The following is a 217,050-nucleotide window of genomic DNA, read 5'->3' as shown; positions in this document are numbered from 1 at the left end:
AAGTTCTAATGGAACTTTAACTCAGTCAATAATAGAGATAATATAAAAAATTAAAACCTTTAAATGACAAGAAGCCTATGATGAATAAACAACCTCTTGTGGTGGGATGATTCCCACTTCCTAATTTTACCTTACCTGTGTTTTGAGAAATCAATCGATTAACAAACAATTTAATCATCTATCTTTTATGAATGAAGATCGCAAGAAACGAGGACTAGCAAACAGCAAGCTCCTTACGGCCGTGGCAATAACTGCTTTGTTTATAGGCAGTGGTAATGCAGTGGCTGCTTCAACTGCTTCCGGCAGTGCTTATGAAGTGACGGAACAATTACAGTCACAAGCTATTAGTGGTGTAGTGACTGATACAAATGGAGAGCCTGTTATTGGTGCCAGTGTTTCAGAGAAAGGAACAACAAATGGTACTATTACAGATATTAATGGTAAATTCAGTTTAAATGTTAAACCCGGGGCTATATTGAAAGTCACATTTGTGGGCTATAAACCACATGAAGTGAAAGCTACAAGGACAATGAAAATTATCTTGAAAGAGGACAGTGAGCTTTTGGATGAAGTTGTGGTGGTAGGTTATGGAACCCAAAAGAAAGAGAACCTAACAGGTGCAGTGGCTTCAGTAGATGTGAATAAAACACTAAGTAGCCGTCCGATTGCGGATGTTGGACGTGGCTTGCAAGGAACGACACCGGGGCTTTCTGTTGTAATTCCGAGTGGAGAAATTGGTTCGGATCCTACCATGAAGATTCGTGGACAGATTGGGTCTATTAATGGGGGATCCGCTCCGCTTATTTTGATGGATAATGTTGAGATTCCAAGTATTCAGATGGTAAATCCGGATGATATTGAATCAATTTCGGTATTGAAAGATGCTGCCGCTTCTTCTATTTATGGTGCAAAAGCTGCATTTGGTGTTGTATTGATTACTACTAAAAAAGGTGCTAAACAGGAAAGTATAAATGTGAGCTACTCCGGAAACTTTTCATGGCAGAATATTTCCAAAAAAATGGAGATGGGAGGAATTGATGCTTTGGAGTATTCGGTTGAAGCTTTCAAGCGTGTGGGAGGAACCGTAGCCGGTGCATTTGTTCAGATCACTGAAGAGGGGCTTGTTAAAGCCAAAGAGTGGGATCAGAAGTATGGTGGCAAATTAGGTCCTAATGATCCTTACGTGTATGGTCGTGACTGGTATGTAGACGCTAATAACCGCAAGATTGGTTTGAGAACTTTTGATCCATATGATTATATGATTAAAGAGTGGACTCCCTCAATGACTCATAATCTCTCAGTTAATGGTAAAAGCGGACGTACGACTTATAATATCGGCTTCGGCTATCTGGATCAAACAGGATTGATGAAACCGGCGAAAAATGATGATTTTAAACGCTATAATGGCTCTTTGAGAATCAGTACCGATATTAATAAATATGTCACAGTGAGAGCTGGAGCCATGTACTCTAAACGTGAAAAGAGATACGCCTATGCTACTTCCTCTACTACTGCTGATCCTTGGTTGTATTTATACCGTTGGGGACCGAACATGCCGATGGGGTATGATGATGAAGGGAATATTATTCGCAGCCCGCATTCGGAAATAACTCAAGCCAATAGGGCTTCACGTGCATACAACTATATAAACGTAAATGTAGGGGCTACGGTCAATATCATGAAAAACTGGAAGTTGGATATTGACTATACACATGCTACCAATGAATATGTGCTTAAAACTCCTGGTACTCGCTATACAGCTCTTAATTCATGGGGGGGAGCAGTTGCTAAAAATGATGCCAGTGGTAATCGTATTTATGTCAATGAAGCCGGTGAAACGGTTGCTGCTGGAGCTCCGGGAGCAATGCCTGCCTATAAATTGGGTATGACAGAGTATACGGCTCATGGAGCGAACCCTGACCATATGTATCGACGTTCTGAGACAACGAATCAGGACACCTGGAATATTTCTACTACATATGACTGGAAAGTGGATAAGAATAATGCGTTTAAGTTCTTGGTCGGTATGAACCGGGTGACTTATGATGAAGAATACAACTGGTCGCGGAAAGGTGACTTATCTGATATTACCAATCCACAGTTTGACCTTGCTGTAGGTTTACAAGAGGCAAGTGGAGGATACGATTGGGAGGGCCAACTTGGGTTCTTCGGACGTATCAATTATGCTTTAAAGGATAGATACTTATTGGAGGCTAATCTCCGTTACGATGCAACTTCCAAATTTCCGAATGACCTGCAATGGCGCTGGTTTCCATCTTTTTCTGCCGGATGGCGTGCAAGTGAAGAAGCTTTCATGCAGTGGATGAAACCTGCTGTAACATCATTGAAATTTAGAGGGTCATGGGGTATTATCGGTGACCAGACTGTATCCAATTCTTTATATATCCCTACCATGTCTACCGGACAACTGAATTGGCTGGACGAGAGTGGAAATAAGTTGGTTTATGTAAGTACACCCAGTGCAGTGGCAAGTAACATCACTTGGCAGGACATTCAGACTGTTGATGTTGGCTTGGATGCACGTTTTCTGGATGGTGAACTTGGTTTAACTGTTGACTGGTATCAACGTGATACAAAAAATATGATTGTGCCGGGTGCCGGTGTTACTTTGGCGTTTGGTACTGGAGCCCCCAAGGGAAATTTTGGATCTTTGAGAACAAGAGGATGGGAAATCGCACTTGATTACAATCACCGCTTTTCTAACGGATTAGGTATAAATGCGATGGCTACCCTGTCTGATGCTGAAACAGAGATTACTAAATATAGTGATACCCGGGTCGTTAGTGATTGGTATGTTGGTAAAAAGTATGGAGAGATCTGGGGATATCAGACGGAACGTCTATATCAGAAAGATGATTTCGTATATAATGGAGATCAGATTGTGACAACTTGGGCTTTGAATGGTAAAGAGGTTGCTCAGGGAACTAAAGGTGCTAAAAAAGTGAATAAACTGAAAGGGGATAATCCTGTTTATCAGGACTTTTTGCAGAGTGGCAACTTTGTTTTTGGGCCGGGTGACGTTAAATTTGCTGATTTGAATGGCGACGGATTGATTGATTCCGGAAGTGGAACAGTAGATGATCCGGGTGACCGTAAAGTAATCGGTAATTCCACTCCGCGCTATGAATATGGTTTCCGTTTGGGAGCCGATTATAAAGGGTTTGATTTTTCTGTATTCTTCCAAGGTGTTGGCAAACGCGAAGTTTGGGGTAATGGCTTCCTTGCTATTGCCGGATATAACTCTTCGGATGGTGCCATGCCTCAGGCTATTGCCGGAGATTATTGGAGGGAAGACCGTACTGATGCTTTTTATCCGCGTCCTTACAATTTAGCCGGTTCTAATAACTCTTTGAATATGGTAACTCAGTCGCGTTACCTTCTCGATATGTCTTATTTGAGAATGAAAAATATCACGATAGGTTACTCCATACCTGCCGATATCCTACGAAAAGTGCGGATGCAGAAAGCGCGTATCTATATGTCTTTAGAGAACTTTGTGACTTGGGATAATTTGAATGGTCTGCCTATCGATCCGGAAGAGGTACAAGGATTTTCGATGTTTAATACAGATAATTATAATTCGGGTCGTACCGGTGTCGGAACTCCTACCTTTAAGAGCTTGTCCGTTGGTATTCAGTTGAATTTCTAAAATAAAGAAGAATATGAAAAAATATATATTTACTTTACTTTCACTTGCCGCACTGAGTTTCACCAGTTGCGATGATGTGTTAGACCGTCCTCAGTTGACGAAACCGGTTGATACGAACTATTGGCGAAGCGAAACAGATTTCCGTCTGTATGCCAATGAATGTTATCCTAATTACTTTGTTGGCTATAACAATACATGGGGAGTGGATTATGCTCCGTTGCGTGGATATTATTTCTCGGATGATAACGCATGGGCAGGGAAGCAGTCTGTGATGGAAAATGCCGTTCCGTCCAGCAGGGGATCGAGCAGCTTGTCTACCGGTAGCGACCTTTGGTTGACTAAGTATGGAAGTGCAACTTGGAATTTTGCATGGGTACGTAAAATTAATACGATGATCGACAGACTTGATATGTATGGCAAAGTAAATCTGACAGAAGAAGCATACAATCACTGGATGGGGGTTGCCCGTTTCTTCCGGGCATTCGAATATCATCGTTTGGTCTGGTCCTTTGGAGATGTCCCTTATTTTGATAAGGTTTTTGTGGAGACAGACGCAGCTCAAATGTATAAAGACAGGACGCCGAGAGCTGAAGTCATGGAGAAGGTTTATGACGATTTGAAGTTTGCTTTTGAGAATCTTCGTTTGTCAGACGGTGCGATGTATTTGAATAAAGACATAGCAGCTGGCTTTATTACCCGTATTATGTTGTATGAAGGCACCTGGCAGAAATATCATAATTTAGATCAGGCATTGGCAAAAAAATATTTGGAATTTGCCAAGGAAGCGGGTGATTATGTAATTGGTACCGGGAAATATGCTATTTCCGGAGATTTCAGAAGCCTGTTCGGTTCTCAGGATTTGAAGGGACACAAAGAGATGTTGATGTACAGGCACTATGATGCTGCGAATGCGACACATCATATTGCTTCTTATTCGAATGGTTACGAGGGGCAGTCCCCGTCTCCTAATCTGGCATTGGCCAAGTCATTCTTATGTAATGATGGTAAACCGTATGAAGCATCAGCAGTGCCTGATGCCGAAAAACTGGATATCAAACACATGGTTAAAACCCGTGATCCACGTTTTGAAGCTACCTTCTGGGATGAACCGAGAGTACAGGCCAGTACGCTTTTATACGCTTGCAAATTTATCGACCGCACCGGACCAACATACTGGAATGCTGCAACTATACCACCCCAGTATGGGAGTATGACCAACACAAACGATGCTCCTGTTATGCGTTATTCCGAAGTGCTTTTGAACTGGATAGAAGCTAAAGCAGAGTTGGCAATCATGGGAGGAGCGGCAGTCACGCAAGGCGATATTGATATCTCAATCAATGCGATTCGTAACAGAGACCTGGATGCTGAAGCTATTGCTAAAGGGGTACAGAAAACAGCTCCGATGAAACTTGCCGATATCACTGAAGCTTTTGCACCCGATCGTGATGCCGATGTGCCTGCTTTGATTTGGGAGATCCGTCGTGAACGTCGTATGGAATTTGTATACGAGCATACTCGTTTGGCCGATATCAGACGTTGGAAGAAACTCGACTATATGGATAATAATAAATACCCGGATACAATGTTAGGATTGTGGATTAATCTGAAAGAAGAACTTCCTTCATATCTGGAACAAGGTAAAGACGGAAAGTATACCGCTTATCAGGTTCGTAAGATGGACGGTACCGTGGTTACTTATGATGGTAGTAATGCTGACGATATGGTTGGCTTCTTTGTTCCGCTGAAGGCGGTAGCCCGTGATGTGTTTGGCGATGAATGTTATTTGGCTCCTGTGGGCAAAGCACAAATCGATCAGTATGCCGATCAAGGCTATAAATTGAGTCAAACTCCCGGTTGGGAGAATAAGTAAATAAAAAGGGGAAGCAATTGCTTCCCCTTTTTTGATATGAATATTTTGGCTTATCCGATATTTCCTTCTTTAATCAGGTATTCGGCAATCTGAACAGCATTCAGTGCAGCGCCTTTCTTTATTTGGTCACCTACAATCCAGAAAGTCAGTCCACAGTCATTGGTCAAGTCTTTACGGATACGGCCAACGTAAACAGGATCTTTCCCTGCCAGGAACAGCGGCATCGGATAGTCTTTTTCTGCCGGATTGTCCTGAAGTACCAATCCTTCGCCTTTGGCAAAAGCTTCACGAGCCTCTTCTACGGAAATGGGGCGTTTTGTTTCTACCCAGATGCTTTCGGAATGTGCACGGAGTGCCGGAACGCGTACGCAAGTAGCACTAACTTTCACATCAGAGTGCATGATTTTGCGGGTTTCGTTAAACATCTTCATTTCTTCTTTCGTATATCCGTTTTCTGTAAATACGTCAATTTGAGGAATCAGATTGAAGGCCAGCTGGTATGCAAACTTTTCAACAGTGACAGGTTTATTGGCCAAAACCTGGCGATACTGTTCATAAAGTTCGTCCATAGCGGCTGCGCCGGCACCACTGGCTGCCTGATAAGTAGATACATGTACAGTTTTTATATGAGAAAGCTCTTCGATGGCTTTCAGTGCGACAACCATCTGGATGGTTGTGCAATTCGGGTTAGCGATAACGCCGCGCGGACGATCTTTAGCATCGGCTGCATTTACTTCGGGCACTACCAAAGGTACATCAGCGTCCATACGGAAAGCACTGGAGTTATCGATCATCACAGCACCATACTGGGTAATGGTTTTCTCAAACTCTTTAGATGTGCCTGCACCGGCCGAAGTGAAAGCAATGTCCACCCCTTTAAAGTCATCGTTGTGTTGCAGAAGTTTGACCTCGATCTGTTTACCGCGGAAAGTATATTTAGTTCCGGCACTACGTTTAGAACCAAATAAAACTAACTCATCCAACGGGAAATTTCTCTCATCGAGCACGCGCAGGAACTCTTGTCCTACGGCTCCGCTTACGCCAACAATAGCTACTTTCATCTTTTTCTTTTGTTTTATGTGAATACTCATCCTCTACAATTTAAATCAATCGTAAGGATTTGGCTGCAAAATTATAACATTTTGCAATATAATCAGCATTTTAGGGAGAAGATTTCTCTTTGCAAATCTCTTTCCTAATGAATTGGCGGTGTGATAACTTTTTTGTTATTTTGCAGTTAAATACAAAAATCCCGATATATGCACTGGTTTGATCTCAGTTTACAACTTCCGATAACAGACCCTACATGGGTGTTTTTCTTGGTTCTGATCATTATTCTATTTGCGCCGATGATACTGGGACGCTTGCATATCCCCCATATCATTGGTATGATTCTGGCCGGGGTAGTTATTGGTGAATATGGTTTCAATGTTCTCGAACGGGATAGTAGTTTTGAGCTGTTTGGGAAAGTGGGACTCTACTATATCATGTTTCTGGCCGGGCTGGAGATGGACATGGAAGATTTTAAGAAGAACCGGACCAAAGGGTTGGTCTTCGGGTGGTTTACATTTATTATTCCGATGGCATTGGGCGTATGGAGCAGTATGGAGTTGTTGGGATATGGATTTACGACAGCTGTGCTCTTGGCCAGCATGTATGCTTCCCATACATTGATTGCCTATCCCATTATCAGTCGTTATGGCCTATCTAAGCTAAGAAGTGTAAATATAACGATTGGGGGGACAGCCGTAACCGTTACTTTGGCTTTGATTATTCTGGCTGTCATTGGAGGTATGTATAAAGGGACTGTCGACGGCATGTTCTGGATTCTGCTGGTGGCAAAAGTTGCATTCCTAAGTTTTTTGATCGTATTCTTTTTTCCGCGTATCGGCCGTTGGTTTTTCCGTAAGTACGATGATAGCGTGATGCAATTTGTTTTTGTACTTGCAATGGTGTTTTTGGGTAGCGGCTTGATGGAGTTTGTTGGCATGGAAGGCATTTTGGGGGCTTTCCTTGCAGGGTTGGTACTGAATCGCCTCATTCCGCATGTCTCTCCTTTGATGAATCGTTTGGAATTTGTCGGAAACGCTTTGTTTATTCCCTATTTTCTGATTGGTGTGGGGATGATTATCGATGTCCGCACTTTGTTTGCCGGAGGCGAAGCTTTAAAGGTTGCGGTTGTGATGACCGTATTCGCTACTTTGAGTAAATGGCTCGCCGCCTGGATTACACAGAAGATTTATCGTATGCAGCCCAATGAGCGGAGCATGATGTTCGGTTTGAGCAATGCGCAAGCGGCTGCTACTCTGGCAGCAGTACTGATAGGGCATGGCATTATAATGGAGAATGGGGAACGTTTGCTGAATGACGATGTGCTGAACGGTACAGTGGTGATGATTCTCTTTACATGCGTAATCAGTTCACTTGTGACCGAACGCTCTGCACGACGTTTCGCTTTGCATGAAGAGATGCAGTTCGAAGATAACAAGGAGAAAACAGAACAGGAACAAATCCTGATTCCGGTAGCGAATCCGGATACTATTGAAGATCTGATTAACCTCGCATTGGTTATCAGGGATACCAAACAGAAGAAAGAACTGATTGCACTCAACGTAATTAATGATAATAACAACTCGGAAAATAAGGAGTTACAGGGTAAACGGAATCTGGAAAAAGCAGCAATGATTGCTGCCGCTGCCGATGTTTCGGTTAATATGGTGAGTCGTTACGACCTTAATATTGCTTCAGGCATTATCCATACCATTAAAGAGTATGATGCGACGGACGTAGTAATCGGTCTGCACCGTAAGGCAAATATTGTCGATTCATTCTTTGGTAATCTGGCTGAGAGTTTGCTGAAAGGTACTCACCGGGAAGTAATTATTGCCAAGTTCCTTATGCCGGTCAATACACTTCGGCGGATCATTATTGCCGTACCCCCAAAAGCTGAATACGAGACCGGGTTCTCTAAATGGGTGGAACATTTCTGCCGTATGGGAAGTCTGTTGGGTTGTCGGGTACATTTTTTTGCCAACGAGCAAACCCTGATGCGGTTGCAGCAGTTAGTGAAGAAGAAGTATGGAAGTACTCCCACCGAATTTTCCAGACTGGATGAATGGGACGACCTGCTTTTGCTGACCGGGCAAGTGAATTTTGATCATTTGTTAGTGATTATCAGTGCGCGGCGCGGATCTATTTCGTATGATCCTGCGTTTGAGCGGTTACCCAACCAGCTTAGCAAATATTTCTCTAACAACAGCTTGATCATCCTGTATCCCGATCAGTTTGGCGATCCTCAGGAGATAGTCTCTTTTTCTGATCCACGGGGGTACAACGAATCTCAGCATTACGATAAGGTAGGTAAATGGTTCTATAAATGGTTAAAAAAGAATTGATGGAAAATTGGCAACAGAGAACTAAACTTCTTTTAGGAGAAGAGAAAACGGAACGTTTAAGAAAATCACATGTGTTGGTTGTTGGGTTAGGTGGAGTAGGTGCTTATGCGGCCGAAATGATTTGCCGTGCAGGTGTAGGCCGAATGACGATAGTGGATGCCGATACTGTGCAACCTACTAATATCAACCGCCAGTTACCGGCTACGCATGCCACCTTGGGTATGGAGAAAGCAAAGGTGCTGGAAGTAAGATTCAGGGATATTAATCCGGAGATAGAGTTGAACGTATTGCCTGTTTATCTGAAAGACGAAAATATACCGGAGTTGCTGGATGCCTCAAAATACGATTTTATAGTTGATGCCATTGATACCATCAGTCCGAAGTGTTACTTGATTTATCACGCTCTTCAGCGCCGTATAAAGATAGTATCAAGTATGGGTGCCGGAGCGAAAAGTGATATCACTCAGGTGCGTTTTGCCGATCTTTGGGATACGTATCATTGCGGTCTTAGCAAAGCTGTCCGCAAACGTCTGCAAAAGATGGGAGTAAAACGTAAGTTGCCCGTCGTCTTTAGTACGGAACAAGCCGATCCGAAAGCAGTATTGCTGACGGAGGACGAGAGAAATAAGAAATCGACTTGTGGAACAGTGAGTTATATGCCGGCTGTGTTTGGCTGTTATCTGGCAGAGTACGTTATCAAAAGATTGTAAGATTATGATTCATTTAGAAGGTATAACCAAGAGTTTCGGTTCGTTGCAGGTGTTGAAGGGGATAGATCTGGAGATAGCCAAAGGAGAGATAGTAAGTATCGTAGGTCCCAGCGGAGCCGGAAAGACCACATTGCTCCAGATTATGGGGACTTTGGATAGTCCGGATACAGGTACGATAAATCTTGATGGTACGAACGTAAGCAAGATGAAGGAGAAGGAACTTTCCGCTTTCCGTAACAAACACATTGGCTTTGTGTTCCAGTTCCATCAATTACTGCCTGAGTTCACGGCATTGGAAAATGTGATGATCCCTGCATTTATTGCGGGTGTGTCTACCAAAGAAGCTTCTATACATGCCATGGAGATACTTGATTTTATGGGATTGACGGAGCGTGCATCACATAAGCCTAATGAACTTTCGGGCGGAGAAAAACAACGGGTGGCTGTAGCTCGTGCATTGATCAATCAGCCGGCGGTTATTCTGGCCGATGAACCTTCGGGAAGTCTGGACACCCATAACAAGGAAGAACTGCATCAACTCTTTTTTGACCTGAGAAACCGGTTTGGACAAACCTTTGTGATTGTGACACATGACGAAACATTAGCAAAAATCACCGACCGTACGATTCATATGGTAGATGGAAATATCATCTGATTACTCAAAACAGACGTAGTGGCTGATTCGTTCTAAATCCTGAGGAGTAAATTCTTCGTAAAGAGAAAGTTGCTTCAGGCTTTTTAATGTTCCTTTCTTTTTTCTGTACTCTACTATTATTTTGGCCTGATAGAAGTTAATATACGGATGGGCTTTGAGCCGTTCGATGCCGGTTTGGTTTATATTCAGCTGTCGGATATTGTCGGTTGCTACATTAAACCAGGGGCGAAGCTTTTCCACATTGAGGTGTATCTCTTTCAATTGTGCTATATCATAAAATCCTCCTAAACGGCTGCGATATCCTGTTATCATTCGGGCAATAGCACTACCGATACCGGGAATCTTTTTCAGTTCCGTTGTGTCTGCACCGTTCAGTTCGACTACTGTTCCGGCAGTGTATTTAAAGAATTTCAGTGTGTCTTTTTCCACTTTAGGAATATAGAGGCGAAGTGTATCTTGGTGGGGCTCTGTGACCGGAGCTATACAGATATAAGGTAGGAGAATCGTGTATTGTTCCTGCGTTAATCCGTATACTTTTCGAAAGTCTTCCGCCCGACGGAATTTTCCACCTTTATTCCGGTACTTTAAGATATTCTTTGCCATCCATGCCGGCAGGCCCAGATCAAGGAATCCGACAGAATCGGTCGTATTTGGGTCGAAAGTCGTCAAACTGACTGTTCGCCGGGGCTGGAAGTTCCTGTCATGTGTATATGCTTTTTGTTCATTTTCGCGGATGGAGGCAATAAATTCGGCATATTCCTTTTTCATCTTTTCCGTATCGTTTGTTGCCGTATTTGCTTTGTCGGGGATCATCCATCCGGCTACAAATACGAGAATACACAAAACGACAAGTATCAGGATGCCTTGCCGTTCTGTACGTGTGAAGTAAAAGAAGTCTTTCCACATTTTTATTTCAGTAACCCCAGTTCATTAATGAAGATCACTGAAATGGCAATTGGGGCTACGTATTTCAGAATAAAGATAATCAACTTATATGTAGGAACTTTCAGGTTACCGTTGTTCGTGATTTCCGACCAAACAAGTTTCTTGTCCAGATACCATCCGGTAAAGATGGAGATGAACAATCCGCCCAATGGCAACATCAGTTTGGCGGTTACGAAGTCGAACAGGTCAAACATGCCCAGTCCGAAGATGGTGAAGTCTTTGGTAATCCCCAGAGAGAGTGAACAAAGTATCCCCAACAAAATGCAACCGGTTGTTACCAACCGGGCAGCTTTGCCCCTTGTAAAGTTGAATTCTTCGTGTAGGTAGGCCGTAACCACTTCATGCAATGAGATGGTAGAAGTCAGCGCTGCCAGCGCCAACAATATGTAGAACATCACTGAAAAGATATATGCCAATATCGGTATCCCGCTGAAAGCCTGTTGGAATACGTTAGGCAGAGTTATAAAAATTAAACTTGGTCCGGCATCCGGTTGAATACCCACTGAGAACGCTGCGGGAAAGATGATAAAACCAGCCAGTATAGCGACAAATGTGTCGATAATTCCTACACTGAAGGCCGTTCGGGTGAGGTTGGTGTTTTTGCTGAAATAGGAGGCATAGGTACACAGGCATCCCATTCCAAGGCTGAGTGAGAAGAACGCTTGCCCCATAGCTCCCAGAAATACATTGCCATCTACTTTACTGAAATCCGGTTTAAGCAAAAACTCGATGCCTTTGCCCGCTCCCGGCAAAGTGACCGAACATCCCACCAAGATTAAGATAATGATGAAGAGGGTCGGCATCATAATTTTGGATGATTTTTCGATTCCCTTCTCCACTCCTTTCACGATGATGAAATGGGTAGCGAGTAAAAATAAGGTGAGCCATAAGGCCGGACGCCAGGGATTGCTGGAGAAACTTTGAAAAGAAGAGATAAACTCCGCCGGAGTTTTACCTGCGAAACTGTTACTGACTGCCTCGTATATATACTCTAATGTCCATCCGGCCACAACAGAGTAATAGCCGAGAATAAGGAATCCCGCCAAAACTCCCATTCGTCCTACCCAACGCCATTGAGTGCCGGGAGCCAGTATTTGGTAAGCACGGGCAGTGTTTGCCTGTGAGTGCCGTCCGATTAAAAATTCAGCTATCATAATCGGTAGTCCGAGTAGGAGGATGCATCCCAGATAAATAAGAATAAAAGCAGCTCCGCCATGATTTCCCGTTTCATAAGGGAATCTCCATATATTACCCAGTCCGACGGCTGATCCTGCAGAAGCTAATATCACACCCAGTTTACTACCAAAGTTTCCTCTTTCTTTTTTTGTCATAAAAAGTATATGTTATCTTACAATTCGATAGATTTTCTCGCTTTAAACGTGCAAATATAGAAAATGTTCCTTATATTTGCGATTCATCTGTAATTTATTTAGGTATGCTATCGTATATTAAGAAATATCCCGTATCGCTCTTTATCATTCTTGCGGTCATCTATCTGTCGTTCTTCAAACCTCCTTCAACGGAGATTAGTAAAATTCCTAATATCGATAAGGTCGTTCATATTTGTATGTACTTCGGCATGTCCGGTATGCTGTGGCTGGAGTTTTTACGGGCACACCGTAGAGACCACACTCCGGTGTGGCATGCTTGGGTAGGAGCATTCGTTTGTCCGGTGTTGTTCAGCGGATGTGTAGAATTGTTGCAGGAATATTGTACGACCTATCGTGGCGGAGACTGGATGGACTTTGCAGCCAATACCACAGGTGCGGTATTGGCCAGTCTGATAGGATATTTTATTGTCCGTCCACGTATGTTCAGTAAAAAGTAGTCTTTTATAAGAATTCAACAACTGTGCTCAGTTTGATACCATTCGATCCTTTGATCAGGATGGTGTAGTCTTTAGGTTTTTCCGTTTGCAGTTCTTTTATCACTTCTTGTGCATTGGCATAGGTGTGATAAGGAGGATGAGTTGCTGTAAATTGTTCTCCAACCAGCAGGACTTTCTCAAAAGAGCACTCTTGCAGGAAGTCCACGATTTTGCGGTGTTCAGCTGCACTTTCCGCCCCCAATTCACGCATATCGCCTAATATCAGCATTTTCTTTTCCACAGTCATATTACGGAAGTTTTGGAGGGCTGCCATCATGCTGGTCGGATTGGCATTGTAAGCGTCTATAATTAGTGTATTATCCGCGGTTTTTTTCAGTTGTGAACGGTTATTGCGGGGAGTATAACCGGCTAGTGCTTCATCTATTTTTCCGGCTTCCACTCCAAAGAACCGACCGATAGTAACGGCGGCCAATGCATTTGGGAAGTTATATTCGCCGATAAGCTGAGTTTGCACTTTGTGCAAGTCACCATCTTTGCCTGCTTTCCATTCGAAAGTCAGATAAGGGGAATTCCCGGTCACATGTCCATTCACATAAAGTGAGTCTTCACTTCCGTAGGGAATCAGATTCAGGTCATGAGCGATGTCCATCAGATAAGCATTATCATGGTGTATAAAGACGGTAGAATCTTCCTTTTCACGGAGATAGTCATATAATTCTCCTTTAGTGCGGATCACTCCTTCAAAGGAACCGAATCCTTCCAGATGCGCTTTTCCCACATTGGTGATAATTCCATAATCCGGCTCGGCAATGTGTACCAGAAATTTTATCTCTCCGGGATGATTAGCCCCCATTTCGATCACTGCCAGTTCATGTTCTGTTTTTAGGCGAAGCAGAGTCATGGGTACTCCAATGTGGTTGTTTAGGTTTCCTTCTGTGTAGAGTACATTGTGAGATTTTGACAAGACAGCAGAAATCAGCTCTTTAGTGGTTGTTTTCCCGTTGGTTCCGGTAATGCCGATCACTTTAGTACCCAGTTGGCGGCGGTGATAATTTGCCAGTTGCTGAAGAGTTTGCAGGCAATTGTCTACTAGAATGATATGTCTGTCGTTTTCCGGAGCATATTCGGCTTCATCTACGATGGCGTATGCACAGCCGTCTTTCAATGCTTGAGCTGCAAAAGCGTTTCCGTTGAATGATTCGCCTTTCAGGGCAATAAACAGTGAACCAGCAGGGCAGTTGCGGCTGTCGGTGGTCACTACGGCACAATCCAGGAATATCTGGTAGAGAGCAGAAAGTTTCATAATAATCGGTTTTTCTCTGTTGTGGGTGCAAAATTACATTTTCTATTCCAGATTATCATTAAACAAGAAAGAATTTCGCTTGGTATAGGAAATGACAAGCATTACGATGCTGATGCATAGATTGAACACAAAAGCAAACTGCTGAGATTTGATGTGGAATACAGTCGACTGGAAGAAGTCGATAATGAAGGGACATAGCAGAATGGCAAGGTAGTTCATCGCCATTACGAATGCCAGTGCCAGTGTCACTTTGCGTGAAATAGCCGTATGGGTTGTCTGATTGTAGACAACGGGTTGGATGACTCCGTAACCCAGTCCCACCAGGATACATCCGGGGGCTATCACCCACTCTTTGGGTGAGATCCAGATCAGTGCCAGTCCGATGCCGATGCTCAAAAAACTGTAGAACTTTGTTTTCTCTTTCAATGTGCCTACGATTCGGTTCAGAAAGAATCCGGGAGCCATGATAGCTAAGAAGAAGAGAGAAATCATAATGCCGGAGTTACCACTGGTGAAGTGATATTCTTCCATCAGAAATGGCAGGTTAAAGCTGACTACCAGTACCAGAAAAGTAGCCAGTCCGTAAACACCCATAATGCCTCCGAGATGGCGAACATGAATGCCGTATTTGCTGTTACCGGTATCTACATTTTCTTCTTTGTCTGCCGGGTCCTTGTCGTTGGAGAGTGAGGTGCTGCCTTCACTCGCCATGCTGCGTTGCAGATATACCGAGAGCACGAGTGAAATGATTGGAAGCAGATAGACGACAAATGGCAGATGCCAGTTGACTTCGGCCAGATATCCGGTTACTACCGTAGCTACTACCAGGGTTATGTTGGTGATGGCCGAACTCAATCCAAACTGTTTCACGCGATATGAACCGGTGAAGTATTTTGAGATCAGGCCGGTGGACAACGGAACGATCAGCCCCGATCCTACTCCCAATAAAGCACTTACAGCAATCAGTTGCCACATCTGTCCCGATAGCAGGTAGAGCACTCCGCTCAAAGCAAAGATGGCAAGTCCGGCTTGTAATAGATGTATGAAATTGACCCGTTCGGTCAGTTTGCCCGCCAGAAGGATAAATGGGATAATCAGTAGTGAGGGCAGAGACGAAAGCATCTGTATGTCCAGTTCGGTGGAGTGTGGAAAGATGACGGATAGCTTCCCCAAAATAGGAGAAACCGCCAGACCGGGTAGGGCATTCAGGGCCGAGATAGACCAGATGCCGATAAGGGTGATAAGGGGTATAGTCCCTTGGCCAGTTTGAATACGCATAGTTGTATAGGTATTATAAAGTTTAGGTGTGTGAAGAACAAACGATTCGTCAGAATGTTCGGCATCTAAGCAGCAGAAAGTGTGTTGGGATATCTTCCTGCAGGATTGAAGATAACTTATTAACTTTTCCGTCTCCCTCCCTTTTTAATAAACGCCAAATAATGTAAAACCGAAGAACTTTCATATCCTTACGATGTTGTTGTGGGAAATTCGACGGGGAAAATCCCCATCGCCTAAACCTAATTAAAAATAAGAGTAATTATGGAAGATTTAAATTTCAGAAAAGGTGATGCTAAAACCGATGTATTTGGTTCAAACAAAATGTTGCAACCCTCTCCGGTGGAGAAAATACCTGATGGACCTACGACTCCGGAAATCGCCTACCAGATGGTGAAGGACGAAACCTTTGCTCAAACTCAGCCCCGTCTGAATCTTGCTACATTCGTGACTACTTATATGGATGACTATGCAACGAAGCTGATGAACGAAGCCATCAATATCAACTACATTGACGAGACAGAATATCCTCGTATTGCTGTGATGAACGGTAAATGTATCAACATCGTTGCTAATTTGTGGAACTCTCCTGAAAAAGATACCTGGAAAACCGGTGCATTGGCTATCGGTTCTTCAGAAGCCTGTATGTTGGGTGGTGTAGCTGCTTGGTTGCGTTGGCGCAAAAAACGTCAGGCTCAGGGCAAACCGTTTGATAAACCTAACTTTGTCATTTCAACCGGCTTCCAGGTTGTTTGGGAAAAATTTGCTCAGTTGTGGCAGATTGAGATGCGTCAGGTGCCTTTGACACTGGATAAGACCACACTCGATCCGGAAGAAGCCTTGAAGATGTGTGATGAAAATACAATTTGTGTAGTTCCTATCCAGGGTGTTACATGGACAGGCCTGAATGACGACGTTGAAGCGCTTGACAAAGCCCTCGATGCTTATAACGCCAAGACCGGTTATGACATTCCTATCCACGTAGACGCCGCCAGTGGTGGTTTTATCCTTCCGTTCCTGTATCCGGAAACCAAGTGGGACTTCCGCCTGAAATGGGTACTCTCTATCAGTGTATCCGGTCATAAGTTCGGCCTTGTATATCCGGGTTTAGGTTGGGTTGTCTGGAAAGGTAAAGAATATCTGCCCGAAGAAATGGCTTTCAGCGTAAACTATTTAGGAGCTAACATTACTCAGGTAGGTTTAAACTTCTCACGTCCGGCTGCTCAGATTCTGGGACAGTATTATCAATTCATCCGTTTAGGATTCCAGGGTTACAAGGAAGTACAGTATAACTCTCTGCAAATAGCTAAATATATCCACAGCCAGATCGCTAAGATGGCTCCGTTTGTCAACTACTCTGAAGATGTAGTGAACCCGTTGTTTATCTGGTACATGAAACCGGAATATGCAAAGAACGCCAAATGGACTCTTTATGATTTGCAGGATAAACTGGCTCAGCACGGCTGGATGGTTCCGGCATATACACTGCCTTCTAAACTGGAGAATTATGTGGTTATGCGTGTGGTAGTTCGTCAGGGATTCAGCCGGGACATGGCCGATATGCTGTTGGGAGATATCAAGAATGCTATTACCGAACTTGAAAAACTGGAATACCCGACAACCACCCGTATCGCCCAGGAAAAGAATCTGCCGGTAGAAACCAAAGTGTTTAATCATACCGGTAAACCGCAAGTTGCTAAGAAATAAATAACATTATTGGTATGGACAAAAAAATATCTATTTCCCAAATAAAAGAGGTAGTACAACAGGCTTATGAGCAAGTCAAGGGTAATACCGGTGGTAAGAATGCCGATTATATTCCCTATCTTGCTAATATTGACAAGAACCTTTTTGGTATCAGTGTCTGTTTGCTGAATGGTCAAACTATTACCGTAGGGGATTTTGACTATCGTTTCGGTATCGAATCCGTATCTAAAGTACATACAGCCATTCTGATTCTCCGTCAATACGGGGCGCAGAAGGTGTTGGAAATGATTGGAGCGGATGCTACCGGACTGCCTTTCAACTCTATCATCGCCATCTTATTGGAAAATGATCATCCGTCTACTCCGTTGGTCAATGCCGGAGCCATCTCTGCTTGTTCCATGGTGACGCCGGTTGGTAATTCCGATAAGAAGTGGGATGCGATTGTACAGAATATTACCGATCTTTGCGGCTCTGCTCCACAGCTGATTGAAGAACTCTATAAGTCGGAAACAGCTACCAACTTCAACAACCGTTCTATTGCCTGGCTGCTGAAGAATTATAACCGCATCTATGATGATCCGAATATGTCGCTCGACCTCTATACCCGTCAGTGCTCTTTGGGAGTTACTGCACAGATGTTGTCGGTGGCTGCCGGTACGGTTGCCAATGGTGGTGTGAATCCTGTTACCAAGAAGCAGGTGTTCGATGCCGAACTGACTCCTAAGATCACTTCTATGATTGCCACCGTAGGTTTCTACGAACATTCGGGTGACTGGATGTATACTTCCGGTATTCCTGCCAAGACCGGTGTAGGTGGTGGTGTGATGGGGGTATTGCCGGGCGTATTCGGTATTTCTGCCTTTGCACCTCCTTTGGATGGTTCGGGCAACTCAGTGAAAGCACAGTTGGCCATTAAATACATCATGAACAAGTTGGGGTTGAATGTATTCAATGGTGCAAGAGTAACCATTGTTGAGTAGTAGCGGTAACGCTTTACCGTTTTTTTGTTTAGGTTGCTCCGAGGGCGGTTTCCGCCTGAGGGGCAACCTTTTTCGGTTTTATCAGTCTGCTTTTATCAGCGGCAATGTAAGTATGAAGCGGCACCCCTTGGTATAAGTCTTATCTATGATGAGGCTCCCCCCTAACTTTTCGGCAATAATCCGACAGATGGGAAGCCCTAACCCTGTTCCTTGCGAAAAATCGTTCAGCTTGGCAAAACGTTCGAATACATACTCTTGTTGCTCCACTGGGATACCTTTCCCTGTATCGGTTACGGTATATACAATCTGTTTTTCTGTGGGCGAGATGGTGTAAGCCAGCGTGATATTCCCCTTGTCAGTGAATTTAATTGCGTTGTGTAGCAAGTGGGTCAGTATCTGCGCTACCCTTTCCGGGTTGGTCAATATCATAAGTGGTCCGCATGACGGTTCGAAACGGAGTGATACCTCTTTCTTTACGCTGTTCCGGATCCGTTCGATGCTGAGTAGACAACAGGTATTGATGTTTTCCGGTTTATCGTAGGGCAATACTTCCGACTGGTCGAGGTAAGAGATGTCGAGTACGTCGTTGATCAGCCGCAGTAAATTGCTGCTGCTGGTTTCGATGATTGAGGCGAACTCCCTGATCTCATCATTATCCTCTTCCTTGAAATAGTTGCTCAGTACCTGAGAGAATCCGACGATTGAATTGAGAGGCGTACGAATTTCGTGCGACATACTCTGGATAAAAGTAGTTTTCATCCGGCTTGCGTTTTCCGCTTGTTCTTTGGCTTTGCGCAATTCTTCACCGTTTTCTACCAGTTCTTTGTTTTGCTGTATCACTTTGGCTTCCGATCTCTTCAACTTCTTGTTCAGTTTTGAGATGTGGAGGAGCAACATCGTTCCTGCTACCAGGATAATGACCAGTGAGACAAGTGCGATATTGATTTTCTGCAATTTTTCTTCCTGCATGTGTAGCAGCAATTCATTCTTTTCTTTGTGTAACTGTTCTACTTCCATGATGGCATAGAACTCGCTGGTTGAGTTTTGTATTTCCTGGCTTCGGATGGAGTCTGTTGCCAGGATATAATCCCGATAATATTGGGCAGCCCGGGCCTTCTGGTTCATTTCCCAATAGATGTTTCCTTTTTTCTGGATCAGCGTATAGTCCAGGTATTTATTAATGCTCGATGAATCATTTTTGATCTCTTCAATCACGTCAAGTGCTTTCCGGTACTGTCCGGTGTTCCGGTAATATTCTATTTGTATGTAGAATAATCCGCTTTTGTAGAGTGCGAGTGATTTGTCTTTCTCAAACAATCGCTCCAATTCCACAAGTACTTCCCGGGCTTTTTCGTATTCTTTTGTTTCCAGATAATATAGAATGTAGGCTTTCTGTACTGTGAATACCTGATATGAACTCTGGGTACATTTCGACCCTTTTTCCAGTGCTTTCAGCGCATCATCGGGACGGTGCATTTCGAGGGCACATTGGGCGAGTGAAGCATATTGAGTGGGCAGATTGATATCTTCTATTCCATTTTCTTCAATCAAGGCTATTTGTTTCCGGAAGTTTTCGTAAGCCAGTTTAGGATTCGATTGAGTCATGTAAATCGTTCCCAATGTACGGTAACATTGTACGATTCCGGGAATGAAATTATCAGCTTCCGCTGACTGAAGCATTTTCCGGGCTTCGTAAATGGCAGTGTTGGTTTGGTGTTGTTTGATATAATAGATAATCAACCGGCTTCCCCATGCAAAGTAGAAATATTTCAGTTCATTATTCCTTCGGCTGATTTTCTTCACGCGGTCTACCATGACAAGGATACTGTCCGGATTGTTTTGATAGTAGTAATAATCCAGTTTCAGGGCTACGGCAATCACCTGCATCCGTTTGTCATTTCTCTCTTGGGCCATGTGCGTAAGAGTGTCATTTATTTTTAGAAAGTCCGGACCCTTGATTTGTGCTTTGCATTTGATGAAATATTGTTGAAGAGTACTGTCCGTTTTAGCGAACAGGTCTTCGGCTTGGGCTTCGAGTCGAGGACAAAACAAAACCAGCAAGAATGCTATGAAGTGACGGCACAATCTGAAGAACATATTTTTTAGTAGTCTTGATAGCTGCAAAGATAACTTTATTTTTAGTGTGCTGATAGCATTAGGACATTTATTTTTCTTTATCTTTGCGTCAATCAACCGTAATAACAGAAAATGGATTCAATGATTTTCAAAAGCCTGAACGTAAACGGTCGCTTACTTGATCTTTCCACTCCGCAGGTTATGGGTATACTCAATGTTACACCCGATTCTTTTTATGCAGGTAGCCGAAGCCGGACAGAAGCCGATATTGCCGCACGTGCCCGTCAGATACTTGATGAAGGGGCCTCTATGATTGATATAGGAGCTTATTCGTCACGCCCGAACGCCGAACACATCTCGTCCGAAGAAGAAATGCGGCGTTTGCGTACCGGTCTGGAAATATTGAACCGGAATCATCCGGGCGCTATCATCTCAGTTGATACATTCCGTGCCGGAGTGGCTGAGGAATGTGTGAAGGAGTACGGAGTGGCCATTATCAATGACATTTCAGCCGGTGAGATGGACGAACAGATGTTCCCGACGGTGGCTCGCCTGAATGTACCTTACATTATGATGCACATGCAAGGTACCCCTCAAAACATGCAGAAGGAGCCCCATTATGAAAATTTGCTGAAAGAGGTCTTCATTTATTTTGCCCGGAAAGTACAACAATTGCGTGACTTGGGAGTGAAAGACATTATTCTCGATCCCGGTTTCGGCTTCGGCAAAACGTTGGAGCATAACTACGAACTGATGGCGCATCTGGAAGAGTTCGGCATTTTCGAACTTCCCTTGTTGGTGGGAGTTTCCCGCAAGTCGATGATTTATCGTTTGTTTGGAACCACACCGCAGGAAGCACTCAACGGAACAACAGTGCTCGATACGGTAGCTTTGATGAAAGGTGCCGATATTCTCCGTGTGCATGATGTGCGTGAAGCTGTTGAGTCGGTTCGGCTGATAGAGAAATTAAAAAGTGTATCGGCTTGTTCCTGATACCCGTATACTTAACCCTTAATACTTTAGTCCCGTGTTTTTTGAATTTGGCATAAAAGATTTTATTGATATCCTGTTAGTGGCTTTCCTGCTTTACTATACATACAAGCTGATGAAAGCCTCCGGATCTATCAATGTGTTTACCGGTATTCTGGTGTTTATCCTTATCTGGCTGGTTGTTTCGCAAGTGCTCGAGATGAAACTCCTCGGTTCTATTTTCGATAAGTTGGTAAGCGTGGGAGTATTGGCACTGATCGTTTTGTTTCAGGATGAGATCAGGCGTTTCCTTCTCACGCTCGGTTCGCATCAACATGCCAGTGCCTTGGTACGTTTCCTTACCGGAAATAAAAAAGAAAAACTTCAGCATGATGATATCATGCCCATCGTGATGGCCTGTATCAGTATGGGAAAGCAGAAGGTGGGGGCCTTGATCGTGATGGAACGTAATGTCCCTCTTGACGATGTCATTCGTACCGGTGAGATTATCGATGCCAATATCAACCAGCGCCTGATAGAGAACATTTTCTTTAAGAACAGTCCTTTGCATGACGGTGCAATGGTAATCAGTAAGAAGCGTATCAAAGCTGCCGGATGTATTCTTCCTGTGTCACATAATTTGGATATACCCAAAGAACTGGGACTCCGTCATCGGGCAGCAATGGGCATATCTCAAGTCTCGGATGCTTTAGCCATTATCGTTTCCGAAGAAACCGGAGCAATTTCTGTAGCATGGCGCGGACAGTTTTATCTTCGCCAGAGTGCTGAAGAACTTGAAAGTCTGCTGACAAAGGAAAGCTAAATATCACGCTCTCATACAAAAAATGCATTTCGATCTTCCATCTTCCACCTTTTAAGAATCTTGGTTCTGATAAACAGACTCTTAGCGGGTGGAAGATGCTATTTTTAAGGGCTTTTATCTTCCACCCCTATCTTCCATCTTCCACCCTTCATTTTAGTAAAGGAAATAAGCGTAATCTATTTATATATAGCATGATGGGTGGGCTGTTCTTTCTGCTTATACCTATAAAAGCATTTTGTTTTCCTTAGTATCTTTAGCGAAAATGGTCTGAATCTTATCCGGGCCCGCATGTCTGTGCCCATGAGCCCGGGTACGTGGGCCGATAAGCCCCGGTATGCGGGCCCATGAGCCCACGTATGCGGGCCGGAGTAAAGATCGTATGAAAAATGGTAATTATCTTGTTCATAAAGGTTTATGATATGGGGGAAATCAAGTTGGTCTCTTCCTTATTTGTGCAGGGGGAAAGGTCTTTGGGAAATTGTGTGAAGAGTAATGAATCAATAGTGTATTTGCATGTGGCTCAGTTGGATAATGTCAGACTGTTATTGATAAGATTTATAGATGAAACTGGCGGTAGAAAAATTATATTTTATTTGTAATCAACTCTTTTTTTGATTTTCTTTGCAAAAGAAAATGATGAACAATGAAATTTATCTATAGTATCTTATTTGCTTTACTTTGGATAGGGATTACAATTACTTTTGGATCCTATCTTTATCGTATGGGTCTGCCTATTGTAAATGCAAGTGCACAAAAACTCTTGTTGCGTACAATTGATGAAGACTTGGAATGTAGATTCCGAAAATTGAATCCCAATCAGGCGTACGTTACCGGGAAGAAACAAGTAAAGAATAAGAAAGTAACCCTTACAGATAAGAGCGGGACTCACGATGTACGTCGATTTGGCATTGATACTGTTTATGCGGATACATCTTTTGTGCAGAGAGTTAAACAATCTTACCTTATAGAGCGAAACTCTATCAATGTGGATTCTCTGAATCAGAAATGGCTGTTGAAGCTTCGTATGGATGGCATCTGTGCTAAGACCGGAATAAAATTAACAAGTTCTCTAAAGAACGGAGAGCGGATATCGGTGTCGTGTGGGCTAAATGAACTTGATTGTTTTTTATTAGCCTATAGTACAGGGATCGGTTATTGCATAAAAATGGATGCTTTTATAAGACCTTTTTGGGTGGACGTTATTTTAAAAGCACATTGGAATAATCTATGGACTTGGAGCTATGTTCTTTTTTCACTGATCTTTTGTTTGTTTTATGTTCCGGGTGTTCGTCTTTTTCTTGTTCAAGTTTTATCTAAGTTCAGAATAGTAGATAATCATGTTAAATCGTCGCAACCGCTTGTTCAACAAAAAAGTGAATTTGTTTGGGAGGTCAATGGACTTACATTTGATTATCTGCAGAGGAGTATCACTTATCATGATCAGACTTGTATACTCCGAAAACAAGTTGTTGAGGTATTGTTGGCATTTCTTAAAGTACCCGGCCATTTGCTGTTGAATGAAGATCTGAAAAAACTATTCTGGAAAGAATTGGATAATGTCGATTCTTTTATGGAACGCAGGAACCGACTGATTACTGATTTACGTACCGATTTAAGGAAAATAGGGGCTAATCTTGGTGTTACTTTGGTAAATGGAGGCTATCAACTTCACTTTCGTTCAGAAAATAGTAAAAAATCAGTCTTTCTCACTGGCGGTGGGCGAGAAAAGCCATACCTTTGCAAAAAACATAGAGTATGAAAAACGCAAAAATTACTATTGGACTTATCGGGCTACTGCTAATAGGTCTTGTTTCTGTGAGAAAAGAAGGAAAGGTACAAGAAGCCGGTTTGCTATTACAAAATGTGGAGGCTTTGGCTACAGGAGAGTCGTTCCCCGATGGAGAAATAGCCTGTTTCGGTGACGGATCTGTGGACTGTCCGTTCACATATCTGAAAGTTGAGGTAGTATACCGTGAAGAATAATGGGCCGTCCCATTAAACTTATCGGCTATTTATGCTTTCTGATGGCACTTTGCTCATGTAAAGAGACCAAAGAGCAGCAAATATCCCGTTTGATTCACGAATGGGAAGGTAGAACGATTGTCTATCCCGCTGATATGACATTCAGTGTTTTGGGAAAGGACAGTGCCGGTTATTCGTTTCCTCAAAATGAATATACCATAATGACTTGCATATTTCAAAGGGAAAAAAGGAAGCTTCAATACACATACACAGACTTGCAACCTTTGTTAATGAAGCTCTCACGCCCCATCATTATCAACCAATACGAAAGGAGGTGATGTGTGCAAAAGTAGCAAATTTTATCAAAACAGGAAAAGGTTTTTGATTCCACCTTAAAAGGAATGAGTGTCATGTTTTGGCACAAATGGCTATAATTTTTCCACACGTCGTTTAATAATATGTAAACCTATGCAGAAACAGTTTTTTTTTATAGTAATTTTTTCATGCTTATTGTCGAGCTGTAATTTGAGGGATAATACGAATATCTCAACATTCGATAAGGTAATAGAAGTAAAATGCGAACAATCAGATACAGAATTATTGATTAATGTGGGATGGATTGGTTGTGTTGATACTTTTTTAGTAATGACCCATATCGCCCAAAAGGACTTTTGCAGTGTATATTCGATACCTTCAGGAATGAAAAAAATATATGCTTATGGATCTTTAGGAAATGGTCCGGGCGAATTTCTTCAACCGATGATTACATACGCTCATGAAAACACATTTGGCTTGAACGATATCAATACGCAAACTTTGGCTGTAATGTCTTTGAATGATAGTAAAGATGGTATGGTTATTAAAGAGTTATCAAGAAATAGAGCACCTTATAAGCGTAAGAAAGGTGAACTAAATCCGGCGGATTATAAATTTGTGAAGTTGGATGACAAACATTTTGTTTCGCTATTATGCGGAAAAGACGGAAGTTTCTTTTCGCTGTTAGATAGTAATTTACAACCATTACAAAGATTTGGAAATTCTCCTATTGAGGGAGAATTGTCTATGCTGTCGTCACGAATGAATTTAAAGGGGCATTTATCTGCTTATGAGGGCAATATGGTATTTACTCCTAACAAATTGCCATACCTTGCAAAATACCATTTGGAAAACGATGTCATGATAAAAGATTGGAGCTTCTATTTTGATAAATCTTTTTATGAATGTAAAAACAGCGACCTTCTGTTTAGTAAAGAAAGAAGTTTTGGACAAGTATTAGATTTAGCAATGGATGACAAGTATATTTATGTATTATATTTAGACCAGCTATTAAGTGATTATGATTTTAAAGACCCACATAAATCAATGGCAAACAAAATATTAATTTTCGACTATAAAGGATTGCCTATTGCAAAATTATTATTAGATAAAAGAATATACCGGATAGCTTTATGCACGAAGTTGCATAAAATAATAGGATTGGGTAATATGCCTGAACCTACTTTAGTATCGTTCGATAACATTCCATAATTTCAGAAGAGAGTGGGGCATTTCGCTGCGACTAAGTCCCTATATTCGAATTTATCATTTGGTCCTGTTAAGCATCATTTGTATCATTGTTAGGTATATCATGGTTTGTGAAGTTTCTGGAAGTACTTCGTTGTCTTTACTGAGCCTTCTAAAACTTTCGAACCATGAAAAAGTTCTGTCCACAATCCATCTTTTGGATGGTACTGTGAACTGTTTGGCGGCATCAGGCCTGAGTATGTTTGCAGTGTGAATAACTACCACCGGAATTATGCCAAGCGTATCAATGTGATGAGAAGTTCTTACAGTTTTGGAATCTATGGGGCTGATAGCTTTGCCAAAAGCTTTTCGGACCGATTCTCGGAGATGGTGCATCAACTCCTCAAAGACTCTTTCCAACTTCCATTTACGGAAATAGAAGTAAATGGTTTACCAAGGGCCAAATTCCTTGAGAAGCATTCGCCACTGACAGGCGGTCTTAGTAAGGTACAGCATAGCATTTATCATCTTACGTAAAGGATGTTTTCGTTTCCTTTCTTTGGTTTCTACTATATTCTTTATAACTTACCACTGTTTATCAGTTAGGTTGGTTGGATAATTACTCATAACTTATGTTTTGGTAGCCATAAAGTTAAGAAATGATATTTAATTAACCTGCTGATAGATAATATATTATATTGATCTTTTATAATTCAAAACGGCTTCTAAATATCTTAAAAACAATAATTGTGACTAGAAATATTTGTCATGTTTTTTCTTTGTCTGCTGTCGCGATAGTCGTTTGTTATCTGTTTTTTTATTCAGATGCAGTTCGGGTGTTAATGACGGAAGTGGTGAGTAAAAGTCTTGCTGCTTCTAAAGAAATTTATTTTCGATCGGCTAAAATTGATTCGGTATATAGAAAGCATGAGGGGTATAAATACTTTCGGTTTGTGAAGAAGCTTGATGATGTGGAATTATCAAGTAACCTTGTTGAAGGCTCAGACTCGGTACTGGTTATAGTTGATGACAGATATAAATTACCTGATTGTGAACATTTGGTTAGTCTTTCTGCCGATGCATTTCCATTTATTCTCATAGATAGTGAAGAGGATGCCTCTTTTGTTGTGTCATGTGTGGTGAAAGATTCGTTATATCGTTATCGGTTGAAAAGAGAATAGAAGGAAGGAAAGAGCTGACTGTTGTGTGGTGATGGCATTTACTGGTTGTTTTGAATTTATTGAATCATCACAACTGCCAGCTCAACAAAAAGGTGAATTTGTTTGGGAAGTCAATGGACTTACATTTGATTATCTGGAGAGGAGTATCACTTATCGTAAACAGACTTGTATACTCCGAAAACGAGTTGCTGAGGTATTGCTGGCATTTCTTAAACCCGATCATTTGCTGTTGAATGAAGATTTGAAAAAACTATTCTGGAAAGAATTAGAGGATGTAGATTCTTGTATGGAACGCAGGAACCGACTGATTACTGATTTACGTACTGATTTAAGGAAAATAGGGGCTAATCTTGGTGTTACTTTGGTAAATGGAGGCTATCAACTCCACTTTCGTTCAGAAAATAGTAAGAAATCAGTGAAAAATCAGTGAGAAATCAGTCTTTCTCACTGGCGGTGGCCGAGATAAGCCATACCTTTGCAATAAAAACATAGAGTATGAAAAACGCAAAAATTACTATTGGACTTATCGGGCTATTGCTAATAGGTCTTGTTTCTGTGAGAAAAGAAGGAAAGGTACAAGAAGCCGGTGTGCTATTGCAAAATGTGGAGGCTTTGGCTACAGGAGAGTCGTTCCCCGATGGAGATATAGCCTGTATCGGTGACGGATCTGTGGACTGTCCGTTCACATATCTGAAAGTTGAGGTAGTATACCGTGAAGAATAATGGGACGGCCTATTAAACTTAATCGGCTATTTATGCTTTCTGATGGCACTTTGCTCATGTAAAGAGACCAAAGAGCAGCAAATATCCCGTTTGATCCATGAATGGGAGGGTAGAACGATTGTCTATCCCGCTGATATGACATTCAGTGTTTTGGGAAAGGACAGTGCCGGTTATTCGTTTCCCCAAAATGAATATACCATAATGACTTACGTGGATTCGGTGGGCTGCACCAGTTGCAAATTGCAACTTCCTACATGGAAATATTTCATTTCTATGGTCGACACAATGGCCAATGGAAAGGTATCTTTTCTCTTTGCTTTCCATCCGAAAAACAAAAAAGAAATCTCTTTTCTATTGAAGAGAGATCGATTCCTTTATCCGGTTTTTATCGATGAAAAGGGAGGTTTTGATGCTTTGAATCATTTCCCCTCGGATGTGAACTTTCAAACTTTCCTTTTGAACAGTCAGAACAAGGTGCTTGCGATTGGTAATCCTGTCCATAATAAAAAGGTGCGTGACCTTTATTTGCAAATTATTACCGGACAGCAAACCGGAGTCGCTACCTCCTCCCAAACAAAAGTGGTTTTGGATAAAAACCTCGATGAAATGGGCGATTTTGATTGGAAAATTCCTCAGATCGCTACTTTTAGTTTGCGGAATCTTGGCGATCATCTTCTGATTATCGAGGACGTAAATGCTTCGTGTGGCTGTACATCCGTCACTTACAGCAAGGAGCCTGTGCCTTCGGGGAAGTCTGCCGATATTCAGGTTACTTACCGTGCAGAACATCCCGAACATTTTGAGAAGACCATTACTGTATATTGTAATACTCCCACCTCTCCAATACGTTTGAAGATTCGGGGTAATGCGATTGATAAAGAAAACTAATAGTTAACCTTAAAAAAATATGGAGAATGTTAGCCTATGGAAAAAGTTTGATTTAGAAGGCAATTGGATTGCTTTTCCGTGGAAATGATAAGCGGAATAAATAAAATGATAATAAACTAAAGTAAGAAAATAAAATGAAGACGAAAGTTAAAGTAATGATTGCGTTCATCGCAGTGATAGCAGTATCTTTTATTGGATATAATGTGTATAAAGCACAGAATACAAAATTATTATCCGATATAGCAATGGCCAATGTAGAAGCATTAGCTAACACCGGCGAAGGCGGTAGTTCAACAACATATTGTTGTGGTAATTACGGTGATTGTATGAAGGTTATATTACCTAATGGTACCACGACTGTCATCAAGGGAATTAGATTAAATTCTCCATGTATTAATTAGAACAAATGGTTGCACAATATATCTGTCTTTAGTTTGTATCCACAAAATACTAACTATAAAATTAAAGAATAGATGTAAGCAATAGTTTAGAAAGAGAAAAGCTTCATATCGTAATGGGATATATCGAATTGATATATTCCATTATAAAAAACATTTAATAATATTGAACCATGATCAAACGACCGTATTTATGCGTCACTCTACTTCTATTATCATCTATGTGTATCTTGGGGGGATGCAAAAAAGAGAAATCCCATACAGTTCTGGAATTGTTTTCTGAATCCCAATCTCTGTCTCAAAAGAAGGACTTTTATGTTAATGAAGATTCTATAGCAATAATAGAGGGATTAAGTTGTGATGGAAAGAATCTCATAGCTAATGACTATCACTCGGGATGTTGCTATACGCTGTTTGACAAAAAATCAGGTGAATATATCGCTCGTTTTGGGACTATCGGACAGGGGCCGGCTGAGTTGCCTTCACCCTGTTATGGCTACTTAACGGAAAGCGGTTTCACTGTTTTTGATGACCAAGTACGCATTGTGATGAAATACAGTCTTGACTCTTTACGCAACAGTCGCAAGAAGGATGGTTCACCGGTACGTCTGGCGCAATATAAAATTCCGGAGGCACAGATTTCAAGGCTCATAGCGATAGACGATACGACTTTTTTGTGTGCCGGGACATATAAATCCCGTTACCAATATCTGTTATTCAACAAAAATGACAGTGTGCTGGATTACGGTGTGGATGTGTATAATGCTGCGGATAGCGCTTTTCAAACATACACCAGATATCTTTCTAATCAAGGAAATTTAGTTATGAACCCTGAGAAACATACATTTGCCGGTTCAATTAACTTCTCGTCCAACATAGACTTTTTTGAAATAGTAAACAATAAAATTGAGTTGATAAAATCGTTGAGGTTGGGAGATCCAATCAACAAACCCGTTAATGAAGAAGGAATTTATTATGTCGATCTAACAGAAAATACTCAGACGGGTTATATAGATCTTAGCGCTACCTCTAAGTATGTTTATGCTTTGTACTCTGATAAAAAAATGTACGAAAACAACCGAAAATCAGATACCGTATTGGTTTTTGACTGGGATGGTAATCCGATTAAGAAATATTCGTTAGATACTGATGCTTATTATATTGCAGTGGATAGTACCCAACAGAGTTTGTTTGCTGCTGTGAAAAATAGTTCAAGTGGATGGAAAATAATATGTTATGCGCTAGATTAATGATTCACACCATATATGGATTTAGTCTTCCTGCCGATATATTTCCATTTGTTTTCACAGATAGTGAAAAAAGTACTTCTTTTGTCGTTTTATGTGTGGTGAAAGATTCGTTATATCTCTATCGGTTAAAAAAAGAATAGGAGGAAAAAGAGAATTGTTTGTTTGGTTATGGCGGTATTTACTGGTTATAATTTTTATATTATGAAAAATTTCAGTTTAATTGTGGTGGGAATATTGTTTATATATTGTGTTTCATCTTGTCGGAAACAGGTTGATAAGGGATTTGAAATGACCGTTGATCTGTCTATTTCTAATCCATATCTGCCGATGTCTGTATTGGTGGACACCATTGAGTCTGTCAGGCTGCAATTACCTTCTCCTTATTTTTGGGGTATGGTCGATAATGTAATTTCAAAAGATTCTTGTTATTACATTTCGGATAGAAAGCAAGAAATGGCATTTCGATTTAGCAAGAATGGTACTTTTTTGAATGCGATTGGTCAGCGGGGTGAGGGACCGGGAGAGTATAGAGAGATGGACTCTTTTTTCGTGGGAAAGGATTGTGTTTATGTCTGTGATATGAGTAAACGGACTATTTATTCTTACGGTTTTGATGGAAAATTTCTTCATTCGTTGAGCTTCCCTTATTCTCTTGTTTTCAATGATGTTGTTGAGTTGCCGGATGGCCGTTTTCTCTGCCATCGTCCTTCTGAAGATGAAAACTGTAAGGGACTTTGGATTCTGGATCAGAAAGGGAGAAGAGTGAAGAACTTATTGGAATATGAAAAGGGGATTCCTTATGTGCATTCTGCATGGAATACACTGTGTGCTCAAGAGGATGGAACCATAAAAATCTATAATCCGGTGGATGGAAGCTATTATCAATATGATGCTGTGAATGATACAGTGATAAGAACCATGAGGCAGAAGTCTAATTTGCCTATGTTGGCGGATTTTCACTGCTCGGACCGGGAATTGTACGAGACGAAAGAGGAGTGTACATACAGTCTTTTCACGGTGGATGGGAAGAATCTTGTTTTCTCTCTTTGGTCTTTTAATTCACCCAATAAAGGGATGTGGTCTGTCTATTTTAAGAAGGATGGACGGATAGAGCAAGGAAATTTGACCAAGATGGATATTCCGGGATATTCGGAAATGGGACGTCCGGTTTCATCTAATATCCCTAATACATTTGTCACAGTTTATACGGATGAATTTCCGGATGATGCATTTCCGTCCGCTTATCAGCAACAGGAGATAAATGAGCAAACTGCGATACTTAGTCTTTTGAGATTAAGATGAGTATTAGGGGTATGAGAAGGTATGATTGTCTGTTAGTAAGTTAGCGAAATAGAACCAAGATGGGAATCAATGAAAAGGTTAAACTTAAAAATCAATAAAGAGATACCGGAAGAAGAATTCAAACGCTTTCTAAATAGAATGCTAAACTTGATTCTCTCCTCTGGATAGTGCAGTCTCATGTATTGATGTATGTGTATAGACATTGATTGACGAAGGGCTGATTCCTTTATCCGACTTTTATCGATGAAATGGGCGATTTTGATTGGAAAACTCCCCAGACCGCTACTTTTAGTTTGCGGAATCTTGGCAATCATCTTCTGATTATCGAGGACATAAATACTTCGTGTGGGTGTACATCTTGCTTATAGCAAGGAGCCTGTGTCTTCGGGGAAATCTGCCGATATTCAGGTTACTTACCGTGCAGAGCATCCCGAACATTTTGAGAAGACCATTACTGTATATTGTAATACTTCCACCTCTCCAATACGTTTGAAGATTCGGGGTAATGCAGTTGATAAAGAAAACTAATAGTTAATCTTAAAAATTATGGAGAACGTTAGCCTATGGAAAAAGTTTGCTTTAGAAGGCAATTGGGTTGCTTTTCCGTGGAAATGATAAGCGGAATAAATAAAAAGATAATCAACTAAAGTAAGAAAATAAAATGAAAACAAGAATGAAAATTACGATTGCGTTCGTCGCAGTGATGGTTCTGTCGTTTACTGGTTATAATGTGTATAAAACACAAAAAGCAATCCAGTTGTCAGATGTAGCTATGGCAAATGTAGAAGCATTGGCTGATGGCGAAGGAACTAATGCCGGCTATTGTTATTTGGAAGATACTTGGAGTACAAAAAGAGGTTATAAATATTTTTGCGATAGTAAAACTGATAAAAATACAATCTATCCATGTCCATCTTCAATGGAGTCTGGGTGGTATGATGATAATAAGCAGGATCGGTGTACTAAATAAAGTTGGTCTTTAGTTAGATAATTATCTCAAAAGTAGATATTGGTTTCTTGCTTCCCTATAAATTTCGTTCAAATAGAGGCACGAGAAAATCACATCTATTTTTGAGATAAAAAAACAGTTGGAAGAGCTACTGATTTATTTTGTTTCAAATAATAATCACAATATAAACTAAATTAAAAATATGCATATCATTAAAGTGATATTTAGTCTTGCACTAATATTGAATATTTGCGTTAGTTGTCATGAAAATGATGACACCGCATACTTCAATGGTAAAATTCAAACGATTGAAGATAGTATCAAAGACACGAAGAAAGCTACATTGAAAATACTTCCATTGGATGGAGCGAATTTTGGATGGCTATCCACATACGACTCACTGATGTTTTTTATGAATCCTAAATTGCCGGATCGCTTTTATAATATATTTAATATAGACACCGGAAAAGAAATAGGCACTTTTTGTTATAGAGGAAGTGGTCCTGGGGAAGTTGCCGCTTTGGGTCCGATTTTTCATTTCTTTAAAGAAAAAGGGGATCTGAAAACTCTACTGTTCGCTCCTAATGAAGAGAAGCTATTTATCTGGAATATAACTCAGTCGATCAAGCGGGACACCACTGTTATGGATAAGCAAATCTCCTATCCCTGGAGAGAGGAGAATGGAGGTGCTCCATACTATTTGATGTTTCTAAAGGATGAAAATACATTAATTACAGAGTTACAGTCGTTCCCGCTTAATGATAAAGAAGCTACTTTGCCCGCTTATCAAAAACGGACACTTGACACGAATAAGTTGCTGAAGAGCTTTTCAAGCTATAAGAAGTCGATAAGGAATGATGAAGCTTCCATTCTGCCGGAGTCTTTTTTCTACTCGAATGATGCCATTAAACCGGATGGAACTAAAGTGGTGCAAGCTATGGTTCATCTTGCGCAATTGAATATTCTGGATCTTGAAACAGGTCATGTGAGCGGCTATCGTTTGGAAGGTGAACCGGACTTTTCTGTTTTTAAAAGTGATGAAAAAATAAAGTCGTATTTTACAAGGGTTCAGGCAGATGACAATTACATATATGCAGTATATTGGGGAAAAGAGCGTTGGGAACGTTTTGAGACTCCACACATGAATATCATTCATGTATATGATTGGGATGGGAATCTGGTACAAAAAATAGAGACGGATTATAGCATTGGGCAGATGTGGATAGATCCTATCCGAAATAGATTATATGTGACAAATCCCCAAATAGATGACGTGCTTTATTTAGACCTGGATGATTTCTTGGTTCCTAACACAGGCTTATGAATTCATCAACTAAAATAATAGGATTGCCTCCGATGTCAAATTCAATCCTAAAACATGAATATTTTAGAAAGAATAAGTCTGAATAGAAAATAAGCATTTGTTTTAACTATGAAATATGTATTGTTTATCCTGTTAGTTTTAACTTTGGCAGCTTGTCAATCGGAGAAAGATAGGCGGTTGGAATATGCTTTGGAATTTGCCGGCGATAATCGCGTGGAGCTTGAAAAGGTATTAGAACATTATAGAACTGATCCGGAAAAATTGGAGGCAGCTCGTTTTTTAATTCGTAATATGCCGGGATGGTATTCTTATGAAGGAAATGAACTTGATTCTATTCACCATTTATTAGTTGGGGTTTGTGAAGGGCGTTCTATATCTAAAAGGGAGAAGAATAAATGGAACAGAATTTCCTTTGCCTCTCTCTCCAAGATATATGACGCCCAAGTGATAACAGCGGAATATTTGATAGATAATATAGACCTGGCTTTTGAAGTTTGGAGGAAATATCCTTGGAATAGAAATTTGCCGTTCGATGATTTTTGCGAACTGATATTACCTTACAGAATAGCCGATGAACCTTTATCGGATTGGCGTAAATTGTATTATGAAGATTATGGAGCTCTACTCGATTCTCTTTATAAGGGGGATGATGTTATTGAAGCTTCTAAGATCATTGACGGGAAACTGAGAAAGCTGTATTACATCTACAATACTGATTTTCGGGTACCTCACTTGAATGCTGTTTTTCTTTATCATAACCGGATTGGTTATTGTCGTGAAGCATGCGACCTGACAATATATGCTATGCGTGCTTGTGGAATTCCTGTTGCGACCGACTATTTTGTTTATTCACCCGATTATCAACATTATCATTGTTGGACGATGTTGCGTGACACAACGGGAACTTTTCTTCAATTCGGATTTAATGAGTTTGAAGCGTCACGTGATACCTTACGGCATGACGGAAGGAAAAAGGGGAAGGTGTATCGCTATTGTTTTGGCGTACAACCTGAGAAAATCTCCGGGATTTCGGGCAATAAACGGTTGTATCCTGTGTTTAGAAATAGATTTGTGAAAGATGTGACATCTGAATATTTTGGAAGTAATGATACGACAATACCGATACAAATGTCTGGAGAGCAATATATCTACTTAGGGATATTTAGTCCCGGCGGATGGATTCCTATAGATATGGCACTTGGTAATGCTGGTAAGGTTACTTTCCGGGATATAGAACCCGATGTGATTTATCAGACTCTTTATCAGGGAGATGGAGGAAAACTGTATCCGGCAGGATATCCGTTTATATCTAAAACGGGGGGTGGGTTTGTTTTGTTGAAACCCAATATCGATTTGATGGAGGAAGCTATATTAAAGCGGAAAATGCCTCAGCAAAAGACGATTGCGGAATGGGCTTATCGAGCTATCATAGGGGCAAAATTTGAAGCAGCTGATGATTTGTCATTTATGCAGGCGGATCTGTTATGGCAATTTGAGGATACGCTTACCACTAATTATTGTGTGTTGACTCCGCTTCTAAGAAAGAAGTATAGATATGTTCGTTATGTTGCTCCGATAGGGAAAAGAATGGAGTTGGCGGAACTGGCACTGTTTAAGGATTCATTATGTAAGGAGAAGGTTCGGTTGAGGAGGATAAACAGTATAGAACCGATTGCTAAATTAGAGTATGTTACAGATGGTAATATACTGACTTATTTTCAGGCACGTGATACATCTTGTTATCTGGCCTATGATTTGGGGGAAAGTACGCTGATCGAAAGAATTGTTTTTTCTCCGCGTAACGATGATAATTACATTTGGCCCGGGGATAATTATGAGTTATTCTATCAGGACGGAATAAATGGATGGAAGTCGTTAGGCAGCAAGGTGGCTACAGAAAGGGAAATTGATTTTCTGGTGCCACAAAATGCTCTGCTATGGTTGAGGAATCGCACAAAGGGACGCGAAGAGCAGGTCTTTATTTATAAAAATGGAAGACAATATTTTGCATTTGATTTATAACAACTTACCGGATTAAGACAATTGTTCTTCCGAAAAAGTATATATTTGTGTGTCAGTGTTTTGCGTAATCTATAATGAAAAGAACGGAGAACTTTAATTCATCATCAAGCTCATATACGGTTGCATTTCACCCAGTATCTTTTCCGATAATTCGGTAATGGTCATTCGGGTATGTACTCCGGGTAAGCGGACTTCACTGGTCATACATTTTCCTTTGCAGAGATAGTAATAGCCGTTATTGACCGAAAGCTGTTCGTCAGTCAGTTCGATATTCATTTCCACTTCGGGACAACCAGCTGCATAGAGCTGAAGAACTGCCCGGGCATCAATGATGCGTGCCATTCCTAATGGGACACTTGGCAGGGATTCTACAGGGGGAAGTTGAAGAATAATCCGTTCAGTGCCGTTTCTTAGTCCGGCCCGGTAGAGTAATTGTGCCCGGACAGCTTCATTGTCAGCAAACAACTCGTTGATATACGAACTATCATCGTGTTTATAGACAACAGCTATACCCGTTACTCGATTATCCTTCCGGGCAATGAGAACGGCATTTTGTGTCAAGGCAAGATCGGCAAGGACTACTTTAAAATCTGTAGACGTATGTTGCAAACAACAGGTACGTTCGGATAGCTTGCCGGTCAGATATTGATAATAATCTTCCTGATATTCCGTTGTTTCTTCAATCATGGTATCCGGTTCCGGATCAATGGTCAACTCTGAAAGTGAGAAGACTTTGTGGGAGATACGGAAAGCGGGAGTATAGCCTGTTTTGGCGTAATAACCAAATAGCCAGGGTTCGGCAGGAATCAATGTACTAAACAGAACACCGTTACGGAGCATGCGGGCAAAACTCTGTGATAATAACTCCCGCATCACTCCTTTCGCACGGTAATCGGGATGCGTACACGCACCGGAGATATACGAAGTAGGTACTATTTTATTGCAGAATGTCATGGGATAAGGGAGCATTTGGAGCGCAGCAATCACTTCTTCGCCACTTTGAATGGCTAAGTTGACTTCGTTATTGTAACGAAGCCGGAAATAAAGTTCGATGAATGCTTCGCTATCATCGAAACAAAGTTTCCATAATGATTTTACCTGCTCCTTTATCATTTGATTATGCTACCATTTTATCATTTCTACAGGCTGCTCTTTCAGGCAAGCCATATATTTCTCCAAAATAGTTTCCGGGTGGTACGAAAGTTTAGCTTTGCGTAACCCTTCTATTCCTAAATCTTCTTCTCTGTTGATGTAAATATATTGTTCAGGAATGTGATTGGCAAATTCGTAATTGATCATGGCATAAGCGCCATCGATGCTGGTATCTGCTTTTTCTACATGTACACCGAAAGTTTCTTTATTGATCGGCATGCCGAAAGTGAAGGCTACAATCTGTCCATTGACGTGCAGGATACCGCCCGTCAGTCCTAACTCTTCGAAATGATTGAGAGCATAGATCAAGGCACGCCGCTCATTTCCGGTCCCTTCCTGTTGGTCGCAGTCATTGGCTTTGCACCATTTGGCCTCTAACTCCAGGCATTCTTCTATCCGGTCTTTGGTGATCGGAGCATATTCATAGTTAGGATATGTATTGCGGAACTTGTTTATATGATTTCGTTTCGATTGATATTTTTTCCCCTTCAATGTTGCGAGATCAGTACGCAAATAGATGTAGTCGGCATAATCACGGTCGACTGTGAATGTAAACTGTCCGAGCATTGTAGCTTCGAGATCTTCACGCATACATGAACAGACTCCCAACATGCAGAAAGATTCACCCTCCTGTCGGGCATCTTCAATAAGTTCATTCAGTACTTCTTTGAGGTTGCCTTCGCCAATAGGCATCATATAGGCCAACTCACCGCCGGCCCAAAACTTGAAAACCAAGAAGTTATTGATAATGGCAAACTTGGTGTGATACAAGAATCGCCAACTGCATAAGTTGGAAAAAGAGAGGTCGCAGTTGCGACGGCAACTATTCATCGTGTAGGCTGTAATGGTATCCTTGTCCTGGATCGTTATATCTTTGAATGCGATCATAAAGTTGTTATTTCCTATTAACTGTTTATATATAACAAAGATAAGGTGATTTTGTTAGAGAATTCCTAGTAATCGTAGAATAGTTGGGGTCAACAGGGCGGTGAAGATGCCGTTGAGGGTTAGACCGAGACTTGCATAAGCACCATATTTGCTGCTGATGTCCATGGCCGTTGAGGTGCCAACGGCATGAGCAGCCGTACCCATAGAGAGCCCTTGTGCGATAGGGCTACCTACATGCATGATTTTCATCGTTTTGAAACCTAATACTGCACCGAGTAACCCTACACATACAACTACAGCTGCCGTCAAGGACGGAATCCCACCCAATGTTTTGGTTACCTCCATCGCAATCGGAGTAGTTACTGATTTAGGAGCAAGTGACAGAATGACTTCCTGTGAGGCTCCCATCAGCTTGGCTATCAGTACGACTGAAATAACACCTACGATGCAACCTGCTAATTGAGACAAGATGATGGGAAGCAGTTGCTTTTTTATTGTCTCGAGTTGCAGGTATAGAGGGACTCCGAGAGCCACGACTGCCGGTTTTAGCCAGAATTCAATCAGGTGTCCTCCCTGGTTGTAAGTCTCAAAGGAGATGTTGGCCAACTTAAGGAAAATGATAATGACTGCGATAGTCAACAAGATGGGATTGAGTAGGAGTATTCCTGTTTTTTTCTGTAAAAGCTTGGCAAAGAAGTAGATTCCGAAAGTGATTGCCAGCAAGAAGAATTCGTTTTCTAAATAATTCATTTGAGTTTACGTGTTAATTGATGAACCCATCCGGTGATGACAAGCACCAACAGGGTACTGACTAAAGTAGCTATCACAATCGGCCAGAACTGTGCCGCGATGATGTCGAAATATAACATCAGGGCTACTCCTGGAGGAATAAAGAAAAAACCAAGATTAGCAACCAGAAAGTCGGACATTCCCTGCACCCAATGCAATTTGATCCAACCTAATTTCAGAAAGAGGGTGAGCAGCAACATCCCGATGATGCTGGACGGGAGCTTAATCCCCGTGAGATAAACAATCAATTCACCCAAAGCCAAACAGCCAAATAAAATGGCACACTGACGTATCATACTATTACCTATTGATTTTTGAAAACGTTGCAAAGTTATGAAAAATAAGGTTAGGGTAGCAACTAATAGGACATGAAGATTCTTATTTAACAGTGGGGATTACAAAAAAATAAAGAAAAAGTAAACGAAATGGATTACTTTACCTATTTTTGCAAAGGAAAAACGAACATACATAACGAATATTAACCACTAAAAACAGAATTGGTATGAAAAAGAGTTTGTTAATCAGTGTTTTCGCAACACTCACGATGATGATTTCTTTAAATGCACTTGCACAAGAAAAAGCGACAGGAAAGGCTTATAAAGCTATTCAGAAAGACGAAAAAGTTATCAACAAAGATTTGCAGAAAAAAGCTATTAAAGAAGCACGCAAACAAGCCAAAGAACTGACAAAAGAAGGCTTCAAAACTCCGGTAGGAAAGTTACCGTTGGATAAACAACTGGAGAATTCATGGGAAAAACAGATGGAAATTGATATGAATGGCAATCCATACTGGTATATTGCCACATCAAGAGTGATTGGTGGAAATCAGTCGGCTGCAGCCATGCAGGCTACCAATACTGCTAAGATTGACATTGCCGGACAGGTTCAGACAAAGGTGACTCAACTGATTGAATCGAAGGTTGCCAATGACGATATGGGACAGGAAGAAGCGGCCAGCCTGTCGAGTGCTGTAGCTGCCGGAAAAAGTATTATCAGCGGAACATTGGGGCGCACTATTCCTTTGGTGGAAGTGTACAGGACATTACCAAATAAAAATGTTGAGGTAATGGTTACCATTGGTTACAGTCTGGAGGCGGCAAACAAAGTTGCTGTCAAAGCGCTTAGCGAAGAATTGGCTAAAAAATCACCGGAACTGGCTAAAGAACTGGATAAACTTGCTCAGTAAGTTTTAATATAAAAAGGCAAACTGAATGAACGTAAACAGGCTATTAGGAATTTTAGCTGTACTTTTATTGACCGCTGCCAGCGCTCTTTACGCCCAGAAACCCGTAAAAGTGAAAGGTGTACAAGGACGTTGGCAGGTCAGCGATGACATCACATTGAAGCAGGCGGAAGAGCGTGCTTTTATGGAAGCAAAGAAAGCTGCTTTGCAAAAGGCGGGCGTGATGGAGAATGTGTGGTCTGTTTTTGGGCAGATTACCCAGGAAGACGGACAGGAACTTCACGAAGCTTATTCGCAAATGAATGTGCTTGCTATCGGAGGAATGGTGAATATTACTAATAAAAAGGTAGAAGAGGTTTGGGACACAAATACACGCAGCTTGTATAAGGTAGTAACCATCGATGCCGAGGTGCAGAAAGAGGATAAACCGGACAGTTCGTATGCTCTCGAAGTGAAAGGAGTGGAGACACTCTATCGTGAGGGGGATGTGTTTCACTGTAAGTTGACTGTACATGGTACGGATTCATACTTGAAGTTTTTCTGGTTCGACAGTAATGGGGGAGCTTTGCTTTATCCTAATAGTTACGAACCCAATACGTTGTTGAAAGCCGGCAAAGAATATTCGATTCCTTTCAGTAATGCTGTGGACTATCGTATGGAGAAACAGCATAACAAGGAGAGCGAGAAGATAAATATGATGATGGTGGCAACTAAAGAGGATATTCCGTTTACTAAAGAGGTCACTTATCAGAATGTATTAGAGTGGGTGTACTCTATTCCCGCAGTTCAGCGTTGTGCTTTTTATGATATGGTACTTATAAAATAGTGGTTCCCGAACTACTGACCGTTAATCATTAATCACTTATTATGATGAAAACGAAATATTACTTTTCTTTCGTTTTTGCGTCACTCTTTCTGGTTCCATCCGTTGCTATGGCACAGGATGTGAACTATCAGAAGGAGTTTGATAATTTCCAAAAGAAACAGCAGAAAGAATATAAAGACTTTAAAAATAAAGCAGACGAAGAGTTTGCCACATTTCTGAAGGAAGCGTGGCAAAAGTATAATGCCTCTGTGGGGGATTCGATGCCCACTCGGCCGGAACCGGTGAAACCGACTCTTTTTGATAAAAAAAAGCCGATTCCTGCTCCGGTAGAGATCAAGCCGGCAGTGCCTAAGATACCCATAGCCGATAAACCGGGCGTAGGAGGCAAAGTGAATGTGGAAGTCAAGAAGCCGGATCTGCCGGCAGTGACTGATAAACCGACTCCGGGCGTTTATGTTCCGGGTAAACCTTATACACCTGTAAAGGTGGACATCCCTGCTCCGTTACCCGGAAGTTCAGTGCGTCGCAATGCGATTGAGTTTTATGGTACTCAGTTTGAGGTGGCTACGGATATTATTGAAGACTTTGTACTGGGGGGGACAAGCGAGAGTAAAGTTGCGGCTGCTTGGAGCCGGTTGTGTAAAGCCGATCATGAGCAATTGATTAACGATTGCGTCCGTTTGAAGAATGAGCACCGGATGAACGACTGGGCATTCTTGCTGTTCATTAAGCAGTTAGGGGTACAAATGTGTGGTGCTGCCCGGAAAGATGATGTTGCTTTTTTACAGATGTTTATTCTCAATAAATGTGGATATAAGGTGCGTCTGTCTAAAATAAACGATAAGCTGAAGTTGTTGGTGGCTCCGGCAGGAACTATATTCGGTGTTCCGTATATTACTTTCAAGGGCATCAAGTACTATGTGTTTGAAGCAGATAAGGGTGGTTCGATGGCTGTTTATACCTACAGTCAGGATTTTGCCAATGCCAAGAATCTGGTGTGTATGGATTTGAACGCTGTGCCACAGTTCGGTATGCAAGAGTTGGGTAAAACAGTGTCTCCTTCGGAAAAATCTCTTCTTCAAATCAATGCGGTTGTCAATAAGAACCTGATGGATTTTTATAAAGATTATCCGCAATGTGAAGTTGCTGTCTACTATAAAACACCTATGAGCAAAGAGTTGAAGAGTGCCCTTTACCCGTCTTTGCAGACAGCTATAAAGGGAAAATCAGAGAAGGATGCTGCGAACATTCTGATTGATTTTGTACAGAATTCATTTCAATATCAGACAGATGGTGAACAATTTGGCTATGAAAAGCCTTTCTTCATGGACGAGAACTTTTATTATCCGGCTTGTGACTGTGAGGACCGTGCCATCTTGTTCTCCAATCTGGTGAAAGACTTGATGGGATTGGACGCTGTGCTGCTCGACTATCCGAATCATATCGCTTCGGCTGTCCGGTTCAACGAAGAAATCTCGGGTGACTACATCTTGCTGGATGGTAAAAAATATCTTATTTGTGATCCTACTTATATCGGTGCACCGATAGGAATGTGTATGGATCGTTTCAAGAGTGTAGCTCCGGAAATAATCCGTTAGTGTTAAATATTATAATAATTGCAGGTTCGGGGTAAAAAATACCCCGAATTGCAATGTTGATATTGCAATATTGTGTACTTTTGCGGCGTGAAATAACACACCCTACTGAATTTATATACAATATTAAATATCTATGCTTAATTTAATTAACTCTATCGTTGCGCGTGCGCAAGCTAATCGCCAGCGCATTGTCCTTCCCGAAGGTACGGAAGAACGTACCTTGAAAGCTGCCAATCAGATTTTGACAGATGAAGTTGCAGATTTGATTCTTTTGGGTAATCCGGAAGAAATTAATGCTGCCGCTGCCAAATGGGGACTCGGAAATATCAACAGGGCCACTATTATTGATCCTGAGAATCATCCGAAGAAAGAAGAATATGCGCAATTGTTGTGCGAACTCCGTAAGAAAAAAGGTATGACTATCGAAGAAGCCCGTAAATTGGTACTCGATCCGTTGTATCTGGGCTGTCTGATCATTAAAAGCGGTGACGCTGACGGACAATTGGCGGGTGCCCGTAATACTACGGGAGATGTGCTTCGTCCGGCTCTCCAGATTATAAAGACATCTCCGGGAATTACATGTGTGTCGGGTGCTATGCTGCTGTTGACACATGCACCGGAATGCGGTCAGAATGGTCTGCTGGTGATGGGGGATGTTGCTGTCACTCCGGTTCCGGACGCTTCACAACTGGCACAGATTGCCGTTTGTACAGCGCGTACTGCTCAGGCGGTAGCAGGAATAGCTGACCCGAAAGTAGCAATGCTTAGTTTCTCTACTAAAGGTTCGGCAAAGCATGAAAATGTGGACAAGGTGGTAGAGGCATTGAAATTAGCTAAAGAGATGGCACCCGATTTGAATATCGATGGTGAAATGCAGGCGGATGCCGCTTTGGTTCCTTCGGTAGGTGCGAGCAAGGCTCCCGGTTCTCCGGTTGCCGGTGAGGCAAATGTGCTGATTGTGCCGAGTCTGGAAGTTGGTAATATTTCTTATAAACTGGTGCAGCGTTTGGGACATGCCGATGCGGTAGGCCCGATTCTTCAGGGTATTGCCCGCCCGGTAAACGATCTTTCACGCGGATGTTCTATTGAAGACGTATACAGAATGATTGCAATCACAGCCAATCAGGCGATTGCTGCAAAGAATGGTAAATAATTAAATCGAAAATCAGATATGAAAGTTTTAGTGTTGAACTGTGGTAGTTCATCTATCAAATACAAGCTGTTCGATATGGACAGCAAAGAAGTGATTGCTCAGGGGGGGATCGAAAAGATCGGTTTGAAAGATTCATTCCTGAAATTGACTTTGCCGAATGGTGAAAAGAAAATTTTGGAGAAGGATATTCCAGAACATACCGTAGGTGTGGAATTCATCTTGAATACACTGGTAAGTCCCGAATATGGCGCTATCAAATCACTCGAAGAAATCAATGCCGTAGGTCATCGTATGGTGCACGGAGGTGAACGCTTCAGTAAATCAGTATTACTGACTAAAGAAGTGCTTGAAGCTTTCGCTGCCTGCAATGATCTGGCACCTCTCCACAATCCTGCTAACCTGAAAGGAGTTGACGCCATTACAGCTATTCTGCCGAATGTTCCGCAAATTGGTGTATTCGATACTGCATTTCACCAGACTATGCCGGAGCATGCATATCTGTATGCTATCCCTTACGAATTGTACAAGAAGTATGGTGTGCGCCGTTATGGTTTCCACGGAACTTCTCACCGTTATGTTTCTCAGCGTGTATGCGAATACCTGGGAATTAAACCGGAAGGTTTGAAATTGATTACTTGCCATATCGGTAATGGTGGTTCGATTGCTGCTATTAAAGATGGTAAGTGTATCGATACTTCTATGGGACTGACACCGTTGGAAGGATTGATGATGGGTACCCGTTCTGGTGATATTGATGCCGGAGCCGTTACATTCATTATGGATAAAGAGGGTCTGACTACTACAGGTATCTCTAACCTGCTGAATAAGAAAAGTGGTGTAGCCGGTATGATGAACGGCTCAAGCGATATGCGTGACTTGGAAGCTGCCGTTGCCAAAGGTGATCCGCAGGCTATCCTGACTGAACGGATGTACTTCTATCGCATCAAGAAATATATTGGTGCGTATGCCGCTGCCTTGGGTGGTGTTGATGTTATCCTGTTCACAGGCGGTGTTGGTGAAAATCAGGCGACTTGCCGTGCCGGTGTTTGTGAAGGGCTGGAATTCCTGGGTGTGAAACTCGATCCGGAAAAGAATAAGGTTCGTGGTGAAGAGGCCATTATCTCAGCTGATGACTCAAGAGTGAAGGTAGTGGTGATCCCTACGGACGAAGAATTGCTGATTGCGTCTGATACAATGGCTATCTTGGATAAATAAAAGTTGATAAGTAATTATAGATAAAAAGCCGGAGGCGGAGGTTTACTCTCTGTTCTCCGGTTTTTTTATATGAGGTAGGTTAGAGATGGCAGTTCTTGTTTAAGGGTAATTGATACGCGATGATCTATTTAACAGAATATTCATGTCCCTTTCTCCTTTTCTTCTTTTTAAAATTTTTATCTTTGCTATCACTAACTCGAATAAACTTAAATAGTACCAGAATGAAACGACTTTTTTATTTCTTTCTTTTTGTTTGTGTGGCAGTTATAGCCAATGCTCAGGCAAAATATGTGTTTTATTTCATTGGTGATGGAATGGGTGTCAATCAAGTGAATGGTACGGAAATGTATCGTGCCGAAATCCAGAAAGGCCGCATTGGCGTAGAGCCTTTGCTTTTTACACAGTTCCCGGTCGGGACAATGGCTACTACTTTCTCTGCCACTAATTCTGTGACTGATTCTTCGGCTGCGGGAACTGCTCTTTCCACCGGAGAAAAGACTTATAATGGTTCCATTGGGATGGATGATCAGAAGAATCCTTTGCAGACAGTTGCCGAGAAAGCAAAGAAAGCCGGTAAAAGGGTGGGAGTTACCACCAGTGTCAGTGTTGACCATGCTACTCCTGCCGCTTTCTACGCACATCAGCCGGATCGGAATATGTATTATGAAATAGCTACCGATCTTCCTAAAGCCGGTTTTGATTTTTATGCCGGTGCCGGTTTCCTGAAGCCAACCACTACTTATGATAAGAAAGAGGCTCCAAGCATTTTCCCGATGTTTGAAGAGGCCGGTTACACCATTGCTCGCGGGTATAACGATTATAAAGCCAAAGCTGCTATGGCAGGCAAGATGATATTGATTCAAGAAGAAGGTGCCGATACGGGCTCTTTGCCTTATGCTATCGATAGTAAAGAAGGGGACCTGACTCTGGCACAGATTACAGAAAGTGCTATTGACTTTTTGACTAAAGGTAAAAACAAAGGTTTCTTTCTGATGGTAGAAGGGGGCAAGATAGACTGGGCTTGTCACGGGAATGATGCCGCTACGGTGTTCCACGAAGTGGCGGATATGGATAATGCCATCAAAGTTGCTTATGAGTTTTACAAGAAACACCCGAAAGAAACTCTGATTGTGGTAACTGCCGACCATGAAACAGGAGGTATCGCATTGGGAACCGGAAAGTATGCCTTGAATCTCAAAGCACTTGAGAACCAGAAAGCATCTGCCGAGGTACTCTCTAAAAAGATCAGTGATTTGCGCAAAGCTAAGAATAATCATGTAGCTTGGGAAGACATTAAGAATCTGCTGTCCGAAGAGATGGGCTTCTGGTCTGTACTTCCTATCACTTGGGAGCAAGAAAAGAAACTGCGTGACGAATATGAAAAGTCATTTGTAAGAAATAAAGTGGAATTTGCCGAAAGTATGTATGCCAAGACTGAGCCGATGGCTGCTAAAGCCAAAGAAGTGATGGATCAAATCGCTATGGTAGGCTGGACAAGCGGCGGACATTCTGCCGGATATGTGCCGGTATTTGCTATCGGTGCCGGTTCCGATCTGTTCATCGGTAAGATGGATAATACGGAGATACCGAAACGCATTGCAAAAGCCGGTGGGTATAAATAACCCGTTAATTTATCCTCAATATTCTCTATCTTTCAAAGAATTTCTTTAGCTTTGTCCTATGAACTTTCAAAGAAATACAGATATGACTAAGTTTGAAATAGAAGAAAAGATAGTAGATATGCTCAAAACCGTATTCGATCCCGAAATTCCGGTAAACGTATACGATCTGGGGCTGATTTACAAAATAGATGTTTCCGAGGATGGAGAAGTATCTATTGATATGACCTTGACTGCTCCTAACTGTCCTGCGGCAGATTTCATTATGGAAGATGTACGTCAGAAAGTAGAGTCGATTGACGGGGTAAATTCTGCCACAATCAATCTGGTTTTTGAGCCGGAGTGGGATAAAGATATGATGAGTGAAGAGGCTAAATTGGAACTGGGCTTTTTATGACCATTATCAGTTTACCTCTATTCTTAAACGATCCATTCTTACAGTATGAAAAACGTATATTTCCTTTCTGATGCCCACTTGGGGTCACGTGCCATAGAGCATGGACGTACGCAGGAGCGGCGCCTGGTCAATTTTCTCGACAGCATTAAGCACAAAGCTGCCGCAGTATATCTGCTGGGCGATATGTTCGACTTTTGGTATGAGTTCCGTTTGGTCGTTCCCAAAGGTTATACCCGTTTTTTAGGGAAACTCTCCGAACTGACCGATATGGGAGTAGAGGTGCATTTCTTTACGGGAAATCATGATATCTGGTGCGGCGACTATCTGACTAAGGAGTGTGGGGTGACGATTCATCGTGAACCGGTGACCACCGAGATTTATGGAAAAGAGTTTTACCTGGCACATGGTGACGGGCTGGGAGATCCGGATAAAAAGTTCAAGTTGCTGCGTACTATGTTCCATAGTCGTACATTGCAGACTTTGTTCTCTACGATTCATCCCCGGTGGAGCATTGATTTGGGACTGAATTGGGCCAAACACAGTCGGCTGAAACGTGAGGGTGGAAAAGAACCGGATTATATGGGAGAGAATAAAGAGTTTCTGGTGCTTTATACCAAGGAATACTTGAAAAGTCATCCTAATATTAACTTCTTTATCTACGGTCATCGCCATATTGAACTTGACTTGATGCTGAGCGCTACGGCGCGAATACTTATCTTGGGCGACTGGATCAACTTCTTCTCTTATGCTGTGTTCGATGGTGAGAACCTGTTTCTTGAAAACTATGTTGAAGGAGAAACACAACTTTAACTCGGATTTCAACATTGTACCGGGTCAGATAAGCCCTTCGTCAGCAAAACTATAAAAGCAACCGTCGCAGACAATGACATGATCCACCAAGGTGATGTTCATCGTTTGCGACGCTTTTTGTATGGCGCCCGTCAAGCGTTTGTCCTCTTGGCTAGGCTTCGCATTACCTGATGGGTGATTATGAATCAGGGCTATTTGTGTAGCGCGTCCTATCAGCGCTTCTCGTAGGATGGTGCGCACATCGGCATAAGTTCCGTCAATGCCTCCTGTACTGATACGTAATTTGCTGATTACTTTGCATGCCTGGTTCAGAAGCAGAATCCAGAACTCTTCCTGCGGCAGATCACACATCAGCGGATGGAACAGCTTGTAGATGTCCTCTGAACATCTGATCTGTTCCCGTTCTTTGCTTTCCTGCAGTTTACGCCGCTTGCCCAGTTCTAAAGCGGCCATGATGGTGAGGCTTTTGGCCGGTCCCATGCCTTTGAATGAAGAAAAGTTCCGTACTTCCCATTTCCCCAGTTCATTCAGGTTGTTGTCGCAAGTGGCAAGTATCCTTCTCATCAGTTCAACGGCACTCTCTTCCGTATTGCCCGAACCTATCAGGATGCCCAATAGTTCAGCGTCGCTCAATGCTTCGGAACCTTTTGCCATCATTTTTTCGCGTGGCCGATCGGCTTTGGACCACTGCTTGATGTTTAGTTTCTGTTTGTTCATGATTTAATGTGTTTTGCGGGATAAGGTTTTGTTGAAGCATCTTTATTTATAGAAGTTCTTGCGGAAAGCCTCAAATTCGTTTCTTCCCAGTACACAACGTTCCCACCAGGCACGCCAAAATCCTGTGCCGTATCCGATAAGTTGGATGAAAGAAGCAGCGATGGAATAGATGCCGATGCGTAAGCTTTTGTTTTGCAGCGCAGAATCCAGGCAGACCAGTAATGCATAAAGTAGAATCGGGACGAGGCTGAACGGGCAAAAGGGAGTACATAGTAGTAGAAGTGCAACTCCCAACGTGAATACAGCCGGCAGCAAATGGACGACTTTCAACGATTCGGGATATTTTTTGTAGAGATTGATACGCGCAATACCGGAGTTATGCACCTGCTTGAAGAATTTCTTAAAATCCGTACGTCGTTTGTGGTATACCCAGGCATCGGGAAAGAGACGGCATTGGTATCCTCCCTTGAATATGCGGATACTGAAATCGATGTCTTCGCCGAAACGCATGTTGGAGAAACCTCTTAATGCTTGATAAACCTCCCGGCGGACACCCATATTGAAACTTCTCGGATAGAACTTATCCATTTTCTTTTTGCCTCCGCGGATGCCCCCCGTGGTGAAGAAAGAAGTCATCGAATAATTGATCGCTTTCTGTATATCAGTGAAAGAACTATGTGCCCGGTCCGGTCCGCCAAAGGCATCGGCCGGGGTGGCAGAAAGTTCCTGTTCCACTGCATCGAAGTATCCTTCGGGAAGGATACAGTCCGAATCTAATATGATAAGGTAGTCCCCTCCGCTGCGTTCGGCCCCGTAATTACGGGTCTGTCCAGGGCCGGAGTTTGGTTTGGCGTAATAATGTATGTCCAGTTTCCCTTGATATTTATCTACTATCGCTTCGCAAGGGACAGATGATCCGTCTTCTACCACTATGACTTCGAAACCCTTGAAATGTTGGGTAGTGAGGCTTTGCAATAATTCGTCCACTTCGTCGGGACGATTGTAAACGGGGATAATAACGGAGTATCGCATAGGTTTAATGATAATCGGTTGTTGACTTGCAAATATATGACATTATTTTTTGATAACCGTCATGGATGGTAATAAAAAAATGCGGCCCCTATTCCCGTATGGGATAGAGGCCACATTTTTTTTCGGCAGTTAACCTGTTTATGCTTTTACACGACCTACGTAAGAACCGTCACGAGTATCAATCTCGATCGTTTCGCCTTCGCTGATAAACAGTGGAACACGAACGGTTGCACCTGATTCTACAGTAGCCGGTTTCAGGGTGTTGGTAGCAGTGTCGCCTTTCAGACCCGGTTCCGTATAAGTAACCTTCATTTGAACTTTGATAGGCATATCAGCATAAAGCACGGTTTCGGTAGATGCATCCGATACAACTTCTACTACTGCACCTTCCAGCAAGAAATCTACACCGTTGATCAAGTCGTGAGCGATCGGGTGTTGATCGAATGTTTCCTGATTCATGAAGATATAATCTTCACCTTCTTTGTACAGGTACTGATAGGGACGACGTTCAACGCGTACGTCTTCCAGCTTCTCACCGATATTGAAGCGACGTTCGAGAACGTAGCCGCTTACTACATCTTTCAGTTTTGTACGCATGAAGGTGTTACCTTTACCCGGTTTAACGTGGAGGAATTCGATACAGAAATACAGTTTGCCATCCATGCGGATACAAGTTCCGTTCTTGATGTCTTGAGCATTAATCATACTTGATATTCTTTATTTTATAGATTGTTATTGAGTTATCTTCGAACCTTTTCGGGTGCAAAAGTAATCTAAATCGGCAAAAAATACAAAATGTTTTGACTAAAAATGACTTAACTCTTGGTTTATTTAAAAAAAGTGCCTATTTTTGCAGCCCGAATCCGTAGAAGTAATAACATAAAAACAAGATACAGTAATGAAAAGAACATTTCAACCCTCTAACAGAAAGAGAAAAAACAAACACGGTTTCCGTGAGAGAATGGCTACAGCTAACGGCCGTAGAGTATTGGCTGCACGTCGCGCTAAAGGTCGTAAGAAACTGACTGTTTCTGACGAATACAACGGAGTGAAGGCATAAGTATTAGCCATTGCAAACGAATAAGAAGAAGTGAAGGAGGATTCCTTTGCTTCTTTTTGTTTTAAAACCGGTTCCAATTTGATTACGGTATCACGTTCAAGGTGGAAAACCAAAAGAGCGGGTTTTGATACGCTTTTTTAAAAACTCGGTGAAAGTCTGTGATACTGTGTAACGAAAATAGTATCTTTGTCCGCATTAACAGCTTATAATTATGACGATAAAAGAATTTTTTTCTTTCAAGGCCAATAGATTCTTCTGGATAAACATCATAGCCATGGTTGTAGTGGCTGTGCTCATAGTGGTTGGCACACTTAAAGGACTGGATATATACACACGCCATGGCGAAGCTGTAGTAGTGCCCGACGTAAAAGGAATGTCTGTAAGTGAAGCGGAAAAGATGTTCCGGAATCAGGGACTGACTTGTGTGGTGTCCGACTCCAGTTACGTAAAAAACAAACCTTCCGGCATTATCCTGGATCTTAACCCGTCGGTTGGGCAGAAAGTGAAAGAAGGACGAACAATCTATCTGACAATAAATACCCTCAGTACTCCTTTGAGTGTGGTGCCTGATGTGGCCGATAACAGTTCCGTGCGCCAGGCGCAGGCAAAGTTGATCGCCGCAGGCTTTAAACTGACCGAAAACCGGATGGTGAGCGGAGAGAAGGACTGGGTATATGGCGTGATCTATCAGGGACGCCAATTGCAGATTGGAGATAAAGCTCCCATCGGCGCTACGCTGACTCTGATGGTAGGTGACGGAGTGCAGTCTACCACAACCGATTCTGTCGATATGGTGGAAAATGCTGCTATGTCTGTCGAAGATTCCGGAACAGATGATGATTCCTGGTTTTAATATAAGAAAACGTATACGTAGAAAAAACGCATGATAGAAGAATTGCCTGACGATATTGAACAGGACGAATTGGATGATATAGAACCCGTAGGTGACGAAAACCAGCTCTATGAACATTTCCGCGTGGTAGTGGATAAAGGGCAGGCAATGGTCAGGGTCGATAAATATTTGTTTGAACGCATCGTCAATGCTTCGCGCAATCGCATACAGAAAGCGGCTGAAGACGGTTTTGTCATGGCTAATGGCAAACCGGTGAAGAGCAGCTATAAAGTGAAACCTCTGGATGTGATTACGGTGATGATGGATCGTCCCCGTTATGACAATGAGATTATTCCGGAGGATATTCCACTTAATATTGTCTATGAAGATAAATACCTGATGGTGGTGAATAAGCCGGCCGGACTGGTGGTGCATCCGGGACACGGAAACTATCATGGTACGTTGGTCAATGCTATCGCCTGGCATCTCAAGGATGACCCCGATTACGATGCCAACGACCCCCATGTGGGTTTGGTGCACCGCATTGATAAAGATACTTCCGGATTACTGGTTATCGCTAAGACACCGGATGCTAAAACCAATTTGGGTATCCAGTTCTTTAATAAAACTACTAAGCGCAGATACTGTGCACTGGTATGGGGCATTGTCGATCAGGACGAAGGTACCATTATAGGCAGTATCGCTCGTAATCCGAAAGACCGGATGCAAATGGCCGTTATGGCCGATCCTACTCAAGGGAAACATGCCGTCACCCACTACCGGGTGCTCGAACGTCTGGGATACGTCACTTTGGTGGAATGTATTCTTGAAACCGGGCGTACGCATCAGATACGTGTGCACATGAAGCATATCGGTCATGTACTTTTCAATGACGAGCGGTATGGCGGTCATGAAATCCTGAAAGGGACCCACTTTAGTAAATACAAACAATTTGTAAACAATTGCTTCGACACTTGTCCGCGGCAGGCTTTGCACGCCATGACGCTGGGGTTTGTGCATCCCGTCACTGGCGAAGAGATGCATTTTACTTCGGAGTTGCCGGACGACATGACCCGGTTGATAGAGAAGTGGAGAGGTTATATTAGTAACAGAGATTTAGAATGAAACGCAACATTGCCATTGTGGCAGGAGGCGATACCTCCGAAATCGTAGTTTCCCTGCGTAGTGCACAGGGCATTTACTCCTTTATCGACAAGGAAAAGTATAATTTGTACATCGTAGAAATGGAAGGTCGCCGTTGGGAAGTGCAATTGCCGGACGGAAGTAAAACACCGGTGGACAGAAACGACTTTAGTTTTATGAATGGGGCGGAGAAGGTCGTGTTCGACTTTGCCTATATCACCATTCACGGAACACCGGGGGAAGACGGACGTTTGCAGGGCTATTTCGATATGATGCGCATTCCGTATTCATGCTGTGGTGTACTGGCCGCTGCCATCACTTACGATAAGTTTGTCTGCAACCAGTATCTCAAAGCATTTGGTGTGCGTATCTCCGAATCGCTGTTGGTACGTCAGGGACAGGCTGTCTCCGATGAAGATGTGGTAGAGAAAATAGGTCTGCCTTGTTTTATCAAACCCAATCTGGGAGGATCCAGTTTTGGCGTGACTAAGGTGAAGACGCGCGAACAGATCCAACCTGCCATTGCCAAGGCTTTCAGTGAAGCTGAGGAAGTGATGATAGAAGCCTTTATGGGTGGAACAGAATTGACTTGCGGTTGTTATAAAACGAAAGAAAAATCGGTAGTCTTTCCGTTGACCGAGGTCGTGACACATAATGAATTTTTCGATTACGATGCAAAGTACAACGGACAGGTGGACGAGATCACTCCGGCACGTATATCGGAAGAACTGACTCGTCGTGTCCAGACTTTAACCTCGGCTATTTACGATATACTGGGATGTTCCGGCATTATTCGTGTGGACTATATCATTACGGAGGGTGAGAAGATCAATCTTCTGGAGGTGAATACTACACCAGGTATGACTGCTACCAGTTTTATCCCCCAGCAGGTGCGTGCCGCCGGACTGGATATAAAAGACGTGATGACTGATATTATAGAAAATAAATTTTAGCTGTAAGCTGCGAGTCACGAGCTACAGGCAGCATGCCATACAAATTCCATGTGGAATAAAGTGGTACAGTCCTTGTCGTTTATCGTTTATTTCCTGTAACTCGTTGCTCGTTACTTGTAGTTTATAAAAAAATAAAAGCTATGAATACAACAGAGTTTGATGAAATCCGTCCTTACAATGACGAAGAACTCTCCGGAGTTTTCGAAGAACTGATTGCCGATCCAGCTTTTCAGAAGGTGGTTGCCGGAGTGATACCGGATGTACCCTTTGAGATTCTGGCACAAAAGATGCGTGCCTGTAGAACGAAACTGGAATTTCAGAAGACCTTCTGCTATGGTTTGCTGTGGAAACTTGCAGGCGACTGTACGGATGGCATTTCATTGGATCATACGGCTACTCCGGACAAGAGCAAAGCATACACCTACATCTCGAATCACCGTGACATCATTCTTGATTCCGGCTTTTTGTCTGTATTGTTAGTCGATCAGGGGATGGATACGGTAGAGATTGCTATTGGCGATAATCTACTGATTTATCCGTGGATTAAGAAGTTTGTCCGGGTCAATAAATCATTTATCGTGCAACGTGCACTGACCATGCGGCAGATGCTTGAATCGTCTGCCCGCATGTCCCGTTATATGCACTATACAATCGGAGAGAAGAATCAGTCCATTTGGATTGCACAACGTGAAGGACGTGCCAAAGACTCTAATGACCGTACTCAGGACAGTGTACTCAAGATGCTGGCAATGGGTGGCGAAGGGGATGTGATCAGTCGTCTGATGGAGATGAATATTGCTCCTCTCGCTATTTCCTACGAATATGATCCCTGCGATTACCTGAAAGCACAGGAGTTCCAGCTGAAGCGTGATATAGAGGGCTATAAGAAAACGATGGCAGACGACCTGAAGAATATGCAGACCGGTTTGTTTGGCTATAAAGGCCGGGTGCATTTCCAGACGGGAGCTTGCCTCAATGACTTGCTTTCGGCAGTAGATCGCTCTTTACCGAAACCGGAGTTGTTTGCGCGTATCTCTACATGGATTGATCAGCGCATTCATAGTAATTACCGTCTTTATCCGGGCAATTATGTAGCTCACGATCTGTTGACTGGTAAGAATGATTTTGAATCCCACTATACGTTGGCCGAGAAGCAACGTTTCGAGGCTTATGTGGAGAAGCAGCTTGAAAAAATAGAGATTCCCAACAAAGATATTCCTTTTTTGCGTGAAAAGCTGTTGTTGATGTATGCCAATCCGTTGACCAACTATTTGGCTGCTCGTCAATGAGAATATGGACGTCACATATCGTCCTGTCTGTGTTGTTTTCCGCCTTCCTGCTTTCCTGTAGCGAAGACGATGGTGCTCCTTACCCTTCCGTGAGGTTGGAGTTTCTGACTGCAGAGTCGGGAGCAGACGGCCGGTTGAAAACGTTGGTTACGGATAAGGGAGAACGTCTGATCGTGGCGGAAGACCGTACTGGATCGGAACTGTTACCCAATTCCTCTAACCGTATCGTGAGCAATTACGAAGTGCTTTCGTCGGTAGGAGGGCGGCAAGAGATACGCATTTATGCATTAGCTAATACGGTTTCTCCGGTTCCGCTGCCTGCCGGAGAGTTCCGGAATGGCTTGAAATTCGATCCGGTTGATATGCTCAGTATCTGGATGGGGCGTGATTATCTGAATATGATCCTTTCTATCCGGGCACAGAATGCGCGGCATACGTTTCATTTCATTCGGGAGTCTGTGGCGCGGGATGCTGTAACCGGAAAGTTGAAGGTTCATTTAATGCTCTATCATGACGATGGGGGAGATGTGGAGGCTTATGCCAAGCGGGCTTATGTTTCGGTACCGTTGAGGCAGTATGCGTCCGATATCAAGGAATCAGCAATCATTTGTTTCAGTTTTCATACGTACGACGGGGAGGTGCAGACCTGTCAGTTTGAATACGTGCCCAGTCACTTAACCATTAATTACTAAATATATGTCGAAAATGAATTCAATGCTTATGGGAATATGGTTTCTTTTGTCTTCTCTCTTTTCTTGCCAGCAATCGAAAGGAGATTTTAAAACAGTGCCGGTGAAGGAGTTTGCTTCGTTGATAGAGGACGCGAGTGTGCAACGGCTGGATGTTCGTACCATAGCTGAGTATTCGGAGGGTCACATTCCTGGGACGATCAATATCAATGTGCTCGATGATTCGTTTGCGGTCATGGCAGACTCTACCCTTCAAAAAGATAAACCGGTAGCTTTGTATTGCCGTAGTGGTAAGCGCAGTAAGAAAGCTGCTGCTATTCTCAGTGAGAAAGGATATAAAGTGTACGAATTGGATAAAGGATTCAATGCCTGGCAGGAAGCAGGCGAGAAAATGGAGAAATAAGGATGAACGATTATTGAACAATGAATGATCAACGGTGAACAGGCTACGCATTATTATCGTTCATCGTTGATCATTTATCATTGATCGTTCAAAAATTGTTATTATAGATTATCCAGCAGTCTTTTCAGTACCACTGTCGCCGAGATTTCACGGTTTGCAGCTTCCGGGATGACAATAGATTGCGGGCTCTCGATAACGTCGTCCGTCACAATCATATTCCGTCTTACAGGGAGGCAGTGCATGAAGTAGGCATTGTTAGTGACGGCCATCTGACGGTCGCCTACGGTCCAGTTACGGTCTGTACTCAAAATCTGTCCGTAGTTATCGCCTGTATAAGCTGCCCAGTTCTTGGCATATATAAAGTCGGCTCCTTCGAAAGCTTTCATCTGATCATATTCTACCCGTGCGTTTCCTACAAACTCCGGATCGAGTTCGTAACCTTCGGGATGGGTGATGACAAACTCATAATCTGTGGCATTCATCCATTCGGCAAACGAGTTGGGCACTGCCTGTGGCAATGGCCGCGGATGGGGAGCCCAGGTCATCACTACTTTAGGGCGGGCTGTCTTTTTGTATTCTTCGATGGTGATCAGGTCGGCAAAGCTCTGCAACGGATGACGGGTAGCCGCCTCCATGGAGAATACCGGACATCCGGAATGTTGTATGAACTGATTGATGATAACTTCATTATAGTCGTACTCGCGGTTTTCGAAGCGGGCAAACGAACGTACACCGATGATGTCACAATAACATCCCATCACCGGAATGGCTTCCAGCAGATGTTCAGGTTTGTCACCGTCCATGATGACGCCACGCTCGGTTTCCAGTTTCCAGGCCCCTTGATTGATGTCCAGTACAATTACGTTCATACCCAGGTTGAGAGCAGCTTTCTGGGTGCTGAGACGGGTGCGGAGGCTGGAATTAAAGAAGATCATCAACAGAGTTTTATTACGTCCCAGTTCCACATATTTGAACCGGTCTTTCTTGATCTCGAATGATTCGGCAAGGGCTGATTTCAGGTCGCCGATGTCTTGTACGCAAGTAAATTTCTTCATAATTGTCTTTGTTTAGAATAATATACCTTTCCGCAAAGGTATGATAAAATTTTCAATTGGCAGGCTGTGCCCATGAAAGATACTCCGTTTGCCGTGGAGACAGGAAGGTGCTGTTGGCCAGATAGTCCTTGTTGTTGGCGTAGATAAAGAGCACACTACCTTTTTTGATTGTGTCGATAATGGGTTTGGCGAGTGCCTGCGGCAAGGCGGGGCATCCGAGGCTTCGTCCTAAGCGTCCGGCAGAAGCGGTGATGTTGGGATTGGCATATGCGGCACCATGCATCACGATGGCGCGTTGTTTGGCTTGGTCGTTAATTCCCTTTTCCAGCCCGTTCAGCACCAGAGAGTAACCGTTGCGTCCCTGATAAGTGTTTTCGGTCAGGTAAAAGCCAAGTGAACTTTTGTATGAACCGTTTTTGTTGGAGAATGAGGTTGCATAGTTTCCTCCGCTATTTCTGCCGTGTGATACGACGGAAGTATATAGCAACTTTTTGTTTTTCATATCAAGCACGTAAAGGCGCTTTTCGGTAGATGGCTTTGAAAAATCGATCAGGGTCATGATGGACTTGCTTTTTTGCTCGATCTTCTGATAGCCGGTCACTGCCTGTCGGAAAGCTGTATAGCTGACAATCCCGTCCAGTTGCATATCGTCGAACAGCTGATCTATCTCGTCTGTCTCTGGAGTGGAGGCAACAGAAACAGGCTCACTGTTCGGTGCATGGTTAGGTACTTCTGCCAGTGGGAGAAGAAACAATAGAAGGAATAGAAATACTTTTTGCATAGGAAACTGAGAAAAATAACGGCGCAAAGATACGGATTTCTATTCCAAAACAAAAATAATTGTCTCATTTACAGGTGCCCAGTCGAAAATAAACTTGGAATGTGACGTTGCATTCCGTACACACATGTGCGAGCGGGGTATGGTGCCCAGCGATGGGCTGTACTCTATAAGTGCTTTACGGGGCTCGTTTACCGGGACTCCGTGAATGTATCCTCCGTCTGAGAATCGGCTGGCATAAGGCGCAAAACCTCCGGTGGCGGTGGAACCGTCTTTGAGGAATATCATGCGTGTCTTTTTTTCCTGTAGGACGAAGATTCCTAATGGCGTCTCTTGTGCATACGGAGGGCGATGCCTTCCGGTAGTGGCGGGGTTCATACTCCGTACGGCCCATTGGGTTTCACCGGTTTGTTCCAGAGTCATTATGTTTTGGTCCCTTCGGTCTATCATGATTGCTTTGATGAAGTGCGTCGTATCTGGGAGCACTTTGACGTATCTCTTGGGTACATACCACTCTTCGCCAATATAGATGGGGGATATCTTGACGAAATTCTCTCCATCGGCCAGGAAGCGGACCAGAGAACCATCTTCTCCATAACGTTCGGGCACAAGCGTATCGGTGAGCAGATAGAGCGGGACGGACTGGTAGCGCTCTATGCCCAGTGTGTCGGCAATGCGCTTATAGGCATTTCGTTTGTAATGGCGTACTAATGGAGCCTCGCCATTTCGGTTCTTATAGTTCTGCAAGATGCCCCATTGCGAGGGCTCTTGCTGGATATTTTCGAGTAGGGCCAGACGTTCTTTGATCTTATCCCACTGGAAACTGCGGGTCGTATCTTTGTACGGATACGTGTCTTCAAGAGTATATTTATCATAGAGCAAATCTTTTTTGATCTCTATCTGTTCTGCAGAGATGATTTTGGGCTTCTCTTCCGAAGGCACCGTTTCCAGTGAATCTGCCACAGTAACCGTTTCGGACTGTAGTAGATTTGTTTTGTTTTCTCTGTTGCATGCGCAGAAAAGGAAGAGGAGGGAGAACAAGTATATATGGGCTGTTTGCTTCATAATGGGATGGGTTAGAGGTTCGTTTACAAATATAATATTTTTTATAAGGAATAGCAAAGCGTTTTGTTTTCGTATTATTAATAATTTGCATATTTGTCCTTTGTTTTGTCAAGAGCAAGTTTACACTTCTTTAACGTGAGCTCCTGTCGGATTAAACTATTTATACTTTCCGGATTTTGTGAGGGAGAGTTATGCCGGATGTAACCGCAGAAATGAAGTGAAGACGCTGCCTTTGTCTCCCGAAACAACCGTCTTTTGACCGGAACACCGGCTCTTCGGGCACGGAATACCGGCTCTGTTGAGGGGAAACACCGGCTCTGTCTTTCGGAAATGCAGCCTTTGAAAAAAAGAAAGGGGGAGGCAGCGGCCTCTCCCTTTTATCGCATTCTAAATAGAATGTAATGTATGATTGTATTTACAAAGATAGCATAATCCGGGGGCAAAGTCAAGTTTTGAACCGATTATTTTGCGGATTTCACTTGAATAAAGATCATCGGCGCGTTTGTCCGTCACCTTCGATGATCCATTTGTAGGAAGTGATCTCTTCCAGTCCCATCGGGCCACGGGCATGTAACTTCTGTGTGCTGATACCGATCTCTGCTCCCAGTCCAAATTGTGCTCCGTCGGTAAACGCTGTAGATACATTGGTATATACACATGCTGCATCTACCATCCGGGTAAAAAGGGTGGCGCGTCCCTGATTTTCAGTGACGATGCTCTCGCTGTGGCGGGAACTGTACTCTTGAATATGTCCGAGTGCGTCTTCAAAACTACAGACTGTCTTGATCGCCATTTTATAGTCCAGGAACTCTGTCCCGAAACTTTCGGGTGTAGCCGGTTTCAATCCTTTGGCAGGATAATGTCCTTCAAGTGCCTGATAAGCCAACGGATCAGCGTAGATAATCACATTGCTTGCTTTGAGCTTTTCGCATAGCGCAGGCAGGTCGGATAATCTGCTCTTATGAATGATCACACAATCGAGTGCGTTGCAGACGCTGACACGGCGTGTTTTGGCATTGTGAATGATGGCTGCTCCCTTAGCAGTGTCTCCGTATTCGTCAAAATATGTATGGCAGATGCCTGCACCTGTTTCTATCACCGGTATGGTGGCATTCTGCCGCACAAAGTTGATCAGGCTGCTGCTACCGCGGGGAATAAGCAGATCTACATATCCGGCGGCATGCAAAAGTGCGTTGGTCGCTTCGCGGTCAGCCGGCAGCAACTCGACGGTGTGGGTGTCTGCATCAAACAGCCGGAGCACATTATGTATCACTTCTATGATGGCGCGATTTGAAAAGTCGGCATCGCTACCACCTTTTAAAATACAGGCGTTACCACTTTTCAGGCAAAGTGAAAAGACATCGAAACTGACGTTAGGACGTGCTTCGTAGATGATACCGATAACGCCGAAGGGCACACTTACTTTTGTCAACTTTATTCCGTTGGGTCGAATGCTTTCTTTCAGAACCCTTCCCAACGGTGAGGGGAGTGTCGCTACGTTCCGTATGTCGGAGGAAATCCCTTTCAACCGTTCCTCGGTCAGTTTCAGCCGGTCGTATTTCGGATTGTCGGGTGACATCCGATCCAAGTCTTTCCGGTTTTCGGAAAGGATATACGGCGTTTGTGCCAAAGCAGCATCCGCTACGGCGTTCAATATCCGGTTTATTTGTTCGTCGGGTAATAGTGCCAGATGGCGGCTGGCTGCCTGTACGGCAGCAAAAGTATCATTCTGGTTCATAATGCAGTTCGTTTATTCAATGTAAAGGTAGTCATAATGGACTACTGCTTTTTCCCCATGTTTTCCGATGGCCTCCCGTGCCTGCATGGAGTCACAGTTGACTTTGCCTACACCTACCGGAGTGCCCCCGTAATCTATGATGCGCACGATGTCGTCTTTCTCAAATTCTCCTTCAATGCGGGTGATTCCGACGGGAAGAATGCTGACTGCCTTGTCGGAGTTCAACACTTCGGTAGCCTGTTCGTTGATATGTATCTCTCCCTTGGCGAAACCTTCGCTGTGCGCTATCCATTTCTTGATACTCGATACGGGTTGGGATGCGGGAATAAAACGGGTGCAAACCGTCTCTTCAGGATGCTCCATCAGGTCGATGAGGATGTTGTCGCGTTTGCCATTGGCAATAATTACTGTAATACCTTCATCTGCCACTTTGCGGGCTATGTTGGTTTTGGTCAGCATGCCTCCTCTTCCGAAACTCGATTTGCTGGTCTGAATATAGTTGCTCAGGTCTTTTCCCTGTCCGATCTCCCGTATCACTGAGGAGGTCGGATCGGAAGGGGAACCATTATAAATGCCGTCGATATTGCTCAGGATGATAAGGGCCTGGGCATTCATCATTGAGGCGATGAGGCCCGACAGTTCGTCATTGTCTGTGAACATCAGTTCGGTGACGGAGATGGTGTCGTTCTCGTTGACGATAGGAATGACACCGTTTTCAAGCATCACCGTCATGCAATTTTTCTGGTTGAGGTAATGGCGGCGTGTGCCGAAATTCTCTTTGGTGGTGAGTACCTGTCCCACAGCGATGCTGTGATCGCGGAACAGCTTGTAATATCGGTTAATGAGTTTGGCTTGCCCCACTGCCGAGAACAATTGGCGCTGATCTACGCTGTCGAGTTTTCTGAGGGTACGTATTTCGCTTCGCCCTGAGGCAACAGCGCCCGAAGAGATGAGAATCACCTCTACTCCGGCTTTATGCAAGGCGGCTATCTGATCGGTTAGGGCAGACATCCGGGTGACATCCAGTGTTCCGTCCTGTCGGGTCAGTACGTTACTTCCCACTTTTACGGCTATTCGTGTAAACTCCTTTTTCATTATGCTAACGATTTGAAAGCACAAATATATGGATTTTTGTCGATATGTAACTTCTCCCATACGGATATATTGCAGGAGCATGTCTGTTGGCAAGAGAGGGAATCGAGTTGTGAATTATTCGTTTGCCTTTTCCCGGTTTCTCACTATTTCCATTGCATTTTCATAATCGTCTTCATTGACGAGGACAGCTATTTCCTGTCCGATGTAGTAGGGTGACAAAGCTGCAAGAGCACCTCCGTCTTTCAATATAGATTCTATTCCATTGCTTTCAAGCAATCCTTTAATGAACTCTGCTTCCCAAGGCGAACCGGTGAAGACTTCTACTACGCGGGTGTCTTTATCTTCTTTCATAATGGTAGGGATATGATGTGGTTATCTTTTACAAATATAACAAAAAGAATTTAGATAAAGTTGTTTTACCGATAGATTATTCTAAAGTTATTCGTTGTACTGTGATGTTTTGGTTGAGGAACATGGAAGCTGATTCAATAAATTTGTCTTCGGCCTCTGTAGTGTAAAAGCGACATTTACCTTTGCGTGTGCACTTCATGTCCATTTCGGGATGACGGTGAAGGTAATCTTTCAGGCTGGCGGCCACATATTCTCCCTGTGCTACAATTTTCACTTCTTGGGGAATGAACTTTTGTATCTTGGGCAATAATATCGGATAATGGGTGCATCCCAGTATAATGGTGTCTATCTGTCGGTCTTTGGCAAGCAGTCTGTCGATGTATTTACGGATAAAAAAGTCAGCTCCTTCGCCATTGGCTTCGTTGTTTTCAACTAAGGGAACCCACATAGGGCAAGCTTCTCCGCTTACTTTGATATCCTTAAACAGCTTACGTACTTCCAGTGGATACGATTCTGATTTGATGGTACCGCCTGTAGCCAATATCCCTACATGTCGGGTTTGAGTCATACTGCCGATGCACTCTACAGTTGGACGTATGACTCCCAGCACCCTCCGGTTCGGGTCTATATTCGGGAGATCATTCATTTGTATAGTTCTGAGTGCCTTGGCGGAGGCTGTATTGCAAGCAAGTATCACTAGATGACAGCCCATCTCAAACAATTTGTTGACAGCCTGTAAGGTGAACTCGTATACGATTTCAAAAGAACGGGTTCCGTAAGGAGTCCGTGCATTGTCGCCCAGATAGATGTAATCGTATTCCGGCAGCGCTTCCCTGATTTTGCTCAGGATGGTCAGTCCACCGTATCCGGAGTCGAATACACCGATAGGACCAGGTTGGTATGGAAGAGATTGTTTCATAATGGGGATATGGTTAAAAAGTTACGAGCTACAAGTAACAAGCCATAGCGCATTTTCGCATGGTACTTGTAGCTTGTAGCTCGTAACTTATTGCTCTTAACTCTTATTTGATACCCAATTGGGTTTTTACTTTCGGAGTCAGGTTAATGCTTTGAGCTTCGTTAACGTAAGGTATCGGAGTACGTGCCATATCGAAAATGTAGATAACACCTTCTGCTGCACCTACTGCTTTGATAGCGTCGTCCAGCTTCTTGTATACCGGGGCCATCAAGTCATTGTTGGCTTTTTCCATATCCTGCTGAGCTTTCGCCTGGAATTGTTCCTGTCTCTGCATCATATCTTCCAGTTCTTTTTGTCTTCTTTCTGCAATTACGGTAGGAAGGGAGTCCTTCTGCTGCATGAACTCTTGATATTTTTTGTTAAATTCTTCCTGAGTTCTCTGAAGGTCCTGTCCGAGTTGTTTATTCAATGCCTGCAATTCCGATTGTGCTTTGGTGTATTCCGGCATAGCCGAAACAATTTCCATTGCATTGATATGACCAAATTTAAGATTTTGTGCAAATACGCCCATCGGGAGTATCAACATCATTAAAAGTGCAATTTTTTTAAGCATAGTTTTATTATTTATTTGAATGATTACTTTTAAGTTATCGGGTGCAAATGTATGAAATTAATTTGAATATCCTAATTTTGCCAGTACTTCATTGCTCACATCAATGCGGGGGGTAGCAAAAATAATGCTTGAAGCAGATGCTCTGTCTACCACTACTGCATAACCGTTTTCCTCTGCTACAGCTTTTACGGCATTGTATATTTCGTCCTGGATAGGTTTCATCAACTCTTCTCTTTTCTTGAAAAGTTCGCCTTTGGGACCGAAGTACTTACGTTTCAGTTCTGAGGCAGCCTTTTCTTTTTCTACGATGGCATCCTCTTTCTGAGTCTTTTGTGCGGCTGTTAGTTTAGCCGATGCAGCTTGATAGTCTTTAAACATCGTTTGTGCTTCTTTCGCTAATACTTCGACTTCACTCTGCCACTGCTTGGTTGCCTGACTCAATTGTTGGTTGGCACGTTCGTAAGCTGGGATGTTTTTCAGGATATACTCCATATCGATCAGAGCAAATTTCTGTGCTTGAGCTGCCATACCTACGGTAAACAGCAAGATGATAAATAGAACAGACTTTTTCATAACGCTTAGTTTTTAGTGAAACAATTAGAATTCCTGGCCCAATACGAAGTGGAATCTGCTTCCACCTGCGCTCTTGTCGCCAAGTACTTTGTCGAAACCGTATGCCCAGTCGATACCCATCATACCAATCATCGGAAGGAAGATGCGGACACCTACACCGGCCGAACGTTTCAGGTCGAACGGATTGAAGTTTTTCACATCATGCCAAGCATTACCGGCTTCTAAGAATGTTAACGCATAAATATTGGTACTTGTTTCCAGCATTAGCGGATATCTTAATTCAAATCCGATACGAGTATAAGCGTATCCTTCTTGTCCACGATACGGTGTCAACGAACTGTTTTCATAACCGCGAAGGGCAACACTTTCAGTTGCATAACTTGAATATCCAGTCATACCATCACCACCGACATCGAATGTACCGAACGGCGATTTTTTGTATTTGTTGTAGTGCCCCAATATACCGAATTCAACACGAGTCATCAATACCGGAGTCTTTTTCACTGTTGTCGGGTTCAGTAATGGAATGTATGTTTTTGCTTTGAACTTCCACTTGTGGTATTCTACCCATTTGTGCATCTTGTTCATATCATTCTGGTTGTACTGGTTGTACTTACTGTAGTCTACTCCATCAAACAATGAGTAAGGTGGAGTGAACTGTACAGACAATGAGAAATCAGAGCCACTACGGGGATAGATCGGATTGTCATAAGAGGCACGAGCCAGTGTCAAACCGATGCTCAGGTCGTTACATTTACCGTTGGTTACCGGGAAATATTGCCAATCCTTCAAGATATATCTCTGGTATGAGAGTTCGGCTGAAAGTTGGAAGTAGTCATCCGGCCAATTCAGGCGTTTACCCCATCCTGCTGATAACCCCCACATCTTGATTGACTTATCCGGGTCATAATAGTTCTCATAGTTGTTATAGTTACCATAATTGTACATACCATATCCACCCAAACCACTGTAATAGCTGTTGTAATAGTTGTTATAGTAACTTGAATTGTAGTAACGGCTACTGATATCGGTCTGTACAGAGAAGAACGCCGACAGAGAGAATGAATTCGGACGTTTACCTCCGAACCAGGGATCGAAGAATGAAATGCTATACTGTTGATAGTATTGTGCATTTGTCTGTCCGCTGATGGTCAGTGTCTGTCCGTCGCCTTGAGGCAGAATACCGCGATAATTTTCTCCCGGATGCAGCAAGTTTGCTAAAGAGAAGTTCGTAAACTTCAGACTTAGCTTACCGATAACACCTGTTTGTCCCCAGCCGGCAGAGAATTCCACCTGATCATTTGCTTTAGACACGAGATCGTAAGCGATATCTACCGTTCCGTTTACAGGGTCCGGCTGGATATCCGGTTTGATGTTTTCCGGGTCAAAGTGTCCCATCTGCTGGATTTCACGCATAGAACGCATCAGATCATCACGACTGAACAACTCACCCGGGCGGGTACGGAGTTCGCGGCGGACAACGTTTTCGTACAAGCGGTCGTTACCATTGATCTTGATCTTGTTGATACTGGCTTGTCGGCCTTCAAAAATTCTCATTTCCAAGTCAATGGAGTCATTATCTATGTTTACTTCCACCGGATCCAGCGTATAGAACAGATAACCATTATTATAATAAAGGTTACCGATAGCATCTTCATCGGTCGATAAGCGTTCATTTAGCAATTTCTGATTATATACATCGCCCTTCTTCATGCGGAGCATATAGTTCAGTTGTTCTGAGGGATAAAGCGTATTACCTACCCATGTAACGTTGCGGAGATAATATTTATCGCCTTCTTCCAGTTCGATAAATACGTCTACGGTCTTATCGTCAAACTTGGATACACTGTCTTTCACAATGCGTGCATCGCGGTAGCCTAATTCGTTGTACTTGTCAATAATTAGTTGTTTATCCTCTTCATATTTCTCATTAACAAACTTCTTGGTACGGAACAAGTTCAGTAATTTCCCTTTCTCGTTTGTTTTCTTCATCACGCGTTTCAACTTAGATGTTTTGATGGCGTGGTTGCCGGCAAAAGTGATAGCATGTACTTTTACCTTCTCTTTCTTATCAATATCGATATCGACCAATACTTGATTTTCATTAGCAGGGTCATCTCTTTGGGTGATAGTGATTTCAGCATTTTTGAATCCCTTATCATCGAAATAGCGTTTACTTAAAACTTTCGCACGGTCTACCAGGTTCGGAGTGATCTGGCTACCCTTTATCATACCCAGTTTGGTCTGTAGATCTTCACGTTCCGACTTTTTCACACCATGGTAGCGTATATCAGAGATACGTGGGCGTTGCGCCAAAGTGATCTTTAACCATATTTTGTTACCTTCTATTTTTTCTGCGGTAATTGATACGTTAGAGAACAGACCATGACGCCAATAGCGTTTGATTGCACCTGTGATTTCATCTCCCGGTACAGTAATGGTTTGTCCTACAGAGAGTCCGGACAGTCCGATAAGAACATAATCTTCGTAGTTCTTGACACCTTCGACTTTGATGTCGGCTATTTCATATTTTTTCGGTGTCCCGGAATACATGATAACGGGTTTTGATTCGTCAGTGTTAGCATCTTGTGCTACGCCCGGCAATGCAAAGCAAAACAGGCTGATAAACGTTACGAATATGAAGGAAATACGATAATGCATTTATGTTTATAATTAAGTTTTGAGTTAACTGATTTGTTCGCTGGTTTTTCCGAATCTGCGTTCGCGTTTCTGGTAGTCACAGATAGCCTTGCACAATTCTTCTTCCTTAAAGTCGGGCCAGAAAGTTTCACAGAAATAGAGCTCCGAATAAGCACATTGCCAAAGCAGATAATTGCTTAAACGAATCTCTCCGCCTGTCCGGATCAGCAAATCCGGGTCGGGCATAAAGTTGGTTGTCAGATGTGTCCGAATACTTTCTGAAGTAATTTCTTCAGGGTTCATTTCTCCATTTTGTACCAATGTGGCAATCTGCCGTGTAGCTTCGGTTATTTCCCATCTGGCAGAATAACTGAGGGCAAGTATCAGGCACATACCTGTATTCTTGGAAGTATGTTCTACACAAGCATTCAGGCGCTCCCGTACATTCTCAGGTAGTTTGTTGATGTCTCCGATGATACGGAAACTGATATTGTTTTTCATAAATGTTTCCTCTTCGATAGAGTCGAAAAGGAGGCTCATCAATGCAGCGACTTCATCCGAAGGTCGGTTCCAGTTCTCTGTAGAAAAGGTATATAAAGTAAGGAATTTGATTCCTAACCTGGCTGCCTCTTCAGTGATGATATGCACAGTCTCGGCTCCGGCCTGATGTCCAAAACTCCGTTCGTGTCCACGTAGTTTGGCCCACCGTCCGTTACCGTCCATGATAATTGCTACATGCTTAGGTATCCGGTTTAAATCTATTTGTTCTTTATAGGACATTTCGTTAGTTGTTGTTCTGTCTTTCAAAACCAAATTTATTGAGTCGTCCGCGCCATACTTCGTTGGCACTACCGTTACTCCATATTACCCAGATAAAGTTATTTTTGTCTACTACGGTTGAGTAATTGTTTCCTCTGTCTTTAAATTCGGCCGGCAGGAAGATTTTCTTGTTGGCTTTATACCAGGCAATACCTGCTTCCGACGTATAGATCGTTTCAAAATTTCCTCCAAATGCTAAGAAAGCATTGCCATAATAGAAGAAAGACGGATTATCCAGCTTCGGACAATAGGCCGTACTTGAGGACGTTTTTAAAGGTATCCAAAGCAAACCGTCTTGTGAGGTCCATGCGATGGAAGTTGTATCGCTTTCATTACGATTGTTACCCATTACGGCTATTGTCTGGATTCCTGTTGCTGTCAAGTAAGAAGTTGCAGACAAATTCTCCAAGGGGAAGTCTGCATCTACTTTTTCGGAACCGATATTACTCCACACTGTTGCCTCAGGATTAGTTATGGCAAATGCAGATTGGCTACCATTATTAATAATGCCGGCAATTCCGGAGATGTTCAGCAAATTGCCTTCGTTTTTCGGGAAAGGAGCGATCAGCATCTCTACTTTACCGTTTTTATTCAAATCGGTTGCAAGACTCCATGATGCCCCATTAGAAGAAACATATGCTTGCTCACCGTTTGTGGCATACAACTTTTCACCAAAGCTCATGATGGAGGAGAGTTTTATGTTTTCCGGAAGCCCGGTTACGGATACTTTTTCCCAATTTTTTCCTTTATCTGCTGGCTCTTTTAGTGTTGTTGATGACTTGTAAGCAGTAGTGTTTGATGTATACACAAGAATGGCTTCTTCCTTTTCCTTCGAATTACGCAAAATCACGGTCTTTTGATACCCGCTATAGTTGGCGAAGTTATCTGTCATTTTAGTCCAGTTCATGGAATCCGGGTCTTGACGATGTACGCGTACCGAAATGGCATATTCTTTTGCATACTTCATGTCGGGAGCCCATATCTTTATTCTCATGGGCTTTTCCATAGTGCCTCTGAAGTCAATAGAGTCGGCGTAATTAAATAAGGTGTCCTGACCTTCCGCATTTTTGGCGGTGATTATTCTGCCGGCAGGGGTCAGTGTCTTTATAAGAATACGGTCAATAATTGTATCGGAGCCTACAGGCAGTGAATCCTGGTTATAAATAAGCCCTACTCCATCGGGACCAAGTTGGTCAATTGTAAATTTATAGTTCACCCCATGTATGGTGTCAAGTGCAAATGCATGTATGGTAGCATCCGGGCTATATTCAATTTCTTCTGTGTCAAGGCACGAAGTAACGGCAAACGATACAAGGAAGAAACTTACAATTACTGATAAAAACTTTATTCTCATTTGAAAGATTGTGTTTATTTACAAGTTGCAAAAATAGGAACATTTTTCTCTATATTGAACATTGAAGGGAAGTTTTATATAAAATTATAGATAATCTGCTCGATTTTGTCGATATAAAACTCCTTGAATGCTGCGAATTTAGGTGTTTCTCTTCAAGTAATGCCTGAAGGTCGTACAGAAATGTTTTTCTTCCGAATAACTAATTTTATCGCTTATTTCAGGTGCTTTAACGCCGGAATAAAGCAGTTTATTGCTCTTTTCTATGATGACTTCATCCCATGTTCCGGAACGGATAAATGATTCCAGCAGAATCCTTCCTCCTTCGACCATCAGCGACTGTAGGTTGCGTTGATAGAGGGCAGACAATATTTGTGGCAGAATATCTGTTTGGTAATTGAGCGTGATGTATTCCAGGTTTTCTTTTCCGGAACGGGGGTGTTCCGTAAAAACGAGCGTAGACACGCTATTATCCGACAAGTGGTAGGTTTGAGGAAGTGAATGATTGCGGTCCGTCACTATTCGCACCGGATTGTGTCCGTACCAGTTGCGTACCGTGAGTGCCGGATTGTCCAGTAGTGCGGTTCGCGTACCGACCATGATGGCATCTGACTCTGCTCTTTTTTTGTGTACCAGCATGGAAGTGAGAGAAGTCGATAATATGACAGGTTGGCCTTCTGTACGTTCCAGGTCGATGAAACCATCGGCTGATTCTGCCCATTTCAAAACAATGTAAGGGCGCTGAAGGGTATGGAAGGTGATGAATTTTCGTATAAGTTCGCGACATTCCGTTTCCAGAACTCCGACAATGACTTCGCATCCGGCATCCCGTAACTTTTGGATTCCTCTGCCTGCTACCTTGGAAAAAGGGTCCTGGCATCCGATTACAATCCTGGGAATTTGTTTCTCTATGATTAAATCAGCGCATGGGGGAGTTTTCCCATGGTGGGAGCAAGGCTCAAGACTTACATATATAGTACTGTGTTTTAGTAAAGACGGATCCTTTATGGAGCGGATTGCATTGACTTCGGCATGTGCTTCTCCGCAGCGGACGTGATAGCCTTCACCGATTATTTGTCCCTCACATACGATGACAGCTCCTACCATTGGATTGGGAGATACGTTGCAAAGACCGTTTCTTGCCAGTTGGATGCAGCGCCTCATGTATTTTTCTTCTTTCATCTTTTAGGCTGATAGCTATATTATTTGTACTTTTGCACCCCAAAATAAGGAGAATGAACCGCGTCACCACTTATATCCGCCAGTCTTTACACGATATTTATCCGTCTGGAGAACTCAAGAGCCTCACAAAAATCATTTGTTGTGATTTGCTGGGGCAGGATGCTATTGATTATTATTTGGGCAAAGATATAACATTATCTGCAAACGAGCAGCGTGATTTAGAAAGCATTGTCGAACGATTGAAGAAAAACGAGCCAATCCAATATATTCAGGGCGAAACCTGTTTCTATGGGTCTATGTTTCAGGTAGCTTCGGGAGTTCTGATTCCTCGTCCTGAAACCGAGGAGTTGGTTGATCTGATAGTGAAAGAAGCCGCAACCGGTACCCGTTTGCTGGATATAGGAACCGGTAGCGGGTGTATTGCCATCAGCCTGGCTAAACATATTCCGCAGGCTGTGGTCGCCGCATGGGACGTATCGGAAGAGGCTCTTGCCATTGCCGAGCAGAATAATCAGGCACTGAAAGCCGGAGTTCATTTTGAAAAAATAGATGTTTTGTCGGTAGAATCGGTTGGTGATAATCAATATGATATTATTGTCAGTAACCCTCCTTATGTTACAGAGAGTGAAAAAAAAGAAATGGAACCCAATGTGTTGAATTGGGAACCTGAACTGGCCCTATTTGTGCCGGATAATGACCCGTTGCGCTTTTATCGGCGTATCGCATTTTTAGGAAGAAAAATGTTAAGCCTCCACGGCAGACTCTATTTTGAGATCAACCGGGTTTATGGTGAAGAGGTTCTCCAAATGCTTCACGAACAAGGATATGAAGAACTCCGTTTGATAAAAGATATATCGGGTAATGATCGAATTGTAACCGCTAAACGATGAATACAATAACAGAAGAAGAAGCGTTAAATCGCATGGCTGCCTATTGTTCCGCAGCCGAACATTGTAAAGCCGAAGTGAATGAAAAACTTCAGAAATGGGGCTTGCCTTATGAGGTGATTAACCGAATCATCGATCGTCTTGTTGCCGAGAAGTTTATTGATGAAGAACGTTATTGCAGGGCGTTTGTCAACGATAAGTTTCGTTTTGCCAAATGGGGTAAAATGAAGATTGCACAAGCTCTGTATATGAAAAAAGTTCCTCGTGAGGTGACTTACAGATATCTGAATGACATTGACCGGGAAGAATATCTTGCGATTTTGGGAGATTTAATGGCAGCAAAACGTAAAAGTATACATGCCAAAGATGAATTCGAACTGAATGGGAAATTGATTCGTTTTGCCATGAGTAGAGGATTTGAAATGGATGATATCCGTCGCTGTGTGCAGGTAGAAGAAGAGTAAGTGACAAATAACGAAAAAATAATAAGGCTTCTTCTTTTTAGTCTCGTTCCATTTCCGTATTTTTGCATCCTGTAATTATCATAGTTAGTTTAGTTATGAAAAATTTAGAGAGATTATTCGCCGAGAAGTTGTTGAAGATTAAAGCTATTAAGCTTCAACCGGCAAATCCGTTTACATGGGCTTCCGGATGGAAATCACCGTTTTACTGCGACAATCGTAAAACCCTTTCTTATCCTTCTCTTCGTAGTTTTGTTAAGTTCGAAATTACACGTCTGGTTCTGGAACGTTTCGGACAGGTAGATGCTATTGCCGGAGTTGCGACAGGTGCTATTCCTCAGGGTGCTTTAGTGGCCGATGCACTGAATCTTCCGTTCGTGTATGTTCGCTCTACCCCGAAAGACCATGGTTTGGAAAATCTTATCGAAGGCGAACTTCGTCCGGGTATGAAAGTCGTTGTTGTGGAAGATTTAATCTCTACCGGTGGAAGCAGCTTAAAAGCTGTAGAAGCTATTCGTCGGGATGGTTGCGAAGTCATTGGTATGGTAGCTGCTTATACTTATGGATTCCCTGTTGCCGAACAGGCCTTTAAAGATGCTAAAGTGCCTTTGGTTACATTGACTAATTATGAAGCTGTGTTAGATGTTGCACTTCGTACCGGTTATATTGAAGAAGAGGACATTGCAACGTTAAACGAATGGCGCAAGGATCCGGCTCATTGGGAAGCTGGAAAATAAAACTGATTTTTTTGATGATTAAAATATAGAAAGAAGAGCCATTCGGACAGAATCTGTTCGGATTGTTCTTCTTTTTTTTATAAGTAAAATAGATAAGATGACTAAATTTGAGAGTAGTGTCAAGGTAATACCTTATAGCCAGGAACGCGTGTACGAGAAACTTGCTGATCTTAGTAACCTGGAAGCTATTAAAGATCGTTTGCCCGAAGACAAAGTGAAAAATATGAGTTTCGATACCGATACACTTAGTTTCAATGTGGATCCTGTGGGACAACTGACCCTGAAAATTATTGAACGGGAACCCAGTAAATGTATTAAGTTTGAGACTACCAATTCACCTCTACCTTTAAATATGTGGATTCAGCTTGTGGCTGTATCTGAAGACGAGTGTAAACTGAAGGTGACTATTGGGCTGGAAATCAATCCGTTTATGAAAGCAATGGTGCAGAAGCCTTTGAATGAAGGATTGGAAAAGATGGCTGATATGTTATCTATGATACAATATTAATAGCTATGGCACAGAAACTTTGGGAAAAATCAGTTGAGGTAAATAAGGATATAGAGCGATTTACCGTTGGACGTGACCGTGAGATGGATCTTTATCTTGCAAAGCATGATGTACTTGGTTCGATGGCTCATATCACGATGCTCGAAAGTATTGGATTACTCACAAAGGAGGAATTGGCTCAGTTGCTGGCCGAACTGAAAGATATATATGCTTCTGCGGAGAGAGGCGAGTTTGTAATAGAAGAAGGAGTTGAAGACGTGCATTCGCAGGTGGAACTGATGCTTACGCGTCGTTTGGGTGATGTCGGTAAGAAGATTCATAGCGGGCGTTCTCGTAATGATCAGGTGTTGCTTGATCTGAAACTTTTCACTCGTACTCAGATCAGAGAAGTAGCAGAGGCTGTAGAGCAATTGTTTCATGTCCTGATTCGTCAAAGTGAGCGTTACAAGAATGTTCTGATGCCGGGTTATACCCATTTGCAAATTGCGATGCCTTCTTCGTTCGGGCTTTGGTTTGGAGCGTATGCTGAGAGTTTGGTGGATGATATGCTTTTCCTGCAGGCTGCTTTTAAGATGTGCAATAAGAATCCTTTGGGCTCCGCTGCCGGATATGGCTCTTCATTCCCGCTGAATCGCACGATGACTACGGAATTGCTGGGATTCGATTCTTTAAACTACAATGTAGTGTATGCCCAGATGGGACGCGGAAAAATGGAACGTAATGTTGCTTTTGCCTTGGCTACGCTTGCAGGAACGATTTCTAAATTGGCTTTTGATGCTTGTATGTTCAATAGCCAGAATTTTGGTTTTGTGAAGTTGCCGGATGAATGTACAACCGGATCAAGTATTATGCCCCATAAAAAGAATCCGGATGTGTTCGAACTGACACGCGCCAAATGTAATAAGCTACAATCGTTGCCGCAGCAGATTATGATGATTGCCAATAATCTGCCTTCCGGATATTTCCGTGATTTACAGATTATAAAGGAAGTCTTTTTGCCGGCTTTCCAGGAGTTGAAAGATTGTCTGCAGATGACTACCTATATCATGAATGAAATTAAGGTGAATGAGCATATCCTCGATGATGATAAATACCTTTTTATTTTTAGTGTAGAAGAGGTGAATCGTCTGGCACGTGAAGGTATGCCATTTCGGGATGCTTATAAGAAAGTGGGACTGGATATTGAAGCCGGTCACTTTTCGCATGACAAGCAAGTACATCACATCCATGAAGGAAGCATTGGCAATTTGTGTAATGATGAGATTTCCGCATTGATGCAACGTATCATCGAGGGTTTCAACTTTCAAGGTATGGAACAGGCGGAGAAGACCTTGTTGGGGCGTAAATGATCCATTTAGACCATGCGGAGAGTTGTCTCTTTTGCATGGTCTGTGATTATAAAATATGTTTTTCCACCTTTCTTGAAATATTTTCATCGGAAAAAGTTTGGCAGAAAGGTAGAAACTACTTATCTTTGCACCCGTTGAAAAAATGCGGAAATAGCTCAGTTGGTAGAGCATAACCTTGCCAAGGTTAGGGTCGCGAGTTCGAGTCTCGTTTTCCGCTCTCTCTTTGAAAGGATGCTCGAATGGTGGAATGGTAGACACGAAGGACTTAAAATCCTTTGGCCATTGCGGCTGTGCGGGTTCAAGTCCCGCTTCGAGTACGAGCGTCTAGCCAAAAGCCTTGTAAGCCAAATGCTTACGAGGCTTTTTAATTTATTACAGGCAATATATAGAAATAGTTCATGTCCTCTGTGCGTATATTAGCTTCTCCTACAAAAAGATACATTTCGATCTTCCATCTTCCACCTGAAGATTAGTGAAGTTTTTAATAGATAATGTACTGATTTACAACATTAAGTGGCGTGTCGATTAACTAAATACGTCATTTAAAGTATCTTGTTTCCTTTTATTGTTTAGTCGAAAATAGTCTGTTCTTTATCCTGTCCCTGTTACCTGTGCCCATAAGCCCACGTACCTGTGCCCATGGGCCCGCATACCGGGGACCATGAGCCCGTATACCAAGGCTGAGGTAAAGATATTGAGGTTCATTATAATAAATTTCGATACAAGGTCTTAAAAGTAGGGATGAATACAGTTGTTTGACTTGAAGCAATCATACGCTTTAAAGCCCCTATATGGGAAATGGGGGTGTGAAGGGAAGTGGCTTTTACACCGGACAACAGTCAGACATTAAAAATATCGAAAGTCGATTTTGCCAAGGATGACTGGGCGGAGTGGGAGAAGTAGTCCTGTTGTTTTGCCATTGTAGGGGTGAATACAACTGTAGATTTTCACGGTAGACTTGTAATGGTAAAAAACATTATTTTTGTGAGAACAAAAGTAGTACTAATGGAATATAAGTGCTGTCAATCAAAAAAGCCGGAATGCAACACGATACATTCCGGCTTTACTTTCCTAATCAAACCTAATCTAACAAACCATTTATGAAACTATCCGGTCGCCGATTACCCGCATTGCTGCTGTGTAATATTCACATGGGACGGAAAGCAATATGCTGTCTATACCTTTGTCTCTCATAGCCACTTCGATAGATGCGGCTTTCAGGAGGCTTCTGACACTTGCCACTTCCCACGGACTACCTGCGAACACTTCAATCTGAGAAATCTTTCTGCTTACTATCATTTGCTCTTAATTGTTTAATGGTTACGAGTGCAAATATAGCAGGTTGTTTGTTCATTTAAGAACAATTTCTGTTCAGATTATAGCACTTTTGTTGCAAACGTTTGTTCCATTTCGTATTTGATTGTTTTTTGTTGTTTTTGAGACATGATTATTTCTCGTCATTCTTCCGAATTTCCACTCGTCGGATTTTACCGCTAATGGTCTTAGGCAATTCGTCGACAAATTCGATGACGCGTGGATATTTATAAGGGGCTGTGACTTTCTTCACATGATTCTGGAGCTCTTTTACCAGATCTTCCCCTTTGCGTTCACGATACTCTTTGGCCAGAATGATGGTAGCTTTCACTACCTGTCCGCGTATTTCGTCGGGAACGCCGGTTATGGCACATTCTACTACGGCGGGATGTGTCATCAATGCACTTTCCACTTCGAACGGACCGATACGGTAACCGGAACTTTTGATTACGTCATCGGCGCGTCCCACGAACCATAGATAACCGTCTTCATCTTTCCAGGCTACGTCGCCAGTGTAGTATATTCCATCGTGCCATGCTTCGTGTGTACGCGAGGCGTCCCGATAATATTCTTTGAACAGTCCCAGTGGCTTTCCTTTGTCAGTCCGGATTACGATCTGCCCTTGCTCTCCGGCTTCTACCGACCGTCCTTCGTAATCGATCAGATCAACATCGTATTGCGGATTGGGTACACCCATACTTCCCGGTTTGGGTTCCATCCACGGGAAAGTGGCTACTGTTAGTGTGGTTTCGGTCTGTCCGAAGCCTTCCATCAGTTTGATGCCTGTTAACTTTTTGAATGTGTCGAAAACAGCCGGATTCAAGGCTTCACCTGCAATGGTGCAATATTCCAATGACGAAAGGTCATATTTCGTCAGGTCTTCGTGGATGAGGAAACGGAAAATGGTGGGAGGGGCACAGAGTGAAGTGACATGGTAATTTTGTATCTTTTCCAATATATCGGCAGGAGTGAACTTTTCATGATCATACACGAATACATTTGCTCCGGCAATCCATTGTCCGTATAGCTTTCCCCACACTGCTTTTCCCCAGCCGGTGTCGGCAATGGTGAGATGGAGGCTGTTTTCTTTCAGATTGTGCCAGAAACTACCGGTTACGATATGCCCCAATGGATAAGTGAAGTCGTGTGCAACCATCTTAGGCTCTCCGGTTGTTCCGCTGGTGAAGTACATCAGTGAGATGTCATCGTTGGTGTTCGGATGTTCCGGCTTTACGAAAGGCGCCGCATGCTCGATGCCCTGATGGAAGTCATCAAATCCTTCGGGTATTTCGGGGCCTACGCTAACTAAATGCTTTACAGTAGGAGAGTCCGGCATAGCATCTATAATGTGTTTGGTGACCACTTCTTCTCCGGCAGCCACAATCATTTTTATGTCGGCTGCATTGCAACGGTATACAATGTCTTTCTTGGTTAGCAGGTGCGTAGCCGGAATAACGACTGCCCCCAGTTTGTGCAGGGCAATGATGCTGAACCAGAATTCATAGCGCCGCTTCAATATCAGCATGACCATGTCACCATGTCCGATGCCCAGGCTCTGAAAATAAGAGGCTGTCCGGTCAGTATATTGTTTCATATCCGCAAAAGAGAACTGGCGGTGTTCACCTTTGTCATTAGTCCATAGTAAAGCCGGTTTGTCTGGTTGTTCGGCAGCCCAGGCATCCACTATGTCATATCCGAAGTTGAAGTTGTCCGGAACGTGTATCTTTAAGTTTTTCACAAAGTCTTCCTGTGAACTGAAGGAAGTTTGAGATAAAAATCTATCTATCATCTTGTTTGTTTAAATAATTACATGATTACTGCCAGGAAACGTACTGTTTTCCCGTCGAGTGCTTTCATTCCATGAGGTAGTTTTGAATTGAAGTACAGGCTGTCCCCTTCGTTTAATATCAAGTCTTTTCCGTCTATACTGATCATCATGCGGCCTTCAAGTACCAGGTTGAATTCCTGCCCGCTATGACTGTTATAGTGTATCGGTTCGGTGTCGGGTTTGGGTTCGACAGTTACAATGAACGGGTCGGCATTCCGATTCATAAAACCTGCTGCCAGTGACTGGTATTTATAAGCCTTTGTGCGTTCAATACTGGTTCCTTTTCCTGCGCGGGTCAGGAAGTAACTACTCATCTTGGGTTCTTCGCCAAACATCAGAGCGTCGAGAGCGATTCCGTATTTACGTGCGATTTTTTGCAGCATACTCACTGAAATGTCGTAATCTCCCGTTTCCGCGAGGCGGTATTCTTCCGCTGAAATCTCGCAATCACGGGCGATGTCTTCGGCCGTCAGTTCGAGTACGTCACGTAATCCGCGCAGACGTTCTGCTATTTGTTTAATTTGGTCGTCCATATTAATTTTAGTGTTTAGTGATTATTTGTTTTATATTTTGTGATTACAGCGTCCGGCCACTATCTTGATGCTTTCATTGCTTTAATGATGGCAGAGGTAAATCCATTATGCTCCAGTTCGTTGATGCCTTTAATGGTAATTCCGCCGGGTGTAGTCACTTTGTCGATCTCAACGCCCGGATGGGTGTCATTGTTCAGTATCAGTTCGGCGGCACCTTTTACAGATTGGGCAATCATATCCATGGCATCCGATGGCCGGATTCCCATTTCGATGCCCGCTTGCATGGCAGCCTGAATATATTTCAGTACATAAGCGATGCCGCAGGAAGTCAAGGCGGTAGCCGCTTCCAATTTGTCTTCCGGCAAAATCATTGCCATACCCATCTCGCTGAATAGATTGACCATCAGTGTTTCCAATTCTTGACCGGCATTTCGCGAAGCAATCAGTGTCATGCTTTGTAATTCACTGATAGCTGTATTGGGGACAATACGGAACATTGGCATCTCGGGTTCTACTACATCATGAGCCAATTGCTCGAAACTGATACCGGCGGCAACAGAGACCAGAATCTGTTTGCTTCTTAGTTTCATTTCGCGGAGTACACCTCTGATCAGCCAAGGTTTCACAGCCAGAATCACGATATCAGCACCAGTAGCAGCTTCAGCATTATTGCGAGTGATAGCAATAGAAGGAAACTCTTTCTTTAGTGCTTCCAGCTTTCCAATGCTGGGGTTGGATACTATTATATCGGAAGCCGGAATCAGCTTACCTTTTGCCAGTCCGCAGGCAATGGAGCCCCCCATATTTCCTGCACCAATGATAGCTACTTTCATATTATATAATTATTTAGTCTGTTTCTGACAAAGGTATAAGTAAAAAGTGAAAATACGAGCAAACGTGGCAGGTATTTTCACTTTTTCACTTTCCTTATAAGGATGCTGATTATTAACCGAGTGCTTTTTTTAGCCGGGCGAGGAATTCATCGGCTTCCTCTTTGCTGAGGCAGAGAGGAGGCAACAATCGGATTACGTTCGTACCGCTGGCACCGGTAAATACTTTTTGTTCGTGAATCAGGCGGCTTCGGATTTCCTTTACCGGTTGGTCAAATTCCATTCCGATCATTAATCCGCATCCGCGCACTTCTTTGATCTCCTTGAATTTTTTCAGCTCTTCCAGCAGATAGGAGCCGATTTTGGCTGCATTTTCTACTAAATTCTCCTGTTCGATGACATCCATTACTGCCAATGCAGCCGAGCAAGCCAGATGATTGCCCCCGAAAGTTGTTCCAAGCATGCCATATACGGGTGTAAACATAGGACTGATCAGCACTCCGGCCATCGGGAATCCGTTTCCGATTCCTTTGGCAACTGTAATAATATCCGGTTTGATTCCGGCATATTGGTGAGCGAAGAATTTGCCGCTACGTCCGTAACCGCTTTGTATTTCATCCAGAATCAGGATTGTTCCGTGTTCTGTACAGGCTTTACGGAGCTCTTGCAGGAATTCGGGAGTCGGTATTTTGATACCGCCAACTCCCTGTATGCCTTCAATGATGACAGCACAAACATCTCCTTTTGCCAATTCGGCTTTCACAGCCTCTGTGTTGTTTAGTGGAAGGTAGGTGATGTGTCCGTTGGCATTAATCGGAGCTATAATTTTAGGATTATCTGTGGCCTCGACCGCTAATGAAGTGCGTCCGTGAAAAGCTTTTCCAAAAGAGATCACTTTGGTACGTCCGTTATGGAACGAAGCCAGTTTCAATGCGTTCTCATTTGCTTCGGCACCACTGTTTATCAGGAATAGGGAATAATCTTCATATCCGGATATTTTTCCGAGACGTTCGGCTACCTGTTGTTGCAGCTTGTTGATTACGGAGTTTGAATAGAAGCCCAGGGTTGCCACCTGCTTGCTAATCATGTCAACATAGTGGGGGTGAGCATGTCCGATAGAGATAACGGCATGGCCTCCATAAAGATCCAGGTATTCGGTTCCATTCTCGTCCCAAACGCGACAACCCTTTCCTTTTACTATGTTTATATCGAAAAGTGGATATACATCAAATAAGTTCATTGTTTCTTCTTAGAATGCAGAGGGCTTGAGGCGCAGGCCTACCGTTTCCTCCAGATTAAACATCAGGTTCATGTTGTGGACAGCCTGCCCGGATGCACCTTTCAATAAATTGTCGATGCAAGAAATGATCAGTAATTTATCGCCGTGTTTTTCCAGGTGAATCAGACATTTATTGGTATTTACCACCTGTTTGAGGTCTATGTTTTTGTCAACGATGTGGACAAACGAATCTTTGGCATAATACTCCTCATACATGCGTACGATCTCTTCCAATGCTACTTTTGTTTTCACTACCAAAGTGGCAAAGATGCCGCGAGGGAAATCGCCGCGATAAGGGATAAAATCAATTTCCGCATCAAAACTGTTCTGGAGTTGTTTCAGCGATTGCTTGATTTCAGGAACGTGCTGGTGTTCGAAAGCTTTGTACACACTCATATTGTTGTTACGCCAGCTGAAATGACTGGTTGCACCGGGTTTTACTCCCGCTCCCGTGCTTCCTGTAATGGCGTTTACCATTACGTCTTCATTTAGCATCAGGTGTTTTGCCAGCGGGAGCAGTCCCAACTGGATGCAAGTTGCGAAACATCCCGGATTAGCTACATGCTTTGCTGTGCAGGTTGCACGACGATTTAGTTCCGGCAAGCCGTAAATAAAGTCATGATCCGGTGAAGCTATGCGATAATCCATTGAAAGGTCTATAATTTTCAGTTCCTCCGGAATATTATGGCTTTCCATAAATTTCTTCGTATCCCCATGAGCAGTACAGAAGAACAGTACATCGATGTCTTCCAACGGAAGCTCGTCTGTAAAAGTCAAGTCACACTCTCCGTAAAGTCCCTCGTGCACATCAGTAATTTTGTTTCCGGCGTTACTGGTACTGTTGATAAATACGATTTCAGTCTCGGGATGATTGATAAGCAGGCGGATAAGTTCGCCTGCTGTATATCCTGCTCCACCAATGATTCCTGCTTTTATCATACCTCTTCGTCCTTATGGTTAGCATAGTAAACACGTAGTGGGGTAGAAGTCACCTTGATGAAGCCTTTTGCATCTTCGGCTGTCCAACCCTTTTGCATTTCTCCATATTCACCAAACTTGGTTTTTACCAGGTCGTCTTGTGATTCTACACCGACAGTAGAGAATGACAACGGGCGGAGTTCAAGGATGGCTGTACCGTTCACATTACGTTGTGATTCCTGAAGCATTGCTTCGATATCACGCATCACCGGTTCCAGGTATTGGCTTTCATGAAGAAACATACCATACCAGTTAGCTACCTGATCTTTCCAATATTGTTGCCATTTGCTCAATGTGTATTTCTCAAGGAAACGGTGTGCGCCGATGATCAACATCGGGGCGGCGGCTTCGAATCCTACACGTCCTTTGATACCGATGATGGTATCACCTACATGCATATCACGGCCAATACCGTAAGCTGCACCTATCTCTTCCACTTTTTGGATGGCGGCAATTTTATCTTCGAACACTTCTCCATTCACGGCGTGAAGTTCACCATTCTTAAATTCAAGGCGCAGAAGTTCACTTCCCTCTTTCGTTACTTGCTTCAGGTAAGCCGTTTCGGGCAATCCTTGTGCACTGTCCAGAATTTCTCCGCCGCAGATAGAAGTACCCCATAGTCCGACATTATAAGAGTATTTTAGTTTTGTAAAGTCTGCTTCGAAGCCGTTTTGGTTCAAATAGTCGATTTCTTCCTGACGGCTGAGTGCCATATCACGGGTCAGTGTAATAATTTCTACGCCCGGAGTCATGACAAGGAATGTCATGTCGAAACGAATCTGGTCGTTGCCGGCTCCTGTCGAACCGTGTGCAATGGCTTCCGCACCGATCTCTTTCGCATAGCGTGCGATGGCCAATGCCTGGAAAATACGTTCGGAGCTGACAGAAATAGGATAGGTACCGTTACGCAGTACGTTACCGAATATCATATATTTCAAACTTTTTTCGTAATATTCCTGAGTGACGTCGAGTGTGACATATTTCACAGCACCCAGTTTGTAGGCATTCTCTTCATTCTGTTTCAGTTGTTCTTCGCTGAAGCCACCTGTGTTGGCACATGCTGCATACACTTCATATCCTTTTTCCTTGGCCAGGTACATTACAGTGAAAGAGGTATCGAGACCTCCGCTGAATGCAACCACTACTTTCTTTTTCTGTTCCATAGTGCTGTATATTTTAAATGTTATTTCTTTCTTGTTCTTTTTTTATGTTATGAGGATCTGTCGGATCATATAGCATGGCGGTGCAGATGCAGAATTTACGGTCCTTCGCCATCAGTATTTCATGGTTTATGCACCCTTCGCATCCTTTCCAAAAGGCTTCATCATCGGTCAGCTCGTTAAAAGTGACCGGTACATATCCCAATTCCGTATTCATTTTCATTACGGCTGCGCCGCTGGTCAGACTGAATATTTTAGCTCTGGGCCATCTCAAACGGGCCAATTGAAAAGAGGCTTGTTTAATACGTTTGGCCAGTCCTAATCCCCGGAAGTCAGGGTGTACGATCAATCCTGATGTAGCAACGTATTGCTTGTTTCCCCATGATTCAATGTAGGTAAATCCGGCAAATACATCTCCGCAAAGAGCTATGATTGCTTTTCCTTCTTTCATCTTGGTGGCTACGTACTCGTGTGTACGTTCTGCTATTCCGGTTCCGCGTACTTTTGCTGCGTTTCTGATTGTCTCCAAAATAGTGTCAACGTAAACCTCATGCGAGGCGTCGGCTACCATAACATCTATTTGTTGAGTGTCCATTGTTGATTTAGTGTAGAGTATAATTGTTGTTAGTTAGTTGATATTCGGAATAATGAGAGACAAGAAATGTCGTACGGCAGTGGGTGTTGCCCCTTCACGTAGCACCAACATAATGGTATCGTCTCCGGCAATTGTTCCCAAAATGGTGTCAGATTCACGGTTGTCGATGTCGTAAGCCATGCTGCTGGCATAGCCGGGGCGAGTTTTGATTACTGCGATATTTCCGGAAAACTGAAGGGAAATGAAGCCATTGTTCATCAACATTTCACTGGCACTCTGGTCGCCGACACGTTTGTACATGATGTCGTTGGGCAATACATATACATATTTTCCGTTCATGCTGGCAGCTTTGGCCACTTTCAGTTGTTTCAGGTCACGTGAAAGAGTAGCTTGTGTCAGTTCGAATCCTTCCTGACCTAATTCTTGCAAGAGTTCTTCCTGTGAACCTACTTCCTTACTGGAGATAATCATTTTGATGGCGTCTAACCGGTTTGCTTTCTTCTTCATCTTGTATAATTATTCTAAGAATGGCGCAAAAGTATGCAATATTTTGGAAATAGTATGCATAAAAAGCTGTTTTTTTACTCTTTTTATACATAAACATTGTGTTTAGTGCATAAAGTAGTTGAATGGAAGAGCCAGTTTGAGGGAAGGATTGCCGAAATGGCGGGGGAGGCGGATGTCGGTGAATGGTTATTGTCGCAGAGGAGAATTTCAAAGAGTGTTCTCCTCCCAAGGGGGCGTGGAAATAAGGAAGATCTTTGTCGGTCGATATCGTGACCAATCGGGGAACGCCATTTTTGCTAATTCTCCTGAGTGCTTTCTGGCTGATTTATTAGCTTCGGGCTATGTAAGTGTTAAATAACCAATTCTAAGGAAGATTTATCTGTAAGGACTCTGCTAATAAACAAAAGTTTATTATATTTGCATTACGTTTTTAAAGCGATGTTTGACAATCAGGAAGAGCTAAAGGCTCACATAGAATATGTAAAGCGATGCTTGCTGTTTTATGCTCTGAATGAGGAGGAATTGCTGAAGCAAGGATATCCACGAAGAGAGTTGGAGAGGTTGATCGATATTCAACTGGATAAGTTGATAGTTCTCCTCAAAAAACTGAAAGGTTAACATTAACCCCCTCATGTATTGAGGGGGTGCTTTAAAAAACTAAATTATACTGATTGTTATGGAAACAAATAGAGAGATTGATAATTTATTGAGCGAGTTTCTCCAGTTGGATACTGATGAGCAACGGGAGCAGTTCCGGAGTAAGATAGCCCAAACGCTGTCGGGAAAAACGGAAGAGGAAATGCGGGAGTATGCTGAATCCCTCCAGCACAAGGCTCAGGAAACAATTGACCAGTCACAAGCGTTAATTGATGAATATGATTTCAAGCAAGCGTTGAACGATATAGTTCCGGCTGTTACTTGGTCATATATAGCGGAAGAATACTTCCAGAAGTCACGTTCTTGGTTTAGCCAACGTATGAACGGATACCACGTCAACAACAAGGCTGCATCCTTTACTGACGAAGAAATTGAGTTATTATCAAATAGTTTGCTTGATTTGAGTGAACGAATAAAGAAAAGTGCTCTCCTTTTGAGGAAGCATCGCTTTTAAAAACGTGTCTTTAAAATGAAAAAGCCTTCACGCTGAGTGGGGGCTTTTTTTATGTACTTGCTACTCTTTTCTGTCTAAAATATACTGTAACTTTGATTGTGCTTATCTTTGACGTGTAATTCTGAAACTTAGCTGAACCGGAACAAGAAATGCAAATTCAGAAACTCAGAGGACACAGGTCAAAATATCTATCTTTGAACAAGGGAGAAGCAATTCAGTTGCCTAAATGCTGAAAAGGTATGTTTTCGGGTCTGCGTTTTCGGAATAAAACTTATCCAAAAGGTAATAACATTCTATTGGATAATGCAACGAAGGGAGTCTAAGTTAATAAAAGCTTATTTCTTTTTGTAAATTCAAGTTTATTTGCCATCTTTGCAGAAGTCAAACAATGATTATAATTAATCCCGCAGAGCTTCGGTTAATTGCTCAACGAAATCGGATGGGCTTTTTTTATGTCCATACCCTATCATTTCCGTGATGTCACGGGAGTGTTAAATATGAAATGGCGGTTGCCCTCTTTCCCAATTCTTAAGCCTTCGGGATTACGAATCATTGTTTGACGACACGGGAAAAGGCAACCGTTTTTTATGCCTAAAAGTCAAACAATGATTCGTATGAAAAAGAAATTCCAATCCGGGCAAATGCCGATGTCGAAGCTTCAAAGCTTCTTCAATGAACTTTCCACCACGCTTCAGGAAAGTGATCCATGTCTTACCCACCGTCCCAATGGCGGTACTCCTTCCATTCGCCTCGTTCGAGGTCAGTATTTAACTATTCCCATGCAGAAAGACAGAAGGGAGGTCAATTATGCTTTCAGCTAAAGAGTTAACGGTCGATAAAATCGAAACTTATCAGAGGTCGGGTGTCTCTGATCTGTTTGTAATTAGAATCGATGGAAGCGAAATTGTGGCATTCAATCGTGAAGAATCGGAGTTACTGGTAGATTTATTACAGCGTGCGCTCAAAGAGAAAAAGGAGTTGGCATGATAGAAATAAGGTAAAGAGTCTGGGAGCTACCATCCTTTAATTTTGCTACACACCAAGATAGGCCGGCTGGTAGTTCCCGTTTTTTTGTAATATTTAGATTATTAATCCAATGAATCTCTTCTCTGTGTAAACTGAGTAATCTGTGGTGAACTCTTTTCTTCGACAAGGAAAGTGGTCATTATCGAACAGAAACAGGAAATGAAGTTTTGAGGATTTTTCGCAGGTTTACAGCGGTTTGTGAAGGTGAAAAAGAAAAAGCGACAACCGATTTTGTTCGTTTGTCGCCTTGTCGGAATGAGGCGACTCGAACGCCCGACCCCTACGTCCCGAACGTAGTGCGCTACCAACTGCGCTACATTCCGCTGCTTACAAAGTGGTGCCACCAGGAATCGAACCGGGGACACAAGGATTTTCAGTCCTTTGCTCTACCAACTGAGCTATGGCACCTTTGTGATTGCGGGTGCAAAGATAGGTATTATTTTTAATACTGCAATAGTTTGGCAAAGAAAATCTAATCTTTTTGTTAAAACTGCTCTTAAGAAGCCATTCCGTTTCGGCGCATGATGATAGCTCAAAAGAGATTTTATGGTTAAAATGCTACGTATTTACGGTTTCTGCTAACATGCAAATACGAAAGAAGTATTCTTTATAGAAAATGGAAGTGAATAAAAATGTGTAATAAACGGCTGAATACACTTTTTATAAGGTATGAATATGCAAATAAGCTACCGGAAAGAGTGCCTTTCCCCGATACAAAACCTTTGTTTTCCTCACACAAAACCTTAATTCTTTGTGAACAAAAGTTTTGTTCTTTCCAAATGAAGCATGTTTTCTTTGGAAATGTCTCGTTTGATGGTCTGTTTTCAACTTAATAGCTTCCGTATTCCGCTTAGATGGAAAGTGACCGAAAGCTGCTGATCGTTCGAAATCGTTTCTGTAAGGACGCAACTTTCGGTTCTGCCGCATCGTTTCGCTCTAAAAAGGGGAGAGATTGCTTTCTGTCTGAAAAAGGCTGAACCCTCTGTAATCGTTTCTTTTGCAGGGATCTCTCTTGTGCTTGGATGCAGCGGGGTGGAAGAGGGGTTCAAAATACAAATTGTCAGAGTGACACATTGACTCCTCCCGGAGGAGGCTCTGGAAAAAAGGAGTCCGGCTTACGAAATAAACGTTTGTTGTTGCGATATGTATTACACTATTTTCCTTATCTTTACCCGCAGAATGGCGGGACGGTTTAAGCCGTTATCCGCATTCCGAAACAAAACAAACGATATAAGTCCGATTTACAGTTAGAAGTGTATGACAACTTACATTATTATTGCTATCCTTCTTTTCTTTATTAGTGCCGGATATGTGCATTTCCGGAAGAAGACCGATCAGCAGAACAGCGAGTGGCTGATTAAAAGAGGAGAGTCAGAGCGCATTTTGCGTAGTATGGGGGCTTGCTTCATGTTGATAGACCGTGACTTCACGGTACAGAGAACAAACTATTACGATTTAAACGGGATTCCGGCAAACGATGTTTCTGGCAAGGTTGGCGATTTGCTGAAGTGCAAAAATGCTGTTCGGGGCGAAGGATGCGGGCTACACGAGAATTGTAAGCTATGCGCGGTTCGTAATACTATTGAGAAGGCATTTAGCGATAAAAAGGACTTCCACAAGTTGGAGGCTTCGATGAGGTTGTTCAGCCCTGATCACCAACAGATTATTCCCTGTGACGTCTCCGTCTCCGGTATCTATCTCAACACGGAAGGCCGGGAGCAACTGATGCTTACCATTTATGATATCACCGATCTCAAGAATACCCAGCGCCTGCTGAGCATTGAAAAAGAAAATGCTATCTCTGCCGAGAAACTTAAAACCGCCTTTATAGCTAATATGAGCCATGAAATCCGTACACCGTTGAATGCGATTGTCGGTTTCTCCGGTCTTCTGGCCTCGACGACGGACGAGGCGGAGAAGAAGATGTATCTGGACATTGTGGCGGAGAACAATGACCGGCTGTTGCAGATTGTGACCAACATACTCGATCTCTCGAAGATGGAATCGGGAACACTGGACTTTGAGTACTCCGAATTTGACGTAAACGACCTGCTACGTGGTTTGCACGGTGTTTTTGATATCCGTTTGAAAGATAATCCCGAAGTGCGGTTGATTTGCGAAGTCGGGATAGAGGAGTTGATGATCTATTCTGAGCGGAACCGTATCGTGCAGGTGCTGACAAACTTGGTGTATAACGCGATGAAATTCATCCGGTGCGGTGAGATTCGTTTCGGTTGCCAATTCAGGGCAGAGAATGAAATCTACTTTTATGTTTCTGATACAGGTATTGGCATTCCGGCCGAGGAACAAGATAAAATATTCGACCGATTTACCAAGTTGGACCATGAAGTACCCGGAATAGGGCTGGGACTGACTCTTTCACAAGCTATCGTACAGAATCTGGGGGGAGAAATGGGAGTCGAATCGGAAGTGACAAAAGGATCTACCTTCTGGTTTACCCTTCCTTTGAAATCCTGAGCAGATTTATGAAAAATAAGAGGTTGTATCCGGTAGAATATAGAATAAACTTTCGGATACAACCTCTTTCATTCAGGTAGATAGTCTCTTTTAACTTTGTTTCTGTGGCGTGTCCTTATCAGATGAAACAGAGCCGGAACCTGCCGATGGGGCAGAAGTTGTACTGCCGGCAGTGGTAGTGCTGCTTGTTGCCGGACCGGCGGTAGTTGCTGTTGCCGGAGCAACTTGCGGTTTAGCTTGTGTTTCCCAGTGGAACGGTTCGAAAGTACTGTTCGGGTCAGCCCATGATGGCTTTTTGGCTGCATAAATGATAAACGGAGCAATCACAACGATCAAAGCGCCGATAATCAATACAGAGAACCATACAGTGTTGCTACCTGTAGAAATCTGGCTGGGTGGGATAAAGCTGAGGATGAACGCCAGCAATGAACCGAGGAAACCAAGGCCGCCGACAATCCACATCAAGCCGTTACCTTTTTTACCGATACGGAACGGACGGTTAGCTTTCTTCATGTTATAGCGCAGGTAAATGGCACCGGAGAACATAAGTAAGTACATCACCAGATAAAGAATAACTGTCAGCTGTGACAAGATCTGATAGAAGCTCTGTACGGAAGGCATAACCACAAACAGAAGGCTCAATACGGTAACAGCACCACCCTGAACGAACAGGATATTTTTCTGTACACCCAGTTTATTGGTCTTCTGGAAGAACGGAGGCATATAACCGGCCTTACCTACGGCAAAGATACCTTTTGACGGACCGGCAACCCATGTCAATACACCTGCCAACACACCGAATGCAAGGGCAATGGCGATGATCGGTGATAACCAGGATGCATGGATATATCTAAAATAGTTGTCGAAGCCAACAAGTAAACTCTGTGTCAGGCTGATATCTTTGGCCGGGATAATGATACCCAGTGAGAATGTACCCAATACGAAGATGATTACGGTAATAAGTGCACCGATAAATACAGCTTTTGGATAGTTTTTTGAAGGGTTTTGCATATCCTTTACGTGGATACCGCCCATTTCCATACCGGCATAAAAGAGGAAGATACTTGCCGCTAATACCACGTTATCGAAATTCGTAAGGTCGGGGAAGAAACTGCTATGGAAGTCAAGGTTGGAATGCCCTCCGGATGCCAGGTAAACAATACCCAGGATAATCAGCAGGGCAGCGGGGATAATGGTTCCCACCATACCACCTATTTTAGCTACTTTACCTACCCATCCCATACCTTTCAGTGAGATGAAGGTGGCCAGCCAATAGATGATAAGCACAACGGCCAGTGTATAGTATTTGTTGCTGGCCAGTGTCATGTCGTGTGCATCATTCATTCCGATGAAAGCGATAGATACAGCACCGAATGTCAATACAGTCGGATACCAGATCGTACTTTCAATCCATTGTACCCAGATGGCAAGGAATCCCAATTTTTTTCCGTACGCTTCGCCTACCCAACGGAATACACCACCTTGTTTGTCCTGGAACATGGCAGCCAATTCCGCCGCAACGAGTGATGTCGGAATAAGGAATACGATAGCTGCGAAAAGATAATAGAAGGCCGAACTCATTCCATATACGGCCTCGGCAGGAAGTCCGCGTAGGGATACGACTGCCGTTACGTTCATGATCGCCAGGGTGAATACCCCTAGTTTCACTGCTTGTTTAATATTTGCCATAAGTTAAGGTTTTAAGTGAAAAATATTTTTAAGTCAGTGTCTATAACAACGTTTAACGTGAGATGTTTCAGTTTACTAACGTCAAACTTGGTTAATTAACATCGGTGAAGAGTGAAATCACCGGTTCCTCCATTGAATTCGGGTGGGTATCAAACAAATCGTGTAGGACTCTTGTTCCTTCTGCATAATTAAATAACCTATAAAATATCAGCGCTTATGAAAATGGCTCTTTCTGATTTTGCTTTGCGGAAGAAAGGGATTTACGGCATTTTACATGTCATCATCCTGCTGCTTTCCCTATTTCTGGTCATCAGCATCTCGATAGATACGTTTAAGGGTATCCCTTTTTATACCCAATCGGTTTATATGAAAGTTCAGCTATGGATTTGTGTCTTATTTCTGTTCGATTTCATTCTCGAGTTGTTTCTTTCAAAAAATAAGTGGCACTATCTCAGTACGCATTTCATCTTTTTGTTGGTGGCGATACCTTACCAGAATATTATATCCTATATGGGATGGACTTTTTCACCCGAAGTGACTTATATGATTCGTTTTGTTCCTTTGGTTCGAGGTGGCTATGCGATGGCTATTGTGGTGGGGTGGCTTACTTATAATAAGGCTTCCGGACTATTTGTTTCCTATCTGACTATGTTGCTTGCTACTGTTTACTTTTCAAGCCTGGCTTTTTTTGTACTCGAACACAAGGTCAATCCTCTGGTAACCGGTTACGGAGATGCGCTTTGGTGGGCATTTATGGATGTGACTACGGTAGGTTCCAATATTATTGCTGTCACTGTGACGGGACGTGTACTTTCGGTGTTGCTGGCGGCACTGGGTATGATGATGTTCCCGATCTTTACGGTTTATGTCACCAGCCTGATTCAAAAAAAGAACAAAGAGAAAGAGGAATATTATAAACAATTGGAGGCAGCTGACGAAAGTAAGTCAAAATAACTGTTTAGGAATCAGTATACCTAAAAAATACTGCCCGTCTGCACGTAGCAGACAGGCAGTATCCCAACTAATTAAACTTTGTATGATGTCATCAGTTAATATGCCTGTTCAGTTCATGCCATTTATTGATTTCCGGAAGGATGCCCATAGCGATCACTTCATCACGCAGTTTGCATAAGTGAGCGTAGCTTTCTTCCATTTCTTTTTGTTCTTCGGGAGTTCCTTGTACTTCCTTATAGCTTACGCCTTCTTTCGTGATAGAAGTCTCCATTGCCATCAGGATATGATCGAACTTTTTGTCGGATACGTACGTTCCTGCCGGCCAGCGGAAAGGTTGTCCGCCCATGGCTGCTGCAATCATTTCGATAGACAGATAGGCCGGACTTTGGAATGAAGAGCGCCCGCGCAGGTCGATGATATGTTTTCCACCTTGGATGACACGTACTTTCAGGTCTTCCCAATCCTGCATAGGCATGCGTGGAGTATCTATAATTTTAGTAAGCGCTTCACCTTGTACTTTGGTGGTAGAAGCGAATACGGCCATCTGTTCTCCGTGGCCGCCATATGTACGGCAGTTTACAATTTCGGATGCGGGGATATGGAGGTACTTCACCAGTTCGTTTTGCAGGCGGGTACTGTCCAGAGCGGCCAGTGTGGATACCTGCGACGGTTTCAAGCCGGCATAGAGCAATACAATCAGTCCGGTGATATCGGCAGGATTGAACACTACGACCACATGTTTCACATCCGGGCAATACTGGCGGATATCTTTACCAAACTGGGCGGCGATTTCTGCATTACCTTTCAGTAAATCTTCACGGGTCATGCCTGCTTTACGGGCAGCACCACCGGATGACACAATGTATTTGGCTCCCGACAAAGCTTCTTTGATATCTGAAGTGTAGGTCAGGTTTACCCCCTCGAACGCGCAGTGATACAACTCTTCGGCCACACCTTCCAAAGCGGGTGCATAGGGGTCGTACAGGCAGATGTTCGGAGTCAGTTTCATCATTAAGGCAGTCTGTGCCATGTTAGAGCCAATCATTCCGGCAGCTCCTACAATCGTAAGTTTTTCGTTGGTTAAGAATTCCATAATTTATATCTTTTTTAATTCGACAATTGCTTTGTTTTTTTGTTTCCGATGCAAAGATAACTTGTTTATGTGCAGGTTGTTTATCGAAAAAAGTTTTGCGCTATAATGAAAAGTTATCATTTGCCAATGATAACAAGCAGATGCGGCAATATGTTTTTCGGCGGCTAATCATTCTTACGTCTGTTTTTTATTTATCTTTGCAGTAAACAGAATGAAGATTATGAGCATTGAATTAGGAAAATTCAACCAGCTTGAGGTAGTCAAGCAGGTCGATTTCGGTATGTACCTGGATGGCGGAGAAGAGGGAGAAATCCTGTTGCCCACCCGCTATGTACCCGAAGATTGTAAGGTGGGAGACTGGTTGAACGTCTTCCTTTATCTGGATAATGAAGAACGGTTAATAGCCACTACATTGACACCTTTGGTACAAGTAGGGGAGTTTGCCTGTCTGGAAGTATCGTGGGTCAACCAGTTCGGAGCTTTTCTTAACTGGGGGTTGATGAAAGATTTGTTTGTTCCTTTCAGCGAGCAGAAGATGAAGATGCAGGTAGGGAATAAATACGTCATTCATGCCTACATTGACGATGAAAGTTTCCGCATCGTAGCTTCAGCCAAGGTAGACCGCTATTTGTCCAAAGAGAAAGCTCCTTATCAGCCGGGCGAAGAGGTGAACATACTTATCTGGCAGAAGACGGACCTTGGGTTTAAGGCGATCATTGAGAATATGTACAGTGGTTTGCTGTATGACAGTGAGATCTTTCAGACCTTACATACGGGCGATACGCTGAAAGCATATATTAAGCAGGTACGCGAAGACGGCAAGATAGACCTGATTCTCCAGAAACCCGGTTTTGAGAAAGTTGATGATTTCTCAAAAACACTTTACCACTATATTGCAGACCACGGCGGACGGATTGGATTGAATGACAAGAGCCCTGCCGAAGAGATTTACGATGTTTTCGGTGTCAGTAAGAAGACATTCAAGAAAGCCGTTGGCGACTTATATAAGAAACGTCTGATCCTGCTCCACGAAGACGGAATCGAGTTGGTTCGTCCCTAAACTGAATAGGGAAAACCCTACGTATGAATAGACAGAATCATTAGGGTGGGGAGTTTCCTCACCCTATTTTTGTGATATTAAAAACAATAAAAACTAAACGATATGCGAAAAGTAATCATAACCCTTTGTTTCTTGCTGGCTGCATTTATGGCACAAGCCGGAAGAATCAGCGGAATAAATATCCAGAGTGCAGGTGAGGCGATTCTTGTCTTTATGGATGGCGAACAGATATGCACGCCGACAGAGACTTGCTTCATAGCCAACTATTCGGGCAGACACCGCATAGAGGTATATGCCGCGCGCTATATCCCGCGCACCGGACAGAGTGTGAAAGGAGATTTGTTGTTTCAGGAATGGGTGTCAAATCCCGGTATGAACATACGGGATATCCGGGTAGGTAGAGACAATCGTCCCGATTTCCGTCCGGACCGTCCTGATTACCCCGACCGTCCGTCACGTCCCGGATACGGATATGATGTGGTGATGAACCGTGCAGAGTTCGACCGCTTTCTGAGAACAGTGAAAGATAAGCCTTTCGATTCTGACCGCAATAAACTGATCGAGACTACGCTTGTCTCTACCGGCTTTACTTCCGATCAATGCCTCCAGTTGGTTAAGTTGTTCAGTTTCGACAGTGAAAAAATAAAGCTGATGCAGGCCATGTATCCGCGGATTGTTGATAAACCGAATTTTTATCTGGTTATTGAGAGTCTGACCTTTCAGTCCGATAAGAATAAGATGAACGAATTTGTGAGAAAATACCATAGTCAACGTAACTAAAACCAATATTAATTATGAAAAAGATACATGTTTCAGCAATGTTACTCTTGCTCGTTGTCATGAGTAGTTGTGCCAGCCTGTTGGCAGATTTCAGGAACAGCCAACTGATGGGTATTCAGAAAGGAATGACGCAACAAGAGGTGAAAACCATTCTTGGTGAACCGAACTACAGACGCTTTGATGGAGGCATGGAAGAGTGGGAATATCGTGGGTACCTTTCTAAAGCAGGGCCTTCGGTGATTTGCATTAACTTTATAGACAACCGTGTCGTAGGGCTGGATTCGTTCAAGGACGGTGCACCCACTGTTCCTCCCGCTCCGTCTTTCTCTTTAGGTATTGGCGGTACAGTTTCCGCTTCGGAAGTGGGGCCTTCCTATAGCTATAGGGCCATGAGAAATGATGAGTTTGCCCGCTTCCTGAATGATGCAAAGAGTAAAACATTCGACTCGGACAGGACGGACTTTATCGAAAAAGCAGCGAGTTCTACCGGGTTTACTTCAGAGCAATGCCGTAGACTGATAAAACTTTATAGCTTTGATGATGACCGCACTAAGGTGCTGAAGATACTTTACCCGAGTGTGGTGGATAAAGATAACTTCTCCGTAGCGGTAGATGAACTGGACTTCCTGTCGAATCAAAGTAATGTGAGGGACTTTGTGAAGAATTATAATAGAACTAAATAGACTTGAGATATGAAACGAATACTGATATTCTTTCTGGCCATCGGAATCACTGCTGTAAGTAGTGTGAGCATGGCTGCCATGAGCAATAGCCGCATTCGTAAGGAGACTCGTTTCCTTACAGACAAGATGGCCTATGAATTGAACCTGAGTACGGGACAATATAATGATGTATACGAAATCAATTATGATTTTGTTTACTCCATCCGTTACCTGATGGACGATGTGATGCGGGGAGAAGAGTGGGCGCTCGATAAATACTATCGCACGTTGGATATTCGTAACGATGACTTACGATGGGTGCTGACGGCTTCACAATATAGCCGTTTTATAGGGGTGGATTATTTCTATCGACCGATTTATGCCGGGGGCGGAGGCTGGAACTTCCGGGTCTATATCCGGTATACAAACCATAACCACTTCTATTTCGGAAAGCCTTACCACTATAGCAGTTATTGCGGCGGACACTATCGTACGCACTATCATAACAGCTATTATCGCGGACGTTACCGGCATGATTTCTATTCCGGTTCCCACAGCATAAGAGATCACCGGAATTATAACACGCACCGTCGTTCCGATTTCGGTACGGTAACTATACGTCCTAATTCGGCACGGAGAGATGATGTGCGGAGGAATGATGTGCGGAGGAATGATGTGCGGAGGGAAAGTTCTGCCTCACGAGATAAAAACAGGGTGACTCCGAGGAGTTCAGCAACTCCCAATAGGGTGACTCCTGAACGTACGGATAGCAGACGCAGTAGTAGCCGGAGCCAGGAGAGGGTGAAGAGTAATAATGGCACCCGAAGTTCAGTCTCTGAGCGTTCTTCTTCAAGCAGACGCAGCAGTGGAAATTCTTCTTCAGGCAGTAGCCGTAGTTCTTCTTCCCGCTCGTCGGAAAGAGGGAGCCGGGATAAATAACGTCAGTTCGACGAATTTTATTTGTCTGCATTTCGATCTTCCACCTTCCATCTTTTTGAGTTTATCACTCTAATAATCAAAGAAATATCCGGGTGGAAGATCGCATTTTTCAGCCCTTTATCTTCCACCCGTATCTTCCATCTTCCACCTACTGTTTTAAGGCGAAAATAAGGCGTAAAATGCTGGTCATCAGCCGAAAGATACGCGTTGCTTAAGCAAATACACCTCTTAAAGCATTTCGTTTTCCCTTGTTGTTTAACCGGAAATGGTGCAATCTGCATCCGGTTCCGGGCAGGCGTGCCCATGAGCCCGGGTATACGGGACGAGATAAAGATACCGACATGAATGATTAAATATTGATAATTAGATTATTAAACATGAAATGGAATAGGGAAACGATTCATGTGAACTGGTTAAATGAAAGAAAAAGAACCGCTGTCCTCCGGGGGGTAGAGTGGCAGCGGTTCGACGAGTTAACTGGTTTGGTGAGTCGGATTTAGATTTAAAGTCAATTATAAAAGAGAATTTATTATGAAAGATCAAAGTACTATAGCCCGTCTATAATGACAGGCGTTTTGTGATAATGATTCTTTTTGCATATTTGATTGATCCGGGATATATATTTGGAAGTGGCATACGCCTGGCTTGGTGTACGTTTCAGGCACGAATATTTCACTTTATGAATTTCTAAAAGAAGTTCGGCTACAAAGACAATCATGTCTGCACGTTCGATATGGGAAGGTGAACAGAAACACTCTGCATATTCGTAATCCCGGGTAGAGAGTGTATAATGCAGAATCTTTTTACCTCGCTGAAAAATAAAATCCAACCGATACCAACCGTTTGCGTTGGTTCTGCGCCGGTGGAAAGACAAGATTTTGATAGTAGATTGTTTGCCCATAGCTCAAACGTATATCGGGCAGGGAAGAATGAACGGCCCTGCTGACCCGCTGAACTACATCATTCCATTGCAGAGCAAGAAAAGCATATATGCTGACCCATTACGGTATCAGACACGGGGGCAGAGCCGTCTTTTATCCAGAAGCTGCGGACATAAATAAATTATGCCCGTAGCTAAAGTTAGACAAAGAATGCTTTCTATGTCTTGCTCTCCAAGCGAGAGAATGTTGTAGTTCACCACAAAGATGGTGATAATTTTTGAATTACCATAGCAAACGGCTAAAAAATGTACAATGAAACACTTTTTGCGGTGGAATTGTTTGCTGAATACCCTTCGTATAGGGGGACTTAACAAAGAAATAACGGTTCTGTGTCGGTAAATGCTCTCTTTGCAGATAAATCAGTTAGGATGGGGATGTGTCAAAAGCCTTTTCACCAAATAGATTATCACAGATTAACAACTTTACTAATCAATGACTTAAAATTCACTCTGTGTTACTCTGTGTCCTCTGTGGTGAGTTTCCCCCTATTCTGCTTTGGGTATCTGATAAATTACTGTATGCTGTCTCTCCTCAAGTCTTTCCTTGCTTCGCCGGTCACATTTATCTCCGGACGGATGCTGTCGGCCGCCGCTTCGCTGATAACTCCCTTTTTTGCCAGTCGTTCGGCTATCAATCGATAATAGCCTTCCAGGTTTTCTTTCAGTTTCATGTCACCGGTGAACGAATTTCGGAAATGCTTGGGCTTCGGAATGATGGATGCCAGGAAGATGGACTCCTCGGCTGTCAGTTGAGACGGGCGTTTTTTAAAGTAGTAGGCAGCAGCCTCCTGTGCTCCGTAGACAAGCGGCCCCCATTCCACTATGTTCAGATATACTTCGTACATCCTGTCTTTGGAAGTGAGACGTTCCGTTTCTATCAACCAGACGATCAGGGCTTCTTCCAGTTTCCGGGCGATGTTTTTGTTCCGGTTCAGGAATACGTTTTTTACCAGCTGCATGGTGATGGTACTTCCCCCACGGGCAAAACGTTTCACTTTCAGGTCTTGTATCAATGCTTCACGCATGGCATCGGGAAGAAAGCCCCGGTGATAGTAGAAAGCTCCGTCTTCACTTTGCATCACAGACATTTGCAATAGTGGAGAGATGCTGTCCAGTGGCGTGAAATGTTCCCAAGAGGGGCCTATGGGGAAAGTGCGTACCGGCTGTCCGTTTTCGTAAGCCGTATAGATAAACTCTTCCGACATTTTACCAAGGTCTATGGCTCCGTATTTCACGATGCGGAAGTTTCTCTCTTTTAGTTCCGATTCCAGCTTCAGGCTGTCCGGTAGGGCAAAGTCCACATCCAGCAAGAAATGATAGGACAGTTCGCCGTCCGTCTTTATCCCTTCCAGATTGCTGAATAGTCCTTTGGGGAGCGAGCCGAAGAGTTCGTTTGCCGGAAACCAGGACTTGTTTAAAGCTGCTGTGAAGTGCCATTGGTGTTCTCTCTTCTCAGCTTTCAGATAAGGATGAAGCTGCATCTGGTTGAATTGCACCAAGGTTGTGCTGTCCAGTTCGGCGAACTCTTTACCCACAAGCACCCGGTAGGATATTTGTCCGCGGTCCAGATTGACTGTTTGAGGGGAAAGAGCTTTGTGATACACTTCAAGTCCGTTGACTGCTGCTTGTCCTGTCAATATAATCTGACCGCTGTTTCCTTCCGATTCAGTCAGGCTATAGGTAAGGGTATCCAAGCGAATGTCCGCACCGAAACGGCGTTTGAGATAGGGGAGGGCGATTTTCTCTTTATGCTGTGCATAAAGTTCGGCTTTTAGCGTGTGGTGGCTTCGGTTTACCTCTCCACAGGTGGTCCAATGTTGGCTTACCGAATCTTCCTGTACTTCGATATCGGAGTTGAAATGGTTTTGCCGTATGCTTAATTGCGGGATGCGGATGGCTACGAAGTTACGGTCTTTCCGTTCGCTGACGTCGACTTGACGCAGTGTTCCGTTTTCGGGTAAGAAACCATAGAGCAGGTTCAGTATCCTGTTCACTCTGTGGGCATAGTCGGCTTGTGCCGAACCGGCCGGTACCTCCTGTTCCTTTTTCAGGAAGAGGAAGTCATAATTTGCTGTGCTGTCTGCTTTGATAAATGAAACTTTCAGCCGGTCGGCGGTTACGTTGCGTACTTCGATCTTTCCGCGTAGCAGTTTCCAGAAGCTGAGGCGCATGTTCAGGGCATGCAGGGTGAGGAGGGTGTCCCGCTTGTCAGGGACTACGGAAAGATTGCTCAGCTCGATTTCGTTCAGCCCTTTCATTCGCAAGGCATCGTAGCGGATGGATAATCCGTATTTTTGTTCGGTGCGCAGTATCCGCTTGCCAACCATTCGGCAGAGAATTCCGTTGCGTCCCCAATATAAACCTGTCAGAACAAGGATCAGGACACTTCCTGTAATGATGAGAGCGATGCTCCCTTTCGTACGATATTTTCCCATTATGATATGTAAACTACGGATTTATCGGCTGCAAAGTTATACAATTCCGGGAGGATGGATGATGCTCTTTCCGGAAAAATATTCTATCTTTGAGAAATTGATCATATGAGATACCGTGAAACAACTACGAACAGATAGACAGACTCTCAATGACTTAGGAGTGATGGAGAGTACGTATGGCGAGAAAACTCTTTTCTCGCTCTTTGACATGACGGAAAGTGACGGAGGAAAGAGGTGCCTGGAAGATTGGGTAACTCATCCCATATCCGATTGGCAGATGCTGCATGAAAGGCAGGAAGCCATCCGGTGTCCGGATTTCCCCGAAATACGTATTTGCAGGGAAGAGTTGGATTTTATAGAATTTTATCTTAGTCAGGGAGACCGTCCGACAAGGGTTACTTATCTGGAATCTGTTTTATCACGTGCTTTCAGGGTGTTCAGAAGTACTCCCGAACGCTATATCATTCAGAGAGGAACAAAGTTGCTTGAAAACGTCTTGCTGGAACTGAAGATTTTTGCGGATCATGTGACCGCACTTTCTCCCCGGTTAATCCGTAGTATGGTAGCTACTGTCCTGGAGACTTATCAGGCTACGGAGTTGGGCAAAATGGTAGAATCCTGCGGACAGGAGGACGGTTTTTACCGGACCGACCGACTGGATTATATTTTCCGCTATCGGCGCAACCATACCATTGCTGATCTTCTTTCGATTGTATATCAATTGGATGCCATCCGTACCATGCACCGCACGGCTGTTACGAAAGGGTGGTGTTTCCCTACGTTTACGACCGATGGCAAATTTGTGCTTCGTGACTTTTACCATCCTCAGGTGAAAGATGCGGTGAAAAACGACTGGAATATGGCGAATGGGAATATCTGTATCTTTACAGGATCAAATATGGCCGGTAAATCCACGACCTTGAAAGCGATAGCGTCCGCCGTATGGCTGGCTCATGCCGGATTTCCGGTGCCCGCTTCTTCTATGGTCTGTCCGGTATTTGATGGTATTTTTACTTCTATCAATCTTCCGGATTCGTTAAGGGATGGGCGCAGTCATTTTTATGCGGAAGTACTGCGGGTGAAAGAGGTGTTGCAACAGATTAATGAAGGTAACCATTGTTTTGTGCTGTTCGACGAATTGTTCAGGGGGACCAATGCACGGGATGCTTTTGAAGCATCGGTAGCCGTGACCGAAGTGCTCAGGGAGAAGGTTCACAGCCGTTTCCTGATATCCACACATATCATAGAACTGGCCCGGAGGCTGGATGGAGACGATTCTTGTTGCTTTTATTATCTGGAGTCTGCCATAACAGATGACGAACTGGTATGTAACCATAAAGTGAAGCCGGGTATTTCGGAGTCCAGGGTCGGATACTGGATTGTGAAGAGAGAACTTGCCGGTTCCTGAAGATAATGTAAGTAGTTACTGTAGGAGAAATTGTGAATAATACATATATTTGTAGACTCTATTAATCTAAAACAACGACGAGTATGAAAATTAAATTATTATTATTGATTAGTGTTCTGTTCTGTACAAGTAGTTATGCACAAGAGACGGTTACTGAACCTGATTTTATAGGTGAGGTGTTAGTCTTGAATTCGGACAACAGTACGACTCCGTTGGAAAAGGCTACCGTTAAGATCAAAACAAAAGCCAATGCCTCGGTATATTTGGTGGGCATGGGCAAAGTGAAGACAAAAATAAATGTAGATGGTCCCAGCGCTCAGGTACGATTGCATCGGGGAGATGATTTTAAGTTGATTGTGAGGGCTGTGGACAACAATACCGATCCGATGTCTATTATCAATATCTTTCAGTTTGAAACAGGTAAGAAAGTACGTAAGGCCGAACTATCTTCTTTGAGTACCTTTGGAGGGGCTTCTAACAATAATCTGGAATTACTTCCGTATACCGCTAAAAAGTATGGAGAAAGTTCTTATCTGATTACATTGAAAGAAAAACCGATAGGGGAATATGGGATAACGGTTCGTAATCCTAATTCTTTGGATGAAAAGAATATCATTGTAGCTTCATTTGCAATCGATGAATAATAAGCGTTTATAGCCGGATTACTATTACTTGAAATAACGCCCCTTCTTTCAGACAGAGAGAAGGGGCGTTGTCGGTTACTACTGTTCCGGTTTAATGACAGAGCTACTGTAATTACTGGATAAATCAATAGGCAAGCCTTGATTCATCTGGATAATTCTATACTTATATAAACAGACCCAACAATATATTAGATTTATATGCTTGGATAAGTATAAATATATGTATGGTGAATGGGTGATTTGGGATATTATCTCCAATAGATAACTGAATTATTTTCTTTGGGAGTTATTCTTTAATTGTTATTTTCTTTTCTAGTCGAATGTCAGATACTGAACGCCCTATGGAAAATAAAAAATCGCCAGGTTCAACAACAAATTTCATATATTCATTCCATAAACCCAAACTTGTCATAGGAATGTTGAAATTGATTGTTTGCTCTTCATCGGGAGCAAGTTCAATCTTTGTGAACTCTTTCAGTAATTTGAGAGGAGTGACTACACTTGATATGCAGTCTCTAACAAACAACATAGGAACTTCTTTTCCTTTCATTTGCCCTGTATTTTTTACCTTAAAAGAAACATGTATATTTTCTCTGTTCATTGAATGAATCGAATCAATTTTCAAATCACTGTATTCAAATGTGGTATAACTAAGTCCGTGCCCGAAACAATAAGCAGGTAAATTGTCAGAGCGACTGCTTCCTAAACTATAACCAGTCCAATATCTTGATGCAGTTTGATAATAATACATTGGTAATTGCCCTGCATGTTTGGGTACTGTAATAGGTAGTTTCCCAGATGGGTTTATTTTGCCAAATAAGATTTCGGCTAAAGCTTGACCACCATACATTCCCGGTTCCCATACATCTACTATGGCTGAGATGTTTTCTGAAAGCCATTCGTTATTTAAAGGTTTTCCGTTAACAATTACAGCAATTATAGGTTTCCCTGTTTTTTGCAATGCTTTGACTAGTTCAATTTGACGACCATAAAAATCAATCGATGGGCGATCTGCCGATTCACCATAAGTTCTTAGGCCCCAGTCTGATCGAATGCCATACCCTCCCATAACTACAACAACTAAATCACAATTTTCAGCTTTCTTTACTGCATCGGAAATGCTGTAGTCAGAGATTCCTCCTCCTTCTGAAAGTATTTTTTTTTGTAAGGCGGGATCTGTCGTATTGGTCTTTTCATGTGATAATTCAGATCTTATTCTGCCGCTATTGCTATAAATTATTTCAGAATTAGATGCGATCATTTGCATACCTTCTAGTGCAGTAACAACATTACTGTCTGGCTGAAAGAAACTCCAATCGCCTAGCATAGCCTGATTGTTAGCATTAGGCCCTGTGACCAAAATACGCTTGTATTTAGCTTCGTTAATAGGTAACAGGTTTTTACTGTTTTTTAAAAGTATGATACACTCACGTGCTGCGTTCAAAGCTATTTCTCTATTTATTTTGGTTGCGTAAACATCTTTAGTGGGATCTACATAACGATTTTCAAATAAACCTAACTCGAATTTTACTTTGAGAATACGTCTTACTGCGTCATCTATACGGCTAATAGGTATTTTTCCTTCTTTTATCAGTTGTTTCATAGGAACTAGAAACTCTGTACTGTCAGACGAATACATGTGCATATCCATACCTGCATTGACACTTTGTTCTATAGCTTCTGTTTGATTGTGTGCAGTATAATGTAAACTTGTCAGATTGTCCATGTCTTTCATGTCACTGATAAAGAAACCTTTGAAGTCGAATTCGTTTTTTATTACATCGGTCAGTAGCCATTTAGATGAATGACAAGGTATTCCTCCAATATCATTGTGACCAGGCATAATAGTCATACATCCAGCTTCAATAGCCGCTTTAAATGGGGGGAGTATGTAAGATCGTAATGAACGTTCGGAGATATCGGCAGAAGCATGGTTAATACCTCCTACAGATGTTCCACCGGCAGCTAAATGTTTTACTGAAACTGCTACTCTTTTTTGTGGATTTGCATTTTCTTGTAAACCAATAACTGATTGTCTGACGAGTTCACTTGCCAAGTATGGGTCTTCTCCATAAGTTTCACCTGTTCTTCCCCATCTTGCGTCATATACAATATCCACGCAAGGAGCAAAAGTCCAATGTGTTCCGGCGGAACGAATTTCTTCAGCGGCTTTTTGAGCTGAAAGTTTAACGAGAGTACGATTAAACGTTGCAGCCATACTGATAGAAGTGGGATAAATTGTTCTTCCTGCTAATGTACCATAGCCATGAGCGGCATCCATTCCTATTAAATATGGAATTTTTAGACGAGTTTTTTCGGAAAAAGATTGAAGTTTGTTCGTTTCTTCTGGCTCTTGACCTGCAATCCACGCTCCGAAGTCATGATAAGTGTTATTTAAAATACTATCTTCGTCCCATTCCGAGACCATATCCATCTGAGCGATTTTTTCATTAATAGTCATTTGTGCTAACAAAGCTTCTACGCGTTCGTTGACAGGACGTGAGGGATCTAAATATACTGACGTATCTATCTCTTCATAAGAAGTGCACGAAAATAGATAAAAACTGGATATAAATAACGCTGATAATAATTTGTATGCATTCATGATTTATTTTTTTAAGTGTCAAATAATATTTGATGTCGATTTTTACAATTTAATTTTTTGTTCTAATCTAATATCTTGTGAAGAAGCTCCAATTTTAATCAAGAAATCTCCTTTTTCAAAAACCCATTTCTTGCTCTTTTCATTGTAATATTGGAAAGCTTCTTTAGTAAGCCTAATGGTAACAGATTTTGTTTCACCGGATTTTAGCCATATTTTTTCAAATCCTTTCAATTCTTTTAGTGGTCTCTCCTCTTTTGACACCATGTCGGTTACATATACTTGTGCTATTTCCGCGCCATTTACATCGCCTATATTGGAAATTTCAAATTTAATTTCAACTATAGCATTCGTTTCATCTATAACTTTTATTGAAAGGTTGTCATACTTAAAAGAACTATAGGATAAGCCGAAACCAAACGGAAATAGAGGTGATATACCTTTTTTTTCATAGCCTCTGTATCCTGTAAATATACCTTCGTTATAGTAAACTTTTTTCTCTTTCCTTGTCTCATCGTAATTCCCTGCAGCAGGAGAGTCTTCCCATTTTTTTTCTAAAGTGAAAGGTAACTTGGCTGAAGGGTTTATTTGTCCAGATAAAATGCGTGCCAATGCATTTCCTCCTTCTTGTCCCGGATAGAAAGCATGCAGTACTGCAGATACATGATCAATCCATTTTGTCATATTTATACCGCCCCCTGCATGTACTACAACTATAGTATTGGGGTTTACTTTACTAATTTCATTGATAAGTAAATCTTGTCCATAAGGTAAGTCAAATGGACGATCTCTTCCTTCTAATTCGATACTTCCATCAAGACCGACACAAACCACTGCTACATCGGATTTGGAAGCAAGACGTTTAGCTTCTGAGAAGTCGATATCGCTGTCATAGCAATATCCCATTCTTATTTCTGCGGGCAAAGATCTCTGGTTCCAAAATCTTAATTTTATATGTTTAGATTCTCCTTTCTTAGAATAAATGGCATTTGAACTCACATGGAAAGACTGAGAGGGTGATGCATCTACTATTAATTTGCCGTCAATAAATAACTGATATCCTCCTTGTGCGTCGACAAAAAAACGAATACTATCACTTTTATGTATGTCGACATAGCCTTCCCATTCTATTTTATAATCAGAGCCAAAAGTTCTGTTATTGTCAGGATATCCCCACCATTCGAAATCCACTTGACGATCTATTCTGTTAACAATACAATTACCTGCGTTTTTTTGTGAAGAGATTATTTGAGTAGATTCTTCTTTTCTTCCAGCGGCTTTTGCTTGTTCTTTGAGTAGATTGGCAGAAATTGTTTGTATTGTATCCGACTTTAGCGCATAATATTTAGCGGTAAGTCCTCTTTTACCCTGTTGAGTCCTGAATTCACTATTCCTAAATAGATGTCTTTTGAACTGACTGGAGATACCTTCAGTGTAATAAATTTCAGCATTTTTAAATTCATTATCTATTCCTTTGAGGTCATTAACTATATACCAAGGGTGAACACGGGAACTACCGCCACCACCATACACATTTCCATTGACCGAAAAAACTCTATCATTAATGACGGCAGGATTGGCTGTCGGGCCGATAACTGCAATTTTTCGAGGGGATTTCAAAGGTAAGCAATCCTTATTTTTTAAGAGGATGATACCTTCTTCAGCTACCTTTAGTGCCATTTTATTCGCTTTCTGATTGTAAGTAGGATTATCCTCAATTAGTTGTGGTCTATCGAAAAAGCCCATTTCAATGCAGGTACCATAGATACGTCTTACTTTATCATTGATTACTTCTTCAGAGACTATTCCTTTTTTTATCAAAGGCAATAATTGCTCTCTGTTGAACCAGTTCTTACTCCCCATCTCAAGATCCAAACCATGGTTGGCGGCTTTATCAGCTGAGTATGTGCAAGCCCAGTCGGACATTAGTATTCCTTTGAAATGCCAATCTTTCTTTAATATATCGATTAGAAATTTGTTTTCGGTACAATATATGCCATTTACCGGATTATAGCCGGTCATTACTGCTTTTACATCCGCCTTTTCTACAGCGGCTTTGAATGGGGCGAGATAAATTTCATGTAAAGCTCTGTCTGAAACTTCTGTACTTACAGTGTATCTGTCATATTCTTGATCGTTTCCTACAAAGTGTTTAATTGTGGCAATTACACCACCTTCTTGTACTGATTTTATGAATGGAACGACCATCTCGGAAGTAAGATAGGGATCTTCTCCATAATATTCAAAATTTCGGGCACCTTTAGATGCTCTATAAATGTTGACTCCTGGAGCCAACATAAAGTGAATTCCTCTTGCCCTCCATTCTTCTGAGTAAATTTTTCCAACTTCGGAAGCCAAATTCTTATTCCACGAGGAAGCCACGGAGATAGAAGATGGGAATGCAGTAGCTCTCCCCCAAAGCCCCCAGGAGGAAAGTCCAAGAGGACCGTCTGCCATTTTAAATGCTGGTATTCCCAAGCGTTTACAGGGGTGGAGGTAAAAGTCGTTGTAACCTGCTAGCAAGTCAATTTTTTCTTCTAAGGTCATTCTATTTATTAAATCTTCTGTTCGCTCTTCGGTAGACAAAGATTTATCCTTAAAAGGAAAACTTGTTTTTGGGAGCTGCCCGTAAGACATTAAACATGTCATAACTGATAAAGTGTATAAAAAAATCTTTTTCATATATGTGTCTTTAATGTATGAACTTATCTTTTATAGTGCTGTTAGAGCAATTTTATTTAACATGATATTGGGCCCATTCAGACAATTTATGGCAACTTTTATTTTGCCATCCAAGCAGTTCTCGCGTGTAATAGGAATGGAAATCCAAGTTTCTTTGTGATGTTCTTTCAATTGTACTTCCGGTGCATCTTCGCAAGAAATGACACCTGTGCGATTTAGTTTATTAGAGTCTAAAAAACAGAGCTTTAATGTCATCAACTTGGGATGCTCAATTTTGATTTCTAAAATTATTTTATTTCCAACCCAATAACTTCCCATATCGTCCTGCCATACTCCTTGGCAATCTATGTGATAATCTAGATCTTCTTCATTAGTGATAACATTGTCTTTCTTTTTTGTCCATTTGCTCAGTTGAGAATAGCCGGAGGTATTGTCAGGAGTAATAAATAGAAGAGCTTTGAGTTCTTTTATTTCTTTTTCATGATTGTTGAGAGTGTTTTTTAGATTCTTATTTAACCAATCATATTCAACAAATTGAGTGGGTTTAAAATTTTCTGAGTTCATATAGGATAGAATCGTTTCTCTTAATTGACGCGCTGCAATACGTTTATCTAAAGCGTTTGTCAGATTGTATCCGCAAACTACAAGTTTACCACCTTCTCGTGTTTTAAGTTCAAAAATGGTACCAAGTTTATTTCCATGGTGAAAATCGTTTACGGGCTGGACGATAGGATAATAGTCTTTGGGAAAATCATTCAAAATAAAACCACGACTATCTTCACATATATCTTTCCATTGCCAATTCATGACATCTTCTGTGGGAAAAAGTGACAGCAGTGGGTGTTTGTTCCTAATATAAGCACCACTGACATCCGTGTTTTGTCCGGTAAACCAAGTTGCAGACCAAAAAACTGGATTGAATGCAGAATAAATTTGGTTTTGTTTGTTACCTAAATTATTGGCCAAAAGCAACACTTTCTTTCCCTCTTTCAGTTTGGCAATAGCTGTTTTCAAAGAAGTTGTTTCAATCACATTGTTAAGTCGTACTTCATTAGTCCTTTTGGGAAATACCCATATTGACCATTTATTGTTATAGGAAGTGTTTTCTATTTCAAGCTCAATGTCTAACTTACATCCATATGTACCAGAATGGAGTGTGTGATTGAAAAAACCTACTTTTGTCAATTCACCTTGTTCTATACAATTTGAATATAGATATCCTGAATCGATTACTTTATCCTCTTTTTTAATATTATAGAATATTTTTTTAGAATGTAAAGATTCTTTTCCGAAATTGCTGATTTCTACCCCTCCCGTAAATATTTCTCCATCTTCCCATACATGTTTCTTATAACGCAGTAAAGGAACGGTATGAGAACCAAACATGGAAAACTCCTCAGGAGTTATGAAATTCTTGTTTTCGTAAAAAGCGTTAACCCAACCAACTAAGGCTTCTCCCTGGCCGGGATAATCAACCATACTGAGTAAACTGTATCCCGCACTCTCTGGCGTTCTTAATGTTGCTTCTATTTCTGCTTTATACAAATTCTTGTTTATTTGACCGGAAGCTTTTTGGAGTTTTTCATCAAGAGTGTCAATCCCATTTCTTTGAGCTATTGATTTGTAATATTTCAGATTTAAAGGAGCTAATATTCCTGTATATTTTTTTATTTCATTCCATAAAGGATGGACTATGTATTGTCCGGTTTCGTGTGTAAATTCTGGAAGGTTCTTCCTTCTGAACTTCTCATCATAATTATGCGCAGATCGGTTGTTGTAACTGTCCGAATAGTTCCAGTCTGTACCTTTGTTATTTAATGCTTGATTTTTACCACCATATTCTACGTAATCATCATATACAGTTATATTATGAGCTATTCCGGCTGCATACCAATGACGTGTATCAATATTCTTCATTTCTTTTATGCGCTCACCCATCCAATCGAAATTTCCTCCTAACTCATTGCCAAATGACACTAGCATCATGGAAGGGTGATTCCCGTATGTTTTGAGGGCTTCAAGTACCTCACTAAAAACAAATTGATTTAGTCGTTTGTCGGCCTCTCCAATAAGATCTTTCCATCCCATCCATTCGTCTTTCCAGAAGAATTCTATTTGTAAGTATAAACCTACCTCATCCGCGGCAATAAAAGCGGCTTTGGGAGGGCAGCATGAATGAAAACGAACTGCATTGAATCCATGCTTCTTATATAGTAACCAAATATTTTTCCAGTAGTCAACACTCATGTTGGGATATCCCGTATTGCTAAAGAACATTCCTTCATGGCTATTTCTGTAAATAATTTTTTTATTATTGATTGTGAAATGCTTATCCTTTATCCCTAAATCTCTAAATCCGAAAGTGGAAGTTTTCCTGTCTGTAATTTTGCCTGAGTTTAGCAACACGTCAATTTTATACAGATTTGGAGTAAATTCATCCCATGGCTTAGGGAGTGGGAGTGGAATAGTAAATGAGTAATTGTTTATTGTATCGAATAGTTCTATTATCTGTTTGTTCGTGTATACTTTTTGTCCTGTTTGTTTGTCTGTGACAGTAAAGGTTAACTTAAAATTGCCCTTTTCTTTTTGTGAATTTAGAATATTTAATGAAACTCTTATTTCTTTCTTGCAATAGGAAGGATAAACATTCAGTTGATCAATATGTATGGCGGGTGTTTTTTGAAGTCCTATTTCTCCAACAACCCCATTCCATTGAGTTTGCATATGTGGGCAATAGGAATGTCCTAACGTGCCAATAGGATAAATTTCACTATTGTCTATCATTATGGTAACAGTGTGTTTCCCTTTGTCTAACTGTCCAAGAAAATGTTTGTGTGGTGATGATAAATAATCTACTATATTCTTAACAGGATTACCATCAATCCATACTTTGCTCCTCCACATTACACGTTCTAAAAATAGAGTAAACATCCCTGTTTGGTTGGCTTTTATAGTAAATTCTTTTTGATACCATACTTTGCCGATATATTTATGTTTTCTGGTCATCATCCCAAAATCGGCATTTTGAGGATAATCAGGAAAACGATTGCAGCCTAAAATTGATTTGAAAATGGGATAAGAATTGCCGATACCAGCCTCGTCAGTGGATCCAGGTAAAACAATAGGAGTGGAGAAAACGTCTCTTTCCCAATGCTCTTTTTCACCTATTGATAATGAGTCGAGACGACATTTCCATTCACCTGATAAAGAAATATCAACTTCTGCTTTAATGGATAAGAAGTTGAAAAATAGAATAAAGAAGAGTAAGATTCTACTGCTCATATATTATTTATTTTATTAATATAGGTTGGACTTGGGCTTTATTGCTAAAGATATGTGTCTTAATAGTCTTAATGTTGGAAACTTAAAAAAAGAGTTCCTTTCCTTCCTATACAGGGAAAGGAACTCTAATTATTAATGTCGATTTTTAATGTGAATTACCAACCAGGATTTTGGGTTAAATTAGAATTTAAGTCTCTATCGTTTTGTGGAATGGGAAATAGATAACCTTTCGATTTGTCAAAAGAACGCTTTTCTATATATCGTCTAGGAACTCCGTCTATTTTAACTGTTGTATCAGTTTTCCCTGCACCGTCCAATCTCATGTAGGCTCCGTATAGTTCTCCTACCAACCCGACACCAGTTTCAACTGTATTTTTTTCTGCATCTTTCCATCGAATTAAGTCGATATAGCGAGTGCCTTCATTAGCAAGTTCAATACGTCTTTCATTTTTAATTAATCTGAATAACATATCTTCTGTGTTGTAGTTTTCTCGATGCACTTTTCCACCTTTACAACGGTTGCGTAATTGATCGATGAGGTTACATATTTCATCTTTTGCGCTAAGTCCTTGGGTCTTAAATAGAGCTTCAGCTTTCATTAACATTGCATCAGCGTATCTAAAAAGAATAATATCGTTGGTACAGTCCCAGATTTCTAACATTCCATATGCTGAATAATCCACATATTTTTTCCAAACATAGCCTGTACGAGACGGTTCTGGAGCCCCGTATTGTTGTACACTTATGGTACTTTCATCTTCTGGGTCATATAATACTTCTTTTATTGTATTTGTAGCTCCATCCAGAACTTTTAGTTGACTAGTGGGATATGTTATTGATTGATATAATCGCGGATCTCTATTGGCGTAGGGGTTTTTAGGATCATAAGTTGAGCCCATTTCATGAATCAATCTACCATCTGCCATTGGATAGGAATCAACCAATGAGCCTGTTGGGAAGATTCCGCAATAGGGGTCGCCACCAGTCATTCCTTTCAGTAACATTGCTCCATTGCCTGAATGCCCTATTGATATATCACCTTGTCTAGGTTCACATATCTTAGTCAATATCACTTCTGAATTTCTTTCTGCTTTGCCTGAGAAAAGGTCCTCGTAAGGAGTGTCCCCCACATTATGTAATTGATACTTACCTTCTAATTTCTCAAGTGATTTCAAACAGGCTTTATAATCTTCATTGTAAAGTTGAATACGTGCCATAAGGAAGTGGCAAGCATCTGCTGTAATTCGTCCATATTCTGGAGCAGTATTTACTAACAGGGTTGCGGCTTCTTCTAACTTTTGTAGAGTAAATTCTACTACAACTTGTTTAGGGTCTCTTGATACTTCCTTACTGGTCGGAATGTCCAGTGTCTTTTTTATCAACGGAACATCTCCAAAATAGGTTGTCAAAAGATAATATTGATAGGCTAACATAAAATAGGCTTCTCCTGTGATTCTTTTTTTAACGGCATCAGAACTGAAGGTGACTTTCTCCATGCCTTCAAGCAAGAACCAACATTTTCTGATTGTGGAGTATGCTCCATTCCAAACACTACTTGCCGTTTCACCATATACAGTTTGTGAACCATTGGCTACTTGTTGCTGTCCACCCCACCAGTCATAAGCTAAATATGCATTGTCCGACATACATTCATCCCAAAATATACCACTCGGTAATGTCGCGCTGTATAAGTCTATAATCAATTTTTCTGCATCTTTCTCTGACTTCCAGAATTTATCATTTGAGATCTGATCCTGAGGAGCGGCATCCAATAAGTCGTTACAGGAGTTTAAAGAATACATTCCTGTTAAACAAAGTATATAAAAGATATATTTTCTCATATTATATAAAATATTTATTGATTAGAAAATTAGGTTTACACCAACCGAATAAATTGAAATGTGAGGATAAGAGGTGCTTGAACCAACAGGAGTTTCAGGATCCCAAGTCATAAATTTAGTGATAGTGAATAAATTCTCTCCAGATAAATAAACCCTGAATTTATTGAATCCTTTTACATTAAATGTATGTCCTATTTGAAGATTCTTCAAGCGAACATAAGATGCATTTTGTATCCAATGTGACATATTATCAAAGTTATATGTAGATTTCAGAGTACGTGGGAAATAAGCACCAGGCTGTGGGTTACTTGGATTGAATGTCTTTTCATAGTGCTCCTTTCTTGGACTGTTTACTCCGCCTCCGTTTAACCCTTGGATGGCTTCGTTGGTTATGTAGCCATCAGCTTTTCCTACACCTTGAAAGAAACATGAAAAATCCCAATTTTTATAGTCAAATCCTAAGTTGATTCCGAAGGTATAGCGTGGAATCGAATTTCCTATTACCGTTTTGTCGTTTGCATCTATCTTTCCATCTTCATAAAGATCTTCAATTATTATATCTCCGATCCCCCATTTAGGGTTGAATGTTTTCATTTGTTTCTGATATTTGTCATAATCTGCCTGATTTTCACAGATCCCTAACGTTTTGTAACCAAATATAGCATCTAAAGGCTGTCCTTCTATGCGTGCAGTTAAATCACTTGTTGGAGATTTATATCCTTTAAGGTCAATAACTTTATTTTTTACGTCTGAAAGTACCATTCCGATCTTATATTTGAAATCTTTCCCGATTCTCGACTGCCAGTTCAGTGTAAGATCCCATCCTTGGTTTTCGATGATACCGGCATTCTCTATAGGAGCGTCTATTCCCAATAGATCTGGCGTTTTTAATTGTAGTAAAATATCTGAGGTTCGTTTTTTATACCAGTCAAATGTTCCACTTAGTCTGTTGTCGAATAAGCCAAAATCTATTCCAATATTGAAATTCTTTGATGACTCCCACGTAATTAGTTCATTACCCATTTTGGATTCTGCATATCCCATTTGTATTTTATCATCATACATATAATTACCACCATTTCCAATTAAAGAATAATACTGGTAGTTTGAAATTTTTTGATTACCTAACAAACCATACGACATTCTAAATTTGAGGTTAGAAACATATGCAGTTAGAGGTTGAAAAAATGTTTCTTCCGAGATTCTCCATCCCAAGGATGCTGATGGGAAGAATCCCCATCTATTTCCTTTGGCAAATTTAGAAGAACCATCATATCTTGCCGTGAATTCAACTAGATATTTTTCTTTGAAGTTGTAACCGATACGGCCAAACGCTGATGCCAAAGCAGCATAAGTCGAATTTCCATTGGCGGAAGCTGTTGTCGGATCACCTGCATTAATTTCGGAAAAATCATTATTTGGGAAATCCATTCGAGAGGCTTCTGTAAAAGCATATTTAAAGGTTTCCAAAGAAGTCCCTACCATGGCACTGAGTGAATGTTTTCCTATTGTTTTTTCATAACTAATTAAAGCATTTGCTGTTATATTGCGATATTGACTCCATTTATCTATTTGTTTATTGCGGTTTTCTTCCGTCGTAGCGGCTTGACCTGCTTGTTCAAAACTATCATAAACCACTGTCTTTTCAAAAGATTTATCGCGATATGTATTTGACTCATAAGCAAAATTTCCTTTTACAATAAGTCCATCCAAAATCTTTATTTCGGGTGCAACTAATACGCTCACAGCATCATTATAGTTTTTAACTGATCCATAATCTCCACTTACTCTTCTTACAGGGTTGGTTGGATATGTGTTATACGACCATGTGCCATCTGAGAATTTTACCGGCAGATAGGGCAAAGCACGACCAGCGCGTCGATAAGCATCTGTTGCGCCACCTCGTGCGGCTTCTTTCCGTAAACTATTTAAGTATGTCATATTGAGGTCTAATTTTAACCAAGATGTCAATTGAGACGTAGTGTTAATTCGTAAATTGTATCGATTGAATGCAGTTGAAGGAATTACTCCTTTTTGATCAGAATAACCAGTAGCAATCATGTAAGTAAATCTTTCACCTCCTCCTTGAATTGATATTTGATGGTTGTGTTGGGGCGCAATACGTAAAAGTTCTTTGTACCAATCCGTATTGGCTTCTCCTAAGTCCGGATTACCTGTTCCGTTTTTCAGGCGTTTTATTTTTTCTTCTGAGAATATAGGACTTTGTCCTTCGTTGACCATCATCTGATTATACATTTCTGCATATTGCCATGAAGATGCCATCTCAGGAACTCTTGTAGCACGTTGCAGTGCGATATTACCTGAGTAAGAGAATGAAACCTTACCTGCTTTACCTTTTTTGGTAGTTATTAAAATAACGCCGTTAGCTGCACGGGAGCCATATATTGCTGCAGAAGAAGCATCTTTTAGTATTGAGACCGATTCAACTTCATTGGGGATAACATCATCCAAACTCATGGATATACCATCTACTAAAACGAGTGGAGAAGCATCTCCCCATGTGCCGATTCCACGGATACGGACGGATCCTTGATTGGCTCCTGGTTGCCCAGAACTTTGCTTAATCGTTACACCTGCTGCTTCGCCTGTTAGCGCTGAAACAATTGATGTAACAGGTTTGTCTGCTATCTGATCTGCTTTCACAGTTTCTACAGCTCCTATTACGTTTACTTTCTTTTGTACTCCGTATCCTACGACAACTACCTCATCCAATGTTTTGTTATCTTCTTTGAGAGAAATATTCACAGTTTTTTTATTGCCGATGTTTATCTCTTGAGGGATGTATCCAATGTATGTTACTTGCAATACGGCATTGACCGGTACATCAATAGTAAAACGTCCGTTCATATCTGTAATTGCACCTATTGTTTTTTGGTTTTTAACTGACACATTGGCTCCGATAATTGGTTCACCATTTTCATCTTTTACAATACCAGTTATTTTATGGATTCGTTGTAGTGATATTTCATTGTTTATGCCCTTCATTAACATGATATTCGTTCCTTTCATAGCATAATGAATATCGGTTCCTTTGAACATTATATTTAAAACGTCAGCTACCGATTTATTTTGTGCATTTAGTTTCACGTTCTGCTTCAAATTCACTTCATTTATGTCATATACAAACAGGTAATCTGTCTGTTTTTCGATCTCGTTAATTACTTTAGCCATTGGTATATTATCAGCCATAACGGTTACTTTCATTGCTTGAGAATAAGATTCCGTAGCAAAAGCAGTTCCGACAAATATAAATAAGGCTAATACTGTGATTTTCATAATATGGAATAAAGATTTAATTTCTACTATTATAGATTCGTGGTACAATATATTTTTCATATATTTGCATACTTAATTTAAGTTTTTAACTTAAGATTAATTGAAAGTTGGTCAATGCGTAATTGACTTTATGGAGTGGTGTGCCAGCACTGCTCCATTTTTTATTTGTGTGTTATTTCATAGGCATTTTATTTTAAAGGGTTAATAAATAGTTATTGTATTAGTTACATCGTCTTTTTTATAAGTGAAATTATTGTTAAGTTTCAAGACTTTTAAAACGTGCTCAACTCCATCTTTTGTTCGAAACTTACCAGTATAGCGCTTTCTGTAAATTTTGGTGTTATTTACTATAATATTTACTCCATAATAAAGTTTTAATTTCTCAATCAAATTTGGGACAGATATATTATTGAAGCAGAGAAGTCCTTCACGCCATAAAAAATAATCAGTTTCTTTAATGTGATCTTTCACTAGTTTATTATCGATTAATCTAACCATGGTGTTAGGTTCTAATTTTACTTTATCAACTGATTTGGGTACTAAAATTTCCACAGCTCCTTTCAGTAATGAGGTTTCCCAAATGCTATCTATAGAATAGGCTATGACATTGAATTCTGTGCCCAAAACTTTCACATTACCTTTGTTGGTCTCCACGACAAAAGGTTGTTTGGCATTTTTGGTAACAATAAAGTAACCCTCTCCATCTAACTTTACATTCCGAGTATCCGAATTAAAGTTTGTGGGAAAAATTAAAGAACTTCTTGAATTCAACCAAACTTTGGTGCCATCAGACAACATGAGTTCGGCTCTCTGTCCAGCTGGTACATAGATAGATTGGAACGGAATATCTCCTTGGGTTTGATGTTCTGGAGACCAATAGTATTTTCCCAAAAGTACAATTGCAAAAATTGCAGCTATTTTGATTACTTCTTTTCCAACCCTGTATAGTGAGAGTTTTTTTATCGATTTCTTTTCTTTTCCTGCCATGGATTCTTTATTCCATAATGCAATATCGTATAATTTACGTTGTATCATATACTCACGCATATTTTCTGAGTTCTTTTGTGCCCATTCAGTTATGCGCTTTTTTTCTTCTTCGGTTGCATTCCCTGATATATACTTATGTAGCAATTCAACTTTCATCCTTATTTTGTTTTTTTAAATAATAACGATTAAGTTGAAGTTTACCCTAAAGAAATAATAAAGAAAAAGAAGAAAAAAAAATAGTGGAATGATCTAGCTAAAAAACTAGTAATAAAAAAAGAAATAAAATAGAGGAAGGTAGTCTTTTAAAGCTATTCGTAATACTTTTAAAGCTTTGGATATATGGTATTCTACATTTTTTACAGTAATTCGCATTACTTCTGCAATTTCTTTATTGGACTTATGTTCAAACCGACTTAGCATAAAAATTTGATAGGTTTGTTTGGAAAGTGTAGACATTGTATGATGAATGATCTCTTGTATTTCTTCTAAAAAGATTTCATTAGGATTACATGCTTCCAAGGCAGACAGGCGCATTGATAGTTCTTGATGTTGCCAATCTTCCATTTGTTCAAAAGCTGTATGCTTTACATTTTCATGCTTTAAATAATCTAAAGCTTTATTTTTTAATATAGTAAGCAAAAGAGGAAGAATATATTTTTTTTCTATGGATTCTGTTTTTAGTTTTTCCCAAAGTTTTATTAATGACTCTGAAGCAATATCTTCTGCTACTAAATCATCATGTACATAAGATTTAGCAAAATAAAAAGACTTTTTATAATAGCAAGTATAGATCTCGTTAAAAAAATGTTCTTCCATTTTATTCATTTATAGATTAGACTTAGTATATGCTAAATTGAATTAATTATTTGATTATAAGTCTGATGTGTGTGCGGTTTTGACGTTCGTGTTTTTAAAAGAAGAAATTCTGGTATTTTATTGAATAATTGGTCGCAAATATAGCGATTAGTTTGAGATAATAAAAGTTCGTTTGATTTTTTTTCGATAATAATCGCCAATTTGATGTTAATTTCAGTTTTTCATAATAGTCTGATCGATTTCCATATATTTCTCTTGTTTTCTTCTAATAGTGTCCGCAAATGTAGGTGAGGTGTTCGTTGACGAACATCTTTTTACTCCTTAGATCTTTTATTATTAGGACGTTATGTTTTTGGCGCATTATTTGTATAATAATGGAAGAGTGAGTTATCCGGTCGTAGCATAGCTTATTTTTAGATTGTAATATTGATTGATAAGGGGTGGAATGTGAATTTCGCCCTTTATTTTGTGCGGGCAATAAAGTAAAAAATAGGGGTGAAACTTCACTCCATTTTTTTCCCACCCCTATCACTTACAATAATAATAACCTCTTTTCTTACTCAATGGGTTGTCCTTTGTAGAAGTCCAGAATCTTTGTACGGAACAGATAGTCATATTTGGCTTGAATCCGGTCGGACAATGCTTTGGTGAGATTCAGCTTAGATTCATTGTATTCAACCGAGGTGGCTTTTCCATTATCGAATTTCTCGCTCATCAGACGGAAGGATTCCTGATTGGCCTCTACGGCCGATTCACTTGACTTAAACTTGCTTTCGGCAGCTATGGCATTATACCATGCTTGTTGGATTTCTTTGTATAACACCTTCTTGGTATTGTCCAGTTGCAATGCCAGATTGGTTTGTTGCAGGCGTGCAGTGCGTACGCGGTTACGGGTGGCCAGACGATTGAATAAAGGTATGTTCAGACTGAATCCGGCATATTTATTCAGGTTGTTCTTCATTTGATTGCCAAAACTTGAACCGGCACTACCATTTACTGTATAGAAGTTTGTACCTAATCCCGCAGAGAAGGACAATTGCGGATAGTAACTGCTCTTTGCTATGCGAACATTCTTTTCGCTACCTTCAAGACGATATTCGGCTGCTTTGATGCCCGGTTTGTAGAGCATGGCCTGGTTATAGATTTCGTCGGGTGAAGTAAGGGGAGAGAATTCCAACTCCGTATCCGGTGTGGCAAGTGAGAAGTTCTCCGGAGTCGGAAGTTCGAGCAATTGGCTTAAGTCAAGTAAAGCTAACCGATAATTGTTATCTGCCTGCACGGCGCTCATCTCATCTTGTGCAACGCGCGCTTTGGCTTCGGCAACTTCGGCGGGAGAAGCTTTTCCTACTTCGTGCAAGCGTGTGATGCGGTTCAGCTGTTCTTTGCTGAGTCCCACCTGGCTTTGTGCCACTTTACTTAACTCTTGATTAAAAAGTACTTGCAGATAAGCGGAGGTGACGTTGATCGCCAAATCTTCTTTCGCTTTATTCAGGTCTTCGATTGCTGCTTTCAGGTTTAATTTGGTAAGCGCATACTGGTTCGGTAGTTCCAGACCGGTGAATAAAGGAATATTCGTACCCAAGCTAAAGCTACTACTACCGCTGTTGATGTCATTATAGGTGTTATCTACCGGTGATGCTGTACGTCCCCAACTCCAGTTTTGTGAAGCGCTACCGCTAAGGTTGGGCAGGCGTGCCCATTTGGCGGTATTTACATCCACCTTGCTTTGTTCGGCTGAATTTGCTGTTTGCTGCACACTGATGTTATGCTCAATGGCATAATCGATACACTGACGTAGGGTCCATCCTTCCTGTGCCTGTGCAGCGTAAGTGGACAGTCCGGTCAGTATCAGTAAATTAATTAATATTTTGTTTCCCATATTATGCGTTGTTGGTGATTCGTATTTTCTTTATACCTCTTTTATATATAAAGGCTTATTTACTTTTCTTTTCCGAAGCTCTCACTTTTTCTTTTCCGGTCAGACCCTCTTTGATTTCCAGTTTGATACCATCGCTCATACCGGTTTTGATTTGGCGACGTTCGAACTTCTGTTCAGGAATGCTATCGGTCATTACCCATACGAACGTGCTGTCACCGCTGAATTCGATTACGCCCTCGGGAACTGCCAAAACTTTCTGTGCGCGTTGCAGCACGATTTCTGCGTTGGCAGAATATCCGGAACGGATCTGTACTGAATCCGGTGCGTGAACGGCCGCTTTAATCTCAAACTGATTGGCTCCGTTTTCTTCCACACCTTTCGGAGAAATATATTCCAGTTCGGCATCAAATGTAAGATTCTGCAAAGCACCGATCGTCAGTTTCACCGGCATACCTTCATGGATACGTCCAACCTCTGTTTCGTCGATTTTACCTTTGAAAATCAGATCATTCATGTTAGCTACCGTGGCGATAGTCGTACCGTCATTGAACGTATTACTCATAATAACGGAGTTACCTACTTTGATAGGTACATCCAGAATCAGTCCGTCGATGGTCGAACGGATCAGTGTGCTACTGAACGATGCACTGTTTTTGGTGATACCCTCTTTGATGATTTCCAATGCATCTTTTGCTGTCTGCAATTCTTCGCGTGCCTTCTTTATATCCACTTCACTCTTCTCGAACTCCTCTTTGCTGATTAGTTTGTCATTATAAAGCTTCTTGATACGTCCGAAGTCGGTTTCTGCCTGAGCTGCACTGATTTCTGCTACGCGCACACGGCTTTCGGCTGAGTTTAACTGGCCCAGTTCCGGAATAACTTTCACTTTTGCGATCACTTCACCTTGTCTGATGGTTTGTCCGGCCTCCTTATATACCTCGGATATGATACCGGATATTTGTGGTTTAATAAGTACTTCATCTCGTGGTTCTACTTTACCGGTGGCCACTGTAGTCTTTTCCAGGTCGGCAACTTCCGGGGTGACAGTTTCATATACAGTTGTTTGGGGTTTCGACTTCTGGTACAGGAATATGAATGTCCCAATGAAGATGGCGGCTACCACTACCAGTAATGTGATTTTCAGATACTTTTTCATCTTGTTTTATATTTTGAATTGTTATTTTCTATACTTGACTGTGTCTCTTTTCTGCTTTTTGTGGGGGAGAGGCTGTACTTTATTCATCTCTGATAGCCTCTATCGGACGGATGGCCATTGCCCTGTAAGCCGGTGCCAGCCCGGCCAGTAATCCCAGTGTCACGAGTAACAGGCAGGTTCCGATAGCCATGCCAAAGGAGACCTGGAAGTGAGAATAATGGTCTTTACCGGAGTTAACGCCTATTTCCATCAATTGCAGGATCAATACTCCAAAAGAGATGCCGGCCATGCCTGCTATGGTAGTCAGTACCATACTTTCCGATAAGATCTGTTGCAAGATATCTTTCGGACGGGCACCGATGGCACGTCGTATACCTATTTCCGTGGTTCGTTCCTTTACCGTTACCATCATGATGTTCGATACACCGATGGCGCCGGCCAGCAAAGTACCCAGGCCCACCATCCAGATCAGTACATGGATACCGGTAAACAAATTATCCATCATCGAGAACATGGCTTCCGCATTCAGCTTCATGACTGCCTGCTTATCGTCCGGTGCTATATAGTGTGCTTCTTTCAGGATGCTTTCTATTTCCGGTTCCAGATCGCTTACTTTTTTCCCTAGTTTCACGGTATAGCATATCACATCGATACGTTTTCCCATATTGTAGGCTTGTTGCATGGTACTAAAAGGTAATACAACAGCTTCCGAAGCTCGTCCCTGAATATTTATGTTTCCTTCGGATACGCACATACCGATCACCTGGTAATAGATTCCGTCTACCCGTACATACTTTCCACAAGGATCTTCGCCCGGATTGAAAAGGCTTTCGTAAACGCGTTTGCCGATCACGCAGACTTTGCGTCCTTCGCGTACGTCCACATCATTGATGAATCTTCCGTAAGCCATATCCTGATTTTCAATCTTGGCGTAGTCCGGATAGAGCCCCTTTACGCTGCAATCATACTTTTTTTCTCCGAAAATGGCTGTCGAGCCCCAGCGGGCTATCGATGGGGTAATAACATCGATATCTTTTACTTTCTCACGGATTTGTTCTACATCCGAGTTCTCGATATCCCAGTAACGTCCTTTACGGAATCCTTTGTAAGCTTCCCCTGTTTTCTGGGAGCCCATGAATCCCGAGTTGGTGGCAAATCCTTCGAATTCGGCTTGCATCATGTCCTGCATCCCTTGTCCGCCCCCCATCAGGGCTATCAACATGAAGATACCCCAGAATACTCCGAAAGCCGTCAGCAGGCTTCGTGTTTTGTTTCTTGTTATCGTGACGAGGATTTCCTCACACGTGTCTATATCTACTCTCATAATCAATCTGCTCTAAGTGCTTCAATAGGTCTGATACTTACTGCTTTTTTGGCCGGGAAGAATCCTGCCAATGTGCCTGCGATTACTAGGGTTAATGTGGCCTGTATGGCAATACTGATATCTACCGTCGGATTCAGGAATACCGTTTCCGAGAACATTCCCACATCTACGGTTTGTTCTCCGGCCACCTTATTCATCCATTCGGTAGCTGCGATTCCCGCTACCATGCCGATATATCCAAAGAGGGTCGTAATGGTTACACTCTCTACGATAATCAGCCACAGGATGGAGAATGGCTTGGCACCCAATGCCTTGCGGATCCCAAATTCGCGTGTTCTCTCTTTCACTGTGATCAGCATGATATTTGATACACCCACAATGCCACTCAGCAGTGTAAAGACACCGATCACCCAGATGGCCGTGCGCAGGATACCCATGGCATTCTGAGATTGCAGATAGTTGGTAAAGCGGTTCCATATCCATAGTGCACTGTTGTCCGAAGGATCGAAACGATGTTTGGCACCCATCACTTTACGATAGGCTGCTTCAAATGCCTCATTCGATTCCATCGTGGTGAGCCCTTTGGTCGTGAAAGTCAGGTTGTTTAGTTTATCGCCTTTATTGTAAATCACCTGTAGGGTTGAGAAGGGAATATATGCTTCACTGCTTCCCTGGTCACCCGGATCGGTGTAAAGTCCTACTACCTGATAAGAAACTCCACCGGCATTTACGAATTTTCCGATAGGCTCTGTTCGGCTTTTTCCGAAAAGGATCTCAGCCGTTTTGGTATGTAGTACAATTACTTTTCGCCGTTCTTTGAGGTCGATATCATTAATGAACCGTCCCTCTGTCGATTTTACGGATTCCACTTCTGTAAAGTTCGGATATACCCCTTCCAATGAAAGGTTAACGTACTCCTGTCCGTAACTCAGATTCACATTGCTCTGCCATTGACTGGCACCTACGCTGATGATGTTGTCACTGAAATGTTCCATGGTAGCATTCAAGTCTTTGTTATCCAGTTGAATGCGGCGTCCCTCTTTCAGTCCGTCGTAGGGCTTTCCGGTCCATCCCGGATAGATTTTGATGGAGTTCAGTGCTCGTGCGGAGGATGACTTTTCAAAAGCATGGATCAGCCCGTTACCGGCTCCCAATAGCACTATCAGCATGAAAATTCCCCATGCTACGGCAAATCCGGTCAGGAACGTACGAAGTTTGTTCCGTTTGATGGTGCCATATATTTCTTGCCAAATGTCAATCATATTTGTATTTGTTTTTATTTCATATATCCATCCTTGCCGAATGGTGAGGCATCATGATTCTGGTTCTCTTCAATCCGTTCGATAATACCGTCTTTGATGTGAATAATCTTGTCCGTCTGGTTGGCAACTCCGCTTTCGTGGGTTACTACGACAATGGTCATTCCGGTCTTGTGCAGGTCTTTCAGGATTTGCATGACTTCTACTGAAGTTTTGCTGTCCAGTGCACCGGTAGGTTCGTCGGCCAGAATAATCTGAGGCTGTGTAATCAGGGCACGGGCGATGGCTACACGCTGTTTCTGACCGCCGCTCATTTCGTTGGGCATGTGATGTGCCCAGTCTTTGAGTCCCAGTTTGTCGAGGTATTCCATAGCCATTGCGTTCCGCTTTTTCCGGCTTACTCCTTGGTAAAATAGAGGTAGTGCAACGTTTTCTACTGCGTTTTTGAATGAAATCAGGTTAAACGACTGGAAGATGAAACCGATCATCCGGTTGCGGTACTCCGCGGATTTAGTTTCGCTCAGGTTTTTAATCAACACATTGTTGAGGTAATACTCTCCGTCATCGTAATTATCCAGTATACCTAATATATTAAGTAAAGTAGATTTGCCGGAACCTGATGCTCCCATAATGGAAACGAATTCACCCCGCTCGATATCGAGATTGATGCCTTTGAGTACGTGGAGGGGGGCCCCGTTGTTGTAGGTTTTGTTAATGTCTTTTAAGTGTATCACAGTTTCATCTATTTAGTTTCAATTTTCTTATGATTTGTTCTATTAGACGCACGGTTGATACGAAAAGTTGCAAACGAAGTGAACTTTTTTAAAAAAAGATTTTGTAGACTCAATCTTCTTTACGTAATTTGTGTGCAATAAACATTTAATATTAACTAACCCTTTAAATAAGAGTATCATGAATTCAAGCATGGAGAAACCCTACGTAGTGGGTATTGACATTGGCGGAACAAACACTGTCTTTGGAATTGTTGACGCGCGCGGAACTATTATAGCAAGCGGTGCAGTGAAAACTCAGGTATATCCTACAGTAGAAGAATATGCAGATGAAGTATGCAAAAATCTTCTGCCGTTGATCATTGCAAATGGCGGGGTGGATAAAATAAAGGGTATCGGCATTGGCGCTCCTAATGGAAACTATTATACCGGAACCATTGAGTTTGCTCCTAACCTGCCTTGGAAAGGTGTATTGCCGTTGGCTTCTATGTTCGAGGAACGTCTGGGCATTCCGACAGCCTTGACAAACGATGCTAATGCTGCCGCTGTGGGTGAAATGACTTACGGGGCTGCTCGCGGTATGAAAGATTTTATCATGATTACTCTGGGAACAGGTGTCGGTAGTGGTATTGTTATCAACGGACAGGTGGTTTACGGACATGACGGCTTTGCCGGAGAACTCGGTCACGTGATCGTTCGTCGTGACGGACGTATCTGTGGTTGCGGACGTAAAGGATGTCTGGAAACATACTGTTCGGCTACAGGTGTGGCACGCACTGCACGCGAATTCCTCGCTGCACGTACCGATGCCAGCTTGTTGCGCAATATCCCGGCAGAGAGCATTGTATCGAAAGATGTATACGATGCTGCCGTACAGGGAGATAAGCTGGCTCAGGAGATTTTCGAATTTACAGGTAATATTCTGGGTGAGGCATTGGCGGACGCTATTGCTTTCTCAAGTCCCGAAGCTATTATCTTGTTCGGTGGTTTGGCAAAATCGGGCGACTATATCATGAAGCCGATTACAAAAGCCATGGAAAATAATCTTCTGAACATTTACAAAGGCAAAACAAAATTGCTCGTTTCTGAGTTGAAAGACTCCGATGCTGCCGTACTGGGTGCCAGTGCATTGGCTTGGGAGTTGAAAGACCTGAGAGACTGAGAGCGAATGAAAGCGATTATTTAGCTGAAAGCTCCGGAAGCAATTCTGGAGCTTTTTTTGTCTGTGTGTGGGCAGGAACTTCGGGATGTACTCCAATATCGTTTTGTCAGAAATGTCATTTTGTATTTTCTATCGGTTCAGGGCGGGCATATTCCGATCTTTGTTGGGAACCGGTGGGAAAAATGAATTTTAGCAGACTCCCGGAAGGTCAAAAAGATGTCTTATTGAGCTTAACCCTCGCCGGAAGAAAGAAAAGTTCTTTTATTCTGTTTTGTATGATAGCGAATCTTGTAGTCTAACTTCGAAATGGTACTTGGGATACCTCACTCCAACCGGAGCTAATAAGTGAAAAATGACTTTGATTTTAGACTATTAATAACCTCTTTGGAAGAAGTTAATGATTTGTTTCGACTTTATTAATAAAAGACTCGGACGTTATTAACAAAAGACTTGGAAGAAATTAATAATCTCTTTCGTCTTTTTCCGTATATATACTCTCAAAGTGATCAAGTTCTGCATGAATACTCTTTTTTTATTCTTTTTTTATGCAAGAAAGATCTACAGAAGCTCTTTGTTTAAGAAAGGGGTGGTTAGCAAATCGATTGAAAAGAGAGTATAATGATTCCCTTTTATAAGATTTAGCATCTTTTTGCCGGATTCCTTTTTTATCATCTTCCAATGCTGTAAGGGGGGGGCTATTTGTTTCTTTTGGATTTCCACACATGAAGACTATCGGAAGCTTTTCGGTGATTATGCTGTATAAGTGCTTGTGCCGCGAAAGGTAGGAATGATAATTGTGTTACGAAATAAAAAAGAGGAAATCTTGCCAGAAGATTCCCTCTTTTTTATTTCGAATCGAAAAGTAAGGCTGATTAGCCGTTAACTCTTTTTTCTTTGATTCTTGCTTTCTTACCAGTAAGAGCACGCAGGTAGTACAGTTTAGCGCGACGTACTTTACCAACCTTGTTCACTTCGATGCTGTCGATAGCCGGTGATTCGATTGGGAAAATTCTTTCTACGCCTACAGTTCCTGACATTTTACGTACAGTAAAACGTTTCTTTTCTCCGTGACCTGCAATTTTGATAACAACACCACGGTACAACTGTACACGTTCTTTGTTACCTTCGATAATACGATATGCTACTGTTACAGTGTCGCCTGCTTTGAAGCTCGGGTGCTGTTTTCCGGTAGCGAATGCTTCTTCTGCAATTTTAATTAAATCCATTGTTGTTTATTATTAAATTGTTTTATCGTTACAACGCAACATACCAGGCAACTCTCTCCTGACAGCGATTGCGCGAAAGCGGTGCAAAGTAACGAATTATTTGCCGGATAGCCAAATGTTTTTGTATATTTGTAGCATTATTAAGTACTTAAGGATATGAAACAAAATTACGCAAAGATTATTTCAGGAGTAATTCTGGCGGGGTTGCTGACATTTACTTCTTGCCAGTCGACGCACGAAATGGCAAAAGCCGATTATCGGGTTGCCAAGGTAGAAGGAAGGATGATTGACATTGACGCTAAATGGGATGCTCATCCCGATGCAGATGCCGTGGCAATATTAAAGCCTTACAAAGAGAAGATAGACAACATGATGTATGAGGTAATCGGCACCAGCGAGCAGAAGATGGACAAAGGTCATCCCGAAAGTCTGCTTTCCAATCTTGTTGCGGAGGTATTGCGCCAGGCTGCGGTGAAAGTACAGGATAAGCCGGCTGACATGGGATTGGTGAATATGGGCGGATTGCGTAATATTTTGCCTGCCGGGGATATTACGGTGGGAACGGTATATGAGATATTGCCATTCGAAAATTCACTTTGCGTAATGACGATGAAGGGAACACACCTGAAAGCATTGCTCACAAGTATTGCTTCGCTGAAGGGAGAAGGAGTGAGTGGTATCCGGATGGAAATCACTAAGGATGGAAAATTACTGAACGCTACAGTGGGCGGCCAGCCGATTGATGACAACAAACTTTATACGGTGGCGACCATTGATTATCTGGCTGACGGTAACGGAAGCATGGAAGCTTTCTTGCAAGCGGAGAAACGTGTATGTCCGGAAGGAGCAACATTACGCGGACTCTTTCTTGACTATGTGAGACAACAAACAGCTGCCGGAAAGAAGATAACTTCGGCACTGGATGGTAGAATCACCGTGAAGTAAAGGTATAATAGAATGTAAAATGATAAAATTCAGTGAATTATGATATCCCCAACCAATAATAAATATATTCTTAGTTTTATGGAAAAGAATTTTCTGGCTTTCTTTTTCATTTTCTTTTTTTCTTTTTCAGCATTTGCCCAACAGGATAAAAAACTGATCCTGTTGCAGACCAGTGATGTGCATAGCCGTTTGGAACCTATCAATCAGGAAGGTGACCGGAATTATGATAAGGGAGGATTTGTACGTCGCGCTACATTTGTGAAAGAGTTCCGTAAGGAACATCCTGATATGTTATTGTTCGACTGCGGAGACATATCACAGGGGACCCCTTATTATAATATGTTTCAGGGTGAGGTAGAAGTGAAGATGATGAACGAAATGAAATATGATGCCATGACTATTGGCAACCATGAATTTGATTTCGATCTGGATAATATGGCACGTTTGTTCCGGATGGCCGACTTTCCGGTGGTATGTGCCAACTACGATGTGAGTGCCACAGTGCTTAAAGACTTGGTGAAACCATATGTAATCATCGAGAGAGACGGAGTTAAGATTGGTGTTTTGGGATTGGGCTGCCAACTTGAAGGCATGGTTCAGGCCAATAAATGTGTGGGAGTCGTTTATAATGATCCTGTAGCTACGGCAAATGAAGTGGCTGCTGTCTTGAAAGAAAAAGAGGGTTGTGATGTGGTTGTTTGTCTTTCTCACTTGGGTGTGCAATATGATGAAAACCGGTTGATTCCTAAAACCCGTAATATAGATGTTGTTCTCGGAGGGCACTCGCATACCTTTATGAAAGGACCGAAGACTCTTCTTAATATGGATGGCAAAAATGTATCATTGATGCATACCGGTAAGAGCGGGATCTATGTAGGACAGATGGACTTGACACTTGAAAATAAGAAATAAGAGGGATTTTCCCTCTTGAAATACCCCCAAACAAACTATGCTAAAACAACTGCTAACCGCTGCGTTGCTGCTGGGTGCGGGTGCTCTTTGGGCTCAGCAAACAGCAGGACTCTTGCCTGTACGGGAAGATGTACATTGCAATGAATGGGTAGAGCAAACGCTCTCCCGCATGAAACTGAAGGATAAGGTCGGACAATTATTTGTTTATACCCTGGCTCCACGGACAGATAAAGATACTGAAAAATTAGTGGATAAACTGACCCGTAAGTTGAAAGTGGGTGCTTTCCTGTATTCCGAAGGAACGGTAGAAGGTCAGGCGAAATTGACCAACCGGGCACAAAGCCGGTCGAAAATTCCGTTGATGATCACTTTTGATGGTGAGTGGGGACTATCCATGCGATTGGAGAATACGCCTGTGTTTCCGCGTAATGCGGCATTGGGTTGCATCAGTGATAATGCACTGATTGAGGCCTACGGTCAGGAAGTGGCACGTGAATTCCGGGAGATGGGTGTACATGTTAATTTTGCTCCGGATGCGGATGTCAATACCAATCCTGATAATCCGGTGATCCATGTGCGTTCGTTTGGTGAAAACCCGGAAGCGGTGGCTGAGAAAGTGATAGCTTATGGGCGTGGATTGGAGAGTGGTGGTATCTTGTCTGTTTCCAAACATTTTCCCGGACATGGTGATACGGACGTAGATTCTCACAAGGCGCTGCCTGCGGTCTATTACAATCGGGCACGTCTGGACAGTGTGGAACTATATCCTTTTAAAGAGGCCATTCGGGCTGGTTTAGGTGGTATCATGGTAGGGCATTTGCAGGTTCCGGCTCTGGAACCTGATCGTATAACTCCTTCTTCATTGTCGCGTAGCATTGTGACAGATGTGCTGCGAGGAGAGCTGGGATTCAATGGCTTGGTCTTTACTGATGCGCTTGCCATGAAAGGAGTAGCAAGCGAACCGGATGTGACGGTGAAGGCTCTGAAGGCGGGCAATGATATGGTATTGGTGCAACAAAATATAGAGAAAGCACAGCAGGATGTTCTGCAAGCCATTAAGGAAGGACGGCTCAGTATGGAAGAAGTAAATGCAAAATGCCGCAGGATCTTAACTTATAAGTACCGTTTGGGATTAAATAAGCGTCCTGTGATTTCAGTAGATGGGTTGAGTGATCGTATCAACACTCCTGAGGCACGGGCTTTACTGACAAAACTCCGCACGTCAGCAGTGACCGTACTGGGGAACTATTTCCGGATTCTACCTCTTGTTACTAAAGATGAAATAGCTGTATTGACGGTAGGTGGTGAAGGTAGTGATGCTTTGTTCATTGAAGAGTTACGCACCAGGCTGTCATTGAAAACATTCCGAATGGATAAAGATACGGGAGAGGAAGAACGCAAACGGATAGCAAAAGAACTTGGAAAACATCGGAGGGTCATTGTGAGTATGACGATAAAAGATAAAGAAGCGGAAGAATATCGTCCGTTCTTTACAGACCTCAATCTCCAGGCTCCTGTGGTTTATGCTTTCTTTACTTCGTACCGGACCCTGGTGACACTTGAAGAGGCTGTTGCCCGTTCGGCTGCTGTTGTACTGGCACATTCCGATGAAGCGGATTTGCAACGTTATGTAGCGGATGTGGTATTGGGTAAAGCTTCGGCGACAGGGCGTTTGTCTATGCGTATCGGAGAGACGTTTGCTGCCGGTTCAGGTGTAGATATAGTGCCCGGCATGACTGCCGGTACGGCTCCTGAAGATTATGGATTGAAATCGTACCGACTTCATCGTATAGACTCTGTAGTATCTGCCGGATTGGCTGCCAAAGCATTTCCCGGGTGTCAGGTACTGGTATTGCGACATGGACAGCCTGTTTATGATAAATGCTTCGGCATTCATTCCGATACGGATAGTACCCCGGTACGTCCGACCGATCTTTTTGACCTTGCCTCTTTGACCAAGACAAGCGCTACACTATTGGCTGTGATGAAACTTTATGATCAAGGACAGTTGAAATTGACTGATCCTGCTTCTAAATATTTGCCTGCTTTACGGAATACGAACAAAAAGAATATTACCATCCGGGAGTTATTGTTGCATGAATCCGGTTTGGTTCCCTATATCCGTTTTTATCGCAACGCAATCGATGAATATTCAGTAACCGGTCCTTTTACACAAGGGTTTGTGGATGAATGGCATCATACCCGTATGGGGGAATATACTTATGCCTGTTCGGATTTCAAGTTCAGGAGAGGGCTCGTCTCTGCAACAAAAACGCCGGAACATACGTTGAAAATAGCCGATGGAATGTGGCTGCACAGAAAGTTTAAAGCCGCAATGATGAAGAGTATTGTTCAGTCGGAACTGGATCGTAAACGTTTTGTGTATAGTGATATCGGCTTTATTCTGTTACAGCAGGTGGTAGAATCCATAACCGGTCAAACGCTCGATGCTTATTTGGCTGCTGAGTTTTATCGACCTATGGGGTTAGAACGTACGTTGTTCCAACCGTTAAACTGTTATAAGAAAACAGAAGTAATGCCGACTGCTACCAATGATTATTTGCGTCGGCAGAACCTTTGCGGATATGTGCATGATGAAGCGGCTGCCTTTATGGGAGGCGTGAGTGGCAATGCCGGATTATTTTCGACAGCCTGCGAACTTGGAAAGATCTATCAGATGATTCTCAATGAAGGCGAACTGGACGGGAAGCGTTATCTCAGATCGGAAACCTGCCGTGCATTTACTATGGGAAAATCTGCTGTCAGCCATCGTGGATTAGGATATGACAAGCCTAACTTGAATGATCCGAAAGCAAATGCCTGTGCACCTTCGGCACCGGCCTCTGTTTACGGACATACTGGATTTACCGGTACTTGTGCTTGGGTGGATCCGGAAAATGACTTGGTTTATATCTTTCTGAGTAACCGTCTCTGTCCCGATTCCTGGAATGGAAAGTTGAATAGCATGAAGATTAGGCAAGGGATACAGGAAGTGATTTATCAGTCATTATATACAACAGAATAGCTAATGGCTTTTTACAATATAGAATGAAAAGAAGATATTTATTTGCTGGTTTAGTCGTATCAGCGTTTTTTGTGGTAGGGGCGAAGACTCCTACTTTAAAAGATACTCCTATTGGTGAGAACTTTCATGCTCCTCCCGGTGTATCTGCTCCTATAGAACCTTTATTGCTTTATCAGGCCTCTCAGGACGAAAAATGCCGTCACTGGGTCGATTCTGTTTACAAGCGGATGAGTTTGAAAGAAAAGGTTGGCCAATTGTTCATTTATACCATTGCACCTGTGCAGACCAAACGGAATATGCAGTTGTTGCGCGATGCCGTTCATACCTATAAAGTCGGTGGATTACTCTTTTCCGGTGGAAAGATACAGAATCAAGCTACACTGACCAACGAAGCGCAACGGATGGCACGCTGTCCGTTGCTGATAACCTTCGATGGTGAGTGGGGACTTTCCATGCGTTTACGCGGTACTCCTGTTTTTCCGAGAAATATGGTATTAGGATGTATTCAGGATAATCGGCTGATCTATGAGTATGGACGGGAAATGGCTCGCCAGTGTCGTGAACTGGGAGTACAGGTGAATTTTGCTCCGGTGGCTGACGTAAATATCAATCCGGATAATCCGGTTATCAACACCCGTTCGTTCGGTGAAGATCCGATGCAGGTAGCCGACAAGGTGATTGCTTATGCTTCGGGGCTGGAGAGTGGAAAAGTCCTTTCGGTTTGCAAGCATTTCCCGGGACATGGTGATACGGACGTGGACTCACACAAAGCATTGCCCGTATTGCCTTTTACACGTGAACGTCTGGACAGTGTAGAACTATATCCGTTTAAAGAGGCTATCCGTGCCGGAGTCAGTGGTATGATGGTGGGGCACTTACAGGTTCCTGTAATCGAACCAATCGGTGGATTGCCCTCATCTTTATCGCGCAATGTGGTTTATGGTTTGCTGACCGAGGAATTGGCTTTTAAGGGACTTATTTTTACGGATGCGCTTGCTATGAAAGGGGTTTCCGGTAATCAGAGTGTCTGTCTGCAAGCCTTGAAAGCCGGAAATGATATGGTATTGGCTCCCCGCAGGCTAAAGGAAGAGATAGATGCTGTATTGGCAGCGGTGGAAAAAGGAGAACTTCCGGAAGAGGAAATTGATGCAAAATGTCGGAAAATACTCACTTATAAATACATTTTAGGTCTAAAGGATAAACCTTTTGTGAGACTATCGGGGTTGGGGTCTCGTATTAATACGCCTCAAACACGTGATTTGATTCGCAGGCTAAATCTGGCTGCAATTACAGTGTTGAATAATAAAGGAGGCGTATTGCCTCTGCATCCCGACCTGAAAGAGGTAGCTATATTGAATGTCGGTGATGGCGGGAAAACAGAACCTTTTGACCGCGAAATAAAGAAGTATATTCCATTTACGCGTTTTCAATTGCGTAAAGATTTGCCGGAGGTCGAACAGCAGAAACTGCGTGATTCTCTTGCTGCTTATCGCCGCGTTATTGTTACTGTTACCGAGCAACGCCTTGCTCCTTACCAATCATTTTTTGCCAGGTTTGCTCCGGAAGCTCCTGCAATTTATGTATTCTATACTCCGGCTAAATCCATGTTGCAGATCCAGCGGGCTGTATCGGCGGCTGAGGCTGTGGTACTGGCTCATGCTCCTCATGATGATGTTCAGGAACGTGTGGCTGATATACTTTTTGGCAAAGCGACAGCAGACGGAAGGCTGTCTGCCAGTGTGGGTGGATTGTTTTCTGCCGGTTCGGGAGTGACGATCACGCCGCATACGCCTTTCCATTTTGTACCCGAAGAATATGGTCTGAAATCGGAAGTGCTAAGTCGCATCGATTCAATTGCTTTGGAAGGTATTAAAGAAGGAGCTTATCCCGGTTGCCAGATACTGGTAATGAAGGATGGTAAGGCTTTATATGACCGATGTTTCGGGCACCATACAGATAAGCATAGTGAAAAAGTGAAACCGACAGATCTTTATGATCTGGCTTCACTGTCTAAAACAACAGGAACGTTGTTGGCCATAATGAAGCTTTACGATAAAGGTCGTTTCAATCTGACCGATAAAGTTTCAGATTATCTGCCTTTCCTGCGCAAGACGAATAAAGAGAACCTGACCATTCGTGAATTGCTCATGCATCAGTCTGGCTTACCTTCCGGTCTGCTTTTCTATCAGGAGGCCATTGACGGGAAAAGTTATAAAGGTTCGCTGTTCAAGCAGTCGAAAGATGCCTTACATACGGTACGGTTGGGTGTCCGTACCTGGGGAAATCCAAGATTCCGGTTTAATAAGGGGATGGCGTCTAAAGAGAAGAACGGTGATTATACTCTTCAGGTTTGTGACAGTTTATGGTTGAACCGGTCGTTCCGTGAAGAGATACGGAAGAAAATAGCTGAAGCACCGTTAAAAGACAAGAGTTATCGTTATAGTGATGTCGGGTTTATCTTGTTGCAGATGCTTGCAGAAGAGCTTAGCGGAAAACCGATGGATGAATATTTATGGCAAGAGTTCTATCAGCCGATGGGGTTGGAACATACTGCGTATCTGCCGTTGCGTTACTTCGATAAAAAAGAGGTAGTACCTTCTGCGGTAGACCGTTTCCTGCGTAAGACTACTTTGCAGGGATTTGTCCATGATGAGTCGGCTGCTTTCCAAGGGGGAATTTCGGGTAATGCCGGACTTTTCTCTAATGCTCGTGAAGTCGGACGTATTTATCAGATGTTGCTCAATGGCGGTGAGTTGGATGGAAGACGTTATCTCAGCAAGGAAACTTGTGCTCTATTCACTACTGAAAAGTCTAAAATCAGCCGTCGCGGTTTGGGTTTTGATAAGCCGGATGTGGTGAATGAAAACAAAAGCCCGTGTGCTGCTTCTGCTCCGGTTACTGTTTATGGGCATACCGGATTTACAGGAACTTGTGCCTGGGTAGATTCTGATAATGGCTTAATTTATGTATTTCTTAGTAATCGCACCTATCCCGATGCTTGGGTGAACAAACTATCTAAGCTTGAGATTAGGGAGAGAATTCAAGAAACGATTTATGAAGCGATGAAAGAAAAGTAATTATTACATATATAGGTCTATTATACAGAAATTCCTGATAGAGCAAGGCTCTATCAGGAATTTCTGTATAACGTCCTATGGGCCACGATGTTTGATATGCTAATATTTCTATTTAGTACTATTGATCCACCGGGATATTCAGGTTATAAATATGGTTTTCACTTTTTAAATGTAAAGAATTGAGTCTGAGAATGGCCAGGGATGGAGAAAAGTATTAAAATTAATAGTAAAATGAGTGCTCTACTCTAAGTACTATCAGAACTTTCCGAAAGGAATTAGGGGAAATTGGAGAGCATTTTCTCATAAGTATTAATATTTAAATGGTTTTTAGATAGTGAGATAGGACTAATTGAGAATGACTTCTATATATGTCTGTTTACTATCTTAATCCTATTTTTCTACCTGTATTAGATTTAACTTTCGAAGACGAAGTTAACTGTATTTTTTATAAATACAATAAACAATACTAAAAAATAATATAAAATAATTCTTTTATTGATTTATTTTTCTGCCTAATATAAATCATAAAGTAATATAAAAAGAAAAGTAATCCTTTCATGCTATTTTAAGTTCTGATAGGACTTGGCATTTCTGCCGGCCTGCTCTCTCCGAACCATGTGTTCGCTACGTCTTTAGAGACTTATGAGAACCAGTCTGTTGCTGCTGTTCAGCAAGCAAGGAAGATTACCGGTACACTGACCGATGCTGCCGGTGAACCTATTATTGGTGCTACTGTTTTAGAAAAAGGAAACCCTTCCAATGGTACGATTACCGATATCAATGGTAAATTCTCTCTTTCCGTCCATCCTAATGCTGTGATCAGTATTTCGTATATAGGATACATAACACAAAATATTAAGATAACTAATCAAACCTCACTGAAAGTGGTTATGATGGATGATACTCAGGCGCTGGAAGAAGTCGTGGTAGTAGGTTATGGTTCGCAGAAGAAAGCAAATCTGACCGGAGCCGTATCTTCTGTGAAAATGGATGAGGTACTGGGTGACCGCCCTATCTTGAATGCGTCTGATGCTCTTCAGGGAGCCGTACCGGGACTGTTTGTATCTAATGGGGGGAATGCTCCCGGAACCAGTAAGTCGTTCCAGATTCGTGGAGCCTATTCGGTGGGTGTCAAGAACTCGGACGGTTCATACGGAAACACCATTAAGCCACTCGTATTGATTGATAATGTGGAAGGTGACCTCGATATGGTAAACCCCGAAGATATCGAGTCAATCAGTGTACTGAAGGATGCAGCTTCCGCAGCTATCTATGGTGCACGTGCAGCCGGTGGTGTAATTGTCGTTACGACTAAACGCCCTAAAGGTGCTGCTAAGTTTTCATTGAATTACAACAATAACTTTGCTTTCGGAACAGCTGTCAATTTGCCTAAACAGGCTCCGTTGATGGATTATCTGCAAGCTTATCTGGATTGTGGATATTCAGATGCCTATTGGTCGCTCGGTTCGCCAAGTGTCAGCAAATGGATGGAATATCTGAGTGAATACCAGAAGAACCCTTCTGCTTTCAATACGGTGGGAGACGGTATTTATATGGATGAATCCGGTGTACCATACTACTTGAATGAAAAAGATCTCTATAAGAACTTTATGGAGACCAGTTTCCAGATGACTCATAATATTTCTGCTTCCGGAGGTACGGACAAACTGCGTTATCGTATTTCGGGTGGATATACTTCGAATGACGGTGTATTGGTATCCGATCGTGATAAGTTTGAACGTATGAATATCAATACCTTTATTTCGGCAGATGTAACCAACTGGTTCACTCAGGAAGTGACTATGAGCTATGCGCATAGTCTACAGACTTCACCCGGTGGAATGGGAGGTGTGTATAATACCCGTTTGGTTTCATATTATCCGGAAGGAGATCTGCCGGCATCAGTCAATACGTTGGCAAACGAGGATCTTCCTTTGTTTACTCCACGCAACCAGATCTTGTTGTCGAATCCGGTAAACAATAATAATGACAATCCGCGTATCTTCCTGAAATCCATATTGAAACCACTAAAGGGACTGGAAGCTGTATTTGAATATACATTTGATAAAAATATCTATGATTACCACTGGTATACAGGACAGTATGACTATACTACCATTCAGGGAGGAAGTTCAAAATCATTTGTAGACGATTATCTGAGAAAGTACAAACAGCATACGAATTATAACGCTATCAACGTTTACGCTACATATAGCAAGAAATTCGGTGACCATAATTTCAAAGTAATGGCAGGATTCAACCAGGAGTCGAGCTATCAGGAAACATTGGATGCTTATTCTTACAACCAGGCGGTGATAGACGTACCGGCCATGGGATCGGGAACCGGTACCATCAAGGCTACCGACTCATACAGTGAATATGCCGTACGTGGTGGATTCTTTAGAGTCAACTATAACTATCAGGACAAATATTTGCTGGAAGTGAACGGACGTTATGACGGTTCTTCTAAATTCCCGAAGAGCTCTCGTTTCGGTTTCTTCCCTTCTGTATCAGCCGGCTGGCAGATCGCTCAGGAGAAGTTTATGGAGTCTACCCGTAACTGGTTGGACGGATTGAAGATTCGCGCATCATATGGTGTGATCGGTAACCAGAATGTGAATCCGTATACTTTCACTCCGACAATGAGCGTCAGCAATAAATCTACTTCCTGGATTATCGACAATACGTATGTCACCTCTATCAGCTCGTTGCCGGCTTTGGTAAGCCAGAACTTTACATGGGAGAAAGTAGGTACGGTCAATGTCGGACTTGATATTAATTTATTCAACAATCGCCTGAATGGTGTATTTGAATGGTATCAGCGTAACACTAACGGCATGCTTGCTCCGGGTGTGCAGCTACCGGCTGTCGTAGGTGCAAGTGCTCCTTATCAGAATACTGCCGATATGCGTACACGAGGCTGGGAGTTGAGCCTGAACTGGCGTGACCAGATCGGTAAGGTGGGATATCGTTTGGGATTCAACCTGTCGGATTATAAATCGAAAATTACCAAATACGATGATAATGCAACCACCAAGTTGCTGAGCAGTTTCTATCCCGGACAGGTGATGGGAGAGATATGGGGCTATGTAGCCGATGGTTATTATTCTGTGGACGATTTCGAGGATACATCATCCTGGAAACTGAAAGAGGGAATAACCTCGATCAATGGTTATAACGTACGTCCGGGTGATGTGAAATTCAAAAATCTCCGTGATGATGAAAGTTCTACTAATGTAATTACCAGTGGTGACAATACATTCGACAATCCGGGTGACCGTAAAGTGATCGGTAATACGACTCCGCGTTACCAGTATGGTATCAATCTGGGAGCTAACTATGCCGGTTTCGACCTCAATGTTATCCTTCAGGGAACAGGAAAGCGTGATTACTGGATTTCGAATGTATTGACTTTCCCGATGAACGGTGATAACTTCATTCCGTTGTTTGACGGTTTGAGTGACTACTGGATGCCTAAAGATCCCGACAACGGTGACTGGACGGCAGTCAATCCGAATGCGAAGTATCCTCGTCTGTATGGTAACCGAGGTAACTCCGGTTCAAACCTCCGTCAGAGTGACAAATACTTGTCTGATGCTTCTTATCTCCGTATCAAGAACATCACTTTGTCTTACAATTTACCAAAGAAGTGGCTGTCTCAGATCTTCCTTTCACAAATGAAGGCGTTTGTCAGTGTTGAAAACGTAGCTACTTTCACCTCTTTGCCTTCGGGTATCGACCCGGAGAGAATAGAATGGAACTATCCGGCATTCCGTACAGTTTCGTTCGGTATAAATATCACATTATAAACTCTAATCTGATACATGAATATGAAAAAGATATTATTGTTTTTAACCCTCTTCACAGGGATGATACTGGCGGGATGCAACGATAGCTTCCTTGAGAAATATCCTGTAACCAGCCTGACGGAAGAAAATGCATTCAAGTCGTATGACAATTTTAAGGCCTTTATGTGGCCATGTTATGAAATGTTCTCTAATACGAACATCGCCACTTCTACAACGGCAATCGGGCGTAACTCTCACTATATGGGTGATGTGTATGCAGGATACCTGAATCAGCGTGGAGCCAGCAGTCAGAATAAATATGCGTTCCAGACAGTGACCAATGCTACGTCGGGTAATGGATGGAACTTCTCTACATTCATTCGCCGTATCAACCTGATGCTTTCGCATGTGGATGATTCTGATATGACAGAAGCTGAAAAGAATCACTGGAAAGCTGTTGGATATTTCTTCCACTCATTTTGGTATATGGAGTTGATAGACCGTTTCGGTGATGTGCCTTGGATCGATAAACCACTGGACGAAACCTCTGAAGAAGCTTACGGAACGCGGATGCCTCGTCTGGAGGTGGCTGACAAAGTCCTGGAGCGTTTGCAATGGGCCGAACAAAATATCGGTGATGCGTCCGTTTACGAGAAAAAGGACGGTTCGAATACGATCAATCGTGATTGCGTACGTGCGGCCCTTTCACGTTTCACACTTCGCGAAGCAACTTGGCGCAAATATCATGAATTGGGTAGTTATGACAAATACTTCGATGAATGTATCCGTGTATCGAAGCTGTTGATGGCGGATTATCCTACATTATATTATGGTACCGACGGACAGCCGGCAGCCGGATATGGTGAAATGTGGACAACAGAGGACCTGAGTAAGGTACAGGGCGTCATTCTGTATCAGCAGTGGTTGGAAACCATCAAACCCGGACATGCGTGCTATTATGAACACACCTCTTCACACGATATAGAAATGCATCAGGCAACGGTAGATTTGTATTTGTGTAAGGATGGTAAGACTATTTCCCATTCAGATCAATATCAGGGGGATAAGGATATTTATGCTACTTTCCGTAATCGTGACCCGCGCATGTATCACACCATCATGCCGCCTTATAAGGTAAAAGATGGTAAGGGGGATTATTCTACATGGTCTTATACAAGTAATCCTGCCGATCGTGAATATATCGACATCATGGGAGCTAACGAGTCTTGCAGCAATCCGGGTATTGGTATGAAACGCTTGCCGGGACAAAACTGGAGTGCTTCATTGGTACGTCGTGTTCCTAACCTGCAAGGGGGAGCACAGTATACAATTGAAGGAAAGAAATATGGACCGCATGCTTATGTGGCTTGCCGTTCGGGATATTATGTATGGAAGAACTGGGACAATTGGGAAGAAAACTATAACAATGCTCAGGTGAATACTGCTGACAAACCCGTCTTTAAAATTGAAGAGGTGCTGTTGAACTATGCTGAAGCTATGTTCGAAACCAACCAATTTACACAAACCATTGCCGACGAGACGATCAATAAGTTACGTAAACGTGCCGGTGTAGCCGATATGGTAGTAGCACAGATTGATGGTAATTTTGACCCGAACCGTGGAAAATATTATCCGAAAGGGAATGATAACGGCATCCTTGTTGATCCGGTATTGTGGGAAATCCGTCGTGAACGTATTATTGAATTGATGGGCGAAGGATTTGGTTTCTATGATGTACGTCGTTGGCGAATGGCTCCTTGGTTCGTCAATATGCAGCAGAAAGGTATGTGGATTGCAAAGACGGAACTCAGCTCACTGACACTACTCAACGAAATGACCGGAACTTCAGATGGGGCGAACGGATCGATGACCGAAGGTTATATTTATCTATTCAACGATCCGTTGAAGGAAGGAAAAGGCTGGCTGGAGAAATATTATCTCTATCAGGTTCCGTTAGAAGAAATAGCTCTTAATCCTAACTTGACACAAAACCCGGGATGGGAATAAAAGGATTTGTATCCGTTCTTTTTTAATTAAATTTTAAGAAGAAGGGAATGTGTCAAAGGCACCACAGATTGCACGGATGAAATACTAAAATATAGGTTATCCGCGTGGATAGTCTGTTATAATCTGAGTGATCTGTGGTAAGGAGGCTTTTGAAACATTCTCTTCTTTTTGTTTTGAAAACTTTAAATGAACATTATGAATCAGAAATTATTACTCGGAAGTGCACTGCTTGTAGGAATGGCTTCTACACAGCAGGCGTTGGCCCGGCAGAAGAAAGCAAAAGAACAAACCCGTCCGAATGTCGTTTTCATATTGGCCGACGATTTGGGATACGGAGACTTAAGCTGTTATGGGCAGGAAAAGTTTGAGACCCCTAATATCGACCGGTTGGCACAGAACGGAATGCGTTTTACCCAATGTTATTCGGGGACAACGGTTAGTGCTCCCTCACGTTCGTGTCTGATAACCGGAACCCATAGCGGGCATACGGCTATCCGTGGAAATAAAGAGCTTGCTCCGGAAGGACAATTCCCATTGCCGGAAAACTCACAGACAATTTTCAATGATTTCCGTAATGCCGGTTATCGCACAGGTGCCTTTGGTAAATGGGGACTTGGCTATATCGGTTCCGCGGGAGACCCTTACAAACAGGGAGTCGATCAATTTTACGGATATAATTGCCAGTTGCTGGCACACAGCTATTATCCCGATCATTTGTGGGACAATGATAAACGGGTAGATTTGCCGGACAATAATCTCAATGTGCAATATGGGAAGGGTACTTATTCGCAGGACCTAATTCACTCTAAAGCATTGGCTTTTCTGGATGAAGCCGCTAAGGAGAAAGATCAACCTTTCTTTATGTGGTATCCTACCATTATTCCGCATGCCGAACTGATAGTACCTGAAGATAGTATTATTAAGAAGTTTCGTGGGAAGTACCCCGAGAAGCCTTATCGTGGAGTGGAGCCCGGAAGTCCTGCTTTCCGTAAAGGAGGATATTGTACTCAGTTCTATCCGCACGCTACATTTGCTGCAATGGTCTATCGGTTGGATGTATATGTAGGGCAGATTGTGCAGAAGTTGAAAGATATGGGAGTATACGATAATACCATTATCATCTTTTCGAGTGATAATGGTCCTCATATGGAGGGTGGTGCCGATCCGGACTTTTTCAACAGTAATGGCATATGGCGCGGGTATAAACGTGACGTGTACGAAGGTGGTATCCGTGTACCCATGATCATATCGTGGCCCGGACACGTACAATCCGGTACGGAAACCGATTTCATGTGTTCATTCTGGGACTTAATGCCCACTTTCAGGGAAGTGCTGAATCCGAAAGCGGATACCCGGAATATGGATGGTGTCAGTATACTTCCTCTGTTACAAAACCGTAAAGGACAGAAAGAACATGAATATCTTTATTTCGAATTTCTTGAGATGAATGGGCGTCAGGCTGTCCGCAAAGGTGACTGGAAGCTTGTTCACATGAATATACGGGGAAATAAGCCCTATTACGAATTATACAACCTGGCTTCTGATCCGTCAGAGAAGTACAATGTGCTGATTCAATTCCCCGAGAAAGCGGATGAATGGAAAGCGATTATGAAAGAAGCCCATATAGAAGATCCCAATTGGCCTTTATTTAGATAAATAGTGATTGATAAAGTTGTCAAATGAAAGGCAAGCATACTATGTATTGCTTTTAAAAAGGAAGAGGCTGTCATGTGATATAACAGCCTCTTTTGTATATAGTCAGGTACCTCTGCTCTTTTTAGAAGGCAAGACCTACCCTGAAGCCGAAGTTGTTCAGCTTGTCTACATTGTAAGTCAGCACATTGGCCTTGTTGGTAGCATAGCTGTAGTAAACGGCGATATGCAGACCCGGACCGTAAGCCCAAGGGTATACGTTAAGACCGATTTCCGGTGATACGTAGAATCCCCAAGTATTATCGCGGGTTTCGAACATATTGTAGTTAGAACGTACTTTCGCATAATTGGCACCCAGCTTGACACCGAAATAAGGTTGCCATGCTCCGCCACGATTCATTTGATAACGTGCAGCGGCACCAAAAGGTAACTGGAAGATGGTATGTTGCTGGTCAGTATTCACGGTTCCTTCGCCAACAGGGAAAGTTGCGCGTGGGAAGTATTCGTGGTTACTGCTGTAGTTCATAAAGAGTCCGAGTCCGAGATTAGGAGTTACAAAGTAACCGCCTTCGAAGTTCATACCCCATCCGCTGGCTTTATCGGCAAAGTGATTCTTCAGTGGTGCGTTGAACTGCCAGTCCACGTTAGCGTATCCATTATCTGATAACTGTGCCTTGGCCGGCATGGCAAAGGCCAGAGCAAGGGCCGCTATGGCCAGTACTCTAAGAGAAATATATTTCATTGTTTTCATAACGGTTCTTGATTAAATTATTTGTTAGTGAGATAGGGTGACTGTGCAAACGACTGATTGATTGCGCGAACCACCAGAGTCTGGTTCACTTTACCGGAATAGCTTGCAGGTCCGCTCAGGAAGCTGCTCCACAAAACGGGGAGTTTTTGTTTTTCACCCTCAGGAGCTTTCAGGTTCATAATCTCAGTAAGGAATGAGTTGGTTGTAATGCTATAGTTTACAACATACGGATAATACCAGCCGCCCCAATTACCCCAGTAAGGTGCATCCCAGTATCCGGGATAGTTCCACCACCACTCAGGTTGTCCGTAATCGGTGAAGTAATAAGTACTTTGAACGTAACTTACCTGTATACCCAGGTCGGCAGCATCTTTATTGTCTGTATATGTAAAACCTTTGCTATTCAGGTTTTCTTTGTACGCATTGATGATAGCTTCTGCTGCTTCACCTTTCCAGTATTCCGGATCTTTTTTATCTCCGATGACGAGAACGCTGTCAGGGATGTAATACGTGCTGAATTGTTTGAAGTCAGCTTTCTTGTCGTAGTTGGTGTAAACCAAATAGTCATTGTCCAATTTGTCCATGTCAGGGTCTTTTTCGCAGGCTGCGAATGCAAAGACCGCCAATAAGATGGGAATTAATCTCTTCATATCTTTATAATGTTTAGGTTAATTAAAAAAATCTTGCCCTGGTACCTTAAGGCGTTTGCAGAAAATAACAAGACTCTTGTTAAAAGGTTCGCAAAGAATAATGTTAAAATGCAGTATGATTACTTGGAGGCTTTGGTGAAAGATCTATCTTTGTACAAAATTAAAACCAAAATAAATATGAAGAACCTACGCATCTGGCAGACACTTTCCCTTTTCATTCTTTTGCTGTCCATGACTCTTCCTTTATCAGCAAAGTCGGATTTGCTGACGAAGTTGAATACAATTACCCTTATCATCCGTACCCAATCGTTAGAGACCTCTCTCTTTGCGGAAAAGTATTTGTTACGTTTCAAACAGCCATTAGATCATAGTCATCCCGAAAAAGGATCTTTCAGCCAGCGGGTTATCGTTGCGCATGTGGGATATGACCGGCCGACACTGATGGTAACTGAAGGCTACGGAGCTGCTCGTTCCCTGAATCCCGGATATTACGAGGAACTGTCTAAGCTGTTCAATACCAATATCATTGCAGTAGAACATCGCTATTTCCTTGAATCGACCCCTAAACCGAAAGACTGGAAGTATCTGACAGCCTGGAATTCTGCCAGGGATCTGCATGCTATTCGTGAGGCTTTTCGTTCCATTTATCCGGGAAAATGGATTGCTACCGGAATCAGTAAAGGAGGACAGACAGCGATGCTTTATCGTACTTACTTTCCGGATGATATAGATATTACGGTTCCTTATGTGGCTCCACTTTGCCGTTCGGTCGAAGATGGGCGCCATGAGCCTTTTCTGCGAACAGTAGCTATGCCCGATGATCGTCAAAAGGTGGAAGATTTCCAGATGGAGGTATTGAAGCGTAAAGCTGCTTTACTGCCTCACTTTAAAAAATACTGCTCGGTGAGGAAGTTGCAGTTCCGTGCGCCTGTAGAGGACATTTATGATTATACGGTGCTTGAGTATTCTTTTTCACTTTGGCAGTGGGGTACTCCGGTCAGCCGGATTCCGTCAGTTTCTGCTTCAGACAAAGAGCTGTTCGATCATTTGGTTGCTATCAGTACACCGTCCTATTTTGTGAAAGAGGGATCTAATACTTCGTTCTTTGTCCAGGCGGCACGTGAATTGGGATATTATGGATATGATATTCGTCCGTTCCGGGAGTATCTTTCAATTGGAACAAGTAAAGACTATCTTCGCCGTTTGATGATCCCCGAAGAGCTTGCAGATATGGAATTTGACGAGACTCTGAGTTACAAGATAACCCGTTTTCTGAAAGAGAATGATCCGAAAATGATTTTTATTTATGGGCAGTATGATCCGTGGACAGCAGCCGGAGTCACCTGGCTGAAGGGAAAAAAGAATATTCATGTGTTTGTACAGCCGAAGGGTAGCCATATGGCTCGTATTCACACTTTGCCTCAAAAAGAGAAAGAAGAAGCCATCGGGTTGATAAAGAAGTGGTTGGAAGAGTGACCCCATTTTTGCCCCTTTGTAGATGAATAGAAAAGTTACGGAGGTGTTTTCACCACAGATTACACAAGCCTGTACAGATGAAGGTCAAATGGATGCCTGTCTGTATAGGTGATCTGTGATAATCTGTGTAATCTGTGGTGATCTCTGATGTTACAAACTTATATCAGAGGTTTTAACATTTCCGGTATCTCTACTTTGTCCAGATCCAGTTCGTTTAAACGCTTCTTGCCTGCCTCTGTGAGACTGAAGTACATCTGGCGTTTGTCTACTTCACCCAATGCCCGTCGGATGAGTCCTTTATCTTCTACCGCACGGATGACTTTCGACGTATGCGACGGAGCCATTTCCGTTCGTTCGGCTATAGCAGTCGAGGTAATTTCCTTTCCGGCTTCGCGCAACGCACATAGCACCATTGCTTCGTTCAGCGATATTCCATACACCTCTTCAAATGCCGTTTCGAAAATGGAGAGTGCTTTGTAGATATCGCGCATCTTACATATTGTATTCATACTTCTTTATTAAATAAACAGATTGATGTTAGCATTATCGGCACGTTCCATATAAGTGGCTACTCCGCCTACCGTAACTTCATCAAGCAACTCTTCACGTTTTACTCCCATCACATCCATCGACATTTGGCAAGCAATAAACTCCACTCCGTTCTCCAGAGCCTGCTGCCGCAGAGATTCCAGTGAGTCGATGCCTTTCCGGTGCATGATGTATCGCATCATTTTTCCACCCATACCTCCCATGCTCATTTTAGAAAGTTTCAGTTTCAGCGAACTGGATGGGAGCATTGTACCAAACATCTTGCCGAAAATGTCTTTCTCCACTTTTGGCTTATGCAATTTCTTAATCACATTCAGTCCCCAGAAAGTAAAGAAGATAGTTACTTTTTGTCCGGTGGCAGCTGCGCCGTTGGCCAGGACGAAAGTGGCAAGTGCCTTGTCCAAGTCGTCACTGAACATAATCAGAGTTTTACCTTTGCTGTCACATGTCGTGGTCAGGTTACAAGCCTGGGGTTCGCCTTTCTCAATGACTACTACCGATTTCCCTCCGGTACTATCCTTGGAGATAAATTTATTTCCGGTAGAGTTGCACCATGCGGCAGCATCCCGCGAGAATCCCGGGTCTGTAGCCACAATTTCCACTCTCTCGCCCGGAACAAGCGTATCCATTGTTTTCTTCATCTTTAGGACCGGGCCCGGACATTGTAATCCGCAGGCATCCACTCGGATTGTCTTAGGATTTGCAGCTGGTGTAGTTTGAGGTGCCTCAACTGCTACAGAAGGTTTCACCGGGCTGTCTTGCGCAGAAGGCGTGTCGTTTGTTTCTTCATTTTCGTGCAAGATGATAGGAGCGGTAGCGGCTCGATAGGTCTTCAATCCGCCGGAGAGGTTATATACTTCTTTGAAACCGTGCTGGATCAGGATGCGGTAAGCAAGATATCCTCTCAGCCCTACGGCGCAGAAGGTGTAGATTGGCTTGTTCGAAGGAAGTTCAGCAATACGGTCACGTATTTCATCCAATGGTATATTTACTGCCCCGGGTAGTGAACCCAATGCAAATTCGTCCGGTGTACGCACATCCAGCAGGAACACATCTTTCAGTTCGATATCTCTCAGGTCGCGCCAGTATACGGGTTTTACTCTGCCGAGGATGATGTTTTCGGCTACATAACCGGCGATGGCTACAGGGTCCTTTGCCGAGGAGAAAGGAGGTGCATACGCTTGCTCTACTTTCATCAGGTCATAGATCGTTCCCTCGTGTTTGATGACAAGAGAAAGTTCGTCAATTCGTTTGTCCACGCCGTCATACCCCACAATTTGACCGCCATACAACTTGCCTGTTTGGGGATCGAAGGTTATTTTGATACTCATCGGCATAGCGTCCGGATAGTATCCTGCATGCGAGGCCGGATGAGTGGTTGAAGATGCATATACAATGCCCGCTTGCTTTAACCGCTTTCCCGGAAGTCCGGTTGAGGCTACTGTCATGTCGAATACTTTTGCGATGGAGGTGCCGATGGCTCCTTCATAAGGAATCTGTGCACCCAGCAGGTTGTCGGCAACAATACGTCCCTGTCGGTTGGCGGGTCCGGCAAGATAGTTCAGCCAAGGTTTGCCCGTAATGGGATGGCGGAATTCAATGGCATCACCGATGGCATAGATCGACTCGTCGGAAGTCTGCAAATAATCATTTACTGCGATACCTCCCGCTTCACCGATCGCAAGTTCGGCAGCCCTTGCCAACGTTGTCTCCGGGCGCACTCCGATAGATAGAATCACGATATCCGCCAGGATGGATTGTCCGTTCTTGAAGACTACCTTCACTTCTTTGCCTGCTTGCTCAAATGATGCGACAGCTTGTTCCAGGTATAAGTTGACACCCTTCTCCATCAAATGTTGATGAACCAGTGCTGCCATTGAAAAGTCAATAGGTGCCATCACTTGGTTGCCCATCTCGACAATAGATACTTGCGCTCCCAGTGCATGCAGGTTTTCTGCCATTTCCAGTCCGATGAATCCGGCCCCGATCACGACAGCCCGGCGGGGAGGCCGACTGTTGACGTATGCTTTAATGCGGTCGGTGTCTGCTACATTCCGCAAAGTAAAGATACCGGTGGAGTCAATGCCCGGTAATGGTGGGCGTACAGGAGATGCTCCGGTGGATATTAACAGTTTGTCATAACTTTCTTCGTAAGTGTCTTCACTCTTAAGGCGGACGGTCACTGTCTTTTTCTTCCGGTCGATAAAAATAACTTCATTCTCGGTACGCACGTCCACCCTGAAACGTACTCCGAAGGCTTCGGGGGTCTGTACAAATAACTTCTCCCGCTCTTTGATGATGTCTCCTATATAATAAGGCAGTCCGCAGTTGGCATAAGATATGTACTTTCCTTTTTCCAACAAGATGATTTCCGCTGTTTCGTCCGAACGTCTGATACGGGCTGCAGTAGTAGCTCCTCCTGCTACGCCTCCAATAATAATGATCTTCATTTGAATATGTTTTCGTTTTAAAATAGTTTCCTTTGGAAATAAACGTTTATAGGCTTTAAAAGGTTCATGGGACGTACAGGAAATTATCCGGCATCCACTCTCTTATCTTACTGAGATACGGTTGATTTAAAAGACGGCTCTTTTATCTCGTTATTATCTGTGGACAGACATGAGGATATTCGTATTCTCAATATCCCTATATTAGTCAACTTTTCTTCAGAAGAAAAGATGGTTTGTCCGTGTTGTTCCACTTACTGCGGTTTAATGTCGGAGCACATGTATGAGAGACCATTGTAGCTGAAGGCTTAAACAGGGTGTCGTTCAGTAGTTGTAATGCCTCTTTCTTATCTTCTGCTTTGATAACAAGAGAAACGTCGTTATTATTACTACCATAAGAAATCATCCGAATCGGGATGGCTGTCAGAGCGTTTAGGATTCGGGCTTCCAATCCGGTATATTGCCATTGTATGTTTCCAATGACCGACAGGATGCACATACGGTCCTTTACTACCGTAGTTGCGTATCGCGAAAGCTCATGCAGGATATTTGGTAGATGTTCTTTATCATTGATGGCGACGGATACATCCGAGCTGGACGAAGTAAAAAGACACAGGGGAGTGTGGTATTTTGCAAAAACATCGAATATCTTGCTGATGAACAAGTAGGGGCGCAATGTCCGGTTCGACTGGAATCTGATGTAACAAATACCGTCTCTGGCAGTAATGGTTTTTATACTTTCTCCGCTCTGTATGTGTGAAATCAGAGTACCCTTTTCCGTGGGATCCATTGAATAGAACAGGCGTATCGGTATATTGCTTTCTCTTGCCGGGAAAATGCAGCAGGGATCGAATCCCGTTCCTCCGCAATGGGCGAATCGTTCGGCTTCGTCGAAACTGAGTTGTGTAACCATGGCCGGATGTTTCACGAAATGCGGATCACAACTGTGTATGCCATTACCACCTGTCCATAGCCGTATTTCTTCGGCCCGTAGGGCGGCTCCGATTAATGTGGCAGAAGCATCGTCTCCACCCGGCTTGAGAAAACAGGTTTCGCCATAAGCATTCCGGCAGAGGTGTCCTTGGGTAAGAAACACGTTGATGTGTTTGTTGTCTTCCATGGATGTGTGCAGTTTTTTACTGATGTATTCCAAGTCAGGTTCTCCTTCCGGAGTCAGTCGCATAAAGTCAAGACTGTTAAGCAATAGATTATTGATTCCCCGTTCTTTCAGATAAAGGCCGGACAGCATGCTGCTTATAAATTCTCCTTGCGACAATATGTCTTTTTCATCGACCGATGTAAAACGTTGCCGGGTAAAGTTCCATAGGGTACGGAAGCGGTCGATGATGGAGTCAACAGCTTGTTGTTTGATCGACTTGTCGTTGAATAGTTCGTTAGCGAAATCAATGAATCTGAATTCCAGTTTGCTTATTTCGTCATGCGCCCGTTCTGTATCTCTGCTGAAAAGATGTGCTGCTATTTTCGTTAGATGCTCCGTAGTTTCTGTAGGGGCAGATAGAACGATTATTTTGGGTGTACTGTCGTTGACCAGTTGGAGCATTTCCTGCATTCCCCGGATTGAACCAGTGGGAATATTACCGAATTTGTAGATCTTCATTTTTTTGTTTTTGAGTTATACGATATATTTTCTTTGTTCGTTACCCCTTTCCATTTTAGGTTGTTTTTATCAAAATGGGAGGGAATATAAGTACCTGTTCCGGCTGTATCTTACCCGTTGAAAGCGCTGCTGTACTATTTGTAAGGCAGATTAGACGAATTTTCAGGGACTATGTCATGAATGAAAGATCAAAGTATATGCCATTGAAGGTTGTTTTTTTCCACAGCCCGATCATTTGCATTGTAGTAGAAAACCATTATATTTGCACACCCTGTTTTTTACCGTTCACATTTTAACTTATCAGACATGAGTAAAATTCTGATTATAGATGACGAAGTTCAGATTCGTGGTCTGCTGGCCCGTATGATGGAACTTGAAGGTTATGAAGTGTGCCAGGCCGGCGATTGCAAGGCAGCGCTCAGACAATTGGAACTTCAAATGCCCGACGTGGCTTTGTGTGACGTATTTCTTCCGGATGGAAACGGGGTAGACCTGGTGACGGAAATAAAGAAAAAAGCACCCGGAGTAGAAATCATCCTGCTGACGGCTCATGGTAATATACCCGACGGTGTGCAGGCCATTAAGAACGGAGCTTTCGATTACATTACAAAAGGAGATGATAATAATAAGATCATTCCTCTCATTAGTCGTGCTGTAGAGAAAGCGCGAATGAATATCCGTTTGGATAAGCTTGAGAAAAAAGTCGGACTGATGTATTCGTTTGACACTATACTTGGCGAATCGAAGGCATTGAAAGAAGCGGTGTCACTGGCACGTAAAGTATCAGTGACTGATGTCCCTGTGTTGCTGACAGGTGAAACAGGGACCGGAAAGGAGGTCTTTGCCCAGTCGATACATTATAACAGCAAGCGGTCGCAGCAGAATTTTGTAGCGGTCAATTGCTCTTCATTCAGTAAAGAGTTGCTGGAGAGTGAAATGTTTGGGCATAAGGCGGGTTCGTTTACCGGTGCGTTGAAAGATAAGAAGGGGCTTTTTGAGGAAGCCAACAATGGAACAATCTTTTTGGATGAGATTGGTGAGATGGCTTTTGAATTGCAGGCCAAACTATTGCGCATCCTCGAAACCGGTGAATATATCAAGATAGGAGATACGAAGCCTACCCGCATCAATGTACGCATCATTGCTGCTACGAATCGGGATTTACCTGCTGAGATAGCAGCCGGACGCTTCCGTGAGGACTTGTTCTATCGCCTTTCTGTATTTCAGGTACATCTTCCGCCTTTGCGTGAACGTACGGGGGATATTAAGATTTTGGCTGAATCGTTTGTCCGTTCTTTCTCGGAGAAGCTTTCACATCCGGTGGGTACTATTACGTCTGCTTATCTTGAGGCTTTATGTCAACAACCGTGGAAAGGCAATATCCGCGAATTGCGTAATGCCATCGAACGAAGTCTGATTGTCTGTGAGGGTGATTGTCTGGATGTAGACGACCTTCCGCTTGAAATACAGAACAGCCATTATGAAAAGTCTGATGAAGGAATGCCGGGCAGCTTCGAACTTTCAGCCATGGAACGCAGGCATATTGCCAGGGTATTGGAGCATACCAAAGGGAATAAGACTGAAGCGGCACGTTTGCTGAAAATCGGATTAACTACCTTATATCGGAAAATAGAAGAATATAAACTTGGCAGTTGAGCGGACAGGAATATACTTGCTTGTCCGGGTTTATGCTTTTCTCCCTTTCAAAATAAAACATACCTTTTCAAAATGATAGGGTATCCTTGCACTGACGAGGATACCCTATTTGTTTTATCTGTCTGTATGTTAGTTGATTATACTAACTCTCTTCATTTTTGGCACACATTTGGCATTAATTGTTTCAGGTAAAACAGAAATATAAACATTCTAATTAAAAGGTAAAGAACATGGGAATAACAGTTTCATTTATTTTCTGCCTGTTGAGCGGCATCGTCTGCTTCTGGCTGTTTTGGAAATGTGTCGATTGGTTTGAAACAATTTAAAGAGAGAGGAGAATTAAGTTTATGTACACAACACTATTTGTAATAAGTATTACACTTTTCGGCTATTTGGCGTATGTGCTCATTCGGCCCGAGAAGTTTTAATTGGAAGTAAAGCAATGAATACAGAAATTTTAGGAGTGACGGTGCAAATCGTCCTAATGGTGGTATTAGCTTATCCGTTGGGACGTTACATAGCCCGGGTTTATATGGGAGAGAAGACTTGGTCGGACTTTATGGCTCCTGTAGAGCGAGTGATTTATAAGATATGCGGTATAAATCCGCAAGAGGAGATGAATTGGAAACAGTTTCTCAAAGCCTTGTTGATTTTGAATGCCTTCTGGTTTGTATGGGGAATGGTACTGCTGGTATCACAAGGTTGGCTGCCACTCAATCCCGATGGTAACGGACCTCAGACACCCGATCAAGCATTCAATACCTGCATCAGTTTCATGGTAAACTGCAATTTGCAACATTATAGTGGCGAGAGCGGATTGACTTATTTTACCCAGCTGTTCGTTATTATGCTGTTCCAATTTATCACTGCTGCTACGGGGATGGCCGCTATGGCCGGTATCATGAAAAGTATGGCTGCCAAATCCACCAGAACAATAGGTAACTTCTGGCATTTCCTGGTGATAAGCTGTACACGTATTTTATTACCCCTTTCGTTGATTGTCGGTTTCGTCCTGATTTTGCAGGGAACACCGATGGGATTTGATGGTAAGATGAAGGTGACTACCCTGGAAGGACAGGAACAGATGGTATCGCAAGGACCTGCGGCTGCAATTATTCCTATTAAACAACTGGGAACCAATGGTGGCGGTTATTTCGGGGTTAATTCTTCACATCCGCTGGAGAACCCTACTTATCTGACTAATATGGTTGAATGCTGGTCAATCTTGATCATTCCGATGGCAATGGCGTTGGCTTTGGGCTTCTATACCAATCGCAGAAAGTTAGGATATAGCATCTTTGGAGTGATGCTGTTTGCTTATCTGGCCGGAGTTTTCATTAATGTTCAGCAGGAAATGGGAGGTAATCCACGTATCGATGAGATGGGAGTTACTCAGGATCATGGTGCGATGGAAGGCAAGGAGGTAAGGCTTGGGGCCGGAGCCACAGCATTGTGGAGTGTTACTACAACGGTTACCTCTAACGGATCAGTCAATGGCATGCACGATTCGACTATGCCGCTTAGTGGAATGGTCGAAATGCTGAATATGCAGATTAACACTTGGTTTGGTGGTGTCGGTGTCGGATGGATGAATTATTATACCTTCATTATTATGGCCGTGTTTATCAGTGGCTTGATGGTGGGACGTACACCTGAGTTTCTGGGAAAGAAGGTAGAAGCTCGGGAGATGAAGATTGCAACTCTCGTTGCTTTGCTCCATCCGTTTGTTATCCTTGTGTTTACTGCCATTTCAAGTTACGTTTATACACATCATCCCGATTTTGTAGAGAGTGAAGGAGGCTGGTTGAATAACCTCGGTTTCCACGGGCTCAGCGAACAACTCTATGAATATACCTCTTCGGCAGCCAACAATGGTTCCGGTTTTGAGGGGTTGGGTGATAATACTTACTTTTGGAACTGGACATGTGGGATTGTGCTTATCCTGAGCCGTTTTATTCCAATTATCGGTCAGGTAGCCATTGCGGGACTTTTGGCACAGAAAAAGTTTATTCCCGAAAGTGCCGGTACATTGAAAACGGATACTGCGACTTTTGCCATGATGACTTTCGCTGTTATCTTTATCGTTGCAGCCTTGTCTTTCTTCCCTGTGCATGCATTAAGTACGATTGCCGAACATTTAAGTTTATAAGAATAGCAGGATAATATAGTTATGAAAAATAAAATGTCAGCTTCTATGTTTCAAAAGGAGCAAGTAATGGAAAGTATCAAGCAATCGTTTGTGAAGTTAAATCCGCGAATGATGGTAAAGAATCCGATCATGTTTACAGTAGAGATAGTTACCCTTATTATGTTGGTGGTGACGGTGTTCTCTCTGTTCACTCCGGAGTATGGTGCTTTCGGATATAATTTGTGTGTATTCCTGATTTTGTTTATCACTTTGTTGTTTGCCAACTTTGCCGAAGCGATAGCCGAAGCCCGTGGCAAAGCACAAGCGGATAGCCTGCGTAAGACACGTGAGGAAACTCCTGCCAGACTGGTGATGGGTGACAAGATTCAGACGGTGAGCAGTTCAATGCTGAAAAAGGGAGATATTTTTGTGTGTGAGGCAGGCGATACGATTCCTGCCGATGGAGAGATTATCGAAGGATTGGCTTCGATTGATGAAAGTGCCATTACCGGTGAATCTGCTCCTGTGATTCGTGAAGCAGGTGGAGATAAGAGTTCGGTGACCGGTGGAACTAAAGTGCTTTCGGATCACATCAAGGTATTGGTGACACAACAGCCCGGTGAAAGTTTTCTCGACAAAATGATTGCTTTGGTAGAAGGTGCCAGCCGACAAAAGACACCGAACGAGATAGCTTTGACCATTCTGTTGGCCGGTTTTACACTTGTGTTTGTCATCGTTTGCGTCACTCTGATTCCGTTTGCTGATTATACCAGTCTTGAGCATCCTGGAACGGCCATCTCGATCGCAGCTATTCTTTCTCTGTTTGTCTGTTTGATTCCGACTACTATCGGGGGACTGCTTTCTGCAATCGGTATTGCCGGTATGGATCGTGCACTGCGTGCCAATGTGATTACGAAATCGGGTAAGGCTGTTGAGACGGCAGGTGACATTGATACTCTGCTGTTAGATAAAACGGGTACCATTACGATTGGTAATCGTAGAGCGACAAAATTCCATTCGGCACCGGGAGTCGGTCCGCGTGAGTTTATTACGACCTGTCTGCTGGCTTCCCTCTCGGATGAAACGCCTGAAGGTAAGTCCATCGTAGAGTTAGGACGTGAATCGGGGGTACGCATGCGGAGTCTTAATACGACCGGTGCACGCATGATTCAGTTCACTGCCGAAACCAAATGTTCGGGGGTTGATTTGTCCGATGGTACACAAATCCGTAAAGGGGCTTTCGATGCAATCCGTAAAATAACGGAGGCTGCAGGAAATAAATTTCCGAAAGAAATAGAAGAAGTGATAGCTGAAATTTCGGGTAATGGCGGTACACCGCTGGTAGTGTGTGTCGACCAGAAGGTAACAGGGGTTATTGAGTTGCAGGATATCATCAAACCGGGAATTCAGGAGCGTTTTGAGCGCTTGAGAAAGATGGGAGTGAAAACGGTGATGGTGACCGGTGACAATCCCCTGACCGCTAAATACATTGCAGAGAAGGCAGGAGTAGATGATTTCATCGCTGAGGCAAAACCCGAAGATAAGATGGAATATATCCGTAAGGAACAACAGTCAGGTAAGTTGGTGGCTATGATGGGCGACGGAACGAATGATGCTCCTGCTCTGGCACAGGCTAATGTCGGTGTGGCAATGAACAGTGGTACCCAGGCGGCCAAGGAAGCCGGTAATATGGTCGACCTTGATAACGATCCGACGAAGTTGATAGAGATTGTGGAAATCGGAAAGCAACTGCTGATGACTCGCGGTACGTTAACAACTTTCTCTATTGCAAACGATGTGGCCAAATACTTTGCTATTGTACCTGCCCTGTTTATGGTGGCTATTCCAGAACTCGGTGCACTTAATGTCATGAATCTGCACAGTCCGGAAAGTGCGATCCTTTCGGCTGTTATCTTCAATGCTATTATTATTCCGATCTTAATTCCATTGGCTTTGAAAGGAGTACAGTATAAACCGATCGGAGCATCGGCGCTACTTCGTCGTAACCTGCTGATTTATGGGTTAGGAGGGGTGATAGTTCCTTTTGTCGGAATCAAGTTAATCGATTTGGTAGTCAGTTTATTCTTCTAAATATTCAAACAATGAAAACATTATTAAAATCTATCAAGATAACGCTTGTGTTTTGTGTATTCTTCTCAGTGTTCTATATTCTCGTGTTATGGTTGTTTGCTCGGGTAGCCGGTCCCAATCAGGGTAATGCGGAGGTGGTGACATTGAACGGTAAAGTGGTCGGTGCCGCCAATGTCGGACAAAAATTTACGGAGGATATTTACTTTTGGGGACGCCCTTCATGTGCAGGTGACGGTTATGATGCAACCAGTTCATCTGGTAGTAATAAAGGGCCTACCAATCCGGAATATCTGGCAGAAGTGAAATCACGTATCGACACTTTCCTGGTTCACCATCCATACTTGTCTCGTAAAGATGTGCCTGCCGAAATGGTGACGGCCAGTGGTTCGGGACTGGATCCCGACATCACTCTTCAAAGTGCTTATGTGCAGGTGAAAAGAGTTGCTCAGGCACGTGGTATGGATGTAGAGGAAGTCAGAAATATTGTAGATAAGGCAGCGGAGAAACCATTGTTAGGGATATTCGGAACCGAGAAAGTAAATGTATTAAAATTGAATATAGCTCTTGAAGAGACAAAGGTAAACAGGAAATGAATATGAGAAATATTATAAATAAAAACACGATTTTAACATCACTGGCACTTGTGACTATGTGTTGTTGGGGAGGCATAAATGCAAATGCTCAACAGTTCAATATTCAGGGCGATCTGGTAAGTTCTTACATCTGGCGTGGAATGTATCAGACAGGGGCCAGCATTCAGCCGACCCTGAGTTTCAGTACCGGAGGTTTTTCGCTGACAGCATGGGGATCTACAGATTTTGACGGGACTTCCGCTTCGGCCGGAGCTGCTGCCAAAGAGATAGATCTGACTGCTGCTTATACTTTAGGCAATTCCGGATTGACTTTTTCAGTTGCAGATTTATGGTGGGCAGGACAGGGAGCACGTAAATACTTTAATTTTAAAAGTCATGAAACCGCTCACCATTTTGAAGCAGGACTTACTTATGCCATCCAGTCTGAAAAGTTTCCTTTATCTATAGCATGGTATACCATGTTTGCCGGACAAGATAAGAATGCGGAAGGCAAACAGAATTACTCGTCTTATCTCGAGTTCAATTATCCTTTCTGTGTAAAGATGGTAGATCTGAACGCAACTTGCGGTATTGTCCCTTATGCGGCTCCTCAGTACAATTGTGATGGATTCGCTGTGACCAATGTTGCTTTGAAAGGAACTACCCGGATTAGATTCAATGATACGTTTGCTTTGCCTATATTTGCACAGGTTGTTTGGAATCCTCGTATGGAAGATGCACATTTGGTGTTTGGTATCACTTTAAAACCGTGAAATCAGATATAACTTAAAAACTCATGAAGTTGTTAGCCGGCCCGTAGCAGTAGTGATACTGTTACGGGTTATGCAGTATAAAAAATGAATAAATATGGATAGAGAAGAGAGTGTACAGCATTTCCTCGATTTGATCAAGAGATCACGTCGTGGTAAGTTCAAGGTTTACATCGGTATGATTGCCGGTGTAGGCAAGTCTTACCGGATGCTTCAGGAAGCACATGATTTGATTGATAGTGGAGTAGATGTCCGGATAGGATATATTGAAACACATGGGCGTGCCGGGACGGAAGCTGTATTGGAAGGCTTGCCGGTTATTCCGCGTAGGAAACTGTTTTATAAAGGGAAAGAGCTTGAGGAAATGGACTTGGAGGCAATTATCCGTATTCATCCCGAAATTGTGATAGTGGACGAACTGGCACATACCAATGTGGAGGGAAGTCTAAATGAGAAACGTTGGCAGGATGTGATGACATTGCTCGATGAAGGCATTAATGTGATTTCGGCAGTCAATATCCAGCACATTGAGAGTGTGAACGAAGAAGTGCAGGATATAGCAGGCATTGAAGTTCGGGAACGTATTCCCGATAGCGTACTGCAAGAGGCTGACGAGGTTGTGAATATTGATCTCACAGCCGAAGAACTGATTACCAGGCTTAAAGCGGGGAAGATATATAAACCGGAGAAGATTCAGACCGCACTCAATAACTTTTTTAAGACTGAAAACATTTTGCAACTCCGTGAATTAGCCTTGAAAGAGGTCGCATTGCGAGTAGAGAAGAAAGTGGAAAATGAAGTTGTGATGAGTATTGGTCTTGGGGTTCGTCATGAAAAATTTATGGCTTGCATCAGTAGTCAGGAAAAGGCTCCCCGACGTATTATACGGAAAGCAGCCCGTCTGGCTACCCGATACAACACCTCGTTTGTTGCACTCTATGTACAGACTCCCAGAGAGAGCATGGAGCGTATCGATCTGGCCAGTCAGCGTCATTTGTTGAATCATTTCAAACTGGTGACAGAGTTGGGGGGAGAAGTGGTGCAGGTGCAGTCGAGAGATGTATTGCAGAGCATTGTACAGGTTTGCAAAGAGAAACAAATATCCACTGTTTGTATGGGTTCCCCTTTCCTCCGATTGCCCGGCGCTGTGTGCGGAATATTGAAATATCGCAGATTTTTAAATAATCTGGCACAAGCGAACGTAGATTTGATTATACTTGCATAAAAAATGATTTAGTTTCATTATCGATTATGAATATAAAAACCAAATTACTTTTCGGCATCGGAATATTGGCCGGAATGATCATTTTACTGGTAACACTTTCAGTGGTTAATCTTCAGATTTTGACGGCTACGGAACCCGACAGTCCGGTTGCTATGCCTGCTCTGGAACGTGCTCTTTTATGGATTTCCATAACGGGTGGTATTTGTATCTTGACGGGGTTGGTTCTGCTTATTTGGCTACCCCGCTCCATTAATAGACCGGTAAAGGAACTGACTCGTGGAATTCTGGAAATAGCCAATCATAATTATGAAAAGAGATTGGATATGAAGGGGTATGAAGAATTCAGGGAGGTTTCCGATAGTTTTAATCGTATGGCAGAGAAACTGACAGAATATCGTGATAGTACGTTAGCTGATATTCTTTCTGCAAAAAAATTTCTTGAGGCTGTAGTCAATAGTATCCATGAACCGATTATCGGGCTGAATACCGAACGGGAAATTCTTTTTATTAATAATGAAGCACTGAATGTGCTCAATATGAAGCGTGAGAATGTGATTAGACACTCGGCTGAGGAACTTTCTTTGAAGAATGATCTGCTGCGCAGACTGATACGTGAACTGGTGACTCCCGGCGAAAAGAATGAACCCTTGAAAATCTATGCGGATAATAAAGAAAGTTATTTCCAGGCTTCTTATATCCCGATTGAGAATGCAGAGGCAGAAAAAGGAGAAGCCCGTAATTTGGGAGACGTCATTTTGCTGAAAAATATCACAGAATTTAAGGAACTCGATTCGGCAAAAACAACCTTCATTTCCACTATTTCTCACGAACTGAAGACCCCCATTTCTGCCATTATGATGAGCCTTCAGCTATTGGAGGACAAGAGGGTAGGAGTTCTGAATGGAGAACAAGAACAGCTGTCAAAGAATATAAAGGATAACAGCCAACGTTTGCTTGATATTACCGGAGAATTACTGAATATGACTCAGGTGGAAGCCGGTAAACTTCAGATGATGCCGAAAATTACAAAACCTATCGAACTGATTGAATATGCCATTAAGGCCAATCAGGTACAGGCCGATAAATTCAATATACAGATAGAAGTGGAGTACCCTGAAGAGAAGATACCTAAGTTATTTGTGGATAGTGAAAAGATAGCTTGGGTGCTTACTAATCTTTTGAGCAATGCAATCCGCTATTCTAAAGAGAATGGACGGGTGGTGATTGGTGCACGGCGTGAAGAAGAGTATATCGAACTCTATGTCCAGGACTTTGGGAAGGGTATTGATCCGCGATATCACCAAAGTATTTTTGATCGTTATTTCCGTGTGCCGGGCACCAAGGTGCAGGGGAGTGGTTTAGGATTGTCTATCTCAAAAGACTTTGTAGAAGCACATGGAGGTACGTTGACCGTGCAGAGCGAATTGGGTAAGGGGAGCTGCTTCGTGATGAGACTGAAGGCTTGATGATGATTGTAAATGACAGAGGTGAACTTGTGGCTCTGTAGGGCATTTTCCGGAAAAAACAACTTATAACATCTTTATATTAAGCTTTTTTTGTTATTTTTGTCAGCGTATTGATATATAATCTGATACTTGTCTAAGTTAATCTTTTAAGCGAGGTATAATAATGCATTCTGAAATCGCAGATGAAAAATTGCTGGTCGTCCAATTCTCACAAGGAAACCATATAGCGTTTAAGACATTGTTTGTGCGTTATTATCCAAAGGTGCGCTCTTTTATTATGGGATTGGTTAAATCAGAGAGTGAAACGGAAGATTTGGCACAAGAGGTTTTTCTTAAGCTGTGGACCCATCGGGAACGATTTCGTGAAGTGGAAGTCTTTGGTACTTATCTGTATGTTTTGACTAAAAATACAACTTTCAATTATTTGCGTTCCAGGCAGAATCGTCAGGATGATCAAAGGGCTGATTCAGTGGAAGAGTCTACGGATACTACACCTTACGAAGAGTTAGTTGCCAAAGATTTGCAATTATTGATTGATATGGTGGTAGAGAACATGCCTCCTCAACGGCAAACGATTTTCCGGTTAAACCGGGAGGCTGGGCTTACCAATGCAGAAATAGCGGAAAAGTTGCAGATAAGTAAAAAAACAGTTGAGAACCATCTTAACCTGGCATTGAAAGAACTGAAAAATGCTTTGTTACTCTTTATTTTTCTCTATTTATGTTAATACGGTTAGGGATAAACTCGGATTTATACGTCCTATTATAAATTACTAATAGAATGAGTTATTTAAAAAATATAATCACTTACTTTTTCCATCATCCGGCATCGGAAGAGGTGGCGGGGAGAGTGTATAAACGATTAACCGACACAAACAGCAAGCAAGAGAAAGAGGAGGCTTTGTCTGGTATTTGGGAACAGATCGGTTTCCCGGAAGGGGATGAACACGAAACATTAAGAGCGTTTGAGAAGCTGGAACAACAGATTGGAGGAAGCTCTGTGAAGTTGGAAGCGGACTCTCCGCGTTTCCGTATTCCCCGGTGGACTTGGGTTGCTGCATCTATCATCATCCCTCTATTGCTTTTATTCGGTTCTGCTTATTTATATACAGAAACTCTTACTATCAAGAATGAACTCAGTAATGTGACCTTCATCCAATACTATGTTAATAATGGGAAGAGGGAACAAATTATCTTACCCGATCAATCGAAAGTTTGGCTCAATTCCGGTTCTCTGTTGGTTTATCCATCTTCGTTCATTGGAGATGAACGTGAAGTTTATCTGGCCGGTGAAGGTTATTTCTCAGTAACGAAAAATAAAGAATGTCCTTTCATTGTGAAAACGAACTCTATTTCAATCAGTGTACTCGGTACGGAGTTCAATATAAATGCTTATCCTAATATCGATAAGGTCGTGACAACTTTGGAAGAAGGATCCATTCGTATGTTGCTGAATCGTTCCAATTCATCCTATTTACTGGAGCCTGATGATCAAATCGTTTATATCCCGTCTACTGGACATATAGAGCGAAAACGGGTAAAAGCTTCTGATTATTCTGACTGGAGAGATGGAGGTTTGTATTTTAGTAGTAGTCCGTTTAAAGAAGTGATGCAGACCTTAGAACGCGCCTATTCGGTTCAGGTACATTTACAGACTTCTATTTATCAATCCAATAATCTGACTATTCATTTTTATCCTAATGAGTCGATAGAAAATGTAATGATGCTGATCAAAGAAATGATTCCGGGACTTGAATATCAGATAGAGGGGAAAGATATTTATATCGAATAAGATTTTAAATATTAGCTTTTGTTAACATTTTATCGTTGGGTGTAGTTAAATAACAGACTGTCCTATTGTAAAAGTCGCCAAAGGACGGCTATTGTTTAACTAAAAAAAATAATATTATGAACAAAAATCGATCAATCCGAGTGGCAACCTTTTGCCTTGGTTTGATGTTGGCGGGTTCTCTGCAAGTACATGCCCAGAAAGTTACGTTTCGGGATGGAACAGTATCATTGAAACAAGCGTTTGAGAAGATCGAAGCATCTTCGAAGTATAAAATCGCTTATAATGATTCACACCTGAACGTCTCTCGTAAGGTTTCGTTAAACCAGAAAGAAACTGAAGTCCTGGAGATATTGGCAACCATCCTGAAAGATACGGGTTATACATACAAAAAGAACGGCAACTACATCGTTATTGTGCCGGTGGAGCAAAAGCCTGCTTCAAAGGTAAAGAAAGTGAAAGGAGTTGTAAAAGATGCCAGTGGCGAGGCGATTATCGGAGCAAATGTATTAGTAAAAGGTACGACAACAGGAGTAATTACCAATCTCAATGGAGATTTTGAGTTAGAAGTGCCGGATAACGCAGTATTACAGGTTACATATATTGGATATATACAGCAAGATATAACTGTAAAAGACCGGAATCAATTAACTATCTCGCTGAAGGAAGATACTAAAACTTTAGATGAAGTTGTTGTCGTAGGTTATGGTACTATGAAGAAAAAGGACCTGACCGGAGCTGTAGCATCAGTGAAGATGGATGATACTCCCTTAAGTACAATCTCTACGGTAAGTCATGCATTGGCAGGTAAAGCTGCTGGATTGCAAGTAAACACAGTTAGTGCCCAGCCGGGTGGAGGGTCAACTTTCCGTATTCGTGGAGCTGCATCTTCAACTGCTGCAGGAAATGATCCCCTGATTATTATAGACGGTTTTCCTGTGAGTGACCCGGGAAGTTTATCAACCGGACGTTATGAAGACGGAAATAAGGATAATATACTTGGCTCTATCAATCCGAATGACATTGAGTCGATAGAGGTCCTGAAAGATGCAAGCTCGACAGCCATTTATGGTGCACGTGCTGGAAATGGTGTAATTATTGTTACTACAAAACGAGGGAAAAGTGGTACGCCTAAAGTACAATATTCTGGTACGGCTTCTGTTCAGAGTATGGCTAAAACCTATGATATGTTGAGTGCATCTGACTTTATGATTCAGTCTAACCGTTATCAGAAAGAAGAATGGATGCGGATCAATAAAATTGGTATTTATGGAGGTAAATTAGAAAGTGAAGCAAGTACTCCTTACCAAGATCTTTATTCACCCAATCAGATTAGTAGTCCAGCAAATGATACTAATTGGTTTGATAAAATTACCCGTATGGGTTTTCAGACTTCTCATAATATATCGATAACCGGTGGTTCAGAAAAGACAAAATACTTGGTTTCAGGTAATTTCTTTAAGCAAAAGGGAGTTGTGAAAAAGAATGAGATGAATCGATATACATTCCGAATCAATCTGGATCAAGAGCTCAGTAAATTCATTAAGATGGGAGTGAATTTGACAATGTCCCGTAATGAGTATGATAATGTTCCGTTGGGGGCCGGACAGAATGAGAATGCTTCTATTATGGTTTCAGCTGCACAATTTAATCCTTTGTTACCAATTAAAGATGAAGATGGAGACTACGTACTTAATAGTGCAGCTTCTTTTCTTCCTAATCCAGTGTCGTTACTTGAAATTACGGATAAAAGTTTGAAAGACCGTTTGTTGGCGACTGCTTTTGTTGAGGCAGAGCCTATAAAAGCTTTAAAGTTGAAAGCAAATTTCGGTATGGATCTCAACTACATGGAACGTCAAACTTATTTGCCAAAAACTACTTTGTATGGACAAAAAGAGGGAGGAAGTGCGGCTGTGTCTCACTATGATAAGTTGGACCTTCTGATGGAATTGACAGCTTCATATAATAAAAAAATCGGTGATCATGATTTTGGGGCAATTGCCGGGTATTCTTTCCAGTCTTTTAGTGATGAATCTTTAGACGGTTCGAATAATCGTTTTCTGATTGATGGTTTCTTATATCATAATTTGGGTGCAGGTAATGCTCCTAAACCGGGTGTGGGGTCTTCTGCTTCACGTAATGAAATGGCTTCTTTCTTTGGACGTTTTAACTATTCTTTTAAAGACCGTTATCTGTTGACAGCTACATTACGTGCGGATGGTGCTTCAAATTTTACAAAGGAACATCGTTGGGGCTATTTTCCTTCAGTAGCTTTGGGTTGGCGTTTTGTTGAAGAATCTTTTATGACACCATTGAACAATGTACTATCAAATGGTAAATTTCGTGTTAGTTATGGTGAAACTGGTAATTCCAATATCGGTAACAGGGCAATCAGTTATTATCAGGTAGGTAATAACTATACGTTTGGAGATACAGAAACTGAATATAATGGAGTATATCTGAGTCAACTTGGTAATCCTGATATCAAGTGGGAGACTTCACGTGAATTGAATGTGGGTTTGGATTTAGGCTTTCTTAATGGAAAGATTAATGTAACGGCTGAGTATTTTTATAAAGTAATATCCGATTTGTTGAGTGAACGTACTTTACTTTCATATCAGGAAGTTGATAAAATAGCTGCTAATATTGGTAAAACACAAAGTTCTGGATTAGAGTTGACGATAAATACAAATAATATTAATACACGTGATTTTAGTTGGACAACGGATTTAACCTTCTCTTTCTATCGTGATAAGTGGAAAGAACGTGACTCAAGTTGGAAACCATCGGCTTATTCTATTTATCATGCGCCTTTGAGAGGTAGTTATGGATTTTTATCAGACGGATTAGTTCAGGTAGGGGAAAGTATTTCACATATGCCGGGTGCACTTCCGGGGCAGGTAAAGATTAAAGATATCGATGGCTTTATATATAATGAGGATGGCTCAATTAAAGTGGATAAGGATGGCAAACCACAGAAAAGCGGAAAGCCGGATGGTAAGCTGAATGACGCAGATAAGGTTTTCTATGGTTCGGACGATCCTGGCTATTTGTTCGGATTTAATAATACATTACGTTATAAACGATTTGACCTCAATATTTATATGTATGGTCAGTTTGATAAGGTAAATTATGGTTCGTATAAAGACTTATGGTTAACAGGTTCCAGTGGTATGACAGGAATTGTGAACATCTACCGGGGCTATAATATGCCTAAATCCGCATCGGAGGTATGGTCACATGATAATCAAGATGCTACTCGTCCCGGCTTTTTCCAGGATAGGAGTACTTGGGGGATTGGTGATTACTATAAGCAGAAAAGCTGGTTTATCCGCTGTCGCAACATAACGTTAGGATACAATCTACCAATTAAGAAGAATGTGTTGTCCAATTTGCGTGTATACGCAGATGTAAATAATCCGTTTGTTATCACTCCATATGGTGGTTTAGATCCTGAAACAGATAACTCAACTTGGGCTTATCCCAATGTGAGAAGTTATAGTATCGGTATTGATATTACATTTTAATCTATTGTGAAACATTATAATTCTGATAAAATGAGAAAATTAATATATAGCTTGGTAGCTTTTTGGATAATGGTTTCGTGTACGAATCTCGAATCAGAGATGTACAATGTAATTAATCCGAATATCTTTCCTAAAACAGAAGAAGATGCAGAAGCTTTGGTGACTTCGGCGGCATATACTCCTTTTAATTCTTATCATCTTTTTTATGTCGCATGGACCGGAGTACAGATTACCACTGACATGACAACAGATATCGGTGATTGCCAATGGAATGATTCTTATTGGCCGGATGTTCTAAATGTAAACTTTACGGCTAACTCTTCTGGGTTGAACCAATACTATAAGTATGTTCGTGATATTAGTAAAATGACATTGACGTTAGACCGTATTGCGGATATTTCAATGAATGATGAAAAGAAGGTGCAATTGAATGCTGAATTACATTGTGCTCGTGGTTGGTTGGCTTACTTGTTGTACGATTTGTATGGACCTATCCAAATTGCTTCTTTGAAAGAATTGGAAAATACTGGAACTGAAATTATTATTCCCAGGAAGACAAAAGAAGAAACGGTTTTATTTATTGAAACAGAGTTGAGAGCAGCTTTGGAGCTACCTGCGAGTTATGTGCCCAGTGACCCTAATTATGGACGTTTTACCCGAGGATTAGCATATACTGTTTTGATGAAGTTGTATATGCACGAGAAAGATTGGGATAAGGCGGAAGTTTGCGCACGTGAGTTAATGAAACCTGAATATGGCTATAAATTAGTACCACAATATAAAGACATTTTTACGTTAGAAAATGAAAAAAATGCAGAAACGATTTGGGCTTGCCAATGCGATCCTGCGGTGAATACGCAGATGTGGCTGGCACATGTTCTTTCAAGTGAGGTACCGACAACGAATCCCAATATTCAGAAATGGGGTGGCTTTCGTATGACTTGGTCATTTTATGATACATTCGAACTTATTGATAAACGTTTAGAAAAAGTGACTGCCGATTTCATCGGGCTAGATGGAGTACATTATAATAAAGAAAATAGAGGAACTGTTTTATTAAAAGGTGCTCTTCCCATTAAATATGGAGAAGATCCGATTGCTACTGGGGCTGAGAGTCAGATTGACTGGATCGTTTATCGTTATGCTGATGTTTTGACTTCGCTTTCTGAAATTATTGTTCGTAAAAATAATGCTGTTACACAAGAAGCTGTTGATTTATTGAATACCGTGCGTGAACGTGCCGGATTAAAATTATATGTATTGAGTGATTTTACAAATGTACAAGATTTCTTAGATAAGTGGCTGTTGGAACGGGGACATGAATTTTGGTTTGAAGGTCTTCGTCGTACAGACTTGATACGCCATGGTAAATACATTGAATTTGCGCGTAAGTATAAAGATTCACAAACTGCTGAAGATTATATGACTTTAATGCCATTGCCGCAATCAGTAATTAACGAGGGGAAAGGAAAGATTATTCAGAACCCCGGGTATTAATAATATAGATAATTATATACATTATGATTTATATGAAAAAACTTTTGCAGGCTCTTCTATTTGCCGGCTTTTTACCTTTATCAGCGCAAACCGTAGTGAAAAATTCCAATTGGGAATGGCATATCACTCAAGATGGTTATACAGATAAGCTAATTTTTAAAGAGAAAGGAGGTAACGATACGATTCCGTTCTTTAAAAACCAAAAAAATGATGGCCCATGTTTTTATATCAGAATGGATGGGCAAGATACACGCGGAAAGTGGATACCTGATGGTGAACAATATACTTTCCGTACGGCTATTGACGGTATAGAATGTCGTATATTGTATCATGCCTGGAACCACCAGCCAGCTATGACGGTAACTATGATCAATAACGGTAATGTCCCTTTTCAGCCTGATAGAGCTGGACTTAAACTGGGGATTGATACTTATATGGATAAATACCCCGATTGGTTTGGAAAATATTTTCCGACATTAATGCGTAACGAGAAAACACATTTTTATGGGTACTTGCAAACTCCAAAAGAGCATACATTGGCTTTGGTATCTCCTCAACCAATAGCTTCGTGGAGTGTAGATTATAATCTAGGGTATATGGATCCTAAACCATTTTGGTTTATGGGACATCGTATTGAATCACTCAATCTGGATTTAATTAATGCCCTGCCTTTACCCGAAAGGAATCCACAGAATCTGTGGCAGTTGAAACAAGGTGAATCTAAAACATGGACAATTGCTTTTGTTAATATTCGTACGTTGGATAATTTGGAAACTGCACTTAATAAAGTAGCTCGTATTCCATTGATTCAGATCGAACAAACAGCTTATAGGCCTGGAGAAGAGGCCCAGTTTGAAGTGATAGGAGAAAAACCAATAGTTAAGGTTACGGATGATAAAGGAAACCAGGTTCTTGTAACTTTGACAAAAAAGGCAGTTGGACGTTATTTGGCTAAAGTTGTACTACCTACTGTTGGCTTGTATCAGGCTACTGTGATTGATGGTGATAAGGAATCCGAGGCCGTTTTGACGGCTCATGCCACTTGGCGTTGGACCTTGGAACAAGCACGTAAAGCGACAATGAAATACCATCAGAAAGCAACCTCACATGCGGAAAGTTGGTATGGATTTTATTCAGCTTTTATTGCCAGCAAATATTTCCCTGATTCAAATATAGATGAGGCTGTGGCTAAACGGTTTGATTATCTGTACGATTTACTACATGATAAAAAGGAGGTGAAGCCATTGTATTATGATTTTCGTATTCAGAATACTTCTACTACGATTGGAATGTTAGTTGATAAGTATGAAGCTGAAGGAAAAATGGAAGATTTAGAGAAGGCTTCTTTGTTGGCTGATTGGCTGATTGACCATTGGCAGCGTGAAGATGGAGCTTATATTAACGGGCATACAGTGTACACAAGCGTTATTTATGTTGCTAAAAGTATTTTAGAGCTAACTTTAGCAGAGCAGAAACTTGCGGAGAAAGATAGTCGCTGGAAGTCGGCTGCTGAAAGACATTATAATTCAGCCAAATGTGCTATTGATCAGTTAGTTCATTCACGTGGTGACTTTCAGACTGAAGGTGAAATGACGTTTGAAGATGGTATGATTTCTTGCTCTGCTCTTCAAATCGGTATGTTAGCATTGATGCAGGAAGACGAAACACTACGAAAATATTATGCAGATGCTATGCTTGAGATTCTGAAAAGTCATTCATGTCTAACTCAACTTCGAGTTCCTGATGGGCGTCGTCGTGGGGGGACTATGCGTTATTGGGAAGCTCAATATGATGTGGAAATGCTACCTAATATGTTTAATTCTCCTCATGGTTGGAGTGGTTGGAGAGGTTATGCTACTTATTATGCTTATTTGTTGACCGGAGATGAAAAGTGGTTGAAACAGACATTCAATGCAATGGGTGCCTTTTCTAATTTGATAGACTATAAAAATGGTGATTTACGCTGGGCTTTTGTGGTAGATCCTTATGTACAAGCTGTTCAGGCGTGTAGCCATGATACGCGTTTTACAGCCGATTCGTTAAGTTTTGGTAATCCTCAGCCGCGTTTATATGATACCCGGGAATTAATTATTGGCGAACAATATGTTAATATGATTAGTGACTGGCAGACGATTAACTCTCAGGATAATGATGTGCACGAACTGTTTAAGTGTATTGGTGAGACGGTACTGACTAATGCTTTTGTGATAGAACGTCCAAATGGTGAGGTGGTTGGATATAATTGTCGTGTATCCGGAAAAGGTAATACACTGACAGTAAAGGCAGATGAAAAACAAATCGTGAATCTGCATTGTAACTTGAAACAACCGTTTTCTGTGACTTTTGGTGGCAAATCCCGCTCTTTACCCAAAGGATACTGTGATTGGGCCTTTGGGCAATCCGGTTATTAATTTTTCGATAACTTTCATTGATCCCCTATATTCATGAAACGAGATGTGTGATATGTTTCGTTTTATGAATATAGGGGATGTTTTTTGAAGAAACTGTTTTTATAAGAAACTTTGGCTTACCCGCAGGAATACGTATCTTTGCATAGAATGAAATAACACTAACAGAAACACAAAATGAGACATTTATTTTTATTGGCAGTGCTTTTGTATGCCTGCACTTCTTACGCACAGATTCGTGTGCAAGAGCGACTTTCGGAGGGGAAGACCAGCTTTGTTTTGACTACTCCTAAGTTACAAGCCAAAATTTATTATGATGTAAATGATGAACTGGTCATCAAAAAATCGGCAGAGTTATTTACTTTTGACGTTGAAAGAGTGACCGGCCGAAAGCCTGAGTTAATCCAAAAGCGTGAAAGAGCGAACTTCCTGGTTATTGTCGGAACTATTGAAAAGAATAAATGGATTCAGGAGTTGGCGCAAAAGGGGAAAATCGATATACGCCCGTTGCAAGGGGCTTGGGAACGATATCTGATTCAAACGGTCGACAAACCTTATCCGGGGGTGGATAAAGTCCTGGTCATAGCCGGGAGTGATCGGAGGGGAGCTGCTTATGGTCTGTTTTCCATCTCCGAGATGATAGGGGTGTCTCCTTGGTATTGGTGGGCCGATGTCCCGATAAAAAAGCATGAAGTACTGTATGTTGATGCTCCGGCCACTTACTCTAAAACTCCTTCGGTGAAATATAGAGGTATCTTTTTGAATGATGAAGACTGGGGGTTGAAACCTTGGGCAGCTAAAACCTTTGAGAAAGAACGTGGTAATATAGGTCCCCGTACCTACGCGAAGATTTGCGAGTTGTTGCTGCGTTTGAAAGCTAACCACCTGGCTCCGGCTATGCATCCTGTATCCACGGCATTTTACCGGATTCCTGAGAATAAACTGGTAGCCGATACATTTGCCATTGTCATGGGGTCCAGTCATTGTGAACCTCTATTGTTAAATACAGCCAGTGAGTGGCATAGTGAGACGATGGGGCCGTGGGATTATAACGCTAACAAAAATAAGATTAACGAAATATTAAGCAATCGTGTGAAGGAAATTTGCACTTACGAGAATGTATATACATTAGCTTTAAGAGGATTGCATGACGCCGCCATGGGAGGTGGCAATGTGCCGATGAAAGAGAAGGTAAAGATGCTGGAGAGTGCATTGAAGGATCAGCGGAATCTGATAGCCCAGCATATTAATAAGCCTGTCGAAACCATTCCCCAGGCATTTACTCCCTATAAAGAGGTATTGGATATTTATTCGAATGGTCTGGAGCTGCCGGAAGATGTCACTATTATTTGGGCAGATGATAACTTTGGTTACATGAAGCGGCTGAGTGGTCCGCAGGAACAAAAGCGTGCGGGACGTGCGGGGGTATATTATCACCTTTCCTACCTCGGGGTACCCCATAGCTATTTATGGTTTAGCACCACTCCTCCGGCATTGATGTATGAAGAACTTCGCAAAGCGTATGATACTACAGCCGATCGTATTTGGTTGGCGAATTGCGGAGACCTGAAAGGTTCCGAGGCACAAGTTTCGTTTTTTCTCGACATGGCTTATGATATTGAGCAGTTCAACGAAAAAAATGTGCATACCTATCCTGCCCGTTGGTTGGCAAAGATGTTTGGAGAACAATATTACAATACGTTGGAGGATATAACTTGCTCGCATATAAACCTGGCTTTTTCCAGAAAACCTGAATATATGGGTTGGGGATATTGGAATAATTATTGGGGAGGAGGAGAAAAACGTACTGATACAGAGTTTTCTTTTGCGAATTATGATGAGGCTGGGAAACGTCTGGCAGAGTACCGGCGTATCGGTAAAAAGGCAGAAGATATGCTGGCTACTTTAGAAGAGGCGGCCAGACCTGCTCTGTACCAGCTGTTGTATTATCCGGTAAAAGGCGCTGAATTGATGAATAGAATGAATATGACAGGGCAGCTTTACCGGCAGTATGTGCGCCAGAAACGTGCCGCTGCCAACAATCTGAAGAGCGAAGCAGAATGTTGCCACGATAGTTTAGAGATCATTACCGACAGGTATAACTCTCTCCTGAATGGTAAGTGGAAATACATGATGTCACTAAGACAAAATTATGATGGAAGTAGTTCTTATTTTATGCTTCCCTTGATGGAGGAGTGCTATATGCCGGCAGGCGATCCGAAATTAGCTGTTCAGGCCGAAAGCGAACAACTGAACCGGGGAGGTTTCAATTGTCATGCTTTACCTACGTTCAACACATATTCCCGCAAAAGTCACTGGATCGATATTTATAATCAAGGAGGTGGAAAATTGGCTTGGAATTCGGCAGCCTCTGACGAATGGATTGTTTTGTCCTGTCAATCGGGCACTACTTCTACGGAAGATCGGGTTCGGGTATCTATCGACTGGGATAAAGTCCCTGTAGGAGAGAAGGTCACAGGAGTTATAGAATTCTTTTCCGGAATGCAGAAAGAGCGTGTGTTTGTATCTGTATTCAATCCGATGGTTCCGGCACGGGAAGAGTTACAAGGGCTTTTTGTGGAAGAAAATGGTTATGTATCTCTGCCTGCTACTGACTTTCACCGTAAATTTGAGAGTAATGACATCAAGATGCGCATACTACCTGGATTGGGCTTCGAAGGCTCTGCCTTGCAAATAGGCAGTCCGACAGCTCCGTTACAGATGTACCGATCGGGTGAGACCCCCAGGGTAGAATATGATTTCTATACTTTCAATGTAGGGATAGTTGATGTGTACACCTATGTGCTGCCAACTTTTCCTTTGCATGCTGAGCGGGATTACAAACTACCAGAGCATACCAATTCGGATACGAAATACAGTCTTCGTATTGACGATGGCTCTATTTCCACTCCATCTACTTCGGCCATAGAGTACTCGCAGATCTGGTATGATAGTGTATTGAAGAATTGCAGGGTGAACAAATCGCCCCTTTATGTAAAATCCCCCGGCAAACATACCTTGCAGATTCGTTGTGGAGATCCCGGAACAGTGATTCAGAAAATCGTAATTGATATGGGTGGCCTCAAAAGATCATATTTGGGACCTGAAAGTACTCTTTGCCGTTGATATTATTTTTAATTAACATTCTTGGATGCAGGCTTTTCGGAATTGTTTTATTTCTATAAATAGAGAGAACCTATTTTGAATGTCTAATGAAAATGAAATCTATTATGAAAGTCTGTTCATTCTTGAATAAAGGAGTTATAATTGCGATGGCGGTTGTTTGTTCTGCCGGTTTACAGTCTTGTCTGGATGACAATGATAAGTACTATTATGTAGGAGGATTTCCTAATGCTCTTGTAACGGTGAAAAACGCGACTGATGGTTCATGCTTTTTACAGTTGAATAATAGCACGACATTGTTGCCTACTAATATGACCTCTTCTCCTTTTGGCGAGAAAGAAGTAAGGGCATTGGTGAATTATGATGAATTGGATGAATCAGGCGGAAAATATGATAAGGCCATACAGGTGAACTGGATAGATAGTATTCTGACCAAATCGATTGCACCTGATCTGGGGACGGAAAATGATGTTGTATATGGTACGGATCCAGTCGAAATTGTGAATGACTGGGTGACTATTGCAGAAGATGGTTATTTGACTCTACGTTTCAGAACAACGTGGGGAGACTATCATAAAGCCCATTTCGTAAATTTATTGTTAAGCCAGAATCCGGAAAGTCCTTATGAGGTAGAATTCCGTCATCATGCATACGGAGATACATATGGTACGATGGGAGATGGTCTGGTCGCTTTTAAACTGGATGGTCTGCCGGATACAAATGGTAAAACTGTCAAATTAAAGCTAAAATGGAAATCATTTACCGGCGACAAATCTGCAGAGTTTGATTATTGCACTCAAAAGTCCGTTACACCAGTTAATGCAGCAATCACATCGGTAAGAAGTAATTTGAACTTAAAATGATTTCTCAAGCCCAAAAGGTTACGTTTCTGTGAATCTCGATTGGATCATACGGCTTGCCGGGATCTGAAAATAGATAGGAGCGTAGCCTTTTTCTATTAACATTGTTAATGCCTTTTTCAGAACGTTTTTTTTCTATTTGCAAAGAAGAAGTCTTTTGTGCACAAAAGACTTCTTCTTTATTATCAAAAGGCTTGTTTTAACAGTACGTTAAAACAAGCCTTTTGCAGGAATGTAAGTAATACTTATAATTACTTGATTTTTAATCTTATGGAGTAATGTTAGAACTTTTACTCCCCAATTTTCTCCTATAAGGTTTAGCGGGGGATATTTGCTATTTTAATAAGTATATGTGCTTTGATAAAAAAGTAGATGGTTGAACCTTTCGATAAGATTGTTTGTTTTGACTCCCTGCATTTACCTTGTTTCAGTAAATAGACTTACATCGTTGAAACATTATTATTTTCCCTTGTTGATAGCCTGTTTGAAGTAATGGTTAATAGAATGAATGTAAACTTGTAATCAATTGAAGCTTATTTTGTTATCCTGTTGATAACTTTAGTGGATACCTGTTAATAACCTTGTTGATAACTGAGTGAAATGTATGAGGGAAGCAGTGTGTCGGGCAATAAAAAAGCGCCCAAGAGTGGAAGCCTCCTAAACGCTAATTTTCTTTTGGTAGCGGGACCCGGGATTGAACCGGGGACCTCATGATTATGAAACCGGGCTGTGTCGATGTCTTTCTATTTCTTTGCGTTTCACGCTCTTACTTAAGTGGCTCTTTTTCAAGGGAAAATATAATATTTCTTTTTCATCCGTAATCACGTTATTTCTTCTGTTTCCCGGTGATTTGTGCAATTTTCGTGCAAAGCCTCGCTATTTATCATTTGCATCATAAACTATACGATAATTAATGCTGATATATCGTATTAAATTAAAAATTTTCTAATTTCAAAAGATCGTTGTTTAAATTGACAATGACAATCTTTATCGTATTTTATACCTTTGTCTCTAATGCTCTTCTTGGGGATATTATATTCATGGACACTTATCAAACGAATTTCAGGTTTAATAGATATTTCATTGACTCTATTTACAGTGCTAATTATATAGTCGACAAAACATCTAGCGGCTTTTAATTGAGGTAGGGTTTGAGATTTACCTCTTTTCAATTCAATAATTAACACAAATAATGTCCCTTTGGCTTCGGCAAATATAATATAATCACATACACTACAAACCTTTTGCTCTTTTGCAAAAAAAGGGAATAATCCTCCTTTATATTCTTTTCTTAATTCTTTATCGTATTTATACAATAGAGATTTACATCCTGTAGAAATAATAGGAATCTTCATTTTTACAGTTTTCTCTTCTAATACAGTTGTTGTACATAAAAAATCACTATGTAGGATACTATTTATTTTCTCCAAATTACTCATCTTCACCGTATTTTATAGCATAAAACAAATCTTCTGAAGTTTCATTCAATTTATCTATAGTATCGTCTATAGATGGAATATCAAAACCTAATTCATTGATGGGTAGAGATTTTGTTGCAACAGTTGCCTTTGTTTTAAAATCAAAGTAATATACACTCACTTCATCTTTGTTTATAAATTCATGGCTTGAATAATGAAACTTGTCTCGTAGTTTTGCTACTTCTGGTTTATTATTTGAGAGCATAATCAAGTTATTCAGTTCTCTTATTATGTAATCGCTATGTGTACTTATTAAAAGGCGGAATCCTTTATTAATTAATCGTGCAAATAATCTAGTAAGAATAACTTGGTTATCTGGATGCAGATTTAGCTCAGGTTCATCTATTATTATCAAGTCATTTTTTCTAGCTAAGTATTTCAAGTAAAAAACCAAACTAGATAAAGTTTTCACAATAGATGCAGATAAGTGAATGGGTAATTTTTTAGATTTAGCTTTGTTGGATGTAAATTGCACCTCTCCGTCATTTGAAACAGAAACTCTGCCTTGTAATAACTCTTCTTCTATTTCGGTTGCAAATTCCTTGTAATCACCATCTTTTTTTTGTAAATTATTCATATCTTCGGCTATTTCAAGCCCATCTCGAATAGGAAGAGGATATCGAGTTGTTCTTTTGAATAGAAAATCAAAAGGATCTATTTTTTTTGTTGACAAATCTTGCATTTGGTCAACTAACATATTTCTTCTTATGGATAACTCTTTACTAAATGTATATATAGAATTACGTTCTACGGGAAATATAATAGACTTTGAAATTGGGTAAAATGATAAAGAAGAATATAAGCTTGTTAGTACCATGAACCTGATAAAACTAATAGAATTATCAGAAAGTTGTTCTGTATTTGCTATAGTAATCTGAACATCCCATGAACCCTTTTCTTTTTTTAGAAAAAGTGATAATTTATTTTCAATTAGTTTACCCTCTATTTTTTCATTAAGCATTCTGTTGAAAAAGTCTTCTTTTAAAGTCTCAAAACAAATTGAAAATGCAGGAAAATATTTTTGCGCTTGTTCTTTAGATATTCCAAATATTTCGTTTAGATTTTCTTCTATATATTTTATTGTTTTATTTCGGTAGTTCCAAACTTCTTCTTTATTTATAATCAGAGTTAAAGATCTTTTTTCTAATAAAGCGTTCAAATGCTCGTCAGGAAGAAAAATTGGTTCAAAATTCCTTCCAGCAGTAAGGGCATAAATAATGTATGAAACATAAGTTTTCCCTGTATTGTTATGTCCACAAAAGACAGTCAGACTTTTATTTAAATCTATTGTTGCCTCCTTTATTGCTCCTAACCCTTTAATATTAATTTTCATCTTTTCTTTCCTTTTATTGTACTTATCGAAAACAACTTCTTTGTAAAAGATGTTGTGAAACTGATTATATATGACACAAAAATAACAAAAAAAATGATCTTATCATTCATTAATTCCTTTTTTCATCTATAAAACACTTTTTCCGGTTGAGCATATACTTGCAAACGTTATTAAAAAATGCCTGTAAATGCCTTTTGAAAGCCCCGTTTAACTTATAATTCCAAAAATTTGGGGATATATTACCGGTAAACAATTCCGTTTACAAGTAATTCAAACATCATGATTAAAATCATTAAAAACGGCGTTGTTGTGTCGGTTGTACTCGACACTCGCACCATTAATAAAGAAGGTACTTATCCGGTAAAAATCAAAGTGTATTATCAGAGCAAACCAAAGTACTATTCAGTCGGTATCTGCTTGACTTCAAAAGAAGAACTTGAAGAAGCGCTTGAAGGCAAGTCCAAAGAGTGCAGAGATATCCAGGAAGAAATAGGGAAGGAACTCAGCCGTATTCTAAAGAATGTGGAATATCTGGCCGAACGCGGAACTTTCTCTTTTGACCGTCTGAATACAAGACTTGGAAAAAACATCGGCGGTACTATCAATGAAATGCTTGAAGCCAAGATAAAAGAACTGGATGAAAACAACAAGTTTGGTTCCAAGACTTTTTATCAAAGTACGCTATCACTGATTAAGCGGTATAAAAGGAATAATGTACCAATTAGGGATATTACAGTTGAGTGGCTGCGTGATTTTGAGAAATTCTGCCTGAAAACAGTAAGTCAGACAACCTTGGCTATCAACATGAGGAATATTCGTGCTATCATGAATATTGCCAAATCTGCCGGAGTGATTAGAGAAGCTGATTATCCTTTCGGGAGAGGCAAATACCAAATAAAGGAAGGTGTAGGCAAGAAAAAAGCACTCAACAAAAGACAGCTCAAAGCTATCGCCAATTATTCGGATGGTAACAAGTTCACTGAGTTTTATCGTGACTTATGGCTATTCATCTATTTCTGTAACGGTATCAACGTTGCCGATTTGATAAACCTTAAATTCTCTGACATTCAAAACGGGGAAATTTCGTTTATTCGTGAAAAGACAAAGGACCGTACTCGTGACACAAAACGGATTTATGCACCGATAACTCCTGAAATGCAGTCTATTATTGAAAAGTGGGGGAACAATCCGAGAAAGAGTATTTATATATTTCCTTTTATGAAAGCCGGTGATGATGCTTGGGAACATGAGAAGAAAAAGAAGAATCTCACCAAGCATATAAATGACAGAATGAAGGTTATCGGTGAGAAATTAAATATAGGCAAGATAACGACATACGTCGCCAGACATACTTATGCAACCGTATTGCGAAACGAGGGCGTTCCGGTGTCTATTATATCACCTATGTTGGGTCATACAAGCGTAACCACTACCGAGATATATCTTGCCGATTTGGAGTCTGAAAACAGAGCCAGAAATGCGAGTTTATTGAGCTTTTAAGGCTTGTATATAGGCTATATTGGGGCAGCTTCAATATTCTGCCCGATTCTCTTGCTTGGTGGGGAATCGGGCTTTCTTTATGCAAAATTACCGGTGCGAGAGCTTAATTCTGGTTAAGAATATAGTTAAAATACCTTTTTCTTTTATATTCCGACAAAAAAGAGGATATATGTAATGTCCGATGATTCATGTATTCGGAGTATTACTAAATTCAAAAATAAATAAAGTTATGGCACGAAAGAAAAAAGTAGAAGAAGAACAACCGGTGACTGCCGAAGTTGTAGAGACTAAAAAGAAATCTTCAAAGAAAGCACCAAAGACTAAAATGTCTGCTCAAAAAGAAAGCATACAGGAAACCAGTGTTCAAGAGCCGATTGTCAAAGAAGAAAATACGAAAGATTCTTTTAAAGACAAAGATTATACAATCGATGAGCTTATAGATATGTTAGGGCCGGATATTGATTGTGAGGATGATACAGAGTTTTCATTAACGGAAGATACTTCTTCACAAGAACAGGAATACACAATGGAGGATATGCTTGCTGTATTGGACGAGTCAATCGATAATGACGATGAAGAATGTGTTTCAGATGAAATACTTGATAAATTCGACAAGGCACTCGAAGAAAAAGGTTTGGGCGATGATTATTTTCGGAAGAAAGAAGAACGGCTTAAAGAAATGGAGCTGGAGCATGAACTTCACGAATTCGCCATTGATGAAATGCTGAATGAATAAGAATATCTAATTTTGTAACCTGCAACAGTCTCTTTATGAGATGTAACTTTGTGATGTGCCTTATTTTTTCTAATTTTGCATCGTCATGGCAACATGGCGGACATATTAGAAATTTAAGGTACACGAAAGTGTTTAACTGATTCTCCGGAATAAAGTCTGGTAAACTATTAACGAACGGGAATAAGTTAGCATCTCTCGCGTCATATCCATATATGGCGTGGGGAGACTGTTGCTTGTTTTAGTTCAAGGGTTTTACCAGAGCCTATTCCGTAAAATAAGTTAGCAGCCCTCACGCTTTCGCATTTTATAAACTTCTTCTGTGTGGGCGGGAAGAAACTAAAACAAAATTCAAAAATGAAAACATTAAGAATGTTTGCAACCACTTTGATGATGGTTGTATTGTGCTTGAACTTTTCTGCTTGTGGTGACGACGATGATGAAAATCCATCTCCTTATCCTACAGCGGAAGAACTTGTTGGAACTGTATGGACTGGAGTCAATGCTGACAAAGACGCTTATCAAATCAAGCTGACAAGCAAAACGGATTTAACTTTGAACATTACAAGTGAAGATGGAGACAAGTATGTTGATAACGCTGTATTGAAATACCAATACAATGCGAAAGATGGTAAATTCACTTCAAGCTATGAAGATATGTCCATTGCAGGGACTATTACCAAAACAGAAATGACCTTTACAATAGAAGGTGAGAAAATCATATTGAAGAAGAAATGATGAACAAATTATTTAACGTAAGCACCATGCCCTTACTCGGCATGGTGTTTCTATTCATGGCAGCCTGTTCCGATGATGCGGATAATTCAGACCCGAATAATGACATACAAAACATTGAAATGCCATCATCTGGTGCTGAATCTCCGATTGTCAGCGGTAAGTTAGTTGTTATACGTGGTAATGGTTTCTCCGAAAATAGTGAGATATGGTTTCAAGCATCTTCACGCTCAGGCGAGAAAAAGGCAGATGTTATTTCATATTCTGATGAAAGTATCTCATTCATCGCACCTAATATGACAGGTAATTGTGATGTCATTTTAAGACAAGAAGGAAAAGAAAAAACATTAGGCCAAATGTTCTTGGAAGAAAAAGATGTGGACAATATGAATGATTATACCTATGTCGCAGGTTACAACGTTGTGGATTTTGAAGACAACGAAAATGCTTTTCCTATATTATATGTATTCGATAGGAAAAGTGGAGACTTTGAAAAGAAGAACGAACTGCCCAATGGAGAAATCATAAAATTCATATTGGCTGAGAATAACGGAAATCAGAATATTTATTATTTCAAACGCTGTTTACCAATAAGTAAAGAAGTCAGTTTGTACAAATATAATCTTGCAAAACAGGAAGAAAAGAAGGTTTGTGCCAATTGGCTGAATAAATTTTACAATGCTTCGCCCGGAATGGCCATTGGTATGATTGAGAATACGTTATGCGGTTTGGAAGCATCTGTAGACAAAGGGTTTGAAATTGTCTCTTTTGACGATAATGGAAAAACAACTCTTTTGAAAAAGGCTTTCCCTTACGACCGAATTAACGGGAAATACGTTACTCAATTTTATTGTGAAGATGATAATCTACTGTTTAATTATGACTCAAAAAGCCGTTGTGTCTTAGTTACCGGAAGTATCAGATTTGAAGATGATAGAGAATCTTTTGACTGTCTTCTATCTTTAAACATGAAAACAGGCGACATCAAGCTCCTGCGTGATGAACATAATGACGCATATTATTATGAAGTGCTTAACACGAAACAGGGATTTGTTTTACTTGAAATAGGGAAAGATATTGATAAGACTATTGTAAAAACAATCAATCCCGAAACTTTAGAAACAACATCTATCTTGGCTGAAATTGACGAATACATTACATCTGCCATATATAATGAAAAAACAAATTCAATATATTGGGAAAGCAGTAATGGCACATCAGAAGACTATGTTATGGAATACAACTTTGATTCAAAAGAAGTAAGTGTTTCAAACAGCAGTTTGCCATATATTGAAGCTCTGTTCTCTATCAAGTATTGATTTTTTCCACAAATAATCTAATCCTCTTATTGCTTATGTAGTAAGAGGATTTTTTATACCCAAAAACTTTAAAACATGAACGAAAGAATTACTCCATCCAACATTACGGAGCTGAAAGAAAATGAAATATTTGTGTTCGGTTCAAACTCAAACGGTGTACATAATGGAAATGCCGCAGCAACAGCGATGAAATTCGGTGCTATTATGGGACAGGCTGCGGGAATACAGGGACAGACCTATGCGATGCCTTCCAAACACATTGAGAATCTTAAAAAACATATTGATGATTTTCTACTATATGCAGAACAACATTCGGAATATACTTTTTTAGTTACAGAGATAGGATGCGGAATATCCAAACATTCGCCATTTGAGATTGCACCGTTATTCAAAGAAGCGGTTCATATAAAGAACATCAATTTGCCTTTGTCCTTTTGGGATGTTCTGAATGGTGGCATACAAGCCAGAATCAAACAGGTTGCCGAAAAAGAATCTCCTTCTGTTCCTGATTTTTGTCAAAGAACGGGATTGTCTTTTACTATACTGATGAACATTTTATTCAGAAATGAACTCCCTACTATCTGGATTGTGCAAAAGATACTGATTGCCTTTCCGTCTATAAATGCAAGGTGGCTACTTTTGGGAGAAGGCGATATGAAGCTCACGAAACGCAACAGTTTTCTCACAAGAATAAACGATTTTCTGCATGTCCTTTTCGCTTCCAAATAGACGTGAAATTATTATTTCCCCATACCAAAAATGAGGATGTTTTCGTCTCCTGTATCGAACTTTGCTCTTGCCTCTAATACTCGGTATAAAGAAGCAAGAGCATATCTCAAATATGGGAGAATAAATTGAAGATAAAATAATTTTGCAATGAGTAAAGTGAACTCTTTTTTATAAAAAGTTTTTTATTAAAGAGTTATTTAAGAATATAAATAGAAATATAGTATGTTATAAAAATAGTTCATTTTGTTCACTATATTTCTTTTTATAAAAGAATCTCCTGAGGACAAGTTTCTTTATTGAAGTTCTCTATCGCATCCCATAATTCCTTCTGATATTCATATAGGGGCTCTATTATGACTTCAGGAAAAATGTAACGTTCCGATGTTGGAGCAAGACAGAAACCGGAAGTTTCAATTATTTGCCCGACTTTGCTTCTCATTCTGCAAGATTCTACGACCTCGAAAGAATATTCTCCCAAAAACTTCAGTTTGCAATATTTCTGTGGATACCAACCTATATAGAAAGTTTCACCTTCAAGCAATGAAGAAAACTTGAAATAGTCCATTCCATAAAATTCTTTTTCTACATCAAGTTTGTATTCAAGACAGAAATCTTCCCAGCTCTTATACTCTATGGATTTAGCTATTAAATCTAATTTATTTATTGTTTTTAAAGATGTAAAACTTGACCGTTTCTTTTTTTCATCTTCATTATGGTCTTTAGTTTTTGTCTTAACCAGTCTTGGCCAATAGTCTCTTAAAAAGCGGGCAGAAATTTCTTCAACTTCATTCTTCATATTGATATAATCTGCTGCTTTCTCTGAATTTTCCAAAGAAATGCCTGTCTTAAGTTTAAAAGCTTTATTCAATTCTTGAAGTAAAAATTCTATTTCTGCATTTTCCTTTCTATTTATCATGTTAAAAAATGTTTTTAAAATTTGCCGCCAAAAGCCGCCGTTTTTACTAAGTATCTTTGCCCCATAATCAAAAACATAAGAATATGAATGAAAAAATATCATTTGACACATTACCTGCCGCTGTTATGGAACTGGTGGAAAAAGTAGATTATATAATCAATTTACTTGGTGCAAAAGTAGAAAAGAGGGAAGAAATTCCCAAATATCTGAATACGGAAAATGCACTTGCATATTTGAAGAATATAGGTTTTTCAATGAGTAAGTCCAAATTGTACAAACTCACTGCTTTAAAAAGCATACCTGTTCACAAGAATGGAAACAACTTACTTTTTTTGCAGAAAGAGCTTGAACAATGGTTTGAAAGCCAAATACATACAGATAATGATAAAATCGAATCAATAACAAACTCCTGCCTTTATGGCGGAATTAAAAACAACCGAAAAAATGGAAGAAAATAGAATGTATTATGGTCAGGAAAAGGCCGAAAGCACTGATGCTGTTTTAACTAAATGTGGTGTTGAAAATCAAGTATATCATCTTACAAAGTATAAACGAGAAGTAGAAAAATATGGAATACTGAATGAAATATACAAAAGTATCTTTCCTATTGATTTTCTGTGTGTCTATTATCATGACAATTCTGATATGCTCGATTTTATTGCCAAATTGCGGGAAGATGTCGAGAACAAATCGGAAAATGCAAAAGATGCAAAAAAGACACTGAAAGAATTAGACCCTTCGACAGAAGTAAAGGCAGCTATTATTATTGAGAATCTGCTGAAAGTTTGCGAGAAGAAAAAATCTGGTATTGGAGTCATAAATGGTAATATATATTATTATAACAGCTATTATTGGGAACTTTTGGAAGAAAATCTGGTCAAGAACTATCTTTCAATGGTAGCCGAACAAAGCGGTCTCCCTCATTTTCAAGCATCAAAGGTAAGATTTATTGATTTACTTTATAAGCAACTACTTGCGACAGCGGCTCTTCCTATGTCAGCAAGCAGTACAAATGAAGTCAAAATCAATCTCAAAAATGGCACATTTAAATGCTATGACGGAAAGTTTGATTTTTGTGATTTTTCACCTGAGGACCGATTAACATACCAATTGCCTTTTGAGTTTAATCGGAACGCGAAAGCGGACAAGTTCATGCTTTTTCTAGAGGAAGTAATTCCTGAGAAAGAAGCGAGAATGTTAGTCGCAGAATACATCGCTTATATTTTTACCAAGCATTTGAGATGGGAAAAGTGTCTTGTTTTACTTGGAAGCGGTGGAAATGGAAAATCAGTCTTGATAGATATTGTTACGGCTTTGCTTGGAGAACAGAATGTATGCCACTTTTCTTTGAGCAGATTATGTGAGGCTAACGGTTATTATCGAGCAGAGATTGGAAACTATCTGTTGAATGCCTGTTCCGAAATGGGAAGTAAAAATACTGACCCGGAAATGGTCAAACAATTGTTTAGTAATGACCCTGTAAGTGCCCGTTCTCCCTATGGAAAACCTGTAACCGTATCCAATTATTGTCGTTTTCTGTTCAGTGCCAACTTCATATCAAATAAAGACATGGAACAGACAATCGGTTATTTCCGTAGATATTTGTTCCTTGAATTTAACGCTACAATTCCTGAATGGAAAAAGAATCCCAATCTGGCAAGGGAAATTATTGAAGAAGAGTTGAGCGGAGTTTTTAATTGGGTACTTGAGGGACTGAAAAGAATTTTGGAACCAAACAGAAAAGGCTTTACCTACTCCAAACATATTGACAATACAAATAAAAGAATTGAAAGAAATAGTAACAGTGTTGCTTTGTTTATGTGTGATGAAAACCTTCAACCTTCAAGTGAAAAACATGAGGAAGCAAAGACGTTGTATGATAGATACAAAAACTTCTGTGAAGATAATCATTACGGAGTTGCAAGCAAACATGAGTTTTTGAGAAGACTTGAAACCCAATTGAAATACTGTGTTAAGCGAAAAACGACAAACAATGCCACATGGGTGTATTGTGAAACAGCCAAAAAAACAGAAAAGGACAAGAACGAATTTGTTGAAAAGTTTAAAGCGGAAGGGATTATTAACTCTAATAAAAAAGAATATCTATGAAACCGAATTTTAAAGTATCATTATTTCGTTGCAAAAAGAATAAAGCTCCAGTCAAAACTGTTGATATTCGGGAATGGTTATTGCAAAGGAATGAATACACACCAATCGTTGAAAAATTAAGAGAAACCGACGATGAGGAGAAGCGTAAGTACCTGAAAAGTTCATTGCCAGCTATTACCGTTAGTGGAGTGTTCTCAAAACGAAGGGCTGATTCTCTGATAAGACCTTCAAATTTAATCTGCATCGATATTGACGGGAAAGACAACCCGTCAATATCAGATATGGAGAAATTTAAAAAGCGTTTGGCAGGACTTCCCTACGTTATGTATTGTGGACTTTCAGCAAGTGGCAAAGGTGCGTTCTGCATTATCCCATACGATGATTTTGGAAAGCACAAACTTTACTTCAATGCCTTGCAACGGGAGTTTAAGGAAATGGAAATTATCATTGATTCAAGTTGCAGCGATATTTGCAGGTTGCGTTTTTATTCTTATGACGAACACCCTTATGTGAATTGGGATGCAGAAGTATATACACATACTATGGAGAAAACCAATATTGCACATTTGAAATCAAAAGAAGTCTTTTCAAAGAGAAGTTCCGACATACAAATTTCAAATGAAAATCCAAGAGCCCTATCTATTGAAGAAGCCTTGTTGCAACCGTCCAACCTTGATTTTGCAAGCGCTACTCCATTGAGCAAAACCGAGGAAGCGGAAAGGTTGCTGAATCTGGTAATTGAAAGGCAGATTGACATAACTCCAATATTTAACGATTGGATTAAAATAGGTCTTGTAATCAAGAATCTGTTTGGAGACAAAGGACTTGACTTATTCTTGAAAGTAAGCAGTTTTCATCCAAAATACAGTCAAGAAGAAGCGGAAAGCAAATACTTTGAGTTAAACGAAAAGAAATATAAAACGAATACTCAAAGTCTGTTTGAAATTGCAGCAAAATACGGAATTTACCATTAGTCATTTAAAATAATATTATTATGAACAAGAAACCAAAAGATAAAAAGAAAAGTAAAATTTCATTCGTATAACACTGACCACTTATTTGAAATAGCTGCAAAATATGGATTTTAACAACAGGAAGAAGATACCTTTTTTCTTCATAATTAAATATTTAATAAATATGAATCACAATTTAAAAGTAAACAATGGTACAAACGAATTGGAAGTCAATGTTTCTTTAGAAAAGAATATTGCTTCCATAACTGAAAATGTTATTGTAGTGGGACAAGATTCAGGAATGAGCTTCTGTGCGGAACAGATTCTATTATTCATGAGGAACTTTAATCAGCAACAAATTACATCAATTTATAAATAATTGAATTCATAGGAAGAAGATACCTTTTTATCTTCATTAATTTTAATTTTTTAAATTATGAAAGAGTTCTTTCAAATTGGTAACAACAGAGCCAATACAAAAAACACTGTTGGAGTTAAGAATCGTACTTTGTCTAAGTCTACTTTGGATGGGAAGCAAAGTCTTGAGCGATTCATGCATGATTGCAATGTCTTTCAATCAGAAAGGGAATATGTATTACTTCGAGATTTATATCAGGAGTATATAGCATATTGTGAGAAATGGAATAATGGTGAGTGTTGCTTTGTTCCTATAAACATAAGGGGATTATTGCATTACATGGAGAAGCGTTGTTTAGTGAAACGTCATAGTACAAACTATCAGACACGTCTTTATCTGAAAAAGTCACCATGTTCTTGTGTGAGTGGACTGGCGGTAGATGAAATTCTGCAAAAGAATGATTTGGCGGCTATTAGTGAATCAGAACTTCTCAAACCTTTGGATGATAAAGGAACTGAGGAAATTTTGATTACTGATAAAGTTGATTGTTAAGAGTCCGCTGTAATGTAACGAAGTGAAATAATAAGGCTTTTGTCTTTTATTTGATTTTGTCGCGATTAAACGAGATAACTACCGGTGTGTAGCTTATCTCGTTTTTCGTATCTATTTGTGCAATTTCTTGTGCAAAAAGCCTCAACTCAGCCAGAAACTCCATGTATTACTAAATAAAACCAAGCAATGAAAAGAAAACAGAAGAAAGAGATTTTAAAGTAGAATTATCTTACGTTTTCATTGATTATCAGTGTTTTACATCGAAATTCGTGCAAAATCTGTGCAAATGCCTTTATAAACAAAAAAGACAACCAAGAGTGGAAGCCTCCTAATTGCCTAATTTACAAGCCTTTCGGCTTAGTAGCGGGACCCGGGATTGAACCGGGGACCTCATGATTATGAATCATGCGCTCTAACCAGCTGAGCTATCCCGCCATTGTTTCTCGATTGCGGGTGCAAAGATAGAGCCTTTTTTTTAATCTCCAAAACATTTTCTATCTTTTTTGTGTTTAACTTAAAAAAACATCTCTGAAAGTATGATGAACAGGCTATTTCTGACTCTGAAAGAAGAGATGTAATGAAGAAAGTGAATTAATTATGCCTTGTATTTAGAAAAAAGTATTTATCTTGGCACACACAATCAATAATAAAGCTATGAAAAAGGAGAAAATACATTTGGAATACCTTCTGAATGCGACTTCTAAAAATATTCTTTGGTCAGCAATAAGCACACCTACCGGTTTGGAGGACTGGTTTGCAGACAAAGTAGTATCAGATGATAAAACAGTGACTTTTTGTTGGGGTAAAACCGAACAGCGTCAGGCAGCTATTGTTGCCATTCGGGCCTATTCGTTTATTCGTTTCCATTGGCTTGATGACGAAAATGAAAGGGAGTATTTTGAAATAAAAATGAGTAATAATGAATTGACGGGCGATTACGTGCTTGAAATTAGTGACTTTTCTGATCCGGAAGAGGTTGATGATTTGAAGGAATTGTGGGATTCCCAAGTGAGTAAGTTACGTAGAACATGCGGTTTTTAGTTAACTTTCAACCAAAAATTTTTTGCACTCCTTTTTTTGTGCTAATTTTGTATCTTAATTGCATGAAACTATTAAGATGCTACGCATAAAAAGATTAGATATTTTTATAATAAAGAGTTTCTTATTACTCTTTGTCGGTACATTTTTCATCTGCCTCTTCATCTTCATGATGCAGTTTTTGTGGAAGTATGTAGACGAATTGGTGGGAAAAGGGTTAGAAATGAGTGTGCTGGCTCAATTCTTCTTTTATTCTGCGTTGAGTCTGGTACCGATGTCTCTGCCTTTGGCAGTGTTGTTGGCTTCTTTAATTACGTTTGGTAATTTTGGCGAGCGTTTTGAATTGCTCGCCATGAAGGCAGCAGGCATTTCGCTGCTTAAAATTATGCGTCCGCTCATTGTCCTTGTCTTCGCCATTTGTTGTGTATCTTTCTATTTCCAAAATGTCATAGGGCCGCGGGCACAAGCCAAGTTGGGTACTTTGCTCATTTCGATGAAGCAGAAATCTCCTGAGGTAGATATTCCCGAAGGAGTTTTTTATGATGAAATAGATGGTTATAACCTGAAAGTACAAAGAAAGGACCGTAAAACGGGTATGCTTTATGATGTGATCATTTATGACTTCTCCAATAACTTTGATAATGCTCGTATTATAGTTGCTGATTCAGGACGTTTGGAAATGACTGCTGATAAACAGCATCTCTACTTGCATCTGTACAGTGGAGAAATGTTTGAGAACCTGAAAGCACAGAGTATGAGTTCGAAGAATGTCCCTTACCGTCGTGAGTCTTTCCGTGAAAAGCATTCGATTATTCAGTTCGACTCAGACTTTAATATGGCTGATGCCAGTATTATGAGTAATCAGTCTACTACCAAAGATATGATAAAAATACAGGCTTCTATCGATTCTATGACAGTATTGGCCGATAGTATCGGAAGGCAATATTATGTTGAGGCAAGTAAGGGCCCCTATCGTACTGCAGTTGGGTTGACGAAAGAAGATACCTTGAAAATGCAAGAAGCACAGATTTGTGACTATAATGTAGATAGTCTGTTCAAGGCTGCTACGCTGATGAATAAACAGAAGATAATAGCATCGGCTGTTGGGCGTACAGAGAATCTGTCGAGTGATTGGGGATTTAAGAGTTTTGCGATGACCCAGAATGACTTTAGTATAAGGAGACATAAAATAGAATGGCACCGGAAAATCACGATTTCTCTCTCGTGTCTTTTATTCTTTTTTATTGGTGCGCCTTTGGGGGGAATTATTCGTAAAGGTGGATTGGGGATGCCTGTTATTGTTTCCGTACTTACCTTTATCATTTACTATATAATAGACAATACGGGTTATAAAATGGCTCGTGATGGGAAGTGGATTGTATGGATGGGGATGTGGATGAGTTCCGCTATTTTGGCACCGCTTGGATATTTCCTGACTTATAAATCAAATAAAGACTCTGTTGTATTGAATACAGATGTATATATATCTTGGTTCAAAAGAGTGTTTGGTGTGCGTAGTATCCGTCATCTGTCCAAGAAGGAAGTAATTATCCATGATCCGGATTATCACCGTCTTCCATTTGATCTGGCTGTCCTTTCAGAGGAGTGCAGGACTTATATGCAGAAGAATCGATTGGCTAAGGCTCCCAATTACTTTAACTTGTGGATGTCTGGTGAGCAGGATCGGGAGATTATTGCTATAAACAACCGTATGGAAGCATTGGTTGATGAGATGTCCAATACCCGTTCGTTGATACTACTTCAGAAATTGGAGAAATATCCGGTTATTCCCGTAAATGCGCATGTGCGCCCATTCCATAATTATTGGATTAATATGATAATAGGAATTGTGATTCCCATTGGGCTGTTTTTTTATTTTCGGATTTGGGCTTTTCGTATACGCTTGAATAAGGATATGGAGCGGATTATTGCATTGAACCGTGATGTGGAATTGACAATAAAAGATATTAATAACGAAAACAAGATATAAGAGTATGGAACCAATAAGACTGAATACCATTGAAGAGGCGATAGCTGACTTCAAAGAAGGTAATTTCGTAATTGTGGTAGATGATGAAGATCGCGAAAACGAAGGTGATTTCATTATTGCTGCCGAAAAGATTACTCCCGAGAAAGTAAATTTTATGTTGACTCATGGTCGTGGAGTACTTTGTGCTCCAATCACTGAAGAGCGCTGTGCGGAGTTAGAACTGGATATGCAGGTGTCGTCCAATACTTCGATTTACGAGACTCCATTTACAGTTACCGTTGATTTACTCGAGGGGTGTACGACGGGGGTCTCTATGCACGATCGTGCTATGACTATCCGTGCCTTGGCTGATCCGAAGACAAAGCCTTCTGATCTGGGACGTCCGGGACATGTGAATCCTTTACGTGCCCGTTCGCGTGGAGTCCTTCGTCGTGCAGGGCATACCGAGGCGAGTGTCGATTTGGCCAAACTTGCCGGATTATATCCTGCTGCTGCGTTGATTGAAATTATCAATGAAGATGGAACCATGGCTCGTCTGCCCCAATTGGTGGAAGTAGCTCGTCGTTTCGGATTAAAAATAATCTCCATCAAAGATCTGATCGCCTATCGTCTTCAGATGGAGTCGATTGTCGATAGAGGAGTGGAAGTAGATATGCCTACACAGTTCGGACATTTCCGTTTGATACCTTTCCGCCAGAAATCAAATGGAATGGAACACATTGCATTGATAAAAGGAACTTGGGATACAGACGAACCGATTCTGGTGCGTGTGCATTCCTCTTGCATGACGGGTGATATCTTTGGTTCATGTCGTTGTGAATGTGGTGAGCAGCTTCATAAAGCAATGGAAATGATTGAGGCTGCTGGTAAAGGAGTAATTGTCTATATGAATCAGGAAGGGCGTGGTATCGGTTTGATGAATAAGATTGCCGCTTATAAACTCCAGGAAGAAGGATATGATACGGTAGATGCCAATCTCCATTTAGGTTTTGATGCCGACGAACGTGATTATGGGGTCGGTGCGCAGATTCTGCGTGAGATCGGAGTGAAAAAGATGAAGTTGATGACGAATAATCCGGTGAAACGTATCGGTCTGGAAGCCTATGGGTTAGAGATTACCGAGAACGTGGGAATAGAGGTTAAGCCGAATCCTTATAATGTACGTTATCTGAAGACAAAGAAAGAGCGGATGGGGCATACGCTTCATTTCAATAAGTAAACTGTCTATTTGCTTTCATATATCAAATATTATAGTTTATTTTGCAATCAAATTCACTCAACAACAATAAAATAGATACGAAATGAACCAACTATCAGACCGTTTGAACAGCTTGTCGCCTTCGGCGACTCTTGCTATGTCGCAAAAAAGCGCTGAGCTGAAAGCTCAGGGTGTTGATGTAATTAACCTCAGTGTGGGAGAACCCGATTTCAATACTCCCGATCACATCAAAGAAGCTGCCAAGAAAGCGGTAGATGACAACTTCTCTCGCTACTCTCCGGTTCCGGGCTATCCGGCTTTGCGTAATGCTATCGTAGAGAAATTGAAGAAAGAAAACGGTCTGGAATATACGGCCGCTCAGATTTCTTGTGCAAATGGTGCAAAACAATCTGTATGTAACACTATTATGGTGTTGGTGAATCCGGGTGATGAGGTGATTGTACCTGCTCCTTACTGGGTAAGTTATCCGGAAATGGTGAAATTGGCCGAAGGTACTCCGGTGATTGTAACTGCCAGTATCGAACAGGATTTTAAAATAACTCCTGCCCAACTGGAAGCTGCCATCACTCCGAAGACCAAAGCTTTGATTCTTTGCTCACCGTCTAACCCGACCGGTTCGGTTTATAGCAAAGAAGAATTGGCCGGTTTGGCTGCCGTATTGGCTAAGTATCCGCAGGTTATCGTTATTGCCGACGAGATTTATGAGCATATCAATTATATTGGAAAACATCAGAGCATTGCTCAGTTCCCCGAGATGAAAGATCGTACCGTGATTGTTAATGGCGTGTCAAAAGCGTATGCGATGACCGGATGGAGAATTGGTTTCATTGCCGGTCCGGAATGGATTGTGAAAGCCTGCAATAAACTTCAGGGACAATATACTTCGGGGCCTTGCTCAGTTTCTCAGAAGGCTGCTGAGGCTGCTTATACAGGTTCTCAGGCTCCGGTTGAAGAAATGCGTCAAGCTTTCGAACGTCGTCGTAACCTGATTGTGAAGTTGGCGAAAGAAGTTCCGGGATTTGAGGTAAATGTACCGGAAGGTGCTTTCTACCTGTTCCCTAAATGTAGTTCTTTCTTTGGTAAATCTGTTGGGAATCGTAAGATTGAGAATTCGGATGATCTGGCGATGTATCTGCTTGAGGATGCCCATGTAGCGTGTGTAGGCGGTACTTCGTTCGGTGCTCCCGAATGCATCCGTATGAGCTATGCCACCAGCGATGAAAATATAGTTGAAGCGATCCGTCGTATCAAAGAAGCATTGGCTAAACTGAAATAAGCCTCTGCCAATCAGATAGAGAAGAAGGGTGTCATCAGTGAAAAGATGCATCCTTCTTTATTTTTAAGAGTATCCGGTTTCAATACCCGGGTAGGGGTAAAAATCAATAAAGGCCGCTTTTCCATCAGGAAAGCAGCCTTTATCTTGTTTTGGAGGATTGTATTATTCAGCTGGGTGAATTGCTTCAGAAGGACATACATCTGCGCAAGTACCACAGTCTGTACACTGTTCAGGATCAATTGAATAAATATCACCTTCAGAGATAGCGCCAACCGGACACTCGTCAATACAAGTTCCGCAAGCAATACAATCGTCACTAATTACGTAAGCCATTTTGTTTGATATTTTAATTATTAGTACTAATTTGTAGGTACAAAAATAGAGTTTTTAATCATTAGTTGGTATCGTTTTTGATTAAAATGTTTTAATTTGTATATCTTCTAAATAAGGAAAACACTATTTTTGCATTGATTATTAAATACGTATGCAATTATGCCTTTAAATTTACCTGATAAGCTTCCTGCGATAGAACTATTGAAAGAGGAGAATATCTTTGTGATAGACAACTCCCGCGCAACACGACAGGACATCCGCCCGCTACGCATTGTCATTCTCAACCTGATGCCGTTGAAGATTACGACAGAAACAGACTTGGTGCGTCTGCTCTCGAACACTCCGCTTCAGGTGGAGATATCTTTTATGAAGATAAAGAGCCACACTTCAAAGAACACTCCGATAGAGCACATGAAAACATTTTATACCGACTTCGACAAGATGAGAGGCGATAAGTATGACGGTATGATCATTACCGGTGCGCCGGTAGAGCAGATGGATTTCGAGGAGGTGAATTATTGGAACGAAATAACGGAGATATTCGACTGGGCACGTACCCATGTCACCTCTACGCTCTATATATGCTGGGCCGCACAGGCCGGTCTGTACCATCATTACGGTGTGCCCAAGTATGCACTGGATAAGAAGATGTTCGGCATTTTCAAACATCGCACGTTGCTTCCGTTGCATCCCATCTTCCGCGGGTTCGATGATGAATTTTATGTTCCCCATAGCCGGCATACGGAAGTGCGGAAAGAAGATATACTAAAGGTGCCTGAACTGACATTGCTTTCGGAGTCGGACGACTCGGGAGTGTATATGGTGGTGGCTCGCGGTGGGCGTGAGTTCTTTGTGACGGGGCACTCGGAATATTCGCCGTTGACACTGGATACGGAATACCGCCGGGATGTGTCGAAAGGTCTGCCTATCGAGGTTCCTCGCAATTATTATGTAGATGATGATCCGGACAAGGGGCCGCTGGTGCGTTGGCGCGGACATGCCAACCTGTTGTTCTCCAACTGGCTGAACTATTTCGTCTATCAGGAGACTCCTTATAATATTGAAGATATCAGATGATAAAACAACGTAAGATAGAATTGCTGGCTCCGGCCAAAAACCTGGAATGCGGCATGGCTGCCATCGATCATGGGGCGGATGCCGTATATATCGGTGCGCCGAAGTTCGGTGCCCGTGCCGCAGCGGTCAATTCATTGGAAGATATAGCCGCTTTGGTGGAGTATGCCCATTTGTATAACGTGCGGATTTATGTCACAGTCAATACGATCCTGAAAGATGAAGAACTGAAGGAGACCGAGGAGATGATCTGGACTCTGTATCGTGTCGGTGTAGATGCGTTGATCGTGCAGGATATGGGAATCACTGGTCTGAAGTTGCCACCCATTCCGTTGCACGCCAGCACGCAGATGGATAACCGTACGGTAGAGAAAGTGAGATTTCTGGCCGATGCCGGCTTCCGGCAAGTGGTGTTGGCGCGTGAACTTTCGTTACGGGAGATCGGCAAGATACATGAAGCCTGCCCCGACGTGCCTCTGGAAATCTTTGTGCACGGAGCGCTCTGTGTAAGTTATAGCGGGCAGTGCTACGTCAGCCAGGCTTGTTTCGGGCGTAGTGCCAACCGGGGTGAGTGTGCCCAGTTCTGTCGTTTGCCGTTCAGCCTGGTCGATTCGAACGACCGGGTGATTGCGAAGGACAAACATCTTCTTTCACTCAAGGATCTCAACCAAAGTGAGGAGCTGGAGGCTCTGCTCGATGCCGGTGCCTCTTCTTTCAAGATAGAAGGCCGGTTGAAGGACGTTTCGTATGTAAAGAACGTGACGGCCGCCTACCGCCAGAAGCTGGATGCCATCCTTGCCCGCCGCAAGGAGTATGTGCGTGCTTCTTCCGGCAGCTGCCGTTATGCTTTCAAGCCTCAGTTGGACAAGAGTTTCAGCCGGGGTTTTACGCATTATTTCCTGCACGGGCGCACCAGGGATGTTTTTTCGTTCGATACCCCTAAGTCGTTAGGAGAGGAGATGGGGACGATGAAAGAGGCCAGGGGGAATTATCTGACCGTGGCGGGATTGAAGTCGTTCAATAACGGTGACGGTGTTTGCTACATTGACGAGCAAGGCAAACTGCAAGGTTTCCGCATCAACCGTGTGGAGGGCAATAAGCTCTATCCGCAGGAGATGCCCCGCATCAAGCCCCGAACGGTGTTGTACCGTAACTTCGACCAGGAGTTTGAGAAGACGCTCGCCCGCCGGTCGTCCGAGCGTAAGATTGGTGTGTCTGTCCGGCTGGCGGACACTGCCTTCGGATTCGCCCTGATGCTGACGGATGAGGATGATAACAGTGTAACTTTGTCTCTGGCACGTGAGAAAGAGCCGGCACGTACACCACAGGAAGAGAACCTGAAGACGCAGCTGGCGAAGTTTGGCAACACTCCTTTTGAAGCGCTACGCGTCGACATCGACTTCACGGAGAACTGGTTTCTGCCTGCTTCGGTATTGGCCGATTTCCGCCGGCAGGCGATTGAGAAACTGATTGCCGCCCGCCGTATCAACTACCGGAGAGAGCTGGCGGTGCTTAGGCCTACGACTCATGCTTTTCCGCAGACGACGTTGACCTATCTGGGAAATGTGATGAATGCGCGGGCTGCCTCTTTTTATGCCGGGCATGGCGTGGCAAGCATTGCTCCTGCTTTTGAACAGACGCCTGTGGAGAAGGCGGTGCTGATGTTCTGCAAACATTGCCTGCGCTACAGCATGGGCTGGTGTCCGGTTCATCAACGGGAACGCTCTCCGTATCGTGAACCCTATTATCTGGTATCGACGGACGGCAAACGCTTCCGCCTGGAATTTGACTGCCGGAACTGCCAGATGAAAGTGAGTGCCTTATGAGAGAGAAGGTCCGGTTCTGCGTAGTTTTGTGTTGTTCGGTGGTTATGGTTCTGCTGGCTTCCTGCCGTTATTCCCTGCCTGATCTTCCGGTGGAGGGAGTAAGTCGGAAGACCAAAGACTCTCTGACTTACCTTTCCAAGTATCATTATACGTGGAACACGAACCTGGAGGTACTGGACGATTCGGTCCGGTTGGAATATCTTCCGTTGAAGGATGCTTATGTCAATCTGTACAAGGGTGACCGTGTGGTCGTAGCGGAGTTTTCTGTCCATCCTCAGGACAGTATAGACAGTATCTGGGTAAAAGTGGCCCGTTCTCAGGAAGTGCAGGGATGGGTACGTAATAAAGAGTTGGTGCGCTCGTTCGTGCCGACTGACAGTATTTCACAGTTCATCCATCTGTTCAGTGATACCCACGCTTCATATTTTGTTTTTATATTCGCCTTGTTTGTCGGGGTCTGGCTGCTCCGTGCTTTTATGAAAAAGCGGTTGCAGATGGTCTACTTCAATGATATCGACAGCGTCTATCCTCTTTTCCTCTGTCTGCTGATGGCGTTCAGCGCTACCGTCTACGAGACGATGCAAGTGTTTGTACCCGATACTTGGGAGCATTTTTACTTCAATCCCACCTTGTCGCCATTCAAGGTGCCTTTCATTCTTTCGGTATTCCTGACCGGCATTTGGCTGTTTATCATTGTCACCTTGGCCGTGCTCGACGATCTGTTCCGCCAGCTTACTCCGGCGGCCGCCGTCTTCTACTTGCTGGGGCTGATGTCTTGCTGCATTTTCTGTTATTTCTTCTTCATCCTGACCACTCACATTTATATCGGCTATCTCTTCCTGGCCGGTTTTATTTGGCTTTTTGTAAAGAAAGTGCGTAGGAACTCCGGCTATAAATACTGTTGCGGGAACTGCGGGCAGAAACTCCGAAGGAAGGGGCAATGTCCTCATTGCGGGGCTATTAACGAATAAACCGAGAATGCGGTATAGATGTTGAGAGGATACTCTTCGTTGGTTTAAAACCAAAAGGCGGTTGGTGTAAAAGGTAAGGGGCGTTGGTTTTAAACTAACGCCCCTTACTTTTTAAACTAAAAATTAGTCGATCTTATGTCTGGTTTTATTGTTTCAGAATCGGCATCTTATGTCTACTCCGAAGTGCACCGGACGACCTTTCTGCATGAATCCGTTGCCCATTGATTCGAAATAGAACGCGGCATACTTCTTATCCAGCGCATTGCGAACCCAGAAGTCGATTTGTCCGTTCCCCTTTGCCAGGCTGACACGCCCGTTCAGAGTTCCGTAGAACGACTGGCTGACGTTATTCTGCTCCGTCCAGTAGATCCGTCCGGCACCGTTGTAGTTCAAGTTCACCTGTACCCGGTCCAGCCAGTGGCGGGGAGAGATGCGGAAGATGTATTGCGCGCCCGCGTTGAGCGTATGTTTCGGGACGAAAGGGACGTAGTTGCCGTTATAGTTCTCTTTTTCTTGCAGGCTGCCGTCCTCCTTTTTTTGGCGGACGACGTAATCGGTGAACGTGGCATACGTATATCCGTAGCTGGCGTTCAGGCTGAGCGCGTCTGTCAGGCTGCTGCGCAGGGCGACTTCGGCACCATAACTTCGGCTCTTGCCGGCATTGATGGTGATGCGTCCCAGTCCGCTTTCGGCAAACTGCGCTATCTGTTGGTCGCGCGTATCCATATAATAGGCGGCGAGGTCGGCCCAGAGACGGCCTTCCCACAGGGTGAGGTGCGAGCCCACTTCGTAATTCCACGAGTATTCGGGCTTATACGTGGTTGATGCCTTTACGTCGATCTGCTCTTCCGGCATCATTTGGCCGATCATCCCGGCGTATTTCTTAAACACTTCGCTTTCCATCATGGCGGTTTTCATCGAATTCTTCAGTTCGCCCTGCACCAGGTCGGAGAACATCTGCACGTTGTATCCTCCCGAACGGTATCCGCGTGAAACCGTCGCGTAAACGTTGTTCCCTTTCTGCCATTCATATTGCAGGGCGAATTTTGGGAGCAATTGCAGGTAATCGTTTTTCAGCTTGCCTTTGAAGGATGCCGGGGCTTTCATGTGCTGGTCCTTCAGGTTTAGCATGGGCGGCATGCTGATGCTGAAGTCAAAGTCCATCGGGTCACTGGCGGAGTTGTACGTCATTGATATCTTTTCATAGTCCAGGCGCAGGCCGGCGGTAAAGGACAGCCCTTCGGTGAGGAGGTTGTTGAATGTAGACTGGTGGTAGATTGCTCCGCTCAATATCGGAGTGTCAAAGTTGCCGCTGACGCGGAGTGTCGGGTTGTTCACCGTCAGCGCCATCCGGGGGGCTTTGGGGCCTAAGTTGGCGAAAGCCTTGTTGGCGTTGCCCTCTATCACCTCTTTTACCCCGTCTTCTTTAAATATCACCGGTCCGTCCGTGTTCAGCCACTGATAGAAACCGAAGGCACCCGTAGTCCATTGCCAGTTGCTTCCCGGTTTCGATTTCAGCATCACCTCCTCCGAGATGGTGTTCAGTTTCTGCTTCTGGATCAGGTTGAATATGTTCTTCTCCGTGAAGTCCTGGTCGAGAAACATGCGGTCGTTCAGGTTCTGGAATCCGGTTACGGCGCTCAGGATGAACTTCTGCGCCTGGTACTCTATGTTGACTCCCGCATTCAGCAGTCCGCGGCGGTAGGTGCTCTCGTCGTTGTACGAGATCTTGCCGATTCGTTCTTTTCGAGGATCGTCCTCTCTTTCCGCCGGGTCCACTCTTCCTGTGTAGAAGTACGGATATCCCCCTTCGTGGCTGTACTCGTAGCTGATGTTCAGGTCCAGCTTCAGGTTCTCGCCGGGCAGGTAAATGCCGCGGAACCGTCCGCCTGCTGCCTGACTCTTGTCTATTCTTTTGTTAAGGTAGGTATTCTTGAAAAATCCCCCGCCGTATTCGTAGAATCCCCCGGTTGAAAAAGCGAATTGATCCGATACACGATGGTAGTGGGTTACGGAAGCGTTGTAATTGTTGTAGCTTCCGGCACTCAGACGGAGGTCGGTACCCTGATAGCTGAAAGGCGATTTGGTGTGCACCTTGATCAGTCCGCCCATGGTGTTGCGTCCGTAGAGGGTCCCTTGAGGACCGCGCAGCACGTCGATGCGTTCGATGTCGGCGTAGTTGAAGTCGAACGCCGATTTGTCTATATAAGGCACGTTGTCCACGTACAACCCGACGGAAGGCGTGTTGATGCGTGAACCGATTCCGCGGATATAGATGGCGGAAGTCAGTCTTGAACCATAGTCCGGTATGAAGATGTTCGGCACAAGGGCGGTCAGGCTTTTGATGGAATTTACCTGGTTGGCTTGCATATCCTGCTGCGAGAGCATGGTGACTGCGGTCGGCAGCTCCCGTAGTTTGCGGTTTTCTTTCGGAGCGGCGATGATTACGATCTCTTCTACGTCTATCACCTTCAGTGTGTCTTTCGGCAGCTCCTCGGCTCCTGTTCCGCTGGCGGAAAGGAGGGCAAGGGCAATAAGAATGCTGTTTTTCTTCATTTACTGTATCTTTTCATTGATTCGTTTGCAAAGATGCGGCAAAAAATGTTAAACGGCAATCCTCATTTATTAGGATTTGTGCTTTCCCACAGATTCACCACAGGGGACACGGAGTAAGGTATATAGTGAATATAGGGTAGTGTATATAGGGTACACAGAGCGGACAAGGCGGACAGCGCCCACAGCGCAATCGATAACTCAAAATATCCTCTGTGTCCTCTGTGGTGAAAAGCAGGCTTATATCCTGTCCGCCTCCACATATCCGTTCATCACCGCATAGATGGTCAGTCCGGAGACCGACTTGATGCCCAACTTCTCGGTGATGTTCTTCCGGTGTGTGATCACCGTAGTTAGGCTGATATTCAGCTTGTCGGCGATTTCTTTGTTGATCAGCCCTTTGGTGATCAGCACCAGTACCTCGATCTCGCGTGCCGAGAGCTCGTGTCCGGTGGCGGCAGGCGTGGCAGGAGGCATGTCCTTCACCGGATAACCGTCGTGGTGCGCGTGCTGGTGGAGTTTCAGGATGTCCTTCACCAACCCCTCTTCCGTCTGGTAGATGTTGAGTATCGGGACGCCCGAAAGCTGGAATTGGTGACTGTCTCCCGCCAGTACGATGGTTTTCCGTTTCCGGGGGAGGAAGAAAGCATTATGCTCCACATAGATCTGTGCGGAGATGAAGTAATGAGCGTACATGTCCGGTGTGTCGTCCATCAGTTCGCCGAAACCGGGAAACGTGCGGATGACTGCCATGGGGATCATCCTCTCCAGTATTGTTTTCAGTCCCAGGCTGGTGAGGGTGTTCGCCTCTACGATGGCTATTTCGGGTTGGTGATTCATCATAAGTCCTATTGATTCATAAATTGTGCTACTGCTTCTGCGCATCGTTCTCCATCGATTCCTGCCGAGACGATGCCCCCCGCATAACCGGCCCCCTCACCGCACGGGAAGAGTCCGCGCAGGGTGATGTGCTGCAATGTATCCTTGTCCCGCACGATGCGTACCGGCGATGAAGTCCGTGTCTCTACGCCTATCATCACCGCCTCGTTGGTGAGGAATCCGTGGCTGCTGCGTCCGAACTGCTGGAAGCCCTGTGACAGCCGGCCGGTGATGAACTCCGGCATCCAGAAATGCAGCGGAGAAGAGATAAGCCCCGGGCTGTACGACGATTCCGGCAAGTCGTAACTCAGCTTCCTGCGTGTGAAGTCTGCCATGCGCTGGGCGGGAGCCGTCTGCCGCCTGCCTCCTTGCAGCCAGCACTGGCGCTCCAGCTCTTCCTGAAAGCGCAGCACCGCCAGCTCGGGATGGCTCCCTTCTGCTTCATCGTTCATCGTTAACCGTTCGTCGTTCATGATGTCTTCCGGCTGTATCTCCACCACCATTCCCGAGTTGCTCCACCGGGAGCCACGGTTGGAGGGCGACATTCCATTGACCACCACCTGCTCCGGCCCGCTGGCGGCAGGTACGATAAATCCTCCCGGACACATGCAGAAACTGTATACTCCCCGGCCTTCCACCTGTGTGACGAAACTGTATTCGGCTGCCGGCAGGTATTTCCCTCTTCCGCTCCGGTTGTGGTATTGGATCTGGTCTATCAGTCCTGCCGGATGTTCCAGGCGTACCCCGACGGCAATGCCTTTCGCCTCGATGGGCACCTTGTTGGCCGCCAGCCATCGGTATACATCCCGTGCCGAGTGCCCTGTCGCCAGAATGACAGGTCCGAGGAATGTCTTGCCCGTCTGGGTTTCAATGCCTTTCACCTCCCCCCTCTCGATGATCAGTGCGTCCATCCGGGTTTCGAAGTGCACCTCACCGCCACATTCGATAATCGTCCGGCGCATGTTCTCTATCACCCGTGGCAGTTTATCCGTACCGATGTGCGGATGGGCGTCCACCAGGATGGCGGTGGAAGCCCCATGCTGGCAAAATACGTTCAGTATCTTGTCCACGTTTCCCCGCTTTTTGCTCCGGGTATATAGTTTCCCGTCCGAGTAAGCGCCTGCTCCCCCTTCACCGAAACTATAGTTCGACTCCGGATCTACCCGGTGCTCCCGGCTGATTTGTGCCAGGTCCTTCTTGCGTTCGCGTACATCTTTGCCACGCTCTACAACGACGGGACGCAGCCCCAGTTCTATCAGTCGCAGTGCGGCAAACAATCCGCCGGGGCCGGTGCCCACAACAATTACCTGTGGCTTGTCTTCCACCTTATTATATATAGTGCGTTCGTATTCATCATCCGTCGGCATTTCATTGAGGTATACCCGCACTTTCAGGTTGACGAAGATGGTGCGTTGCCGGGCGTCTATGCTCCGTTTCAGTATGCGGAGAGAGGTTACATCACGCAGGTTCAGCCCTTTCTCCTGAGAAAGGTATGTCTTGAGTCGCTGCTCGTTGGCGGCAATTTCAGGGAGGATTCGTAGTTGGTATTCTTGTATCATAGGTTCACCACAGATTACACGGATTAACACAGATTGTTATTTTAAATAACATACCGTTTAATTCCGTTTTGAAGGTTTGTTATATTGAAGTTGATTAATAGTCCTAAATGGTGTTTGGACAATTTTAAATAGGTCATTATTTGAGCCGTATGAATGGGGAGTAAGGCTTCTACGGACTTAAGCTCAAGAATAATCTGCCTCTCTACCAGTATATCCATGCGATACCCGTTGTCTAATTTCATTTCTTTGTAATAAACAGGTAGCTCTTTCTGTCTTTCATATTTTATACCTGCTTTATCGAACTCGTAACATAGACATGTTTCATAGGTACTTTCTAAAAGTCCCACTCCTAAAGTCCTGTGAACTTCATAGGCACATCCTATGATTTTATATGATAGTTCGTTTATATTCTCCATCTTGATAATCTGTGTTAATCCGTGTCCTCTGTGGTGAACTCATCCGAAGAGTCCCCGGAACGCCTCTTCCACCTTTCTCACCGGCACCAGTTCTATCTTCAGCTTCTTCATGTCGATTCCCTGCATATTATACTTAGGCAGGATAAACCGTTTGAATCCAAGCTTCTCGGCTTCACCGATACGTTGTTCGATCCGGTTCACCGGACGGATTTCACCGGATAACCCGATTTCACCTGCCATACAGACTTCCGGTTCGATGGCGGCATCCATATTGGATGAAAGGATGGCACTGATAACAGCCAGGTCGATGGCAGGGTCGTTCACCTTCAGCCCCCCGGCAATATTTAGAAAGACATCTTTCTGTGCTAACTTGAAGCCGACACGTTTCTCGAGCACAGCCAGCAGCATGTTCATGCGGCGGATATCGAATCCGGTTGCCGAACGTTGCGGATTGCCGTAAACGGCAGAACTGACAAGTGCCTGTGTTTCTATCAGGAACGGCCTGACTCCTTCAATGGCAGATGCGATGGCTACCCCGCTCATGCCTTCGTGGTCTTGCGACAGCAACAGCTCCGATGGGTTGCTGACTTGGCGAAGACCGTCTTGCCGCATCTCGTAAATACCCAGTTCGGCCGTACTGCCAAAGCGGTTCTTGATGCTGCGCAGGATACGGTACATATAATGCTGGTCCCCCTCGAACTGGAGCACGGTGTCTACGATGTGTTCCAGTACCTTCGGACCGGCAATGCTGCCTTCTTTGTTGATATGCCCGATCAGTAATACCGGAGTATGCGTCTCTTTGGCAAACCGGAGAATGGAGGCCGAGCACTCCCGCACTTGCGCGATACTTCCCGGCGAAGACTCGATGCTTTCGGTGGATATGGTCTGTATGGAGTCGATGATTACCAGGTCCGGACGTGTATTCTTAATGTGCACATAGATCTGCTCCAACGACGTTTCGCATACAATCAGGCAGTCGCTCGACGTTTGTGTCAGTCGGTCCGCACGGAGCTTCAGTTGCCTTGCACTCTCTTCTCCGGAGATGTAGAGTATCTTGCGTTCGGGCATGTGGAGCACGGTTTGAAGTACCAGAGTCGATTTTCCGATACCCGGTTCGCCACCGATCAGCACCAGTGATCCCGGCACCAGTCCGCCGCCCAGTACCCGGTTCAACTCCTCGTCGTGCATGTCGATGCGGGGTTCCTCGTCCGCTTCGATCTCGTTCAGGGTGACAGGTTTGGCTTTAGGCGATTCGATGCCCGATACCGGACGTTTATTCGGAACCTCCTTGCGTACGATTTCTTCTACATAAGTATTCCACTCGCCACACGAAGGACACTTGCCCACCCATTTGGGTGATTCCTGTCCGCAGTTACTGCATACATAAACGGTTTTCTCTTTTGCCATTGATCTCTTGATAAATAGGTCTCAAAGTTACGCATTTCGTCTTTTTCTGCCAAACAGAATATAGCTTTTGACTTTTGAATGCCGGAAAGCCGTTATTCTTTTGGATAAAGCTTATGTCCGATTGTCAGCGAAATGAATATAATACTGACTCAATGTCGCCTATTGGCCGGTTTTGCTGACAAGCTTTGTGCGATAAGATTGCATTCCGGAAATGGAACTTGAATAAATATTTCCAAATAACTGCATATTCCGCATTTCCGTCGTTAGTTTATTCGGTTTTAGGGCTTCAGGTTATTAACTTCGTTGCGGTAAGATGCTAACTTCATAGCGGTAGGATGTTAACTTTGTGGCGGCACAATGTTAACTTCTTGTAAGTAGAGTGTCAACTTCCTGTCGGCAGAGGCTTCGTTTCCTGAAAAAAGAGCCTCTGCCGGGGAGAGATTGTACTTCTTGTAGCGCTGGTTGGTTATGGATTTTGATCGGGCTGAAACTGTTGAAAAGATGGCATTTGGTAACTATATCCATCTGAATCAGGCAGAAAGTATTTCTTTACTTTCTTCTTGTTTGAGAAATATGTGTTTTAGTATCAATCTGATTGTGTCTTAAACGAAATGACAGCGCTTTTTGAACCATTCTTTATCCTTTGCCCGAAATAATGGATTCTGAGTTCTTAGGAATATCGTTTTGACAAATAGATAGTTGCTTTTTTTATTGCCGGCGGATCTGTTTGGATACTGTGTGCTGTTATTTTATTCTGTAGGTTTTGAGTAAATTCGATTGATAAATATTATCTTTGTTTGGATAATTATAAAAGCATGACACTATGACGATTGCAGTTGATTTTGACGGAACGATAGTGACGGACCGCTATCCCGGCATTGGTAATGAGATTCCTTTTGCGGTGGAAACCTTGAAGCTGTTGCAACAAGAGCACCACAGACTTATTTTATGGAGTGTGCGCGAAGGCAAACTACTGGACGAGGCCGTGGCATGGTGCAAAGAAAGAGGGGTGGAGTTTTATGCCGTTAACAAGGAGTACCCCGAACAAAAACTTCAGGATGACGGATTTTCTAGGAAACTGAAAGCCGATCTCTTTATTGACGACCGTAATGTGGGAGGACTGCTCGATTGGGGTATTGTATACCGGATGATAAAAGAACACAAAACGTACCGGGACATTTATGCTTCAGGAGATGATGTCCTGAAAAAGAAAAAGAGAGGGTGGTTTTAAGAGAATGCCGTTTGTGCAGAGTTTACGTCTGCCGTCGTAACAGCATTCTCTTTTGAAAAGATGAAATGAAAAGTGGGTATTATTGATGATACGTTTAATGGGTATGTCCATATCCGTAACCGTATCCGTATTTCTTCTCTGACAGATTACCACCGTTTACAATCAGTGAAATGTGGTTTAACCGTCCTGTACGTTCCGTATTCACAATCTCAGGCAATACATTCTTGTAGGTATAATTTATGCGACAAACGTATAGTGTGAAATCCGTCACTTTGCTTAAGCTCAGCGTATCACTGGCTAAGCCGGTAGGTGCTGAGTCGACAATGATATAGTCGAAGTGCTTCCGGAAGTAAGTAAAGGCATCTTTCAGTCTTTCCCTTTCCAACAGTTCTGCCGGATTAGGAGGGACAGGACCCGATGGAACCACGGATAACAGTTCGTGCACCCCCGATGGATAAATGATACTTTCCGGTTTTACCTCGTTTCCGGCAAGGAAATTCGTTATTCCTTGCCGGTTCTGAATATGAAAATGCTCTGCTAACCGGGGGCGTCTGATGTCTAAACCGACAATGAGTACCCGGCATCCGAGAAAAGCAAAGGAAAGGGCTAAGTTGATACTGATGAAGCTCTTGCCCTCTCCGCTGGTGGACGAGGTAATGAGTATGCACTTCTCGTCTCCTTTTTCCGTCAAGAAACGCAGGTTGCTTCGCAGTCGGCGGAAAGACTCTTCCATAAGCCCGTTCTTGCCTTCGGTCACACCGATTTGTTCTTTATCGAGGGGAATCGTCCCTACTATGGGAAGTTGTATGGTTTCTACCTCGGATATTGATGAAATCTTGGTACGGAACATGTCTTTGAACAGAATCAGTGCTATGGTCATGATGCAAGCTATAAACAAACTTCCTGCATAAATCATCGGACTCTTGGGGGCAATAGGAGCATCGGCGGTTAACGGTGCGTCGATCACCCTTGCTTTATTTATGGTTGCCGCCAAAGAGATGGTGGCTTGTTCGCGCCGTTCCAATAACATCAGATACAGGTTAGCCTTGATCTGCTGTTGGCGGTCTATGTTATTGAACTCTCTCTCCTGTTTGGGCATGTTGCCAATACGTGAATTGAAATAGTTCGTCTTGCGTATGATATCTTTGCGGGCAATCTCGAGTCCCTCTTTGACTCCTGTGACAGATGACAAGATGTTTTTTCGCAAAGCTGTGATGTTTATATTTTGGTTTACGATGGTAGGATTGTCCGGCTTCATGGTATTCAACAGGCGTTCACGTTCCAGTAGTTCCTTATTGTATTCGTTAATCAGACGCATCAGTTCCATGTCCGAAATCCCGGTATTTACCGGCAATAGAGAGAAGTGATACTGTTCATCTTTCAGATAATCGTAGATGTAGGTGGTCATGTTCAATTGGGTTTCCACTTCCAGCAGCTTCTTTTCGTATTCGTTGTTGGTGTTCAAGTCGAGATCCATGTTCGTTTTAAGATCGATCAGTCTTTCCTTTTCTTTATACTGTTCCAGATGTTTTTCTACAAATCCCAATTCACGGCTGATGCTGTCCAGCCTTTCCTCCAGAAAGATCAATGTATTTCCTGTTACCTTATTTTTGTCGTTCATGGCATCGCGGTTGTAGACTTCTATCAGTTTGATAAGAAATGCTTCTGCCCGCTTCTTATCTGTATCTTTGAAAGTGAGGCTGATGATGGATGTCTTTTTCGAGGTTGTGGCAACGGTCAGCTTTTGCAAGTAATGGTTTACTGCGTCTGTCGGCCGGCAGATATTTACCTTGACGGTCCGGTCGAAAGTTCTATTGGGAAGTAACTCCAAGGTACATAATCCTGCCAGAGTCTTTATGGTTGCGGGAAAGGTGGTGAAAGATTCTGTCAGGCAAATGTCATGCAGGGCACTCCGCGCTTCATAATGATCGCCCATTTTCTCTATTTGTATCAGCAGTGCCTCCTGTAAAGTATCCATTGCGGCTTTCTCCAACGTCACGCTGATGGGAGGGGTGGTGGTCTCCGTATATCCGAGTCCTTCCTTTATTCTATAGGACGTGTGCATATTCAGTTCGTTGATGACTTGCAATAATATGGATCTTGAACGCAATATTTCCAGCTCGTCTTCTATCTGAGTATTTGTTGCCGCCATATTGGACGGAGATACTTGATTAAACAGATCGTTGATTGCTTTGTCGCTTCCTTCAGAATCTTTGATCACTACCGAGGCTGAAGCCTGGTATACCGGTGTGGTGATGTGTACATAGATATATGCGCCTGTCAGTGCGACAGCGATTGCTATCAGGAACCACCTCCAGTGTACTATGATTTTATAGAATAGTTCGATTAAGTCTATTTCCTGTTCTTTTTGTTTCTGTTCGTTTTCCATGGGGCGTAATTTGTTTTGTTATCTTAATATGGTCACAATCAGTCCGGCCATTGATATTAATATAGATGTAATAGAAATCAGCAGATTGGTGGAAGAACCGATATTGGCTCCCTGTGTTTTGGCTTTATTGGGTTCCACATATACAATGTCGTTCTGATGCAGATAAAAATCGGAAGAGTGGATGACGTTTACATCATTGAGGTTGACGGTGATTAATCGTTGCCGGTTGTTTTCTTTGCGGATGATGCGTACGTTGTTCCGTTTGCCATAGATGGTAAGGTCACCTGCCATTGCTATTGCTTCAAGAAGATTCACCTGTTCATTGTTTACCGTATATATGCCGGGATGGTTTACTTCTCCGATTACGGAGATTTTATAATTCACCAGGCGCACCGTAACAATGGGCTGTTCTTTCAGATAACGTTTCAGCTTCTCGGCGATCATATCCGAAATCTCCTGGGTTGTCATTCTCTCTACTTTTAACTCTCCAAGTACGGGTAAGGTAATCCTTCCCTCACTGTTCACCAGATAGTTTTGCAGGATCGGTTGGCTCGTCGAGTTGGTGGTATTAAGCTCGTTTTGTGATGTGGGTACTATTAAATTGAAAGGGAGGGCCGCTTCCGGTTCGGAGCAGCTAATGGAAATCGTAAGCAAATCTTTCGGCATGATACGGGCATTGAACTCTACAAGAGCATTGTTCTGCTCCGTACCTAACTGCTGTAAATAAGCTACTCGTTTGCTTGAGGAACACGATGTGCAGAGAATGCACCAAAATAACGCTGTCCATACGGTTTCTTTCATCATTGTATATCGCTGCCCGTCATTCCCCGAACCGGCGTTTGAGTAAATAAAAAAAGCGTGGGAACTGTTGCTGTTATCTGTCAAAGAGGCATCGCCAAACGCCTGAGTATAGATAATAAAGACAACAGCCCACGCCCAATTATATACTATTGAAGGATATACATTGAGCATGAGCGTTTTGTTGCCTATTATTCTTATACTCCTCTGAAATTGGCGATTTCCTTTGACAAGAATAATATGGTAAACGCTTCTAACTACTTAAATATGTTTAGTTTAAAAGATACATTAACGCTCTCTAAACTGAGTGCAAAAATAATCAATAATTTATAAAAGGCAATAATATTGATTCTTTATTTCATCATAAGTCCGGTTTAACTTTTTTCTTTTATGGAATTTGCCATAAACAGGAGGCGATAGAAAGAAGGAAGCGGTTCCCGGTAAGATGGAAAGAGGACGGCATGGAGCTTGCTATTCTACATTTTTTATCCTCTTTCGGAGCTTATCTGTATTTTTATCGCAAAATAATCGCAAAAAGTGATAGATTGAATGAAATTATTCTTATTTTTGCAACATCTTATCAAAATCAAAAGTAGAAACAGAGACAATGATGCATTACTATCCACATACAGTCACATCGATGTGTATCCTGATGATCGGGACACAGGGGACAATGGGGATGACCCTTAGGGGTTAATATATAGTATGATGTGTATCTACGTGATTCACGCTTACAGGAAGTAAGCAAAACTCAATTTTATATTTTATTATTTGTATCAACAAAAGTGGTTTTGTATGCCTTAAGGAGCGTACAAAGCATTCCATTAAATAAGTATCTGCATGAAAGTAATGAAATTCGGCGGAACGTCCGTAGGTTCCGTGAACAGCATTTTAAGCGTAAAGAAAATCGTAGAGTCTGCCGGTGAGCCGGTAATCGTTGTAGTGTCCGCATTGGGCGGGATCACTGACCAGTTGATTAGTACTTCCCGAATGGCCGCCACCGGCGATGCAGCTTACGAAGGGGCATATCGGGAAATAGTACGCCGTCACGAAGAAATGGTAAAGGGAGTGATTCCTGCCGGAGAAACTCAAACTTTGTTGCACTATCAGGTGAATGAATTGCTTGATGAACTGAAAGATATTTTTCAGGGCATTTATCTGATTAAAGACCTTTCCCCGAAAACATCCGATACCATTGTCAGCTATGGTGAACGCTTGTCTTCACTAATTGCGTCACGGCTGATTCAGGGGGCTGTGTGGTTCGATTCACGCACTTTTATCAAGACAGAAAAAAAACACAATAAGCATACACTGGATACGGAACTGACCAATCGGCTGGTGCGGGAGGCTTTCAAAGAGATTCCACAGGTATCACTCGTACCGGGATTTATTTCTTCTGATAAGGTTTCGGGAGACGTGACCAATCTGGGACGCGGTGGCTCCGACTATACTGCCGCCGTTATTGCCGCAGCCCTCGGTGCCGATAGCCTGGAGATATGGACAGATGTGGATGGCTTTATGACTGCCGATCCGCGGGTGATCAGTACGGCCTACACCATCAGTGAGCTGACCTATGTTGAAGCGACGGAGCTCTGTAACTTCGGTGCAAAAGTGGTTTATCCGCCTACCATCTATCCGGTGTGTCACAAGAATATACCGATTCTGATTAAAAACACATTCAATCCGGATGGGCAGGGAACGGTGATCAAGCAGAATGTAGACCATACGAAGAGCAAGGCCATCAAAGGTATTTCGTCTATCAACGACACGAGCCTGATTACGGTGCAAGGTTTAGGTATGGTGGGGGTGATCGGTGTAAACTACCGCATCTTTAAGGCGTTGGCAAAGAACGGCATCAGTGTGTTCCTCGTTTCGCAGGCTTCCTCAGAGAACAGTACCTCTATCGGTGTGCGTAATGCCGATGCCGATCTGGCTTGTGAGGTGCTGAACGAAGAGTTTGCCAAAGAGATCGAGATGGGTGAGATCTCGCCTATCCAGGCAGAAAAGAACCTGGCTACCGTGGCTATCGTAGGTGAGAATATGAAACATACACCGGGTATTGCCGGAAAGCTGTTCGGCACGCTGGGACGGAATGGCATCAATGTGATTGCCTGTGCGCAGGGAGCGTCCGAAACCAATATATCGTTTGTGGTCGATTCAAAATCACTGCGTAAATCGCTGAACGTGATCCACGACTCTTTCTTCCTCTCGGAATACCAGGTGCTCAACCTCTTTATCTGCGGTGTGGGTACGGTGGGTGGAAGCCTTGTCGAACAGATACGCCAGCAACAGAAGAAACTGATGATGGAGAATGGGCTGAAACTGCATGTGGTGGGTATCATCGATGCGACGAAAGCGATGTTCAGCCGTGCTGGATTCGACTTGGGCAACTATCGTGAGGAGTTGAAAGAGAAAGGAACCGACAGTTCGCTGGACACTATCCGCGAAGAGATTATCGGCATGAACATATTCAACTCGGTATTTGTGGATTGTACGGCCAGTCCGGACATCGCCTCTTTGTATAAGGACTTCCTGCAACACAACATCTCTGTGGTGGCAGCCAATAAGATCGCTGCTTCGTCGGCTTACGAGAATTACCGCGAACTGAAACTGATAGCCCGTCAGCGTGGTGTGAAATATCTGTTTGAAACCAACGTAGGTGCCGGACTTCCGATTATCAATACTATCAATGACCTGATACATAGCGGTGACAAGATCCTGAAAATCGAAGCCGTCCTTTCGGGCACACTGAACTATATCTTCAATAAGATTAGTGCCGATGTGCCTTTCAGCCGTACCATCAAAATGGCGCAGGAGGAACGCTACTCCGAACCTGATCCGCGTATCGACCTTAGTGGCAAGGATGTGATCCGTAAACTGGTGATCCTGGCCCGCGAAGCCGGATATAAGCTGGAGCAGGAAGAGGTTGAAAAGAACCTGTTTGTGCCGAACGACTTTTTCGAAGGTTCGCTGGAAGACTTTTGGAAGAAGGTACCCAGTCTGGATGCTGACTTCGAAGCCCGCCGCAAGGTGCTCGAAAGCGAGAATAAACATTGGCGTTTCGTTGCCAAGCTGGAAAACGGTAAGGCATCCGTAGGCTTGCAGGAAGTGGACCGCAACCATCCTTTCTACGGACTGGAGGGCAGCAACAACATCATCTTGCTGACTACCGAGCGCTATAAGGAATACCCGATGATGATTCAGGGATACGGTGCGGGTGCCGGAGTGACAGCCGCCGGTGTGTTTGCCGACATCATGAGTATTGCAAACGTATAAAAAGAAGCTTATGAAACACATCATCATACTGGGCGATGGAATGGCCGACTGGCCTGTGAAATCGTTGGGAGGCAAGACGCTCCTGCAATATGCACAAACGCCTTATATGGATAAACTGGCCCGCATGGGACGGGTAGGACGGTTGGTGACCGTAGCCGACGGGTTCCATCCGGGAAGTGAAGTAGCCAACATGTCGGTTCTGGGATACAATCTTCCGCAGGTATACGAGGGGCGCGGGCCGCTCGAGGCCGCCAGTATCGGTGTAGATCTGCAGCCGGGCGAGATGGCGATGCGTTGCAACCTGATTTGTACGGAAGGGGATATCCTGAAGAACCATTCGGCCGGGCATATCACCACGGAAGAGGCGGATGTGTTGATTCAATATCTTCAGGAGAAGTTAGGTGACGACCGGGTGCGGTTTCATACCGGTGTGCAATACCGCCATTTGCTGGTGGTGAAAGGGGGGAACAAGCAGTTGGACTGCACTCCGCCGCACGATGTGCCTTTAAAGCCTTTCCGTCCGCTGATGGTGAAACCGCTGGTGCCGGAGGCCGAAGAGACAGCCGGCTTGCTCAACGAACTGATCCTGAAGTCGCAGGAACTGCTGAAGGATCATCCGCTGAACCTGAAGCGGATGGCCGAAGGCAAGGACCCTGCCAACAGTATCTGGCCGTGGAGCCCGGGTTATCGTCCGCAGATGGAACGTCTGTCCGATACATTTCCGCAAGTGAAGAGGGGAGCCGTAATCTCGGCTGTCGATCTGATCAACGGTATCGGATATTATGCCGGACTGCGCCGCATCGCGGTGGAAGGGGCGACGGGACTGTACGACACCAACTATGAGAATAAGGTGGTCGCCGCATTGGAAGCCTTGAGGACGGATGACTTTGTCTATCTGCACATCGAAGCCAGTGACGAAGCCGGGCACGAAGGTGACGTGGCACTGAAGTTGCGGACCATCGAGAACCTGGACAGCCGTGCCGTAGGCCCTGTCTACGAGGCGGTGAAGGATTGGGACGAACCTGTGGCCATCGCCGTATTGCCCGACCATCCCACTCCTTGCGAGCTGCGCACACATACCAATGAACCGGTACCGTTTTTCATCTGGTATCCGGGCATCGAACCGGACAGTGTGCAGACCTTCGATGAAATGGCAGCAGTGGAAGGGAGCTACGGGTTGATGAAAGAAGACGAATTTATCAAAGAGTTTATGAATCATTAGCGAATATGGTTCACCACAGATTACACGGATTAACACAGAACTTTTAATCTTAAATATCAACGATCTATATTATTAATCTGCGAAAATCTGTGTAATCTGTGGTGAAACGGAAATGAAACATTTAGCGCATAATCATTATAAAAGTATCTATGAAATATTATAGCACAAACAAGCAGGCACCGCTTGCTTCACTTGAAGAAGCAGTGGTAAAAGGGCTTGCTTCCGATAAGGGGTTATTTATGCCCATGACCATCCGGCGTTTGCCGCAGGAGTTTTACGACGAGATAGACGGCCTTTCTTTTCAGGAGATCGCATATCGGGTGGCGGATGCCTTTTTTGGCGAAGATGTCCCGGCGGAAATATTGAAAGAGATCGTTTATGACACATTGAATTTTGATGTTCCGCTGGTACAGGTTAAGGACAACATCTACTCACTGGAGCTTTTCCACGGTCCCACGCTTGCCTTTAAGGATGTGGGCGGACGGTTTATGGCCCGTTTGCTGAGCTACTTTATCCGTAAGGAAGGCCGGAAGCAGGTGAATGTGCTGGTGGCTACCTCCGGAGATACGGGCAGTGCCGTGGCCAATGGCTTTCTGGGAGTGGAAGGCATCCATGTGTATGTGCTCTATCCGAAGGGAAAGGTGAGCGAGATACAAGAAAAACAGTTCACTACGCTGGGGCAGAACATCACGGCACTCGAAGTGGACGGCACTTTCGACGACTGTCAGGCGCTGGTGAAAGCGGCCTTTATGGATAGTGAACTGAACGGGCGGTTGTTGCTGACTTCGGCCAACTCCATCAATGTGGCCCGTTTTCTGCCGCAGGCTTTCTATTACTTCTACGCTTACGCACAGCTGAAACGGGCGGGGCGGGCAGTGAATGCCGTCATCTGCGTGCCGAGCGGAAACTTCGGAAACATTACGGCAGGCTTGTTCGGCAAGAAGATGGGGTTGCCCATCCGGCGTTTTATCGCTGCCAATAACAGGAATGACATTTTCTATCAATACTTGCAGACGGGGCAGTACAATCCTCGTCCGTCGGTTGCTACCATTGCCAATGCGATGGATGTGGGCGACCCGAGTAACTTTGCCCGTGTACTCGATCTGTATGGTGACTCGCATGCGGCTGTCGCAGCCGAGATTTCCGGTGCGACGTATACCGACGGGCAGATCCGTGAGACTGTGAAAACCGTATGGCAGGAGACCGGCTATCTGCTCGATCCCCACGGCGCATGCGGCTTCCGTGCCTTGGAAGAGGGCTTGCAGCCGGGTGAGACAGGTGTCTTCCTGGAGACGGCCCATCCGGCAAAATTCTTGCAGACGGTTGAGGCCATCATCGGTACTGAGGTCGAGATACCTGCCAAGCTCCGGGCATTTATGAAAGGTGAGAAGCAAAGCTTGCCGATGACGAAGGAGTTTGCCGATTTCAAGAGCTACCTGCTGGGCAGGTAGAAACCCACCCCTGAGGGCACAGAGTGACACAGGCGATTTATGTCATGGATTATTGACGTACATGCTCTGTGCCTCCGGTGGTGAGAAGGGCTTTTCCCACAGCCGCCGGCCTTTTCCCCGGATGGAGATGCCGGTGGGAAATCGTCTGTGAAAACGGCCTCAGGAGTACTTCTGGAGGGGGCGAAAAAAGTCCCGGGACTTTTCGAAAAAACTCTTAGGACTTTTTGGAAAAAGTGACGGGACTTTTGGATGAAAGTCCCGCCTCTGGTTTTGCCTGCGGGTGTCTCCGGATCCGCTTCCGTGCGCCTGCGGGTTTTCTTCGTCCCGCACGTGGGTGAAAGCCGGGTCTTGTGTAAAACTAAATAACTGGAATCCGCTTCCCGCTCCGGGCTTTATCGCCCTCCTTTTCCCGAACTTTCCGCCGCCTCTTTTGTTGTACCCCAATAAAACCTAACCCCTCGTGTATGATGAAGAATAAAAAAGTGGAGGCCAATCTGAGCATGGTGGTGTCCAAAACCTTTAGCGGATTGAATATGAATGCGTTGAAATACCTGCTTCCCGTGTGGGTCAGCCCTCTTTCGGGAGTGACCCTCCGGTGCGTGTTTGCCGCCGTTGCTTTTTGGATCATCGGAATGTTTGTCAAGCCCGAGACTTCTACCCGCAAAGAAAAGATCTACCTTTTCCTCCTTGGTGCGTTGGGCATTTACGGTTTTATGTTTCTCTATCTGGTGGGGCTGAGTAAGACGACCCCCGTCTCCAGTTCCATTTTCACCAGTCTCCAGCCCATTTGGGTGTTTGTCATCGCCGTCGTCTTCTTCAAAGAGAAAATCAGCGTCCTGAAGGTTACCGGCATCTCCCTCGGACTTGGCGGGGCCATCCTCTGTATCCTGGCACAAAAGAGTGACGACTTGGCTTCGGACGCCCTGACGGGAAACGTGCTGTGCCTGTTGAGTTCGATTGCCTATGCCATCTATCTGGTGGCGAGCAACCGTATCCTGAAATCGGTCGGGATGTTTACGGTGCTGAAGTATACCTTTGCCGGAGCGGCCTTTTCGAGCATTCTGGTCTCTGCCATCACCGGTTTTCACGCACCGGTATTTTCCGGACCGGTGCATTGGTTTCCGTTGTCCGTTCTCCTGTTCGTCCTGATTTTCCCTACGGTCGTCAGTTATCTGCTGGTGCCCATAGGACTGAAATATCTGAAGACTACCGTAGTCGCCATTTATGGTTATCTGATTCTGATGGTGGCTACCATCGTTTCCCTGTTGGTCGGGCAGGACCGCTTCAGCTGGGCGCAGACCATTGCCATCGGCATGATATGCATCAGTGTCTATCTGGTCGAGGTGGCCGAAACGAAGGAGAAACCTCTCAGTAATTCAGATAAACCAGGTAGTCTCCCTCCGCATGGATCGTGAACTCGTCACCTGTCGCCTCGTTCAGTGTTCCTTGCCACCAGTTGTCGAAGTCGCTGAGTGGGTATACCAATCCCTTTCCTCTGAGTCCGGTGGCACCGAAGTTAAAGACAGAAACCTGTTGTCCGGGGCGTGATTTGAAAGTGTTCCGTCCCGATGCGGGGACGAACATGCCATGATCGGTCAGCATCGTCACCTGTGCTCCCACCTTCATATAATCCACCAGCAGGCTGATGTTTCCCAATGTATGGTCTTCCCGTTTGCCGGTTGCGCCTACAAGGATGATCACCTTCTTGCCTTGGTCCAGCAGGAAATGGACTGCTTTGGTCTGATCGTTCGTCTCCTGGTCGTCTATCTGATGGAATATTTCCCTGAAACGGTCTTTATTCTCCGCCGAGAGGGAGTCCCCGTCACCGATGATGGCATTTGGGATGAATCCCCGGCGGATGTGTTCATCGGCCGATCCGTCACAGCATACCACATAGGGAGCCATGATCAGCATGGTTTCGGGCATGGAGTGGGTTGGATATTCGCCGTTGCCCAGTATCACGGCATCCATATCGATATCATTTACTTTCATAGTGCATCATTTGTTTCCATTTAAAGTAGCCAAAGATAGCAATTATTGAGTAAAGTCCGTAAAGGGCGGATGTGAAATAAAGCTCTTTGTAAATGTAGAGTCCGCAGCATACCACGTCGACCAGTATCCATGCCCACCATTGTTCTACGTATTTGCGCGCCAGCATCCACATGCCGATGATGCTCAGTGCCGTGGTAAACGAATCGAGCCAGGGTACGTTGCTGTCCGTGAACCGGATCAGTATCCAGGCAATGCCGAGGAAGGCCGCTAAGAATACCGCGGTCAGCGGAAGATACCTTTTCAGCGGAGTATGTGTGATGGGGAGTTCGGCTTTCGACTCCCGGCCGGCACCCCGCATCCACACAATCCATCCGTAAACGGCCGCCAGCAGATAGTAGATGTTGATTCCGAAGTCGGCATACAGTCCCGCCCGGTAGTAGACGAAGATGTAGATGGCAGGCATGATGATGCCCGCTATCCAGAGGTAAATGCTGGCACGGTATTCCAGCCAGAGATAAATCAGCCCGATCAGGGTACCTGTGATTTCGAGGTAGTTCATGGCTTAAAAGCGGATGGAAATGTTACCCATTACATTCGTTCCGGCCTGTGCGGCGTAGCCGGCATAGTTGTAGCGTTCTACCTCTCCTTTTACTATCTTATAACCGCTGCCTGCATATCCGTTGTTTTCGTACTCGGCATTGAAGAGGTTGTAGATGGTGAATCCTGCCGTAACCGACTTTACGTGAGGGAGCTTGAAGGTGTAAGCCAGGTTGAGGTTGCTCACGAAATAGGCGTCCAGCGTCTGGTCAGCCTGTCTGGCATTGCTCATGTACTGCTTGCTGACGTATTGCGATTGCAAGGCGGCCTCGAATCCCCGATAGCTGAACGAGAAGCGGTTGTTCAGGATCAGGTCCGGTGAGAAGGCAATCGGTGTATTTCCGTGGCTGACCTCGATCGGATTCTTCCATTCGTCTTCATACAGCTTTTCGGTGAAGTTCTTCACCCGGTTTTTGCTCAGTGTACTGTTGATGTCCCACTGGAACCATTGGCAGGGCTTCACACCCAGCATCAGTTCCACTCCCATCCGGTAACTGTCGGGCACGTTGCGCGCCATAGCCTCGCCTATCTCGTTCAGCTCTCCGGTCAGTACCAACTGGTCTTTGTAGTCCATATAATAGAAGTTGGCCCCGGCGCTCAGCCAAGTGTTCCGGTAGGTATATCCCAACTCATAGTCGAGTAGTTTTTCCGCCTTTGGATACTCGTCCGCGTTGCCGTCGGTATAGTTGTTCCGTGTCGGTTCCTTCTGGGCGATGGAGAACGATGCGTAAACCCGGTTGTTGGCGTCTATGTCCCAGTTCAGCCCGGCTTTCGGGTTGAAAAAGTTGAAGTGATCGTTTACCGCCAGTTTTTGCAGGGCGTCCGCGTTGTAGTCAAACTTATCGTTGTCGCCGTTTATCTTATAGTTGATGTAGCGGTATTGCAGGTCGGCGTACGCATTGAGCCCCGCCACCAGGTTATAGTTGGCTTTCAGATAGAGGTTGCCGTCCGTCTTCTTCGCTTTATTCCGGTAATATTCGTGGTCGGGGAGCAGTTCGCCGATGTAGTTTTTCACCCAGATCACCCGTCCGAAGTGCCATCCGTCATAATGGTTCAGCGCACCTCCCAGTGAAGCGTTCAGCTTTCCGTTCTGGTAATTTACCGAGAACACGCCGCCACCGAAGTGGTTGTCCATTTTCTTCTGGCGGATCAGGTCGCTCTTGTCCACCTCTTTGCCGTCGTGCATGAAAGGTGGCAGGCGATACTCCTTCAGTGTCCGGTCCTCCTTATACTCCTGATAATATCCGTCTCCTTTCGTATAATGGAGTGCTGCGTTCAGGTTCCATTCCGGCGAGAAAGTGTGGTTCAGCAAGAGCTGGTAGTTCATTTGCAGATAGTTGTCCGTCTGGTCTTTGTAGAAACGGATGTTGCCGTCATCATCCGTGTACATGCCGCACGAGTTGAAACGTCGTCCGTACTTTTCCATTTCTTCCTTGCTGGCATAATTCCAGGCATGATATGTTTTCTCTTTTCCGCCGAAAGTGATGAACTTCACCGAAGTGTTGTCGGCGAAATATCCCCCCTGTGCATAAAAAGAATAAAGGTCTACCGAAGCCCGGTCGATGTATCCGTCCGTACCGATGTTGGACAGGCGGGCATCGAAGGCCCAATGGTCGTTCAACAGTCCGGTACCGAATTTTACCGTTTCTTTGTGCGCATTGAAGGTTCCGTACGAAGCATTCAGTTCGGCATACGGCTTCATCGAAATCCCCTCCGTTTGCATATTCACGCTGGCACCGAAAGCACCGGCACCGTTGGTCGAAGTTCCCGCACCGCGTTGTACCTGTATATCCTTCACCGATGAGGCAAAGTCGGGCATGTTCACCCAGAAAAGCGTATGGCTTTCGGCATCGTTCATCGGAATGCCGTTGGCGGTGATGTTGATACGTGTCCCGTCCGTTCCGCGCACACGCAGGGTGGTATAGCCGATGCCTGCCCCGGCATCACTGGTGGTCAGTGCCGAAGGTGTCATACTGAGCAGATACGGGATATCTTGCCCGAAGTTCTGCTTTTTGAGTTCCTCTTTCGACACGTTGGTAAATGCTACGGGAGTCTTCGAAGTGGCACGTGTGGATACTACCTGCACCTCTTGCAGGTTTACTACTTTCAAGCTGTCTGTCTCGCCCGCTTGCGCGAAGACGCTTGCTCCGGCTATCAGACAGCCGGCAAAAATCATCTTTTTCATGTTGCTAATTTATTTTTCTCTACGCCGGCATTACCCGGATCAGGTCAAAGGGTATGTTCTCAGCCCGTCATGTTAAGGCACCCCTACTCAGTGAATCGGTGGCAAATTTACGCTTTTTGGGTGTGTTAAGCAAGAAACACTTCGCTATTTGATAAAAACATTGTAGCTTTGTCTGCTGTTATTAAATGAAAAACTTCTAAAATTGTACTATTATGCTACTATTCTTTCAAGCCGCGCAACAAGTGGCAGACTCTCTGCAGGTGGCGGCCGATAAGCTTGATCAGGCCATTGCACAGGCCGATGGACTGGATAAACTGGCTCTGGTTACCCAGCAGTTGATCGATTCGGGTATACAGGCCGGAGGTCACATCCTGAAGGCTGTGATTGTCTTTCTAGTCGGACGTTTTCTGATCCGGATGCTGAACCGACTTGTAAGGCGTCTTATGGATAAGAGAAATGTCGATATCAGTATCAAAACTTTTGTAAGGAGCCTCGTTAATATCCTTCTCACCGTATTGCTGATTATTTCCGTGGTAGGTGCATTAGGAGTGGAAACCACTTCGTTCGCCGCTCTGCTGGCTTCTGCCGGTGTGGCTGTCGGTATGGCTCTTTCGGGTAATCTGCAGAACTTTGCCGGCGGACTGGTCATTCTGCTGTTTAAGCCTTATAAGGTGGGTGACTGGATAGATGCACAGAACGTCTCCGGTACTGTCAAGGAAATCCAGATCTTCCACACTATCCTGACCACTGCCGACAATAAATTGATTTATGTTCCGAACGGTGCACTGAGCAGTGGGGTCGTGACTAATTACAGCAATCAGACAACCCGGCGGGTAGAGTGGATTGTCGGTGTGGATTACGGTGAAGATTATAATAAGGTTGAGAAGGTGGTACGTGAGGTGCTGGCTGCCGATAAGCGTATCCTGGATGATCCTGCTCCCTTTATAGCTCTCCATGCTCTGGATGCGAGCAGTGTGAACGTGGTGGCCCGTGTCTGGGTGAACAGTGCCGATTATTGGGGAGTATATTTCGATATTAACAAGGCGATCTATGCTACATTCAACGAACAAGGCATTAACTTCCCCTTCCCTCAACTCACAGTTCATCAGGCACCCAACTGATAACTCATGCAAAAAGGGTGGCTACTTCGTCGGAGGTAACCACCCTTTTTCAAGATTTATATTTAACCGATTAACACACTCCAAAATCTTCTGTCGGATCATACGTGTTGTCTGTGATGCCTAACAGATGGTTTATCTCTCTCCGCTTATCCAAATCCTTGAAATAGGTTTCTACCACTTTGTAAAGATCGAAACTGAATGTAGATCCGGCTGCCATATCCAATGACTCTACCATCTGTTCTACTGCCTGGTGGATTCTTTCTTGATCGATCAGGTGCAGCTCATTACTGTGAATAAGATATTTTTCCATAACCGTTGTTGTTTTAAATTTCTACAGATAAAACATTCTGAAAGAGGATAAGGTTCAATCTGTTTTTTCTTATCTTTGCGGTCTCTGTATTTTGCCTTAAATCTTTAAGTGGGGAATATTCGATAATGAATCAGTTCTTAGACTTTGACCAGAAACTGTATGCAGAACTTCGTAAAGGTAGCGAGCATGCTTTCGTTACTGTTTTCCGGCAGTACAATCGCTTGTTGTATGCATTGGCCTATCGGTATTTCAAATCCGGTGAAGAAGCCGAAGATGCCGTACAATATACCTTTATGAAACTGTGGGAACAGCGGGAAAGGTTTGACTTTCAGTCCGGAATCCGGAGTTTATTATTTACTATTTTAAAGAACTACATACTGAATGAATTACGACATCGTAACCTTGTTTTCGAGAAGCACTATGAAATGGCCCAGAAAGACGAAGAAGCCGATGATGGTTTCCTGAAAGATTTCGAGGATAAAGACTTCAGGGAGCATCTCCGGGCTGCTATCGGCAAACTCCCCCCTCAAAAGCAAAGAATATGCCGTTTGAAAATAGAGAAAGGGCTTTCCAATCAGGAAATAGCGGACGAGATGCACATCACGGTTCCTACCGTAAAATCACATTATACCCAGGCCATTAAGATACTTCGTGCAGAAATAGAATCGTTGATTGTATTACTTCATGTATTGTGGATTCATTTTTTAGGGTGAGTGTCAACTCATACTTTTAAGTTGGTGAAGTGTTTTTATTAGTAGATAAAGAAAAGTAGAAATGAAAATAGATGATGCGATTATAGATAAGGTGCTCAATAATGAAGCTTCTGCAGAGGAGGCCGGAAAGGTGGCGGAATGGTTTGCTACAGAGGAAGGTAGCCGCTATCTGTCGGAACGGCTGGAAAATGAATCTTTGCGGTTGACGGAAGAGCAGGCCTTGGATTGGCTGGACCATCCGGTGCCGGAAGAACGGATGCGGCAACGCTTTATGGGAGAGATCAAACCACAGAAAAAAACAATATCTTATCGTCGCGGACTGATAGCGGCGGCTGTGTTGATCCCTTTCCTTTTTCTCAGTTTGTCGCTTTGGTTTCTGGCCGACAGAACCGGTGTATTCTCTGCTACGGAGTATGCTGAACTGAAGGTTCCT

Annotated in this window: 177 protein-coding genes, 5 tRNA genes, 4 pseudogenes and 1 riboswitch (1 of these 187 cut by a window edge); of the genes and pseudogenes, 109 read left to right on the top strand and 77 right to left on the bottom strand. The window is 42.7% G+C overall.

What is annotated here, in order from left to right; all coding sequences use genetic code 11:
* Positions 1 to 187: 187 nt before the first annotated feature.
* Together FDF36_RS16005 and FDF36_RS16000 are read left to right on the top strand one after the other, a co-directional pair.
* On the top strand, positions 188 to 3,670 hold the full coding sequence (locus tag FDF36_RS16005) for a SusC/RagA family TonB-linked outer membrane protein (protein ID WP_220392010.1): 3,483 nt from the start codon (positions 188 to 190) through the stop codon (positions 3,668 to 3,670).
* A gap of 13 nt (positions 3,671 to 3,683) precedes the next feature.
* Positions 3,684 to 5,543 (top strand): RagB/SusD family nutrient uptake outer membrane protein, encoded by a 1,860-nt coding sequence (locus tag FDF36_RS16000; protein WP_220392009.1) that lies wholly within the window; start codon positions 3,684 to 3,686, stop codon positions 5,541 to 5,543.
* A 50-nt stretch (positions 5,544 to 5,593) separates the two neighbouring features.
* On the opposite strand, the gene FDF36_RS15995 is transcribed toward FDF36_RS16000, so the two are convergent.
* Complete coding sequence (locus tag FDF36_RS15995) at positions 5,594 to 6,604, bottom strand: aspartate-semialdehyde dehydrogenase (RefSeq protein WP_220392008.1); 1,011 nt, start codon at positions 6,602 to 6,604, stop codon at positions 5,594 to 5,596.
* A gap of 198 nt (positions 6,605 to 6,802) precedes the next feature.
* Here FDF36_RS15995 and FDF36_RS15990 point away from each other — a divergent pair, with 198 nt between their 5' ends.
* Genes FDF36_RS15990 through FDF36_RS15980 form a run of 3 tightly spaced genes read left to right on the top strand, consistent with a single transcriptional unit; the run spans position 6,803 to position 10,303 of the window.
* Positions 6,803 to 8,938: a cation:proton antiporter domain-containing protein gene (locus FDF36_RS15990; protein WP_220392007.1), complete on the top strand. Its 2,136-nt coding sequence runs from the start codon at positions 6,803 to 6,805 to the stop codon at positions 8,936 to 8,938.
* Positions 8,920 to 9,648 carry a tRNA threonylcarbamoyladenosine dehydratase gene (locus tag FDF36_RS15985; protein WP_005811888.1) on the top strand — a complete coding sequence of 243 codons (729 nt, stop codon included), beginning with the start codon at positions 8,920 to 8,922 and terminating at the stop codon, positions 9,646 to 9,648. The genes FDF36_RS15990 and FDF36_RS15985 overlap by 19 nt, the downstream gene beginning before the upstream one ends.
* Before the next feature lie 4 nt (positions 9,649 to 9,652).
* Positions 9,653 to 10,303, top strand: coding sequence for an ABC transporter ATP-binding protein (locus FDF36_RS15980; RefSeq protein ID WP_220392006.1), 651 nt, complete (start codon positions 9,653 to 9,655; stop codon positions 10,301 to 10,303).
* On the opposite strand, the gene FDF36_RS15975 is transcribed toward FDF36_RS15980, so the two are convergent.
* Both FDF36_RS15975 and FDF36_RS15970 read right to left on the bottom strand, forming a co-directional pair.
* Positions 10,304 to 11,209 carry a ComEA family DNA-binding protein gene (locus FDF36_RS15975; protein ID WP_122142924.1) on the bottom strand — a complete coding sequence of 302 codons (906 nt, stop codon included), beginning with the start codon at positions 11,207 to 11,209 and terminating at the stop codon, positions 10,304 to 10,306.
* Positions 11,210 to 11,211: 2 nt separating this feature from the next.
* A complete protein-coding gene (locus FDF36_RS15970; protein WP_220392005.1) occupies positions 11,212 to 12,579 on the bottom strand; it encodes a sodium-dependent transporter in 1,368 nt (455 codons plus the stop codon).
* Between the two features lie 104 nt (positions 12,580 to 12,683).
* Between FDF36_RS15970 and FDF36_RS15965 the strand changes: the two genes are divergently transcribed.
* Complete coding sequence (locus FDF36_RS15965) at positions 12,684 to 13,076, top strand: VanZ family protein (RefSeq protein ID WP_220392004.1); 393 nt, start codon at positions 12,684 to 12,686, stop codon at positions 13,074 to 13,076.
* A gap of 4 nt (positions 13,077 to 13,080) precedes the next feature.
* Here FDF36_RS15965 and FDF36_RS15960 read toward each other — a convergent pair whose 3' ends face one another.
* The gene (locus FDF36_RS15960; protein ID WP_220392003.1) at positions 13,081 to 14,379 is read right to left on the bottom strand and encodes a UDP-N-acetylmuramoyl-tripeptide--D-alanyl-D-alanine ligase; all 1,299 of its coding nucleotides are present in this window, start codon (positions 14,377 to 14,379) and stop codon (positions 13,081 to 13,083) included.
* A 42-nt stretch (positions 14,380 to 14,421) separates the two neighbouring features.
* Positions 14,422 to 15,657, bottom strand: coding sequence for an MFS transporter (locus tag FDF36_RS15955; protein WP_220392002.1), 1,236 nt, complete (start codon positions 15,655 to 15,657; stop codon positions 14,422 to 14,424).
* 261 nt (positions 15,658 to 15,918) lie between these two features.
* Between FDF36_RS15955 and gad the strand changes: the two genes are divergently transcribed.
* Positions 15,919 to 17,361, top strand: coding sequence for a glutamate decarboxylase (gene gad, locus FDF36_RS15950; protein WP_005779031.1), 1,443 nt, complete (start codon positions 15,919 to 15,921; stop codon positions 17,359 to 17,361).
* Positions 17,362 to 17,375: 14 nt separating this feature from the next.
* Positions 17,376 to 18,341 (top strand): glutaminase A, encoded by a 966-nt coding sequence (glsA, locus tag FDF36_RS15945; protein WP_005811878.1) that lies wholly within the window; start codon positions 17,376 to 17,378, stop codon positions 18,339 to 18,341.
* Positions 18,342 to 18,422: 81 nt separating this feature from the next.
* On the opposite strand, the gene FDF36_RS15940 is transcribed toward glsA, so the two are convergent.
* On the bottom strand, positions 18,423 to 20,438 hold the full coding sequence (locus tag FDF36_RS15940) for a tetratricopeptide repeat-containing sensor histidine kinase (RefSeq protein ID WP_220392001.1): 2,016 nt from the start codon (positions 20,436 to 20,438) through the stop codon (positions 18,423 to 18,425).
* A 111-nt stretch (positions 20,439 to 20,549) separates the two neighbouring features.
* Between FDF36_RS15940 and folP the strand changes: the two genes are divergently transcribed.
* The 7 genes and pseudogenes from folP to FDF36_RS15910 all read left to right on the top strand — a co-directional run bounded on the left by folP (position 20,550) and on the right by FDF36_RS15910 (position 25,698).
* Positions 20,550 to 21,410: a dihydropteroate synthase gene (gene folP / locus FDF36_RS15935; RefSeq protein WP_220392000.1), complete on the top strand. Its 861-nt coding sequence runs from the start codon at positions 20,550 to 20,552 to the stop codon at positions 21,408 to 21,410.
* A gap of 34 nt (positions 21,411 to 21,444) precedes the next feature.
* A complete protein-coding gene (cdaA, locus tag FDF36_RS15930; protein WP_005779023.1) occupies positions 21,445 to 22,209 on the top strand; it encodes a diadenylate cyclase CdaA in 765 nt (254 codons plus the stop codon).
* A 419-nt stretch (positions 22,210 to 22,628) separates the two neighbouring features.
* On the top strand, positions 22,629 to 22,808 hold the full coding sequence (locus FDF36_RS21475; protein ID WP_310503390.1) for a hypothetical protein: 180 nt from the start codon (positions 22,629 to 22,631) through the stop codon (positions 22,806 to 22,808).
* Between the two features lie 44 nt (positions 22,809 to 22,852).
* Entirely contained in the window at positions 22,853 to 23,968 is a 1,116-nt protein-coding gene (locus FDF36_RS15925; protein ID WP_220391999.1) for a hypothetical protein, read from the top strand.
* A complete protein-coding gene (locus tag FDF36_RS15920) occupies positions 23,965 to 24,192 on the top strand; it encodes an NVEALA domain-containing protein (protein WP_005779008.1) in 228 nt (75 codons plus the stop codon). The genes FDF36_RS15925 and FDF36_RS15920 overlap by 4 nt, the downstream gene beginning before the upstream one ends.
* A pseudogene (locus FDF36_RS15915) lies at positions 24,192 to 24,404 on the top strand (DUF1573 domain-containing protein); the annotation flags it as partial. The gene FDF36_RS15920 and the pseudogene FDF36_RS15915, both read left to right, overlap by 1 nt.
* A gap of 235 nt (positions 24,405 to 24,639) precedes the next feature.
* Positions 24,640 to 25,698: a BF3164 family lipoprotein gene (locus tag FDF36_RS15910; protein ID WP_220391998.1), complete on the top strand. Its 1,059-nt coding sequence runs from the start codon at positions 24,640 to 24,642 to the stop codon at positions 25,696 to 25,698.
* 54 nt (positions 25,699 to 25,752) lie between these two features.
* On the opposite strand, the gene FDF36_RS15905 is transcribed toward FDF36_RS15910, so the two are convergent.
* Both FDF36_RS15905 and FDF36_RS15900 read right to left on the bottom strand, forming a co-directional pair.
* On the bottom strand, positions 25,753 to 26,070 hold the full coding sequence (locus FDF36_RS15905; protein ID WP_122296863.1) for a transposase: 318 nt from the start codon (positions 26,068 to 26,070) through the stop codon (positions 25,753 to 25,755).
* 54 nt (positions 26,071 to 26,124) lie between these two features.
* Positions 26,125 to 26,190 (bottom strand): hypothetical protein, encoded by a 66-nt coding sequence (locus FDF36_RS15900; protein ID WP_234059408.1) that lies wholly within the window; start codon positions 26,188 to 26,190, stop codon positions 26,125 to 26,127.
* A gap of 233 nt (positions 26,191 to 26,423) precedes the next feature.
* On the opposite strand from FDF36_RS15900, the gene FDF36_RS15895 reads away from it, so the two are divergent.
* The 11 genes and pseudogenes from FDF36_RS15895 (at position 26,424) to FDF36_RS15845 (ending at position 35,711) form a co-directional block, all read left to right on the top strand.
* Positions 26,424 to 26,855, top strand: a complete 432-nt coding sequence (locus tag FDF36_RS15895) for a hypothetical protein (protein ID WP_220391997.1) — start codon at positions 26,424 to 26,426, stop codon at positions 26,853 to 26,855.
* A gap of 52 nt (positions 26,856 to 26,907) precedes the next feature.
* Positions 26,908 to 27,285 (top strand): annotated as a pseudogene (locus FDF36_RS15890) (hypothetical protein); the annotation flags it as partial.
* 65 nt (positions 27,286 to 27,350) lie between these two features.
* Positions 27,351 to 27,578, top strand: coding sequence for an NVEALA domain-containing protein (locus FDF36_RS15885; RefSeq protein ID WP_220391996.1), 228 nt, complete (start codon positions 27,351 to 27,353; stop codon positions 27,576 to 27,578).
* Positions 27,578 to 28,466 (top strand): annotated as a pseudogene (locus FDF36_RS15880) (DUF1573 domain-containing protein). The gene FDF36_RS15885 and the pseudogene FDF36_RS15880 overlap by 1 nt, the downstream one beginning before the upstream one ends.
* Before the next feature lie 134 nt (positions 28,467 to 28,600).
* Complete coding sequence (locus tag FDF36_RS21335; protein ID WP_259281459.1) at positions 28,601 to 28,867, top strand: NVEALA domain-containing protein; 267 nt, start codon at positions 28,601 to 28,603, stop codon at positions 28,865 to 28,867.
* A gap of 170 nt (positions 28,868 to 29,037) precedes the next feature.
* Entirely contained in the window at positions 29,038 to 30,114 is a 1,077-nt protein-coding gene (locus FDF36_RS15870) for a BF3164 family lipoprotein (protein ID WP_220391994.1), read from the top strand.
* 201 nt (positions 30,115 to 30,315) lie between these two features.
* Entirely contained in the window at positions 30,316 to 31,416 is a 1,101-nt protein-coding gene (locus tag FDF36_RS15865; RefSeq protein ID WP_259281457.1) for a 6-bladed beta-propeller, read from the top strand.
* Positions 31,417 to 31,655: 239 nt separating this feature from the next.
* Positions 31,656 to 31,944, top strand: a pseudogene (locus tag FDF36_RS15860) (DUF1573 domain-containing protein); the annotation flags it as partial.
* A gap of 133 nt (positions 31,945 to 32,077) precedes the next feature.
* On the top strand, positions 32,078 to 32,386 hold the full coding sequence (locus tag FDF36_RS15855) for an NVEALA domain-containing protein (RefSeq protein WP_010992033.1): 309 nt from the start codon (positions 32,078 to 32,080) through the stop codon (positions 32,384 to 32,386).
* 181 nt (positions 32,387 to 32,567) lie between these two features.
* Positions 32,568 to 33,689, top strand: coding sequence for a BF3164 family lipoprotein (locus FDF36_RS15850; protein WP_010992034.1), 1,122 nt, complete (start codon positions 32,568 to 32,570; stop codon positions 33,687 to 33,689).
* A 108-nt stretch (positions 33,690 to 33,797) separates the two neighbouring features.
* Positions 33,798 to 35,711 carry a hypothetical protein gene (locus FDF36_RS15845; RefSeq protein WP_220391992.1) on the top strand — a complete coding sequence of 638 codons (1,914 nt, stop codon included), beginning with the start codon at positions 33,798 to 33,800 and terminating at the stop codon, positions 35,709 to 35,711.
* A 93-nt stretch (positions 35,712 to 35,804) separates the two neighbouring features.
* Here FDF36_RS15845 and FDF36_RS15840 read toward each other — a convergent pair whose 3' ends face one another.
* The 4 genes from FDF36_RS15840 to FDF36_RS15825 are packed head-to-tail and all read right to left on the bottom strand — an operon-like array spanning position 35,805 to position 38,836.
* On the bottom strand, positions 35,805 to 36,824 hold the full coding sequence (locus FDF36_RS15840; RefSeq protein ID WP_220391991.1) for a GNAT family N-acetyltransferase: 1,020 nt from the start codon (positions 36,822 to 36,824) through the stop codon (positions 35,805 to 35,807).
* A 9-nt stretch (positions 36,825 to 36,833) separates the two neighbouring features.
* Positions 36,834 to 37,751: a DUF2156 domain-containing protein gene (locus FDF36_RS15835; RefSeq protein WP_220391990.1), complete on the bottom strand. Its 918-nt coding sequence runs from the start codon at positions 37,749 to 37,751 to the stop codon at positions 36,834 to 36,836.
* A gap of 54 nt (positions 37,752 to 37,805) precedes the next feature.
* Positions 37,806 to 38,501, bottom strand: a complete 696-nt coding sequence (locus FDF36_RS15830; RefSeq protein ID WP_220391989.1) for an LrgB family protein — start codon at positions 38,499 to 38,501, stop codon at positions 37,806 to 37,808.
* On the bottom strand, positions 38,498 to 38,836 hold the full coding sequence (locus tag FDF36_RS15825) for a CidA/LrgA family protein (protein WP_005784314.1): 339 nt from the start codon (positions 38,834 to 38,836) through the stop codon (positions 38,498 to 38,500). Before FDF36_RS15825 ends, FDF36_RS15830 begins: the two co-directional genes overlap by 4 nt.
* Before the next feature lie 206 nt (positions 38,837 to 39,042).
* On the opposite strand from FDF36_RS15825, the gene FDF36_RS15820 reads away from it, so the two are divergent.
* From FDF36_RS15820 to FDF36_RS15785, 8 genes are all read left to right on the top strand, one after another.
* Entirely contained in the window at positions 39,043 to 39,726 is a 684-nt protein-coding gene (locus tag FDF36_RS15820; RefSeq protein WP_220391988.1) for a hypothetical protein, read from the top strand.
* A 25-nt stretch (positions 39,727 to 39,751) separates the two neighbouring features.
* Positions 39,752 to 40,549, top strand: a complete 798-nt coding sequence (locus FDF36_RS15815; RefSeq protein WP_220391987.1) for a DUF4384 domain-containing protein — start codon at positions 39,752 to 39,754, stop codon at positions 40,547 to 40,549.
* Positions 40,550 to 40,593: 44 nt separating this feature from the next.
* The gene (locus FDF36_RS15810; protein WP_220392017.1) at positions 40,594 to 42,147 is read left to right on the top strand and encodes a hypothetical protein; all 1,554 of its coding nucleotides are present in this window, start codon (positions 40,594 to 40,596) and stop codon (positions 42,145 to 42,147) included.
* Positions 42,148 to 42,280: 133 nt separating this feature from the next.
* The gene (pta, locus tag FDF36_RS15805) at positions 42,281 to 43,300 is read left to right on the top strand and encodes a phosphate acetyltransferase (RefSeq protein WP_005810809.1); all 1,020 of its coding nucleotides are present in this window, start codon (positions 42,281 to 42,283) and stop codon (positions 43,298 to 43,300) included.
* Between the two features lie 18 nt (positions 43,301 to 43,318).
* Positions 43,319 to 44,515, top strand: a complete 1,197-nt coding sequence (locus tag FDF36_RS15800) for an acetate kinase (protein ID WP_220391986.1) — start codon at positions 43,319 to 43,321, stop codon at positions 44,513 to 44,515.
* Positions 44,516 to 44,736: 221 nt separating this feature from the next.
* The gene (locus FDF36_RS15795; RefSeq protein WP_220391985.1) at positions 44,737 to 46,137 is read left to right on the top strand and encodes an alkaline phosphatase; all 1,401 of its coding nucleotides are present in this window, start codon (positions 44,737 to 44,739) and stop codon (positions 46,135 to 46,137) included.
* Between the two features lie 82 nt (positions 46,138 to 46,219).
* A complete protein-coding gene (locus tag FDF36_RS15790) occupies positions 46,220 to 46,531 on the top strand; it encodes a metal-sulfur cluster assembly factor (protein WP_005784330.1) in 312 nt (103 codons plus the stop codon).
* Positions 46,532 to 46,576: 45 nt separating this feature from the next.
* A complete protein-coding gene (locus FDF36_RS15785) occupies positions 46,577 to 47,341 on the top strand; it encodes a UDP-2,3-diacylglucosamine diphosphatase (RefSeq protein WP_220391984.1) in 765 nt (254 codons plus the stop codon).
* Between the two features lie 24 nt (positions 47,342 to 47,365).
* On the opposite strand, the gene radC is transcribed toward FDF36_RS15785, so the two are convergent.
* The 3 genes from radC to efp all read right to left on the bottom strand — a co-directional run bounded on the left by radC (position 47,366) and on the right by efp (position 49,795).
* The gene (gene radC / locus FDF36_RS15780) at positions 47,366 to 48,058 is read right to left on the bottom strand and encodes a RadC family protein (protein ID WP_220391983.1); all 693 of its coding nucleotides are present in this window, start codon (positions 48,056 to 48,058) and stop codon (positions 47,366 to 47,368) included.
* Between the two features lie 42 nt (positions 48,059 to 48,100).
* Entirely contained in the window at positions 48,101 to 49,090 is a 990-nt protein-coding gene (locus FDF36_RS15775; protein WP_220391982.1) for a glycosyltransferase family 2 protein, read from the bottom strand.
* A 138-nt stretch (positions 49,091 to 49,228) separates the two neighbouring features.
* On the bottom strand, positions 49,229 to 49,795 hold the full coding sequence (efp, locus tag FDF36_RS15770; protein WP_005784338.1) for an elongation factor P: 567 nt from the start codon (positions 49,793 to 49,795) through the stop codon (positions 49,229 to 49,231).
* Between the two features lie 193 nt (positions 49,796 to 49,988).
* Between efp and rpmH the strand changes: the two genes are divergently transcribed.
* The 7 genes from rpmH to FDF36_RS15735 all read left to right on the top strand — a co-directional run bounded on the left by rpmH (position 49,989) and on the right by FDF36_RS15735 (position 55,459).
* Positions 49,989 to 50,150, top strand: coding sequence for a 50S ribosomal protein L34 (gene rpmH / locus FDF36_RS15765; RefSeq protein WP_004292199.1), 162 nt, complete (start codon positions 49,989 to 49,991; stop codon positions 50,148 to 50,150).
* 211 nt (positions 50,151 to 50,361) lie between these two features.
* A complete protein-coding gene (locus FDF36_RS15760) occupies positions 50,362 to 51,003 on the top strand; it encodes a PASTA domain-containing protein (RefSeq protein ID WP_220391981.1) in 642 nt (213 codons plus the stop codon).
* A 30-nt stretch (positions 51,004 to 51,033) separates the two neighbouring features.
* A complete protein-coding gene (locus FDF36_RS15755; protein WP_220391980.1) occupies positions 51,034 to 52,107 on the top strand; it encodes an RluA family pseudouridine synthase in 1,074 nt (357 codons plus the stop codon).
* Positions 52,104 to 53,078 carry a D-alanine--D-alanine ligase gene (locus FDF36_RS15750; protein WP_220391979.1) on the top strand — a complete coding sequence of 325 codons (975 nt, stop codon included), beginning with the start codon at positions 52,104 to 52,106 and terminating at the stop codon, positions 53,076 to 53,078. Before FDF36_RS15755 ends, FDF36_RS15750 begins: the two co-directional genes overlap by 4 nt.
* A gap of 140 nt (positions 53,079 to 53,218) precedes the next feature.
* Positions 53,219 to 54,367 (top strand): 1-acyl-sn-glycerol-3-phosphate acyltransferase, encoded by a 1,149-nt coding sequence (locus FDF36_RS15745; RefSeq protein WP_220391978.1) that lies wholly within the window; start codon positions 53,219 to 53,221, stop codon positions 54,365 to 54,367.
* Positions 54,364 to 55,059, top strand: a complete 696-nt coding sequence (locus tag FDF36_RS15740; RefSeq protein WP_220391977.1) for a NigD1/NigD2 family lipoprotein — start codon at positions 54,364 to 54,366, stop codon at positions 55,057 to 55,059. Before FDF36_RS15745 ends, FDF36_RS15740 begins: the two co-directional genes overlap by 4 nt.
* A gap of 4 nt (positions 55,060 to 55,063) precedes the next feature.
* Positions 55,064 to 55,459 (top strand): rhodanese-like domain-containing protein, encoded by a 396-nt coding sequence (locus tag FDF36_RS15735; RefSeq protein ID WP_220391976.1) that lies wholly within the window; start codon positions 55,064 to 55,066, stop codon positions 55,457 to 55,459.
* A gap of 101 nt (positions 55,460 to 55,560) precedes the next feature.
* Here the strand turns inward: FDF36_RS15735 and FDF36_RS15730 are convergent, their stop codons facing one another.
* From FDF36_RS15730 to ribD, 13 genes are all read right to left on the bottom strand, one after another.
* The gene (locus FDF36_RS15730) at positions 55,561 to 56,514 is read right to left on the bottom strand and encodes a Rossmann-fold NAD(P)-binding domain-containing protein (protein WP_220391975.1); all 954 of its coding nucleotides are present in this window, start codon (positions 56,512 to 56,514) and stop codon (positions 55,561 to 55,563) included.
* Positions 56,515 to 56,566: 52 nt separating this feature from the next.
* The gene (locus FDF36_RS15725) at positions 56,567 to 57,295 is read right to left on the bottom strand and encodes a murein L,D-transpeptidase catalytic domain family protein (protein ID WP_220391974.1); all 729 of its coding nucleotides are present in this window, start codon (positions 57,293 to 57,295) and stop codon (positions 56,567 to 56,569) included.
* 39 nt (positions 57,296 to 57,334) lie between these two features.
* Complete coding sequence (locus FDF36_RS15720; RefSeq protein WP_220391973.1) at positions 57,335 to 58,357, bottom strand: L,D-transpeptidase; 1,023 nt, start codon at positions 58,355 to 58,357, stop codon at positions 57,335 to 57,337.
* Positions 58,358 to 58,847: 490 nt separating this feature from the next.
* Positions 58,848 to 60,095 (bottom strand): glutamate-5-semialdehyde dehydrogenase, encoded by a 1,248-nt coding sequence (locus tag FDF36_RS15715; RefSeq protein WP_220391972.1) that lies wholly within the window; start codon positions 60,093 to 60,095, stop codon positions 58,848 to 58,850.
* Positions 60,096 to 60,107: 12 nt separating this feature from the next.
* Positions 60,108 to 61,190, bottom strand: a complete 1,083-nt coding sequence (gene proB / locus FDF36_RS15710) for a glutamate 5-kinase (protein WP_220391971.1) — start codon at positions 61,188 to 61,190, stop codon at positions 60,108 to 60,110.
* Between the two features lie 114 nt (positions 61,191 to 61,304).
* On the bottom strand, positions 61,305 to 61,541 hold the full coding sequence (locus FDF36_RS15705) for a DUF2007-related protein (protein ID WP_220391970.1): 237 nt from the start codon (positions 61,539 to 61,541) through the stop codon (positions 61,305 to 61,307).
* Positions 61,542 to 61,617: 76 nt separating this feature from the next.
* A complete protein-coding gene (murI, locus tag FDF36_RS15700; RefSeq protein WP_220391969.1) occupies positions 61,618 to 62,460 on the bottom strand; it encodes a glutamate racemase in 843 nt (280 codons plus the stop codon).
* Between the two features lie 103 nt (positions 62,461 to 62,563).
* On the bottom strand, positions 62,564 to 63,073 hold the full coding sequence (locus FDF36_RS15695) for an OmpH/Skp family outer membrane protein (RefSeq protein ID WP_220391968.1): 510 nt from the start codon (positions 63,071 to 63,073) through the stop codon (positions 62,564 to 62,566).
* A 57-nt stretch (positions 63,074 to 63,130) separates the two neighbouring features.
* Positions 63,131 to 63,646 (bottom strand): OmpH/Skp family outer membrane protein, encoded by a 516-nt coding sequence (locus FDF36_RS15690; RefSeq protein WP_220391967.1) that lies wholly within the window; start codon positions 63,644 to 63,646, stop codon positions 63,131 to 63,133.
* Positions 63,647 to 63,670: 24 nt separating this feature from the next.
* Complete coding sequence (bamA, locus tag FDF36_RS15685; protein ID WP_220391966.1) at positions 63,671 to 66,307, bottom strand: outer membrane protein assembly factor BamA; 2,637 nt, start codon at positions 66,305 to 66,307, stop codon at positions 63,671 to 63,673.
* A 24-nt stretch (positions 66,308 to 66,331) separates the two neighbouring features.
* A complete protein-coding gene (locus tag FDF36_RS15680) occupies positions 66,332 to 67,066 on the bottom strand; it encodes an isoprenyl transferase (RefSeq protein WP_220391965.1) in 735 nt (244 codons plus the stop codon).
* Positions 67,067 to 67,070: 4 nt separating this feature from the next.
* Entirely contained in the window at positions 67,071 to 68,459 is a 1,389-nt protein-coding gene (locus FDF36_RS15675) for a BamI family beta-barrel-assembly machinery protein (protein ID WP_220391964.1), read from the bottom strand.
* A gap of 138 nt (positions 68,460 to 68,597) precedes the next feature.
* Positions 68,598 to 69,638 carry a bifunctional diaminohydroxyphosphoribosylaminopyrimidine deaminase/5-amino-6-(5-phosphoribosylamino)uracil reductase RibD gene (gene ribD, locus FDF36_RS15670; RefSeq protein ID WP_220391963.1) on the bottom strand — a complete coding sequence of 347 codons (1,041 nt, stop codon included), beginning with the start codon at positions 69,636 to 69,638 and terminating at the stop codon, positions 68,598 to 68,600.
* Positions 69,639 to 69,691: 53 nt separating this feature from the next.
* Between ribD and prmC the strand changes: the two genes are divergently transcribed.
* The 7 genes from prmC (at position 69,692) to FDF36_RS15635 (ending at position 73,897) form a co-directional block, all read left to right on the top strand.
* Positions 69,692 to 70,528 (top strand): peptide chain release factor N(5)-glutamine methyltransferase, encoded by an 837-nt coding sequence (prmC, locus tag FDF36_RS15665; RefSeq protein ID WP_220391962.1) that lies wholly within the window; start codon positions 69,692 to 69,694, stop codon positions 70,526 to 70,528.
* Entirely contained in the window at positions 70,525 to 70,989 is a 465-nt protein-coding gene (locus tag FDF36_RS15660) for a regulatory protein RecX (protein WP_220391961.1), read from the top strand. Before prmC ends, FDF36_RS15660 begins: the two co-directional genes overlap by 4 nt.
* Before the next feature lie 95 nt (positions 70,990 to 71,084).
* Positions 71,085 to 71,723: an orotate phosphoribosyltransferase gene (gene pyrE / locus FDF36_RS15655; protein ID WP_220391960.1), complete on the top strand. Its 639-nt coding sequence runs from the start codon at positions 71,085 to 71,087 to the stop codon at positions 71,721 to 71,723.
* A gap of 97 nt (positions 71,724 to 71,820) precedes the next feature.
* A complete protein-coding gene (locus FDF36_RS15650; RefSeq protein ID WP_220391959.1) occupies positions 71,821 to 72,231 on the top strand; it encodes an SRPBCC family protein in 411 nt (136 codons plus the stop codon).
* 5 nt (positions 72,232 to 72,236) lie between these two features.
* Entirely contained in the window at positions 72,237 to 73,580 is a 1,344-nt protein-coding gene (gene argH, locus FDF36_RS15645) for an argininosuccinate lyase (protein WP_220391958.1), read from the top strand.
* A 144-nt stretch (positions 73,581 to 73,724) separates the two neighbouring features.
* A tRNA-Gly gene (locus tag FDF36_RS15640) sits at positions 73,725 to 73,797 on the top strand.
* 16 nt (positions 73,798 to 73,813) lie between these two features.
* Positions 73,814 to 73,897 (top strand) — tRNA-Leu (locus FDF36_RS15635).
* A 781-nt stretch (positions 73,898 to 74,678) separates the two neighbouring features.
* Here the strand turns inward: FDF36_RS15635 and FDF36_RS15630 are convergent.
* The 9 genes from FDF36_RS15630 to argR form a co-directional block, all read right to left on the bottom strand.
* On the bottom strand, positions 74,679 to 74,879 hold the full coding sequence (locus FDF36_RS15630; protein ID WP_220391957.1) for a DUF2007-related protein: 201 nt from the start codon (positions 74,877 to 74,879) through the stop codon (positions 74,679 to 74,681).
* A 148-nt stretch (positions 74,880 to 75,027) separates the two neighbouring features.
* On the bottom strand, positions 75,028 to 76,683 hold the full coding sequence (locus FDF36_RS15625; RefSeq protein WP_220391956.1) for an AMP-binding protein: 1,656 nt from the start codon (positions 76,681 to 76,683) through the stop codon (positions 75,028 to 75,030).
* A 17-nt stretch (positions 76,684 to 76,700) separates the two neighbouring features.
* A complete protein-coding gene (locus tag FDF36_RS15620; RefSeq protein WP_220391955.1) occupies positions 76,701 to 77,255 on the bottom strand; it encodes a helix-turn-helix domain-containing protein in 555 nt (184 codons plus the stop codon).
* 59 nt (positions 77,256 to 77,314) lie between these two features.
* Positions 77,315 to 78,088, bottom strand: coding sequence for a pyrroline-5-carboxylate reductase (gene proC / locus FDF36_RS15615; protein WP_220391954.1), 774 nt, complete (start codon positions 78,086 to 78,088; stop codon positions 77,315 to 77,317).
* Between the two features lie 112 nt (positions 78,089 to 78,200).
* Positions 78,201 to 79,325, bottom strand: coding sequence for an aspartate aminotransferase family protein (locus FDF36_RS15610; RefSeq protein WP_220391953.1), 1,125 nt, complete (start codon positions 79,323 to 79,325; stop codon positions 78,201 to 78,203).
* A gap of 9 nt (positions 79,326 to 79,334) precedes the next feature.
* Positions 79,335 to 80,303, bottom strand: a complete 969-nt coding sequence (argC, locus tag FDF36_RS15605; protein ID WP_005796494.1) for an N-acetyl-gamma-glutamyl-phosphate reductase — start codon at positions 80,301 to 80,303, stop codon at positions 79,335 to 79,337.
* Positions 80,300 to 81,505: an argininosuccinate synthase gene (locus FDF36_RS15600; RefSeq protein WP_220391952.1), complete on the bottom strand. Its 1,206-nt coding sequence runs from the start codon at positions 81,503 to 81,505 to the stop codon at positions 80,300 to 80,302. Before FDF36_RS15600 ends, argC begins: the two co-directional genes overlap by 4 nt.
* A 13-nt stretch (positions 81,506 to 81,518) precedes the next feature.
* Positions 81,519 to 82,097, bottom strand: coding sequence for a GNAT family N-acetyltransferase (locus FDF36_RS15595; RefSeq protein ID WP_005784400.1), 579 nt, complete (start codon positions 82,095 to 82,097; stop codon positions 81,519 to 81,521).
* Positions 82,098 to 82,130: 33 nt separating this feature from the next.
* Positions 82,131 to 82,604 carry an arginine repressor gene (gene argR / locus FDF36_RS15590; RefSeq protein WP_005796492.1) on the bottom strand — a complete coding sequence of 158 codons (474 nt, stop codon included), beginning with the start codon at positions 82,602 to 82,604 and terminating at the stop codon, positions 82,131 to 82,133.
* A 438-nt stretch (positions 82,605 to 83,042) separates the two neighbouring features.
* On the opposite strand from argR, the gene FDF36_RS15585 reads away from it, so the two are divergent.
* The 4 genes from FDF36_RS15585 (at position 83,043) to FDF36_RS15570 (ending at position 84,702) form a co-directional block, all read left to right on the top strand.
* Positions 83,043 to 83,222 carry a hypothetical protein gene (locus FDF36_RS15585; RefSeq protein ID WP_259281456.1) on the top strand — a complete coding sequence of 60 codons (180 nt, stop codon included), beginning with the start codon at positions 83,043 to 83,045 and terminating at the stop codon, positions 83,220 to 83,222.
* A 58-nt stretch (positions 83,223 to 83,280) separates the two neighbouring features.
* A complete protein-coding gene (locus tag FDF36_RS15580; protein WP_193683191.1) occupies positions 83,281 to 83,715 on the top strand; it encodes a DUF5053 domain-containing protein in 435 nt (144 codons plus the stop codon).
* 587 nt (positions 83,716 to 84,302) lie between these two features.
* On the top strand, positions 84,303 to 84,536 hold the full coding sequence (locus FDF36_RS15575) for a hypothetical protein (protein ID WP_252734183.1): 234 nt from the start codon (positions 84,303 to 84,305) through the stop codon (positions 84,534 to 84,536).
* On the top strand, positions 84,523 to 84,702 hold the full coding sequence (locus FDF36_RS15570; protein WP_193683192.1) for a hypothetical protein: 180 nt from the start codon (positions 84,523 to 84,525) through the stop codon (positions 84,700 to 84,702). The genes FDF36_RS15575 and FDF36_RS15570 overlap by 14 nt, the downstream gene beginning before the upstream one ends.
* Before the next feature lie 289 nt (positions 84,703 to 84,991).
* On the opposite strand, the gene FDF36_RS15565 is transcribed toward FDF36_RS15570, so the two are convergent.
* Positions 84,992 to 85,064, bottom strand: a tRNA-Pro gene (locus FDF36_RS15565).
* A 12-nt stretch (positions 85,065 to 85,076) separates the two neighbouring features.
* Positions 85,077 to 85,149: transfer RNA gene (locus FDF36_RS15560), tRNA-Phe, on the bottom strand.
* An 849-nt stretch (positions 85,150 to 85,998) separates the two neighbouring features.
* Here FDF36_RS15560 and FDF36_RS15555 point away from each other — a divergent pair.
* The gene (locus tag FDF36_RS15555; protein ID WP_220391951.1) at positions 85,999 to 87,219 is read left to right on the top strand and encodes a sensor histidine kinase; all 1,221 of its coding nucleotides are present in this window, start codon (positions 85,999 to 86,001) and stop codon (positions 87,217 to 87,219) included.
* A gap of 90 nt (positions 87,220 to 87,309) precedes the next feature.
* On the opposite strand, the gene gadC is transcribed toward FDF36_RS15555, so the two are convergent.
* Positions 87,310 to 88,908 (bottom strand): glutamine/gamma-aminobutyrate antiporter GadC, encoded by a 1,599-nt coding sequence (gene gadC, locus FDF36_RS15550; RefSeq protein WP_220391950.1) that lies wholly within the window; start codon positions 88,906 to 88,908, stop codon positions 87,310 to 87,312.
* A 216-nt stretch (positions 88,909 to 89,124) separates the two neighbouring features.
* On the opposite strand from gadC, the gene FDF36_RS15545 reads away from it, so the two are divergent.
* Positions 89,125 to 89,862 carry a potassium channel family protein gene (locus FDF36_RS15545; RefSeq protein WP_220391949.1) on the top strand — a complete coding sequence of 246 codons (738 nt, stop codon included), beginning with the start codon at positions 89,125 to 89,127 and terminating at the stop codon, positions 89,860 to 89,862.
* 91 nt (positions 89,863 to 89,953) lie between these two features.
* Here the strand turns inward: FDF36_RS15545 and FDF36_RS15540 are convergent, their stop codons facing one another.
* Entirely contained in the window at positions 89,954 to 90,955 is a 1,002-nt protein-coding gene (locus tag FDF36_RS15540; protein WP_220391948.1) for a malate dehydrogenase, read from the bottom strand.
* 220 nt (positions 90,956 to 91,175) lie between these two features.
* On the opposite strand from FDF36_RS15540, the gene FDF36_RS15535 reads away from it, so the two are divergent.
* The 4 genes from FDF36_RS15535 (at position 91,176) to FDF36_RS15520 (ending at position 94,396) form a co-directional block, all read left to right on the top strand.
* Positions 91,176 to 92,015: a CvfB family protein gene (locus FDF36_RS15535; RefSeq protein ID WP_005810722.1), complete on the top strand. Its 840-nt coding sequence runs from the start codon at positions 91,176 to 91,178 to the stop codon at positions 92,013 to 92,015.
* Between the two features lie 102 nt (positions 92,016 to 92,117).
* Entirely contained in the window at positions 92,118 to 92,795 is a 678-nt protein-coding gene (locus FDF36_RS15530) for a proline and serine-rich protein 1 family protein (RefSeq protein ID WP_220391947.1), read from the top strand.
* 14 nt (positions 92,796 to 92,809) lie between these two features.
* A complete protein-coding gene (locus FDF36_RS15525; protein WP_220391946.1) occupies positions 92,810 to 93,478 on the top strand; it encodes a proline and serine-rich protein 1 family protein in 669 nt (222 codons plus the stop codon).
* Between the two features lie 9 nt (positions 93,479 to 93,487).
* On the top strand, positions 93,488 to 94,396 hold the full coding sequence (locus FDF36_RS15520) for a hypothetical protein (protein ID WP_220391945.1): 909 nt from the start codon (positions 93,488 to 93,490) through the stop codon (positions 94,394 to 94,396).
* A gap of 547 nt (positions 94,397 to 94,943) precedes the next feature.
* Here FDF36_RS15520 and FDF36_RS15515 read toward each other — a convergent pair.
* Both FDF36_RS15515 and FDF36_RS15510 read right to left on the bottom strand, forming a co-directional pair.
* Positions 94,944 to 95,297 (bottom strand): hypothetical protein, encoded by a 354-nt coding sequence (locus FDF36_RS15515; RefSeq protein ID WP_005778857.1) that lies wholly within the window; start codon positions 95,295 to 95,297, stop codon positions 94,944 to 94,946.
* A gap of 551 nt (positions 95,298 to 95,848) precedes the next feature.
* Positions 95,849 to 97,771 (bottom strand): biosynthetic peptidoglycan transglycosylase, encoded by a 1,923-nt coding sequence (locus tag FDF36_RS15510; protein ID WP_220391944.1) that lies wholly within the window; start codon positions 97,769 to 97,771, stop codon positions 95,849 to 95,851.
* Positions 97,772 to 97,934: 163 nt separating this feature from the next.
* Between FDF36_RS15510 and FDF36_RS15505 the strand changes: the two genes are divergently transcribed.
* Both FDF36_RS15505 and FDF36_RS15500 read left to right on the top strand, forming a co-directional pair.
* Complete coding sequence (locus FDF36_RS15505) at positions 97,935 to 99,179, top strand: MutS family DNA mismatch repair protein (RefSeq protein WP_259281462.1); 1,245 nt, start codon at positions 97,935 to 97,937, stop codon at positions 99,177 to 99,179.
* Between the two features lie 83 nt (positions 99,180 to 99,262).
* Positions 99,263 to 99,823 carry a hypothetical protein gene (locus tag FDF36_RS15500; RefSeq protein ID WP_220391942.1) on the top strand — a complete coding sequence of 187 codons (561 nt, stop codon included), beginning with the start codon at positions 99,263 to 99,265 and terminating at the stop codon, positions 99,821 to 99,823.
* 286 nt (positions 99,824 to 100,109) lie between these two features.
* On the opposite strand, the gene FDF36_RS15495 is transcribed toward FDF36_RS15500, so the two are convergent.
* From FDF36_RS15495 to FDF36_RS15440, 12 genes are all read right to left on the bottom strand, one after another.
* Complete coding sequence (locus FDF36_RS15495) at positions 100,110 to 102,428, bottom strand: glycoside hydrolase family 3 N-terminal domain-containing protein (protein ID WP_220391941.1); 2,319 nt, start codon at positions 102,426 to 102,428, stop codon at positions 100,110 to 100,112.
* 42 nt (positions 102,429 to 102,470) lie between these two features.
* Positions 102,471 to 105,107, bottom strand: a complete 2,637-nt coding sequence (locus FDF36_RS15490; RefSeq protein WP_220391940.1) for a beta-glucosidase — start codon at positions 105,105 to 105,107, stop codon at positions 102,471 to 102,473.
* Between the two features lie 30 nt (positions 105,108 to 105,137).
* Positions 105,138 to 108,389 carry a glycoside hydrolase family 2 TIM barrel-domain containing protein gene (locus tag FDF36_RS15485; RefSeq protein ID WP_220391939.1) on the bottom strand — a complete coding sequence of 1,084 codons (3,252 nt, stop codon included), beginning with the start codon at positions 108,387 to 108,389 and terminating at the stop codon, positions 105,138 to 105,140.
* 155 nt (positions 108,390 to 108,544) lie between these two features.
* Positions 108,545 to 110,230, bottom strand: a complete 1,686-nt coding sequence (locus FDF36_RS15480) for a RagB/SusD family nutrient uptake outer membrane protein (RefSeq protein WP_220391938.1) — start codon at positions 110,228 to 110,230, stop codon at positions 108,545 to 108,547.
* Positions 110,231 to 110,251: 21 nt separating this feature from the next.
* The gene (locus FDF36_RS15475) at positions 110,252 to 113,587 is read right to left on the bottom strand and encodes a TonB-dependent receptor (RefSeq protein WP_259281455.1); all 3,336 of its coding nucleotides are present in this window, start codon (positions 113,585 to 113,587) and stop codon (positions 110,252 to 110,254) included.
* A gap of 141 nt (positions 113,588 to 113,728) precedes the next feature.
* The gene (locus FDF36_RS15470) at positions 113,729 to 114,670 is read right to left on the bottom strand and encodes a FecR family protein (RefSeq protein ID WP_022011467.1); all 942 of its coding nucleotides are present in this window, start codon (positions 114,668 to 114,670) and stop codon (positions 113,729 to 113,731) included.
* A 105-nt stretch (positions 114,671 to 114,775) separates the two neighbouring features.
* The gene (locus tag FDF36_RS15465; protein ID WP_022011468.1) at positions 114,776 to 115,339 is read right to left on the bottom strand and encodes an RNA polymerase sigma-70 factor; all 564 of its coding nucleotides are present in this window, start codon (positions 115,337 to 115,339) and stop codon (positions 114,776 to 114,778) included.
* A 547-nt stretch (positions 115,340 to 115,886) separates the two neighbouring features.
* Positions 115,887 to 117,209 carry a TolC family protein gene (locus tag FDF36_RS15460; protein WP_220391937.1) on the bottom strand — a complete coding sequence of 441 codons (1,323 nt, stop codon included), beginning with the start codon at positions 117,207 to 117,209 and terminating at the stop codon, positions 115,887 to 115,889.
* Between the two features lie 55 nt (positions 117,210 to 117,264).
* Entirely contained in the window at positions 117,265 to 118,365 is a 1,101-nt protein-coding gene (locus tag FDF36_RS15455) for an efflux RND transporter periplasmic adaptor subunit (RefSeq protein ID WP_005810704.1), read from the bottom strand.
* Positions 118,366 to 118,444: 79 nt separating this feature from the next.
* Positions 118,445 to 119,689 carry an ABC transporter permease gene (locus tag FDF36_RS15450; RefSeq protein WP_220391936.1) on the bottom strand — a complete coding sequence of 415 codons (1,245 nt, stop codon included), beginning with the start codon at positions 119,687 to 119,689 and terminating at the stop codon, positions 118,445 to 118,447.
* A gap of 2 nt (positions 119,690 to 119,691) precedes the next feature.
* Positions 119,692 to 120,951 (bottom strand): ABC transporter permease, encoded by a 1,260-nt coding sequence (locus FDF36_RS15445; protein WP_005778838.1) that lies wholly within the window; start codon positions 120,949 to 120,951, stop codon positions 119,692 to 119,694.
* A gap of 14 nt (positions 120,952 to 120,965) precedes the next feature.
* Positions 120,966 to 121,682, bottom strand: a complete 717-nt coding sequence (locus FDF36_RS15440) for an ABC transporter ATP-binding protein (protein ID WP_005778836.1) — start codon at positions 121,680 to 121,682, stop codon at positions 120,966 to 120,968.
* A 178-nt stretch (positions 121,683 to 121,860) separates the two neighbouring features.
* Between FDF36_RS15440 and FDF36_RS15435 the strand changes: the two genes are divergently transcribed.
* Positions 121,861 to 122,841, top strand: a complete 981-nt coding sequence (locus FDF36_RS15435; RefSeq protein WP_005810700.1) for an ROK family protein — start codon at positions 121,861 to 121,863, stop codon at positions 122,839 to 122,841.
* Between the two features lie 872 nt (positions 122,842 to 123,713).
* On the opposite strand, the gene rplS is transcribed toward FDF36_RS15435, so the two are convergent.
* Positions 123,714 to 124,067 (bottom strand): 50S ribosomal protein L19, encoded by a 354-nt coding sequence (gene rplS, locus FDF36_RS15430; protein WP_005778830.1) that lies wholly within the window; start codon positions 124,065 to 124,067, stop codon positions 123,714 to 123,716.
* Between the two features lie 156 nt (positions 124,068 to 124,223).
* Between rplS and FDF36_RS15425 the strand changes: the two genes are divergently transcribed.
* From FDF36_RS15425 to FDF36_RS15395, 7 genes are all read left to right on the top strand, one after another.
* Positions 124,224 to 125,012, top strand: a complete 789-nt coding sequence (locus FDF36_RS15425) for a 5'-nucleotidase C-terminal domain-containing protein (RefSeq protein ID WP_032531745.1) — start codon at positions 124,224 to 124,226, stop codon at positions 125,010 to 125,012.
* 39 nt (positions 125,013 to 125,051) lie between these two features.
* Positions 125,052 to 125,924, top strand: coding sequence for a bifunctional metallophosphatase/5'-nucleotidase (locus FDF36_RS15420; RefSeq protein WP_032541599.1), 873 nt, complete (start codon positions 125,052 to 125,054; stop codon positions 125,922 to 125,924).
* Between the two features lie 37 nt (positions 125,925 to 125,961).
* A complete protein-coding gene (locus FDF36_RS15415) occupies positions 125,962 to 128,949 on the top strand; it encodes a serine hydrolase domain-containing protein (protein WP_032531743.1) in 2,988 nt (995 codons plus the stop codon).
* A 23-nt stretch (positions 128,950 to 128,972) separates the two neighbouring features.
* Positions 128,973 to 132,026, top strand: a complete 3,054-nt coding sequence (locus FDF36_RS15410) for a serine hydrolase domain-containing protein (RefSeq protein ID WP_220391935.1) — start codon at positions 128,973 to 128,975, stop codon at positions 132,024 to 132,026.
* Between the two features lie 617 nt (positions 132,027 to 132,643).
* Complete coding sequence (locus tag FDF36_RS15405; protein ID WP_220391934.1) at positions 132,644 to 135,835, top strand: SusC/RagA family TonB-linked outer membrane protein; 3,192 nt, start codon at positions 132,644 to 132,646, stop codon at positions 135,833 to 135,835.
* Between the two features lie 15 nt (positions 135,836 to 135,850).
* The gene (locus tag FDF36_RS15400; protein ID WP_220391933.1) at positions 135,851 to 137,821 is read left to right on the top strand and encodes a RagB/SusD family nutrient uptake outer membrane protein; all 1,971 of its coding nucleotides are present in this window, start codon (positions 135,851 to 135,853) and stop codon (positions 137,819 to 137,821) included.
* A 195-nt stretch (positions 137,822 to 138,016) separates the two neighbouring features.
* Positions 138,017 to 139,477: an arylsulfatase gene (locus tag FDF36_RS15395; RefSeq protein WP_220391932.1), complete on the top strand. Its 1,461-nt coding sequence runs from the start codon at positions 138,017 to 138,019 to the stop codon at positions 139,475 to 139,477.
* Positions 139,478 to 139,598: 121 nt separating this feature from the next.
* Here the strand turns inward: FDF36_RS15395 and FDF36_RS15390 are convergent, their stop codons facing one another.
* Both FDF36_RS15390 and FDF36_RS15385 read right to left on the bottom strand, forming a co-directional pair.
* The gene (locus tag FDF36_RS15390) at positions 139,599 to 140,225 is read right to left on the bottom strand and encodes a porin family protein (protein ID WP_005784469.1); all 627 of its coding nucleotides are present in this window, start codon (positions 140,223 to 140,225) and stop codon (positions 139,599 to 139,601) included.
* A 17-nt stretch (positions 140,226 to 140,242) separates the two neighbouring features.
* A complete protein-coding gene (locus FDF36_RS15385; RefSeq protein WP_005784472.1) occupies positions 140,243 to 140,875 on the bottom strand; it encodes a DUF4136 domain-containing protein in 633 nt (210 codons plus the stop codon).
* A gap of 177 nt (positions 140,876 to 141,052) precedes the next feature.
* On the opposite strand from FDF36_RS15385, the gene FDF36_RS15380 reads away from it, so the two are divergent.
* Complete coding sequence (locus FDF36_RS15380; RefSeq protein ID WP_310503383.1) at positions 141,053 to 142,351, top strand: S28 family serine protease; 1,299 nt, start codon at positions 141,053 to 141,055, stop codon at positions 142,349 to 142,351.
* Positions 142,352 to 142,509: 158 nt separating this feature from the next.
* On the opposite strand, the gene FDF36_RS15375 is transcribed toward FDF36_RS15380, so the two are convergent.
* The 3 genes from FDF36_RS15375 to FDF36_RS15365 all read right to left on the bottom strand — a co-directional run bounded on the left by FDF36_RS15375 (position 142,510) and on the right by FDF36_RS15365 (position 146,965).
* Positions 142,510 to 142,860 carry a MarR family winged helix-turn-helix transcriptional regulator gene (locus FDF36_RS15375; protein ID WP_005784476.1) on the bottom strand — a complete coding sequence of 117 codons (351 nt, stop codon included), beginning with the start codon at positions 142,858 to 142,860 and terminating at the stop codon, positions 142,510 to 142,512.
* 9 nt (positions 142,861 to 142,869) lie between these two features.
* Positions 142,870 to 145,350: an FAD-dependent oxidoreductase gene (locus tag FDF36_RS15370; RefSeq protein ID WP_220391930.1), complete on the bottom strand. Its 2,481-nt coding sequence runs from the start codon at positions 145,348 to 145,350 to the stop codon at positions 142,870 to 142,872.
* 205 nt (positions 145,351 to 145,555) lie between these two features.
* Positions 145,556 to 146,965: an amino acid kinase family protein gene (locus FDF36_RS15365; protein WP_220391929.1), complete on the bottom strand. Its 1,410-nt coding sequence runs from the start codon at positions 146,963 to 146,965 to the stop codon at positions 145,556 to 145,558.
* Positions 146,966 to 147,271: 306 nt separating this feature from the next.
* Between FDF36_RS15365 and FDF36_RS15360 the strand changes: the two genes are divergently transcribed.
* The 15 genes from FDF36_RS15360 (at position 147,272) to FDF36_RS15290 (ending at position 170,079) form a co-directional block, all read left to right on the top strand.
* Positions 147,272 to 148,621, top strand: a complete 1,350-nt coding sequence (locus tag FDF36_RS15360) for a sigma-54-dependent transcriptional regulator (RefSeq protein WP_220391928.1) — start codon at positions 147,272 to 147,274, stop codon at positions 148,619 to 148,621.
* Positions 148,622 to 148,968: 347 nt separating this feature from the next.
* The gene (gene kdpF, locus FDF36_RS21550) at positions 148,969 to 149,049 is read left to right on the top strand and encodes a K(+)-transporting ATPase subunit F (RefSeq protein ID WP_080546244.1); all 81 of its coding nucleotides are present in this window, start codon (positions 148,969 to 148,971) and stop codon (positions 149,047 to 149,049) included.
* A gap of 14 nt (positions 149,050 to 149,063) precedes the next feature.
* Complete coding sequence (kdpA, locus tag FDF36_RS15350) at positions 149,064 to 150,770, top strand: potassium-transporting ATPase subunit KdpA (protein WP_220391927.1); 1,707 nt, start codon at positions 149,064 to 149,066, stop codon at positions 150,768 to 150,770.
* A gap of 21 nt (positions 150,771 to 150,791) precedes the next feature.
* Positions 150,792 to 152,840 (top strand): potassium-transporting ATPase subunit KdpB, encoded by a 2,049-nt coding sequence (kdpB, locus tag FDF36_RS15345; RefSeq protein WP_193683207.1) that lies wholly within the window; start codon positions 150,792 to 150,794, stop codon positions 152,838 to 152,840.
* 11 nt (positions 152,841 to 152,851) lie between these two features.
* A complete protein-coding gene (locus tag FDF36_RS15340; protein WP_220391926.1) occupies positions 152,852 to 153,433 on the top strand; it encodes a K(+)-transporting ATPase subunit C in 582 nt (193 codons plus the stop codon).
* Positions 153,434 to 153,435: 2 nt separating this feature from the next.
* On the top strand, positions 153,436 to 154,185 hold the full coding sequence (locus tag FDF36_RS15335) for a hypothetical protein (protein ID WP_220391925.1): 750 nt from the start codon (positions 153,436 to 153,438) through the stop codon (positions 154,183 to 154,185).
* 94 nt (positions 154,186 to 154,279) lie between these two features.
* A complete protein-coding gene (locus tag FDF36_RS15330; RefSeq protein ID WP_220391924.1) occupies positions 154,280 to 155,407 on the top strand; it encodes a sensor protein KdpD in 1,128 nt (375 codons plus the stop codon).
* Between the two features lie 26 nt (positions 155,408 to 155,433).
* On the top strand, positions 155,434 to 156,873 hold the full coding sequence (locus FDF36_RS15325; protein WP_005810680.1) for a sensor histidine kinase: 1,440 nt from the start codon (positions 155,434 to 155,436) through the stop codon (positions 156,871 to 156,873).
* A gap of 163 nt (positions 156,874 to 157,036) precedes the next feature.
* A complete protein-coding gene (locus FDF36_RS15320; protein WP_022011483.1) occupies positions 157,037 to 157,600 on the top strand; it encodes an RNA polymerase sigma-70 factor in 564 nt (187 codons plus the stop codon).
* Between the two features lie 53 nt (positions 157,601 to 157,653).
* Entirely contained in the window at positions 157,654 to 158,664 is a 1,011-nt protein-coding gene (locus FDF36_RS15315) for a FecR family protein (RefSeq protein WP_005810675.1), read from the top strand.
* Positions 158,665 to 158,780: 116 nt separating this feature from the next.
* Positions 158,781 to 162,188, top strand: coding sequence for a TonB-dependent receptor (locus FDF36_RS15310; RefSeq protein ID WP_220391923.1), 3,408 nt, complete (start codon positions 158,781 to 158,783; stop codon positions 162,186 to 162,188).
* 30 nt (positions 162,189 to 162,218) lie between these two features.
* The gene (locus FDF36_RS15305; protein WP_220391922.1) at positions 162,219 to 163,685 is read left to right on the top strand and encodes a RagB/SusD family nutrient uptake outer membrane protein; all 1,467 of its coding nucleotides are present in this window, start codon (positions 162,219 to 162,221) and stop codon (positions 163,683 to 163,685) included.
* Positions 163,686 to 163,711: 26 nt separating this feature from the next.
* The gene (locus FDF36_RS15300) at positions 163,712 to 166,096 is read left to right on the top strand and encodes a hypothetical protein (protein WP_409013162.1); all 2,385 of its coding nucleotides are present in this window, start codon (positions 163,712 to 163,714) and stop codon (positions 166,094 to 166,096) included.
* Between the two features lie 174 nt (positions 166,097 to 166,270).
* Positions 166,271 to 169,219, top strand: coding sequence for a glycosyl hydrolase 115 family protein (locus FDF36_RS15295; RefSeq protein ID WP_220391921.1), 2,949 nt, complete (start codon positions 166,271 to 166,273; stop codon positions 169,217 to 169,219).
* Between the two features lie 104 nt (positions 169,220 to 169,323).
* Positions 169,324 to 170,079, top strand: a complete 756-nt coding sequence (locus FDF36_RS15290; protein ID WP_220391920.1) for a NigD1/NigD2 family lipoprotein — start codon at positions 169,324 to 169,326, stop codon at positions 170,077 to 170,079.
* A 926-nt stretch (positions 170,080 to 171,005) separates the two neighbouring features.
* Here FDF36_RS15290 and FDF36_RS15285 read toward each other — a convergent pair.
* Both FDF36_RS15285 and FDF36_RS15280 read right to left on the bottom strand, forming a co-directional pair.
* Positions 171,006 to 171,515 (bottom strand): hypothetical protein, encoded by a 510-nt coding sequence (locus FDF36_RS15285; protein ID WP_138298750.1) that lies wholly within the window; start codon positions 171,513 to 171,515, stop codon positions 171,006 to 171,008.
* Positions 171,508 to 172,887 (bottom strand): AAA family ATPase, encoded by a 1,380-nt coding sequence (locus tag FDF36_RS15280; RefSeq protein WP_220391919.1) that lies wholly within the window; start codon positions 172,885 to 172,887, stop codon positions 171,508 to 171,510. Before FDF36_RS15280 ends, FDF36_RS15285 begins: the two co-directional genes overlap by 8 nt.
* A gap of 279 nt (positions 172,888 to 173,166) precedes the next feature.
* On the opposite strand from FDF36_RS15280, the gene FDF36_RS15275 reads away from it, so the two are divergent.
* The 5 genes from FDF36_RS15275 (at position 173,167) to FDF36_RS15255 (ending at position 177,903) form a co-directional block, all read left to right on the top strand.
* Positions 173,167 to 174,387 carry a tyrosine-type recombinase/integrase gene (locus FDF36_RS15275; RefSeq protein WP_220391918.1) on the top strand — a complete coding sequence of 407 codons (1,221 nt, stop codon included), beginning with the start codon at positions 173,167 to 173,169 and terminating at the stop codon, positions 174,385 to 174,387.
* Positions 174,388 to 174,568: 181 nt separating this feature from the next.
* Positions 174,569 to 175,123, top strand: coding sequence for a hypothetical protein (locus FDF36_RS15270; protein ID WP_259281454.1), 555 nt, complete (start codon positions 174,569 to 174,571; stop codon positions 175,121 to 175,123).
* A 354-nt stretch (positions 175,124 to 175,477) separates the two neighbouring features.
* Positions 175,478 to 175,858 (top strand): hypothetical protein, encoded by a 381-nt coding sequence (locus FDF36_RS15265; RefSeq protein WP_220392019.1) that lies wholly within the window; start codon positions 175,478 to 175,480, stop codon positions 175,856 to 175,858.
* Positions 175,855 to 177,174: a hypothetical protein gene (locus FDF36_RS15260; protein WP_220391917.1), complete on the top strand. Its 1,320-nt coding sequence runs from the start codon at positions 175,855 to 175,857 to the stop codon at positions 177,172 to 177,174. The genes FDF36_RS15265 and FDF36_RS15260 overlap by 4 nt, the downstream gene beginning before the upstream one ends.
* A 75-nt stretch (positions 177,175 to 177,249) precedes the next feature.
* The gene (locus FDF36_RS15255; RefSeq protein WP_220391916.1) at positions 177,250 to 177,903 is read left to right on the top strand and encodes an A1S_2505 family phage non-structural protein; all 654 of its coding nucleotides are present in this window, start codon (positions 177,250 to 177,252) and stop codon (positions 177,901 to 177,903) included.
* A gap of 262 nt (positions 177,904 to 178,165) precedes the next feature.
* Here the strand turns inward: FDF36_RS15255 and FDF36_RS15250 are convergent, their stop codons facing one another.
* Positions 178,166 to 178,819 (bottom strand): hypothetical protein, encoded by a 654-nt coding sequence (locus FDF36_RS15250; protein WP_220391915.1) that lies wholly within the window; start codon positions 178,817 to 178,819, stop codon positions 178,166 to 178,168.
* Positions 178,820 to 178,902: 83 nt separating this feature from the next.
* Between FDF36_RS15250 and FDF36_RS15245 the strand changes: the two genes are divergently transcribed.
* From FDF36_RS15245 to FDF36_RS15225, 5 genes are all read left to right on the top strand, one after another.
* The gene (locus tag FDF36_RS15245; RefSeq protein ID WP_220391914.1) at positions 178,903 to 179,277 is read left to right on the top strand and encodes a helix-turn-helix domain-containing protein; all 375 of its coding nucleotides are present in this window, start codon (positions 178,903 to 178,905) and stop codon (positions 179,275 to 179,277) included.
* The gene (locus FDF36_RS15240; protein ID WP_220391913.1) at positions 179,237 to 180,928 is read left to right on the top strand and encodes a DNA primase family protein; all 1,692 of its coding nucleotides are present in this window, start codon (positions 179,237 to 179,239) and stop codon (positions 180,926 to 180,928) included. Before FDF36_RS15245 ends, FDF36_RS15240 begins: the two co-directional genes overlap by 41 nt.
* Positions 180,925 to 181,902 carry a BT4734/BF3469 family protein gene (locus tag FDF36_RS15235; RefSeq protein WP_220391912.1) on the top strand — a complete coding sequence of 326 codons (978 nt, stop codon included), beginning with the start codon at positions 180,925 to 180,927 and terminating at the stop codon, positions 181,900 to 181,902. Before FDF36_RS15240 ends, FDF36_RS15235 begins: the two co-directional genes overlap by 4 nt.
* A 163-nt stretch (positions 181,903 to 182,065) precedes the next feature.
* Positions 182,066 to 182,260 carry a hypothetical protein gene (locus FDF36_RS15230; RefSeq protein WP_220391911.1) on the top strand — a complete coding sequence of 65 codons (195 nt, stop codon included), beginning with the start codon at positions 182,066 to 182,068 and terminating at the stop codon, positions 182,258 to 182,260.
* A 57-nt stretch (positions 182,261 to 182,317) separates the two neighbouring features.
* A complete protein-coding gene (locus FDF36_RS15225; protein ID WP_220391910.1) occupies positions 182,318 to 182,791 on the top strand; it encodes a hypothetical protein in 474 nt (157 codons plus the stop codon).
* Between the two features lie 361 nt (positions 182,792 to 183,152).
* Here FDF36_RS15225 and FDF36_RS15220 read toward each other — a convergent pair.
* Positions 183,153 to 183,226, bottom strand: a tRNA-Met gene (locus FDF36_RS15220).
* A 219-nt stretch (positions 183,227 to 183,445) separates the two neighbouring features.
* On the opposite strand from FDF36_RS15220, the gene FDF36_RS15215 reads away from it, so the two are divergent.
* From FDF36_RS15215 to FDF36_RS15200, 4 genes are all read left to right on the top strand, one after another.
* Positions 183,446 to 183,832 (top strand): START-like domain-containing protein, encoded by a 387-nt coding sequence (locus tag FDF36_RS15215; protein ID WP_220391909.1) that lies wholly within the window; start codon positions 183,446 to 183,448, stop codon positions 183,830 to 183,832.
* A 76-nt stretch (positions 183,833 to 183,908) separates the two neighbouring features.
* Positions 183,909 to 185,819, top strand: coding sequence for an LptF/LptG family permease (locus tag FDF36_RS15210; RefSeq protein WP_220391908.1), 1,911 nt, complete (start codon positions 183,909 to 183,911; stop codon positions 185,817 to 185,819).
* A gap of 4 nt (positions 185,820 to 185,823) precedes the next feature.
* On the top strand, positions 185,824 to 187,038 hold the full coding sequence (locus FDF36_RS15205; RefSeq protein WP_220391907.1) for a bifunctional 3,4-dihydroxy-2-butanone-4-phosphate synthase/GTP cyclohydrolase II: 1,215 nt from the start codon (positions 185,824 to 185,826) through the stop codon (positions 187,036 to 187,038).
* Positions 187,039 to 187,120: 82 nt separating this feature from the next.
* Positions 187,121 to 188,314, top strand: a complete 1,194-nt coding sequence (locus FDF36_RS15200) for a pyridoxal phosphate-dependent aminotransferase (protein ID WP_220391906.1) — start codon at positions 187,121 to 187,123, stop codon at positions 188,312 to 188,314.
* Between the two features lie 162 nt (positions 188,315 to 188,476).
* Here the strand turns inward: FDF36_RS15200 and FDF36_RS15195 are convergent, their stop codons facing one another.
* Complete coding sequence (locus FDF36_RS15195; RefSeq protein WP_005810660.1) at positions 188,477 to 188,647, bottom strand: DUF362 domain-containing protein; 171 nt, start codon at positions 188,645 to 188,647, stop codon at positions 188,477 to 188,479.
* Between the two features lie 159 nt (positions 188,648 to 188,806).
* Here FDF36_RS15195 and metA point away from each other — a divergent pair, with 159 nt between their 5' ends.
* The 3 genes from metA to FDF36_RS15180 are packed head-to-tail and all read left to right on the top strand — an operon-like array spanning position 188,807 to position 192,518.
* A complete protein-coding gene (metA, locus tag FDF36_RS15190; protein ID WP_220391905.1) occupies positions 188,807 to 189,724 on the top strand; it encodes a homoserine O-acetyltransferase MetA in 918 nt (305 codons plus the stop codon).
* Positions 189,721 to 191,547 carry a peptidase U32 family protein gene (locus FDF36_RS15185; RefSeq protein WP_220391904.1) on the top strand — a complete coding sequence of 609 codons (1,827 nt, stop codon included), beginning with the start codon at positions 189,721 to 189,723 and terminating at the stop codon, positions 191,545 to 191,547. Before metA ends, FDF36_RS15185 begins: the two co-directional genes overlap by 4 nt.
* Positions 191,544 to 192,518 carry a hypothetical protein gene (locus FDF36_RS15180; protein WP_005823078.1) on the top strand — a complete coding sequence of 325 codons (975 nt, stop codon included), beginning with the start codon at positions 191,544 to 191,546 and terminating at the stop codon, positions 192,516 to 192,518. The genes FDF36_RS15185 and FDF36_RS15180 overlap by 4 nt, the downstream gene beginning before the upstream one ends.
* A 153-nt stretch (positions 192,519 to 192,671) precedes the next feature.
* Here FDF36_RS15180 and FDF36_RS15175 read toward each other — a convergent pair whose 3' ends face one another.
* The 5 genes from FDF36_RS15175 to radA all read right to left on the bottom strand — a co-directional run bounded on the left by FDF36_RS15175 (position 192,672) and on the right by radA (position 199,332).
* A complete protein-coding gene (locus FDF36_RS15175; RefSeq protein WP_220391903.1) occupies positions 192,672 to 195,074 on the bottom strand; it encodes a TonB-dependent receptor in 2,403 nt (800 codons plus the stop codon).
* A 237-nt stretch (positions 195,075 to 195,311) separates the two neighbouring features.
* On the bottom strand, positions 195,312 to 195,911 hold the full coding sequence (locus tag FDF36_RS15170) for a response regulator transcription factor (RefSeq protein WP_220392012.1): 600 nt from the start codon (positions 195,909 to 195,911) through the stop codon (positions 195,312 to 195,314).
* Positions 195,912 to 195,919: 8 nt separating this feature from the next.
* The gene (locus tag FDF36_RS15165) at positions 195,920 to 197,509 is read right to left on the bottom strand and encodes an NAD(P)/FAD-dependent oxidoreductase (RefSeq protein WP_220391902.1); all 1,590 of its coding nucleotides are present in this window, start codon (positions 197,507 to 197,509) and stop codon (positions 195,920 to 195,922) included.
* Positions 197,510 to 197,550: 41 nt separating this feature from the next.
* On the bottom strand, positions 197,551 to 197,925 hold the full coding sequence (locus FDF36_RS15160; RefSeq protein WP_220391901.1) for a GxxExxY protein: 375 nt from the start codon (positions 197,923 to 197,925) through the stop codon (positions 197,551 to 197,553).
* 39 nt (positions 197,926 to 197,964) lie between these two features.
* Positions 197,965 to 199,332, bottom strand: a complete 1,368-nt coding sequence (gene radA / locus FDF36_RS15155; RefSeq protein ID WP_220391900.1) for a DNA repair protein RadA — start codon at positions 199,330 to 199,332, stop codon at positions 197,965 to 197,967.
* 823 nt (positions 199,333 to 200,155) lie between these two features.
* Between radA and FDF36_RS15150 the strand changes: the two genes are divergently transcribed.
* The gene (locus FDF36_RS15150) at positions 200,156 to 200,563 is read left to right on the top strand and encodes a BT0820 family HAD-type phosphatase (RefSeq protein WP_005778632.1); all 408 of its coding nucleotides are present in this window, start codon (positions 200,156 to 200,158) and stop codon (positions 200,561 to 200,563) included.
* A 94-nt stretch (positions 200,564 to 200,657) separates the two neighbouring features.
* On the opposite strand, the gene FDF36_RS15145 is transcribed toward FDF36_RS15150, so the two are convergent.
* Together FDF36_RS15145 and FDF36_RS15140 are read right to left on the bottom strand one after the other, a co-directional pair.
* Positions 200,658 to 202,952, bottom strand: coding sequence for a GumC family protein (locus FDF36_RS15145; protein ID WP_220391899.1), 2,295 nt, complete (start codon positions 202,950 to 202,952; stop codon positions 200,658 to 200,660).
* An 18-nt stretch (positions 202,953 to 202,970) separates the two neighbouring features.
* Complete coding sequence (locus FDF36_RS15140) at positions 202,971 to 203,924, bottom strand: polysaccharide biosynthesis/export family protein (RefSeq protein ID WP_022011552.1); 954 nt, start codon at positions 203,922 to 203,924, stop codon at positions 202,971 to 202,973.
* A 666-nt stretch (positions 203,925 to 204,590) separates the two neighbouring features.
* Between FDF36_RS15140 and thrA the strand changes: the two genes are divergently transcribed.
* From thrA to FDF36_RS15120, 4 genes are all read left to right on the top strand, one after another.
* Positions 204,591 to 207,026, top strand: a complete 2,436-nt coding sequence (thrA, locus tag FDF36_RS15135) for a bifunctional aspartate kinase/homoserine dehydrogenase I (protein WP_005823094.1) — start codon at positions 204,591 to 204,593, stop codon at positions 207,024 to 207,026.
* A 10-nt stretch (positions 207,027 to 207,036) separates the two neighbouring features.
* A complete protein-coding gene (locus FDF36_RS15130) occupies positions 207,037 to 208,248 on the top strand; it encodes a cofactor-independent phosphoglycerate mutase (RefSeq protein WP_220391898.1) in 1,212 nt (403 codons plus the stop codon).
* A 149-nt stretch (positions 208,249 to 208,397) separates the two neighbouring features.
* Entirely contained in the window at positions 208,398 to 209,699 is a 1,302-nt protein-coding gene (thrC, locus tag FDF36_RS15125) for a threonine synthase (protein ID WP_220391897.1), read from the top strand.
* 467 nt (positions 209,700 to 210,166) lie between these two features.
* Complete coding sequence (locus FDF36_RS15120) at positions 210,167 to 211,114, top strand: DMT family transporter (protein ID WP_220392011.1); 948 nt, start codon at positions 210,167 to 210,169, stop codon at positions 211,112 to 211,114.
* On the opposite strand, the gene FDF36_RS15115 is transcribed toward FDF36_RS15120, so the two are convergent.
* The 3 genes from FDF36_RS15115 to FDF36_RS15105 form a co-directional block, all read right to left on the bottom strand.
* A complete protein-coding gene (locus FDF36_RS15115; RefSeq protein ID WP_220391896.1) occupies positions 211,068 to 211,691 on the bottom strand; it encodes a thiamine diphosphokinase in 624 nt (207 codons plus the stop codon). The genes FDF36_RS15120 and FDF36_RS15115 overlap by 47 nt on opposite strands.
* Positions 211,678 to 212,250, bottom strand: a complete 573-nt coding sequence (gene pnuC, locus FDF36_RS15110) for a nicotinamide riboside transporter PnuC (protein WP_005823108.1) — start codon at positions 212,248 to 212,250, stop codon at positions 211,678 to 211,680. Before pnuC ends, FDF36_RS15115 begins: the two co-directional genes overlap by 14 nt.
* Before the next feature lie 3 nt (positions 212,251 to 212,253).
* A complete protein-coding gene (locus tag FDF36_RS15105; protein WP_220391895.1) occupies positions 212,254 to 214,473 on the bottom strand; it encodes a TonB-dependent receptor in 2,220 nt (739 codons plus the stop codon).
* Positions 214,472 to 214,568: riboswitch (TPP riboswitch) on the bottom strand. Its footprint overlaps the gene before it by 2 nt.
* A gap of 117 nt (positions 214,569 to 214,685) precedes the next feature.
* Here FDF36_RS15105 and FDF36_RS15100 point away from each other — a divergent pair.
* Complete coding sequence (locus FDF36_RS15100) at positions 214,686 to 215,594, top strand: mechanosensitive ion channel family protein (RefSeq protein WP_195316668.1); 909 nt, start codon at positions 214,686 to 214,688, stop codon at positions 215,592 to 215,594.
* A 70-nt stretch (positions 215,595 to 215,664) separates the two neighbouring features.
* Here FDF36_RS15100 and FDF36_RS15095 read toward each other — a convergent pair whose 3' ends face one another.
* Positions 215,665 to 215,904 carry a hypothetical protein gene (locus FDF36_RS15095; RefSeq protein ID WP_005778611.1) on the bottom strand — a complete coding sequence of 80 codons (240 nt, stop codon included), beginning with the start codon at positions 215,902 to 215,904 and terminating at the stop codon, positions 215,665 to 215,667.
* A gap of 125 nt (positions 215,905 to 216,029) precedes the next feature.
* Between FDF36_RS15095 and FDF36_RS15090 the strand changes: the two genes are divergently transcribed.
* Together FDF36_RS15090 and FDF36_RS15085 are read left to right on the top strand one after the other, a co-directional pair.
* The gene (locus FDF36_RS15090) at positions 216,030 to 216,617 is read left to right on the top strand and encodes an RNA polymerase sigma-70 factor (protein WP_005778610.1); all 588 of its coding nucleotides are present in this window, start codon (positions 216,030 to 216,032) and stop codon (positions 216,615 to 216,617) included.
* Positions 216,618 to 216,678: 61 nt separating this feature from the next.
* Positions 216,679 to 217,050, top strand: the beginning of a protein-coding gene (locus FDF36_RS15085; protein ID WP_220391894.1) for a FecR family protein. 627 nt of this gene lie beyond the right edge of the window; the window shows 372 of its 999 coding nt (coding positions 1–372); it begins with the start codon at positions 216,679 to 216,681; its stop codon lies off the right edge, out of view.

The sequence above is a fragment of the Bacteroides fragilis genome, from assembly GCF_019583405.1.
GTDB classification, from domain to species: Bacteria; Bacteroidota; Bacteroidia; order Bacteroidales; family Bacteroidaceae; genus Bacteroides; species Bacteroides fragilis_B.
This window is presented reverse-complemented; position numbering and strand designations above follow the sequence as displayed.

Coding starts and splice junctions, on each gene's coding strand:
- murI (WP_220391969.1), bottom strand. CDS start 62,460: ATGAAACAATCTCTTCCATACCAACCTGGTCCTATCGGTGTATTCGAC.
- FDF36_RS15340 (WP_220391926.1), top strand. CDS start 152,852: ATGAAAACATTATTAAAATCTATCAAGATAACGCTTGTGTTTTGTGTA.
- FDF36_RS15205 (WP_220391907.1), top strand. CDS start 185,824: ATGGAACCAATAAGACTGAATACCATTGAAGAGGCGATAGCTGACTTC.
- FDF36_RS15160 (WP_220391901.1), bottom strand. CDS start 197,925: ATGGAGAATATAAACGAACTATCATATAAAATCATAGGATGTGCCTAT.
- FDF36_RS15830 (WP_220391989.1), bottom strand. CDS start 38,501: ATGAATTATTTAGAAAACGAATTCTTCTTGCTGGCAATCACTTTCGGA.
- FDF36_RS15280 (WP_220391919.1), bottom strand. CDS start 172,887: ATGAAAATTAATATTAAAGGGTTAGGAGCAATAAAGGAGGCAACAATA.
- FDF36_RS15725 (WP_220391974.1), bottom strand. CDS start 57,295: ATGCAAAAAGTATTTCTATTCCTTCTATTGTTTCTTCTCCCACTGGCA.
- FDF36_RS15245 (WP_220391914.1), top strand. CDS start 178,903: ATGAATGAAAAAATATCATTTGACACATTACCTGCCGCTGTTATGGAA.
- FDF36_RS15940 (WP_220392001.1), bottom strand. CDS start 20,438: ATGTTCTTCAGATTGTGCCGTCACTTCATAGCATTCTTGCTGGTTTTG.
- FDF36_RS15335 (WP_220391925.1), top strand. CDS start 153,436: ATGAGAAATATTATAAATAAAAACACGATTTTAACATCACTGGCACTT.
- FDF36_RS15480 (WP_220391938.1), bottom strand. CDS start 110,230: ATGAGAAAATATATCTTTTATATACTTTGTTTAACAGGAATGTATTCT.
- FDF36_RS15380 (WP_310503383.1), top strand. CDS start 141,053: ATGAAGAACCTACGCATCTGGCAGACACTTTCCCTTTTCATTCTTTTG.
- FDF36_RS15790 (WP_005784330.1), top strand. CDS start 46,220: ATGACTAAGTTTGAAATAGAAGAAAAGATAGTAGATATGCTCAAAACC.
- FDF36_RS15610 (WP_220391953.1), bottom strand. CDS start 79,325: ATGAACTTATTTGATGTATATCCACTTTTCGATATAAACATAGTAAAA.
- argH (WP_220391958.1), top strand. CDS start 72,237: ATGGCACAGAAACTTTGGGAAAAATCAGTTGAGGTAAATAAGGATATA.
- radA (WP_220391900.1), bottom strand. CDS start 199,332: ATGGCAAAAGAGAAAACCGTTTATGTATGCAGTAACTGCGGACAGGAA.
- FDF36_RS15720 (WP_220391973.1), bottom strand. CDS start 58,357: ATGAAGCAAACAGCCCATATATACTTGTTCTCCCTCCTCTTCCTTTTC.
- FDF36_RS15690 (WP_220391967.1), bottom strand. CDS start 63,646: ATGAAAAAGTCTGTTCTATTTATCATCTTGCTGTTTACCGTAGGTATG.
- FDF36_RS15855 (WP_010992033.1), top strand. CDS start 32,078: ATGAAAACAAGAATGAAAATTACGATTGCGTTCGTCGCAGTGATGGTT.
- FDF36_RS15850 (WP_010992034.1), top strand. CDS start 32,568: ATGCATATCATTAAAGTGATATTTAGTCTTGCACTAATATTGAATATT.
- FDF36_RS15745 (WP_220391978.1), top strand. CDS start 53,219: ATGAATACAACAGAGTTTGATGAAATCCGTCCTTACAATGACGAAGAA.
- FDF36_RS15785 (WP_220391984.1), top strand. CDS start 46,577: ATGAAAAACGTATATTTCCTTTCTGATGCCCACTTGGGGTCACGTGCC.
- FDF36_RS15985 (WP_005811888.1), top strand. CDS start 8,920: ATGGTTAAAAAAGAATTGATGGAAAATTGGCAACAGAGAACTAAACTT.
- FDF36_RS15305 (WP_220391922.1), top strand. CDS start 162,219: ATGAGAAAATTAATATATAGCTTGGTAGCTTTTTGGATAATGGTTTCG.
- FDF36_RS15505 (WP_259281462.1), top strand. CDS start 97,935: ATGGAGAGTACGTATGGCGAGAAAACTCTTTTCTCGCTCTTTGACATG.
- efp (WP_005784338.1), bottom strand. CDS start 49,795: ATGATTAATGCTCAAGACATCAAGAACGGAACTTGTATCCGCATGGAT.
- argC (WP_005796494.1), bottom strand. CDS start 80,303: ATGATAAAAGCAGGAATCATTGGTGGAGCAGGATATACAGCAGGCGAA.
- rpmH (WP_004292199.1), top strand. CDS start 49,989: ATGAAAAGAACATTTCAACCCTCTAACAGAAAGAGAAAAAACAAACAC.
- FDF36_RS15575 (WP_252734183.1), top strand. CDS start 84,303: ATGCCTAAAAGTCAAACAATGATTCGTATGAAAAAGAAATTCCAATCC.
- FDF36_RS15675 (WP_220391964.1), bottom strand. CDS start 68,459: ATGAGAATAAAGTTTTTATCAGTAATTGTAAGTTTCTTCCTTGTATCG.
- FDF36_RS15295 (WP_220391921.1), top strand. CDS start 166,271: ATGAGACATTTATTTTTATTGGCAGTGCTTTTGTATGCCTGCACTTCT.
- FDF36_RS15240 (WP_220391913.1), top strand. CDS start 179,237: ATGGCGGAATTAAAAACAACCGAAAAAATGGAAGAAAATAGAATGTAT.
- FDF36_RS15820 (WP_220391988.1), top strand. CDS start 39,043: ATGAAAAAGAGTTTGTTAATCAGTGTTTTCGCAACACTCACGATGATG.
- FDF36_RS15835 (WP_220391990.1), bottom strand. CDS start 37,751: ATGATCGCATTCAAAGATATAACGATCCAGGACAAGGATACCATTACA.
- FDF36_RS15250 (WP_220391915.1), bottom strand. CDS start 178,819: ATGATAAATAGAAAGGAAAATGCAGAAATAGAATTTTTACTTCAAGAA.
- FDF36_RS15515 (WP_005778857.1), bottom strand. CDS start 95,297: ATGGGCAAACAATCTACTATCAAAATCTTGTCTTTCCACCGGCGCAGA.
- FDF36_RS15455 (WP_005810704.1), bottom strand. CDS start 118,365: ATGAAAAAGTATCTGAAAATCACATTACTGGTAGTGGTAGCCGCCATC.
- thrA (WP_005823094.1), top strand. CDS start 204,591: ATGAAAGTAATGAAATTCGGCGGAACGTCCGTAGGTTCCGTGAACAGC.
- FDF36_RS15540 (WP_220391948.1), bottom strand. CDS start 90,955: ATGGAATTCTTAACCAACGAAAAACTTACGATTGTAGGAGCTGCCGGA.
- FDF36_RS15360 (WP_220391928.1), top strand. CDS start 147,272: ATGAGTAAAATTCTGATTATAGATGACGAAGTTCAGATTCGTGGTCTG.
- radC (WP_220391983.1), bottom strand. CDS start 48,058: ATGAACAAACAGAAACTAAACATCAAGCAGTGGTCCAAAGCCGATCGG.
- FDF36_RS15115 (WP_220391896.1), bottom strand. CDS start 211,691: ATGAAAGTAAATGATATCGATATGGATGCCGTGATACTGGGCAACGGC.
- FDF36_RS15630 (WP_220391957.1), bottom strand. CDS start 74,879: ATGATAGTAAGCAGAAAGATTTCTCAGATTGAAGTGTTCGCAGGTAGT.
- FDF36_RS15555 (WP_220391951.1), top strand. CDS start 85,999: ATGACAACTTACATTATTATTGCTATCCTTCTTTTCTTTATTAGTGCC.
- FDF36_RS15210 (WP_220391908.1), top strand. CDS start 183,909: ATGCTACGCATAAAAAGATTAGATATTTTTATAATAAAGAGTTTCTTA.
- FDF36_RS15435 (WP_005810700.1), top strand. CDS start 121,861: ATGAATTCAAGCATGGAGAAACCCTACGTAGTGGGTATTGACATTGGC.
- FDF36_RS15090 (WP_005778610.1), top strand. CDS start 216,030: ATGAATCAGTTCTTAGACTTTGACCAGAAACTGTATGCAGAACTTCGT.
- FDF36_RS15330 (WP_220391924.1), top strand. CDS start 154,280: ATGGATAGAGAAGAGAGTGTACAGCATTTCCTCGATTTGATCAAGAGA.
- FDF36_RS15315 (WP_005810675.1), top strand. CDS start 157,654: ATGAGTTATTTAAAAAATATAATCACTTACTTTTTCCATCATCCGGCA.
- FDF36_RS15200 (WP_220391906.1), top strand. CDS start 187,121: ATGAACCAACTATCAGACCGTTTGAACAGCTTGTCGCCTTCGGCGACT.
- FDF36_RS15975 (WP_122142924.1), bottom strand. CDS start 11,209: ATGTGGAAAGACTTCTTTTACTTCACACGTACAGAACGGCAAGGCATC.
- FDF36_RS15625 (WP_220391956.1), bottom strand. CDS start 76,683: ATGATAGATAGATTTTTATCTCAAACTTCCTTCAGTTCACAGGAAGAC.
- bamA (WP_220391966.1), bottom strand. CDS start 66,307: ATGCATTATCGTATTTCCTTCATATTCGTAACGTTTATCAGCCTGTTT.
- FDF36_RS15165 (WP_220391902.1), bottom strand. CDS start 197,509: ATGATACAAGAATACCAACTACGAATCCTCCCTGAAATTGCCGCCAAC.
- FDF36_RS15965 (WP_220392004.1), top strand. CDS start 12,684: ATGCTATCGTATATTAAGAAATATCCCGTATCGCTCTTTATCATTCTT.
- FDF36_RS15465 (WP_022011468.1), bottom strand. CDS start 115,339: ATGAATAAAATGGAAGAACATTTTTTTAACGAGATCTATACTTGCTAT.
- FDF36_RS15905 (WP_122296863.1), bottom strand. CDS start 26,070: ATGCACCATCTCCGAGAATCGGTCCGAAAAGCTTTTGGCAAAGCTATC.
- FDF36_RS15310 (WP_220391923.1), top strand. CDS start 158,781: ATGAACAAAAATCGATCAATCCGAGTGGCAACCTTTTGCCTTGGTTTG.
- FDF36_RS15225 (WP_220391910.1), top strand. CDS start 182,318: ATGAAAGAGTTCTTTCAAATTGGTAACAACAGAGCCAATACAAAAAAC.
- FDF36_RS15960 (WP_220392003.1), bottom strand. CDS start 14,379: ATGAAACTTTCTGCTCTCTACCAGATATTCCTGGATTGTGCCGTAGTG.
- FDF36_RS15865 (WP_259281457.1), top strand. CDS start 30,316: ATGAAAAATTTCAGTTTAATTGTGGTGGGAATATTGTTTATATATTGT.
- FDF36_RS15730 (WP_220391975.1), bottom strand. CDS start 56,514: ATGAAGAAATTTACTTGCGTACAAGACATCGGCGACCTGAAATCAGCC.
- FDF36_RS15510 (WP_220391944.1), bottom strand. CDS start 97,771: ATGGGAAAATATCGTACGAAAGGGAGCATCGCTCTCATCATTACAGGA.
- FDF36_RS15325 (WP_005810680.1), top strand. CDS start 155,434: ATGAATATAAAAACCAAATTACTTTTCGGCATCGGAATATTGGCCGGA.
- FDF36_RS15750 (WP_220391979.1), top strand. CDS start 52,104: ATGAAACGCAACATTGCCATTGTGGCAGGAGGCGATACCTCCGAAATC.
- FDF36_RS15385 (WP_005784472.1), bottom strand. CDS start 140,875: ATGAAGAGATTAATTCCCATCTTATTGGCGGTCTTTGCATTCGCAGCC.
- FDF36_RS15600 (WP_220391952.1), bottom strand. CDS start 81,505: ATGGAACAGAAAAAGAAAGTAGTGGTTGCATTCAGCGGAGGTCTCGAT.
- FDF36_RS15955 (WP_220392002.1), bottom strand. CDS start 15,657: ATGCGTATTCAAACTGGCCAAGGGACTATACCCCTTATCACCCTTATC.
- thrC (WP_220391897.1), top strand. CDS start 208,398: ATGAAATATTATAGCACAAACAAGCAGGCACCGCTTGCTTCACTTGAA.
- FDF36_RS15495 (WP_220391941.1), bottom strand. CDS start 102,428: ATGAATGCATACAAATTATTATCAGCGTTATTTATATCCAGTTTTTAT.
- rplS (WP_005778830.1), bottom strand. CDS start 124,067: ATGGATTTAATTAAAATTGCAGAAGAAGCATTCGCTACCGGAAAACAG.
- FDF36_RS15105 (WP_220391895.1), bottom strand. CDS start 214,473: ATGAAAAAGATGATTTTTGCCGGCTGTCTGATAGCCGGAGCAAGCGTC.
- pyrE (WP_220391960.1), top strand. CDS start 71,085: ATGAAAAATTTAGAGAGATTATTCGCCGAGAAGTTGTTGAAGATTAAA.
- FDF36_RS15995 (WP_220392008.1), bottom strand. CDS start 6,604: ATGAAAGTAGCTATTGTTGGCGTAAGCGGAGCCGTAGGACAAGAGTTC.
- FDF36_RS15150 (WP_005778632.1), top strand. CDS start 200,156: ATGACGATTGCAGTTGATTTTGACGGAACGATAGTGACGGACCGCTAT.
- FDF36_RS15265 (WP_220392019.1), top strand. CDS start 175,478: ATGAAAACATTAAGAATGTTTGCAACCACTTTGATGATGGTTGTATTG.
- FDF36_RS15255 (WP_220391916.1), top strand. CDS start 177,250: ATGAACGAAAGAATTACTCCATCCAACATTACGGAGCTGAAAGAAAAT.
- FDF36_RS15520 (WP_220391945.1), top strand. CDS start 93,488: ATGAAACGAATACTGATATTCTTTCTGGCCATCGGAATCACTGCTGTA.
- FDF36_RS16005 (WP_220392010.1), top strand. CDS start 188: ATGAATGAAGATCGCAAGAAACGAGGACTAGCAAACAGCAAGCTCCTT.
- FDF36_RS15270 (WP_259281454.1), top strand. CDS start 174,569: ATGATTCATGTATTCGGAGTATTACTAAATTCAAAAATAAATAAAGTT.
- FDF36_RS15120 (WP_220392011.1), top strand. CDS start 210,167: ATGAAGAATAAAAAAGTGGAGGCCAATCTGAGCATGGTGGTGTCCAAA.
- FDF36_RS15175 (WP_220391903.1), bottom strand. CDS start 195,074: ATGAAGAAAAACAGCATTCTTATTGCCCTTGCCCTCCTTTCCGCCAGC.
- FDF36_RS15415 (WP_032531743.1), top strand. CDS start 125,962: ATGCTAAAACAACTGCTAACCGCTGCGTTGCTGCTGGGTGCGGGTGCT.
- FDF36_RS15260 (WP_220391917.1), top strand. CDS start 175,855: ATGATGAACAAATTATTTAACGTAAGCACCATGCCCTTACTCGGCATG.
- FDF36_RS15705 (WP_220391970.1), bottom strand. CDS start 61,541: ATGAAAGAAGATAAAGACACCCGCGTAGTAGAAGTCTTCACCGGTTCG.
- FDF36_RS15425 (WP_032531745.1), top strand. CDS start 124,224: ATGAAACAAAATTACGCAAAGATTATTTCAGGAGTAATTCTGGCGGGG.
- FDF36_RS15195 (WP_005810660.1), bottom strand. CDS start 188,647: ATGGCTTACGTAATTAGTGACGATTGTATTGCTTGCGGAACTTGTATT.
- FDF36_RS15680 (WP_220391965.1), bottom strand. CDS start 67,066: ATGTCCTATAAAGAACAAATAGATTTAAACCGGATACCTAAGCATGTA.
- FDF36_RS15500 (WP_220391942.1), top strand. CDS start 99,263: ATGAAAATTAAATTATTATTATTGATTAGTGTTCTGTTCTGTACAAGT.
- FDF36_RS15970 (WP_220392005.1), bottom strand. CDS start 12,579: ATGACAAAAAAAGAAAGAGGAAACTTTGGTAGTAAACTGGGTGTGATA.
- gadC (WP_220391950.1), bottom strand. CDS start 88,908: ATGGCAAATATTAAACAAGCAGTGAAACTAGGGGTATTCACCCTGGCG.
- FDF36_RS15370 (WP_220391930.1), bottom strand. CDS start 145,350: ATGAAGATCATTATTATTGGAGGCGTAGCAGGAGGAGCTACTACTGCA.
- FDF36_RS15920 (WP_005779008.1), top strand. CDS start 23,965: ATGAAAAACGCAAAAATTACTATTGGACTTATCGGGCTACTGCTAATA.
- FDF36_RS15475 (WP_259281455.1), bottom strand. CDS start 113,587: ATGAAAAATATATTGTACCACGAATCTATAATAGTAGAAATTAAATCT.
- FDF36_RS15460 (WP_220391937.1), bottom strand. CDS start 117,209: ATGGGAAACAAAATATTAATTAATTTACTGATACTGACCGGACTGTCC.
- FDF36_RS15445 (WP_005778838.1), bottom strand. CDS start 120,951: ATGATTGACATTTGGCAAGAAATATATGGCACCATCAAACGGAACAAA.
- FDF36_RS15775 (WP_220391982.1), bottom strand. CDS start 49,090: ATGCGATACTCCGTTATTATCCCCGTTTACAATCGTCCCGACGAAGTG.
- FDF36_RS15185 (WP_220391904.1), top strand. CDS start 189,721: ATGATAAAACAACGTAAGATAGAATTGCTGGCTCCGGCCAAAAACCTG.
- FDF36_RS15285 (WP_138298750.1), bottom strand. CDS start 171,515: ATGAGTAATTTGGAGAAAATAAATAGTATCCTACATAGTGATTTTTTA.
- FDF36_RS15580 (WP_193683191.1), top strand. CDS start 83,281: ATGGAAACAAATAGAGAGATTGATAATTTATTGAGCGAGTTTCTCCAG.
- FDF36_RS15910 (WP_220391998.1), top strand. CDS start 24,640: ATGCAGAAACAGTTTTTTTTTATAGTAATTTTTTCATGCTTATTGTCG.
- FDF36_RS15840 (WP_220391991.1), bottom strand. CDS start 36,824: ATGATAAAGGAGCAGGTAAAATCATTATGGAAACTTTGTTTCGATGAT.
- FDF36_RS16000 (WP_220392009.1), top strand. CDS start 3,684: ATGAAAAAATATATATTTACTTTACTTTCACTTGCCGCACTGAGTTTC.
- FDF36_RS15535 (WP_005810722.1), top strand. CDS start 91,176: ATGAGCATTGAATTAGGAAAATTCAACCAGCTTGAGGTAGTCAAGCAG.
- FDF36_RS15470 (WP_022011467.1), bottom strand. CDS start 114,670: ATGAAAGTTGAATTGCTACATAAGTATATATCAGGGAATGCAACCGAA.
- FDF36_RS15870 (WP_220391994.1), top strand. CDS start 29,038: ATGATCAAACGACCGTATTTATGCGTCACTCTACTTCTATTATCATCT.
- FDF36_RS15800 (WP_220391986.1), top strand. CDS start 43,319: ATGAAAGTTTTAGTGTTGAACTGTGGTAGTTCATCTATCAAATACAAG.
- FDF36_RS15365 (WP_220391929.1), bottom strand. CDS start 146,965: ATGAAGATCTACAAATTCGGTAATATTCCCACTGGTTCAATCCGGGGA.
- prmC (WP_220391962.1), top strand. CDS start 69,692: ATGAACCGCGTCACCACTTATATCCGCCAGTCTTTACACGATATTTAT.
- proB (WP_220391971.1), bottom strand. CDS start 61,190: ATGAAAAAGGAGTTTACACGAATAGCCGTAAAAGTGGGAAGTAACGTA.
- gad (WP_005779031.1), top strand. CDS start 15,919: ATGGAAGATTTAAATTTCAGAAAAGGTGATGCTAAAACCGATGTATTT.
- FDF36_RS15530 (WP_220391947.1), top strand. CDS start 92,118: ATGCGAAAAGTAATCATAACCCTTTGTTTCTTGCTGGCTGCATTTATG.
- FDF36_RS15825 (WP_005784314.1), bottom strand. CDS start 38,836: ATGATACGTCAGTGTGCCATTTTATTTGGCTGTTTGGCTTTGGGTGAA.
- FDF36_RS15140 (WP_022011552.1), bottom strand. CDS start 203,924: ATGCTCAATGTATATCCTTCAATAGTATATAATTGGGCGTGGGCTGTT.
- metA (WP_220391905.1), top strand. CDS start 188,807: ATGCCTTTAAATTTACCTGATAAGCTTCCTGCGATAGAACTATTGAAA.
- FDF36_RS15130 (WP_220391898.1), top strand. CDS start 207,037: ATGAAACACATCATCATACTGGGCGATGGAATGGCCGACTGGCCTGTG.
- FDF36_RS15650 (WP_220391959.1), top strand. CDS start 71,821: ATGACTAAATTTGAGAGTAGTGTCAAGGTAATACCTTATAGCCAGGAA.
- FDF36_RS15395 (WP_220391932.1), top strand. CDS start 138,017: ATGAATCAGAAATTATTACTCGGAAGTGCACTGCTTGTAGGAATGGCT.
- ribD (WP_220391963.1), bottom strand. CDS start 69,638: ATGAAAGAAGAAAAATACATGAGGCGCTGCATCCAACTGGCAAGAAAC.
- folP (WP_220392000.1), top strand. CDS start 20,550: ATGGATTCAATGATTTTCAAAAGCCTGAACGTAAACGGTCGCTTACTT.
- pnuC (WP_005823108.1), bottom strand. CDS start 212,250: ATGAACTACCTCGAAATCACAGGTACCCTGATCGGGCTGATTTATCTC.
- FDF36_RS15815 (WP_220391987.1), top strand. CDS start 39,752: ATGAACGTAAACAGGCTATTAGGAATTTTAGCTGTACTTTTATTGACC.
- FDF36_RS15275 (WP_220391918.1), top strand. CDS start 173,167: ATGATTAAAATCATTAAAAACGGCGTTGTTGTGTCGGTTGTACTCGAC.
- FDF36_RS15810 (WP_220392017.1), top strand. CDS start 40,594: ATGAAAACGAAATATTACTTTTCTTTCGTTTTTGCGTCACTCTTTCTG.
- kdpF (WP_080546244.1), top strand. CDS start 148,969: ATGTACACAACACTATTTGTAATAAGTATTACACTTTTCGGCTATTTG.
- FDF36_RS15390 (WP_005784469.1), bottom strand. CDS start 140,225: ATGAAAACAATGAAATATATTTCTCTTAGAGTACTGGCCATAGCGGCC.
- FDF36_RS15740 (WP_220391977.1), top strand. CDS start 54,364: ATGAGAATATGGACGTCACATATCGTCCTGTCTGTGTTGTTTTCCGCC.
- FDF36_RS15735 (WP_220391976.1), top strand. CDS start 55,064: ATGTCGAAAATGAATTCAATGCTTATGGGAATATGGTTTCTTTTGTCT.
- FDF36_RS15585 (WP_259281456.1), top strand. CDS start 83,043: ATGTTTGACAATCAGGAAGAGCTAAAGGCTCACATAGAATATGTAAAG.
- FDF36_RS15695 (WP_220391968.1), bottom strand. CDS start 63,073: ATGCTTAAAAAAATTGCACTTTTAATGATGTTGATACTCCCGATGGGC.
- FDF36_RS15410 (WP_220391935.1), top strand. CDS start 128,973: ATGAAAAGAAGATATTTATTTGCTGGTTTAGTCGTATCAGCGTTTTTT.
- FDF36_RS15145 (WP_220391899.1), bottom strand. CDS start 202,952: ATGGAAAACGAACAGAAACAAAAAGAACAGGAAATAGACTTAATCGAA.
- FDF36_RS15170 (WP_220392012.1), bottom strand. CDS start 195,911: ATGAATCACCAACCCGAAATAGCCATCGTAGAGGCGAACACCCTCACC.
- FDF36_RS15660 (WP_220391961.1), top strand. CDS start 70,525: ATGAATACAATAACAGAAGAAGAAGCGTTAAATCGCATGGCTGCCTAT.
- kdpA (WP_220391927.1), top strand. CDS start 149,064: ATGAATACAGAAATTTTAGGAGTGACGGTGCAAATCGTCCTAATGGTG.
- FDF36_RS15180 (WP_005823078.1), top strand. CDS start 191,544: ATGAGAGAGAAGGTCCGGTTCTGCGTAGTTTTGTGTTGTTCGGTGGTT.
- FDF36_RS15760 (WP_220391981.1), top strand. CDS start 50,362: ATGACGATAAAAGAATTTTTTTCTTTCAAGGCCAATAGATTCTTCTGG.
- FDF36_RS15795 (WP_220391985.1), top strand. CDS start 44,737: ATGAAACGACTTTTTTATTTCTTTCTTTTTGTTTGTGTGGCAGTTATA.
- FDF36_RS15485 (WP_220391939.1), bottom strand. CDS start 108,389: ATGAGCAGTAGAATCTTACTCTTCTTTATTCTATTTTTCAACTTCTTA.
- FDF36_RS15450 (WP_220391936.1), bottom strand. CDS start 119,689: ATGAGAGTAGATATAGACACGTGTGAGGAAATCCTCGTCACGATAACA.
- FDF36_RS15885 (WP_220391996.1), top strand. CDS start 27,351: ATGAAAAACGCAAAAATTACTATTGGACTTATCGGGCTATTGCTAATA.
- argR (WP_005796492.1), bottom strand. CDS start 82,604: ATGAAGAAGAAAGCAAACCGGTTAGACGCCATCAAAATGATTATCTCC.
- pta (WP_005810809.1), top strand. CDS start 42,281: ATGCTTAATTTAATTAACTCTATCGTTGCGCGTGCGCAAGCTAATCGC.
- FDF36_RS21475 (WP_310503390.1), top strand. CDS start 22,629: ATGGGGGAAATCAAGTTGGTCTCTTCCTTATTTGTGCAGGGGGAAAGG.
- FDF36_RS15980 (WP_220392006.1), top strand. CDS start 9,653: ATGATTCATTTAGAAGGTATAACCAAGAGTTTCGGTTCGTTGCAGGTG.
- FDF36_RS15100 (WP_195316668.1), top strand. CDS start 214,686: ATGCTACTATTCTTTCAAGCCGCGCAACAAGTGGCAGACTCTCTGCAG.
- FDF36_RS15990 (WP_220392007.1), top strand. CDS start 6,803: ATGCACTGGTTTGATCTCAGTTTACAACTTCCGATAACAGACCCTACA.
- FDF36_RS15400 (WP_220391933.1), top strand. CDS start 135,851: ATGAATATGAAAAAGATATTATTGTTTTTAACCCTCTTCACAGGGATG.
- FDF36_RS15420 (WP_032541599.1), top strand. CDS start 125,052: ATGATATCCCCAACCAATAATAAATATATTCTTAGTTTTATGGAAAAG.
- FDF36_RS15490 (WP_220391940.1), bottom strand. CDS start 105,107: ATGAAAAAGATTTTTTTATACACTTTATCAGTTATGACATGTTTAATG.
- FDF36_RS15595 (WP_005784400.1), bottom strand. CDS start 82,097: ATGGACACTCAACAAATAGATGTTATGGTAGCCGACGCCTCGCATGAG.
- FDF36_RS15925 (WP_220391999.1), top strand. CDS start 22,853: ATGAAATTTATCTATAGTATCTTATTTGCTTTACTTTGGATAGGGATT.
- FDF36_RS15235 (WP_220391912.1), top strand. CDS start 180,925: ATGAAACCGAATTTTAAAGTATCATTATTTCGTTGCAAAAAGAATAAA.
- FDF36_RS15215 (WP_220391909.1), top strand. CDS start 183,446: ATGAAAAAGGAGAAAATACATTTGGAATACCTTCTGAATGCGACTTCT.
- FDF36_RS15320 (WP_022011483.1), top strand. CDS start 157,037: ATGCATTCTGAAATCGCAGATGAAAAATTGCTGGTCGTCCAATTCTCA.
- FDF36_RS15845 (WP_220391992.1), top strand. CDS start 33,798: ATGAAATATGTATTGTTTATCCTGTTAGTTTTAACTTTGGCAGCTTGT.
- FDF36_RS15620 (WP_220391955.1), bottom strand. CDS start 77,255: ATGGACGACCAAATTAAACAAATAGCAGAACGTCTGCGCGGATTACGT.
- FDF36_RS15290 (WP_220391920.1), top strand. CDS start 169,324: ATGAAAGTCTGTTCATTCTTGAATAAAGGAGTTATAATTGCGATGGCG.
- proC (WP_220391954.1), bottom strand. CDS start 78,088: ATGAAAGTAGCTATCATTGGTGCAGGAAATATGGGGGGCTCCATTGCC.
- kdpB (WP_193683207.1), top strand. CDS start 150,792: ATGAAAAATAAAATGTCAGCTTCTATGTTTCAAAAGGAGCAAGTAATG.
- FDF36_RS15375 (WP_005784476.1), bottom strand. CDS start 142,860: ATGAATACAATATGTAAGATGCGCGATATCTACAAAGCACTCTCCATT.
- FDF36_RS21335 (WP_259281459.1), top strand. CDS start 28,601: ATGAAGACGAAAGTTAAAGTAATGATTGCGTTCATCGCAGTGATAGCA.
- glsA (WP_005811878.1), top strand. CDS start 17,376: ATGGACAAAAAAATATCTATTTCCCAAATAAAAGAGGTAGTACAACAG.
- FDF36_RS15095 (WP_005778611.1), bottom strand. CDS start 215,904: ATGGAAAAATATCTTATTCACAGTAATGAGCTGCACCTGATCGATCAA.
- FDF36_RS15570 (WP_193683192.1), top strand. CDS start 84,523: ATGCTTTCAGCTAAAGAGTTAACGGTCGATAAAATCGAAACTTATCAG.
- FDF36_RS15545 (WP_220391949.1), top strand. CDS start 89,125: ATGAAAATGGCTCTTTCTGATTTTGCTTTGCGGAAGAAAGGGATTTAC.
- FDF36_RS15755 (WP_220391980.1), top strand. CDS start 51,034: ATGATAGAAGAATTGCCTGACGATATTGAACAGGACGAATTGGATGAT.
- FDF36_RS15525 (WP_220391946.1), top strand. CDS start 92,810: ATGAAAAAGATACATGTTTCAGCAATGTTACTCTTGCTCGTTGTCATG.
- FDF36_RS15230 (WP_220391911.1), top strand. CDS start 182,066: ATGAATCACAATTTAAAAGTAAACAATGGTACAAACGAATTGGAAGTC.
- FDF36_RS15715 (WP_220391972.1), bottom strand. CDS start 60,095: ATGAACCAGAATGATACTTTTGCTGCCGTACAGGCAGCCAGCCGCCAT.